209 protein-coding genes and 10 pseudogenes (2 of these 219 only partly in view) are annotated in these 228541 nt (G+C 61.0%); 106 read left to right on the top strand and 113 right to left on the bottom strand.

Features of this window, described 5'->3' with window-relative positions:
* On the bottom strand, positions 1–1573 hold the 5' portion of the coding sequence (gene atzF / locus PSCI_RS23965) for an allophanate hydrolase (protein ID WP_231906495.1). Its footprint begins 239 nt before the window's first position; only the first 1573 of its 1812 coding nucleotides appear in the window; it begins with the start codon at positions 1571–1573; the stop codon falls past the left edge of the window.
* A 282-nt stretch (positions 1574–1855) separates the two neighbouring features.
* Positions 1856–2788 carry a LysR family transcriptional regulator gene (locus PSCI_RS23970; protein ID WP_045491833.1) on the bottom strand — a complete coding sequence of 311 codons (933 nt, stop codon included), beginning with the start codon at positions 2786–2788 and terminating at the stop codon, positions 1856–1858.
* Between the two features lie 150 nt (positions 2789–2938).
* On the opposite strand from PSCI_RS23970, the gene PSCI_RS23975 reads away from it, so the two are divergent.
* The 3 genes and pseudogenes from PSCI_RS23975 (at position 2939) to PSCI_RS29905 (ending at position 4674) form a co-directional block, all read left to right on the top strand.
* The gene (locus PSCI_RS23975) at positions 2939–3688 is read left to right on the top strand and encodes a 3-oxoacyl-ACP reductase family protein (protein ID WP_045491834.1); all 750 of its coding nucleotides are present in this window, start codon (positions 2939–2941) and stop codon (positions 3686–3688) included.
* Between the two features lie 77 nt (positions 3689–3765).
* A pseudogene (locus tag PSCI_RS29900) lies at positions 3766–4251 on the top strand (GrpB family protein); the annotation flags it as partial.
* A complete protein-coding gene (locus PSCI_RS29905; protein ID WP_231906620.1) occupies positions 4243–4674 on the top strand; it encodes an NUDIX hydrolase in 432 nt (143 codons plus the stop codon). The pseudogene PSCI_RS29900 and the gene PSCI_RS29905, both read left to right, overlap by 9 nt.
* Positions 4675–4690: 16 nt before the next feature.
* Here the strand turns inward: PSCI_RS29905 and dapA are convergent, their stop codons facing one another.
* A complete protein-coding gene (gene dapA / locus PSCI_RS23985; RefSeq protein WP_045491836.1) occupies positions 4691–5569 on the bottom strand; it encodes a 4-hydroxy-tetrahydrodipicolinate synthase in 879 nt (292 codons plus the stop codon).
* A 302-nt stretch (positions 5570–5871) separates the two neighbouring features.
* Positions 5872–6789, bottom strand: coding sequence for a LysR family transcriptional regulator (locus PSCI_RS23990; protein ID WP_045491838.1), 918 nt, complete (start codon positions 6787–6789; stop codon positions 5872–5874).
* Positions 6790–6914: 125 nt separating this feature from the next.
* Here PSCI_RS23990 and PSCI_RS23995 point away from each other — a divergent pair, with 125 nt between their 5' ends.
* Together PSCI_RS23995 and PSCI_RS24000 are read left to right on the top strand one after the other, a co-directional pair.
* Complete coding sequence (locus PSCI_RS23995) at positions 6915–7325, top strand: RidA family protein (RefSeq protein ID WP_045491840.1); 411 nt, start codon at positions 6915–6917, stop codon at positions 7323–7325.
* Between the two features lie 216 nt (positions 7326–7541).
* Positions 7542–9755, top strand: a complete 2214-nt coding sequence (locus PSCI_RS24000) for a TonB-dependent siderophore receptor (protein WP_045491842.1) — start codon at positions 7542–7544, stop codon at positions 9753–9755.
* Between the two features lie 265 nt (positions 9756–10020).
* Here the strand turns inward: PSCI_RS24000 and PSCI_RS24005 are convergent.
* Both PSCI_RS24005 and PSCI_RS24010 read right to left on the bottom strand, forming a co-directional pair.
* Positions 10021–11253, bottom strand: a pseudogene (locus PSCI_RS24005) (IS4 family transposase).
* Between the two features lie 263 nt (positions 11254–11516).
* Positions 11517–12950 carry a purine-cytosine permease family protein gene (locus PSCI_RS24010; protein ID WP_045491843.1) on the bottom strand — a complete coding sequence of 478 codons (1434 nt, stop codon included), beginning with the start codon at positions 12948–12950 and terminating at the stop codon, positions 11517–11519.
* 658 nt (positions 12951–13608) lie between these two features.
* Here PSCI_RS24010 and PSCI_RS24015 point away from each other — a divergent pair.
* The 4 genes from PSCI_RS24015 (at position 13609) to PSCI_RS24030 (ending at position 15982) form a co-directional block, all read left to right on the top strand.
* Positions 13609–14094, top strand: coding sequence for a flavin reductase family protein (locus PSCI_RS24015; protein WP_045491844.1), 486 nt, complete (start codon positions 13609–13611; stop codon positions 14092–14094).
* Between the two features lie 90 nt (positions 14095–14184).
* Positions 14185–15222, top strand: coding sequence for an LLM class flavin-dependent oxidoreductase (locus PSCI_RS24020; protein WP_045491846.1), 1038 nt, complete (start codon positions 14185–14187; stop codon positions 15220–15222).
* Between the two features lie 191 nt (positions 15223–15413).
* Entirely contained in the window at positions 15414–15614 is a 201-nt protein-coding gene (locus PSCI_RS24025; RefSeq protein ID WP_045494840.1) for a type II toxin-antitoxin system VapB family antitoxin, read from the top strand.
* Positions 15611–15982 (top strand): type II toxin-antitoxin system VapC family toxin, encoded by a 372-nt coding sequence (locus PSCI_RS24030; RefSeq protein ID WP_173426700.1) that lies wholly within the window; start codon positions 15611–15613, stop codon positions 15980–15982. Before PSCI_RS24025 ends, PSCI_RS24030 begins: the two co-directional genes overlap by 4 nt.
* A 160-nt stretch (positions 15983–16142) precedes the next feature.
* Here PSCI_RS24030 and PSCI_RS24035 read toward each other — a convergent pair whose 3' ends face one another.
* The 5 genes from PSCI_RS24035 to glnT form a co-directional block, all read right to left on the bottom strand.
* Positions 16143–17468, bottom strand: a complete 1326-nt coding sequence (locus PSCI_RS24035) for an ammonium transporter (protein ID WP_052483507.1) — start codon at positions 17466–17468, stop codon at positions 16143–16145.
* A 156-nt stretch (positions 17469–17624) separates the two neighbouring features.
* Complete coding sequence (locus PSCI_RS24040; RefSeq protein WP_045491848.1) at positions 17625–18962, bottom strand: FMN-binding glutamate synthase family protein; 1338 nt, start codon at positions 18960–18962, stop codon at positions 17625–17627.
* Positions 18963–18977: 15 nt separating this feature from the next.
* Positions 18978–19661, bottom strand: coding sequence for a protein glxC (locus PSCI_RS24045; protein ID WP_045491850.1), 684 nt, complete (start codon positions 19659–19661; stop codon positions 18978–18980).
* A 12-nt stretch (positions 19662–19673) separates the two neighbouring features.
* Positions 19674–20579, bottom strand: a complete 906-nt coding sequence (locus tag PSCI_RS24050) for a class II glutamine amidotransferase (protein WP_045491852.1) — start codon at positions 20577–20579, stop codon at positions 19674–19676.
* Between the two features lie 131 nt (positions 20580–20710).
* A complete protein-coding gene (glnT, locus tag PSCI_RS24055; protein ID WP_045491854.1) occupies positions 20711–22045 on the bottom strand; it encodes a type III glutamate--ammonia ligase in 1335 nt (444 codons plus the stop codon).
* A gap of 282 nt (positions 22046–22327) precedes the next feature.
* On the opposite strand from glnT, the gene PSCI_RS24060 reads away from it, so the two are divergent.
* The 15 genes and pseudogenes from PSCI_RS24060 (at position 22328) to PSCI_RS29300 (ending at position 40443) form a co-directional block, all read left to right on the top strand.
* A complete protein-coding gene (locus PSCI_RS24060; RefSeq protein ID WP_045491856.1) occupies positions 22328–22927 on the top strand; it encodes a helix-turn-helix domain-containing protein in 600 nt (199 codons plus the stop codon).
* A gap of 579 nt (positions 22928–23506) precedes the next feature.
* Entirely contained in the window at positions 23507–24373 is an 867-nt protein-coding gene (gene purU, locus PSCI_RS24065) for a formyltetrahydrofolate deformylase (protein ID WP_045491858.1), read from the top strand.
* Positions 24370–25275, top strand: coding sequence for a bifunctional methylenetetrahydrofolate dehydrogenase/methenyltetrahydrofolate cyclohydrolase FolD (gene folD, locus PSCI_RS24070; RefSeq protein WP_045491860.1), 906 nt, complete (start codon positions 24370–24372; stop codon positions 25273–25275). The genes purU and folD overlap by 4 nt, the downstream gene beginning before the upstream one ends.
* The gene (locus PSCI_RS24075) at positions 25266–26507 is read left to right on the top strand and encodes an FAD-dependent oxidoreductase (protein WP_045491862.1); all 1242 of its coding nucleotides are present in this window, start codon (positions 25266–25268) and stop codon (positions 26505–26507) included. Before folD ends, PSCI_RS24075 begins: the two co-directional genes overlap by 10 nt.
* A gap of 14 nt (positions 26508–26521) precedes the next feature.
* The gene (locus tag PSCI_RS24080; protein ID WP_045491864.1) at positions 26522–26824 is read left to right on the top strand and encodes a sarcosine oxidase subunit delta; all 303 of its coding nucleotides are present in this window, start codon (positions 26522–26524) and stop codon (positions 26822–26824) included.
* Positions 26821–29727, top strand: a complete 2907-nt coding sequence (locus PSCI_RS24085) for a 2Fe-2S iron-sulfur cluster-binding protein (RefSeq protein WP_045491866.1) — start codon at positions 26821–26823, stop codon at positions 29725–29727. Before PSCI_RS24080 ends, PSCI_RS24085 begins: the two co-directional genes overlap by 4 nt.
* Before the next feature lie 2 nt (positions 29728–29729).
* A complete protein-coding gene (locus PSCI_RS24090) occupies positions 29730–30305 on the top strand; it encodes a sarcosine oxidase subunit gamma (protein ID WP_045491868.1) in 576 nt (191 codons plus the stop codon).
* Between the two features lie 106 nt (positions 30306–30411).
* The gene (locus tag PSCI_RS24095; RefSeq protein ID WP_084710105.1) at positions 30412–31200 is read left to right on the top strand and encodes an IclR family transcriptional regulator; all 789 of its coding nucleotides are present in this window, start codon (positions 30412–30414) and stop codon (positions 31198–31200) included.
* A gap of 307 nt (positions 31201–31507) precedes the next feature.
* Positions 31508–32440 (top strand): annotated as a pseudogene (locus PSCI_RS30290) (HAMP domain-containing protein); the annotation flags it as partial.
* A gap of 261 nt (positions 32441–32701) precedes the next feature.
* Positions 32702–33298, top strand: a pseudogene (locus PSCI_RS30295) (methyl-accepting chemotaxis protein); the annotation flags it as partial.
* A 433-nt stretch (positions 33299–33731) separates the two neighbouring features.
* Positions 33732–34664: pseudogene (locus PSCI_RS30300) on the top strand (cache domain-containing protein); the annotation flags it as partial.
* 129 nt (positions 34665–34793) lie between these two features.
* The gene (locus PSCI_RS30305; protein WP_442965480.1) at positions 34794–35522 is read left to right on the top strand and encodes a methyl-accepting chemotaxis protein; all 729 of its coding nucleotides are present in this window, start codon (positions 34794–34796) and stop codon (positions 35520–35522) included.
* Between the two features lie 247 nt (positions 35523–35769).
* Entirely contained in the window at positions 35770–38238 is a 2469-nt protein-coding gene (locus PSCI_RS24110; protein WP_045491876.1) for a sensor domain-containing protein, read from the top strand.
* Positions 38239–38559: 321 nt separating this feature from the next.
* Positions 38560–39744, top strand: a complete 1185-nt coding sequence (locus PSCI_RS24115; RefSeq protein WP_231906497.1) for a hypothetical protein — start codon at positions 38560–38562, stop codon at positions 39742–39744.
* Between the two features lie 417 nt (positions 39745–40161).
* A complete protein-coding gene (locus PSCI_RS29300) occupies positions 40162–40443 on the top strand; it encodes a hypothetical protein (RefSeq protein ID WP_144403323.1) in 282 nt (93 codons plus the stop codon).
* A gap of 580 nt (positions 40444–41023) precedes the next feature.
* On the opposite strand, the gene PSCI_RS24120 is transcribed toward PSCI_RS29300, so the two are convergent.
* From PSCI_RS24120 to PSCI_RS24155, 8 genes are all read right to left on the bottom strand, one after another.
* The gene (locus PSCI_RS24120) at positions 41024–42301 is read right to left on the bottom strand and encodes an OprD family porin (protein ID WP_045491879.1); all 1278 of its coding nucleotides are present in this window, start codon (positions 42299–42301) and stop codon (positions 41024–41026) included.
* A gap of 79 nt (positions 42302–42380) precedes the next feature.
* Positions 42381–43583 (bottom strand): benzoate/H(+) symporter BenE family transporter, encoded by a 1203-nt coding sequence (locus PSCI_RS24125; RefSeq protein ID WP_045491882.1) that lies wholly within the window; start codon positions 43581–43583, stop codon positions 42381–42383.
* A gap of 82 nt (positions 43584–43665) precedes the next feature.
* Complete coding sequence (locus PSCI_RS24130) at positions 43666–45006, bottom strand: MFS transporter (protein WP_045494849.1); 1341 nt, start codon at positions 45004–45006, stop codon at positions 43666–43668.
* 120 nt (positions 45007–45126) lie between these two features.
* Positions 45127–45897, bottom strand: a complete 771-nt coding sequence (locus PSCI_RS24135; RefSeq protein WP_045491884.1) for a 1,6-dihydroxycyclohexa-2,4-diene-1-carboxylate dehydrogenase — start codon at positions 45895–45897, stop codon at positions 45127–45129.
* A gap of 15 nt (positions 45898–45912) precedes the next feature.
* Positions 45913–46923: a benzoate 1,2-dioxygenase electron transfer component BenC gene (gene benC / locus PSCI_RS24140; protein ID WP_045491886.1), complete on the bottom strand. Its 1011-nt coding sequence runs from the start codon at positions 46921–46923 to the stop codon at positions 45913–45915.
* A 46-nt stretch (positions 46924–46969) separates the two neighbouring features.
* Complete coding sequence (benB, locus tag PSCI_RS24145) at positions 46970–47458, bottom strand: benzoate 1,2-dioxygenase small subunit (protein WP_045491888.1); 489 nt, start codon at positions 47456–47458, stop codon at positions 46970–46972.
* Entirely contained in the window at positions 47458–48813 is a 1356-nt protein-coding gene (benA, locus tag PSCI_RS24150; RefSeq protein ID WP_045494852.1) for a benzoate 1,2-dioxygenase large subunit, read from the bottom strand. The genes benB and benA overlap by 1 nt, the downstream gene beginning before the upstream one ends.
* Positions 48814–49230: 417 nt before the next feature.
* On the bottom strand, positions 49231–50190 hold the full coding sequence (locus PSCI_RS24155; protein WP_045491891.1) for an AraC family transcriptional regulator: 960 nt from the start codon (positions 50188–50190) through the stop codon (positions 49231–49233).
* A gap of 278 nt (positions 50191–50468) precedes the next feature.
* Here PSCI_RS24155 and PSCI_RS24160 point away from each other — a divergent pair, with 278 nt between their 5' ends.
* Positions 50469–50864 (top strand): hypothetical protein, encoded by a 396-nt coding sequence (locus tag PSCI_RS24160; RefSeq protein ID WP_045491893.1) that lies wholly within the window; start codon positions 50469–50471, stop codon positions 50862–50864.
* A gap of 18 nt (positions 50865–50882) precedes the next feature.
* Here PSCI_RS24160 and PSCI_RS24165 read toward each other — a convergent pair whose 3' ends face one another.
* Positions 50883–51209 carry a hypothetical protein gene (locus PSCI_RS24165; RefSeq protein WP_045491896.1) on the bottom strand — a complete coding sequence of 109 codons (327 nt, stop codon included), beginning with the start codon at positions 51207–51209 and terminating at the stop codon, positions 50883–50885.
* A 148-nt stretch (positions 51210–51357) separates the two neighbouring features.
* On the opposite strand from PSCI_RS24165, the gene PSCI_RS24170 reads away from it, so the two are divergent.
* The 3 genes from PSCI_RS24170 to PSCI_RS24180 all read left to right on the top strand — a co-directional run bounded on the left by PSCI_RS24170 (position 51358) and on the right by PSCI_RS24180 (position 55325).
* Complete coding sequence (locus PSCI_RS24170; RefSeq protein WP_045491899.1) at positions 51358–51873, top strand: sigma-70 family RNA polymerase sigma factor; 516 nt, start codon at positions 51358–51360, stop codon at positions 51871–51873.
* Complete coding sequence (locus tag PSCI_RS24175) at positions 51870–52823, top strand: FecR domain-containing protein (protein WP_045491902.1); 954 nt, start codon at positions 51870–51872, stop codon at positions 52821–52823. The genes PSCI_RS24170 and PSCI_RS24175 overlap by 4 nt, the downstream gene beginning before the upstream one ends.
* Before the next feature lie 90 nt (positions 52824–52913).
* Positions 52914–55325, top strand: coding sequence for a TonB-dependent receptor (locus tag PSCI_RS24180; protein ID WP_045491905.1), 2412 nt, complete (start codon positions 52914–52916; stop codon positions 55323–55325).
* Positions 55326–55636: 311 nt separating this feature from the next.
* On the opposite strand, the gene PSCI_RS24185 is transcribed toward PSCI_RS24180, so the two are convergent.
* Positions 55637–56707 carry an RNA-guided endonuclease InsQ/TnpB family protein gene (locus tag PSCI_RS24185; protein WP_084710107.1) on the bottom strand — a complete coding sequence of 357 codons (1071 nt, stop codon included), beginning with the start codon at positions 56705–56707 and terminating at the stop codon, positions 55637–55639.
* A gap of 34 nt (positions 56708–56741) precedes the next feature.
* Here PSCI_RS24185 and PSCI_RS29600 point away from each other — a divergent pair.
* Positions 56742–56932 (top strand): annotated as a pseudogene (locus tag PSCI_RS29600) (IS200/IS605 family transposase); the annotation flags it as partial.
* Between the two features lie 129 nt (positions 56933–57061).
* Here the strand turns inward: PSCI_RS29600 and PSCI_RS24195 are convergent.
* The 11 genes from PSCI_RS24195 to ppsA form a co-directional block, all read right to left on the bottom strand.
* The gene (locus PSCI_RS24195; RefSeq protein ID WP_045491908.1) at positions 57062–57856 is read right to left on the bottom strand and encodes an ABC transporter ATP-binding protein; all 795 of its coding nucleotides are present in this window, start codon (positions 57854–57856) and stop codon (positions 57062–57064) included.
* A 3-nt stretch (positions 57857–57859) separates the two neighbouring features.
* Positions 57860–59518 (bottom strand): ABC transporter permease, encoded by a 1659-nt coding sequence (locus tag PSCI_RS24200; protein ID WP_045491911.1) that lies wholly within the window; start codon positions 59516–59518, stop codon positions 57860–57862.
* 277 nt (positions 59519–59795) lie between these two features.
* Positions 59796–60842: a Fe(3+) ABC transporter substrate-binding protein gene (locus tag PSCI_RS24205; protein ID WP_045491914.1), complete on the bottom strand. Its 1047-nt coding sequence runs from the start codon at positions 60840–60842 to the stop codon at positions 59796–59798.
* A 307-nt stretch (positions 60843–61149) separates the two neighbouring features.
* Positions 61150–62187 carry an OmpA family protein gene (locus PSCI_RS24210; protein ID WP_045491917.1) on the bottom strand — a complete coding sequence of 346 codons (1038 nt, stop codon included), beginning with the start codon at positions 62185–62187 and terminating at the stop codon, positions 61150–61152.
* Between the two features lie 108 nt (positions 62188–62295).
* The gene (sigX, locus tag PSCI_RS24215) at positions 62296–62862 is read right to left on the bottom strand and encodes an RNA polymerase sigma factor SigX (protein WP_045494859.1); all 567 of its coding nucleotides are present in this window, start codon (positions 62860–62862) and stop codon (positions 62296–62298) included.
* Between the two features lie 115 nt (positions 62863–62977).
* Positions 62978–63802: a mechanosensitive ion channel family protein gene (locus PSCI_RS24220; RefSeq protein ID WP_045491921.1), complete on the bottom strand. Its 825-nt coding sequence runs from the start codon at positions 63800–63802 to the stop codon at positions 62978–62980.
* 2 nt (positions 63803–63804) lie between these two features.
* Positions 63805–64053 (bottom strand): hypothetical protein, encoded by a 249-nt coding sequence (locus PSCI_RS24225; protein WP_045491924.1) that lies wholly within the window; start codon positions 64051–64053, stop codon positions 63805–63807.
* Between the two features lie 156 nt (positions 64054–64209).
* Positions 64210–65205 carry a zinc transporter ZntB gene (locus PSCI_RS24230; RefSeq protein ID WP_045491926.1) on the bottom strand — a complete coding sequence of 332 codons (996 nt, stop codon included), beginning with the start codon at positions 65203–65205 and terminating at the stop codon, positions 64210–64212.
* A gap of 10 nt (positions 65206–65215) precedes the next feature.
* On the bottom strand, positions 65216–65704 hold the full coding sequence (rraA, locus tag PSCI_RS24235) for a ribonuclease E activity regulator RraA (RefSeq protein WP_045491928.1): 489 nt from the start codon (positions 65702–65704) through the stop codon (positions 65216–65218).
* A gap of 273 nt (positions 65705–65977) precedes the next feature.
* On the bottom strand, positions 65978–66976 hold the full coding sequence (locus PSCI_RS24240) for an alpha/beta fold hydrolase (RefSeq protein ID WP_045494861.1): 999 nt from the start codon (positions 66974–66976) through the stop codon (positions 65978–65980).
* A 130-nt stretch (positions 66977–67106) separates the two neighbouring features.
* Positions 67107–69482 (bottom strand): phosphoenolpyruvate synthase, encoded by a 2376-nt coding sequence (gene ppsA / locus PSCI_RS24245; protein WP_045491930.1) that lies wholly within the window; start codon positions 69480–69482, stop codon positions 67107–67109.
* A 159-nt stretch (positions 69483–69641) separates the two neighbouring features.
* Here ppsA and ppsR point away from each other — a divergent pair, with 159 nt between their 5' ends.
* On the top strand, positions 69642–70460 hold the full coding sequence (gene ppsR, locus PSCI_RS24250; RefSeq protein WP_045491931.1) for a posphoenolpyruvate synthetase regulatory kinase/phosphorylase PpsR: 819 nt from the start codon (positions 69642–69644) through the stop codon (positions 70458–70460).
* A 137-nt stretch (positions 70461–70597) separates the two neighbouring features.
* Positions 70598–71233 carry a glutathione transferase gene (yfcF, locus tag PSCI_RS24255; RefSeq protein WP_045491932.1) on the top strand — a complete coding sequence of 212 codons (636 nt, stop codon included), beginning with the start codon at positions 70598–70600 and terminating at the stop codon, positions 71231–71233.
* A 21-nt stretch (positions 71234–71254) separates the two neighbouring features.
* Here yfcF and prpF read toward each other — a convergent pair whose 3' ends face one another.
* The 5 genes from prpF to PSCI_RS24280 form a co-directional block, all read right to left on the bottom strand.
* Positions 71255–72445, bottom strand: coding sequence for a 2-methylaconitate cis-trans isomerase PrpF (gene prpF, locus PSCI_RS24260; RefSeq protein ID WP_045491935.1), 1191 nt, complete (start codon positions 72443–72445; stop codon positions 71255–71257).
* A 55-nt stretch (positions 72446–72500) separates the two neighbouring features.
* Entirely contained in the window at positions 72501–75086 is a 2586-nt protein-coding gene (acnD, locus tag PSCI_RS24265) for a Fe/S-dependent 2-methylisocitrate dehydratase AcnD (RefSeq protein WP_045491937.1), read from the bottom strand.
* 65 nt (positions 75087–75151) lie between these two features.
* Positions 75152–76279, bottom strand: coding sequence for a bifunctional 2-methylcitrate synthase/citrate synthase (gene prpC / locus PSCI_RS24270; RefSeq protein WP_045491939.1), 1128 nt, complete (start codon positions 76277–76279; stop codon positions 75152–75154).
* A 200-nt stretch (positions 76280–76479) separates the two neighbouring features.
* A complete protein-coding gene (gene prpB / locus PSCI_RS24275) occupies positions 76480–77373 on the bottom strand; it encodes a methylisocitrate lyase (protein ID WP_045491941.1) in 894 nt (297 codons plus the stop codon).
* The gene (locus PSCI_RS24280; RefSeq protein WP_045491943.1) at positions 77370–78089 is read right to left on the bottom strand and encodes a GntR family transcriptional regulator; all 720 of its coding nucleotides are present in this window, start codon (positions 78087–78089) and stop codon (positions 77370–77372) included. Before PSCI_RS24280 ends, prpB begins: the two co-directional genes overlap by 4 nt.
* 252 nt (positions 78090–78341) lie before the next feature.
* On the opposite strand from PSCI_RS24280, the gene rloA reads away from it, so the two are divergent.
* From rloA to pabB, 4 genes are all read left to right on the top strand, one after another.
* On the top strand, positions 78342–78872 hold the full coding sequence (gene rloA / locus PSCI_RS24285) for a retropepsin-like aspartic peptidase RloA (RefSeq protein ID WP_144403325.1): 531 nt from the start codon (positions 78342–78344) through the stop codon (positions 78870–78872).
* Between the two features lie 4 nt (positions 78873–78876).
* Positions 78877–80415, top strand: coding sequence for an osmotic stress tolerance membrane protein RloB (rloB, locus tag PSCI_RS24290; protein ID WP_045491947.1), 1539 nt, complete (start codon positions 78877–78879; stop codon positions 80413–80415).
* On the top strand, positions 80415–81389 hold the full coding sequence (locus PSCI_RS24295) for an alpha-L-glutamate ligase-like protein (protein ID WP_162484360.1): 975 nt from the start codon (positions 80415–80417) through the stop codon (positions 81387–81389). Before rloB ends, PSCI_RS24295 begins: the two co-directional genes overlap by 1 nt.
* A gap of 101 nt (positions 81390–81490) precedes the next feature.
* Positions 81491–82834 (top strand): aminodeoxychorismate synthase component I, encoded by a 1344-nt coding sequence (gene pabB, locus PSCI_RS24300; protein WP_045491952.1) that lies wholly within the window; start codon positions 81491–81493, stop codon positions 82832–82834.
* A 55-nt stretch (positions 82835–82889) separates the two neighbouring features.
* Here the strand turns inward: pabB and thrH are convergent, their stop codons facing one another.
* Entirely contained in the window at positions 82890–83507 is a 618-nt protein-coding gene (gene thrH / locus PSCI_RS24305) for a bifunctional phosphoserine phosphatase/homoserine phosphotransferase ThrH (protein ID WP_045491954.1), read from the bottom strand.
* Between the two features lie 203 nt (positions 83508–83710).
* On the opposite strand from thrH, the gene PSCI_RS24310 reads away from it, so the two are divergent.
* A complete protein-coding gene (locus PSCI_RS24310) occupies positions 83711–84445 on the top strand; it encodes a phosphoadenylyl-sulfate reductase (protein ID WP_045491957.1) in 735 nt (244 codons plus the stop codon).
* 118 nt (positions 84446–84563) lie between these two features.
* Here the strand turns inward: PSCI_RS24310 and cysB are convergent, their stop codons facing one another.
* The 4 genes from cysB to PSCI_RS24330 all read right to left on the bottom strand — a co-directional run bounded on the left by cysB (position 84564) and on the right by PSCI_RS24330 (position 87634).
* The gene (gene cysB, locus PSCI_RS24315) at positions 84564–85538 is read right to left on the bottom strand and encodes an HTH-type transcriptional regulator CysB (RefSeq protein WP_045491959.1); all 975 of its coding nucleotides are present in this window, start codon (positions 85536–85538) and stop codon (positions 84564–84566) included.
* A gap of 133 nt (positions 85539–85671) precedes the next feature.
* A complete protein-coding gene (locus PSCI_RS24320) occupies positions 85672–86163 on the bottom strand; it encodes a universal stress protein (RefSeq protein WP_045491961.1) in 492 nt (163 codons plus the stop codon).
* A gap of 103 nt (positions 86164–86266) precedes the next feature.
* Positions 86267–87247 (bottom strand): putative 2-dehydropantoate 2-reductase, encoded by a 981-nt coding sequence (locus tag PSCI_RS24325; RefSeq protein ID WP_045491963.1) that lies wholly within the window; start codon positions 87245–87247, stop codon positions 86267–86269.
* Between the two features lie 24 nt (positions 87248–87271).
* Complete coding sequence (locus tag PSCI_RS24330; protein WP_144403405.1) at positions 87272–87634, bottom strand: thioredoxin; 363 nt, start codon at positions 87632–87634, stop codon at positions 87272–87274.
* 181 nt (positions 87635–87815) lie between these two features.
* Between PSCI_RS24330 and PSCI_RS24335 the strand changes: the two genes are divergently transcribed.
* Positions 87816–88892, top strand: a complete 1077-nt coding sequence (locus tag PSCI_RS24335) for a 3-deoxy-7-phosphoheptulonate synthase (RefSeq protein ID WP_045491967.1) — start codon at positions 87816–87818, stop codon at positions 88890–88892.
* 73 nt (positions 88893–88965) lie between these two features.
* On the opposite strand, the gene PSCI_RS24340 is transcribed toward PSCI_RS24335, so the two are convergent.
* Both PSCI_RS24340 and PSCI_RS29310 read right to left on the bottom strand, forming a co-directional pair.
* Positions 88966–89259 (bottom strand): GNAT family N-acetyltransferase, encoded by a 294-nt coding sequence (locus PSCI_RS24340; RefSeq protein WP_045491969.1) that lies wholly within the window; start codon positions 89257–89259, stop codon positions 88966–88968.
* Positions 89260–89441: 182 nt separating this feature from the next.
* Positions 89442–89624, bottom strand: a complete 183-nt coding sequence (locus PSCI_RS29310; protein ID WP_144403327.1) for a hypothetical protein — start codon at positions 89622–89624, stop codon at positions 89442–89444.
* 167 nt (positions 89625–89791) lie between these two features.
* Between PSCI_RS29310 and oprI the strand changes: the two genes are divergently transcribed.
* A complete protein-coding gene (gene oprI / locus PSCI_RS24345) occupies positions 89792–90043 on the top strand; it encodes an outer membrane lipoprotei OprI (protein WP_045491971.1) in 252 nt (83 codons plus the stop codon).
* Between the two features lie 144 nt (positions 90044–90187).
* On the opposite strand, the gene PSCI_RS24350 is transcribed toward oprI, so the two are convergent.
* From PSCI_RS24350 to PSCI_RS24360, 3 genes are all read right to left on the bottom strand, one after another.
* Positions 90188–91165 carry a L,D-transpeptidase family protein gene (locus PSCI_RS24350; protein WP_045491974.1) on the bottom strand — a complete coding sequence of 326 codons (978 nt, stop codon included), beginning with the start codon at positions 91163–91165 and terminating at the stop codon, positions 90188–90190.
* 85 nt (positions 91166–91250) lie between these two features.
* A complete protein-coding gene (locus tag PSCI_RS24355) occupies positions 91251–91532 on the bottom strand; it encodes a hypothetical protein (RefSeq protein WP_045491976.1) in 282 nt (93 codons plus the stop codon).
* A 57-nt stretch (positions 91533–91589) separates the two neighbouring features.
* A complete protein-coding gene (locus PSCI_RS24360; protein ID WP_045491979.1) occupies positions 91590–92198 on the bottom strand; it encodes an arylesterase in 609 nt (202 codons plus the stop codon).
* Between the two features lie 10 nt (positions 92199–92208).
* On the opposite strand from PSCI_RS24360, the gene PSCI_RS24365 reads away from it, so the two are divergent.
* The gene (locus tag PSCI_RS24365) at positions 92209–92892 is read left to right on the top strand and encodes an ABC transporter ATP-binding protein (protein ID WP_045491981.1); all 684 of its coding nucleotides are present in this window, start codon (positions 92209–92211) and stop codon (positions 92890–92892) included.
* Positions 92892–95408 carry an ABC transporter permease gene (locus tag PSCI_RS24370; RefSeq protein WP_045491983.1) on the top strand — a complete coding sequence of 839 codons (2517 nt, stop codon included), beginning with the start codon at positions 92892–92894 and terminating at the stop codon, positions 95406–95408. Before PSCI_RS24365 ends, PSCI_RS24370 begins: the two co-directional genes overlap by 1 nt.
* Positions 95409–95456: 48 nt before the next feature.
* Here PSCI_RS24370 and PSCI_RS24375 read toward each other — a convergent pair whose 3' ends face one another.
* Both PSCI_RS24375 and PSCI_RS24380 read right to left on the bottom strand, forming a co-directional pair.
* A complete protein-coding gene (locus tag PSCI_RS24375; RefSeq protein ID WP_045491984.1) occupies positions 95457–96014 on the bottom strand; it encodes a DsbA family protein in 558 nt (185 codons plus the stop codon).
* A 57-nt stretch (positions 96015–96071) separates the two neighbouring features.
* Positions 96072–96824, bottom strand: a complete 753-nt coding sequence (locus tag PSCI_RS24380; protein ID WP_045491985.1) for an SDR family NAD(P)-dependent oxidoreductase — start codon at positions 96822–96824, stop codon at positions 96072–96074.
* A 92-nt stretch (positions 96825–96916) separates the two neighbouring features.
* Between PSCI_RS24380 and PSCI_RS24385 the strand changes: the two genes are divergently transcribed.
* A complete protein-coding gene (locus tag PSCI_RS24385; RefSeq protein WP_084710111.1) occupies positions 96917–97666 on the top strand; it encodes an IclR family transcriptional regulator in 750 nt (249 codons plus the stop codon).
* Between the two features lie 27 nt (positions 97667–97693).
* Here the strand turns inward: PSCI_RS24385 and PSCI_RS30310 are convergent, their stop codons facing one another.
* Both PSCI_RS30310 and PSCI_RS30315 read right to left on the bottom strand, forming a co-directional pair.
* Complete coding sequence (locus PSCI_RS30310; RefSeq protein ID WP_442965481.1) at positions 97694–98407, bottom strand: methyl-accepting chemotaxis protein; 714 nt, start codon at positions 98405–98407, stop codon at positions 97694–97696.
* A 144-nt stretch (positions 98408–98551) separates the two neighbouring features.
* Positions 98552–99583, bottom strand: a pseudogene (locus PSCI_RS30315) (HAMP domain-containing protein); the annotation flags it as partial.
* Between the two features lie 248 nt (positions 99584–99831).
* Between PSCI_RS30315 and greB the strand changes: the two are divergent.
* The gene (greB, locus tag PSCI_RS24395) at positions 99832–100320 is read left to right on the top strand and encodes a transcription elongation factor GreB (protein WP_045491992.1); all 489 of its coding nucleotides are present in this window, start codon (positions 99832–99834) and stop codon (positions 100318–100320) included.
* A 16-nt stretch (positions 100321–100336) separates the two neighbouring features.
* On the opposite strand, the gene PSCI_RS24400 is transcribed toward greB, so the two are convergent.
* From PSCI_RS24400 to PSCI_RS24410, 3 genes are all read right to left on the bottom strand, one after another.
* Positions 100337–100648, bottom strand: a complete 312-nt coding sequence (locus PSCI_RS24400; protein WP_045491994.1) for a hypothetical protein — start codon at positions 100646–100648, stop codon at positions 100337–100339.
* Between the two features lie 219 nt (positions 100649–100867).
* Positions 100868–101308, bottom strand: coding sequence for a DoxX family protein (locus tag PSCI_RS24405; protein ID WP_045491996.1), 441 nt, complete (start codon positions 101306–101308; stop codon positions 100868–100870).
* Between the two features lie 103 nt (positions 101309–101411).
* A complete protein-coding gene (locus PSCI_RS24410) occupies positions 101412–102839 on the bottom strand; it encodes a transglycosylase SLT domain-containing protein (RefSeq protein ID WP_045491998.1) in 1428 nt (475 codons plus the stop codon).
* Positions 102840–103048: 209 nt separating this feature from the next.
* On the opposite strand from PSCI_RS24410, the gene PSCI_RS24415 reads away from it, so the two are divergent.
* From PSCI_RS24415 to PSCI_RS24425, 3 genes are all read left to right on the top strand, one after another.
* Positions 103049–103903, top strand: coding sequence for a TatD family hydrolase (locus tag PSCI_RS24415; RefSeq protein WP_045492000.1), 855 nt, complete (start codon positions 103049–103051; stop codon positions 103901–103903).
* A gap of 62 nt (positions 103904–103965) precedes the next feature.
* Positions 103966–105441: a methyl-accepting chemotaxis protein gene (locus PSCI_RS24420; protein WP_045492002.1), complete on the top strand. Its 1476-nt coding sequence runs from the start codon at positions 103966–103968 to the stop codon at positions 105439–105441.
* Between the two features lie 137 nt (positions 105442–105578).
* Positions 105579–105941: an Mpo1-like protein gene (locus PSCI_RS24425; RefSeq protein WP_045492004.1), complete on the top strand. Its 363-nt coding sequence runs from the start codon at positions 105579–105581 to the stop codon at positions 105939–105941.
* 143 nt (positions 105942–106084) lie between these two features.
* Here the strand turns inward: PSCI_RS24425 and PSCI_RS24430 are convergent, their stop codons facing one another.
* From PSCI_RS24430 to PSCI_RS24455, 6 genes are all read right to left on the bottom strand, one after another.
* Positions 106085–106882, bottom strand: a complete 798-nt coding sequence (locus PSCI_RS24430) for an acyl-CoA thioesterase (RefSeq protein ID WP_045492006.1) — start codon at positions 106880–106882, stop codon at positions 106085–106087.
* Between the two features lie 187 nt (positions 106883–107069).
* Entirely contained in the window at positions 107070–107837 is a 768-nt protein-coding gene (locus tag PSCI_RS24435) for a CHAD domain-containing protein (protein ID WP_144403328.1), read from the bottom strand.
* Between the two features lie 15 nt (positions 107838–107852).
* Positions 107853–109853 (bottom strand): transglutaminase TgpA family protein, encoded by a 2001-nt coding sequence (locus tag PSCI_RS24440; protein WP_045492011.1) that lies wholly within the window; start codon positions 109851–109853, stop codon positions 107853–107855.
* Complete coding sequence (locus PSCI_RS24445; RefSeq protein ID WP_045492013.1) at positions 109850–110806, bottom strand: DUF58 domain-containing protein; 957 nt, start codon at positions 110804–110806, stop codon at positions 109850–109852. Before PSCI_RS24445 ends, PSCI_RS24440 begins: the two co-directional genes overlap by 4 nt.
* Positions 110803–111720, bottom strand: a complete 918-nt coding sequence (locus PSCI_RS24450) for an AAA family ATPase (RefSeq protein WP_045492016.1) — start codon at positions 111718–111720, stop codon at positions 110803–110805. Before PSCI_RS24450 ends, PSCI_RS24445 begins: the two co-directional genes overlap by 4 nt.
* Positions 111721–111842: 122 nt before the next feature.
* The gene (locus tag PSCI_RS24455; RefSeq protein ID WP_045492018.1) at positions 111843–112121 is read right to left on the bottom strand and encodes a hypothetical protein; all 279 of its coding nucleotides are present in this window, start codon (positions 112119–112121) and stop codon (positions 111843–111845) included.
* A gap of 124 nt (positions 112122–112245) precedes the next feature.
* Between PSCI_RS24455 and PSCI_RS24460 the strand changes: the two genes are divergently transcribed.
* On the top strand, positions 112246–113280 hold the full coding sequence (locus PSCI_RS24460) for a patatin-like phospholipase family protein (RefSeq protein WP_045492020.1): 1035 nt from the start codon (positions 112246–112248) through the stop codon (positions 113278–113280).
* Positions 113281–113290: 10 nt separating this feature from the next.
* Here the strand turns inward: PSCI_RS24460 and PSCI_RS24465 are convergent, their stop codons facing one another.
* A complete protein-coding gene (locus PSCI_RS24465; protein ID WP_045492022.1) occupies positions 113291–113845 on the bottom strand; it encodes a TetR/AcrR family transcriptional regulator in 555 nt (184 codons plus the stop codon).
* Between the two features lie 184 nt (positions 113846–114029).
* Between PSCI_RS24465 and PSCI_RS24470 the strand changes: the two genes are divergently transcribed.
* Both PSCI_RS24470 and PSCI_RS24475 read left to right on the top strand, forming a co-directional pair.
* Positions 114030–115199, top strand: a complete 1170-nt coding sequence (locus PSCI_RS24470; protein WP_144403329.1) for an efflux RND transporter periplasmic adaptor subunit — start codon at positions 114030–114032, stop codon at positions 115197–115199.
* Between the two features lie 21 nt (positions 115200–115220).
* The gene (locus PSCI_RS24475; RefSeq protein WP_045492024.1) at positions 115221–118346 is read left to right on the top strand and encodes an efflux RND transporter permease subunit; all 3126 of its coding nucleotides are present in this window, start codon (positions 115221–115223) and stop codon (positions 118344–118346) included.
* 262 nt (positions 118347–118608) lie between these two features.
* On the opposite strand, the gene PSCI_RS24480 is transcribed toward PSCI_RS24475, so the two are convergent.
* The 4 genes from PSCI_RS24480 to PSCI_RS24495 are packed head-to-tail and all read right to left on the bottom strand — an operon-like array spanning position 118609 to position 123274.
* A complete protein-coding gene (locus PSCI_RS24480) occupies positions 118609–120069 on the bottom strand; it encodes an amidase (RefSeq protein WP_045492026.1) in 1461 nt (486 codons plus the stop codon).
* A gap of 5 nt (positions 120070–120074) precedes the next feature.
* Positions 120075–121304: an MFS transporter gene (locus PSCI_RS24485; protein WP_045492028.1), complete on the bottom strand. Its 1230-nt coding sequence runs from the start codon at positions 121302–121304 to the stop codon at positions 120075–120077.
* A 10-nt stretch (positions 121305–121314) separates the two neighbouring features.
* Positions 121315–122238, bottom strand: a complete 924-nt coding sequence (locus PSCI_RS24490) for a SphA family protein (RefSeq protein ID WP_045492030.1) — start codon at positions 122236–122238, stop codon at positions 121315–121317.
* 55 nt (positions 122239–122293) lie between these two features.
* Entirely contained in the window at positions 122294–123274 is a 981-nt protein-coding gene (locus PSCI_RS24495; protein ID WP_045492032.1) for a helix-turn-helix domain-containing protein, read from the bottom strand.
* 224 nt (positions 123275–123498) lie between these two features.
* Here PSCI_RS24495 and PSCI_RS24500 point away from each other — a divergent pair, with 224 nt between their 5' ends.
* The 7 genes from PSCI_RS24500 (at position 123499) to PSCI_RS24530 (ending at position 128952) form a co-directional block, all read left to right on the top strand.
* Positions 123499–124092, top strand: coding sequence for an amino acid synthesis family protein (locus tag PSCI_RS24500; RefSeq protein ID WP_045492034.1), 594 nt, complete (start codon positions 123499–123501; stop codon positions 124090–124092).
* Between the two features lie 102 nt (positions 124093–124194).
* Positions 124195–125028 carry an alpha/beta fold hydrolase gene (locus tag PSCI_RS24505; protein ID WP_045492036.1) on the top strand — a complete coding sequence of 278 codons (834 nt, stop codon included), beginning with the start codon at positions 124195–124197 and terminating at the stop codon, positions 125026–125028.
* Positions 125025–126506 (top strand): aldehyde dehydrogenase, encoded by a 1482-nt coding sequence (locus tag PSCI_RS24510; RefSeq protein WP_045492038.1) that lies wholly within the window; start codon positions 125025–125027, stop codon positions 126504–126506. The genes PSCI_RS24505 and PSCI_RS24510 overlap by 4 nt, the downstream gene beginning before the upstream one ends.
* Before the next feature lie 15 nt (positions 126507–126521).
* Positions 126522–127007, top strand: a complete 486-nt coding sequence (locus PSCI_RS24515; RefSeq protein WP_045492040.1) for a flavin reductase family protein — start codon at positions 126522–126524, stop codon at positions 127005–127007.
* Between the two features lie 331 nt (positions 127008–127338).
* Positions 127339–128091, top strand: coding sequence for a GntR family transcriptional regulator (locus tag PSCI_RS24520; protein ID WP_045492042.1), 753 nt, complete (start codon positions 127339–127341; stop codon positions 128089–128091).
* A gap of 2 nt (positions 128092–128093) precedes the next feature.
* The gene (locus tag PSCI_RS24525) at positions 128094–128657 is read left to right on the top strand and encodes an NUDIX hydrolase (protein ID WP_045492044.1); all 564 of its coding nucleotides are present in this window, start codon (positions 128094–128096) and stop codon (positions 128655–128657) included.
* Positions 128658–128697: 40 nt separating this feature from the next.
* Positions 128698–128952 carry a hypothetical protein gene (locus PSCI_RS24530; protein ID WP_045492046.1) on the top strand — a complete coding sequence of 85 codons (255 nt, stop codon included), beginning with the start codon at positions 128698–128700 and terminating at the stop codon, positions 128950–128952.
* Positions 128953–128970: 18 nt separating this feature from the next.
* On the opposite strand, the gene PSCI_RS24535 is transcribed toward PSCI_RS24530, so the two are convergent.
* Positions 128971–129606 carry a LysE family translocator gene (locus PSCI_RS24535; protein WP_045492048.1) on the bottom strand — a complete coding sequence of 212 codons (636 nt, stop codon included), beginning with the start codon at positions 129604–129606 and terminating at the stop codon, positions 128971–128973.
* Between the two features lie 284 nt (positions 129607–129890).
* Here PSCI_RS24535 and PSCI_RS24540 point away from each other — a divergent pair, with 284 nt between their 5' ends.
* Complete coding sequence (locus PSCI_RS24540) at positions 129891–130610, top strand: hypothetical protein (RefSeq protein ID WP_045492050.1); 720 nt, start codon at positions 129891–129893, stop codon at positions 130608–130610.
* Positions 130611–130764: 154 nt separating this feature from the next.
* On the opposite strand, the gene PSCI_RS24545 is transcribed toward PSCI_RS24540, so the two are convergent.
* Entirely contained in the window at positions 130765–131052 is a 288-nt protein-coding gene (locus PSCI_RS24545) for a DUF1330 domain-containing protein (RefSeq protein WP_045492052.1), read from the bottom strand.
* Positions 131053–131165: 113 nt separating this feature from the next.
* Here PSCI_RS24545 and ribBA point away from each other — a divergent pair, with 113 nt between their 5' ends.
* The 5 genes from ribBA to PSCI_RS24570 all read left to right on the top strand — a co-directional run bounded on the left by ribBA (position 131166) and on the right by PSCI_RS24570 (position 136496).
* A complete protein-coding gene (ribBA, locus tag PSCI_RS24550) occupies positions 131166–132284 on the top strand; it encodes a bifunctional 3,4-dihydroxy-2-butanone-4-phosphate synthase/GTP cyclohydrolase II (protein WP_045494865.1) in 1119 nt (372 codons plus the stop codon).
* A gap of 263 nt (positions 132285–132547) precedes the next feature.
* Positions 132548–133573: an ABC transporter substrate-binding protein gene (locus tag PSCI_RS24555; RefSeq protein ID WP_045492054.1), complete on the top strand. Its 1026-nt coding sequence runs from the start codon at positions 132548–132550 to the stop codon at positions 133571–133573.
* Positions 133558–134526: an ABC transporter permease gene (locus tag PSCI_RS24560; protein WP_084710113.1), complete on the top strand. Its 969-nt coding sequence runs from the start codon at positions 133558–133560 to the stop codon at positions 134524–134526. Before PSCI_RS24555 ends, PSCI_RS24560 begins: the two co-directional genes overlap by 16 nt.
* Before the next feature lie 6 nt (positions 134527–134532).
* A complete protein-coding gene (locus tag PSCI_RS24565; protein WP_045492058.1) occupies positions 134533–135348 on the top strand; it encodes an ABC transporter permease in 816 nt (271 codons plus the stop codon).
* Positions 135345–136496: an ABC transporter ATP-binding protein gene (locus PSCI_RS24570; RefSeq protein ID WP_045492060.1), complete on the top strand. Its 1152-nt coding sequence runs from the start codon at positions 135345–135347 to the stop codon at positions 136494–136496. Before PSCI_RS24565 ends, PSCI_RS24570 begins: the two co-directional genes overlap by 4 nt.
* A gap of 76 nt (positions 136497–136572) precedes the next feature.
* Here PSCI_RS24570 and PSCI_RS24575 read toward each other — a convergent pair whose 3' ends face one another.
* The 8 genes from PSCI_RS24575 to PSCI_RS24610 form a co-directional block, all read right to left on the bottom strand.
* On the bottom strand, positions 136573–137622 hold the full coding sequence (locus PSCI_RS24575) for an AI-2E family transporter (RefSeq protein ID WP_045492062.1): 1050 nt from the start codon (positions 137620–137622) through the stop codon (positions 136573–136575).
* Between the two features lie 87 nt (positions 137623–137709).
* The gene (locus PSCI_RS24580; protein WP_231906622.1) at positions 137710–138468 is read right to left on the bottom strand and encodes a DUF4892 domain-containing protein; all 759 of its coding nucleotides are present in this window, start codon (positions 138466–138468) and stop codon (positions 137710–137712) included.
* A gap of 181 nt (positions 138469–138649) precedes the next feature.
* Positions 138650–139504, bottom strand: coding sequence for an alpha/beta fold hydrolase (locus tag PSCI_RS24585; protein WP_045492066.1), 855 nt, complete (start codon positions 139502–139504; stop codon positions 138650–138652).
* Positions 139501–140304, bottom strand: a complete 804-nt coding sequence (locus PSCI_RS24590; RefSeq protein WP_045492067.1) for an alpha/beta fold hydrolase — start codon at positions 140302–140304, stop codon at positions 139501–139503. Before PSCI_RS24590 ends, PSCI_RS24585 begins: the two co-directional genes overlap by 4 nt.
* 147 nt (positions 140305–140451) lie before the next feature.
* On the bottom strand, positions 140452–140895 hold the full coding sequence (locus PSCI_RS24595; protein ID WP_045492069.1) for a hotdog fold thioesterase: 444 nt from the start codon (positions 140893–140895) through the stop codon (positions 140452–140454).
* Between the two features lie 34 nt (positions 140896–140929).
* Positions 140930–141385 (bottom strand): phosphohistidine phosphatase SixA, encoded by a 456-nt coding sequence (gene sixA, locus PSCI_RS24600; RefSeq protein WP_045492071.1) that lies wholly within the window; start codon positions 141383–141385, stop codon positions 140930–140932.
* Positions 141382–141672 (bottom strand): DUF4389 domain-containing protein, encoded by a 291-nt coding sequence (locus PSCI_RS24605; RefSeq protein ID WP_231906624.1) that lies wholly within the window; start codon positions 141670–141672, stop codon positions 141382–141384. Before PSCI_RS24605 ends, sixA begins: the two co-directional genes overlap by 4 nt.
* Before the next feature lie 77 nt (positions 141673–141749).
* Positions 141750–142775 (bottom strand): NAD(P)H-dependent glycerol-3-phosphate dehydrogenase, encoded by a 1026-nt coding sequence (locus tag PSCI_RS24610; protein ID WP_045492075.1) that lies wholly within the window; start codon positions 142773–142775, stop codon positions 141750–141752.
* Positions 142776–143042: 267 nt separating this feature from the next.
* Here PSCI_RS24610 and PSCI_RS24615 point away from each other — a divergent pair, with 267 nt between their 5' ends.
* The 3 genes from PSCI_RS24615 (at position 143043) to fabB (ending at position 146924) form a co-directional block, all read left to right on the top strand.
* Positions 143043–144956, top strand: coding sequence for a response regulator (locus PSCI_RS24615; protein ID WP_045492077.1), 1914 nt, complete (start codon positions 143043–143045; stop codon positions 144954–144956).
* Between the two features lie 221 nt (positions 144957–145177).
* Positions 145178–145693: a 3-hydroxyacyl-[acyl-carrier-protein] dehydratase FabA gene (gene fabA, locus PSCI_RS24625; RefSeq protein WP_045492081.1), complete on the top strand. Its 516-nt coding sequence runs from the start codon at positions 145178–145180 to the stop codon at positions 145691–145693.
* A gap of 10 nt (positions 145694–145703) precedes the next feature.
* Positions 145704–146924, top strand: a complete 1221-nt coding sequence (fabB, locus tag PSCI_RS24630; protein ID WP_045492083.1) for a beta-ketoacyl-ACP synthase I — start codon at positions 145704–145706, stop codon at positions 146922–146924.
* A gap of 130 nt (positions 146925–147054) precedes the next feature.
* Here fabB and PSCI_RS24635 read toward each other — a convergent pair whose 3' ends face one another.
* Positions 147055–147960, bottom strand: a complete 906-nt coding sequence (locus tag PSCI_RS24635; protein ID WP_045492084.1) for a LysR substrate-binding domain-containing protein — start codon at positions 147958–147960, stop codon at positions 147055–147057.
* 91 nt (positions 147961–148051) lie between these two features.
* On the opposite strand from PSCI_RS24635, the gene PSCI_RS24640 reads away from it, so the two are divergent.
* Positions 148052–149122, top strand: coding sequence for a tartrate dehydrogenase (locus PSCI_RS24640; RefSeq protein WP_045492086.1), 1071 nt, complete (start codon positions 148052–148054; stop codon positions 149120–149122).
* 72 nt (positions 149123–149194) lie between these two features.
* Here PSCI_RS24640 and PSCI_RS24645 read toward each other — a convergent pair whose 3' ends face one another.
* Positions 149195–151267 (bottom strand): hybrid sensor histidine kinase/response regulator, encoded by a 2073-nt coding sequence (locus tag PSCI_RS24645; protein ID WP_084710115.1) that lies wholly within the window; start codon positions 151265–151267, stop codon positions 149195–149197.
* A 197-nt stretch (positions 151268–151464) separates the two neighbouring features.
* Between PSCI_RS24645 and PSCI_RS24650 the strand changes: the two genes are divergently transcribed.
* Positions 151465–151761 (top strand): DUF3144 domain-containing protein, encoded by a 297-nt coding sequence (locus PSCI_RS24650; protein ID WP_045492088.1) that lies wholly within the window; start codon positions 151465–151467, stop codon positions 151759–151761.
* A gap of 86 nt (positions 151762–151847) precedes the next feature.
* On the opposite strand, the pseudogene PSCI_RS24655 reads toward PSCI_RS24650, so the two are convergent.
* From PSCI_RS24655 to PSCI_RS24670, 4 genes and pseudogenes are all read right to left on the bottom strand, one after another.
* Positions 151848–152090 (bottom strand): annotated as a pseudogene (locus PSCI_RS24655) (Lrp/AsnC ligand binding domain-containing protein); the annotation flags it as partial.
* 44 nt (positions 152091–152134) lie between these two features.
* Positions 152135–152734 (bottom strand): RNA-guided endonuclease InsQ/TnpB family protein, encoded by a 600-nt coding sequence (locus PSCI_RS24660; RefSeq protein ID WP_442965458.1) that lies wholly within the window; start codon positions 152732–152734, stop codon positions 152135–152137.
* 183 nt (positions 152735–152917) lie between these two features.
* Positions 152918–153790: a carbon-nitrogen hydrolase family protein gene (locus PSCI_RS24665; protein ID WP_045492090.1), complete on the bottom strand. Its 873-nt coding sequence runs from the start codon at positions 153788–153790 to the stop codon at positions 152918–152920.
* The gene (locus PSCI_RS24670; protein WP_045492092.1) at positions 153790–154377 is read right to left on the bottom strand and encodes a GNAT family N-acetyltransferase; all 588 of its coding nucleotides are present in this window, start codon (positions 154375–154377) and stop codon (positions 153790–153792) included. The genes PSCI_RS24665 and PSCI_RS24670 overlap by 1 nt, the downstream gene beginning before the upstream one ends.
* Positions 154378–154488: 111 nt before the next feature.
* On the opposite strand from PSCI_RS24670, the gene PSCI_RS24675 reads away from it, so the two are divergent.
* Together PSCI_RS24675 and PSCI_RS24680 are read left to right on the top strand one after the other, a co-directional pair.
* The gene (locus tag PSCI_RS24675; RefSeq protein ID WP_045492094.1) at positions 154489–154887 is read left to right on the top strand and encodes a nuclear transport factor 2 family protein; all 399 of its coding nucleotides are present in this window, start codon (positions 154489–154491) and stop codon (positions 154885–154887) included.
* 268 nt (positions 154888–155155) lie between these two features.
* Positions 155156–155671 carry a GAF domain-containing protein gene (locus PSCI_RS24680; RefSeq protein WP_045492096.1) on the top strand — a complete coding sequence of 172 codons (516 nt, stop codon included), beginning with the start codon at positions 155156–155158 and terminating at the stop codon, positions 155669–155671.
* A 21-nt stretch (positions 155672–155692) separates the two neighbouring features.
* Here PSCI_RS24680 and PSCI_RS24685 read toward each other — a convergent pair whose 3' ends face one another.
* From PSCI_RS24685 to PSCI_RS24710, 6 genes are all read right to left on the bottom strand, one after another.
* Positions 155693–156232, bottom strand: coding sequence for a TSUP family transporter (locus PSCI_RS24685; RefSeq protein WP_084710119.1), 540 nt, complete (start codon positions 156230–156232; stop codon positions 155693–155695).
* A 60-nt stretch (positions 156233–156292) separates the two neighbouring features.
* Positions 156293–156784 carry a GNAT family N-acetyltransferase gene (locus tag PSCI_RS24690; RefSeq protein ID WP_045492098.1) on the bottom strand — a complete coding sequence of 164 codons (492 nt, stop codon included), beginning with the start codon at positions 156782–156784 and terminating at the stop codon, positions 156293–156295.
* A 220-nt stretch (positions 156785–157004) separates the two neighbouring features.
* Positions 157005–158015: a transketolase family protein gene (locus PSCI_RS24695; RefSeq protein WP_045492100.1), complete on the bottom strand. Its 1011-nt coding sequence runs from the start codon at positions 158013–158015 to the stop codon at positions 157005–157007.
* Positions 158012–158860: a transketolase gene (locus tag PSCI_RS24700; protein WP_045492102.1), complete on the bottom strand. Its 849-nt coding sequence runs from the start codon at positions 158858–158860 to the stop codon at positions 158012–158014. The genes PSCI_RS24695 and PSCI_RS24700 overlap by 4 nt, the downstream gene beginning before the upstream one ends.
* Positions 158861–158876: 16 nt before the next feature.
* Positions 158877–160175: an MFS transporter gene (locus PSCI_RS24705; protein ID WP_045492104.1), complete on the bottom strand. Its 1299-nt coding sequence runs from the start codon at positions 160173–160175 to the stop codon at positions 158877–158879.
* Between the two features lie 127 nt (positions 160176–160302).
* Positions 160303–161052 (bottom strand): SDR family NAD(P)-dependent oxidoreductase, encoded by a 750-nt coding sequence (locus PSCI_RS24710; RefSeq protein ID WP_045492106.1) that lies wholly within the window; start codon positions 161050–161052, stop codon positions 160303–160305.
* 308 nt (positions 161053–161360) lie between these two features.
* On the opposite strand from PSCI_RS24710, the gene PSCI_RS24715 reads away from it, so the two are divergent.
* A complete protein-coding gene (locus PSCI_RS24715) occupies positions 161361–162278 on the top strand; it encodes a LysR substrate-binding domain-containing protein (protein WP_045492108.1) in 918 nt (305 codons plus the stop codon).
* Here the strand turns inward: PSCI_RS24715 and PSCI_RS24720 are convergent.
* Entirely contained in the window at positions 162268–163002 is a 735-nt protein-coding gene (locus PSCI_RS24720) for a phosphatase PAP2 family protein (RefSeq protein ID WP_045492110.1), read from the bottom strand. The genes PSCI_RS24715 and PSCI_RS24720 overlap by 11 nt on opposite strands.
* Positions 163003–163257: 255 nt before the next feature.
* On the opposite strand from PSCI_RS24720, the gene PSCI_RS24725 reads away from it, so the two are divergent.
* Together PSCI_RS24725 and PSCI_RS24730 are read left to right on the top strand one after the other, a co-directional pair.
* A complete protein-coding gene (locus PSCI_RS24725) occupies positions 163258–163944 on the top strand; it encodes a response regulator transcription factor (protein ID WP_045492112.1) in 687 nt (228 codons plus the stop codon).
* A 163-nt stretch (positions 163945–164107) separates the two neighbouring features.
* Positions 164108–165730, top strand: a complete 1623-nt coding sequence (locus tag PSCI_RS24730) for a phosphoethanolamine transferase (RefSeq protein WP_045492114.1) — start codon at positions 164108–164110, stop codon at positions 165728–165730.
* A 164-nt stretch (positions 165731–165894) separates the two neighbouring features.
* Here PSCI_RS24730 and catA read toward each other — a convergent pair whose 3' ends face one another.
* From catA to PSCI_RS24745, 3 genes are all read right to left on the bottom strand, one after another.
* Positions 165895–166824, bottom strand: coding sequence for a catechol 1,2-dioxygenase (catA, locus tag PSCI_RS24735; RefSeq protein ID WP_045492116.1), 930 nt, complete (start codon positions 166822–166824; stop codon positions 165895–165897).
* A gap of 64 nt (positions 166825–166888) precedes the next feature.
* Positions 166889–167179 carry a muconolactone Delta-isomerase gene (catC, locus tag PSCI_RS24740; RefSeq protein WP_045492117.1) on the bottom strand — a complete coding sequence of 97 codons (291 nt, stop codon included), beginning with the start codon at positions 167177–167179 and terminating at the stop codon, positions 166889–166891.
* A 25-nt stretch (positions 167180–167204) separates the two neighbouring features.
* On the bottom strand, positions 167205–168329 hold the full coding sequence (locus tag PSCI_RS24745; RefSeq protein ID WP_045492119.1) for a muconate cycloisomerase family protein: 1125 nt from the start codon (positions 168327–168329) through the stop codon (positions 167205–167207).
* Between the two features lie 101 nt (positions 168330–168430).
* On the opposite strand from PSCI_RS24745, the gene PSCI_RS24750 reads away from it, so the two are divergent.
* A complete protein-coding gene (locus PSCI_RS24750) occupies positions 168431–169297 on the top strand; it encodes a LysR family transcriptional regulator (protein ID WP_045492121.1) in 867 nt (288 codons plus the stop codon).
* 18 nt (positions 169298–169315) lie between these two features.
* Here PSCI_RS24750 and PSCI_RS24755 read toward each other — a convergent pair whose 3' ends face one another.
* The 4 genes from PSCI_RS24755 to PSCI_RS24770 form a co-directional block, all read right to left on the bottom strand.
* Complete coding sequence (locus PSCI_RS24755) at positions 169316–169630, bottom strand: DeoR family transcriptional regulator (RefSeq protein ID WP_045492123.1); 315 nt, start codon at positions 169628–169630, stop codon at positions 169316–169318.
* Positions 169618–170841: an RNA-guided endonuclease InsQ/TnpB family protein gene (locus PSCI_RS24760; protein WP_045492125.1), complete on the bottom strand. Its 1224-nt coding sequence runs from the start codon at positions 170839–170841 to the stop codon at positions 169618–169620. Before PSCI_RS24760 ends, PSCI_RS24755 begins: the two co-directional genes overlap by 13 nt.
* 381 nt (positions 170842–171222) lie before the next feature.
* The gene (locus tag PSCI_RS24765) at positions 171223–171417 is read right to left on the bottom strand and encodes a hypothetical protein (RefSeq protein WP_045492127.1); all 195 of its coding nucleotides are present in this window, start codon (positions 171415–171417) and stop codon (positions 171223–171225) included.
* A gap of 81 nt (positions 171418–171498) precedes the next feature.
* Positions 171499–173616: a TonB-dependent siderophore receptor gene (locus tag PSCI_RS24770; RefSeq protein ID WP_231906625.1), complete on the bottom strand. Its 2118-nt coding sequence runs from the start codon at positions 173614–173616 to the stop codon at positions 171499–171501.
* Positions 173617–174215: 599 nt separating this feature from the next.
* On the opposite strand from PSCI_RS24770, the gene PSCI_RS28320 reads away from it, so the two are divergent.
* From PSCI_RS28320 to PSCI_RS24805, 7 genes are all read left to right on the top strand, one after another.
* On the top strand, positions 174216–175547 hold the full coding sequence (locus PSCI_RS28320) for a DUF4214 domain-containing protein (protein ID WP_052483510.1): 1332 nt from the start codon (positions 174216–174218) through the stop codon (positions 175545–175547).
* Between the two features lie 581 nt (positions 175548–176128).
* Positions 176129–178672 carry a TonB-dependent receptor plug domain-containing protein gene (locus PSCI_RS24780; RefSeq protein ID WP_045492129.1) on the top strand — a complete coding sequence of 848 codons (2544 nt, stop codon included), beginning with the start codon at positions 176129–176131 and terminating at the stop codon, positions 178670–178672.
* A 112-nt stretch (positions 178673–178784) separates the two neighbouring features.
* Complete coding sequence (locus tag PSCI_RS24785; protein WP_045492130.1) at positions 178785–180428, top strand: ABC transporter substrate-binding protein; 1644 nt, start codon at positions 178785–178787, stop codon at positions 180426–180428.
* Positions 180425–181375: an ABC transporter permease gene (locus PSCI_RS24790; protein WP_045492132.1), complete on the top strand. Its 951-nt coding sequence runs from the start codon at positions 180425–180427 to the stop codon at positions 181373–181375. The genes PSCI_RS24785 and PSCI_RS24790 overlap by 4 nt, the downstream gene beginning before the upstream one ends.
* 2 nt (positions 181376–181377) lie before the next feature.
* The gene (locus PSCI_RS24795) at positions 181378–182277 is read left to right on the top strand and encodes an ABC transporter permease (protein WP_045492134.1); all 900 of its coding nucleotides are present in this window, start codon (positions 181378–181380) and stop codon (positions 182275–182277) included.
* Complete coding sequence (locus PSCI_RS24800; protein ID WP_045492136.1) at positions 182274–183911, top strand: dipeptide ABC transporter ATP-binding protein; 1638 nt, start codon at positions 182274–182276, stop codon at positions 183909–183911. Before PSCI_RS24795 ends, PSCI_RS24800 begins: the two co-directional genes overlap by 4 nt.
* A gap of 107 nt (positions 183912–184018) precedes the next feature.
* Positions 184019–184657 (top strand): hypothetical protein, encoded by a 639-nt coding sequence (locus tag PSCI_RS24805; RefSeq protein ID WP_197540960.1) that lies wholly within the window; start codon positions 184019–184021, stop codon positions 184655–184657.
* A 39-nt stretch (positions 184658–184696) separates the two neighbouring features.
* Here PSCI_RS24805 and PSCI_RS24810 read toward each other — a convergent pair whose 3' ends face one another.
* Positions 184697–185923, bottom strand: coding sequence for an MFS transporter (locus PSCI_RS24810; protein ID WP_045492137.1), 1227 nt, complete (start codon positions 185921–185923; stop codon positions 184697–184699).
* Between the two features lie 81 nt (positions 185924–186004).
* On the opposite strand from PSCI_RS24810, the gene PSCI_RS24815 reads away from it, so the two are divergent.
* The 3 genes from PSCI_RS24815 to PSCI_RS30020 all read left to right on the top strand — a co-directional run bounded on the left by PSCI_RS24815 (position 186005) and on the right by PSCI_RS30020 (position 187469).
* On the top strand, positions 186005–186310 hold the full coding sequence (locus PSCI_RS24815) for a hypothetical protein (protein ID WP_045492140.1): 306 nt from the start codon (positions 186005–186007) through the stop codon (positions 186308–186310).
* 136 nt (positions 186311–186446) lie between these two features.
* Complete coding sequence (locus PSCI_RS24820) at positions 186447–186890, top strand: aegerolysin family protein (RefSeq protein WP_045492142.1); 444 nt, start codon at positions 186447–186449, stop codon at positions 186888–186890.
* A 450-nt stretch (positions 186891–187340) separates the two neighbouring features.
* Positions 187341–187469, top strand: a complete 129-nt coding sequence (locus tag PSCI_RS30020; RefSeq protein WP_269451215.1) for a hypothetical protein — start codon at positions 187341–187343, stop codon at positions 187467–187469.
* 67 nt (positions 187470–187536) lie between these two features.
* Here the strand turns inward: PSCI_RS30020 and PSCI_RS24825 are convergent, their stop codons facing one another.
* Complete coding sequence (locus PSCI_RS24825; protein ID WP_052483513.1) at positions 187537–188904, bottom strand: putative bifunctional diguanylate cyclase/phosphodiesterase; 1368 nt, start codon at positions 188902–188904, stop codon at positions 187537–187539.
* A 589-nt stretch (positions 188905–189493) separates the two neighbouring features.
* Here PSCI_RS24825 and PSCI_RS24830 point away from each other — a divergent pair.
* The gene (locus PSCI_RS24830) at positions 189494–190774 is read left to right on the top strand and encodes a hypothetical protein (RefSeq protein ID WP_144403331.1); all 1281 of its coding nucleotides are present in this window, start codon (positions 189494–189496) and stop codon (positions 190772–190774) included.
* 154 nt (positions 190775–190928) lie between these two features.
* Here PSCI_RS24830 and PSCI_RS24835 read toward each other — a convergent pair whose 3' ends face one another.
* From PSCI_RS24835 to PSCI_RS24850, 4 genes are all read right to left on the bottom strand, one after another.
* Positions 190929–191492: an NADAR family protein gene (locus PSCI_RS24835; RefSeq protein ID WP_045492146.1), complete on the bottom strand. Its 564-nt coding sequence runs from the start codon at positions 191490–191492 to the stop codon at positions 190929–190931.
* A 222-nt stretch (positions 191493–191714) separates the two neighbouring features.
* The gene (locus tag PSCI_RS24840) at positions 191715–194054 is read right to left on the bottom strand and encodes an ATP-binding protein (RefSeq protein ID WP_045494881.1); all 2340 of its coding nucleotides are present in this window, start codon (positions 194052–194054) and stop codon (positions 191715–191717) included.
* 618 nt (positions 194055–194672) lie between these two features.
* Entirely contained in the window at positions 194673–194960 is a 288-nt protein-coding gene (locus PSCI_RS24845; protein ID WP_231906503.1) for a LysR substrate-binding domain-containing protein, read from the bottom strand.
* A 38-nt stretch (positions 194961–194998) separates the two neighbouring features.
* The gene (locus PSCI_RS24850; RefSeq protein ID WP_084710122.1) at positions 194999–196069 is read right to left on the bottom strand and encodes an RNA-guided endonuclease InsQ/TnpB family protein; all 1071 of its coding nucleotides are present in this window, start codon (positions 196067–196069) and stop codon (positions 194999–195001) included.
* 34 nt (positions 196070–196103) lie between these two features.
* Between PSCI_RS24850 and PSCI_RS29915 the strand changes: the two are divergent.
* The 4 genes and pseudogenes from PSCI_RS29915 to PSCI_RS24870 all read left to right on the top strand — a co-directional run.
* Positions 196104–196294 (top strand): annotated as a pseudogene (locus PSCI_RS29915) (transposase); the annotation flags it as partial.
* Between the two features lie 169 nt (positions 196295–196463).
* On the top strand, positions 196464–196976 hold the full coding sequence (locus tag PSCI_RS24860; protein WP_045492150.1) for a sigma-70 family RNA polymerase sigma factor: 513 nt from the start codon (positions 196464–196466) through the stop codon (positions 196974–196976).
* Complete coding sequence (locus PSCI_RS24865) at positions 196973–197893, top strand: FecR family protein (RefSeq protein ID WP_045492152.1); 921 nt, start codon at positions 196973–196975, stop codon at positions 197891–197893. The genes PSCI_RS24860 and PSCI_RS24865 overlap by 4 nt, the downstream gene beginning before the upstream one ends.
* 97 nt (positions 197894–197990) lie before the next feature.
* Positions 197991–200402: a TonB-dependent siderophore receptor gene (locus tag PSCI_RS24870; protein ID WP_084710124.1), complete on the top strand. Its 2412-nt coding sequence runs from the start codon at positions 197991–197993 to the stop codon at positions 200400–200402.
* A gap of 73 nt (positions 200403–200475) precedes the next feature.
* Here PSCI_RS24870 and PSCI_RS24875 read toward each other — a convergent pair whose 3' ends face one another.
* Positions 200476–201537: an RNA-guided endonuclease InsQ/TnpB family protein gene (locus tag PSCI_RS24875; protein WP_045492155.1), complete on the bottom strand. Its 1062-nt coding sequence runs from the start codon at positions 201535–201537 to the stop codon at positions 200476–200478.
* A 329-nt stretch (positions 201538–201866) separates the two neighbouring features.
* Entirely contained in the window at positions 201867–202136 is a 270-nt protein-coding gene (locus PSCI_RS24880; RefSeq protein WP_231906505.1) for a DUF6124 family protein, read from the bottom strand.
* 501 nt (positions 202137–202637) lie between these two features.
* On the opposite strand from PSCI_RS24880, the gene PSCI_RS24885 reads away from it, so the two are divergent.
* Positions 202638–203816: an MFS transporter gene (locus tag PSCI_RS24885; protein WP_045492157.1), complete on the top strand. Its 1179-nt coding sequence runs from the start codon at positions 202638–202640 to the stop codon at positions 203814–203816.
* 279 nt (positions 203817–204095) lie between these two features.
* Here the strand turns inward: PSCI_RS24885 and PSCI_RS29320 are convergent, their stop codons facing one another.
* From PSCI_RS29320 to PSCI_RS24900, 4 genes are all read right to left on the bottom strand, one after another.
* Complete coding sequence (locus tag PSCI_RS29320) at positions 204096–204257, bottom strand: hypothetical protein (protein WP_173426701.1); 162 nt, start codon at positions 204255–204257, stop codon at positions 204096–204098.
* Positions 204258–204273: 16 nt separating this feature from the next.
* Positions 204274–205335, bottom strand: a complete 1062-nt coding sequence (locus PSCI_RS24890) for an RNA-guided endonuclease InsQ/TnpB family protein (protein ID WP_045492159.1) — start codon at positions 205333–205335, stop codon at positions 204274–204276.
* Positions 205336–205406: 71 nt separating this feature from the next.
* The gene (locus PSCI_RS24895; RefSeq protein WP_084710126.1) at positions 205407–205910 is read right to left on the bottom strand and encodes an SMI1/KNR4 family protein; all 504 of its coding nucleotides are present in this window, start codon (positions 205908–205910) and stop codon (positions 205407–205409) included.
* A 79-nt stretch (positions 205911–205989) separates the two neighbouring features.
* Complete coding sequence (locus tag PSCI_RS24900; RefSeq protein WP_045492161.1) at positions 205990–207237, bottom strand: D-amino acid dehydrogenase; 1248 nt, start codon at positions 207235–207237, stop codon at positions 205990–205992.
* 97 nt (positions 207238–207334) lie between these two features.
* Between PSCI_RS24900 and PSCI_RS24905 the strand changes: the two genes are divergently transcribed.
* From PSCI_RS24905 to PSCI_RS30325, 3 genes and pseudogenes are all read left to right on the top strand, one after another.
* On the top strand, positions 207335–208198 hold the full coding sequence (locus PSCI_RS24905) for a LysR family transcriptional regulator (protein ID WP_045492163.1): 864 nt from the start codon (positions 207335–207337) through the stop codon (positions 208196–208198).
* A 355-nt stretch (positions 208199–208553) separates the two neighbouring features.
* A pseudogene (locus PSCI_RS30320) lies at positions 208554–209516 on the top strand (methyl-accepting chemotaxis protein); the annotation flags it as partial.
* Positions 209511–210374, top strand: coding sequence for a methyl-accepting chemotaxis protein (locus PSCI_RS30325; RefSeq protein ID WP_442965482.1), 864 nt, complete (start codon positions 209511–209513; stop codon positions 210372–210374). The pseudogene PSCI_RS30320 and the gene PSCI_RS30325, both read left to right, overlap by 6 nt.
* 112 nt (positions 210375–210486) lie before the next feature.
* On the opposite strand, the gene PSCI_RS24915 is transcribed toward PSCI_RS30325, so the two are convergent.
* Positions 210487–211116 carry a glutathione S-transferase family protein gene (locus tag PSCI_RS24915; RefSeq protein WP_045492167.1) on the bottom strand — a complete coding sequence of 210 codons (630 nt, stop codon included), beginning with the start codon at positions 211114–211116 and terminating at the stop codon, positions 210487–210489.
* A 104-nt stretch (positions 211117–211220) separates the two neighbouring features.
* Positions 211221–212054, bottom strand: coding sequence for an EamA family transporter (locus PSCI_RS24920; protein WP_231906507.1), 834 nt, complete (start codon positions 212052–212054; stop codon positions 211221–211223).
* 108 nt (positions 212055–212162) lie between these two features.
* Between PSCI_RS24920 and PSCI_RS24925 the strand changes: the two genes are divergently transcribed.
* Positions 212163–212639, top strand: a complete 477-nt coding sequence (locus PSCI_RS24925; RefSeq protein ID WP_045492169.1) for an Lrp/AsnC family transcriptional regulator — start codon at positions 212163–212165, stop codon at positions 212637–212639.
* 204 nt (positions 212640–212843) lie between these two features.
* Here the strand turns inward: PSCI_RS24925 and mqo are convergent, their stop codons facing one another.
* Complete coding sequence (mqo, locus tag PSCI_RS24930) at positions 212844–214490, bottom strand: malate dehydrogenase (quinone) (RefSeq protein WP_045492171.1); 1647 nt, start codon at positions 214488–214490, stop codon at positions 212844–212846.
* 338 nt (positions 214491–214828) lie between these two features.
* Here mqo and PSCI_RS29590 point away from each other — a divergent pair, with 338 nt between their 5' ends.
* Together PSCI_RS29590 and PSCI_RS24935 are read left to right on the top strand one after the other, a co-directional pair.
* Complete coding sequence (locus tag PSCI_RS29590; protein WP_173426702.1) at positions 214829–214999, top strand: hypothetical protein; 171 nt, start codon at positions 214829–214831, stop codon at positions 214997–214999.
* 59 nt (positions 215000–215058) lie between these two features.
* Complete coding sequence (locus PSCI_RS24935; RefSeq protein WP_052483517.1) at positions 215059–215433, top strand: hypothetical protein; 375 nt, start codon at positions 215059–215061, stop codon at positions 215431–215433.
* 241 nt (positions 215434–215674) lie between these two features.
* On the opposite strand, the gene PSCI_RS24940 is transcribed toward PSCI_RS24935, so the two are convergent.
* The gene (locus PSCI_RS24940; protein WP_045492176.1) at positions 215675–217315 is read right to left on the bottom strand and encodes a methyl-accepting chemotaxis protein; all 1641 of its coding nucleotides are present in this window, start codon (positions 217313–217315) and stop codon (positions 215675–215677) included.
* Between the two features lie 175 nt (positions 217316–217490).
* Positions 217491–218531 carry a zinc-dependent alcohol dehydrogenase family protein gene (locus tag PSCI_RS24945; RefSeq protein WP_045492178.1) on the bottom strand — a complete coding sequence of 347 codons (1041 nt, stop codon included), beginning with the start codon at positions 218529–218531 and terminating at the stop codon, positions 217491–217493.
* Positions 218532–218676: 145 nt separating this feature from the next.
* On the opposite strand from PSCI_RS24945, the gene PSCI_RS24950 reads away from it, so the two are divergent.
* The 4 genes from PSCI_RS24950 to PSCI_RS24965 all read left to right on the top strand — a co-directional run bounded on the left by PSCI_RS24950 (position 218677) and on the right by PSCI_RS24965 (position 221118).
* Complete coding sequence (locus PSCI_RS24950) at positions 218677–219159, top strand: Lrp/AsnC family transcriptional regulator (protein ID WP_045492180.1); 483 nt, start codon at positions 218677–218679, stop codon at positions 219157–219159.
* Between the two features lie 96 nt (positions 219160–219255).
* On the top strand, positions 219256–219966 hold the full coding sequence (locus PSCI_RS24955; RefSeq protein WP_045492182.1) for an AzlC family ABC transporter permease: 711 nt from the start codon (positions 219256–219258) through the stop codon (positions 219964–219966).
* On the top strand, positions 219963–220274 hold the full coding sequence (locus tag PSCI_RS24960; RefSeq protein WP_045492183.1) for an AzlD domain-containing protein: 312 nt from the start codon (positions 219963–219965) through the stop codon (positions 220272–220274). Before PSCI_RS24955 ends, PSCI_RS24960 begins: the two co-directional genes overlap by 4 nt.
* A gap of 10 nt (positions 220275–220284) precedes the next feature.
* On the top strand, positions 220285–221118 hold the full coding sequence (locus tag PSCI_RS24965; protein WP_045492185.1) for an AraC family transcriptional regulator: 834 nt from the start codon (positions 220285–220287) through the stop codon (positions 221116–221118).
* A gap of 21 nt (positions 221119–221139) precedes the next feature.
* Here the strand turns inward: PSCI_RS24965 and PSCI_RS24970 are convergent, their stop codons facing one another.
* Positions 221140–222477 carry an OprD family porin gene (locus tag PSCI_RS24970; protein ID WP_045492187.1) on the bottom strand — a complete coding sequence of 446 codons (1338 nt, stop codon included), beginning with the start codon at positions 222475–222477 and terminating at the stop codon, positions 221140–221142.
* A 326-nt stretch (positions 222478–222803) separates the two neighbouring features.
* Between PSCI_RS24970 and accB the strand changes: the two genes are divergently transcribed.
* The 8 genes from accB to PSCI_RS25015 form a co-directional block, all read left to right on the top strand.
* On the top strand, positions 222804–223274 hold the full coding sequence (gene accB / locus PSCI_RS24975) for an acetyl-CoA carboxylase biotin carboxyl carrier protein (RefSeq protein ID WP_045492189.1): 471 nt from the start codon (positions 222804–222806) through the stop codon (positions 223272–223274).
* Between the two features lie 5 nt (positions 223275–223279).
* Positions 223280–224635 carry an acetyl-CoA carboxylase biotin carboxylase subunit gene (gene accC, locus PSCI_RS24980; protein ID WP_045492190.1) on the top strand — a complete coding sequence of 452 codons (1356 nt, stop codon included), beginning with the start codon at positions 223280–223282 and terminating at the stop codon, positions 224633–224635.
* Between the two features lies 1 nt (position 224636).
* Positions 224637–225062, top strand: coding sequence for an acetyl-CoA carboxylase biotin carboxyl carrier protein (locus PSCI_RS24985; protein ID WP_052483519.1), 426 nt, complete (start codon positions 224637–224639; stop codon positions 225060–225062).
* Between the two features lie 4 nt (positions 225063–225066).
* Positions 225067–225834: a LamB/YcsF family protein gene (locus PSCI_RS24995; protein WP_045492192.1), complete on the top strand. Its 768-nt coding sequence runs from the start codon at positions 225067–225069 to the stop codon at positions 225832–225834.
* Positions 225835–225965: 131 nt separating this feature from the next.
* Positions 225966–226709 (top strand): SDR family oxidoreductase, encoded by a 744-nt coding sequence (locus tag PSCI_RS25000; RefSeq protein WP_045492194.1) that lies wholly within the window; start codon positions 225966–225968, stop codon positions 226707–226709.
* Between the two features lie 100 nt (positions 226710–226809).
* Complete coding sequence (locus tag PSCI_RS25005; protein ID WP_045494901.1) at positions 226810–227511, top strand: amino acid ABC transporter permease; 702 nt, start codon at positions 226810–226812, stop codon at positions 227509–227511.
* 6 nt (positions 227512–227517) lie between these two features.
* The gene (locus tag PSCI_RS25010) at positions 227518–228276 is read left to right on the top strand and encodes an amino acid ABC transporter permease (RefSeq protein WP_045492196.1); all 759 of its coding nucleotides are present in this window, start codon (positions 227518–227520) and stop codon (positions 228274–228276) included.
* Positions 228277–228290: 14 nt separating this feature from the next.
* A protein-coding gene (locus tag PSCI_RS25015; protein WP_045494904.1) for an amino acid ABC transporter ATP-binding protein crosses the window boundary here: on the top strand, positions 228291–228541 show its 5' portion. Its footprint extends 478 nt past the window's final position; 251 of the gene's 729 nt are visible here — the first part of the coding sequence; the start codon lies at positions 228291–228293; its stop codon lies beyond the right edge, outside the window.

A 228541-nucleotide genomic window follows, 5' to 3' on the forward strand; every position in this document is an offset into this window, starting at 1 on the left:
CGGCCCGCGCCAGCCCAGGCTTGGGCGGCACGGTGCCGGGCAACGCATACAGCCGGTAATCGCTGGCGGTCAGGGTCTGCTCGACCAGCACCGCGTTGCGCTGGGTGAGCTGGAAGTTCAGCGGCATGCCGGTCAGGTGCGCACCGACCACTGCCAGACGCACACAGCCCGGCGCTTGCAGGGCTGGCGCGGGCGCAGGCTTTGCAGCGCCAGTGGCGCCCAAGGTAAGCTCTTGGGCCTGCTGCCAGCGCTTGCCCAGGCTGACCAGCGCCAGGTCGTGCCAGGCCGGCGCCAGCAAAGTGATACCGGCCGGCAAGCCGTCATCGCGCAGCCCGGCAGGCAGGGCCAGCGCCGAGAGGTCGGCCAGGTTGGTGAAGTTGGTGTAGGTGCCGAACTGGCTGTTGAACAGCACCGGCTCCTCGGCCATCTCGGCGATACGGCGGATGGTCGGCGCGGTCGGAACCACCAGCGCATCGAAGCCGGCCAGGCTGTCATTGATCTGCCGCGACAGCTCGGCGCGCAGGTACTCAGCCTTGTAGGCGTCGCAGGCACTGTAGCGTTTGCCGCCCTCGACAATACCGCGTACCACCGGGTCGATTGCCGCAGGATCCACGCCTTCAACCGCGACGGTTCGCTCAGCCACCCACGGGCCCAGATACAACTGCTCGGCCAACCGGCTAAATGGGGTGAAGTCGATTTCGCTGATTTCGGCACCTGACTGGCGAAGCCGGTCCAGCGCTTGCTGAAACTGCACCCTGCTCTGCTCGTCGCTAAAGAACTCCAGGGTTGCCGGGACTGCCAGCTTGGGCCTGGCGCCGATTGCGACTGGCGCGCTGTTGGGGTTGTGCCGACTGTAGGGGTCGGCGGCGTCATAACCGCTGGCCAGTTTGAGCACGGTTTCGGCGTCATCGACGGTCAGGGCGAAGATCGAGATGCAGTCGACAGTGCGGCAAGCCGGCACCAAACCGGTGTTGGGCAGCAGACCCTTGGTCGGTTTGAGACCGACAATGTTATTGAAGCCCGCCGGCACCCGACCAGAACCTGCGGTGTCAGTCCCCAGCGAAAACGCCACCAGGCCACGGGCAACCACGCTGGCAGAGCCCGAGCTCGAACCACCGCTGACGTAGTCCGGATCAAAACTGTTGGGCACCGCGCCATAGGGCGAACGGGTGCCGACCAGACCGGTGGCAAACTGATCCAGATTGGTCTTGCCCATCAACACCGCACCGGCAGCGCGCAACCGCGCCACAACCGTGGCATCGGTTTGCGCAGCATAGGCAAACTCTGGGCACGCGGCGGTGGTCGGCCAACCGGCCGCATCGATGTTGTCCTTGATGGCGAACGGCACGCCATACAACGGCAGCGCACTACGATCCCCACCCGCGGCCTCCAGCCGGGCCTGCAACTGATCGAGTTGCGCATCGAGCTGTTCGGCACTGACCCGGCTGATCCACGCCGTGTCGTCTTCACTCAAGCGGTTGCGCAGCTCATGCAGCAAGGCGCCGGGTTGCAGAGCGTCGCGATAGGCCTGTTGCCAATCAGCCAAGGTGTAAAGCGCAGAAGCCTGGGACATATGCTGAGATTCCATCTTGTATCCAAGTTGGGATCTGTATTGCAACGCTAATGCCAGTTCTTATAAACGCTTTAAGTTCAGCCACTTAGCTTTATAACAAGGGGGATTTTGGAGTTTCTGCACGGGCCAGTCGCACGCTTATCGCGCAGCCTGCCTGCTCGTGGTGCAGCGGCCTTGTAGTTAACCTGCGGGAGCTAGCTGAGCTGCCGCTCAAGCGCTTGCTCTGTGGCACTCCTTCCCCACCCTGAACGGCGGGCTTGTCGCGCCCCGATGGTCACGGCCTCAAACGGCGCTGAACCGCTGCGCCAACCCCTGCGCCTTGAACCGCTCCAGCAGGAAATCGACGAACGCGCGGGTCTTGCCCGGCAACAGTTTGTGCTCGGCGTAGTACAGGGAAATATTGCCATCGTCGACATACCAGTCTGGCAGTACCCGTACCAGACGCTGACGTTCCAGGTACGGCAAGGCAAACGGCAGGCTCACCAGCGCGATGCCAAGGCCCTGCTCGGCGGCGGCACAGGCGGCTTCCGAGTCGCTCAGGGTCATGCGCGGCTTCAGGCGTAGCGGGCTTTGCTCCTGATTTTGATGAGGGCTGCGGTGAGTCAGCGGCCAACTGCGTACCCGGCCAGTCTGTGGCGAGCGAATCAGGATGCCGGCGGCGTTTTCAAGATCATCCGGGTGTTCGACCGGGTTCTTGCGCTGATACTCCGGGGCGGCCACCAGAATGCGATGGGCCGGTCCCAATTTACGCGCCACTACACCGGGCGGTAGCTCAAAGCCGCCACCGATGGCGGCATCGAAGCCCTGACCGATCAGGTCGACCTGACGGTTATCGAAATGCCAGTCAGCGACGATCGCCGGGTACTGCTGCAAAAACTCACCCAGCAGCGGCAGCACATAAAGCCGCCCGAACATCAGGCCCATGCTCACTTTGAGCGTACCGGCAGGCTGGCCCTCGGCGCTGGCCAGGTTGGCCACGGCATTCTGGATCACACCAAAACTGCCACCGACCTCATCAAGAAAGCGTCGCCCTGCTTCGGTCAGGGTCAGTCGGCGGGTGCTGCGCAGAAACAGCCGCACGCCAAGCCGCGCTTCCAGCCCAGCGACATTTTTGCCGACCGCAGCGGAAGTCAGCCCCAGCCGCCGCGCGGCCTCGGCGAAACTGCCGGCTTCGGCACTCCGGATAAAGCTCTCGATGCTGCCAAAGGTTTCCATGGCCGATCCTTGCAGAAGACAAACACGGCCTGATCATAAACTTCTGGTTTACTCAGAGCATGCGATTAATGGTCTACCGGGCTGGTAATTCACCCGCAATACTTGACTCACTGCGGGGCGCATCGCCCTGACCCTTTCAGGAGAACAACCATGACTCATTGCCCTTCAATCGCCGGCAAAGTCGCTCTGGTTCAAGGCGGCTCACGCGGCATCGGCGCAGCCATCGTCAAACGCCTCGCCGCCGAGGGCGCCAGCGTCGCCTTCACCTTCGTCAGCTCGGCCAGCAAAGCCCAGGCGCTGGAGGACGAAATCATTGCCGCTGGCGGCAAAGCGCTGGCCATTCAGGCTGACAGCGCCGACGCCGAAGCGGTGATTGAGGCGGTCGCACAAACAGCAGAAGCCTTTGGCCGGATCGACATTCTGGTCAACAACGCAGGTGTACTGGCCTTGGGCTCGGTCGAAGAGCTGCCGCTGGCCGACTTCGACCGCACCCTGGCGATCAACGTACGCAGCGTGTTTGTCGCCAGCCAGGCGGCGCTGCAACATATGGGCACTGGCGGGCGAATCATCAATATTGGCAGCACCAATGCCGAGCGCGTGCCCTTCGCAGGGGGTGCCACCTACGCCATGAGCAAGTCGGCGCTTATCGGTCTGGTCAAAGGCATGGCCCGTGATCTGGGGTCACGGGGCATCACCGTCAACAACGTGCAGCCCGGCCCGGTGGACACCGACATGAACCCCGCCAACGGTGAAATGGCGCCCGGCCTGCTGGGCCTGATGGCACTGGACCGCTATGGCAGCGCCGAAGAGATCGCCGGGTTTGTCGCCTACCTGGCCGGGCCGGAAGCGGGCTATATCACCGGTGCCAACCTGACCATTGATGGTGGCTTTGCGGCCTGAAACAGAGGTGCGCCATGCGCGCTGAGCCGTTACTATCGCGCCCCGCTTCTTATGGGCCGCCGATACAAGGACGCAGCATGGCACTCACCAGCACCATTACCCCCTACGACGATCGCTGGCCAACGCTGTTTCAAGCAACCCTTGAACAGCTTGCTGCAGCCTTCGGTACTGAGCATGTTGCCACCCACCATGTGGGCAGCACCGCCGTCGAAGGGCTGGCTGCCAAGCCGGAAATCGACGTACTGATCGAAGTCCGTGAACACTGTAACGAAGCTCAGCGTGATGCCGTGTTGGCCGGGTTCGGCTATGTACGCGGCAGCGACCTTACACCGGGGCATCATTTTTATCGCCGCAATGTCGACGGTGTGCGCACTCACAAATTGCACATCTGCGTAACCGGTCATCCGCAGATTGAACGGGTGCTGCGGTTTCGCGACCTGTTGCGTGCGGACGCGGTACTGCGCCAGCGTTATCAAGCGCTCAAGCTCGAACTCGAAGCGAGTAACACGGCCGGTATGGGCCAATACCTGGCCGGCAAGGCGCCGTTCATTGAGATGCTATTGGACAAGCCGGGCAAGGCTTGCCCGGTGCTGTTGCGGCGCCAGGGCGAACAAGTGCAGATCCTTGCTTTCCGGCACCCGCTGGCCGGCTACCAACTGGTGAAAGGCAGTATTGAACCTGATGAGTCAGCAGCCCAGGCGGCCGTGCGCGAACTCGCGGAAGAATCGGGGCTTACCGGCGCCCGGATCAAATGCGACCTGGGCGTCTGGCCTTGCGGCGTTGATGGGCAACTGTGGTCTTTGCAGTGCTGCGAAGCTGTCGGGCCAGTGCCGGAGCACTGGCGCTTTACCACCGCGGACGATGGCGGCCGGGTTTTTGAGTTTTTCTGGCAACCACTGGAGCAAGATCTGCCTGAACCCTGCCACCCGGTGTACCAGCGAGCCCTGCAACAGATCAGGAGCAGGACCGCTGCCCTGCCCGACTGAAGCTGTTTGACCGGTTTTAGATCCGCGGCTTGAGGTCCAGTTGCGCCAGCACATCAGCCAGACGCTCCCGCGTCGCCACTGAACAGCCTTGCATCGGCGCACGCAAGTCAGGCGCCAGCAAACCTTGCAATGCCAGGGCCGCTTTGACCGGCGCCGGGTTCGGTTCACAGAACGCGGCCTGCATCCACTCGCGCAGACGGTAGAAGGTCGCGCGGGCGGCGGCCAGTTCGCCGTTGTCGAGCTGACGCTGCATCTGCACATACAGATCGGCACGAATATGCGCTGACACCGAGATCGCACCGGCACCGCCCAGGCACAGGTTGTTGAAGATCTGCAGGTCTTCGCCGGTGAGAATCTCGGCGTTGCCATCGGCGATCAGTACAGTGGTGGTGTCCAGGTCGCCGCCACAATCCTTGACCGCTGCAATACGCGGATGGCGCACGATCCGCCGGATCGTCTCGCGCTCGATGCGCACGCCGGTGCGATAAGGAATGTCGTAAAGCACCACCGGCACCGTGGCAGCATCAGCCACGGTCTTGAAGAACGACTCCAGCCCGCTTTGGGACGGACGAATGTAATACGGCGCCGGGACCAGCAGGCCAGCCAGCGCCCGTTGCTGGATGTCCTGTTGAAAGGCCAGCAGCTCGCGCAGATTGTTACCGGCCAGGCCCATGATGACCTGATCGGCCGGCACCCGCTCAAGCACCGCATCAAGCACCGCCAGTTGCTCGGCATGGCTGAGCGCTGCGGCCTCGCCGGAAGTGCCGCAAACCACCAGGCCGCGAACCCCATCGTCGAGCAGCTTGCCAGCCAGGTGCTGCAGGGCAGGAAAATCAATTTCATCGTTACGAAAGGGTGTGACCAGAGCGACCCAGATACCACGAAAAGCTGACATGCAAAATCTCCTTGAGTAGACCGGCGGGTCTCGTCAGGAGGGTGCGGGAGCGGGTGCTGGGAGGGTATCTGCCTGGCGCCTTGGTGTCCTGTCAGCCCATCTGACGGGACAGCGCGCCCCGGTCAAATGAGCGACTGTTTCTTGGATTTATTGGCAACGGACACGCACACGCACGCCGCGAGACAGAGGTCCCGGGAAAGCGGCGAGTGGTCAAGGCTGGTAGGCATTGGTAGTCCGTGGCGCAGTGATTGCCCGGCGATCATGCGCGGGCCGGGCAAACAAAGTCAACAGAGCGTCACAAATCATTTCAAAGCCGGCGGCGTCCACTCCCCCGCAATTTCAACCACCCACTCGATGAACATCCGCAGCTTGGCACTGACGTGCCGGTTCGGCGGCCAGGCGATGTACATCGGCATCGAGTCGAGCTGCCAGTCGCTGAACAGCTGCATCAGCTCACCGCTTTGCACATGCGCTGTCGCCATGTACTCCGGCAGCCAGAGAATACCCAGCCCGGCCAGGCCGGCGGCCAGATAGGCATTCCCGTCATCGACCGCCAGCGCGTGATGGCCTTGGACCTTGAGGCTTTCGTTGCCCCGCTGCATGGCATAGGGCAAGGGTTTACCGGTGCGGGCCCAGAGGTAACCGACGATCCGGTGGCGGCTATCTTCCAGCTCACGGGGGTGCACCGGGGTGCCGAAGCGCTGCAAATAAGCCGGCGCGGCGTAGACGCCCAGCCGCAAGTCAGCGAGTCGTCGCGCGATTAGCGACTGATCGGTCAATTCTCCGCCGCGCACCACGCAGTCAACGTTTTCGTCGATCAGGTCGACCTTGCGATCACTGACACCCATGTCCAGTTGAATGTCCGGGTAACGGGCGTAAAAGCTTGGCAAGGCCGGGATCAACACCTTGGCCGCCAGCGGGCTGGGCACATCGATCCGCAGCCGTCCACGTGGCACTGCAGCGGCGCTCGACAGGCTGGTTTCGGCATCGTCCATATCTGCCAGCAGCCGCACCACGCGCTCGTAATAGGCGGCGCCATCGGCGGTGACATTGACCTTGCGCGTGGTGCGGTTGAGCAAGCGCACCCGCAAGCGCGCCTCAAGCTGCTGGATCAGTTGGGTCACGCTGGTCTTGCTCAGGTGCAGGGTGTCGGCAGCCTTGGTGAAGCTGCCGGTTTCCACTACGCGGGCAAAGGCCAGCATCGCGTCGAAACGGTCCATCAGCGCTCCTGATTGTTTGCGATTTACAAACAGTGATGGGTGAGTTTGCGAGTTTATCCGCACCGGGGCGCCACCTAAAGTGGCCTTCAGCACATCGCTTTCCGGCTCATCCCCAGGAGTTTCCCATGACCCAACGTGACGTTGTTTTCCCCGCTGGCCGCCAGGCCCTTTATGAGCGCAATCGCTACTCGCCGGCGGTTCGTTCCAACGGTTTTCTGTTCGTGTCCGGCCAGGTCGGCAGCCGTGAAGACGGCTCGCCGCAACCCGGTTTGCAGAATCAGGTGCGTCGCGCCTTTGACAACCTCAATGCGATTCTTGAGGCCGCGGGTGGCAGCTTCGAGGACGTGGTGGATGTCACCGTGTTCATGGTCGATCCGCAATCGACCTTCGAAACCATCTGGCAGGTGGTGCCCGAATACTGGGGCGAGGCGCCCTACCCGACCATCACCGCTGTTGGTGTGACCTGGTTGTACGGGTTCGACTTTGAAATCAAGGTCATTGCCAAGGCCCCGAAAAGCGCCAACAACGGCGCATGATCGCCGACATTCGCTGATTACCCGCGACCCTTGGCGGGCAGGAACTGCCCGCCGAGGTTTCCCGGTCTGATTAATTGAGGCCGACCAATAGGGGGTGGTATTACGCTCAAGAAAAAACATTTTGTAAAAATTTCGTTAAGGAGCACTTGTAAAAGCAATTCAAATGTAAATAATTCGCATCCGAAAACAATTAGCACTCACATTCGGATCTCTCCCATGCTCCCTCCCCGCTCCTTCCGGCGTACGTCCCTGCACCTGTCTGTCTGCCTGGCCCTGAGCAGCATGCTGCTGCACGGCCCGCTACAGGCCGAAACACTGCCCGTCGACACTCATGACAGCGCTTCGGGCGTAGAGCTGGCGGCCACCAACATCGAGGGCCAGGCCCTGGGTGAAAGCACCGAGAACACCGGCAGCTATGCGCCCGGCACCACCGCCATGGGCGGCAAAAGTGCGCAAAAGCTCAAGGACATCGCCCAGTCGGTGACCGTGATCACCAGCCAGCGCCTGGAGGACCAGCAGCTCAAGAGCATGGATCAGGTGATGAACCAGATGACCGGCATCTCGCGTCAGGAAGCCTGGGCGAAGAACACCTACCTGTCCCGTGGTTTCGCGATCAATGACGTGCGCTATCAGGGTGGCGCGACCTCTACCCTGCTCGACAGCGCCCGTTATGAAGACCTGGCGCAGTTCGACAGCGTCGGCGTGCTGCGCGGCGCCGATGGCCTGTACGGTGGTGGCGAGCCGGGCGGGGTGCTGAACCTGATGTACAAGCGGCCGCTGGCCTACAACCAGGTCAAGCTGCAGACCTCGGCGGGCAGTTGGGACAACTACCGTGGAGAGATTGACGTCACCGGCCCCCTGGGCCTGGACGGCCGCCTGCGTGGCCGCTATGTCGCGGCACTGGAAGACAAGCGCAACTTCGTCAACTACGACCACAAGAAGCGCAACCTCAACTACGCCTCGTTCGAATTCGATGCCACCGACGACACCCTGCTGCTGGCCGGTTTCAGCCATCAGCGCGATGACCTCAATGGCGTGCGCAACACCATCGGCCGCTACGCCGACGGCGGCGACCTGGGCCTGTCGCGGCGCACCAACATGACCACGCCCTGGAGCTGGAACGATATCGAGAACACCACACTGTTCGTGCGTCTCGACCAGCAACTGAGCGACAACTGGAAGGCGGTGGCCAACCTGCGCCACAACATCAACCAGAATGACCAGAACGTGGTCGAGCTGGAAAACCCCATCGATCGCGCCACCGGCACCGGCGGCGACTGGTGGAACAACCAGCACAGCTACCGCAATACCCAGACCACCTTCGATCTCAACCTGCAGGGCTCTTTCGAGCTGCTGGGCCATAGCCACGACCTGACCGTCGGTATCGATGCAACCAAGATCAAAAGCCGCGGCGGCAGCTACTGGAACTACCTGTACTCAGACACGATTTTTGCGCCGACCCTGCCGGCCTACTTCCCGACCGCCGAGAGCTTCCCGGACACCTCGACCGACATCCGCAAGGTGGGTTCGTACACCTCGCTGCGGATTCGCCCGACCGACGAGTTATCGCTGATCGTCGGCGGCCGCTACACCCTCAAGGAAGACACCGAGTACGTCGGCGCCACCGGCCAGAAACTGTCGTCGCTGGACGTCGACAGCCAGTTCGTTCCTTATTACGGCATCGTCTACGAACTGACCCCGAGCGTCAGCCTGTACGCCAGCCATGCCGAAATCTACAAGACCCAGTCCACCCTGCTGCAAGGCCCGCCGCCGGGCAGCAAGGCGCTGGAGCCGATGACCGGCACCAACTACGAGATCGGCATCAAGAGCGAAATGGCCGACGGCAAACTGCTTGGCAGCTTCGCCCTGTACCGCATCGAGAAGAAAGGCGAAGGCCAGCAAGACACCAGCTACCCACGCCAGTGGGGCAGCGTGACCTCGTGCTGCTACATCGGTAATGGCTACCAGTTGAGCCAGGGCTTTGAAGTGGAACTCAACGGCGAAGTGCTGCCGGGCTTGCAGGTCGCCATGGGCTACACCTACAACGCCAACGAGAACAAGCGCGAAGGCGACGCGCGTTTCAGCAGCCACACCCCACGGCACCTGTTCAAGCTGTGGAGCGACTACCGCTTGCAGAGCCTGCCCAAACTCAGCATCGGCGCCGGGGTCCTGGCCCAGAGCGCGCAAAGCGAGGCCGGCAGCGTCGTGCCGCTGGGTGGCACACAGTCGCTGGACTACTCCTACGTCGAAGGCGGCTATACGATCTACTCAGCGCGCGCGGCCTACAAGCTCGACGAGCACTGGACGCTGGCCCTGAACGGCAACAACCTGTTCGACAAGACCTATTACAGCACCGTCTCGTCCAGTGGCTACGGCAACCTGTATGGTGAGCCGCGCAACTTCGTGCTGAGTCTCAAAGGCCAGTTCTGATCCCGACGGTTTGCAGGAGCGGATTTATCCGCGAAGGGCCCTGAAAGCTTCAGGGCTTAAAGCTTCGGGGCTAAAGCCAATACTGTTCACTTAAGCAAAAATGGGTACTTGACTACATGGCCGATTGAGGGGCTGTCCTCGTCGTCGGACGGGATAGCCGCTCATCTTGCGCTTAACGCCTCGCGGATTGGCCTTGCCTCGACTGCTGATGCACTTGCCGCGCAAGATCTCTTTCAAAACCGATTCACGCCAAAGTTCGACGTGCTCAGGGGGGAAAAGCTGCCGCTTGCGGCAGCTTCCTTCTGACTACCCACACGGCGTTCGTAAAACCCAGCCTGTCCGGGTCGATCGCTGCCTTATCAGCCGCCTGGATCATCAACTGGCGGATTGCAAAATGTGCCAGTAGAAAACCCCACATCTCTTGCTTGACCAGTTCGGGCTTCTTGCTGCGCAGTACCGTGCTGGCTCCGCGCAAATGGGTTTTGAGTTCATCGAAGACGTTTTCGACCTCCCAGCGCTCGTGATACAAGGCGGCCAACTCTGCTGCAGGAGCTTCCTCAGGCACTAGCAGATTGGTCACCAGTCGGTAGCGCTCACCCAGTTGCCCCTCCTCATCCACCAGAGTGAACTCCACGACCCGTACGCGATGGCTGTTTTTTCGGTTTCGGCCATGGAGTTCGTACGTCGTACTCAAATACGAGCCATCACTGAGGCATTCTTCGACTGGCAGCTTGACGGTACTTTTGACTCGCCAAAGCAATTTGCCTCCACACTGAGTCGCCAAACTCCAAAGCTTGAAGCTGTAGAAGCCCCGGTCGGCCATCAGTAACTCGTCAGATCGAAGATGTTCGGGCAACAATCGCTCTGCCAGGGTTTGCTCGCTCTGGCGGCAATTCCCAAGCTGGGCCGCCGTGATGACATGGGTTCCGCACTCGACCAGGTTGACGAGCCGCAGTTGTGGAAACGCACTGCTACCTCTCGATGAAGGCGGGTAGCCAAAGTAGTCGGCGTTGGCTTGCTCGTCAGCCACGTCGAGGACGGTGCCATCAAGGCCCATCAAGCGTCAACCACGATACCAGGCACCTCGGGTCTCGGGTGTGGCCAGCGGGCGTAGCACCCGTTGTGCGAGACCCTGCATGACTTTGGCACCTAGCCGGTTGCGGGCGGCCGAAATCGCCGATTTGGTGGGTAGTTGGAGGTTGTGAGGATGAGCTCCGGCGCCAATATTGAGCCAGTTCGCGCCCTCACAGACGATCCGTAAAACCTCTTCGAGCGGAGCGTCACGCCAAAGCGCCATGGCCATTACGTAATAGACAACGGTGGGGGCAGTTAACAGACGTTCACGTTGGCTGCCGCGTCCTGTTTGTTTGAGAACTTCGTCGATCAAGGTACGAGGACAGCTGTTTATCAACACACCTGCACTGATCAAATGAGCCAGATCGAGGGAGTCTGGAAGGCATTTGCGTGTCCGAGCCACAGGCGTGTCCTCCTGAGCCATTTACAGGAGGATAGCTCGGCCAGCATTCACTTCGTCTAACTGAACAGTATTGCGGCTAAAGCCAATACTGTTCAATTAAGCGCCGCAAACCTCTGTGGGAACGAGCTTGCTCGTGAAGAGGCCGTTAAAGTCACAGCATTTGTAGCGAATGTGCCGCCGTCTTCGCGAGCAAGGTCGCTCCCACCGGGGGCATACAGTGGCTGCACGACCCATTCCCGAGTCCCGGCAACACGGCCGGGGCGCCCTTGGGCGGGATGATCCACTCAGTCGTTGTACCGCAACCGTGCAGCCCGACTGGCTTCGCTTTTACTGCGCGTGGCCAGGCAGTAATACAGCGGCGCAGTGACCACCAGACCGACCAGCCACGACAGGTCGGCGCCTTCGATGTAGTTGGCATATGGGCCGACGTACAGCGAGGTGTTGGCGAATGGCAGTTGCACCAGGATGCCGATGGCGTAAGCGATGATCGCGTGGGGGTTGAAGCGCCCATAGATGCCGCCGTCATTGCGGAAGATCGACTCGATCTCGTACACGCCGCGCTTGATCAGGTAGAAGTCGATGATGTTGATCGCCGCCCACGGCACCAGCACGATCAGCAGTGCCAGGATCAGGCCGATGAACTTGCTGATAAAGTCGCCCGAGGCGCTGACCGCCACCAGGCAGCAACCCACCAGAATGATCGTCGACAACACCACGCGCAGCTTGATGCTCGGCGTCCACTGCGCAGCGAAGGTCTGGATCGAGGTGACGATGGACAGCACCGCGCCATACAGATTCAAGGCGTTGTGGCTGATGATGTTGAGCAGAAACAGCACCATCAGGATCGGCCCCAGCCAGCCGGTGGATTGCTTGACCGCCGCCATGGCTTCGGTGCCTTGCGGGGTGGCCAATGCTGCGACCATGCCGAAGCTGAACGAGGCGATAGTGCCCAGGCTGGCACCGAAGTAGGTAGCCCAGAACGGTTTGCCGATGCCGATTTCCTTGGGCAGGTAGCGCGAGTAATCCGAGGTATATGGCGAGAAGCTGATTTGCCAGATGATGCCCAGCGACAAGGTGGCGATCCAGCCGGCGGCATCGAAGCCGCCACGAATGAAGAAGTCATCCGGCAACTCTTGCAGGAAGATCATGCTGAAGCCGGCCAACAGCGCCGCGCCCATCACCCAGGTGCCGATCCGGTTGAGGGTGTGAATGAACCGATAGCCGATCACGCCGATGGCGGTAGCGCTCAGTGCGCCGATCAGGATGCCGGTGGGCATCGACACTGACGGTGCCAGGCCCTGGATCGACTTGCCCGACAGGACGATGTTGGAGATAAAGAAGCCGACGTAGATCAGCGCGGTGATGAACACGATCAGCAACGCGCCGTAACGACCGAACTGGCCCCGGCTCTGGACCATTTGCGGGATGCCCAGTTGCGGGCCCTGCGCCGAAGCCAGACCGATGACCACGCCGCCGATCAGGTTACCCAGCACAATCGCCAGCAGCCCCCAGAAAAAGTCGAGGTTAAACACCTGCACGGCCATCGCGCCGGTGACGATCGGCAGTGGCGCAATATTGGTACTGAACCACAGGGTGAACAGGTCGCGAGCCTTGCCGTGGCGCTCTGCCGGGGGAACGTAATCAACGGTGTGGTTTTCGATCAGCGGCGCGCTGCCGCTGTCATGTGGGTTTTGCTGGGGCGTGTTGTGCTTGGACATAGTCGCTATCTCGAAACCGATGGCCGACGCCGTGGCGGGCGCCAGATGACAAACCCATCAGGCCCTGCGGCTTTTTCCGGACGAGCCGGGCCACGACCTGCATATGGCAGGCCGACGAGGCTCAATCATCCGGGCTTAGAAAAGCGGCAGGCCCGACGCCTTACGCACTGAGGGTGCGCAGACTCTTGGCAGTTGAGAAATCCGTTACGAATCGAATAACGCTGGGCAGCGTGGTGACCGGCACCATTGGGTAAAAGTGAAGAAACATCGTCTCGCCTGAATTTGTTGTTGTGCAGAGCCAAACCATGCAGCGCCCTGCTTAAACAGGGCCGGAATGAGTGTGAGGCAGTGAAGGTGTCATTCGTGCCATTCATTGCGCTGATAACACCATATTATGGTATGCCACATACACACAACCCCCTACCGGCCATCTTTCGGCCCCTCAACAGGCGCCTGTCAAGCGTCAGAAGCGGCCGCAAACAACGGTGCAGGTCAGCAATATCAAGGCATACAGCCCAATTGCAGCGTCAGGCTCAGACAAGCGATGCAACAAAAACACTTGCGAATTAAGTATTACGGTATACCATCAGACAGACAACAATCTGCTTCGGCCCCGTCCACCAGCGTGCCCCCAGCGGTCTCCAACGAGAGGTATCCAATGATCGACCCGAATGTCTACAAGAACGTCATGGGCTCCTTCCCGTCCGGCGTTACCGTCATCACCACCCTGGATGATGATGGCCAAGTGGTCGGGCTGACTGCCAGCGCCTTCAGCGCGCTGTCCCTGGAACCGGCCCTGGTGTTGTTCTGCCCCAATTACAGCTCCGACTCCTATCCTGTACTGATCAAGAACAAACGCTTTGCCATTCACCTGCTCGGCAGCGAGCAGAAAACCGAAGCTTATGCCTTCGCGCGCAAGGGCAAAGACAAGGCTGAAGGCATCGAGTGGAGCTTGAGCGAACTGGGCAATCCATTGCTGGCCGGTGCTACGGCGATCATTGAATGCGAGCTGTGGCGCGAATACGAAGGTGGCGATCACGCGATCATGGTTGGCGCAGTGAAGAACCTGATCCTGCCTGAGCAGCCCGTCGCACCAATGGTGTATTGCCTGGGCAAAATGGGTGCCCTGCCCACGGCGGCTTGATCTGCATCAGCATTCGATATTACGGTATACCAAAAAATACAGATCCGCCCTTCCCCACTCACTGTCGGGCGCCAAGACCGAGGTAATGTCATGAAATTTTCGTTGTTCGTGCATATGGAACGCTGGGACGAGCAAGTCAGCCACCGGCAGTTGTTCGATGACCTGACCGAGTTGACCCTGCTGGCCGAAAAAGGCGGTTTCAGCACCGTCTGGGTAGGCGAACACCACGCCATGGAATACACCATCTCGCCAAGCCCGATGCCGATCCTCGCGTATCTGGCAGCGCGCACCACGACCATCCACCTGGGCGCCGGCACCATCATCGCGCCGTTCTGGCACCCGATCCGGGTGGCCGGTGAATGCGCCCTGCTCGACGTGATCAGCAACGGTCGCATGGAAGTGGGTCTGGCCCGTGGCGCCTATCAGGTCGAGTTCGACCGCCTGGCCAACGGCATGCCCGCCACCGAAGGCGGCAAGGCCCTGCGTGAGATGGTTCCGGTGGTCAAGGCCCTGTGGCAAGGCGACTACGCCCACGACGGCGAGATCTGGAAATTCCCGACCTCCACCAGCATCCCCAAGCCGGTCAACACTCCACCGGTGTGGATCGCCGCCCGCGATCCGGACTCGCACAACTTCGCGGTTGCCAATGGCTGCAACGTGATGGTCACGCCGCTGATGAAAGGCGACGAAGAAGTCCTGGACCTGAAAAACAAATTCCAGGCCGCGCTGGACAACAACCCGGACGTGCCACGCCCGCAACTGATGGTGCTGCGCCACACCCACGTGCACGGCGCAGATGACCCGGACGGCTGGAAAGTCGGCGCCGCCGCGATCAACAAGTTCTACCGCACCTTTGACGCCTGGTTCGGTAACAAGACCGTACCGGTCAACGGCTTTCTGGAGCCAAGCCCGGAATCGAAATTCGCCGAGCGCCCGGAGTTCGAACTGGAGAACATCCGCAAAAACACCATGATCGGCACCCCGGAAGAAATCATCAAACGTATTCGTTACTACCAGGAACTGGGTGTCGACGAGTTCAGCTTCTGGTGCGACAACAGCCTGCCGCACGCCGAGAAGAAGAAATCGCTGGAGCTGTTCATCCAGCACGTGGTGCCGGCGTTTCGTTGAGATACGCTGAGTGACGCAAAAGCCGGGCGCGATGCCCGGCTTTTTTGTGGGAGACTGAGCGCCGTACGCCCTCAGCCAGCAGGTCGTTTTTCAACAGCCTGTCGAGCGTCTAACGTTGACAGAGATGCCCCCGACCTCATCAAGGCTGATGTAGAATTGCATCATTATTGATGACAGATGCGAGCTTGATCATGAGAACGACCGTTACGATTGATGACGCCTTGTATGAACGTGCCCTTGAAGTCGCAGACCCTAATATGGACAAGGCCGAGCTTTTTCGTGAGGCCGTGCAGATGTTTGTCCGTATTCAGGCAGCAAAGCGTTTGGCAGCCCTTGGCTCTGCAATGCCCTCAATGGAGGATATCCCCCGTCGAAGTGATGCATCCGAATGATGGATGTGCTTATCGATACCTCTATCTGGGTGGCTCACTTTCGCAGCTACAACCCGGGCCTTTCGAACTTGCTTCAACAGGACCGGGTGCTGATCCACCCCATGGTTATGGGTGAACTGGCGTGCGGTACACCACCTGAGCGGACTCGAACGCTGGCAGATCTGTCCAGTTTGAAGCACTGCCAGCAACCCACATGGACCGAAGTAATGACTTTCGTGGAGCAGCACAAGCTCTACGGTTTGGGGTGCGGGCTGGTGGACATGACACTGCTGGCATCAGCCTTGATCACTCGGGCGCATTTGTGGACGCTGGACAAACGACTGGCCAGCCTGGCCACACGCTTGCAGATCAACCACCAGCCCGACTGAGTACTGACTCCTGGTCTGTTGCCGTTTCATCACAACCGCGCCGAGGCCCTGCGGGTTGCGCCCCAAAATCGCGCCAGCGCGGGCGGCGTTCCACTCGTTGAAGGACTTGAAAAGGAGAACCTGGCCGCCTTGCATGGGTGCAAGGCGGCTATCCCTGAACTCAGTGGTTATACGCCCGCTCGTTATGCTCGCCCAGATCCAGGCCCAGCTCTTCGGTCGAGTCATCGGCGCGCAAACCGACCAGTGCCTTGACCACCTTGAGGATCGCCCAGCTGACCACGAAGCAATACACCACAGTCAGCGCCACGCCTTTTATCTGTGCGATCACTTGATCGAGCATGTTGGCGTCCGGCACCAAACCGCCCAGTGCCGGCACGCAGAACACCCCGGTCAGCACCGCGCCGACAATCCCGCCAATGCCATGCAGGCCGAAGACGTCGAGGCTGTCGTCATAGCCGAGGCGTTTCTTCAGCACGGTGACGCCCAGGTAGCAGCACACGCCGCACAGCAGGCCAATCACCAGCGCACCACCGACACCGACGTAGGCGCAGGCCGGGGTGATGCCGACCAGGCCGGCCAGCGCGCCGCAGGCCAGCCCTTGCGCGCTGGGTTTGCCGGCTTTGAGCCACTCGCTGAACATCCAGCCAATGATCCCGGCGCACGCACCGACCTGAGTGTTGATCATCACCATCCCGGACAACCCGGAAAGGCCGCCGCCGGAGCCGATATTAAAGCCGAACCAGCCGACCCAGAGCATCGCCGCGCCGGCCATGGTCAGGCTCAGGTTGTGTGCCGGCATGGGTTCATTCTTGTAGCCTTTGCGTTTGCCCAGTGCCAGGCAGGCAGCCAGTGCCGCGACCCCGGCGTTGATGTGCACAGCGGTACCACCGGCGTAATCAAGCACGCCCCAGTTGTGCATCACCGCCCCGCCGCCGCCCCAGACCATGTGCGCCACCGGGGCGTAAACCAGGGTGAACCACAGCGCCATGAACAGCAGCGCGGCGGAGAATTTCATGCGCTCGGCAAAGGCCCCGGCGATCAGCGCCGGGGTGATGATGGCGAAGGTCATCTGGAAGGTGATGAAGACACCTTCGGGGATTTCGCCGACCAGGCTGTCGGGGGTCAGGCCGGCCAGAAAAGCGCGGTTCAGGCTGCCGACGAAGCTATTAAAGGTCACCTCCCCGGCGACCATATTGGTGGTGTCCAGCACCAGGCTGTAGCCGTAAAGCACCCACAACACACCGACCAGCCCGGCGATGCCAAAGCACTGGGTGAACAGCGAGAGCATGTTCTTGGCACGTACCAGCCCGCCGTAGAACAGGGCAAGGCCGGGCAGGCACATGAACAGCACCAGCACCGCGGCGGTGATCATCCACGCGGTGCTGCCGGTATTGAGGGTCGGGGTTTCGGCCGCCTGGGCCAAAGGAATACAGGCGCCCAGCGCCAGTGCTGCAAGAAGGGATTTGCCAGGTAGACGATTAACCATCTTCAACGCTCCTGCGGGGTAATGGAAAGTGTCTGGCAGCGGGGAATGTTGTTTGGAAAACGGGCCTTTGCGGCCTCTCTGGATGTGATGCCGATCATTTGTGGGAGCGACCGGGCGGCGATCCGTCTTGCTCGCTCCCACAAAGGGATCACCGAATCAATACTGCGAACCCGGAATCCAGCTGGTGCCGGCCAGCGGTACGCGGGCCATGGCGGCCGATTCGACGGTCAGAGCCACCAGGTCCTCGGGGTCGAGGTTGTGCAGGTGGCTCTTGCCGCAGGCGCGGGCCATGGTCTGGGCTTCGAGCACCAATACACGCAAATAGTTTGCCAGGCGGCGCCCGCCTTCGACCGGGTCCAGACGTTTGGCCAGTTCCGGGTCTTGGGTGGTGATGCCCGCAGGGTCGCGGCCGTTCTGCCAGTCGTCGTAGAAACCGGCGGCCGAGCCGATCTTCTTCAGCTCTTCGTCCAGCCGCGGATGGTTGTCACCCAGCGCCACCAGAGCAGCCGTACCGATGGCCACCGCATCAGCGCCCAGGGCCATGGCCTTGGCGACGTCTGCACCATTACGAATCCCGCCGGAGACGATCAATTGCACTTTGCGGTGCATGCCCATTTCCTGCAGGGCCTGAACCGCTTGCGGGATGGCCGGCAGGATCGGGATACCGACGTGTTCGATAAACACTTCCTGAGTCGCAGCGGTGCCGCCCTGCATGCCGTCGAGCACGATCACGTCGGCACCGGCTTTGACTGCCAGTTTCACATCGTAGTAAGGACGACTGGCGCCGATTTTCACGTAGATGGGTTTTTCCCAGTCGGTGATTTCACGGATCTCGGCGATCTTGATCGCCAGATCGTCCGGGCCGGTCCAGTCCGGGTGACGGCAGGCCGAGCGCTGGTCGACGCCGATCGGCAGGGTACGCATGCCCGCGACCCGCTCGGTGACTTTCATGCCCAGCAGCATGCCGCCACCGCCCGGCTTGGCGCCCTGCCCCAGCACGATCTCGATGGCATCGGCCTTGCGCAGGTCATCCGGGTTCATGCCGTAGCGCGACGGCAGGTACTGGTAAACCAGGTGCTGCGACTGGCCGCGTTCTTCCGGGGTCATGCCGCCGTCGCCGGTGGTGGTGCTGGTGCCGGCAATGCTGGCACCACGGCCCAGCGCTTCCTTGGCATTGGCCGACAGCGCGCCGAAGCTCATGCCAGCGATAGTCACCGGAATCTTCAGGTGCAACGGTTTCTTGGCGAAACGGTTACCGAGGATCACGTCGGTGCCGCATTTCTCGCGGTAGCCTTCCAGCGGATAGCGCGACACGCTGGCGCCGAGCAGCAGCAGGTCATCGAAGTGCGGCAGCTTGCGCTTGGTGCCGCCGCCACGAATGTCATAGATGCCGGTTTCGGCGGCGCGCTGGATTTCCTGGATGGTCAGGCGATCGAAGGTGGCCGACTCGCGCAGGACCGGAGCCTGGGCTTTGGAATTGGAAAACTCGGTCATGGTTAGTGCTCCTGATCAGTACGCGCTGGCGTTGTCGACTTTGAAGTTGTACAGCTGGCGCGCCGAGCCGTAGCGTTTGAAATCGGCGGCGTTCTCCTTGAAACCGGCGCGGTTGAGCAGCGCCTGCAACTCTTCGATATGCTCGGCGCGCATCTCTTTCTCGATGCAGTCAGAGCCCAGTGACTCGACGCTGCCTTTGACGAAGATTTTGGTTTCATACAACGAGTCGCCCAACGCATCACCGGCATCGCCGCACACCACAAGGCGCCCGGCCTGGCCCATGAAGCAGCTCATGTGGCCGATGCTGCCACCGACCACAATGTCGATGCCCTTCATGGAAATCCCGCAACGCGCGCCGGCATCGCCTTCGATGACCAGCAGCCCGCCGTGGGCGGTGGCACCGGCTGCCTGGGAGGCGCTGCCTTTGACCCGCACGTAGCCGCTCATCATGTTCTCGGCGCAGCCGACGCCAACATTGCCGTGCACGGTGACCGAGGCTTTCTGGTTCATCCCGGCGCAGTAATAGCCGGCGTGGCCCTGGATATCGATGGAGATGGCTTCGTTGACGCCCACCGCCAGGTTATGCGCGCCGTTGGGATGAGTCACCAGCCACTCGCGCTCTTCGACAGTTTTGGCCTGGTCATGCAGAGCCTGGTTCAGATCACGCACGCTGGCGCTGGACAGATCGATGGTTTTCATAATGCGTGCTCCTTAAGCCGACTCGCGTTCCCAGATGTACATGGTGGCGGGAACAGGTTCCCAGACCTTGGCGTTTTCGATCCCCGGCAGGCTCGACAGCGCCTGATACTCCGAAGCCATGGCCACGTAGTCCTCGGTTTCGGCGAGGATCGCGGGCTTGCAGGCAATCGGATCACGGATCACGGCAAAGCCGTTGCGGGTGCCGATGGCGAAGGTAAAGAAACCGTCGAGGGCTTCCAGCGAGTTATCCAAGGCCTGTTTCAGGGAATCGCCCTGTTGCAGGCGCCAGGCCAGGTAACCGGCGGCCACTTCGGTGTCGTTCTCGGTCTCGAAGTTGATGCCTTCACGGCGCAGCTCCTGGCGCAGACGGAAGTGGTTGGACAACGAACCGTTGTGCACCAGACACAGGTCAGCACCGGTGGAGAACGGGTGGCTGCCCTCCATGGTCACCGCACTTTCAGTGGCCATGCGAGTGTGGCCGATGATGTGGCTACCCTTCATGCCGGCCAGGCCGAAGCGCTCGGAAATTTCCCGTGGCAAGCCCATGCCCTTGAGGATCTCGATGCTCTGCCCGGCGCTCATGATGCGCACGCTCGGCGCCAGCTCGGCCAGTACGGTACGTACTGCGGCTTCTTCAGCCTTGATTTTCAGCACGATGGCGCTGGCGTTCTGAAACCAGTCCAGCTCGGCATCCAATTTGCTCTTCACGCCATCGACCAACCCGGCGAAGTCATAGCCTTCGGTGGTGGCTTGCAAGGTCAGCTTGACCCAGCCATCAGCCACTTCATCGCCATAAATGGCAAAACCTGCACTGTCCGGACCGCGATCGGTCATGGCTTCGAGCATCGGCTCGAAGAGCTTGCCGAGCTGCGACTCCAGCGCCGGGTTCTTCAAATACAAACCAACAATTCCACACATAAGGCAGGCCTCACTTTGTTCGGCAGTGGCTAGCTTTAAGCTGCAAGCTTCAAGCTGACCGTGTTGATAGAAAGTCGTGTACTCACCGCAACTCTGCTTTTGCTTGCAGCTTGCGGCTTTAAACGTGTCGCTTAAAAAAACTCGGTGTAGCGCTTCACTTCCCAGTCGCTGACGTGGCGGCTGTATTCCACCCATTCCATGCGCTTGAGCTTGATGAACTCGCCGACGATTTCCGGGCCCAGCACTTCGGCAAACAGCGGGTCGGCCTCCAGCGCGTCGCAGGCTTCCTTGAGCGATTGCGGCAGGGTCTTGATGCCGCGCGCAGCGATTTCTTCAAGGCCGAGCTTGTAAAGGTTTTCGTTGCACACCATGGGGACTTCCAACTGGCGATCAATACCGTCCAGGCCGGCGGCAATGATCGCGGCGCTGACCAGATACGGGTTGCAGCCGGCGTCCGGCAGGCGAAATTCCAGGCGGCCATAGGGCACGCGAACCATGGCCGAGCGGTTGTTGGAACCAAAGGCAATGAACGCCGGCGCCCAGGTCGCGCCCGACAGCGAGTTGCCAACCACAAGCCGCTTGTAGGAGTTGACTGTGGGGGCCGCGAACGCGCACAGCGCGGGACCGTGGGCCAGCAGGCCGGCGGCGAAGTGGTAGGCCATTTTCGACAGGCCCATGCCACTTGGGTCACTGGCGTCGTGGAACAGGTTCTTGTTGGTCGCGCTGCTGATCGACAGGTGAAAGTGCATGCCGTTACCGGCGCGCTTGGGGTCCGGTTTGGGCATGAACGAGCAGATCATGCCCATGTCGTTGGCGATCTCGCCGGCGGCCATGCGGAAGAAGGTGAAGCGGTCGGCCGACTCCATCGCGTCGCTGTAGGTGTAGTTGATCTCGAACTGGCCGTTGGCGTCTTCGTGGTCGATCTGGTAGATGTCAAAGCCCACCGGTTGCAGGGCTTCGGTCAGACGTTCGAGAAATTCGCGTGAACGCGACAGGCCTTTGTAGTCATAGCAAGGCTTGTCGAGGTTATCGCTGGCATCGACCAGTTGCAGGTGGCCGGCGGCATCACGCTTGAACAGGCTGAACTCAGGCTCCAGCCCGGTGTTGAGGGTCCAGCCACGCTGGCTCAGACGCTCGACCTGCTGTTGCAGCACGTAGCGGCTGTCATAAGGCCAGGGTTTACCTTCAACATGACCGATGCACACCACGCGGCCATAACCGGGCTGCCATGGCACCGGTACCAGTGACGACAGGTCGCCACGGGCCATGAAGTCGGGACCGTGCGGCTCCATGCCCATACCGGTGATGGCGAACCCGGCGAAACCGGCGCCACTCTCGGCGACCATTTCCAGGCCGCTGACCGGCACCGATTTGGTCTTGGACGAACCGTGAATATCGACGAACTGAGCCAGCACGTACTTGATGCCGTGCTCCTGGATCAGACGCTGTGTTTCTGTTGGCAACATAGAGCGTGACTCCTGTGACGAAAGCGGCTTGAAAGAAGAACCCCTGTTTCGCTGCCGGAAGCACTTATTCCGATCAGGAAACTTACTTTCATTACAGGAATGCAATGCCCTTGCCAGTTTTTCAAGCAGGGCTAAAAAACCTTTGATCAAGCCTTTTGTTCTGTATATATGGGAAACTTGTTTTCCCACCGCGAATATTTCACCGGCAAAACAGCCATACGAACGTCGCTGCACATTCTCAGTGCGAAATAAAAATTATTGAACGGAAACCGTGCACAGCCTATGACTCAATCGGACACCCCCAAGCTCAAGCTGGAGCAGTACATCGGCATTCAGATCAAACGCCAGCGCCAGGCCCAGGAACTCAAGCTGGCGGATGTGGCGCGCATCGCCGGCATCAGCCAAGGGATGTTGAGCAAGATCGAGAATGCCCAGGTGTCGACCAGCCTGGATAACCTGGGCCGTTTATGCGATGTGCTGGGCATGCCGATGTCGAAACTGTTCAGCCAGTACGATCAGCAGGGCAGCACGGCGTTGCTGGTCAAAAAGGATGAAGGGCTGGAGGTGGTGCGCCGCGGTACGGAGAAGGGCCATACCTATCATTTGCTTAACCACACCCGTGGGCCAAAGAAGAGTTTCGAGGCGTATATGGTGAGCATGGATGACGCCAGCGAAGAGTTTCCGACCTTCTCGCATCCGGGCACCGAGTTTTTGCATTTGCTGGAGGGCGAGCTGATTTACCGGCATGGCAATCAGTTGTACCGAATGGAAGCCGGCGACAGCCTGACCTTCGACGGTGAGGTGCCGCATGGGCCGGAGCAACTGGTGCAAGTGCCGATCCGGTTGCTGTCGATCATGAACTATGGGGCGCAGGGCGAGTAAGCCGCTCGCCTCTGTGTAGGAGATCGCCCGCCGCCTCGGCGCCGCGCTGTCGCGCAGCAGACACGGACCCGGTGGGAAGAGCCGGCCGGCGCCCCGGTCTGCTCGCGAAGGGGCCAGTAAAGTCACAGCATCTGCTGCGACTGTGCCGCCGTCTTCGCTGTGGTCCGGCACCCCGGCAAGCCAGCTCCCACCGGGGGCATACAGTGCTTAAGTGAATGTATTGGCGTTAGCCGGGAAGCCTTCGCGGCTAAAGCGAATCGCCGCCCGGCCAGCGCCCAAGTCGCGATTGGCGTCGTCTGGACCATCTCGGTTCGAAGAGCAAAAGCAAATGGAGCCTGGCTTAGGCTTTTTTCTTGCCGCTTGAAGCTTACCGCTTGCCGCCCGCGCCCACGGCGCGACTTTCCCCACAAGAAATATTCTTTCCAGATTTCTCTGGACGGCCCGTCCGCTTTCACCTATAAATTCGCCAAGACGAATATTTAATTCCTTAGGGGAATTTTTATTCACCCTTAAAACCAGAATTTACTGCTGAATTTTTTCGCTCTGCGTTGAGCTGCCGCCATTTTCCGAGGACGTGCCATGCAACACGAAAAGAACCATTTCATCCTGAAGATCAGCTGTCCGGCGACGTCCGGGATTGTCGCGGCGGTGACGTCGTATCTGGCGGGTAACGCTTGCTACATCGGTGAAATGGCGCAGTTTGATGATGAGTTCAGCGGGCGTTTTTTCATGCGCGCGGTGTTTCGCTTCAATGAGGGTCACGCCGGTGACATCGAGCAGCTCAAGGCGGGGTTCAGCGATGTAGCGGCCAGCTTTGACATGGACTGGGAGCTGCATGACAGCAGCCGGCCGATGCGGGTGCTGCTGATGGTCAGCAAGTTCGATCATTGCCTGACCGACCTCTTGTATCGCTATCACAAGGGCGAGATGCACATGACCATCACCGCCATTGTCTCCAATCACCTCGATCTGCGGCCGATGGCCGAGCGTGAGGGCATCCGGTTTATCTACCTGCCGGTGACCAAAGACACCAAAGCCGCTCAGGAAGCGGCGCTGATGCAGGTGGTCAACGAGACCGGTACTGAATTGGTGGTGCTGGCGCGCTACATGCAGATCCTCTCCGATGATCTGTGCAAGCAACTTTCAGGCCGCGCCATCAATATCCACCACTCGTTCCTGCCGGGTTTCAAAGGTGCCAAGCCGTATCACCAGGCTTATGAGCGTGGCGTGAAGCTGATCGGCGCTACCGCCCATTACGTGACCAGCGACCTGGACGAGGGGCCGATCATCGAGCAGGAAGTACAGCGGGTCGACCACGCCTATTTGCCTGATGACCTGGTCGCCATCGGCCGTGATACAGAAACCGTGGCGCTGTCCAAGGCGGTCCGTTATCACCTTGAACACCGGGTCTTTCTCAACACTGACAGAACGGTGATCTTCCGGTGAATAGCTCAAAACTGATCGACGGCAAGGCCGCTGCCGCCCGGGTGCTGCAGCAGGTCAAACAGGACGTGCTGATGCTCAAGGCCGATCACATCCAGCCAGCGCTGGCGGTGATTCTGGTCGGTGAAGACCCGGCCAGCCAGGTGTATGTGCGCAACAAGATTCTACGCGCCGAGGAATGCGGGATTCGCTCCATCGAGTACCGGCTGGCAGCCGATTGCCCGCAGGCCCGGCTGTTGGACTTGATCGCCGAGTTGAACAACGACGCTTCAGTCAACGGCATTTTGCTGCAACTGCCGTTACCCGGACACATTGAAGAAACCCGCGCCTTGCAGGCGATTGATCCGGGCAAGGATGTCGACGGTTTTCACAGCGAGAACGTTGGCGGCCTGAGCCAGGGCCGTGACGTACTCACGCCCTGCACCCCCACCGGCTGCATGTATCTGCTGGAGCAAACCCTCGGCGACCTGAGCGGCAAGCACGCGGTGGTGATTGGCCGCTCGAACATTGTCGGCAAGCCGATGGCAGCCTTGCTGCTCAAGGCCCACTGCTCGGTGACGGTGGTGCATTCGCGCAGCCAGGATGCCAAGGCGCTGTGCCAACTGGCCGACATCGTGGTCGCGGCGGTAGGTCGGCCACGAATGATCGATGCCAGTTGGCTGAAGCCCGGCGCGGTGGTGATTGACGTCGGTATTAACCGTATTCAGGACCACGACCGTAGCCGGCTGGTCGGTGATGTCGACTTTGACGCCGCCCTGCCCCAGGTCTCGGCCATCACCCCGGTGCCCGGCGGGGTCGGGCCGATGACCATCGCCTTTCTGATGAAAAACACCCTGATCGCCGCGCAGCAGCAACGCCAGCGTGCCCTCGCCCATAGCCAGCCGCAGGAGGCCGTATGCCTTTAGGTCTATTGAAGTACGGGCTCAGCTCGGAGTACCCGGTGGAAGTCGACTTGCCGGCCCCCAAGGAACTCAAGCCAGCCTATGACGTGGTGATCATCGGCGGAGGCGGCCACGGCCTGGCCACCGCGTATTACCTGTCCAAGTACCACGGCATCAACAATATTGCGGTGCTGGAAAAAGGCTACCTGGGCGGCGGCAACACTGCGCGCAACACGGCGGTGATCCGCTCCAACTACCTGACCAGCGAGGGGGTGAAGTTCTACGCTGAATCGGTACGGATGTTCGAAGGGCTGTCCAATGAATTCGACTTCAACATCATGTATTCGCACCGGGGTCAGTTGACCCTGGCGCATACCGACGCCACGGTGCGTTCATTCCGCCAGCGCGCCGAGGTCAACAAACACTTTGGCGGGCGCACCGAGATGATCGACCGCCAGCAGATCCGCGAGTTGGTGCCGAGCCTGAACCTTGATCCGGGGCATATTCCGGTGCTCGCCGGGCTCTGGCACATCGACGGGGCGACAGCGCGGCACGATGCGGTGGCCTGGGGCTACGCCAAGCAGGCCGCCAAGCGCGGGGTCGAGATTCATCAACTGACCGACGTTCAGGAACTGGTGATCGAAAACGGCGCCATCACGGCGGTCAAGACCAACCGGGGCACGGTGCGTTGTGGCTGCGCGGTGCAGGCGGTGGCCGGCATGAGTTCGCAAATGATGAAAAAGGCCGGCATCCGCTCGCCGATCCAGACCTTCCCGCTGCAAGCGATGGTCACCCAGCCGTTCAAGCCGTTTCTCGACCCGCTGGTGAGTTCTTCGGCGCTGCACTGTTACGTGCAGCAGACCAGCCGTGGCGAGGTGGTGTTTGGCGGCGGCTCGGATCCCTACCCGCTGTTCAACACTCGCTCAACGCTCGATTTGAAAGAAAGCCTGCTCTCGCACGCCATCGAGATGTTCCCGTTTCTGGCCAACGCCAAGCTGATGCGCCAGTGGGCCGGGATCACCGACATGACCCCCGATTACAGCCCCATCATGGGCCTGTCGCCGGTCAAGAACTACTACCTGGACGCCGGCTGGGGCACCTGGGGCTTCAAGGCCACGCCGATCTGCGGCAAGACCATGGCCGAGCTGGTCGCCAGTGGCGGCAAGGTCCCGGAGCTGATCAAGCCATTTGGCCTGGAGCGTTTCTCGACCTTCCAGCAAGTCAACGAAATGGGCGCCACGGCGGCCAGCCACTAAGCGGAGAGCGACACATGAAAGTCATGACATGCCCGCTCAACGGGCCGCGCAACATCAGCGAATTCACCTACGGCGGCGAATTCAAACCCATGCCCGACCCGCAGACCTGCAGCGATGCCCAGTGGGCCGACTACGTGTTCAACAGCGAAGATACCTTGGGGGTGGTTCGCGAGTGGTGGATGCACACGCCATCGAGTTACTGGTTTCTGGCCGAGCGCCACACCGGCAGTGACGAGATTGTGCGCACCTTCGATGCCCGCGAGCTGTTCAACAGCCGGGTCGAATTCACCCAACAGACTCAGGAGATTGCAGGATGAGTACCGCCAACCGCCTGCCCGCCCCGATGGGCCTGCTGATCGACCGCAGCAAGCCGCTGACCTTCAGCTTCGATGGCAAGGCCTATGAAGGCCTGCAAGGCGACAGTATTGCCAGCGCCCTGCTCGCCAGCGGCCGTCATCTGCTGTCGCGCTCGTTCAAGTACCACCGCCCGCGCGGCCCGCTGAGCATGGCCGGGCAAGACGCCAATACCCTGGTGCAACTGCCCCGCGAGCCCAACGTGCTGGCCGATACGTTTGCCCTGGAAAACGGCCTGCGGGTCAGCGGCCAGAACTACAACGGCTCACTGGACAACGACAAGGACGCCCTGCTCGGCAAGTTCTCCAAATTCATGCCGGTGGGGTTCTACTACCGCTCCTTTTATAAGCCCAAGGGCATGTGGAAAGTCTGGGAGCCGGCGATCCGCAAAAAAGCCGGCTTGGGTGTGCTGGACCTCGGCTTCAAGCCCGAGTACTACGACAAGGCGTATCTGTTTACCGACCTGGCAGTGATCGGCGCCGGTCCCGCCGGCCTGCAAGCGGCGCTGACCGCCGCCAATGCCGGCGCCAAGGTGCTGCTGATCGAGCAGCAGCCGATTCTGGGCGGCTCGCTGACGTATGCGCGCTTTGACCTTGAAGGTCAGCGGGCCGGGCAACTGCGCACCGAACTGGTGGCGGCCGTAGAAGGCCACGCCAACATCCGGATTCTGCACAGCGCCACCTGCAACGCCTGGTTCACCGACAACTACCTGCCGGTGATTCAAGGCAAACGCCTGTATAAAGTGCGCGCGACGCAGTGCCTGATCACCAGCGGCTCGTTCGACCAGCCGGTGATTTTCCGCAACAACGACCTGCCCGGCATCATGCTGACCAGCGCGGCGCAACGGCTGATGAAGCTGTATGCGGTCAAGCCCGGCCAACGCGCCGTGGTACTCACCGGTAACGATGATGGCTATCTGGCCGCGCTGGATCTGCATGATCAGGGCGTGCAGGTGGCCGCTGTGGTGGATATGCGTAACCAGCCAGCCGACCGCAGCCTGTTGATCGAGCTGGAAAAACGCGGCATCACTTGCCACGCCAGCACCACCGTGTATGAAGCACTGCACGAAAAGGGCATGCGCCACATCAATGGCGTCGAGCTGCGCAAAATCACCGGCCAGGGTCAGGTGGCCAGTGCGGGCATGACCCTGGACTGCGACCTGCTGTGTATGTCAGGCGGCTATATGCCGGTTTATCAATTGCTGTGCCAGGCCGGTGGCAAACTCGCCTATGACGAGCAAAGCGCCGGGTTCAACCTCAGCGGCCTGCCGGCCAATCTGAACATTGCCGGTTCCGTAAACGGCCAGCACAGCCTGGACAACGTCTTGGCAGACGCCACCCGCGCCGCCCTCGACATCATTGCCAGCCTTGGCCTGCACACCACCCAGCAGGCCGCGCCGCTCAAAGGCGAGGCACAGGTGAATTTCCCCTGGCCGATTTTCCCGCATCCCAAAGGCAAGGATTTCGTCGACTTTGACGAAGACCTGCAGGTGCGCGATATCGTCAATGCCACGCGCATCGGTTACCGCGATGTGCAACTGGTCAAGCGTTACTCCACGGTGGGCATGGGTCCATCTCAGGGCCGTCACTCGGCGCTGCCGACCGCACGCCTGGTCGCCGCTGCGACCCAGCGCAGCATCAGTGAAACCGGGGTCACCACCGCGCGCCCGCCGTTCGAGGCGGAAAAACTTGCGCACGTCGCCGGGCGCGGCTTCGACCCGTACCGCCAGACCCCGATGCACAGCCGGCATGTAAAGGCAGGCGCGAAAATGATGCCCGCCGGTATCTGGCAGCGTCCGGCGTTCTATGGCCAGCCCGCACAACGCGATGCCTGCATGCAGGCCGAAGCCAGGCATGTGCGCAGCAAGGTCGGGATCATCGACGTCTCGACCCTGGGCGGGCTGGACATCCGCGGACCGGACGCCGCCGAGCTGCTGAACCGGATGTACACCTTTGCCTTTATCAAGCAGCCGGTGGGCCGTTCGCGCTATGCGTTGATGACCAACGAACAGGGCGCGGTGATCGACGACGGCGTATGCGCACGCTTTGCCGAGCAGCACTTCTACGTCACCGCCACCACCAGCGGCGTGGACCGTATCTATCAGCAAATGCTCAAGTGGAATGCCCAGTGGCGGCTGAACGTCGATATCGCCAACGTTACTGCCGCGATCAGCGCGGTCAATGTGGCCGGTCCCGACTCACGCAACGTGTTGGAAAAGGTGTGTCATGACATCGACCTGTCTGCCGCCGGTTTTCCTTATCTGGCAGTGCGCCAGGGCACGGTCGCCGGGATCAAGGCGCGGCTGCTGAGGGTCGGCTTTGTCGGTGAGCTGGGCTATGAGATCCACGTGCCGGCCCGGCATGCCGTGCAGCTCTGGGATGCGCTGATCGAAGCCGGCAAGCAGTACGATATCAAGCCGTTCGGGGTCGAGACCCAGCGCCTGCTGCGCCTGGAAAAGGGCCACGTGATCATCAGCCAGGACACCGACGGCATGACCCATCCCGGCGAGATTGACATGGGCTGGGCGGTCAGTCGGAGCAAGCCGTTTTTCGTCGGCCGCCGCTCGATAGATATCCTCGAAGCGCAGCCGCAAAAGCGCAAACTGGTCGGTTTCACCTTGCCAGAGGGCAGCCCGCAGCCGCTCGAAGGCCATCTGGTGCTCAGCGGCCCGGACATCAGTGGCAACGTGACGTCCTGCGAGTACTCGCAAACCCTCGGCAAGATCATCGGCCTGGCCTACGCAGGTTTTGATCAGAGCCAGCCCGGCCAGCAGATCCCGATTCGCGTCGAGGGTGGCGTGATGGTCCAGGCCACTGTGGTGCAACTGCCTTTCTTCGACCCTGAAAACCAGCGTCAGGAGCTTTGAACATGTCCAGCCTTCTTGTTGAAAATGTCACCCCCCGGCGCCAGGTGAGCGCCGACGCCCTGCCGCTGTGCAGCCTGAGCGACCTGACCGACCTGCCGCGGGTCGGCTTTCGTGGCACACAAAGCGCCGAGTACTTGGCGGCGCGCGGTTTTGAATTGCCAGACGCACCGAACCGTGCCGTGACCCAGGCCGATGGCAGCCATGTGGTACGGCTGTCGCAAACCGAGTACCTGCTGCTGGGCAGCCCCGCCGATCAGGGCGAGCGGATTGCCGATGAAGAGGCCCGCTGGGAACTGGATCACCACGCCAACTACCTGCTGCCACGCCAGGACAGCCACGCCTGGCTGCAACTGTCGGGCAGCGCGGTCAGTGAGGTGATGGCCAAGCTGTGCGGCGTCGACCTGCGGCCCCAGGCTTTCGGCCCCGGCGCCGTGGCCCAGACCTCGGCAGCGCGGATCAGCGTGATCGTGATCAATGTCGGTGCCACGCACACCGCGTGTTTGCAGATTCTCTTTGATCGCTGCTCGCTGGAGTATTTCAAGGCGGCGTTGCTCGATGCGATGGGCGAATTTTCCTGAGCAGGGCCGATCGCGCAGCAAACACAGGACTTGGGAGCTGCTTTAGCTGCGAAGCCTTCGCTGCTAAAGCTGCTCCTACGGTCCAATGCATCACCCTGGAGATTGCATGATCGAACCTCTGGACAAAGACGTCGATTACCTGGTCCCGGCCCTGGCCCGGGGTTTGAGCGTGCTGGGCCTGTTCAACGCCCAGGTGCGGGCGTTGAGCATTCAGGAGATCGCCGAGCGGCTGCAGGTCAGCACTTCGGCTATTTACCGGATTCTGGTCACGCTGACGCACATGGGCTATCTGAACAAACTCAACAGCCATTACGAACTCGGCGCGCGGGTGGTCAGCGATGGCTTCAGCTATCTTGCCAGCCGGGACATCGTCGATGTGGCGATGCCACACCTTAATGCCTTGCGCGACCGCACGTCGCTGTCGTGCCACCTGAGCATCCGTGAACACACCGACAGCCTGTACCTGTATCGCGCATTTGCCGCCCAGCGCCTGTCGGTGAACATTCCGGTGGGTACGCGCATTGCCTGCCATTGCACTGCCATGGGGCGCATGTTGCTCACCGCCCTGGATGATGCCCGGCTCGGGGCACTGTACCAGCACATTCGCCTGGACGATTACCCGTCACCCGCGCCGCGGACATTACCCGAACTGCAAAGCATGATCCGCCAGGACCGCGAGCGCGGCTGGGTCGTGCATCGCTCCGATTACTCCACCGCGATTGCCACGGTAATCCACGATCACACCGGGCAGGTGACGGCGGCGATCAACCTGTCCGGGGCCGATGCCGTGATGGACCCTGAAGGCGCAACGGAGCGTTTTCAGACCCTGCTGCTGGAAACCAGCGCCTGTATCAGCCGTGAACTGGGTTACCGGGACACACGCCCGCTGGCTTAAACATTTAAGCGCAATCAGCCACTCAAGAATTCCACCGCAACGCCGACGTTACTAACGTGTACTTCTGCTTTGACCGGTTTTGCTGGGACCGGCACGCAGCGTGCATCAGCGGTTGCTCAATTGCGATGTATAAAAATAATCCGGAGCCAAAATGAATATCAAACAGAAGCTGACAGGGGCGTTCGCGGTTATCGCGTGTTTGCCGATTGTCGTTGTCGCCAGCATCGTTATCGTCAACCTGCGCACAGAGGCCACGGATGATTTTGTCGACAACAGCGGACGGGAAATCCGCCAGGTCGAGAATGCCATGCAGTTGTTCTTCGACGGTATCAGCCAGAATATCGATTACCTGGCCGCCAACCCGCTGATCAACACCGCCGGCAACGGTTTGAAAAGCTACATGACACCGGAGCAGAAGGCGCTGCCAGACAGCGAGGCCGACAAGGCGATCTTCGCCCTGTTCGATCGCATGGGCACTTCACACCCCTCTTACTCATACATTTCCTACGGGATGGCCAACGGCACTTACGCCTCCTGGCCAGCAGGCCAGAAATTCGACAACTACGACCCGCGTGTGCGTCCCTGGTACAAGACCGCGCTGGCCAACCCCGGCAAGACCGTGCGCACCGACGCTTACTACTGGCCAGCCGATGATGCGGTGATGGTCGCCACCGTCCGCGCCGTTCCCAATGCACTGGGTAATCCGGGCGGGGTCGTTAGCGTCGACGTGACGCTCAAGGCGCTGACCAATATCGTCAAGCAGATCAAGCTGGGCCAAAGCGGTTATCTGATGCTGCTGGAAAGCAACGGCAATGTGCTGGTCGACCCGAGCAAACCGGAAAACAACTTCAAGAAGCTCGGTGAACTGGGCGGCGGCTACAGTGAGCTGGCCAAGGCCGGCAAGGGCCTGGTCAAGGTCGAGCTGAACGGCGAGCGCTACATGGCCAACGTCTATCCGGCTGACAAACTGGGCTGGAGCTTCATCGGCCTGATCAAGCAGGACGAAGTCATGGCCTCGGCCAATAGCCTGACCTGGCTGATCGGCATTATCGCTGCCGTGCTGGCCGTGGTGTTCGCCCTGGTGGGTGCCAGCTTCGCCAGCCTCATCGTGCGGCCGATCAACGGCGTATCCAGTGGCCTGGAAGGCATTGCCCAGGGTGAAGGTGACCTGACGGTGACCCTGCCGGTGCGCGGCAATGACGAAACCGCCAAACTGGCCGGCTGGTTCAACCAGTTCCTGGGCGCCATCCGCAGCCTGATCCAGCACATCACCAATGCTGCGCACAGCATTCTCGATGCCTCCCAGAGCGCAACCCGGGTCTCGGGCAACATGGCCGACGCCGCCAATCGCCAGCGCGAAGCGGTGGACATGGTCTCTACCGCCTTCCACGAAATGGTCGCCACCGCCAACGAAGTCGCCCGCTCCTGCAGCCAGGCCGCCGAGTCGGCCGACACCAGCCAGCAACAGGCCCGCGACGGTCAACGGCAGATCGACGACGCGGTGCACAGTGTCGACCAGCTCAGCGAGGAAATCGCTCGCTCGGCCAAGGACATGAGCCAGCTGGAAAAAGACAGCAACGACATTCAGTCGATTCTCGACACCATCCGTTCGATTGCCGAGCAAACCAACCTGCTGGCGCTCAACGCCGCCATCGAAGCGGCGCGGGCCGGTGAACAGGGCCGTGGTTTTGCCGTGGTGGCCGACGAAGTCCGGGCGCTGGCCAAACGCACGGCCGACTCCACCGCAGAAATCGACACCCTGCTCGGCAATCTGGCCCGCCGTACGGCCTCGGTCGCCCAGCAGATGCATTCAAGCCTGGAAGTGTCGCAGCAGTCAGTCAGCAAGATCGGCCAGGCACGCACCAGTTTCGGCCAGATCCGCGAATCGGTGGATGTGATCCGCGACATGAACACCCAGATCGCGACCGCCGCCGAAGAGCAGCATCAGGTCGCCGAGGACATCAACCGGCACATCAGCCAGATCCATGGCGATGCACAGCTGGTGGTGGAACTGGCTCAATCGGCACGGGTGGATTCGCAAAGCCTGGCGTCGCTGTCCAATGAACTCGATACCCTGGTGCGCAAGTTCCGCACCTGATTGCTACCCTGCTCAAGCAAAAGGCGGCTTAGGCCGCCTGGTTGTTTTCTGGCCTCCCCGCTCGCTCAGTTTTCGCCTAAACCCCTCTAGTTCAAGCATTGCCAATGATCCCCGATAGAAAAAATTGGCATACCATCAGACAAAAAAGCTAAAGAATCGCACTTATTGGCCGAGACCCTGACGGTTACTTGCCAAGCCCCGGTTTTCTGGCGGCTAGACCCACCCTGCGTGCACAGCGGCGGTCGCATCCCGGTCCTAATAACAATCTGGAGCCTGAATGAACATCAAACAAAAGCTGACCGGTGCCTTCGCGGTTATCGCGTGCCTCCCCATCGTGGTGGTGGCCAGCATCGTTATTCTCAATTTGCGTAGTGAAGCGACCGACACCTTCACCGACAGCAGTGGCCGGGAAATCCGCCAGGTCGAGAACGCCATGCAGCTGTTTTTCGAAGGCATCAGCCAGAACGTTGATAACCTGGCCAGCCACCCGCTGCTGCTCAATGCCGGCAACGATGTGAAGAGCTACGTCAGCGCCGATGCTCAGAGCGTGGCGGCCTCGGACACCGACCGGCAACTGACCGACCTGTTCAGCCGCCTGATCAAGAGCCACCCGGCCTATGCCTATGTGCAGTTTGGCCTGAGCAATGGCAGCTATGCGATTGGTCCGGGCGAGCCCGACCTGAAAAGCTATGACCCGCGTACTCGCCCCTGGTACAGCCTGGCGATGGCCAGCCCGAACAAGACGCTGCGCACCGAAGCGCATTACTGGGCAGCCGACGACGCGGTACTGGTCAGCACCGTCCGGGCGATCCCCACCGCCTTGGGCAATCCGGGCGGAGTGATCAACATTGATGTGTCACTCAAACAACTGACCACCATCGTCAAGCAGATCAAGCTGGGCAACAGCGGCTACCTGATGCTGGTGGAAAACAACGGCAATGTGCTGGTCGACCCGAGCAAGCCGGAACACAACTTCAAAAAGCTCGCGGAGCTGGGCGACGGCTACAGCGAACTGGCCAAGGCCAGCCAGGGCCTGCGCGAAGTGCAGCTCAATGGCGAGCGCTACATGGCCAACGTTTACCCGTCGACGCAACTGGGCTGGAGCTTTATCGGCCTGATCAAGCGTGACGAAGTCATGGCCTCGGCCAACAACCTGACCTGGCTGATCGGGGTGATTGCCGCCGTATTGGCCGTGGTCTTTGCGCTGATCGGCACCAGCTTCGCCAGCCTGATCGTACGCCCCATCAATGGCGTATCCAGCGGCCTGGAAGGCATTGCCCAAGGCGAAGGCGATCTGACCGTGACCCTGGCAGTACGTGGCAATGACGAAACCGCCAGGCTGGCCGGCTGGTTCAACCAGTTCCTGGGCGCGATCCGCAGCCTGATCCAGCACATCGCCGGCGCCGCCAGCAGTATTCTGGCGGCCTCACGCAGCGCCACCCAAGTGTCAGGTGACATGGCCGACGCCGCCAATCGTCAGCGTGAGGCAGTGGATATGGTCTCTACCGCCTTCCACGAAATGGTCGCCACCGCCAACGAAGTCGCCCGCTCCTGCAGCCAGGCCGCCGAATCGGCCGACACCAGCCAGCAACAGGCCCGCGACGGCCAGCGGCAGATCGACGACGCGGTGCACAGTGTCGATCGGCTCAGCGAAGAAATCTCTCGCTCGGCCAAGGACATGAGCCAGCTGGAAAAAGACAGCAACGACATTCAGTCGATTCTCGACACCATCCGCTCGATTGCCGAGCAAACCAACCTGCTGGCGCTCAACGCCGCCATCGAAGCCGCGCGCGCCGGTGAGCAAGGCCGTGGGTTTGCCGTGGTGGCCGACGAAGTCCGGGCGCTGGCCAAACGCACAGCCGACTCCACCGCCGAGATCGACACCTTGCTCGGCAACCTGGCCAGCCGTACCGCCTCGGTCGCGCAACAAATGCATTCGAGCCTGCAGGTGTCGCAGCAGTCGGTGAGCAAGATCGGCCAGGCACGCAGTAGCTTCAGCCTGATCCGGGAGTCGGTGGATGTAATCCGGGACATGAACACCCAGATCGCCACCGCTGCCGAAGAGCAGCATCAGGTCGCCGAAGACATCAACCGGCATATCAGCCAGATCCATGGCGATGCGCAGTTGGTGGTCGAGCTTGCGCAGTCGGCAAGGTCCGACTCGCAGAGCCTGGCGTCGTTGTCTGACGAACTCGACGCACTGGTACGGCGCTTTCGCACCTGATTGGCGCCGCGCCGCGCACATCAACAGTGCGCGGCGCTGACCGTCGGCCTATCAGGAACGCACTCCTGATTGCGCATCGTTAACACCCGCAGTTTTCTTCCCCCCTAATTGGCGTGAAATAACCTGAATACGGGTGTCGCTCAATTACCCCCACGTGAAATAATGGCAATGCGCTAGCTAGCATGCTTGCGCACCATTAAAGTGCAGTACGCACACCCTGCCCTTACCCTGGACGACATGTGTAGCAATGACACTGGTAGCTGAAAACACGGATGTGATGTATCGCCTGCTGGTGCAGAGCGTTGTGGGTTATGCCATCTATATGCTGACCCCGGAGGGAGTAGTCGCCAACTGGAACAGCGGCGCCGAACGGGCCAAGCAGTACAAGGCCGAGGAAATCGTCGGTCAGCATTTTTCGTTGTTTTATAGCGAAGACGAACGTGCCCGTGACGTCCCCATGCACGGCCTGAACATTGCTCGTCAGACCGGCCGGTTCGAGGCTGAAGGCTGGCGCCTGCGCAAAGACGGCAGTACCTTCTGGGCGCACGTGATCATCGACGCGATTCGTGCTGATGACGGTACGCTGATCGGTTTCGCCAAAGTCACCCGTGACGGGACGGCGCAACGGCAGGCCTTGATGGCCCAGCGCGAACAGGAACGGCGCTTTCGTCTGCTGGTGCAGGGGGTTCCTGACTACGCGATCTACATGCTTGACCCGGACGGCCATGTCGTGAACTGGAACTCCGGAGCGCAGCGCACCAAGGGTTATCTGGCCGAAGAAATCGTCGGTCAGCACTTCTCGCTGTTCTACACCGCCGAGGACCGCGCCAAAGGCCTGCCGGATCGGGGCCTGGCCACCGCACTGCGTGACGGCCGGTTCGAGGCCGAGGGCGTGCGCCAGCGCAAGGATGGCAGCACCTTCTGGACTCACGTGCTGATCGTCCCCATGCATGACGAAGACGGTCTGTTGATCGGTTTTTCCAAGATTACCCGGGATATCACCGAGCGCCGCGAGGCCGAGCTTCAGGTGCTGGCCGCCAAAGAACTGGCCGAGCGCTACAGCGAAAAAATGGCAGCCCTGTCACGCTTTCTCGACTCGGTGATCGGCAGCATTCCGGCCGGGGTTATCGTGCAGGACGCCAGTACCCGCGAGGTGTTGCTGGCCAACGAGCAGGCGCAGCGAATTTTTGGCAGCGCACAGTCAATGGTCGGCCGTCGCGTGCATGAGTGCCTGCCTGCCAACCTGGCCGACTATATTCGCGAACAGACTAATCAATGCCTGAACGGCGCCGGCATGCGGCTGGCCGAAGATCGTTTGCGGACCGCCATCGGCCCGCGGGTGCTACGCACCAAGAGCCTGCGCCGCATTGATGTCGATGCGCACTCGGACTATGTGCTGCTGATTACCGAAGACGTCACTGACGAGATCGCCGCCCGCGAGCAGATCCATCATATGGCGCACCACGACTCATTGACCGGTCTGGCCAACCGCACCTTGCTGCACGAAGAGCTACAAGCGGCGCTGCACAACTGCGCCATGAATCAACGCATGGTCGCCACCCTGTGCCTTGATCTGGACAAGTTCAAGAACGTCAACGACGCTTTCGGCCATGCCTTTGGCGACAAGCTGTTACGCGCGGTGGCCGAACGGCTGCACGGGGTACTGCGCGACGAAGACACCCTGGCGCGGCTGGGCGGCGATGAATTTGCCATTGTCCTGCCGCGCATCGATCGCCCTGAAGACGCTTTGCGTACTGCGCAGCGCATCATCGATTGCATCGCCCCGGCGTTTCTCATGGACGGCCATAACTTCCTGATCGGCGTGAGTATCGGTATCGCTTTTACTCGCAACCCGCATGAGCACGCCGAACTGCTACTCGGTCATGCCGACATGGCGCTGTACGAAGCCAAGCGCAATGGTCGCAACCGCTATGAGGTGTTCCACGAGGACATGGCCGAGGCTGCCCAGCGCCGTCGGCTGATGGAAATCGATCTGCGCAAGGCGCTGCACCTTGGCCAGTTGCACCTGTATTACCAGCCCATCATTGGCATGGACACAAGCTGCATCACCGGCTACGAAGCCCTGATGCGCTGGCAACACCCGTCAAAGGGGCTGGTGATGCCGCTGGAGTTCATTCCGGTTGCCGAGGAGACTGGCCTGATTCACGAGGTCGGCGCCCGGGCCTTGAACCTGGCCTGCCAAGAGGCGTGCACCTGGGGCACTGAGCAGAGTGTGGCGGTGAACCTGTCGCCGGCGCAGTTCAAGAACCGCGAGCTGGTCAGTATCGTCAAGCTGGCGCTGGATGACTCGGGCCTGGCGCCACATCGTCTGGAGCTGGAGATCACCGAGTCGGTGTTGCTGGAAAATAACGAAGAGAACCTTGAGACCTTGCGTGCACTCAAGGCCTTGGGGGTCGGTATTGCGCTGGATGACTTTGGTACCGGCTATTCGTCGCTGGGCTACTTGCGTTCGTTCCCGTTCGACCGGATCAAGATTGACAAGTCATTCGTGCATGAGATGGAAGAAAGCCGTGAGGCGATGTCGATCATTCGGGCGATTACCGGGATCAGCAGCAGCTTGTTGATCAAGACCACGGCTGAAGGTGTCGAAACCGAAGAGCAGTATGCGCGGCTGCGGGCCGAGGGCTGTTCGCACCTGCAGGGGTATCTGTTTGGCAGGCCATCGCCGACGCATGAACGCAAGAAGAAGATGTGATGTGGCGGTAGGAGCGGCTTTAGCCGCAATACTGTTCAGATAAGCACTGCGGACCCGGTAGGAAGAGTCGGCCGGCGCCCCGGTCTGCTCGCGAAGGGCCAGTAAAGTCACAACATCTGCTGCGAATGTGCCGTCCTCTTCGCTGGCAAGCCAGCTCCCACCGGGGGCATACAGTGCTTAAGTGAACAGCATTAGGCGGTAAGAGCGGCTTCAGCCGCAAACTGGCCGCTGCCAATGTAGGACGCGTCCAATTTTCCTGTAGTCCGATAATTTCCCTCCGAGTGCTTGCTAGGCTGCGATCCCTTCACCAGGGATCGTTCGATGACCGAGCCAAAAACCACCCCGCAATACACCAAAGCGCCCGACACCGGCCTGCGGGTCATGCCCCGGCCGACCACGCCCCAGAGTGCCGAGCGCGTCCCGCCGCCACCGGTTTACAGCTTCGAAAATCCCCCACCCAGACAACAACTGCGCCCTGAACCTGTTGTCGGTGCCGAACCCGGCTTTTACATCCTGCCGCGCAGCATGTCGCCAGCCGAGCTGTACCGCGAGCTGTTCAGCGCCATGCCCAACGCAGCGTTGCGCCCTTTCAGCCAACTCAACCCAGGCCTGGATCAAACCCTCAAAGCCGGCACCCTGATCGTCCTCAGCGACCCGAACAACCGCACCTGCACCTTTGCCGAATCACAACTATTGGCCGCTGCCGAAGAGGTAAAGGCTGCACTGGCACCACTGACATCTGTAGAGGCTGACTTCATGATGCGCCACGCCGCAGAGATCGCCTCGTTTACGGGGGAGACATCGACCTGGCTGGGGGTGAGTGCGGCGGTGATGGAGGCACATTTGAAGAAGCTGGGCGACACGCTGGTGAAGATCGAGAGATTGCATCAGGACAGTTTTGGCAAATACGGTCATTTGAGGTCGCCGGAGTTTTTCGCCAAACGAAAAGAGCTACTCAGAGAGCTCGATAGTCATCTACTTGGCTCAAGAAACCTGAGAGGCCTGACGACTTTCAATGATCAATCCAAGTTGAAGAGCGCTTTGGGGATTTCAAGCCGCAGCCTGGTTCATCATTGGCGCAAAGCCGGAGGCCCAGGTCTGATTCCCGGTTACTCCGAGCATGTAAAGGCAATTGGCAAAGCGACTGGCTGGATGAAAACGGGGGGTTACATCGGAATTGGCATTGGCGGTGTTTCGGGTGTTATGGCGATCAAGGAGGTCTGCCGTCTGGGAGATGAGCAGGCTTGTAGAAAGGTTAAGTTCGTTGAAGGTGGAAAGTTTTTGGGAGCGACAGCAGGTGGGTTCGCCGGTGCCAAAGCTGGTGCGTGGCTGGGAACAGGTCTTGGATCAACAATTTGTGCAGGCGTTGGTCTGGGGACTGCCGGAGTGGGCGGGGTTGTCTGTATGGCCGCGCTGATCGGGGGTGGGGCGCTTGCCGGAACACTCATTGGCAGTGACGGTGGTGAGTGGAGTGGTGAGTATATTTACGGGAAAAGTCTACCTTGAATGTCTATGAAGGGGAGCATATCTGGCTTGTTGCCTTTTTAGTATACGGTTGTTTTATCGCATTCTCTGCAAGTGTAATTTTTAGGCTGTACGTAAGGCACTGTTTGCTCAAGAGCCTATTGAAGAAATCAAGCACCAGCCCTGACATGGAAGCTTTGCACTTGAGGGACTTAAAGTATTTATTCTCGGCATGGCGGGATCGATGGCTTTTAACGATAGGTACGAATCTATTGCTTAGGCACAGACACATAAATATAGGTTCGCTGGATCGGTTTGATATTTTCAAGTTGCCCGCACGGCTTCGAGGCGTGGCTGTTGCCAATGCGATTTGTGTTTATGGTGGTTTTATCTGGATGGTGGCAGCGGCAACTGGCTTGAAACTCATGCTTTAATCTACTGTAGCTGCCGAGCTTTAAGGTGCTGCCTTTTGATAGCCAAAAGAAAATTTTAATGGGCACTATTTATTTTGGGTTTATGCGCCCATTTTTAGTAAATATTTTTCTTGAATTTTATATTCGATATTTCTGTCTAACTGATATGTTGGCGGCACTGAAAAGAAACTCGCTTTTTTCGTTTGTAGACGGACGAAACCCGGGGCATCAAGGTCGTTTGTTTAAGACATTGCTGCTGACGGACATTGGTACTGCGCTGATCTTTTCCCGCAGCAATGTGCGTAATGGCGCGTGCTTGAGACCGTGAAAAGCCCGCCAAACCCGCAAACCAGAAGGCTTGGGGGCCTTATCGGCATTTGGTTGTAGGTGCGATTTTAACCGCGAAGCTTCGCGGCTAAAGCCAATACTGTTTACTTAAGCACTGTATGCCCCCGGTGGGAGCGACCTTGGTCGCGAAGAGGCCAGTAAAAACACAACATCTGCTGCGAATGGGCTGCCGTCTTCGCCAGCAGAGCTGCCTCCCACCGAGATTTGTGTACTTAAGTGAACAGTATTGGCTTTAGCCGCAATACTGTTCAGATAAGCACTGCGGACCCGGTGGGAAGAGCCGGCCGGCGCCCCGGTCTGCTCGCGAAGGGCCAGTAAAGTCACAACATCTGCTGCGAATATGCCGTCCTCTTCGCGAGCAAGCTCGCTCCCACCGGGGGCATACAGTGCTTAAGTGAACAGCATTGGCTAGCGACTTCCATGTCGGTTTCCCCACCAAATCGACACCTACGCTCGGCCAGCGCCAATCGTCGCGATTGGCGTCGTCTGTACCATCTCGGTTCGAAGTTCAAGAGCAAGAGCACAAGGTCAATTCGCAACTGAAGCGAAGCGCTGAGCGCCTACAGCAGTTTCCATGTATAGCTAAGAATCAGCCGGTTTTCGTCGATATCACTGCGGTAGTTGGAACGTGCCGCAACATTGCGCACACGAATGCCCAAGCCTTGCAAGGTGCCGCTCTGCACCACATAGCCGATGTCCAGATCGCGCTCGCGGTCTTTGCCTTCATAACCGGCCCCGGTGGTGACGTTGTCGCCGCTGATGTAGCGCACGGTGGTGGTCAGGCCCGGAACACCCAGGGCGCTGAAGTCATAGTCATAACGCACTTGCCAGGAGCGTTCGTCGGTGTAGGCGAACTCGTAGGTCGGCACTTCGTTGCCCAGCGGGGTAACGTTGGCAAATACCCTGGGGAACGGGCTGTCGCCGTACATGGCCTGGTAGCCAACATAAAAGGTGTGCCCACCACGCTTGGCCGACAGCAGCGAGAAGAACGCCTGGTTGTCGATAGTGCCAAGCAACTTGTCGCCATCTTCTTTGGCGCTGTAGTAACCCAGGTTGGCGCCCAGCACCCAGTTGCCCACTGGCTGGCTGTGTTTGAGGCCGACGAAGCCTTGCGCATAGATGTCTTCAAGCTGGCCGTACCACAGGCTCAATGAGCTGCGTTTGTCGTTGAAGCTGTAGTCGCCGCCCAGGTAGTTGAAGGCATCGGCAGCCGCCTGGCGTTGCGGCACATGGCCAAGCATGGCGTTGAGTTTGTCGTCGCCGGCTTCGTTGCGCAGGTGGGTGCTGTTGAGGTGACCGGCCTGCAGGGTCAGCCCGCTGATTTCGCTGGAGCTGAGCGCCACACCCTGGTAGCTCGGCGGCAACAGGCGAATATCACTGAAGCTCAGCACCGGCAGGTTGGGTTGCAGTTCGCCAACTTTGAGTTCGGTCTTCGATAGCCGCGCCTTGAAGGTCGCCGCGACCCGGCTGTACTCATCGGCTGCACGGCCATCGCCGTGGGTAGGCAGCAAGCCGGTGTTGACCCGATCCGGGCTGCTGTCGAGTTTGATACCCAGCAGCCCGGTAACGTCCAGGCCGAACCCGACCACACCTGGGGTGTAGCCGGACTTCACATTGAGGATGAAGCCCTGCGCCCACTCCTCCTGCTTTGACTGCCGGTTGGCGCCGACAATGTCCGAGAAGTCGCGGCTGAAGTAGTAATTGCGCGCTTGTAAGGTGGCACTGGCGCCGTCGATAAAGCCCTCTTTCTCCGCCGCGCCGGCGGTTAACGCGGTCAGCGGCAGGCTCAGGCTGACCAGGCTGATGAGGTGACGCTTGGCGATCTGCTGTTGGCTCATGGTTGTTCTCTTGTTGTTATGAATAAGTGAAGCCTCAGCGCGCCGAAACCGGCACAGCCTGCGCTGAGGGGCAACGCTTTCAGGTTTTTTCGCCAGGCAAGGCCGCCACCGATGACGGCCGTCGTGCCTGCATCGCGACGTGCACGATCACCCCCGCCAGCAAGCCCCAAAAGGCCGCCGACAAGCCGAGCAATGACACCCCCGAGGCGGTCACCAGAAAGGTGAACAGCCCGGCGTCGCGCTCAGCGGGTTGCGCACTGCTGCGGCTCAGTGCCTCGCTGATTGCACCGAACAGCGCAAGCCCGGCCAGTGCAGCGATCAGTTCTTTGGGAAAGGCAGCAAACAGCGACACCAGGGTGGCCCCGGCAATGCCCAGAATCAGGTACAGCAGGCTGCCAGACAGCGCCGCGATGTAACGCCGCCTGGGGCTTTCATGGGCTTCGCGGCCGGTACACAGGCTGGCGGTGACCGCCGCCAGGTTCAGGCCATGGCAACCGAACGGCGCCAACAAGGCGCTGCCCAGGGCGCTGGCGCTGATCAGCGGGCTGGCCGGGGTCTGGTAACCGGCGTTGCGCAGTACCGCCATACCCGGCATGAATTGCCCGGTCAGCGCCACCAGTACCAGCGGCAAGGCCAGATTCAGGGTCGCTTCAACGCTGAACTCAGGCGTGATCAGGGTCGGTGTGGCCAGCCCCAGCACCAGCGCATCGCCCTTGAAATCACCGTTCAGCCAAGTCATCAGCGCACCCACCAGCAGCACCGCCATCACCGCGTAACGTGGCAACAGGCGCCGCATCGACACATAGGTGGCGAACATTGCCAGCACCAGCCAGGGCTTGGCCGGCAGTGACTCGAACAGCGCCGTGCCGAAGCTGAACAGAATCCCGGCTTGCAGCCCCGCAGCGATCGAACCCGGCAAGCGGGCAATGATTCGGTCGAAGGCGCCACTCAGACCAACCACCCCGATGATCAGGCTGGCGACCAGATAAGCGCCCACCGCCTGGTTGAGCCCCAACTGCGGCAATTGCGACACCAGTAGTGCACTGCCCGGAATTGACCAGGCGATCACTACCGGCACCTTGTAGCGCAGGCTGAGCAAGCCGCCCAACAACGCGCTGCCGATGGAAATCGCCCAGATCCACGACGACAGTTGGGCATTGGACAACTGCGCCGAGTCAGCCGCCTGGAAGATAATCACCAGCGGCCCGGCATAGGAAATCACCGTGGCAATGCAGCCGGCCAGCACCGCAGACAGGGACGCATCCTTGAACAGGTCGTTCATGGGACCTCGCAAGACGTAGCATTTTTATAAGCGAGCGGAGCCTCTGCGCGAGCGCCAGGCCGCTCGCTCGCGCAGATGGATTTCAGGCTTGCCTGGCCAGCAGCGGCGCACTGGCACTCGCCTGGCGTTGCGCGCTGATGGCGAACACGGTCATGGCAATCGCCGCGATGGCACCGGGGATGGCGAAGGCCATGAAGTTCAGTTGCAGCGGCAGGTTGATGCCCATCAGCGCGCCGCCGAGCAGCGGGCCGACGATGGCGCCGTTGCGGCCGATGCCCGAGGCCCAGCCAAGACCTGTGGAGCGCATCGACAGGCCGTACAGCTGCGCCGCGCCGGCATACAGCAGAATCTGGGTACCGATGGTGGTGGCCCCGGCGATGAAGATCAGCAGGTACAGCACTGGCATCGGGCTGTTGAAGCCCAGCAGGCTGATCGACACGGCACCAAGAATGAAGAAGCCTACAGTGACTTTGGTCAGGTTCAGACGGTCACCCAGCCAGCCGCCGAAGATCGCCCCGAACATCCCGCCGAAGTTCAGCGCCAGCAAGAACGACAAGCTCGAGCCCAGGCTATAGCCGGCATTGGCCATCAGTTTCGGCAGCCAGGAGCTGAGCGCATACACCATCAGCAGGCAGCAGAAGAACGCCACCCACAACGCCAGCGTGCGCACCGCACGGCCCTCGCGAAACAGCTCCAGAACCGCCACGCCTTTGCCTTTGGCATCGCTTACAACCAGTACGTCATTGGTCGTGAGGTTGTGGCTGGCATCGAGCCGATTGAGCAGTTTGCGCGCTTCATCACTGCGGCCCTGGCGCACCAGAAAACCGATTGACTCGGGCAGGTAGTAGAGGATCGCTGGCAGCAGCAACAGCGGCAGTGCGGCGACCAAGAACATCGACTCCCAACCGAAGCGCGGCAGCATGAAGATGCCCACCCCGGCCGCGAGCATGCCACCGAGTGAATAACCGCTGAACATCACCGCCACCAGGGTGCTGCGCATACGCTTGGGGGCGTATTCGTTCATCAGTGCCACGGCGTTGGGCATCAGGCCGCCACAGCCTAACCCTGCGATAAAGCGGCAGATACCAAACTCGGTGGGGCTGCTGGCGAAGCCGTTGACGATGGTTGCGCCGCTGAACAGCGCAAAGCAGATGGCAATGCCCTTTTTGCGCCCGATCCGGTCAGCCAGGCTGCCGAACGCCAAGGCACCGAACATCATCCCAAACAGCGCGTAGCTGCCCAGTGCACCGGCCTGCAGCGGGGTCAGCCCCCACTCTTTCATGATCGCAGGCAATACCACGCCATAAATGAACAGGTCATAGCCGTCGAAGATCAACAGCAAGGCACACCAGCTCATCACCATCCAGTGGAAGCGGCCGAACCGCGCGTTGTCGATAATTGCGTGTACGTCGATGTTTCGCATGGCATCAATCTCTTGTTTTTGTTGTGGAGAGCATTGCTGCGTATAAGCTTTTTCAGACAGTGCCACGCACTGCATTGGTCGGCACTCCGGTTGCCAACCAATGCAGCGCACAGCGCTGCCCTACCCCAGATCCCCGCCGCCTACCGGCAACGTCACGCCGGTGATGTACGAAGCCTCGTCCGAGGCCAGGAACAGGATTGCGCCAACCTGTTCGTCGAGGCTGCCGTAGCGTTTCATCAGGCTGCTGCCCAGGGTCTGGTCGACGATCTGCTGATACCAGACCTTCTCCTGCTCGCTCTGCGGCGCAGCGTTGCGCGCAATGCGTCGCGGCGGTGCTTCGGTGCCGCCCGGGGCGGTGGCATTGACGCGGATCCCGCGCCCGGCGGTTTCGAACGCCAGGCAAGCGGTCAACGCGTTGACCCCGCCCTTGGCCGCGCCGTAGGGCACGCGATTAACGCCACGGGTGGCAATCGACGACACGTTGACGATCGCGCCGCTGCCCTGCTCCAGCATGTACGGCAGTGCGGCATGACAGCACCACAGGGTCGGGAACAACGAGCGACGCACCTCCGCTTCAATTTCCTGTGCCTGATAGTGCTCGAAGGGCTTGGCCCAGATGGTCCCGCCCACGTTATTGATCAGCACGTCCAGCCGACCAAAGCGCTCAACGGCCGCCGCCATGACCCGCTGCGCGTCTTCGCAGCGCTCAAGGTCAGCGGTCAGCGCCAGGCATTGGTCGTCCAGGCTGTCGGCCAGCTCGAACACCAGCTCGCTACGGTCCACCGCCACCAGCCATGCGCCTTCGCTCAGCAACCGCTCGGCGAGCCGTCGGCCAATGCCTTGCGCGGCACCGGTGACCAGCACCACTTTGTCTGCAAATCGCTTGCTCATCACAGCCTCCCTGGCTCAGGCCGCACTGGCGGCGAATTTTTCGAAATAGAAGTTCGCCGGCGTGATGCCCTGCTCGCGGATGAACTGGCTGACCGCCTCGACCATCGGCGGGGGGCCGCACAGGTAGACATCAACGTCGCCGTCGTTGAGATGCTTGGGCTCGATGTGATGGGTGACAAAGCCCTTGTGCGGGTAACTGCTGTCCGGGCTGGACACACAGGCGCTGTAGCTGAAGTCGGGAATCCGCGTGGCGAAATCGGCCAGCACGTCCATCTCCACCAGGTCGCTGTCATGGGTCACCCCATAGATCAGATGCAGTGGGTGCTCGCTGCCCTGCTCCACTATTTTCTCCAGCATCGCGGTGAACGGTGCCAGCCCCGTACCACCAGCCAGCAGCAACAGCGGGCGCTTGATGTCACGCAGGTAGAAACTGCCCAACGGGCCGGCCAGGGTCATGCTGTCGCCGGCCTTGGCCATACCGGTCAGGAAGCTACTCATCAACCCGCCCGGCACGTTGCGGATCAGAAAGCTGACCTCGCCGTTTTTCTGCAATGAGCTGAACGAGTAGGCGCGGCTTTGCTCGCTGCCCGGCACCTTGAGGTTGACGTACTGACCAGGCAGAAACGCCAGCTGGCTCAGCGACTCACCTTTGATTTTAAGGGCGATGGTGCTGTCGGAGAGCTTCTCGACCTGGCTGATCGCCGCCTCAAAACTGGCCTGGCGGGTCTTGCACACATCCGAGGACGCCGGGATACGGATCACGCAGTCACTTTCAGCGCGCATCTGGCAGGTCAGTACATAGCCTTGTGCGGCTTCGTCTTCAGTCAATGCGTCTTCGATATAGTCCTCGCCCAGCTCGTAGCGGCCGGCTTCGGCGAAACACTTGCAGGTGCCGCAAGCGCCGTCACGGCAATCGAGCGGGATATTGATACCTTGCCGATAGGCCGCATCAGCAACCGTCTCGGTGGCAGCGGCGTCGATGAAACGGGTCACGCCGTCTTCGAAATTCAGGGCAATCTTGTGCATGACGCACCTCGCAGCAGCAGTCGGCCAGTCATCCAGCCACGCCGATTCAGATGTGATAAACGTCGATCAGCTGACGTACGTAGTCGTTCTTGAGCACCACTTTCTTGGCCCTGATCAAGGGCTGCCCACCGCGGATATCGAGGGTGTAGAAGCTGGTGCCGAAATAGCTGTCGACGGTCTTGTAGCGAAAGCTCAGGGTGTGCCAGTTGAAACGCACCTTGCACTGCCCGTCGTCCTGCTCCAGCACTTCGATGTTGCTGATGTTGTGCGAGGTGCGGGTGTCGGGAATGGTTGCGCTGGAGCGTTCGGTCTTGATCCGGAACACCCGGTCTTCCAGGCCGCCACGGTTGCCGTACCAGATCAGCGAGATTTCCTTTTGCGGGTCTTGGGTCAGCTCGTCGTTATCGTCCCAGGCCGGCATCCAGAAGGTCGCGTCGCTGCTGTACAGTTCCAGCCAGTTGTCCCAGTCGGCGTCATCCAGGTAGCGCGCCTCGCGGTACAGAAAATCCCGCACGGTTTCATACAGGGCGCTCATCACACAGCCTCCACAGGGATCAGTTGCGGTTCGTCAGCTACGGCCTTGAGCATGGTTTGCTGCCAATACTTGTGTTGCAGCACGAACAGACCCTCGTCTTCAGTGCGCACCCCGGACAGCAACGGTTTGAGTTCGATTTCCTGGGCGGCGGCATCAGCGCCCTCGATCCAGTGCGCGGCGCCGCGCGACATGTCGTTCCAGCCCCGTGAACCCTGGTAGCCCATCTGGCACGAGCGGAATTCTTCCAGGTCGTCCGGGGTGGCCATGCCGCTGACGTTGAAAAAGTCTTCGTACTGACGAATCCGCTTGGCACGGGCCTCGCTGCTCTCACCCTTGGGGGCGATGCAGTAGATGGTGATCTCGGTCTTGTCCACCGCAATCGGCCGGGCGATGCGGATCTGCGAGCTGAACTGGTCCATCAGGTACACATTGGGGTACAGGCACAGGTTGCGCGAGTTCTGGATCATCCAGTCGGCACGGGCCTGGCCGAAGTCCTTGGCCAGTTCGTCGCGGCGCTCGAACAGCGGCCGGTCTTCCGGGTTGGCCCAACGGGTCCAGAGCAGCAGGTGGCCCTTGTCGAAGGAGTAGAACCCGCCACCGGTCTTGCCCCAACTGCCGGCGCTCATGGTCTTGATCTCTTCACCGGCTTCACGCAGCTTGCGCTGGTTCTGGGTGGCAGCGTAGTTCCAGTGCACGGCGCTGACGTGGTAGCCATCGGCGCCGTTTTCGGCGGTCAGCTTCCAGTTGCCTTCGTAGATATAACTGCTGGAACCACGCAGCACTTCCAGGCCCTCAGGCGACTGATCGACGATCATGTCGATGATCTTCGCCGACTCGCCCAGGTGCTCGACCAGCGGCAGCACATCGGCATTCAGGCTGCCGAACAGAAAGCCCCGGTAAGACTCGAACCGCGCCACGCGGGTCAGGTCATGGGAGCCTTCGCAGTTGAAGCTTGCCGGATAACCGGCGTCCTTGGGGTCCTTGACCTTGAGCAGTTTGCCGTTGGTATTGAACGTCCAGCCATGGAACGGGCAGGTATAGGAGGATTTGTTGCCGCGCTTGTGCCGGCACAGCATCGCGCCGCGATGGCTGCAGGCATTGAGAAAGGCGTTGAGTTCGCCGTCCTTGTTGCGGGCAATGAAGATCGGCTGGCGACCGATGCTGGTGGTCAGAAAATCATTGACCTCAGGGATCTGGCTCTCGTGGGCCAGGTAGATCCAGTTGCCTTCGAAGATGTGCTTCATCTCCAGATCGAACAGGCGCGCATCGGTGAACATCTCACGCTTGCAGCGGAAGATGCCCTGCTCCTTGTCTTCCTGGAGCAGTGAGTTCAGGTAGTCGAATCCCAGGGACATGGCCAGGGCCTCCATTGTTATTGTTCAGGCCGGGTCAGGTTAGGGTCAGGGCGGGATGGGCAATATCCGGTTCTTGCAGATCGCTATCCGTTTTCTGCAAAGCGGGGGTTGGCCGGGGGCATTTGTGGGAGCGGCTTTAGCCGCGAAGATCTTTCGGTTTATGCAAAGGTCATTGCCGCAGTTGCCTGTGCCTCGGGTTCAGCCCCGACGGGCGGGTCACTTTGGTTTTGAGTGCGACTCCCGGACCAAAGTAACCAAAGGCATTGCTCCTGGCTTGGCCCCGCCCTTTGCGGGCGGGGTTCCCTCACTCCGGTGCCGATTCGGCGGTCGGCGGCGTCTGTGATATCTCGGCTCGAAAAGCAGAAGCAGCGGCGCAGAGAATCTGCCGCCCGGTAGTGCCTACCGAGCCAGCAGGCGTTAAAGCTGTCGGCGCTTGAGGGTATCGGAGGGCAGTTCGCCGAAGCGCTGGCGGTAGCTTTCCGAGAAGCGCCCCAGATGCAGAAAGCCATGGTCCATGGCAATTTCGGTGAGGCTGCGCACGGTGCAGTTGGGGTCTTTGAGGCAGGCATGGATGCGTTCAAGCCTGCGCTGGCGCACGTAGAGTTTGGGCGTGACGCCCAGATGCCGCTCGAACAGCCCGTACAGGCTGCGCAGGCTGACCCCGGCCTGGATGGCCAGGGCGTCGAGGTCGATATCGTGTTTGAGGTTGCGCTCGATGTAATCGAGCAGCCGTTCGAACACTGCCGGCTGCCCGGCGAGGTTCTCGCGGCTGACGTTGGTCTTCATCAGGGTCAGCATCTTGCTGGCGACAATCTGCGCGTAGTGCTCCTCGACCTTGAGCATCCGCTCGTCAGCCTCAGCCTCCTGACAGACCATGGCCAGCAGATTGACGAAGCCATCGAGGCCCGGCAACTGATAGCGATTTTCGGTAAACCGCACCCCGTCACGCGGGTGCTGCCAACGCTGCTGTTCGCACACCGACTCGATCAGGCTCACTGGCATTTTGAGGATGAACTTCTCGCAATCATCCGAATAGGTCAGGTCCACCGGGTCATCAGGGTTGATCAGCAGCAGCTCACCGGGGGCGAAGTAATGCTCCTGACGATGCCCACGCCACAGGCAGTGGCCACTCAACAGGATCTGCAAATGGAAGATGGTTTCCAGCGACTGGGAGATGACCCTGACACTGCCGCCATAGCTGATACGGCACAGGTCAAGGTTGGCGAACTGGCGATGGTTGAGGCTGGCCAATGGACGGCCTGCTGCCGGCATACGAATATTATGGGTACCGACATGCTGGTTCACATAGCCCGATACGAGATGCGGGTCGGCACGGTCGAACACCCGACTGCGCTCACTGAGCAGACGACTATCCATAAGGCAAGGCACTCTTGTAATTATTCTTGTCGGGCTGCCGTGGCGTGGTCGCACCAGGCAGAGGCTAATCGGCGGTGCTCTGACGGCCCACTCATCGGTCACTGGCCTTCAGAGTAAGGTCGCCGCGCGACAAGCGTCAATCAGCCTTCAGTGCTATCCGGGCGATAATCGAACGGGACCGTCAGGCCGTACTTGACAGGAGCGTCTGGAACGCGGCTTGTAGCTGATCCGTCGCGAACGGATATTCACATTTGGATACGAGTGAGTATGCTGCAACCATGAGCACGAGCCCGCTTCGCCATCCCTGCCCGCCCGGCGCCTGTGATTGTCGGCGTGAACAATTGCGCGCACCCGGCACCGACCAGCGCATCCTGCTGCTGACCCGCGAGCAGGAAAAGCGCCTGCTCGAACGTCTGGAAAATGTCGAAAGCCTGGAGCAACTGGAACATCTGCAAAAGCGGATCTTCGAACAACTGGGGGTCCGGGTGCACATCGCCCCCGGTTTTAATGAAGTGCGCAGCATGCGCGGTATCGGCATTCACCTGGACGACCTGCCCGGCTTATGCCGCAAGACTCGCCAGGCGATCCCGGCGGCGATCCGCCGGGGCCTGGAAAAGCGCCCGCACATCGCCTGGGACCTGCTTAACGCCAACGACCTGCTACGCGATACCTGAATGGCTGGCGCAGCAGGTTCAGCCCCGCGACAACATACGCTTGAGAATCAACCCGACCCCTACAGCGACCAGCGCAGCCTTGCCCGGATTGGCGCGGGCGAACGCCTTGGCCTGTTCCAGCTTCGACGGGCCGGCGCTGACCGGCTTGGGCCGTTTGGGCGCAAGCAGAGCGTCGGCGCGGTCGAGCAGTTGACCTAGCAGATGGCGCGACTGCGGTCCGCGATTAGCGCCAATGGCGTGACCGCGTTTGATCAAGGCATCGGCCTGATCAAGAAAGCTGTCGAGTTCCGAACGGGTCTTGTCGTGCAGGTCGCGAGCGAGCTTGTCGGAAATATCACGGGCCATGAACTGTACCTTTTTAGGTGGGGGATACAGCGTTGACTGCGTGGCGAGCGGCTTCGTTCCCGGCATCATGAGCGCTATCTGCCACTTGCATGACTGCCGTGCCCTCACTAGCATTGGGAACCTTTCTCAAATGCTAGCCATTCACGCCATGAGTGATGTCCCACCAGCGACTTCCGCGGCCCACCTGAGCATGATCGAAGCCTTGTACAGCAGCCATCACAGCTGGCTGTACAGCATGCTGCGCAACAAGCTGGGCAATGCCATGGATGCGGCAGATCTGGCTCAGGATACCTTCACCCGGATCCTGGCCTCACGCGTGACCCGCATCGAACAGCCGCGTGCTTACCTGCACTGTGTGGCCAAGGGCATTCTGGTCAACTGGTATCAGCGCAAGGCGCTGGAGCGCGCCTACCTTGAGGCGCTTGCGCAGCTGCCTGAGCCTGAGGTGCCATCGCCCGAGGTGCGGCTGATGGTGCTGGAGACGCTGCATGACATCGACGCCATGCTCGATGCGCTGCCGCCGCTGGTGAAGCGCACCTTCCTGCTCTCGCAGATCGCCGGCCTCAAGTATCAGGACATCGCCACCGAATTGAACATCTCGCTGATCAGCGTCAAACGCTACATGAAGCAGGCCTTCGTCCAGTGCCTGTTGCTGGTCGAATGACGTCTGCAACCGGTGAGCATCAGGCCCTGGAAGAAGCCGCTGAATGGCTGATGCGCTTGAACGAGGGCGGGCTGAATGAGCATGAGCGGGTCGAGTGGCTGGCCTGGCAGGCCAGTAGCCCGGCGCGTGCGCACGCCTGGCAGCGCGCACAACTGTTGCAAAGCAAGCTTGGCGGTTTGCCGCCGACACTGGCCATGGCGGCGCTGGATCGCCCGGCCAGCCGCGAGCGTCGGGCGCTGGTCGGCAAGCTGGCCGTGCTGCTGGCGGTGCTGCCGACCGGTTGGGCGGGCTGGAAGGTTTTCGACACCGGGCATTGGTCGGCGGACTACCGCAGCGCTGTGGGTGAGCGCCGCGAGCTGACCCTGGCTGATGGCTCACAGCTCACTCTCAATACCGACACGGCCATTGATGTGCGCTTTGATGACCAGCAGCGCCTGATCCGCATGCTGGCCGGTGAACTGCTGGTGCAGACCGCCAGCGACCGGCGACCGTTGCGGGTCAGCACGGCGCAAGGCCGGATGCAGGCGCTCGGGACGCGGTTCATCGTCCGGGTACTCAAGGCCAGTACCCGCTTGCAGGTGCTCGAAGGCGCGGTGCAGGTCCAGCTCAATGATGCGCAGGCAGGCGCTGCGAGGCGGGTCAATGCCGGGCAGAGTGTGCAATTCACCAGCCGCGAATATGCCGTGCCTCTGGCACTCGACCCGGCAGCCGGCGCCTGGACCCGCGGCATGTTGCTGGCCGATAACCAGCGCCTTGACGACTTTATCGCTGAGCTGGGCCGCTATCGCCCCGGCGTGCTGCGCTGTGACCCGGCGATTGCCGGGCTGCGGGTGGCCGGCGCCTTCCCGCTGCAAGACACCCGACGCGCCTTGCAGATGCTGGCGCAAACCTACTCACTGACGGTCAGCGAGCATCTGGGCGGCTACTGGACAACGTTGTCAGCGACGTAGGCCGGATTATTTCCCGGCAGGCCTGATACTTTTTTCGTTCCTGGCTGGCAAGGACATACACCCTGCCATCTTCGCCAACAAGGTTCCTGCATGTCTGCCACTCCTTTCCCGCCTCGTGCACTCATCCTGGCTGTTCGCAATACCCTTATCGGATGCTCATTGAGCGCGGTCATCGGCGCATTGCCGGTCGTTGCCGCCAGCCTCGACGGCCCCAGCCATGCATACCGGATTACTCCGGGGCCGCTGGGCGCGACCCTGTCCAGCTTTGCCGTTGAGGCCGGCGTTGCCTTGTCGTTTCAGCCGGCGCTTACCGAAGGCTTGAACAGTCCGGGGCTAACCGGTGACTTCACCGCCCGGCAAGCCCTGACCCGGCTGCTGGCCGGTAGCGGGCTGGTGCTGGTCGAGCGCGGCGATGGCAGTTACAGCCTGGCCCCACAACCGGCCAGCAGCGGCCTGACCCTGGACAGCACCACAATCAGCGCCAGCTCAAATCGCCCTGGCAGCCTGCCCGAAGCCTATGCCGGCGGTCAGGTTGCCAGGGGCGGACGTGTGGGCCTGCTGGGTAACCGCGACATCATGGATACCCCGTTCAGCGTCAGCCAGTACACCGCAAAGATGATCAGCGACCAGCAGGCGGTGACAGTTGCCGATGCCCTTGAACGCGACTCATCGGTGCGCTCTACCGGGCAGACCGGCGGGATCGTCGACTCGTTCTTCATTCGCGGTTTTCCGGTAGGCGAAGGCAACCTCGGCGAGCTGGCCTTCGATGGCGTGTATGGCGTGGCCCCCAACTATCGGGTGTTTACCGAGTACGCCGAACGCATTGAAGTGCTCAAAGGCCCTGCCGCCCTGCTCTACGGCATGTCACCCAACAGCGGCGTCGGCGGGGTGATCAATATCGTGCCCAAGCGCGCTCTGGATGAAGACCTGAACCGCTTTACGGCCAGCTATGCCAGTGACTCGCAACTCGGCGGGCGCATGGACCTCAGCCGCCGCTTTGGCGAGTCGCGCCAGTTCGGCGTGCGGTTCAATGGCAGTACCCAGCAAGGTGATACGCGCATCGACAAACAACAACGCGAGGTGAATATTGGTGCGCTGTCGGTCGATTATCAGGGCGAACGGCTGCGCACCTCACTGGACCTGATCAGCCAGGCCGAACACTTCGACGCGGCATCGCGGCCGTTCCTGATTGCCGCAGGCCAGCCGATACCCTCAGCCAGCAACGGCCGCAAAAACGTCTCGCAAGCCTGGGGCTGGTCAGAAACCCGTGACAAAACCGCCCTGCTCAGTGGCGAGTACGATCTGAGCGACTCGCTGACCCTGTTCGCTCATGCCGGTGGCGGTCGTTCGCAAGTCAATCGCCTGTCGGATCAGACGCCCACCCTGCTCAACCGCACAGGCGATACCAGCTCAGTGCCCGGTTATTACCGCTTCGAAGTTGAGCGTTATACCGTCGATGCCGGTGCGCGCTGGAGTTTCGACACTGGAGCGGTGAGCCATAGCGCCACATTACAGGCCACGCGCTACCGGGACGAGCTGTCGCGCGGCATCATTTCCGGCGCTGCATTACGCTCAAACCTGTATCACCCGCAAGACAGTGCCAAGCCTTCGATCGCCCGCCCCGACCCGGCAAAAGTCTCGCAAACCGAGCTGTCGGGTCTGGCCTTGGCCGATACCCTGTCAATGGTCGACGAGCGGCTGCAGGTCACCGCCGGTCTGCGCCAGCAGAGCATCAAATCGGATAACTTCAATGCCGCTGGCGCGGTGACCTCGCGTTATGACGAAAGCAAAACCACGCCGTTGTTTGGCGTGGTCATCAAACCCTGGGAACACGTCTCGCTGTACTACAACTACATCGAAGGCCTGAGCAAAGGCGATGTGGCACCGGCGACGGCAAGCAACGCCGGCGAAATCTTCGCACCCTATATCAGCCGTCAGCACGAAGTCGGCATCAAGGCCGATTACGGGACATTCTCATCGACCCTCAGCCTGTTTCAGATCAAAAAACCCAGCGGCGAGTTGAGCAATGGTGTGTACGCGGTGCAAGGCGAGCAACGCAATCGGGGGGTGGAGCTCAATGTGTTCGGCGAAGTCACGCGCGGTACGCGCCTGCTTGGCGGCCTGACCTTGCTGGACGCCGAACTGACCGAGACCGCCACAGCGGCCAATCGCGGCAACACTCCGGTAGGCGTGCCGAAGGTCCAGGCCAACCTGTGGGCCGAATGGGACACCCCCGCCATCGAGGGCCTGACCCTGACCAGCGGTGCGATCTATACCGGCAAACAATACGTCGACCAGGCCAACAACCAGGCGCTCGACCCGTGGACCCGTATCGATCTGGGCGCGCGCTATACGACCCGAATCGCTCAACGCCCGACCACGTTCAGGGCCAGCGTACAAAACGTGTTCGATAAACAGTATTGGTCGGGCGTCGCCTCCTACGGGGCGTTCTCCCTGGGCTCACCCCGCACGCTGCAGCTGTCGGCCACGGTCGACTTTTAAAGCAAGCCCGATCCAGCCCGGCGCCAGCGCCGGGCGGGTTGTTCTGGGCAGATTCACAGCAGATGCGGTGACTTGACCGGCCTCTTCGTCGCAATGCCGCCCAGACCAAGGTCGCTCCCACCGGGGGCATACAGTACTTAAGTGAATGTATTGGTATTAAGGTTTGATGCCAAAACACCATCAAAAATGATAATATTTCTCACTGGCGGAGCAGACTGGGACTTGCGGGCAAGCGAATGCTGGACAAGTATGAAATTCGTTACGTAAAACACGGCCTCAAGAAAGTCGTGGTCCTTGACATCCTCCCCGCCCTAAAGAGCGTGGATTCCTACAGCTAGACGGCGATGCCCCGCCGCGAGAATGTTCCGGGCCGCGTTTACATCGCGGTCGTGGGCTGTACCGCAGCACACGCAGGTCCATTCTCTTATTCGCAAACCGGCTCTACCTTTCGGACTGCTGGTGGAAATGCTTCCACAGCACGAGCACGTCTGGGTGGTATAGCGCTCGGCTACAACCTCAAAAACAACGCCTGCCCGTTGGCATTTCTGCTCCAGCATTGTCTTGAGTTGGCCCCATCCTGCATCAAGCGTGGATTTGGCCATTTGAGTCTTTACGAGTTTTGCGCTGGCTACATCGCCAACGAAAATGGCGGCGCAGCGCTCAACCAAAGCGGTTGAGAACTTGTGTTGCGCATCCTTGCGCCGGTTCCTGATCCTGGCATGGAGGGCGCGAACACGCGCCTTCTTGCCTGCACGCTGAGCGATGCCCAGCTTCTGCTCCAGGGTGCGATATTGGCGCCCGACCAGCACTTGGCCCTCAGACGTTGTCGCCGCCGCTTTAAGGCCCAGGTCGATGCCAACTGCGGCAGTGCCGATGCACGGCTTGCTCTCAATCTGCACGCAGATATTGAGATACCAGCGCCCCCTGGAATCTTCACTGAAGCTTCCGGCCCGCAGGGCATACTGGCTTAAACCGTAGCTGTCCCACAGGCCAAACCTGAACCCGGCGAACTGAACCTGACCGTTCTTGTATTGCAAGGCACGCGCCTTGAATGGAATCCAGCCCAGGCTGTATTTGGGGCTGCTCCTGTTGGACACCCGCCAATTGAGCCTGGAACGCTTGAACTGCTTGCGTGCCTTGGCGTAGTCCTCGCAAACCTGCTGCACGGTGGGCGAGCCGATCTGCACACCGTCGCATTTGCTTAAGCCATTGGTCATCTTTTGCAGGTCAAAACCGGAGAGCCATTGGTGGCGTTCCCGGATGGCGCGATGACTCGTTTCATTGCAGTAGTTCCACACCATATTGACCTCGCGCGCCATCGCAAGCAGCGTTTTCGCGTGCTTGTCTTTGATTCGGAGCTTGAGGGTCCTGGTGTGGTTCATGGCATGAATTATGGTTTGGTCTTTCAAGCTATGGGTGGCGTTGTCGAATCGGGTGGCTTCACTCAGAGGGTATCATCCAGACTGCTGCGTAAGCAGTACGGGGATTTCCACCCCTGGCTCAAGCGAAGGGGTGTCCTCTGGTCGCCATCCTACCTCGCCTCTAGCTGCGGCAGTGCGCCGATTGAAATCCTGCGCCAATACATCGAAAAACAGCAGACTCCCAACCAGGACGCCTGCGGCGTCCGCGCTCTCGACCTCGGGCTAAACCCCGAGGCTTCTCGCGCATATGGTGAACGCGCCAGGCAGAGCCAGAACACCCTGCCGCTCAGGCGCGTCGATTGACGAGCGCCCTGGCTACACCAGCAGCGGCTCCAGCTCACCGCTGAGAAATTGCTGCACATAATCCGAGGCCGGTGCTGAACGCAGCGTGGCCGGATACGACCATTGTTCGAGCCGGCCGTCGCGCATGACGCCAATCCGGTCGGCCATGGCAAACGCCTCATCCTGGTTGTGGGTCACGATGATTGCCGTGTGGTCGGTCGCCTTGATGATCTCGCGCACCTCACTGGCCAACCGTTCACGGGTATTCACATCCAGGTTGGAGAACGGCTCGTCGAGCAGCAGGATTTCCGGCGCGGGTGCCAATGCCCGGGCCAGCGCAACCCGTTGCTGCTGCCCCCCGGACAGCTCATGCGGATAGCGGCTGGCGACATCCGGCAGGCGCACCGCTTCAAGCATCTGCTGCACCCGCAGCAGGCGCGCCTGCTTGCTGACGCCGCGCACGCCGAAGCCGACATTCTCTGCAACCGTCAGGTGCGGGAACAAGGCGTAGTCCTGAAACATCATGCCGATACGCCGATCTTCCGGCGCCACGTGCACCTTGGCCGACGAGAGCAACCGACCGTCCAGGCTCAGGGCGCCTGCAAGCACCGGTTCGAAACCGGCAATCGAGCGCAGCACTGTCGACTTTCCGCAACCGGACGATCCAAGCAGGCAACCGACCTGGCCCCTGTCCAGCGTCAGAGAGAAGTCATGGATGACATTCACCCGGCCACGCGGCGTGTCATAAGCGACCCGGACCCCGGCAAGATCCAGATAGGGACGACTGGAAAGATCTTGCGCCACGCCAGAGGATTGATATACAGGCATCAGTCAGTGTCCATAAGAGAGTTTGGTGCGGGCCAACAGCATCACAGGCAACAAGCCCGCCAGGACGATCAGGATGGCGGCGATCGCGCCTTCCTCATAAGTGCCGCGTGAGGCCTCGGCGTACAGCCGGGTGGCCAGCGTGTCGAAATCAAGCGGCCGCAGGAGCAGCGTGGCCGAGAGCTCTTTCATCGTATCGACGAACACCAGCAGTGCGCTGGCCGCCAGGGCCGGGCGCAACAGCGGCAGATGGACCCGCCGCAAGGTGGCGCCGGGGCGCTCGCCCAAGGTTCGTGCGGCATGCTCGATGGACGCAGGCACCCGGGTCAGGCCGGCTTCGACAGCACCGATCGGGATGGCCAGAAAACGAATGCAATACGCGATGATCAGCAACCCGGTCGAGCCCATCAAAAACAGCTTCTGGGTTCCCAGCAGGCCGCCGACCAGATTCTCGATCAGCATCGCCGGGGTCATCAGGCCAATGGCCAATACTGTACCGGGCAGCGCGTAGCCCAGGCTGCCGACCCTGGCGAACCCTCTGGCCGGCTGGCGCCAGGCACTTTCGCGCAGGGTTCTGCCGGCCCAGGCGATCATCAGCCCGACGGCCACGGTGATCAGCGTCGCCAGCGACGCGACCAGCAGTGTGTTGTAAAGGCTGTCGAGCAATGCACGCGACACCCCGGCCGAATGGTTAAGGCGTTTCCAGGCTTGCACACACAGGTAGGCTGCCGGGATCACAAAACCGATCAGCACCGGAACCAGGCCCAGCGACAAGGCCATCAGCGCGGCGGGCCCATGCAAGGTGCGCGGGCGCATCGGTTGCATTTTCTGGGTGTTGGCGAAGCGCTGACGAGCACGACCTTTGCGCTCGATCAGGATCAGCCCAATGATCACCACCAGCATGGTCAGGGCAATCTGCGCCGCCGCAGCCAGGTCAGAACGCGCGGTCCAGGCGGTATACACCGATACGGTAAGGGTTTTAACCCCCAGAAAACTCGACGCCCCGATGTCGTTGAGGGTTTCGAGCAAGGCCAGGCTCAAGCCCACCGCCCAGGCGGGCCGCGCCAGCGGCAAAACAATGCGCAGGAACACTTCCTGACGCTTGGCCCCCAATGTTCTCGCCGCCTCGATCAGGTTGGCCGCCTGGGTCAGGAACATCGCGCGCATGGTCAGATAGACATACGGGTAAAGCACAAAGCCCAGAATCAGAATCGCGCCGGTCATGTTGCGCACGTCGGGCAAACGCCATTCGCGCGGGCTGCTGTAGCCCAGCAACGCTCTGATCGTTGATTGCACCGGGCCAATCGGGTGCAGCAGATCCAGGTAAGCGTACGCCATGATGTAGGTCGGCACTGCCAGCGGCAGCAAGAGCGCCCAGCCAAGCAGGGCCTTGCCTGGAAAATCATACGCGCTCAGTAACCAGGCACTGCCGACACCGAGCACGGTCACCACCACGCCGACCCCGGCCAGCAAAATCAGCGTGTCGCGCAGGGCCACAGGCACCACGTTATTGAGCAGATGCTGCCAATGGGCAACATCGCCGGCAAACGCGTGCCACAACAGCGCGGCGACCGGAGCAATGACTATCAAGGCTGCCAGTAATGAGCCTGTCGGTGCCCACAAGCCACGTACGGCGCGGGAAAAACGCAAAGAGTAGAAATTCATCGGTCACGAGGGTATCTGAAGGGCACCTCTAAAAACTACCTGCTGGCTGGGCGCCTGCGGCGTTACGCGCGCCATCGCCGCGTTGAAAACAGGCTCACAATGCTCATTGACAGCCAGTCAACTCCGCTTGCTCGCCTTTTTTCGCCTTGCGCTGGCTGCCTCGCTTACGTTTTTAGAGATACCCTGAAGGCGACACTCACTGTTTTGAGCACCGCGTATAACAAACGCCCCTCGCCAGCCAGAAAACGGCCAGCGAGGGGCGCTGCAAACGATTACGTCAGTTGTCGAAACCGACTTTATCGACCAGTTCACTGGCCTGCTTGCGATACTTGGCCACTTCAGCCACGTTCAGCGTATCGGCTTTCAATGGCCCCAATGCAGCGATGACCGGATCGACCGCTACGCCCTCGCGAACCGGGTACTCGTAGTTGGCCTTGGCATACAGCGCCTGAGCGTCTGCCGACACCAGGTACTCAAGGAAACTGACCGCGTTATCGCGGTTAGGGGCACTTTTGGCGACCGAAGCGCCGCTGATGTTAACGTGGGTACCGCCATTGGGATTGCTGGCAAAGGTCGGACGCACGACCTTGATGGCATCGCCCCAGGCGCGGTCTTCGCTGCCCGGCTTGGCGTTTTTCATGTGGCCCACGTAGTAGGCGTTGGCAATCCCCAGGTCGCAGATGCCGCCGAGGATGTCGCGCGCGACGTTGCGGTCGCCGCCGGCAGCAGGACGCGCCAGGTTCTTCTTCACCCCTTCGAGCCAGGCTTGAGTGGCGGGCACGCCGTCATGGGCAATCTTGGCCGCAATCAGCGCGGTGTTGTACGGATGCTGACCGGCGCGGATGCAGACCTTGCCTTGCCACTTAGGATCGGCCAGCTCTTCATAGGTGAACGAGGTGATCGGCAGATCCTTGTCGGCGTACAGCACCCGATCGCGCATCGACAGCGTGAACCACTGACCATCAGCGCCGCGCAGGTTGGCCGGGATCACCTGTTCCAGGGTTTTGGACTTGACCGGCTGGGTCACGCCACCTTCGACCAGGTCCATCAGGTTGCCAATGTCGACCGTCATCAGCACGTCAGCCGGCGAACGCTCGCCTTCGGCCTTGACCCGCTCCAGCAAGCCCTCAGAAACAAAAATGGTCTTCACCTGCACGCCGCTCTGCTGGGTGTAGGCATCGAGCAATGGCTGGATCAGCTTGGGCTCACGGGTGGTGTAAAGGTTAAGCTCTTTGGCAAACGCGCTACCCGTCGCGCCCATCGCAGCCGTGACAGCAAATACGGAGGCTGCGAGTTTTAGCACTGGGAACTTCTTGGACGACATTTTTATTTCCTTTTGTATGAAGTCTGAAACGCGTGGCATCCGCTGGCAGCGTCCGGTATGAGGCGCGTGCTGACAGGCTCCTGGCCCCCTCAAAAGGTTCGCCCGGATCGTTTTAAGAGCAAATTATAAGCATTAGCGGTTCAACCCACGGCTGGCGAATGTGTGTCAATTCATGAGTGGCTAGGCGCAACAAGCGCTTTGGCGATGAGGCTGGAAATAAGGACAAAAAAAATGCCCCGAACCTTACGGTCCGGGGCATTTTTTTGAACCAGGCTGCCAGGCAGCCGGTCCGGTAGAGGTCAGGCTATTACTTGGCCTGGGCTTCTACTTGAGCTTCTACGCGACGGTTGACTGCACGGCCAGACTCGGTGGCGTTGTCAGCAACAGGGCGCGATTCACCGTAACCAACGGACTGAACGCGGTTAGCGCCAACACCGTACTGGTTGACCAGGACCTGTTTAACAGCGCCAGCGCGACGCTCGGACAGTTTCTGGTTGTAAGCGTCAGTACCAACGGAGTCGGTGTGACCTTCAACAGTTGTGGTGGTTTGTGGGTACTGCTGCATGAAGTCAGCCAGGTTCTTGATGTCGCCGTAGCTGTCAGGCTTGACAACCGACTTGTCGAAGTCGAACTTCACGTCCAGCTCAACGCGAACGACTTCGGCAACAGCCGGGCAGCCATCAGCGTCAACAGTAACGTTGGCAGGAGTGTCTGGGCACTTGTCGACGTTGTCGCAAACGCCGTCGTTGTCGCTGTCGGAGCAGACTTCAGCAACTGGTGCTGGAGCAGGTGCTGCGGCTGGCTTGCTGCCGCCACCGAAGTTCACACCGATACCGACGCTTGGTGCCCACTCGGTGTCACCCTGGTCGATGTTGTACTGAGCTTCAACGCCGGCACGGGCGTAGAAGTTGTCAGTGAAGTACAGCTTGGCACCAGCGCCCAGGTTGGCGAAGGTGGAGCCGTTACGACCACCACGGCCGGTCTGGCCGATGCTCTGGTCGGAGAAACCTGCCGAAACGTAAGGACGCAGCATGTCGCCAGGGTTGTTGAAGTGGTACAGAGCGTCCAGGGCGGTGTTGGAGCCCTTGATGTTCTTGCCATCTTCGCCACGAACGTTGTGAACTTCGTCGTAGCCCAGACGCAGTTCAACGTCGTCGGTCAGGAAGTAACCGATCGAGCCGCCGAACAGGTTGCCGTCATTTTTGAAGTCACGCTGGCTGTCGTAATATTCTTTTTTGGCAAAGCCTTCGATTTCGACTGCGCCTTGACCCTGTGCCAGCGCGCCGAACGAAGTTGCGGCAACGATAGTACCAATGGCCAAGCCCAAGGTGTTTTTCAGTTTCATCCGTTAAATCCCCATCTGGTGATGTGTGAAGCGACCCCATAAAATCGGGGACAATTCGTAGGCAAGTCTATCAGAACATGCCGGTTTGTTAGAGGTATTTGCGCCGGGTTAAGTTTCGGCAATACCTGCAAATTTTTCACGAAGCTTATCCAAAGCCCGCTTGTAGCGCATTTTCGTTGCGCTCAAGCCCATGTGCATGATGTCTGCGATCTCCTGGAATTCCAGCTCTGCGACAAAGCGCAGCACCAGAATTTCCCGATCGATCGGGTTGACGTGCACAAGCCAGCGATCGAGCCCGCCCTTTTCTTCGGTCTTCGGCGTCTTGTCTTCCGACGCTTCCTCGACCGGGTCCAGGCTCAAGGCGTCCATCAAGCGACGCTTACGCCGTTCCTTGCGGTACTGAGTGATGCATTCGTTATAGGTGATGCTGTAGAGCCAGGTTTTGAATTTCGATTTACCTTCGAAATTTTTCAAGCCATACAACACCTTAAGCATCACCTCCTGACAGACATCGTCCGCGTCGCGATCGTTCCCTAAATATCGTGCGCATACGTTAAAAAGTGTCCGCTGGTAGCGACGCATCAGTTCTTCGTAGGCTCGCGTCACGTGAAACAGTTCATCATGGGCGCGCGCGACCAGCTCCTCGTCGGAGAGATCCCGTGGTTCATAGCGCAGCGATAGCGGAGAGGGTGTATTCAAAACGAGTCGTGCCGACAGTCAGGTCATAGGCCGCCATCGCCTGCGCAGGTGCAGACGATTTTTGGGCGGCACATATTAGCAAATCAGCCGCTTAACGGCTGCTTACTCGTTGTTCAAGAAGAATACGGTTGGAGAACGACACCAGCTCGCCATCATCGGTCAGCAGGGTAGTTTTCGCGGTGCCGATTTCCTCGATTTGCCCCTCGATATCGCCGACCTGAATGAACTGGCCAACCTGATAGAGCTCACGCACATAGATACCCGCCAGGATCTGCCCGGCGATTTCCCGGCTGCCCAGGCCCATCGCCAATGCTACCGCCAGACCCACCGTGATCAACACAATGACAATCACGTGGTTGAGCAGGTCGGTTTTCACTTCCAACTGACTGATGGCAACCGAGATACTGATGATGATCACCAGACCCTGGGCAACGCGTCCCAGCCCTGCAGCATAGTCGACACCTACGCCTTCTGCTGCGCCACGTACCAGACCATTGGCCAATTGTGCCAATAAAACCCCTACCAGCAGCACCAATGCTGCGCCAAATACCTTCGGCAGGTACAGCGCAAGCATGTCCAGTGTCGCGGAAACCCGCTGCAGGCCCAGCGATTCTGCAGCCGAAACCAGAAAAATCAACAGGACGAACCAGTAGACGATTTTGCCGATCAGGGTCGAAATCGGCACTTTTACGCCGGCCCGGCTGATCAGCTTGGTCAGCCCGGTGCCGCCCATCAGGCGATCCAGACCCAACTTGGCCAGCAGCCGTGACAGTAGCGCGTCCAGCAGTTTGGCAACCACAAAGCCCAACAGCACGACAACCAGCGCGCCGAACAGGTTAGGTATGAAGTTAGCAATTTTGGTCCACAACGCAGTCATTGCGGTCACGAGACTCTGGGTCCAGAGATCCAATTCCATGTTCAATCAGCCTTATCGACAGGGCGAGCATTAGGTTTGGCACGACGCGAAACCGGGGAAACGTGGGCACTGCCGCTGTTCACGGCAATCATCATGGCTTGCGTCCAGCGGCCCAGCAGACCGAACAGCACGCCCGCACCGACCTGGCGGTTGGCGGTTTTCAGGACACGGCCCAGACAGGCATCGTCGTCGCGCACGGAGGACGACGCCTTGAGCATGTCACGCAGTGATTCTTCGAACGGATCGTGCATCGGACACCTCATCGCAATGTCACACAGAGACGAGACCTTGGGTCAACGAGTCACAAACCGCTTGCAGGCCACATCCGGCCGCTGCAACTGGCAACTACCCTACCCCAGGCTTGCTGACCGCCGGCTGTCGGCAACACCGATATTACCGGCTGCCCGTCACAACCAGCGAAGACGCCGGTACAGCCACCACTGCCCCACCGCCAGCGCCACGATCAGTGCGCAGGCAATCAGAAACCCCTGCGAATTGTCCGCCCCTGGAATGCCACCGACGTTGATGCCGAGCAGGCCGGTCAGAAAACTCAGCGGCAGAAAGATTCCGGTGATCACGCCGAAGCGGTACATGGTGCGGTTCATCCGCTCGCTCAAACGCCGGTCTTCGGCATCAAGCAGCAGCCCGACGCGCTCGCGGGTCAGCTCCAGTTCTTCAAGATAGCGGGTCATGCTGTTGTTCAGCTCGTTCCAGTAGTCGGCATCGCCGTCGACGAACCACGGCAATTTGCTACGCGACAGCTGGCCGAAGATATCCCGCTGAGGGGCCAGAAAACGCCGCAAACCGGCCGCCCGACGACGAATCTGCAACAATTTGCCATGGTCGGGGTTATAGCACTCGTCGGCGTCGTTCTTTTCTTCTTCCTCGTCGGTCGCCTCGCTCAGGTCGGTCACCAGGTCCTGCAACTTGTCGGTCATAAACTGCGACAACCACAGAATCAGCTCTGAAGCGGTCCGCGGGCCACGCCCCTCGAGCAACTGCTCGATCAGTTCGTCCGTGGCCCGTAGCGGTCGCAGACGCAGGGAGATGACCCGCTGAGCCGCCGCAAAAATGCGCACCGAGACCATGTCTTCCGGTTCAGCGCCTGGATTGAGATTGACCCCGCGCAAAAACAGCAACAACTCCTGATCCGGCAACGACAACAGACGCGGCCGGGTGTTTTCTTCAAGTAACAGGTTGCAGTTGAACTCCGACAGGCCACTGTCCTGGCGCAACCAGGCGTGGGTCTGCGGATGCCCACGATCCCAGTGCAGCCACAGGCTTTGTTGCGGTTGTAACTTCAGGTCGTCAAGCTCGGTGCGGGCGATCAGCCGCGCACCACCCTGACCATCCAGCACGAGGGCATGCACCAGCCCCCACTGCGCGTTGGCTTCATCAAACATGGAGGTTCGCTTACTCGGGCATTTGCAAGGCAGAGGCAGAAATGATCACGCCGTTGTTGTCGGCATAGAGATAGTGTCCTGGGCGGAAGGTCACACCAGCGAAAGTCACCGGCACATCGACATCGCCAACCCCACGACGCGTCGACCTCATCGGATGACTGGCCAGCGCCTGAACACCCACGTCGGTCTGGGCAACCACATCGACGTCACGAATACAGCCGTAGATCAGCAAACCTTCCCAGCCGTTTTTGGCCGCCTGCTCGGCGAGCATGTCACCCAGCAGCGCACAACGCAGCGAGCCACCACCGTCAACCACCATCACCTTGCCTTTGCCATCCTGGGCTACCAGTTCCTTGACCCGCGAGTTGTCCTCAAAGCACTTGACGGTGACAATCTGGCCGCCGAACGAATCGCGGCCGCCAAAATTACTGAACATCGGTTCCAGCGCAGTGACCTGTTCAGGGTAGGCATCGCACAGGTCGGGGGTGATGTAGTGCATGGGGTAACTCCTGTCAGTGGAACAGCTATGGGCACCTCTAAAAACTACCTGCTGGCTGGGCGCCTGCGGCGTTACGCGCGCCATCGCTGCTTTAAAAACAGGCTCACAATGCTCATTTACAATCCGTAAACTCCGCTTGCTCGCCTGTTTTTGCCTTACGCTGGCTGCCTCGCCTACGTTTTTAGAGCCACCCTATCAGGATCAGAGCGGCAAGCTGCCGCCCTGACACGACCGTACCCAGCCGGGTGCGGTTGTGCAAGCGCCGCCAACCTTTCAGACCTGTTGCGCGACCACTTCGTGCCCTGCCACAGGCAACGACTCGCCCACCGGTTGGCGTTGCAGCCACTGCAGCACCTGCGGCCAGACTTGCTCCTGGGCCGCCTTGCTGACAACCATGCGCACGTGATCGAAGTCTTCCGTGAACCCCTGCTCGCGGCTCAGGCACAGAAACTGCCGCTGCGCTGAACCAAAACGCTCCAGCAGCAAACGGCAGGCCCAGGGCGGATCCTGATGATCGCCAGCGGCGGCCACGGCCAGCACCGGCACGCGCACCTCAGCCAGGCCGCTCCACCAGTTATTGTTGCGTTCGCCAAAACGGCCGAACAAGCCGTGCCAGCGCATGCTTTCCAGCGCCACGCCAATTGGCTCATCCTCCGGGCCACGCTTGAAACGTGAACCGGAAATGTGTTCGAACGGTTTGAGCAGCAGCCTTCCGGACCACTGCACCGGTGGCAGTTTCAGCGGCCAGTAAGTACGGCTGACCTGACTGCCGAACAGCGCCACCGAGGCCGCACTGTCCTGATCCAGATACTGCCCGCCAAGCGCCGCCGCCAGGGTCGTGCCGCCCAGCGAGTGACCGATCCAGTGCGGTATCTGAGCACTGAGTTCCTTGACGAAGCTGGCGATCGCCGGCAGGTCATAGCGGGCGTAATCCGCGACCCGGTTGTAGCGGTAGCGCTGGTTGCGTACCGACAACCCGTGACCGCGCATTTCCGGAATCCACACATCAAAACCGGCCCGTGCCAGATAAGGCCCAAGACCAACCCCCTTGGGCGAATACCAGAAGCGTCGGTTGGAAAAGCTGCCATGGAGCAGAATCACCGGTGTGCCCCGCACCTCGGGGCCATCGACCCGCCCCAGCCGGGTCACGACCAGTTCCACACTGGAGTCGGGGCTGTTGCCCGGTTTGAGCCGATAGACGTCCTCGACCAGATCGCCACGACGCTCGGCGCTCATCAGGGCAACGGGAAAAAGAGAGCTGCTGCTTTGCATAATGTTCTTGATCGGTGAGACAAAATGACGGGAAAAGCGATCGTAAAAAAAGGCGGCCTCCGAGAGCACCGCCTTTTCCCAACGAGTCCTGAACCAGATAGACGGCTCAGTGGCTCATCGCATCACATCATCAGGCCTGATCCTGACCTTCCGCGAGGAAGAACCAGGTCTCCAGTACCGAATCAGGGTTGAGCGAAACACTCTCGATGCCCTGCTCCATCAGCCAGCGGGCCAGATCCGGGTGGTCCGAAGGACCCTGACCGCAGATGCCGATGTACTTGCCAGCCTTGTTACAGGCCTGGATAGCATTGGACAGCAGCTTCTTGACCGCCGGATTGCGCTCGTCGAACAGGTGCGCGATGACGCCGGAGTCACGGTCCAGGCCCAGGGTCAACTGGGTCAGGTCGTTGGAGCCGATCGAGAAACCATCGAAATACTCAAGAAACTCCTCGGCAAGAATGGCGTTGGATGGCAGCTCGCACATCATGATGATGCGCAGGCCGTTCTCGCCACGCTTGAGGCCATTGGCCGCCAGCAGCTCGATCACCTGGCTGGCTTCGCCCAGGGTACGGACGAACGGCACCATGATCTCGACGTTGGTCAGGCCCATGTCTTCACGCACGCGCTTGAGGGCACGGCACTCCAGCTCGAAGCAGTCGCGGAAGTTCTCGCTGATGTAGCGCGAAGCACCACGGAAGCCCAGCATCGGGTTCTCTTCTTCAGGCTCGTAAAGCTTGCCGCCGATCAGGTTGGCGTACTCGTTGGACTTGAAGTCCGACAGGCGCACGATGACCTTTTTCGGGGTAAAGGCGGCGGCCAGGGTGCTGATGCCTTCAACCAGCTTGTCGACGTAGAAGCTCACCGGGTCGCTGTAGCCCGCTACCCGCTTGTCGACGCTGTCCTTGATGTCGGCCGGCAGGTCGGCATAGTTGAGCAACGCCTTGGGGTGCACGCCGATCATGCGGTTGATGATGAACTCCAGACGCGCCAGGCCCACACCTTCGTTAGGCAACTGAGCGAAGTCAAAGGCACGGTCGGGGTTACCGACGTTCATCATGATCTTGAACGGCAGCTCAGGCATGGCATCGACCGAGTTGGTCTTGATGTCAAAGCCCAGTTCGCCTTCGAAGATAAAGCCGGTATCGCCCTCGGCGCAGGAAACGGTCACGCCCTGGCCTTCCTTGAGCAGTTGGGTCGCGTTGCCGCAACCGACCACTGCCGGAATACCCAGCTCACGAGCGATGATCGCCGCGTGGCAGGTACGGCCACCACGGTTGGTGACGATGGCGCTGGCGCGCTTCATCACCGGCTCCCAGTCCGGGTCGGTCATGTCGGAAACCAGCACGTCACCGACCTGAACCCGATCCATCTCGGAGACATCCTTGATGATCCGCACCTTGCCGGCACCGATGCGCTGGCCAATGGCACGGCCTTCGACCAGCACGTTGCCTTTTTCCTGAAGCAGGTAGCGCTCCATGACGTTGGCGTTGCTGCGGCTCTTCACGGTCTCGGGACGCGCCTGGACGATATACAGCTTGCCGTCGTCACCGTCCTTGGCCCACTCGATGTCCATCGGCGCCTTGTAGTGCTTCTCGATGATCACCGCCTGTTTGGCCAGCTCGGTGACTTCGGCTTCGGTCAGGCAGAAACGGGCACGATCAGCGGCATCGACGTCAACGGTTTTCACCGAACGGCCGGCCTTGGCTTCATCGCCGTAGACCATCTTGATCGCTTTGCTGCCCAGATTGCGGCGCAGCAACGCAGGCCGGCCAGCGGCCAGGGTGTCTTTGTGGACGTAGAACTCGTCAGGGTTGACCGCCCCCTGCACCACGGTTTCACCCAGGCCGTAAGCGCCGGTAATGAACACCACGTCACGGAATCCGGATTCGGTATCGAGGGTGAACATCACCCCGGCGGTACCGGTTTCCGAACGGACCATGCGCTGCACGCCAGCCGACAGCGCGACCAGCTTGTGGTCAAAGCCCTGGTGGACGCGGTAGGAAATGGCCCGGTCGTTGAACAGCGAGGCGAAAACTTCCTTGGCCGCACGGATCACGTTGTCCACGCCACGGATGTTGAGGAAGGTTTCCTGCTGGCCGGCGAACGACGCGTCAGGCAAGTCTTCAGCGGTGGCCGAAGAACGCACGGCCACGGCCAGGTTGGGGTTACCGGCCGACAGGGCAGCGAAAGCCTCACGGATTTCAGTGTTCAGGCGCTCGGGGAATTCGGCTTCCATGATCCATTGGCGAATCTGGGCACCAGTTTTGGCCAGGGCATTGACGTCATCGACGTCCAAAGCATCCAGAGCAGCGTGGATCTGATCGTTCAGACCACTCTGCTCAAGGAAATCACGGTAGGCCTGGGCCGTGGTGGCAAAGCCACCAGGTACCGAAACGCCAGCACCGGCGAGGTTGCTGATCATTTCGCCTAGGGATGCGTTCTTGCCTCCCACGTGCTCCACATCATGGACGCCGAGCTTATCGAGGGAAACTACGTACTCTACCAAGGTGATCTCTCCACTAACTGTTATGCGTTGTTCGGAAAAGCTCATGTGCCCGGGCGCTTGTGGCCCAAGCCTGGAAAAAGCGAGAATGCGGGCCATCAGGGCCAGCAAACGCGCCTATCATATCCAAGAATCGTCATCAGCTTAAGGCTAACGTCGCAAATGAAACGATCCGCGTTCTTTATCTCCGACGGCACAGGCATCACCGCCGAGACCCTGGGGCAAAGCCTGTTGGCGCAATTTGAAAACACGCCGTTCAACAAGTTCACCCGGCCGTATATCGACAGCGTCGAAAAAGCCCGGGCCATGGTCCTGCAAATCAATCAGGCCGCTGAACGCGACGAAGCCCGACCGATCATTTTCGACACCATCGTCAACCAGGAAATACGCGAGATTCTGGCCACCTCAAATGGCTTCATGATCGACATTTTCTCGACCTTTCTCGCCCCGCTGGAACAAGAGCTTAGTTCACACTCCTCGTACTCGGTGGGCAAGTCGCACTCCATTGGTCAACACTCCAATTACATGGAACGCATCGAGGCGGTGAACTTCGCGCTCGACAACGACGACGGCGCCCGCACGCATTATTACGACAAGGCCGACATCATTCTGGTGGGCGTGTCGCGCTGCGGTAAAACCCCGACGTGCCTGTACATGGCCATGCAGTTCGGTATCCGCGCAGCCAACTATCCGCTGACCGAAGACGACATGGAGCGCCTGCAGCTGCCCGCCGCACTGAAGAACCATCGCAACAAGCTGTTCGGCCTGACCATCGACCCTGACCGGCTGACTGCAATCCGCCATGAACGCAAACCCAACAGCCGTTATGCCAGCTACGCACAGTGCGAGTTTGAAGTGCGCGAAGTCGAGAACCTGTTCCGCCGTGAAAACATCCCGAACCTCAACTCCACGCACTTCTCTGTGGAAGAGATCTCGGCCAAGGTGCTGGTGGAAAAAGGCGTTGAAAGACGCTTCAAGTAAGCAATGGGCGCGACACTATGCCGCAACCGGCGAGTCACTCTGATATTCCTGCCAGGAATGGCGGCATAGAAATTCAGAATTTTATTAATAGGTGACGCTCGCTTAGTGTGGACTCCCAAGTCATAAGGAGATGCCCCGTGAGCGACGACCACCTGCTGCTACATGTCGACAGCCACTACACCAGCCCATGGGCTTTGGCCGTTTTCGTGACATTGCGTGAGAAGCATCTGCCCTTCTCGTTGCGCACACTCGACCTGGACCGCGGCGACCATCAGGCGCCAGACTACATAGACCTGTCGCTGACCCGCCGCGTCCCGACCCTGGTGCAGGGCGACTTTGCGCTCTCGGAATCCTCGGCAGTCATTGAGTACCTGGAAGACAGCTTCGCTGAACACCCGGTATTGCCCACCGATCGTCAGTTGCGTGCCAGGGCACGGCAGATTCAGGCCTGGCTGCGCAGTGACCTGCTGCCCATTCGTCAGGAGCGCTCGACCCTGGTGGTGTTCTACGGCCAGAAGGTCGCGGCCCCGTTGTCAGCCAATGCGCAGGCTGCGGCCGACAAGCTGATCAAGGCCGCCCAGAGCCTGCTGGCCGATGGCCGGGATTATCTGTTCGGAAACTGGTCGATTGTCGACGTGGAATTGGCAGTCACCCTCAACCGCCTGATCCTTAACGGCGACCCGGTGCCTCAGGCGCTGGTGGAGTACACCAGCCGCCAGTGGCAGCATCCGGCTGTGCAGGAGTGGCTCAACCTGCAGCGGCCCGCGCTGTAGCGGCTGCCAGGCTTGCGCGACTTAAGCCGCTCCCGCCGGCACCCGCACCCAGCCTTCCATCAACACCCTCGCGCTGCGGCTCATGATGGCCTTGGTCACCTGCCACTGGCCGTCGACCTCGACAGCCTCGGCACCGACCCGCAAGGTGCCGGACGGATGACCGAAACGCACCGCCTGGCGCGGCTGGCCGCCGGCGGCCAGGTTCACCAGGGTGCCGGGCACCGCCGCTGCGGTGCCGATGGCCACGGCCGCAGTGCCCATCATCGCGTGGTGCAGCTTGCCCATCGACACGGCCCGCACCAGCAGGTCGATGTCCTGGGCGCGGACGGTTTTACCACTGGAGGCGCTGTAGTCCGCCGGCGGTGCCACGAAAGCCACCTTGGGGGTGTGCTGGCGCTGCGCCGCTTCGCTGAGCTGACTGATCAGGCCCATGCGCAGCGCGCCTTCGGCACGGATGCTTTCCAGCAACGCCAGAGCCTTGGGGTCAGCGTTGATATCGACCTGCAACTCGGTGCCGCTGTAGCCCAGATCCTGGGCATTGATGAACACCGTGGGAATACCGGCGTTGATCAAGGTGGCGTTAAGACTGCCCAGCCCCGGAATCTGCAACTCGTCGACCCGGTTACCGGTGGGAAACATCGAACCGCCCTCGCCGTCTTCATCGGCGGCCGGATCGAGAAACTCCAGCTGCACCTCAGCCGCCGGGAAGGTAACCCCATCGAGTTCGAAGTCACCGGTTTCCTGCACCAGGCCTGCGCTGATCGGAATATGGGCAATGATGGTCTTGCCAATATTGGCCTGCCAGATCCGCACGATGGCCACGCCGTCATGGGGGATACGGCCCGGCTCGACCAGCCCGCTGCTGATCGCGAAGGCCCCCACCGCAGCAGAAAGATTGCCGCAGTTACCGCTCCAGTCGACGAAGGGTTTGTCGATCGCCACCTGACCGAACAGGTAATCGACGTCGTGGCCCTCGCGCTGGCTGCGCGAGAGGATCACCGTCTTGCTGGTGCTGGAGGTCGCCCCGCCCATGCCGTCGATCTGTTTTTCATAGGGGTCGGGGCTGCCGATTACCCGCAGCAGCAGCGCGTCGCGGGCCGGCCCTGCCACCTGCGCCGCTTGCGGCAGGTCATCAAGGACGAAAAACACCCCCTTGCTGGTGCCGCCGCGCATGTAGGTGGCGGGAATTCTGAGTTGCGCCGGATGAGCCATCAACAGGTCTCCTGAAATCGTGGCGGAATTGTCCGCGAAACATTACAACCGGGCATCAAGCCACCTCGCCGGCCAGGAAATCCTGGGCAAAACGCTGCAATACCCCGCCTGCCTCATAGATCGACACTTCTTCAGCGGTATCCAGACGACAGGTCATCGGCACCTCAAGGCGCTCGCCGTTACGCCGGGTAATCACCAGGGTAAGGGTCGCCCGCGGCGTACGCTCACCCACCACGTCGAACACTTCAGAACCGTCGATGCCCAGGGTCAGACGGTTGGTGCCGGGTTTGAACTCCAGCGGCAGCACCCCCATACCCACCAGGTTGGTGCGGTGGATACGCTCGAAACCCTCGGCTGCGATGGCCTCGACGCCAGCCAGGCGCACCCCCTTGGCGGCCCAGTCGCGAGACGAGCCCTGACCATAGTCGGCGCCGGCGATGATGATCAACGGCTGCTTGCGCTGCATGTAGGTTTCGATGGCCTCCCACATGCGGGTGACCTGGCCTTGCGGCTCGATACGCGCCAGCGAGCCTTTCTGGACCTTGCCGTCCACCACCGCCATTTCGTTGACCAGTTGCGGGTTGGCGAACGTTGCCCGCTGCGCGGTCAGGTGATCGCCGCGGTGCGTCGCATAAGAGTTGAAGTCCTCTTCCGGCAGGCCCATTTTCGCCAGATATTCACCCGCCGCGCTGCTGGCCATAATGGCGTTGGACGGCGACAGGTGGTCGGTGGTGATGTTGTCAGGCAACACCGCCAGCGGGCGCATGCCCTTAAGGGTGCGTTCGCCGGCCAGCGCCCCCTCCCAGTAAGGCGGGCGACGAATATAGGTACTCATCGGCCGCCAGTCGTACAACGGCGCGACTGCGGTTTGATCCGCCTCAATGGCGAACATCGGGATGTAGACCTGGCGGAACTGCTCGGGTTTGACCGAGGCACGCACCACAGCGTCGATTTCCTCGTCGCTGGGCCAGATGTCCTTGAGGCGAATGTCCTTGCCGTCGGCCACCCCCAGCACGTCGTTCTCGATATCGAAACGGATCGTCCCGGCGATGGCATAGGCAACCACCAGCGGCGGCGACGCCAGAAAGGCCTGCTTTGCGTAAGGGTGGATACGCCCGTCAAAGTTGCGATTGCCGGACAACACCGCCGTGGCATACAGGTCACGGTCAATGATTTCCTGCTGGATCTGCGGCTCCAGCGCACCGGACATACCATTGCAAGTGGTGCAGGCAAACGCCACCACGCCAAAACCGAGTTGCTCCAGTTCGGATGTGAGCCCGGCCTCGTCCAGATACAGCGCCACTGTTTTGGAGCCCGGCGCCAGGGAGGATTTGACCCACGGTTTGCGGGTCAGCCCCAGCCGGTTGGCGTTACGCGCCAGCAGCCCGGCCGCGATGACATTGCGCGGGTTGCTGGTATTGGTGCAACTGGTGATCGCGGCGATGATCACCGCGCCATCGGGCATCTGCCCCGGCACTTGCTGCCAGGCACTGGCAATACCCTTGGCGGCCAGATCAGTGGTCGCGACCCACGCATGAGGGTTGGAGGGGCCGGCCATGCTGCGCACCACACTGGACAAATCGAAGCTCAATACCCGCTCGTACTGCACCTCGGCCAGGCTGTCGGACCACAGGCCGGCAATCTTCGCGTAGTGCTCGACCAGTTGCACTTGCTGTTCTTCACGCCCCGTGAGGCGCAAATAGTCCAGCGTCTGCTGATCGATGGAGAACATCGCAGCGGTGGCGCCATATTCCGGTGCCATATTGGAGATGGTCGCGCGGTCGCCCAGCGTCAGGCTGGAGGCACCGGCGCCGTAAAATTCCAGGTACGCACCGACCACCTTTTGCTGGCGCAGGTATTGGGTCAGGGCCAGCACCACATCGGTGGCAGTAATGCCCGGCTGACGGCTGCCAGTCAGTTCGACACCGATGATGTCCGGCAAGCGCATCCATGACGCACGGCCCAGCATCACATTCTCGGCCTCCAGACCACCGACGCCAATGGCGATCACCCCCAGGGCATCGACGTGCGGCGTGTGGCTGTCGGTGCCGACCAGGGTGTCGGGGAACGCCACACCGTCAAGCACCTGCACCACCGGCGACATTTTCTCCAGATTGATCTGGTGCATGATGCCGTTGCCGGGCGGGATCACCTCGACGTTCTTGAACGCCTTTTTGGTCCAGTCAATGAAGTGGAAGCGATCCTCGTTGCGGCGGTCCTCGATGGCACGGTTCTTTTCGAACGCCTGCGGGTCATAGCCGCCGCATTCCACGGCCAGCGAATGGTCGACGATCAGTTGCACCGGCACCACCGGGTTGACCCGCGCCGGGTCACCGCCCTGATCAGCGATCGCATCGCGCAGCCCGGCCAGATCCACCAGTGCGGTCTGGCCGAGGATGTCATGACACACCACCCGTGCCGGGAACCACGGGAAATCCAGGTCGCGGCGACGCTCGATCAATTGGCTCAATGACGCACGGAGGCTGGCTGGCGCGCAGCGGCGCAGCAGGTTTTCTGCCAGCACCCGCGAGGTGTATGGCAGCCCCGCCCAGGCACCGGGGCTGATGGCCTCCACCGCTTCACGGGCATCGAAATACTCGAGCGCGGTGCCAGGCAGAGGTTTGCGGTATTGAAGATTCATGGGGCGCAGACTCGGTCACGGTAGGATTTAAGGGTGGGAGGCTCATGGTTGGCCTCCCTGCCCGTTCAGCGTTGCTCCAGCGCCACGAAAGGCCGCTGCGCGACGCCGATATATTCCGCGCTGGGGCGGATGATGCGGTTATTGGCCCGCTGCTCGAACACATGCGCGGCCCAGCCAGTCAGCCGCGAGCAGACGAAGATCGGCGTGAACAGCTTGGTCGGGATACCCATGAAGTGGTACGCCGAAGCATGGTAGAAGTCGGCGTTGGGGAACAGCTTCTTCTCGTCCCACATGACCTTGTCAATGGCCTCGGACACCGGGAACAGCACGGTATCGCCTGCTTGCGCGGCCAGTTGCCGTGACCAGTCCTTGATCACCTCGTTGCGCGGATCCGAATCACGGTAGATCGCATGGCCAAAGCCCATGATCTTTTCTTTACGGGCCAGCATGCCGAGCGTGCCTTCAGTGGCCTCTTCTGCCGAGCCAAAGCGCTGGATCATTTCCATTGCAGCTTCGTTGGCACCGCCATGCAGCGGGCCACGCAACGTGCCGATCGCAGCCGTGACACAGGAGAACAGGTCCGACAGGGTCGAGGCACACACCCGAGCGGTAAAGGTCGAGGCATTGAATTCATGCTCGGCGTACAGAATCAACGAGACGTTCATCACTTTGCGATGCAGCTCGCTGGGGCTCTTGCCCGAGAGCAGACGCAGGAAATGGCTGGCCAGGTCCGGCTCATCGCTGCTGCAGTCGATGCGTTGAGCGTCGTGACTGAAGCGATACCAGTAGCACATGATCGCCGGAAAGGCCGCCAGCAGGCGGTCGGTGGCGGCGCGCTGCTGGTCGAAACCCTGCTCCGGCTCAAGGGTGCCGAGCATCGACGCGCCCGTGCGCATCACATCCATCGGATGGGTGCTGGCCGGGATACGCTCAAGCACTTCTTTCAAGGCTTGCGGCAGGTCACGCAGTGTTTTCAGGCGCTGCTGGTAATCGGCCAACTGCGCCTGAGTCGGCAGTTCACCGTCCAGCAGCAGGTAAGCGACTTCCTCGAAACTGGCGCCTGCGGCCAGTTCACGTACATCGTAACCACGGTAGGTGAGCCCGGCGCCGGACTGGCCGACGGTGGACAGGGCAGTCTGGCCGGCGACCTGACCACGCAGGCCGGCGCCACTCAATACTTTTGCTTCAGCCATGACATTCTCCGGTTATCTGTTTTTTCTGGGAATGGGCAATCTTTTCGGGTTGTTCACAGTCTTGCGACGATCATCTGCAGGAGCGAGCTTGCTCGCGAAGGGGCCGCGAAAGCCACAGCATCTGCTGCATATGTGCCGCAGTCTTGGCTAGCAAGCCAGCTCCCACCGACGTACAGACGCCTGACCGAGCTGTACCTGGTTCAGCCCTTCTTCTGGGCAAACAGCGCATCAAGCTTTTGCTCGAAGCGGTGGTAATCGATCGCGTCGTACAGCTCCATGCGGGTTTGCATGCTGTCGATCACGTTCTTCTGCGTGCCGTCGCGGCGGATGGCGTTAAATACGTTTTCTGCGGCCTTGTTCATCGCGCGGAACGCCGACAGCGGATAAAGCACCAGGCCTACGCCCACCTCACGCAACTCGTCAGTGCTGAACAGCGGCGTGGCACCGAATTCGGTGATATTGGCCAGGATCGGCACGCCGACCCGGCTGGCGAACTGCTGATACATGGAAAGCTCGGTGATCGCCTCCGGGAACACCATGTCGGCCCCGGCTTCAATGCAGGCCGCCGCGCGTTCCAGCGCCGCGTCCAGACCTTCAACCGCCAGCGCGTCGGTGCGTGCCATGATCACAAAGCTAGGATCGGTACGGGCATCCACTGCGGCCTTGATGCGGTCGACCATCTCCTGCTGGGAGACGATTTCCTTGTTGGGCCGGTGGCCGCAACGCTTGGCGCCGACCTGGTCCTCGATATGAATGCCGGCGGCACCGGCCTTGATCATCGAGCGTACGGTCCGCGCCACATTGAAGGCCGACGAGCCGAAGCCGGTGTCGGCATCCACCAGCAGCGGCAGATCGCAGACATCGGTGATACGCCGCACATCGATCAGCACGTCTTCAAGACCCGAAATCCCCAGATCCGGCAAGCCCAGCGAACCTGCCGCTACCCCGCCACCTGACAGATAAATAGCCTTGAACCCGGCGCGCTGGGCCAACAGGGCGTGGTTGGCGTTAATGGTGCCCACCACTTGCAGGGGCTGCTCGCTGGCCACTGCATCGCGCAGGCGCTGGCCGGGACTGGTATGGACGTGACTCATGCTTCACCTCGGTCGGGGGCGGCCTGGTAATGCCGCTCGATATTGCGTCGGGAGGCGCCGATATGGCGGCGCATCAAAAGTTCGGCCAGCTCGCCATCACGGTCGGCGATCGCATCGAGAATGCGATGATGCTCGGCAAAGGCCTGGCGGGGACGATTGGGTGTCGTGGAGAACTGAATGCGGTACATGCGCACCAACTGATACAGCTCGCCGCACAGCATCTGGCTCAGGGTCTGGTTGCCGCTGCCCTGAATGATCCGGTAGTGGAAATCAAAATCGCCCTCCTGCTGGTAGTAGCCCAGCCCGGCCTGGAACGCTGCGTCGTGCTCATGGGTATGCAGCACGTCGCGCAATTGCTGGATCTGCGCCTCGCTCATCCGCTCGGCCGCCAGCCGACAAGCCAACCCTTCCAGCGACTCACGGATCTGGTACAGCTCGATCATCTGCGCATGGGTAAGCGACACTACCCGCGCCCCGACGTGCGGCACCCGCACGACCAGCCGCTGGCCTTCGAGCCTGTGAATTGCCTCACGCAGCGGACCACGACTGATGCCGTAGGTGCGCGCCAGCTCCGGTTCAGAGATTTTGCTGCCGGGGGCGATTTCGCCGCTGACAATAGCGGCCTGGATACGCCGGAACACATTCTCGGAAAGTGTTTCAGTTTCTTGCCCGGCAGGTACGCCGGCTGGCGGCAACGGCTCAACCACATCCAGCATATTGTCGACACCTTTGATTTCACATACCCGACAATCTAGCCAACGATAGAAAATACGTCAAAACAAATACATGGATTGTCGACAATCGTCTAATACCGGACGAAACAATGATAGCTGGCAGTTGGCTGGCGTCATAAAGGCTTCATGTTAGAATGCCCGGCGTTTTTTGCCCCTCTTTACATGACCTGCGAACCCATAGCCCCGCTGCGGGTCTGAGGCTGTCACCGTTTTTCTCCGATGTACCAGGACCCAATGACCCGCTTTTTTCTGTTCTGCCTGCTGATACTGCCCCTACCCGCACTCGCTGCCGACCGATCGGTCTACGGCCTGAACGAATACGCCCGGCTGCCGGAAATCGACCTTGATGTGCCCGCCAAGCTCGACACCGGTGCTGTCACCGCCTCACTGAGCGCCCGTGACATCTCGTATTTCACCCGTGACGGGCAACGCTGGGTGCGCTTCTACCTGGCCATCGACAAGGCTCATGCCCACCCCATCGAGAAACCGCTGCTGCGGGTCGGCCAGATCAAGCGCCGCGCCGATGATATGGGCGCCAATAAAGAACAGCAGTACAGCGCCAGGCCGGTGATCAGCCTGGACGTCTGCCTGGGTGAAGATTTACGTCACCTGGAAGTGAACTTGACCGACCGCCGCGCTTTCCAATACCCGCTTTTGATTGGCGCCGACGCGCTCAAACGCTTCAACGCGATGGTCGACCCCAGCTTGAAATACGCCGCCGGCAAACCTGCCTGTGCCGCCAAAATCGCTCAACACGCAGAGTAATCCCATGCGCGCTCTTACCCTTCACCTGAAAATCCTGATCGGCGTCCTGGTCACCTTGGGCCTGGCGATCACGGCCTGGCAGGTATTGGTGCTCGGCATCCCGATGACCGAAGACGAAACCGACGACCTGTGGAATATCGACGCCAAGATCGAATTCCTCGCCAACGCCAAAGAGTCGGTCAAAGTGCAGATGTTTGTTCCGCCGCTGAACCAGGACTACATCAGCCTCAACGAGAGCTTCATCGCCAATAACTATGGGGTCAGCGTCAATCGCGTCGACGGCAACCGCAAGGCCACCTGGTCATCGCGCCGCGCCAACGGTAACCAGACCCTGTACTACCGGCTGGTGCTGACCAAACGCTACAGCGCTGACAAACCCAAGCCCAAAGGCCCGATTTTCCGCGATAGCCTGCCGGTAGAAGGGGCCGAGAAGATCGCCGCCGACGCCCTGCTGGCCCCCATACGCCAGCACTCGGCGGATGTCGAAACCTTCGTCAGCGAGGCGATCAAGCGGGTCAACAACAGCAACGACGATAACGCCAAGTTGCTGCTCGGAGGCGATCCGTCGCCGGCCCGCAGGGCCCAGGTGGTCGACCTGCTGCTGTCGATCGCGCATGTGCCAATGGAAAAGGTACACACCATTCGCCTCGAAGCAGGCACCCCGCAGACTCCGGAACTGTGGCTGCGCAGCTTCAACGGCAAGGATTGGCTGTATTTCAACCCACTGACCGGTGAGTCCGGCCTGCCGGGCGATCGCCTGCTGTGGTGGACTGGCGACGAGCCGCTGGTCAGCGTGGATGGCGCCCGCAAGGCCACGGTGAGCTTCACCCTGAGTAACAGCGAGATGAACGCCATCCGCCTGGCCCAGCTCACCGATGAAAACACCGACGCCGACTTTCTTTCCTACTCGCTGTACGGCCTGCCGCTACAAACCCAGCAGAGCTTCATGATCATGGTCATGATCCCCATCGGCGTGCTGGTGATTCTGGTGCTGCGCAACCTGATCGGCCTGCAGACCCTGGGCACCTTCACACCGGTCCTGATCGCCCTGGCCTTTCGCGAGACCCAGCTGGACTTCGGCATCCTGCTGTTTACCGTGATCACCGCGCTGGGCCTGTCACTGCGCTCTTACCTTGAGCATCTCAAGCTACAGATGCTGCCGCGCCTGTCGGTGGTGCTGACCTTCGTGGTGGTACTGATCGCGGTCATCAGCGTGTTCAGTCACAAGCTGGGCATCGAACGCGGCCTGTCGGTATCGCTGTTCCCGATGGTGATCCTGACCATGACCATCGAACGGCTGTCGATCACCTGGGAAGAGCGCGGCGCCAGCCATGCCATGAAAGTCGGGGCGGGCACCCTGTTCGCCGCCTCGCTGGCCTACCTGATCATGACCGTGCCGGAGCTGACCTACTTTGTGTTCACCTTCCCGGCCATCCTGCTGGTGCTGGTCGGCTTCATGCTTGCCATGGGTCGCTACCGCGGTTATCGCCTGACCGAGCTGGTTCGTTTTCGCGCCTTCCTCAAAGAGGAAGACGCCAAATGATTGGCTGGTGGAAGACCTGGAAGGAACTGCAAGCGCGCGGCATCATGGGCATCAACCGGCGTAACGCCGACTACGTGCTCAAGTACAACAAGCGCAGCCTGTACCCGATTGTTGATGACAAGATCATCACCAAGGAGCGCGCCATCAGCGCCGGCATTCATGTGCCGCAGATGTACGGCGTGATCTCCACCGAGAAGGAAATCGACCGTCTGGACGAGATCATCGGTGGCCATGATGATTTCGTTATCAAGCCGGCCCAAGGTGCCGGTGGCGACGGCATCATGGTCATCGCCGACCGTTTCGAGGACAGCTTTCGCAGTGTCTCCGGGCGACTGGTCAGCCGTTCGGAGATCGAGCACCAGATTTCCAGCATCCTCACCGGCCTGTATTCGCTGGGCGGCCATCGCGACCGGGCGCTGATCGAATACCGGGTAATTCCCGACACCATCTTCAAGAGCATCAGCTATGAAGGTGTGCCCGACATTCGCATCATCGTGCTAATGGGCTATCCGGTGATGGCCATGCTGCGTTTGCCGACCCGTCAGTCCGGCGGCAAGGCCAACCTGCACCAGGGTGCCATCGGCGTGGGCGTCGACCTGGCCACCGGCATCACCCTCAAAGGCACCTGGCTGAACCGCATCATCAGCAAACACCCCGACACCGCCAATGCGGTGGATGGGGTGCAACTGCCCTATTGGGACGGGTTCATGAAGCTGGCGGCCGAATGTTACGAGCTGTGCGGCCTGGGCTATATCGGCGTCGACATGGTGCTGGACCAGGAAAAAGGCCCGTTGATTCTCGAACTCAATGCCCGCCCCGGCCTGAACATCCAGATTGCCAATGACTGCGGCCTGACTCTGCGCACCCATGCCATTGAAGCGCATCTGGAAAAGCTGGCGCTCAACGATGAACAACAAACCCCGGAGCAACGGGTTAGGTTCGTTCAGCAGCTGTTTGGCCACGTGCCCGCCTGACCCGCATACTTCGCACGCCAGCCAGACAACGACAGGGGTCTGTCCTGATGGGGCGCCGGTGATTACAATCAGCGCCTTTCCGTCGTTGATCGTAGTCACGCATGCCAACCTGCACGCTGCACCCTTTGCCGTACTCCCCTGATCCGGGTGTCTATTTCGCCAGGATTCGCCAGGCGCCCGGCGCCGTGTTGCTCGACAGTGGTCGGCCGACGGCGCAGCGCGGCCGCTTTGACCTGTGCAGCGCCTGGCCATTGGAAACCCTGCAATGCCAACAGCAGGAAAGCGGCGAGGCATTCCTGCAACGCCTGCGCCAGGCATTGACCCAACTTGGCAGCGCCGACCTGCCGACAGGCTGCGAGCTGCCTTTCGCAGGCGGCTTGATGGGCTACCTGGGCTATGACTTCGGCCGTCGTCTGGAAACCCTGCCGGGCCAGTCGGTGGACGACCTGCAACTGGCAGACGCCCAAATAGGGCTGTATGCCTGGGCACTGATCAGCGACCATCAGGCCGCTACCAGCCAGTTGATGTTTCATCCCGCCCTGGCCAGCACCGAGCGCCAGCGGCTGATCGAGCTATTCAGCCAACCGGGCGATAACCGTGTTGACACCTTCCGGCTGCACAGCCCGTTTGCCGCCAACCTCAGCGCCGACCAGTACCGCGCAGCGTTTACCCGCCTGCAGCACTACATTCAGGCAGGCGACTGCTATCAGGTCAACCTGACCCAACGCTTCCAGGCCACCTGCTCGGGTGATCCGTGGGCGGCCTATACCGCTCTACGCGAAGCCTGCCCGACGCCCTTCTCGGGCTATATACCGTTAGCCGAAGGTGCTGCGCTGCTGAGCGTATCGCCGGAGCGCTTCGTTCAGGTGCACCAAGGCCAGGTTGAAACCCGCCCCATCAAAGGCACCCGGCCACGCAGCCTGGACGCTGACGAAGACCAGCGGCTGGCCGATGAGTTGCTGGCCAGCCCGAAGGATCGTGCAGAAAACCTGATGATCGTCGACCTGCTGCGCAACGACATGGGCCGCAACTGCCGGACCGGCTCGGTGCGGGTGCCGGAGCTGTTCAGCATCGAAAGCTACCCCAACGTGCACCACCTGGTCAGCAGCATCACCGGCGAACTGGCCGCCGACCGTGACGCCCTGGATTTGCTCGGCGGCAGCTTTCCCGGCGGCTCCATCACCGGCGCCCCCAAGATCCGGGCCATGCAGATCATCGATGAACTGGAACCACAGCGCCGCGCCCTGTACTGCGGCTCGCTGCTGTATCTGGACGTGCGCGGCGAAATGGACAGCTCGATTGCCATCCGCAGCCTGCTGGTCAAGGATGGCAAGGTGTCCTGCTGGGCCGGCGGCGGCATCGTTGCCGACTCGCAATGCGAGGCGGAATATCAGGAATGCTTTACCAAAGTCGGTGTGCTACTGCGTACCCTGGAGAGCCTGTAGGAGCCGCTTCAGCGGCGAAAGCTTGCGCCGCTGAAGAAGCCCGGCGGTGCCCGCCCTACAGGCTCAACTCACGATTCGACGCCTTGATGAACTCTTTCTTCAAGTCCTCAAAGCTATGCACCGCCGGGAACTGCGGGAATTCGCGAATCACGTTGTCCGGCGCATGGAACAGAATTCCGGCGTCGGCTTCTCCTAACATGGTGGTGTCGTTGTACGAATCGCCGGCCGCGATCACTCGGTAGTACAGGCTCTTGAAGGCCAGTACCGACTGGCGCTTGGGGTCTTTCTGGCGCAATTGATAGCTGATCACCCGATCCGTCTCGTCAGTGATCAGGCGGTGGCACAGCAGGGTCGGGAAGCCCAGTTGACGCATCAGCGGCTGCGAGAACTCGTAGAAGGTATCCGAGAGGATGACCACCTGAAAGCGCTCGCGCAGCCAGTCGACGAACTCCACGGCGCCGTCGAGCGGCTTGAGGGTGCCGATCACTGCCTGAATATCGGACAGCTTCAGGCCATGCTCGTCAAGAATGCGCAGGCGCTGCTTCATCAGCACGTCATAGTCGGGAATGTCCCGGGTGGTTGCCCGCAGGGCTTCGATACCGGTTTTTTCGGCAAAGGCGATCCAGATTTCCGGAACCAGCACACCTTCCAGGTCGAGACAGGCAATTTCCACAGAACACTCCTTGAATGGATCTTGAGAGAAGCGGCACTTTAGAGGCTAATGTCGCCACAGCGCAAGCTGACGTCGCATCTGGAAAAAACCTCACCACTGTCAGGCTCCACGCGGGGGCAACGCGCTCACACTCAGACAGTTTTTGTTACCATGGCCGCCACCACGAGCGCTTAAGCGCCACCTCAGTACTAGGAACACACCTGATGAGCCAACCATTCGACGTTGCCGAACTGGCCGCGGCGTACGCCAACAAATCCCCCCAGGACATCCTTAAACTGGCCTTTACTCACTTCGGCGATGAACTGTGGATCTCGTTCAGCGGTGCCGAAGACGTGGTGCTGGTGGACATGGCCTGGAAGATCAACAAGAACGTCAAGGTCTTCAGCCTCGACACCGGCCGTCTGCATCCGGAAACCTACCGTTTCATCGACAAGGTGCGCGAGACCTACGCCATCGACATCGATATCATTTCGCCGGATCACAGCAAGCTTGAGCCTTTCGTACGCGAAAAGGGCCTGTTCAGCTTTTACAAGGATGGCCACGGTGAATGCTGCGGTGTGCGCAAGATCGAACCGCTGCGCCGCAAGCTGAGCACAGTGAAAGCCTGGGCCACCGGCCAGCGCCGCGATCAGAGCCCGGGCACCCGCAGCCAGGTTGCCGCCCTGGAAATCGACAGTGCGTTCTCGACCCCAGAGCGCCCACTGTACAAGTTCAACCCGCTGGCACAGATGAGCAGTGAAGAAGTGTGGGGCTATATCCGCATGCTGGAACTGCCCTACAACAGCCTGCACGAACGCGGCTTCATCAGCATCGGCTGCGAACCCTGCACCCGCCCGGTGCTGCCGAACCAGCACGAGCGCGAAGGCCGCTGGTGGTGGGAAGAGTCGACCCAGAAAGAATGCGGGCTGCACGCTGGCAATTTGATCAGCAAGGCTTGAGCAAGCTGCCGTAGGAGCGACCTTGGTCGCGAAGATTGGCCAGACGCCGCAAATGCGGAGGCTGTATCGGCTCTTTCGCGACCGAGGTCGCTCCTACAGTTGTTCACTTTGGTATTTGTCAGTGAACAGGCAATTCCACGCCGGCGAACAGCTCTTCAAGCTCTTGCTTGTTATGGCAATGAATGGCCTTGGCCATCATTTCACGGGTCAGGTGCGGGGCGAATTTTTCGATGAAGTCGCACATGAAGCCGCGCAGGAAGGTACCGCGACGGAAGGCGATCTTGGTCACGCTCGATTCGAACAGATGGCTGGCATCCAGCGCCACCAGATCCTTGTCCAGCTCCTCATCGACCGCCATGTGCGCGACGATCCCCACCCCCAGGTTCAGCCGCACATAGGTTTTGATGACGTCGGCGTCAGCCGCAGTGAACACAACCTTGGGCACCAGGCCACGATTGCTGAATGCTTCGTCGAGCTTTGAACGGCCAGTGAAGCCGAACACGTAGGTTACGATCGGGTACTCGGCAAGCAATTCAAGGGTCAGTTTCGGCGCCTTGGTCAGCGGATGCCCCTGCGGCACTACCACACAACGGTTCCAGCGATAGCACGGCATCATGATCAGATCACCGAACTGCTCCAGCGCTTCGGTGGCAATCGCAAAGTCCACCGTACCATCAGAAGCCATCTCGGCTATCTGTGTCGGTGAACCCTGGTGCATGTGCAAGGCCACATCCGGATACTGCTTGATGAAACTGCCAATGATCGGCGGCAGGGCATAGCGCGCCTGGGTATGGGTCGTGGCAATCGACAGGGTGCCTTTCTTCTCGTTGGAGAATTCCTGGGCAATCTGTTTGATGCTCTCGACCTTGCGCAGAATTTCGCCTGCGGTCGTGATGATCCGCTCGCCAGCCGGGGTGACCCGGGTCAGGTGCTTGCCGCTGCGGGCAAAGACTTCCACGCCCAGCTCGTCTTCGAGCAGGCGAATCTGTTTACTGATCCCCGGCTGGGAGGTGTACAGGCTCTGGGCCGTCGCCGAAACGTTGAGGTCGTGGTGCGCCACTTCCCAGATATAGCGCAGTTGTTGAAGCTTCATAGGTATCCCTCAAGCAGATGGGCATCAGCGACGGTATATAACTGTATTAATGGTCTGAGTTAGAAAGCTAGAACTTTTTATCACCTTTACGCGGTAATGGCACGCGCGATTTCACTTCAGACCATCAATTTTTTCATCGCTGCCCGCTCTGCATCATGGGCACCATGTAAACCGGTACAACCGAATACTGCAAAACCCGGGCAACGGTACGCCCGATCGGCGCGCCCTCCCCGACCATTCGGCTATGACTGCCGATGACCAGCAGGTCTACAGCCAGTTCACGTGCCTGTTCGAGAATCACATCGCAAGGATCGCCCTGCACGACTCGCACCGTGCGGATGAAGGACAGGTCCTGATGCCCTTCGCCCAGCTCTTCACGAAACCCGTCGAGCATCCGTTGCTCTATGCCTTCCATGAATGTACTCACGCCTTTGCCGTGCAACTGCCGGAGTGCTTCATCATCCAGATAGCTCTGTAGCACCGACTCGGCGAACAGCCCCAGCGGCTCGACAACATGGATGACGTGCAGCCGCGCATTGAAGGTTCGAGCCAGTGCCAACGCATGTTGCGTCACGTAAGGCGCGTACAGACCGAGATCTGTGGCATACAGCATCGAACGAATCATACGGCCTCCCGGACTGCCAGAAATGGCGGAGATTGATTGAGCTTAGCAGCGCCCTACCAATGCGGCGGCGAACCTGGCACCGGTCCGCCATGCCCGTATCAGCTTATGCCAGGGCGGCTGGCACATCCGCCCGTTGACGACGATCGATGAATGTCAGCGCCTGATACAGCATGCGCACCTGTGGCATGTCACATCCGGCGACACGGGCTGCGTTCAGCGGTGCTTCGTAAATGGCCTGTAGCTCCAGCGGGCGCCGCTCACGGTAATCGAGGTACATGCTCGGCCAGTAGTCGGGCATTTTTTCGGTAAAGCTGAACAGGGTCTGGGCATACTGCTCCGGCAGCACATGGCCACAGGCAGCAGCGCCCTGAATCACTTCATTCATCAGGCTCACAATCAGCTCGCGAACAGCCGGGTCATTCATCAGTGCCCCGGTACCCGCCTGCAGCACCACCGACAACCCGTTATAAGGCACATTCCAGACCAGCTTCTGCCAGCGCGCCTGCTGCAGATCTGCCATGGCCTGGCTGTCCACCCCGGCAGCGCGCAGTAATGCTGCGCCCTCCTCGACCACCGCCTGACGCTGCGCCGACTCGCTTGCCGGACCACTGTGATAGCCCAGGTTGACCGCACCACCGGACTGATGCACGACGACACCGGGCGCCTGGCGGTACACCGCGATGAAACACAGCCCGCCAAGAATATGCAGGGTCTCGGGCAGCAAGGCACGTAATTGGTCTTCGACACCGAGACCGTTCTGCAACAGCACAATCCGCGCGCCAGGCGCGGCGGCCTGGGCGATCAACGGAGCCAGGTCAGCGTTAGAGGTCGATTTGGCGCCGACCAGCAACCAGTCGCAGGGCGGCATGTCGGCAACGCTGCGGTGGGCATTGACCGGTGCAAGCAGCAAGGGGCCGTGTACCTGGCTGTCGACCCGCAACCCCTGCCGGCACACGGCAGCGAATTCGCTACGCAGTAAAAAATGCACGTCGAAGCCGGCGCGCGCCAGCATCAAGCCATAAAAACCGCCGATCGCACCGGTACCGATGATGCCGATGCGCGGGCGTTGAGTCGTTAAGGTCATTGGCACAGATCCTTGTTGTCAGGCTCAGGGCAGCTCGTCAGGCTGCTGGGCGAAGGCCTTCTCAAGCGCCTGAGTGAGCATTACCCGGTTCAGGGAGGAGCGTATCGCACCATAAAACTGGCCGTCACACACCACAAACAAGGCCGGCAAATGAAACACTTCATAACGCGCCACCGCACCGCCGTTACGTTCAGCGTCGATCCAGCACAACCGTTCAAGCGGCAAGCTCATGTGTGGCAGTTGCTCGTAAGCCCACCGGCAACTGGCACAGCCTTGTCCGGTGAACAGCAACAGTGAGCGGCCTGGCAAATCCAATAGCTGACGGTCAATATCAAGGTCAGTGAGCTGCAATTGCTCCACGCGGTACGCTCCAGAACGACAAGGCATGAGTTTATCGAGATTTGCGTCACTGTTCATATGCCGCTCATGGGCGGCGCAGATTGGCCAGCGCACGGTAACGCCAGCTTGTAGAAACACGCGCTAACGCGATAAGGTTCGGCACCCGCAACGCTCAATATGCTGGGACCGCCCGCCGGCGGCCAGCCACCGTGACCAGATGAGTAAACCGATGGCCGATTTACCGATTGACGACCTTAACGTCGCTTCCAACGAGACACTGATCACCCCGGATCAGCTCAAGCGCGAGATTCCCCTGACTGCTGCGGCGCTCAAGACCGTAAGCGAAGGCCGTGAGGTGATCCGCAACATTCTCGATGGCAAGGATCACCGCCTGTTCATCGTGATCGGCCCCTGCTCGATCCACGATCTGAAGGCAGCCAAAGAATACGCCGAGCGCCTCAAGGCGCTGTCCGCTGAAGTGTCGGACACGCTCTATCTGGTCATGCGCGTGTATTTCGAAAAGCCGCGCACCACCGTGGGCTGGAAAGGCCTGATCAACGACCCGTACCTGGACGACTCGTTCAAGATCCAGGACGGCCTGCACATTGGTCGGCAACTGCTGCTGGATCTGGCCGAGATGGGCCTGCCTACCGCCACCGAGGCGCTGGATCCGATCTCGCCGCAGTACCTGCAGGACCTGATCAGCTGGTCGGCCATCGGCGCCCGCACCACCGAATCGCAGACCCACCGGGAAATGGCCTCGGGCCTGTCTTCGGCGGTAGGTTTCAAGAACGGCACCGATGGCGGCCTGACCGTAGCAATCAATGCCCTGCAGTCGGTTTCCAAGCCGCACCGTTTCCTGGGCATCAACCAGGAAGGCGGCGTGTCAATCGTCACAACCAAAGGCAATGCCTATGGCCACGTGGTGTTGCGTGGCGGCAACGGCAAGCCCAACTATGATTCGGTCAGCGTCGCCTTGTGCGAGCAAGACCTCAACAAGGCCAAGATCCGCCCGAACATCATGGTCGATTGCAGCCACGCCAACTCCAACAAGGACCCGGGCCTGCAGCCACTGGTCATGGAGAACGTGGCCAACCAGATTCTCGAAGGCAACCAGTCGATTATCGGTTTGATGGTTGAAAGCCACCTTAACTGGGGTTGCCAGTCGATTCCGAAAGACCTGGCAGAGCTGCAATACGGCGTATCAATCACCGACGCCTGCATTGACTGGTCGGCGACTGAAAAGACCCTGCGCAGCATGCACGCCAAGCTCAAGGACGTATTGCCGGCGCGTAACCGCGGCTGAGTCTCAGCGCCAGGCCACAAGCACAATGCAAAACGCCGGGCAAAGCCCGGCGTTTTCAATTCTGGGTGACCGATCAGCCAATCACATCCTGGGCGCCGCTACGGCGCTGATGGCGCTCCATGTAACGCTCGACATACGAGCACGATGGAATCACGGTATAGCCGCCCTGGTCAGCAAAGGCCAGCGCATGCTCAGTCAGCGCTGCCGCAACACCGCGACCGCGCAGGGCATCAGGCACGAAGGTGCGATAGAAATCCAGGGTCTGCTTGCCCAGGTCCATGTAGGTCAAATAGGCGCGATGGCCGTCGATCTCGACTGCAAACTGATGTTTGGCCTGATCATGTTCAATGGACAACGCCTCGCTCATCATTACTCCTAGCGGGTCTTGGAATTGGACCCCTACCTTACCGATGTTTTTCCGGCGAAGGAACCTCTATGCCGCCCTGTGTTGTACAGGTAACGACCGACACATCGCCTATCAACCTGAACAGCACTACCAAATAGTAGGCGTGATTGTCCAATCTACTCAAGCAAACCGTCCGTTAAAAATCAGGCCCCGCAATCTGCTGTTTGATAATGGAACCTGACACTCTCGCAAGTTGTCCATTGAGACGCCTTGATGACCGCCAAAGTCACTGTGACATCACGCCACAGGCTGCCCAGGCTTTTGCAAAGACCCTGAACAGCAATCAACAACAGCTCGTCCGTCAGGCCGAAGTGGATAGTTTTCATACAATCCACTTGAGAAGTATGACGAAAGACTTTCAGCGACAAGAATTTTGTGGGTATCTTGCGCTTCGTCCGTTTACTTACTACAAACAATGAGTACTATGTACGCCAGTCATTTTCTCACTTTCGAGAGATGACGAATTTGAAATAAGTCCTTGAAGGGGAACACGATGAACAACGTTCTGAAATTCTCTGCTCTGGCTCTGGCCGCCGTTCTGGCCACCGGTTGCAGCAGCGTCTCCAAAGAAACCGAAGCTCGTCTGACTGCTACTGAAGATGCAGCCGCACGTGCACAAGCTCGTGCTGACGAAGCCTACCGTAAGGCTGACGAAGCTCTGGCTGCTGCTCAGAAAGCTCAGCAAACTGCCGACGAAGCCAACGAGCGTGCTCTGCGCATGCTGGACAAGGCTAGCCGCAAGTAATAGTCCCTTCGGGATTGTGAAAAGGCCGACCCGCTCGCGGGTCGGCCTTTTTTATTGCCTGGGGAACCGGCGGCGCAGGAGCGGCTTCAGCCGCGAACGGTTCAATTTAGCGCAATAGGCTTCCCTGCCCAGCGCTTTCATCAATTACTGAAACACCGCCTGCACATTGTCCTGCACAGGCACCGCCGGGGTATTGGCGGCCGGCACGGCGATTTCGGTCGGGATGCCGTCTTCCGCCGCTACGACGTCACGCACCAGATCCCAGTTGGTGCGCATGTTGTTGGCCAGGTCCTCGTGCTTGAGCAAGCTATTGATCACCGCAGTGTGCTTGTCGACGACCGAAGGGTTGCCTTGCTCATCGAGCGGGGTGTGGGCTTCAAGGTAGACCTTGCCGCCGCTGACACCGAATTTGTAAGGTTCGTTGATGATGCGCACCGAGGTGCCAACCGGGGCCATGTCAGCCAGGGTCAGGACGTCGTTGTTGTACATCCGAAAGCAGCCGTGGCTGGTGCGCATGCCGATGCCGAACTTTTTGTTCGAGCCGTGGATCAGGTAGCCAGACATACCCAGGCCGAACTTGAACGGTCCTAGCGGGTTGTCAGGGCCGGCAGGCACTACGGCGGGCAGGATATCGCCATCGGCCGCATGTTCGGCGCGGATCGACGCTGGCGGTGTCCAGGTCGGGTTCGGCGTTTTGGCAACGATGCGGGTATTGCCGATTGGCGACCCCCAGCCCTCGCGACCGATGCCCAAGGCGTAGGTGTAGACCACGTTCTTGCCCTTGGGGTAGTAATACAGGCGGTATTCGGCCAGGTTGATCACGATACCTTCACGCGGGCCGGGTGGCAGGATGAAGCGGGTTGGCAGCGTGACCCTGGTACCGGCGCCAGGCAGCCAGGCATCGACGCCGGGGTTGGCGGCGATCATTTCCAGGTAGCCCAGGCCATAGCGGGTGCCCAGATCGGCGAAGGTGTCTTCGTACCTCGCATCGATGACCTGCACCTGGCCGACGATATCCTCGCCTGGCGGCGGCAAGGGCAGTTCGGTGGCCTGGGCAGAACAGGCGACCCACAGGGCGGCAAGCGACAGACAGCGGGCAACGACAGGAATGCGCGACAACATCCGGTGAAATCCTTCGGCTAAACACGGTAGAAATCGCAGTGTACACCCGGCTTGACGCGACCGGGAGCCTGCTGGCTCGCGCCGCTTACAGTTCCGGCCAGATCGGGTGCATGCCACGCCGCTGCGCGTCAAGGATGGCCTTGCACAGCGGGCACAGGCGCTCTTGCTGAAGTATTTGTGTCTCAACCTGTAACAGGCGCGGCTGAGCCGGCAGCAACGTACCGCACAGCGTCCGGTCGGCGGTGCCTCCCAGCACCAGTTGCCGGGCGATCAAATGGACCCTGGCTTCCTGGCAGGCGAACAGATCGAGCTGTTCGTCAGGTTCGATCATCTGATAAGCAAAAAGGGACCAGGCAGGGCGCGGCATGGAGGGCTCCAGTGAGGGGGGCGCAACATTAGCCGAAAGCGCCCCGCTGGAAAAGCCTCAAAGCAAGGGTTTCAGGGTCGGCCAGACGTTTTCCAGCAACGTGTTCTGGGCCGCGGCGGCAGGGTGGATGCCATCAGCCTGCATCAGCGCAGGCACCCCGCCTACGCCTTCAAGGAAAAACGGCACGAACGGCAACTGTTTCTCCCTGGCCAGATCAACATAGGCGGCTTCGAATGCCTGGGTATAGCGCGGCCCGTAGTTAGGCGGGATCCGCATGCCCAGCAACAGCACCTTGGCACCGGCCTTTTGTGACTGATCTACCATGCTGGTCAAGTTTTGTTGCAATTGCGCGGGCAGTTGTCCACGCAGGCCATCGTTACCGCCCAACTCAAGCACCACCAGTTGCGGTTTATGCTCTGCAAGCAGCGCAGGCAGCCGCGCGAGCCCGCCGGCGCTGGTGTCGCCACTGATCGACGCATTGACCACCTTGCTGTCGAAACCCTGCTCCTGCATGCGTTTTTGCAACAGACTCACCCAGCCCACACGGGTATCCAGGCCGAAAGCCGCGCTGATACTATCCCCAACGATCAACACTGTGCCCGCCGCTGCGCCCTGTGACAGCAGCAACAACGACCCCAGAGCAGCATTCAATAACCACGCACGCATCGGATTCTCCATGAGTGAAAGTATTCTCAGTGCCCAAAACCTCAGCAAAGTGGTCCCCAGCACCGAAGGTGACCTGACTATCCTGCACGAACTCTCCCTTGAACTGAACAAGGGTGACACCCTGGCCATTGTCGGCGCTTCGGGTTCAGGCAAATCCACCCTGCTCGGCCTGCTGGCCGGCCTTGACCTGCCAAGCGCCGGCAGCGTGGTTCTTTCGGGCCGCAATCTGAGCCAGCTGGACGAAGACGAACGCGCCAGGGTTCGCGCCGAGCACGTCGGTTTTGTCTTCCAGTCGTTTCAATTGCTCGACAGCCTCAATGCCCTGGAAAACGTCATGCTGCCGATGGAGCTCGAAGGCCGCAAGGACGCCCGCGAACAGGCCCGAACCCTGCTGGAGCGGGTCGGCCTTGGCAAGCGCCTGACCCATACCCCACGCCAACTGTCCGGCGGTGAGCAGCAACGGGTCGCCATTGCCCGGGCCTTTGCTGCCGACCCGGACGTGCTGTTTGCCGACGAGCCGACCGGCAACCTCGACAGCCACACCGGTGAACGGATCAGCGACCTGTTGTTCGAACTGAACAAGGAACGCAACACCACCCTGGTGCTGGTCACCCACGACGAGCGCCTGGCACACCGTTGCCGCCGCCTGATCCGTCTTGAAGCCGGGCGCCAGGTCGCCCCTCTGGAGCCTTAATGGCACGTATGCCCCTGACGCGTCTGTTCAGCCTTGCACTGCGCCAGTTACAGCGCGATGCCCGCGCCGGTGAACTGCGCGTACTGTTCTTTGCCCTGATGGTGGCGGTGGCCGCCAGTACCGCCATCGGTTACTTCGGCGCCCGGCTCAATGCTGCCATGCTGCTGCGCGCCACCGAGTTTCTTGGCGCCGACCTGATTCTGGAAGGCTCCAGCCCTGCCACTGACGAGCAGCGCGCTGCCGGCTTGCAGGCGGGACTCAAGCACGGCCAGATCGTGATTTTCTCCAGCGTGATCGCCACCGACGACGGCATTCAGCTGTCGAGCATCAAGGCCGTCGACGACGCCTACCCGTTGCGCGGCGAGCTGAAAAGCGCACCTGACCTCTACCAGGCCGACCAAGCCAGTAAAGGCCCCGCTCCCGGCGAGGCCTGGGCCGAAGCGCGGTTGCTGCCGGCAGTCAACATGAAAGTCGGCGATACCATTGATGTCGGGGCCAAGCCATTGAAGCTGACCCGCATCCTGACCTATGAACCGGACCGCGCCGGCAACTTCTACAGCCTCACCCCCCGCGTGATGATCAACCTGCAAGACCTGCAGGCCACCGGCGTGGTCCAGCCCGGCAGCCGGGTGACATACCGCGAGATGTGGACCGGCTCGCCCCAGTCGCTGGCCGCCTACCGCCAGGCCATCGAGCCGGGCCTGCAACCGCACCAGGAAATCAAGGACGCCCGCGACGGCAGCCAACAGATCGGCGGAGCCTTGGGCAAGGCTGAGCGCTATCTGAATATGGCCAGCCTGGTGGCGGTGTTGCTTGCTGGGGTCGCCGTGGCGATGTCGGCAGCGCGCTTTGCGGCCCGGCGTTTCGATGCCAGCGCCCTGTTGCGCTGCCTGGGCCTGTCACGCCGCGAAGCACTGCTGCTGTTTGGTATGCAACTGGCGGTCATCGGCCTGGCGGCCAGTGCCAGCGGCGCATTGATCGGCTGGCTGGCACAGCTGGGCCTGTTCAGCCTGCTGCATAACCTGCTGCCGGCCACCGTGCCACCCGGCGGAGTGATTCCGGCCCTGGCAGGGATCGGCACAGGCCTGGTGGCCCTTGCCGGCTTCGCCCTGCCGCCGCTGGCGGCACTGGGCCGGGTCCCGCCGCTGCGGGTCCTGCGCCGCGACATGCTGCCGGTACCGGCCAGTTCCTGGCTGGTCTATGGCGCGGCCATCGTCGCGCTGGGGCTGATCATGTGGCGCCTGAGCCTCGACTTGGTGCTGACCTTCGCATTGCTGGGTGGCGGTATTCTCGCTGCCGTGGTGTTCGGTGCTCTGCTGCTGATCGGCCTCAACAGCCTGCGCCGGCTGTTGGCCGGGGCGCCACTGCCCTGGCGCCTGGGCCTAGGCCAGTTGTTGCGCCACCCGCTGGCGGCCGCCGGACAGTCGCTGGCCTTCGGGTTGATTCTGTTGGCGATGGGCTTGATCGCCTTGTTGCGCGGTGAACTGCTCGACACCTGGCAGAATCAGTTGCCTGAAGATGCTCCGAACTACTTCGTCCTCAATGTCCTGCCTGCCGACAAGGATCGCTTCAGTCAGACCCTCACCGGCCTGTCGAGCCACGCAGCGCCCCTGTACCCAGTGGTGCCGGGACGCTTGATGACGATCAACAGCGAGCCGGTCGGCCAGTTCGTCACCAAAGACTCGCGGGGCGAAAACGCCACCCGCCGCGACCTGAACCTGACCTGGGCCGCTGCCATGCCCGAGGGCAACAGCATCACGGCCGGCCGCTGGTGGGACAGCAACGCCCCGGCACCGGCCGCCGATGCCGTGCCCGGTGTCTCGGTGGAAGCCAAGCTGGCCGACAGCCTGAACATCAAGCTTGGCGACCGCCTGGGTTTCAACGTCGGCGGCCTGACCCGCGAAACCGTGGTCACCAGTCTGCGCGATGTCAACTGGGACACCTTCCAGCCGAACTTCTTCATCATCTTCCAGCCCGGCACCCTCACCGACCTACCAACCACCTACATGACCAGTTTCTATGTGCCGTCGGGTCATGACCGGCAGATCGTCGAGCTGTCGCGCGCCTTCCCGTCAATCAGCATCCTCGGCGTCGAGGCACTGCTGGCACAGGTGCGCAGCATTCTCGATCAGGTGACCCTGGCCGTGCAGTTCGTCTTGCTGTTCGTGTTGGCGGCGGGCGTGGCGGTGCTGTTCTCCGGCTTGCAGGCGACCCTGGACGAACGCATTCGCCAAGGTGCATTGCTGCGCGCACTGGGCGCCGGCCGGGCCCTGCTGATCAAGTCACGACGCATCGAGTTCGGTCTGCTGGGCGCCGCCAGCGGCCTGCTGGCCGCGCTGGGCTGTGAACTGGTGAGCTTTGCCTTGTACCGCTTCGCCTTCGACCTGCAATGGGCACCGCACCCGTGGCTGCTGGTACTGCCGTTGATCGGTGCCGTGCTGGTCGGGGGCGCCGGAGTCTACGGCACGCGCCGGGCACTCAACGCCAGCCCGCTGAGCGTGTTGCGCGAGGGTTGAATCACCGCGCCGGCCGGTCTGTAACGACCGGCCGGCACCACGCGGGTGTCAGATATTCGCCTTGGCGATCCACTCGGCCGGCTTGTCTCTGCTACCAATCGCATCGTGCACCACCCCATCGACCATGAAAGTCGGCGATACGTGAATGCTGTTCTGGCGGGAGTATTTGCAGTGCCATTTGATGGCATGTTCCAGTTGCGGCTGAGCGAACGCCTCGGCCAGCTTCACACCGCTATAGCCTTCGAGCCGGGCAATGATCTGATTAGGCGTGGCGTCCATGTTCGGGCCGCTGGCATGGTGATCGAACTCGAACTCCTCACGGTGCGCAGCAATTGCCGCCATCACCCTTTTGGCCGTGTCCTTGCCGCCAGGCAAGGTCGAGGCGGCCAGGATGCAACGCACCAGCACCCCGGAAAACATATGCCAGGGCTGCGAATGCAGGCGGATTTTAAGGGTTACCCGGTCCTCACCCGCTTCGGCGAGAAAGTCATCGAGCTTGTTCAACGCCCTTATCGAAAACGGGCACGTCGGCTCCAGAAACACTTCGAACGTACGCGGGCCGTGGCCCCAGATCAGGGGATCGGCATTCCAGACAGCAGTTTCCATGATTTCTCCATGATGGATCGGCTTGATCAGTATCGACCGCAGGCGGCCGACGGGTGTTCAGAACTGCACGCCACGGCTCAGGCCACCATCGACCAGCAAGGTGGTGCCGGTAATGAAACTGGCGGCAGGACTGGCGAGAAACACGGCAGCCCGTGCCACCTCCTCCGGCCGGCCCATGCGCCCAAACGGGTTGGCCGCCAGGCATTGGGCGAAGGTCTCTGGCTGCTCGCGCTCAATGGTGCCCCAGACACCGTCCGAAAAATACACATTGCCCGGCGAAACGGTGTTGACCCGGATGCCCTCCCCGGCATGCCGCGCCGACAAGGTCTTGCCGTAATGCGTCAACGCCGCCTTGAGCACCCCGTAAGGCTCAGCGAACTGATCGACTTCGCGTCCTGAAACGCTGGAAATCAGCACCACCGCGCCCGCCCGAGACGTCCTCAACCAGGGCAGCGCGGCGCTAACCAGGCTGACCGTACCCAGCAGGTCGGTGTCGAATGCCTTGCGCCACACCTCAGCCTCGCTGCCAGCCGCCAATGCGCTGACGTTGGGCACCACGATATCGATACCCCCCAGCCGTTGGGCGCTGCTGGCGACCCAGTCGGCCACCTGCGCGGGCCTGGTGATATCCAGCGCGAAGCCACAACAATCCCGCCCAAGCGCAGCTTCGGCGGCCCGCACCTCGTCTTTGTTCCTGGCACAGAACGAAACCTGTGCGCCTTCAGCCAGAAAGCTTTCCACGATCGCCCGGCCGATACCACGGGTGCCGCCGCTGACCAATACCCGCTTGCCTGTGAGTTGAAGATCCATAATCTGCTCCAGCAAAATGAAAACGCAGGTACTCTATCGAGCCTCACGCACTGCTCGTGAGGTTGCTCAAGCAAAACAGGGAAATTCCGGCAATGCCGAAAAATACGCCAGAGGACAGCAGGCCGAACCCGCGAAATCGCGCTATCCAGTCGCTGGAGCGCGGCATGAGCCTGCTCGAACAGCTCAAGATCAAGCCTCAGGGTGCGCGTCTGCAGGAGCTGTGCGCCGCCACCGGGCTGTCCTGCAGCACCGGCCACGGGCTACTCGACACACTGGTCGAGCTGGGCTACGTGAACCGCTGCGGCACGCACTACAGTCTGGGCCTGCGTATGGGGGCACTGGCCGAGTCCGGCACCGCGCCTGCCAGCCGCCTGCGCGAACTGTTCAATCCTGCGCTGCGTGCCTTTAACGAACTGTGCGAAGAAAATTGTGTTTTGGCCGTACCTGGCGGCACCCGCAACTACCTGGCGCTGGCGGCCCTGGACCGTCACGGCAGGCCACTGGAGTGGAGCGCCGATGCACGCCGCGACAGGCTGACCACCTCCGCAGTGGGCAAGGTATTTCTCGCCAACGACCCGGCGTTGCTGCGCAGAATAAGACGCAAGCAGGCACTGGGCCCGGTACTGGAGCAGGAACTGGCGCAGATTGGCAAAAGCGGGTTTGCGCTGGACCTGCAAAACTCCGAACAGGGCCTGCATTGCATGGCAATCCCGCTGCGCCTGAACGGCAGACTGGTCGGCGCGCTGGGCACCGGCGCACCGGCCGGACGCTTGCAATCGGCGGTGATGAGCCGCCTGGCCCGGCGGGCGATGCGCGATCTGCTGCATTTGGCCAGAGCCTGAACGGCCAGTTCAGGCGCGAACTCAGACTCAGACGTTGAAGCGCCCCAGCAAGCGACCCTGCTCGCCCACCTGCTCAACCATCAGCGCACATTGACGCACCTGCTCCTCGGCACCGGCAGCCACTTCGTGGCTGATATCGCGGATATTGGTGGTGTTGCGATTGATCTCCTCAGTGGTCGCGCTCTGCTCTTCGGCTGCGGTGGCGATCTGGGTGTTCATGTCGTTGATGTGCACGATGGCCTGGCGAATACGCGCCAGCATCTCGTTGGCTGCGCCTGCTTCCTCGGCGGTCTTGCTGGCGCTGTCGCGGCTTTTTTGCATACGCGACTCGGCCTGACGCACGCCGGCCTGCAACTGATCGATCATCTGGCGGATTTCCTGGGTCGACTGCTGAGTGCGCGAAGCCAGGGTACGCACCTCATCGGCCACCACGGCAAACCCGCGCCCTGACTCACCGGCCCGCGCCGCCTCGATGGCAGCGTTCAACGCCAGCAGGTTGGTCTGCTCGGCAATGCTGGTGATCACCCCCAGAATCGACTCAATGTTATCGCTGAACTGCGCCAGCTCCAGAACCGCCTGCCCTGCGTCTTCCATTTCACCTGCCAGCCGCTTGATCGCCTCTGTCGAGCGCAACACCACCCGCTCGCCGCTTTCGGCCTCCTGGTTGGCCGCCAGCGCCGCCTGGGCCGCCACCTGGGCATTGCGCGCGACGTCCTCGGCAGTCGACGACATTTCCTGCATGGCAGTGGCCAGTTGATCGAGTTCCTGCAACTGACGCTGCAGCCGCTCATCGGCCTGGGTGGCCTCGTGGGAGGTGGCCGCAGTGCTGGTCCGTACCTGGCTGGAGGTGCCGAGAATCTGGCTGATCAGGCTCTGCAGGCTTTGCAGGAAATCGTTGAACTCTCTGGACACGGTCGCCACTTCATCTGTGCCGTTGGCCGGCAGTCGGCGGGTCAGGTCACCCTCGCCGCTATTGACCTCCTTGATCGAACGTTGCAGCAGATCCAGCGGTTTGAGCAGATGGCTCATGAACGTGCCGAGCACCAGCAGGCTGAGGACCACGCCCAGCACGGTGGCGATGATGGCGCGCCACGTCAGGCTGTCTGCCTCGGCCATGACGATCTTCTCGTCAAGCACCACACCAATGTACCAGTCGGCGCCGCGCAGATTGCTCAACGGCGTGAAAGACACCAGCAGATCCTTGTCGCCGGCATGAATATCCTGCAAGCCGCCGGTCAGCGTTGGCTGCTGGCCGGCAAACAGTTCGCTGTAGTTCTTGCCGTTCATCTCGGCCTTGGGGTGAGAAATGATCGTACCGTTTTTGCTCAACAGGAAGGCGTAGCCGGCCTTGTTGAAGTCCAGGGTATTGACCGCATCGACTACCACTTTCAGGCGCAGGTCACCGCCCAGCACACCCATGAACTGCCCGCCATTGCGGATCGGGGTGACCGCAGAAATCAGGTTCTCGCCGGTGATGCCATCGACATAGGGCTCTGTGAGCACCGTCTTGTCAGCGGCCTTGCCCTGGGCATACCAGGGCCGCACACGACCGTCCCAGTCCGGCTTGGGCTGCCAGGAATCGAGGTTCTTGAGGGTTTTGCCGTCGGCGTCCAGCGAGCCGAAGATCATGATGAACTCATCTTTGAGCACTTGGCTGTTAATGCTCAGGTTGATCTGCTCAAGGCTGTAACGGGCGGCGATATTCTGCGCCATCAGGTCCATCAGCCTGAGTTTGGCATTGAGCCAGTTCTCGATCTGCCGGGCCAGCGCACTGCTGGACTCGCCGATGCTTGCAGAGGTTTGCTTATACAGGGTGTCGCGCACCTGAGTGATCTGCGACAACGATAACAGGCTGGTCGTAAGAAACAGCACGGCAGCCGCGGCCAGGCTGACCTTTCGCACGATTTTCACAGGCACGCTCCAGAATAATTTGTAAGAATATTTTTACAGGTACTGCAATAGCTAAATGACGGCACATCAAGCCAATACGCCATTTGTATCGTTGTTTCTCATGGTTTCTGAAGCCTTTTTGGCCAAAAGAGTAGTAAATAATTTACACCTTCTTTCCATGTACCTTCCCGTCCCCCGACACGGCCCGTTATATTCAGCGCCTGTCCCTGGCTGGGCGCCGTCCAGCCCTTGATCAACCTGCCAACGGAGGCGGCTTGGCGACCAACATCATCACCCGCGAAGGCCACGACAAGCTCAAGGCCGAACTCGATCACCTGTGGCGGGTTTATCGCCCGGAAATCACCCAGAAAGTCTCCTGGGCGGCGTCACTGGGCGACCGCAGCGAAAACGCCGACTACCAGTACAACAAGAAATTGTTGCGCGAAATCGATCGCCGCGTGCGCTATCTGCGCAAACGTCTGGAAGATGTAAAAGTCGTGGATTACTCGCCGCAGCAGGAGGGCAAAGTGTTCTTCGGCGCCTGGGTCGAAGTCGAAAACGATGACGGGCAGACCATGAAGTTTCGCATTGTCGGCCACGACGAGATCTACGGCCGCAGCGACTACATCTCCATCGACTCGCCCATGGCACGGGCGCTGCTCAAGAAAGAGCAAGACGACGAGGTGGTGGTGCAGATCCCCGATGGCCAGGCGACCTGGTACATCAACAGCATTGCTTATCGGCTGGCGGATCAAGGCAACTGATCCGCCCGCGCAACCTTCAGCCCAGGGTAATAAGCCCCTGGCGGGCAATCCGGGTCAGGTCGCGGATCACCGCCGGCGCACTATCGGCATCCGGGGCATGGATCACCGCCAGATCGAACTGGTCATTGGCGTAGCCGGACAACGGCTGGCGGGTATCGACGAACTGCAACAGAAAGGCACTGGCCTTGCCGCCTTTACGCGGCCAGCCGTCCAGATAACGCAGCAGGGTCGGTTGATGCACACCACCGAGCAGGATCCGCGGGTTCTTGCGGCCGATATAGGCGGTGACGGGGGAAATACGCAGGGGGCGGCGCTGGGTCTGGCTCATGCTCTGGGTCTCTGCCTCACTGATTCCGCTGGGCAGCGGTGGGAGGCAACACCGAACCAACGTTTTAGCGGTATTTCGGCTTGAGCCGGGCGCCCCGCAAGTAGTTGTTAAATCGGCGCAGGTGGCCATCTTAGGGCCAGTAGTGAGGGCAACGCAAGCACAGTAACGCCCAAGACCGTGCAATGCACGGTCCTGGCAGCGTCGATCAATTCAGTGGCTTCAGACTCGCGCGGCAATCGCCCGGTCAACCGACAGCTTGCCTGCCCCTTCGATCAGCACAGCCACCGCGCCGCCCAGCAGCGCCAGGGCAAATTCGTAGCCGTTGTTGGCCATGAACAGGCCGTTGGCCAAATGCACACTGATGATCGCCACACCCAGCAGGAAGATCAGCACCGCGGCGGCCGGACGGGCCAGCAGACCGATGACGAAGGCCACACCGCCGAAGAATTCGGCACTGCCAGACAACAGCGCCATCAGGTAGCCAGGTGTCAGGCCAATGCTTTCCATCCACTGGCCGGTGCCTTCCAGACCGTAGCCACCGAAGGCGCCAAACAGCTTCTGGCTGCCGTGGGCGATGAAGATAATACCGACGATGATGCGGATGACCGTGATGCCCAGGCCAGCACGGGTAGACAGAACAGTGTTGATCAGGTTTTTCATTTCGGTGATTCCAATTGAGTGATAAGCGGGAATGGCGCCATCATAATCGAATCAATAAATATGAAAATCGCAAAAAACTCGGCATTAAAATCGAATTATTCGATCAATTGCGCGTGACGTACTTTCTTGCACCCGGCCCACGCTCCAGCGCGTCGCGTTGCCGGTCAAAAGCCAGGTAGTACTTGTTGACGCTATTGACGAACGTCACCACGCCTGCGCCCTTCTGTTCCATGGCGATGCGTTCGGTCTGGAAGAACCACTGGTTGGGGTTCAGGCCGCGTTTGCGCGCTTCCTGGCGCATGCTCTGGACCCGCTCCGGCCCCAGGTTGTAGGCGGCAAGCACAAACGCCATGCGCTCGCGCTCGTTGATTTGCGGGCTGGCAAAGAATTTGCGCTGAATCAGCGCCATATAGCGCGCTGCCGCCTGCACGTTGCCATCGGCGGTGTGAATGTTATTGACCCCGACCCGCCGTGCAGCCGACGGGGTGATCTGCAACAGCCCGGTAGCGCCGCCGCTGCCTTTGGCCGTGGTATCGAGCTTTGACTCCTTGAACGCCAGCGCGGCCAGGTCCAGCCAGTCAATGCCGTGAGCATCGCCATGGCGTTGCAGGATCGGCCGCAGTTCGTGCAGGCGTTGCAGGTTGCTGCGCGCCAATGGGTTATTGACCCGGTACATTTTTTTGAAGGCTTTTTCGAAGACCAGATCCTGGTTGGCCGGCGCTTTGTAAGTGGCCAGAAAACCATTGATGCTGGCCTGCAACAGCGGCGCGTCTTCACGGACGAACCAGCCGATATTGCCGTGGCTTTCAAGCTTGAGGTTGCGCTCGACGCGCAGCTTGGGCATGACCCGCGCCCAGCGCTCGGCAATCGGCTGTTCGACCAGGGTCAGCGGATAAATCCCGGCCTGGACCATCTCCAGCACATCCTCTACCGACAGGCTGGGGTCGACCCACTCGATGTGCACCGGGGCCAGCTTGCGCTGCGCCAGGCGCAGGTTGAGGTCATGCACCGCCGCATCGGCCACACTGCCGGCCGGCAGGCTCAGGGTACGCCCGGATAACTGCTCGATGTGCTTGAAACTGCGCTGGCCACGGCCAGTGACCACCACCAGCGCTACGTCGGCAACGATCGGCCGGCTGGCGCTCACGCCTTTGCCAGCAGTTTCAAGCAGCTCACCCGGCGCAATAAGGTCACCTTCGCCGCGCAGCAACGCGGCCAGCAACTGACTCTTGGCCTTTGGAATGATTTTGAACGTGACCTTGCCGCCACGCTGACCATTGAGGTGCTTTTCAAAGGCTTGCAAACGTTCGTACTCGACGCCGACTTCCTGCCCCTTGATATCTCCAGAGCTGTTGCGGCTCTGGTTGACCAGTACGCGCAACACCTTGCTGCTGCGAATGGCCGGCAGGTCGCGAACCTGGGCCCGTTTTTGCACCGCCTGGGGACCGTTGTGGGCGACCTTGCGCGGCTCAGCCGATAACGGCGCAGTAAGCGCCAGGCAAACGATGGACAATAGCGCGGCTCGGATCATTCGCTCTCCGTGGGGCATTCTGGATCAGCCAAAAAGCCAGGTAAGACAGACAGAAAAAGGTCCCTTATGACCCGTACGGTGACGGTAAGGTCCCTTCAGGTGTTGCCAAAAGCGTTGAACCGCGAGGTCCAAGGTATTGAATGCACAGCATTTTCGGGTACTGCGACAGGCTCTGTTATGCTCAGCGGCATCAGGCCAGAGGTGGAACCATGCAATTGATCGACATCGGCGTCAACTTGACTAACGCCAGCTTCACGTCCGACCGACAGGCGGTATTGCAACGCGCGTTCGACGCCGGCGTCACCCAACTGGTGCTCACCGGCACCGATCTGGCGTGCAGCGAACAGAGCCTTCAGCTCTGCCACGAACTGGATGAAAGCGGCCAGCAACTGTTCTGCACCGCCGGTTTTCACCCCCATCATGCCAGCGACTGGGGCCATGAAAGCGAGCGGCAACTGAGCGCCCTGCTGCGCGAGCCACGGGTGCGCGCCGTCGGTGAATGCGGCCTGGACTTCAACCGCGACTTTTCACCCAGGCCGCAGCAAGAGCGGGTGCTGCATGCACAACTGGCTCTGGCTGCGCAGTTGCAACGCCCGGTTTTTCTCCACGAGCGCGACGCCAGTGAACGGTTGCTGGCTATTTTGCGCGACTACCGCGATCACCTGCCGGCCGCCGTGGTGCATTGCTTCACCGGTGACAAGCAGGCGTTGTATCGCTACCTGGACATGGACCTGCACATCGGCATCACCGGCTGGATCTGCGACGAGCGTCGTGGCACCCACCTGCACCCGTTGATGCGTGACATTGCTCGCGGCCGCTTGATGCTCGAAAGCGACGCACCATGGTTGCTGCCGCGTACATTGCGGCCCAAGCCGAAAAATGGCCGCAACGAGCCGGCCTTTCTGCCCGAAGTGCTGCGCGAAGTGGCACTGCACCGTGGCGAAAGCACCGACGACCTGGCCAGGCATACCAGCGAGTGCGCACGCAGCTTCTTTGGTCTGCCAGTGCTAGCGGGAGATGAAACCTCGGATTTTGTTGACACAAATCAACGGCCCCGGGGATGAATAAGGCAAGGTGATATCACCTTGCTGAATACCTTCCACTACGACCATAAAGAAGACCACTCATGGGCTCATGGCTTAGCAACCTCTCTTTGAAGTACAAGTTCTGGGCCGTCAACACGGTGGCCTTCTTCACCACCTTGATGCTGGTGCTGTACGCCTTGCAACTGGAGCAACAGAGCCGCCAGCTCAGCGCCCAGCAGGCCGCACAAAGTCAGGCCCGGTTGCTGACAGCGTGGCCGGCCGGGCAGCCGCTGCCGACCGGCATCGATGTGGTGGCGTACCCGGCCGGCCAGACGCCTTCGGTGAATGGTCAGGCGCTGCCAGCCCTGGCGTCGGAGCGTGGCTGGGTCGAGCTTGATCTGCCGCTCAACGAACGCACCTTGTATGGTGCCCAAGTGGTCGAGCGCAATGACAGCCAGCGCCTGGCCGTGCTCGCTTATGCACCGCACTTCAAGGCCGTGCTGCTTGAGCGCTTTGGCCAGTACGCCATCGCGGTATTTCTGTTGATGACCCTGATGCTCTGCGCTTCGCAATTGCTGATCCGTTTCCTGCTCAGCCAGCTCAACGCCCTCAAGGATGTGATGCTGCATGTCGAGCGCAGCGGAGACCTCTCGGTACGCGCCCCCAGTGGCGGTGAAGATGAGGTCGGGCAGATGGCCAAGGCCTTCAATGCCATGCAGGCAGGCTATCAGCGCGTCGTCAATACCGTGTCGCAGACCGCCGCACGGCTGGACGCCGGTGCCGCCAATCTGGCCAGCGGGATGAGCGAAGTGCGCCACGGCATGCTCGGCCAGCAGAGTGAAACCGATCAGGTCGCCACCGCGATCAACGAGATGTCAGCCACTGTCCACCATATCGCCCAGCACGCCAGCACCACCCGCGACCAGTCGCAGACTGCTGACACCTTGGCCGGCAGCGGCAAGCAGGTGGTGGATCGGGTCCAGGTGTCGATTGCCGGCCTGTCCAGCGGCGTGCAGCAGACCGCCGAGATGATTCAACGCCTGGCCGAAGACAGCCAGAAGATCAGCGGCGTGGTCAATGTGATCCACAGCATTGCCGAACAGACCAACCTGCTGGCCCTCAACGCGGCCATCGAAGCGGCTCGGGCCGGCGAGATGGGTCGTGGTTTTGCGGTGGTCGCCGACGAAGTGCGCAACCTGGCAAAGCGCGTGCAGACCTCCACCGACGAGATCACCAATATGATCGAAGCCCTGCAGTCTGGCACCCGCGACGCGGTGGACTTCATGCAGGACAGCTCGTTCAAGGCCGACGAATGCGTGCAGCAGGCCCAGGAAGCCGGTCAGGCGCTGGCCGCCATCGCCGACGCCGTAGCGCAGATGCGCGAGAGCAACACCCAGATTGCCGTGGCGGCGCAGCAGCAAAGCCAGGTGGCCGAGGAGATGAACCGTGCGGTGGTGAGCATTCGCGATGTGACCGAACGCACCGTGACCCAGACCGTCGATTCGGCCTCCACCAGCAGCGATCTGGCGACCCTGGCCGGTGAACTGAACAGGTCGATTGGGCAGTTGAAGTTATAAGCGCAGCGGGTCGCCACTGGCGGCCCGCTATGAGGCCGATAGTCAGCCTCGATTCGCCGCCTGCCGTTGGTCAGCCTAGACTTCAGACACTGGACCGCAGTTGCCGCTGCGGTGATGTTTCTGAACAGGAGCGCCACATGGCCAAGCGACTTCCCAACCTGCACAGCTGGCAATGGCGTGGCTATGCGGCCACGCACCGCCATCCGACCAACCTGACCCTGCACCTGCTTGCCGTACCACTGTTCATACTCGCGGCGCTGTTGCTGCTGGACGGGGTGTTGTCCTGGAGCCTGACCTCCATTGCCATCGGCGTGATTGGCCTGGCGGCGGCGCTGGGCCTGCAACGGCATGGGCACCGGCTGGAAAAACAGCCACCAGAACCTTTCGCCAATCGCAGTGATGCGGTGAGTCGGCTGGTGATGGAGCAATTCGTGACCTTCCCGCGCTTTGTGTTCAGTGGCGCCTGGTGGCGCGCCTGGAAGGACCGGCATCGGCATTGACGCCCCTTAAGACGGATTGCCGCCCTGTCGCCCTCGCCCCGATCCTGACCTGAAATACAGTGGGAACGAGCTCGCTCGTGAAGAGGCCAGACCAGACACACCCGGCACCATAGCCTTCGCAGCTAAAGCTGCTCCTACGGGGGTTAGCCAAACACGGTCACGGTCTGGCGGCTGATGGCGATCAACTCGCCGTCCGGCGCACGTAGCGTGGCGGCGACATGGCCGTAACCGGCCGCCGCCTGTTCAACCTGTGCATGGTAACGGCACCAGTCCAGTGTGGTGATTTGCGGTTGCGGGTGGATAAATTCGATGGTCCAGGTCAGTGAGCTGTGCGGCGCCGGTTTGCTCAGCCAGCCGAGCAGGCCGGGCGGCCATGCATCGACCAGTGCCAGAATATGGGCTTCGGTCAGTGGCTGTGGCTGAGCATCGCGCAGCCGTACGTAACCACCAATGGCCGGTGCCGGGGTGCCGCTGTACGGCAACCCGCCCAACCCCCACTGGATGTCCAGGTGCTGGAAGAAATCCGGCATGACGCCTTTGATAAATGGCAGCGCGGTGCAACGTTCGAGCGGCGGCACGTCGGTGCTCATCGGGGCCGGCGCGAAACTTACTATCGAGTCGCGTGCAGCGCCGAAGCTGCCCTGAATCAGGGTCGTGACTGCGCCGTTTTGCACGGTGCGGCCCAGCACCTGGGTGACTGCTGAGCCTTGACGCAGGATGTCTGTTTCAAATGCGACCGGCACGTCAGGGGCCACCGGGGCGACAAAGGTGATTGCCAGCGAGCGCAGTTGTCGGCTGGCCTCGACCTGGGTGCGCATGGCCTGGTACTGCAGCGCTGCCACCAGGCCGCCAAAGCTGGCCCGGCCTTGCGCCCAGTGCCCGGGGATGGTCAGCGAATGAGGGTTATCGGCTACGGCGGCGAGCAATTGGGCAAAGGTCATGGAGGCTCCGTTCAGGTTCAGGATTTACAGATCGCCGCAGGCCCCGTGCCGACAGGTCTGGGCTGGCACCGAGATGTGTGTACTTCACAGAACAGGGTTGGATCTGGCGCAAGGCAGCCCGGTCAGCTTACTCAGTTCTGCAGGCCCGGGAAAAAGGCATTTGCGCCATAGAGCCGGTCGATATGCCTTATTCCGGGAAGCATGCCTGGGTCAGTCGCTGCAAGGCCGATTCGCCTTTGCTTTCGGCGCGGCTTATGCCGGTCTGCCATAGCGCTACACAGGGCGTCAGGTCCGCGTGCTGGTCGGCCAGCGCCAGCCATTGCAGGTGATCGTGCCAGTCGCCCAGCGCGCCTTGGGCGTCTTTGAGGCGTTTGCTCATGCCCTTGGGCTGGTGACTGAGGTCGGGATAGACCTCGGCGGCGTAGCGCACCCGTTTGATCAACAGGCGCAGGTGGTGGCGATCGTGTTCAGGGTCGGCAATGGCGTCGCGCAGTTTGCGCCACTGTTTATCCATGACTTTCTCGATGCTGCGGCGCAGACCGCGCACCAGCCCGGCGCGCTGCTGCTCTCGCAGTTGCTCCGGGAATTTGCCCAGCCGCTCGAACAACCGCTTGAGTTGCGGACTGCCCGCCACCCGTGGGCAGGCATCGTCCAGAAACGCTTCGCGGGGTCGGGCCAGGGCATGCCAACCGTTGTCGTGCAGTTGCGCGCACAGCACTTGCTGATCACGCAGTGGCGTGGTCAGGCGGCCGACTTCCCGGGCCGCATCTTCCAGCTCGTCGACCCCGCGAATCCCGCGCAATGGCCGCAGCAGGCTGCGCAGGCGCCTCACTGTGGTACGCAGGTCGTGCAGCGCCTCGCTGTCGGTGGATACCGCCAGGCGCGCCTGACAGGCATACAGCCGCACTTCCAGCGCCAGTACTTCGGCAATCAGATGGCTTACCATCGATGTCATGGTTGTTCCCCAGAGTCACGGATGTCGGTTCTTCGCGCTCGCCAGACGCCAGGGCAACTGACGACGCAGATTCTTCAAGGCGCGGCGCAAGCCATGCAAGGAGGTCGAAGGTGCAGCATAGCGCTGGGCGATAAACTGCACGATGAAATCCTCGATGGCCAACGCCTGCTGCGGAAACCGCAGCGCGGCACGCTCACCGAATGCCTGAGCCCCCTCGCCCGGCAAGCGTCGCAGCCCATGGCGCGCCAATAAGCGTTCGAACGCATTGAACAGACGAAGTTGCGCATCGCTTTCGCGCTGCCAGGGCTTGAGTACCCACAACACCCCCAGCGCCAATGCCAGCAGCAAGGCAACCACGAACGCCGGCACCTGCCAACCCGAGAACCAGCGATCGAGCACTTGCAACTGCTGCTGGCCCTGATAGCCCAACACCCAGCGCTGCCAGCCGTAGTTGAGGTTGTCCCAGCCCAGACGCAAATCGTTGAGCCACGGTACATGACGGTAGCGCAGCGCCGACATCGGTGCGTCAGCCAGAAACGCTTCATCGGCGGCCAGGGCCTGCTCCAGCCCTTGCTCGATACGCTGTGGCGCCACCGCAGCAGTCGGGTCGACAGAGCGCCAGCCGATTTCTGGCTGCCAATATTCGACCCAGGCGTGGGCATCGTACTGGCGCACGGTCAGGTACTCCCCAGCGGGGTTGAATTCGCCGCCCTGATAGCCGGCCACTACCCGGGCCGGAATGCCCGCCGCGCGCAGCACGAAAACCATCGCGCCCGCGTAGTGCGCGCAAAAGCCTTGACGGCTGGCAAACAGAAAGTCGTCGACACTGTCGGGCCCCAGCACCGGTGGCTTGAGCGTGTAATGAAAGGCCTGCTCACTGAACTCCCGCAGCACCGCCTCGGCCAGCCTGTCTGGCTGCCGGTAGCGACGCTGCAAGTCAGCCGCCCATTGCCGGGCCTGCGGGTTGCCCTTGGCAGGCAACTGCAGGGCCTGTAGCTGCAGGTAGGCATTGGGCCGCACGTCACGCAATGCCTGCGGCCAGGCCTGGGCGGCGTACATCAACGACTGGCTGACCGGGCGGCGCCGCTGCAGGCGAAAGTCGCTCATCAGGCGCACATCGCCCTGATCGCTCTGGCTGACGTCCAGGCTCGGTAACCAGGGCTTGCCGCTCGGCTCCATCACGATGCTGTAACCCAGCGGCTCGCCCTGCTTTTGCCACTGCGCCAGTTGCACGCCTTGGGTCGGTGCCGACTGCGACCAGCGCCGGCCATCGAACTGATCGAGGGTCAGGCTGCGCCAGTACAGGCGGTTACGCGCCGGCAGCTCGCCGTCGAAGCTGGCGCGAAACACCAGTGCTGGCGAGCGACTCAGCTCAGCCATGTCCCCCGGCGCCATATTGTCTGAAAGCCCTGTCATGCCTTTGTTGCCCGGCTGTGGCAGCGACCAGATCGGCTCCAGCCGTGGAAAGAACAGGAACAGCACCAGCATCAGCGGTACGGCCTGGAGCATCAGCTTGCCGGCCAGACGCAACGTCGCGCCCGGATTGCTCTGCGGGTCACTCTGGTTCAGGCCAATCAGCGCCGCCAGCAAGGCGCCGACCGGCAACAGGGTGAACAGCCCCCAGAACAGGTTGCTCTCAAACAGGTAGCCCACCACCACACAGAAGAACCCAAGCAGAATCAGTACCAGCGCATCGCGCCGGGTGTGCATTTCCAGCATTTTCAACACAAAGGCGGCAATCAGCAGCGCCGCACCGGCTTCCAGCCCTATCAGGGTGCCTCGCGCCAGATAAACGCCGCCCGCCGTGCCAATCAACAGCGCAACCTTGACCCAGGCACTGGGTATCCGCGCACGCATGCGAAATACCTGGATGCGCCACAACGTGCACACCAGCCATAGGCCAATCAATGGCGGCGGCACATGCATGACAAAAGGCACGATGATCAGCGCCTGGGCCAATAACAGCCAGGTCAGGGCGATGCGGCTGATGGGCAGGGAAAGCTCGGCTTTGCTCATCCGCGCACTCCGTACAGTGCCAGGGCGCGCAAGCAGGTCTCACGATGACGATCGCCGCTGTCGATGGCCACTTCAAAACCGGGCAGGCGCATGGCGAACGGCTGCTGCCGCTGTGACAATTCCAGCACCCAATAACACAGCCGCGACAGCCGCTGCTCGATATCACCATCAAGCACGGTGAAATCCAGGCACAGGTCATGGCCGCTGAGGTCATTGAAATCCTTGACCAGCAACCCCTGCCCCCGCGACCAGGCTTTCCAGTGCAGACGCCGCAGGTTATCGCCGGGCTGGTAGCTGCGCAGACCTTGATAATCGTCCACCCCCTGGCCGCGGGTCAGTTGACCATCGTCTTCGGCATGCGGCTGCACCCCGGCCTGTAATGGCATGCGCCCGGCGACCGGCTGCGGGTAGATCAGCACCGTCTGCTCCAGGTCGAGCCAGGTCCAGGCACGCAACAAACCCAATGGAAACACGCTCTCGACCCGCAACCGCGGCGCGCGCAGCCAACCGCGGGCCTGGGCCGGCAGGCTTAACTCCAGCTCGCTGTTGCCGGCGGCGGGCACATTGCTTCTCAATAGGCTCAGCGCATCCCACCCCACGCCAACGCACTGGTGGGCCGGGCCGGAGCTGTCCAGGCGCAGGCGCAGTAACACGGTCTCACCGACAAATACCGCGCGGGCGGCGCCAGCGCTGATGATCAGGCCACTGAGGTTGCGATAGGTATGGACGATGCCCAGCAGCCCCACCGACAACAGCAGGAACGTCAGGCCATAGGCCAGGCTGTTCTGATAATTGATGCCCACCAGCAGCATCAACAGCAATAGCCCGGCAAACGCCGCGCCATTACGGGTCGGCAGGATAAAAATGCGCCGGTGATCGAGCACGATGCGCGTCGCCGCCGGAATGCGCCGCACCAACCAGCGTTGCCAGACAGGCTTGAAGCGTTCGATCACAGCGCTGGCACCTCACGCAGCAACCACTGCACCAACGCATTACCGCCATGCCCGGTCGGGTCACTGCGCTCACGCAGCCGATGGCCGACCACCGCAGGCAATACTGCCTGGACATCTTCCGGAATCACATAATCGCGGCCCGCGATCAGCGCCCAGGCCCGCGCTGCCGCCAGCAAGGCCAGGCTGGCACGGGGCGACAGGCCAAAAGCGAACTGTGGCTGGCTGCGCGTGGCATCGACCAGCCGCAGGACGTAATCGACCAACGCATCACTGACCCGTATCTGGCGCGCCTGAGCCTGCAACAAACCCAGCTCGGCATGATCAAGCAGTGGCTGGATCTGCGGCAACAACAGACGCCGCGACTGCCCCAGCAGCAAGGCTTTTTCGGCTGTACGGGCCGGATAGCCCATCGAAATACGCATCAGGAACCGGTCCAGTTGCGACTCCGGCAAGGCGAAGGTGCCGCCGGAACTGAACGGGTTCTGGGTCGCGATGACAAAAAACGGGTCAGGCAGCAGCCGCGTGGCGCCTTCGATAGACACCTGCCCCTCTTCCATGGCTTCAAGCAGCGCGCTCTGGCTTTTCGGGGTGGCGCGGTTGATTTCATCGGCCAGCACCAATTCGGTGAAGATCGGCCCCGGATGAAAGGTGAACTGCCCGGTTTCACGGTCGAACACCGAGGTGCCAAGGATGTCGCCCGGCAGCAGGTCGGAGGTGAACTGAATACGTTGATAGCTCAGACCAAGCACCCTGGCCAGGGTATGGCTCAGGGTGGTCTTGCCCATTCCGGGAAGGTCTTCGATCAGCAGATGGCCGCCTGCCAACAAACAGGTAACAGCCATTCGAACCTGGGCTTCCTTGCCCAGCACGACCTCATTGATCGCGCTCAGACAGGCATCGAGTTTTCTCCCCATCACACAACCTCTCTTGACAGCTGATGGCCATTGCTGTGCCACAAGTAAGACACACTACGAGTAGCGTAGGTCTTTTCAGCATAGAGATGGTTTGATTCAAATGCTTTCTGTTAATTGGTGACTCAGCGACCTGCACGCGACTCACGGATATAGAACCGGGCTTTCTCGGCCTTTTCAGTGCAGCCTTCGAAGGCTTCGAACTGTTGCTGGGTCTTGGCACCGGTCAACAATGACAGCGCCTTGGAGTAACTGACAGTGCCGGCAAAACCTTCGGCCTTGGCCAGATCCAGCTCTTTCCAGGCGGCGTCGAGCTGGTTGCCACAACTGGCCCGATAGCTGGTCTTGCCTGCACAGCCAGCCAGCGCCACGATAATCAAGGGCAGACAGATCCAGGCTTTCATGGGATGTTTCCTCAAACGTATTAGGGGGTAGCTGTTGGACGATGCCGTGCAGTGAAAGTGCCATGACCATCTCTCGAAAGCGTAACCGTTTTTGTAGTCATTTGAGACCACAGAGGGTGTTGTCATGAGCAAAAGAATCGCGCTGGTACTGGGCTCCGGTGGCGCACGGGGTTATGCGCACATTGGGGTCATCGAAGAACTGGAACGCCGCGGCTATGAGATCGCCTGCATTGCCGGCTGCTCCATGGGCGCGGTGGTCGGCGGCATCTACGCGGCCGGCAAGCTGGGTCATTATCGCGACTGGATCGAAAGCCTCGATTACCTCGACGTGCTGCGGCTGGTGGATGTGAGCTTTCGGCTGGGCGCAATTCGCGGCGAGAAAGTCTTCGGACAGATTCGCGAGATCGTCGGTGACATCAACATCGAAGACCTGGCGATCCCCTATACCGCCGTCGCCACCGACCTGACCAACCAGCAGGAAATCTGGTTTCAGGAAGGCTGCCTGCATCAGGCGATGCGCGCCTCGGCGGCGATCCCCAGCCTGTTTACCCCGGTCATGCAGGGCTCGCGCATGCTGGTCGACGGCGGCCTGCTCAACCCGCTGCCCATCGTGCCGGTGGTATCGAGCCATTGTGACCTGATTGTGGCGGTCAACCTCAACGCCACCCACCAGCAGCCTTACAGCCTGCCGGTCATCGAGCGCCCGCCAGCGGTGAAAAAACGCTTCGACCTGCTGCTCGGTTCAATCGGTTCGCGCCTGCCGTTTCGGCGTCGCCTCGAAGGCAACGAGCAGCCGCTGGCTGGCGAGGACCAACCCCAGCCATTCAACCCATGGCTGAATGAACCCAGTGCCGACCCGCAGGGCCAGCAGGCCGCAGCGGCCCCGGAAAAACCCGGCGCGCCGAAGTCCGCGACCGGCGCAATTGTCATCGACAACGTCGGCCCGGCGTCGCTGCTCGACCTGATCAACCAGAGCTTCGAGGTGATGCAGACCTCACTGGCGCAGTACAAGATCGCCGGTTACCCGCCGGATATCCTGATCAACGTGCCCAAGCGGGTGTGCCGCTTTTTCGAGTTCTACAAGGCCCCGGAACTGATCGCGCTGGGCCGGCAAATCGCCCGCGACACGCTGGATCGCTATGAGGGTGAGGGGCGCTGAAATAGTGATTTCAGGCCTTGCCTGCACCTTCGAGAAAGAACTTCAGCAATACCCCCGGCATCGCCGCACGGGCCACCCGGCCACGCCGCTCGGATTCGACCAGGCCGAAGATCATTGAACAGAACAGCTCGGCCAGCACCGGCGCACTGATGTCGATACGAAACACCCCGGCATGCTGGCCACGCAAAAAGAACGCATCCAGCGCATCGGAGTACGGCATCCAGCGGCGCATCTCGGCATCTTCCTGCATGCAGTCGGGGCGCCATTCGGCCATCATGAAGATCAGCATTTCCCGGTGGGTCAGATGCCCCTCGATCAGACGTTGCAAGGCCGTCAGGGGCGGTGCGTTTTGCAGGTCGGCATCGACAGTGGTCTGCAACATCAGCCTGGAACTGTGCTCGTGTAGCATTTCGACAAGATTTGCCCGAGTGCCGCAGAAGCGATTGAGGGTCGCCTTGCTGACCCCGGCGGCCTGAGCAATGTCTTTGAACGTGCCACTCTGATGATCGACCACGGCAACCGCCAGGGCCTTTAAAAACTTGGTGTCTGAAGCAGGTAGATCCATGAGACGGGACTTCACTCGGCAAGAACAGCGTGGGCGCCATTGTGCAGAAATGGCTCACAATCACAATGAATATTGCAAAATTGCTCACACAAGCATCACATGAGTCAATATTGACTCATATAGCACAAAGATAGATCATTGCCAGCTTATTGAAAAGGACTATGGGCACTGCCCCGGGTGAGTAATGAGCAAAATGCACAGAGGGCGGATCGCTACGGCGGTGGCGCTGGTGGCCGTCTTGGGCCTGAGCGGATGTGATCAACAGCCAGCGGAACAGGCGCCGGGTGCAGGCGGGCCGCGCGAGGTCGAGGCCCTGACAGTCAAGGCAGAACCGTTCACGGTCATCAGTGAACTGCCCGGCCGGGTCGAACCAGTGCGGGTCGCTCAGGTGCGGGCCCGGGTCGCCGGTATTGTGCTGAGCCGCAACTTCACCGAAGGCAGTGACGTCAAGGCCGGTCAGGTGCTGTTCCAGATCGACCCGGCGCCATTCAAGGCCGCGCTGTCCAAAGCCCAGGGCGACCTGGCGCGTAGCGAAGCGACCCTGTATGACGCCCAGGCCACCCTTAAGCGTTACGAGCCGCTGGTGAAGATCGAAGCGGTCAGCCAGCAAGCCTTTGATACCGCCAAAGCCGCCATGCAGAATGCCCAGGCGGCGCGCCGGGCAGCCCAGGCCGATGTCGAGACCGCGCAGTTGAACCTTGGCTATGCGACGGTCAAGGCACCGATTTCCGGACGGGTCGGGCGTGCCGCCGTGACCGAAGGCGCGCTGGTCGGCCAGAACGAAGTCACACTGCTGGCCACTATCCAGCAACTGGACCCGGTGCATGTCGACTTTACCCAACCGGTCGCCGATGCCCTGCGCATGCGTGCAGCCATGCAGGACGGCCGGCTGCCCAAAGGCGGTGAAGAGGCCTTGACCCTGAGGGTCGAGGGCACTGACTACAAGAGCCGCGGCACCTTGCTGTTCACCGATGTGGATGTCGAGCGCAATACCGGCCAGGTGGCCTTGCGAGCGCGCTTCAACAACCCGGACGGCCTGCTGCTGCCAGGGATGTTCGTGCGGGTTCAGGCCCCGCAAAGCGTCGAGCCGCAGGCCATTCTGGTGCCGCAGCGAGCCGTGCAACGCAGCGCCGACGGCAATGCTCGGGTGATGGTGATTGGTACTGACGGCACTGCCCAGGCGCGCCCGGTACAGACCGGCGCGATGCAGGATTCACGCTGGCAGATCACCGCCGGCCTGCAGGCCGGTGAGCAGGTCATTGTCGGCGCCATGAACGGCCTCAACCCCGGTGACAAAGTGAGCGTCAAGGCACCCGATCACGTGCAAGCACAGGCCCAGCCTGCCGCCCGCTAAGCCTGACTACGAGGAACCGTCATGTCAGAGTTTTTCATCAAGCGGCCCAACTTCGCCTGGGTCGTCGCCATCTTCATCCTGCTGGCGGGGTTGATCGCCCTGCCCTCGCTGCCCGTGGCCCAATACCCCAACGTGGCACCGCCGCAGATCACCATTACCGCGACCTACCCTGGCGCCTCTGCCAAGGTGCTGGTCGACTCGGTGACCAGCGTGGTCGAGGAAGAGCTCAACGGCGCCAAGGGCCTGCTGTACTACAACTCGACCAGCAACGCCAACGGCATTGCCGAGATCAACGTGAGCTTCCAGCCCGGTGTCGACCCGGACCTGGCTCAGGTCGAAGTTCAGAACCGCATCAAAAAGGCCGAAGCGCGTCTGCCCCAGGCGGTATTGACCCAGGGCCTGCAGGTCGAACAGGCCAGCGCCGGCTTTTTGCTGATCTACGCCTTGAACTACAAGGGTGATACCGCAGGCCGCAGCACCGTGGCGCTGGCCGACTACGCCGCGCGCAACGTCAATAACGAGCTGCGCCGGGTTCCCGGTGTCGGCAAGCTGCAGTTTTTTGCCTCTGAAGCGGCCATGCGGGTATGGATCGACCCGCAGAAGCTGGTCGGCTATGGGCTGTCGATCAGTGACGTGACCGCCGCGATCAGTGCCCAGAACGTCCAGGTGCCGGCTGGCAGCTTCGGCTCCAGCCCCGGTGCGCAAGGCCAGGAACTGACCGGCGTACTGGCCGTGAAAGGCACCCTGGACAACCCGGACGAGTTTGCCCGGATCGTGCTGCGCGCCAACCCGGACGGCTCCAACGTCACCCTTGGCGAGGTCGCGCGCCTGGCCGTTGGCAGCCAGGATTACAACTTCGACGCGCGCATGAACGGCAAGCTTGCAGTGGCCGGCGCGGTGCAACTGTCGCCGGGCGCCAACGCTATCGCCACCGCCGAAGCGGTCAAGCAGCGCCTGCAAGAACTGTCGGCCAGCTTCCCGGAAGACGTGGAATTCTCGATTCCCTACGACACCTCCAAGTTCGTTGATGTAGCCATCCAGAAAGTGATCTACACCCTGGTCGAGGCCATGGTCCTGGTGTTTCTGGTGATGTTCCTGTTTCTGCAGAATATCCGCTACACCCTGATCCCCAGCATCGTGGTGCCGGTGTGTCTGGCCGGCACCCTGGCAATCATGTACCTGCTGGGCTTCTCGGTGAACATGATGACCATGTTCGGCATGGTCCTGGCCATCGGCATTCTGGTCGATGACGCCATCGTGGTGGTCGAGAACGTCGAGCGGATCATGGCCGAAGAAGGCCTGTCGCCGGCCGCAGCTACGGTCAAGGCCATGGGCCAGGTGTCTGGCGCGATTGTCGGCATCACCCTGGTGCTGTCGGCGGTGTTCCTGCCGCTGGCGTTCATGGGCGGTTCGGTGGGCGTGATTTACCAGCAGTTCTCGCTGTCGCTGGCGGTGTCGATTCTGTTCTCGGGCTTCCTGGCCCTGACCTTCACCCCCGCACTGTGCGCTACCCTGCTCAAGCCCATTGCCAAGGGCCATCATGAAAAAACCGGTTTCTTCGGTGGCTTCAACCGCCGCTTCGGGCGCCTGACCGAGCGCTATACGGCGCTCAATTCGAGCCTGCTGCAACGCGCCGGGCGCTACATGCTGATCTATGTCGGCATCGTCGCCCTGCTGGGTTTCTTCTACCTGCGCCTGCCGGAGTCCTTCGTCCCCATCGAAGACCAGGGCTACACCATCGTCGATGTGCAGTTACCGCCCGGCGCGACACGGGCACGTACCGACGCGACCGCCCAGCAACTGGAACAGTGGCTGATGAATCGCGAAGCCACCGATGCGGTGACCATGATTCTTGGTTTCAGCTTCTCTGGTATGGGCGAGAACGCCGCGCTGGCCTTCCCGACCCTCAAGGACTGGTCAGTGCGGGGCGACGGCCAGTCAGCCGCCGATGAAGCCGCTGCCTTCAACCAGGCGTTTGCCAGCATCAACGACGGCGCGGTCATGGCGGTCACGCCGCCGCCCATCGAAGGCCTGGGCACCTCCGGCGGTTTCTCGTTGCGCCTGCAGGACCGTGGCGGTCTTGGCCGTGAAGCACTGATCCAGGCACGCAACCAGTTGCTTGGTCAGGCCAACGGTAACCCGCTGATTCTCTACGCGATGATGGAAGGTCTGGCCGAGGCGCCACAGTTGCGTCTGGATATCGACCGGGAAAAAGCCCGCACGCTGGGGGTGAGCTTCGAGTCGATCAGCAATGCACTGTCCACCGCCTTCGGCTCGGCCACGGTTGGCGATTTCGCCAATGCCGGACGCCAGCAACGGGTGGTGGTGCAGGCCGAATCCGCCTCGCGGATGACCCCGGAGAGCGTACTCAAGCTGTTCGTGCCCAACAGCAGCGGTACACCGGTGCCGATGGGCGCGTTCATCACCACACGCTGGGAAGAAGGCCCGGTGCAGATCGCCCGCTACAACGGTTACCCGTCGTTCTCGATTGCCGGTGACGCTGCGCCCGGCGTCAGCACCGGTGCCGCGATGGCGGAGCTGGAGCGGATCATGGCGCAGTTGCCCGAGGGCATCGGCTATGAATGGACGGGCCTTTCGTACCAGGAGAAGATCGCCAGCGGCCAGGCGACGACACTGTTCGTACTGGCGCTGCTGGTGGTCTTTCTGTTGATGGTGGCGCTGTATGAAAGCTGGGCGATTCCGCTGGTGGTCATGCTTATCGTACCGGTCGGTGCCTTGGGTGCGGTGCTGGCGGTGACTGCGGTCGGGCTGCCTAACGACGTGTACTTCAAGGTCGGCCTGATCACCATCATCGGTCTGGCGGCGAAGAACGCCATCCTGATCGTGGAATTTGCCAAGGAAGAGTGGGAAAAAGGCAAGCCGCTGCGTGAAGCAGCGCTGGAAGCGGCACGCCTGCGCTTCCGACCGATCGTGATGACCTCGCTGGCGTTCATTCTCGGCGTGGTGCCGCTGACGCTGGCGACCGGTGCCGGGGCCGCCAGCCAGCGGGCGCTGGGTACCGGAGTGATCGGCGGGATGCTCAGCGCGACCTTGCTGGGAGTGATTCTGGTGCCGATCTTCTTTGTCTGGGTGCTGTCAGTGCTGCGGCGCAAACCGCATGCGCATGAAGAGCGTCAGGAAGCGTAGCAGCAGCTTTAACCGCAATACTTCCCCGGTGGGAGCGACCTTGGTCTGGGCGGTATTCCGACGAAGAGGCCAGTACATTCACTGCATCTGCTGTGAATGTGCCGCCGTCTTCGTTGTGGTTCGGCACCCCGACAACCGGAGCGCCGGCCTGCCACTCTCATCAAACAAAATGCAAATCATTGATTTTTAATAGATATCCCGTAGGAGCGGCTTCAGCCGCGAAGCCTTCGCGGCTGAAGCCGCTCCTACAAGGGCCGCGATATCAGCGAGGCTGACTGCCCATGGCATTGACCGGCGGCACCCGGCCGCGCCATGGGCGGGCGCGTTCGAGTTGGGCGGCCAGGGACAACAGCAATGACTCTTCGCCAAACCGGCCCATGAAATGCGCCCCCAGCGGTAACCCGCTCGGACTCCAGTACAATGGCACCGACATCGCTGGCTGGCCGCTGGCGTTGCACAGGGCGGTGTACGGCGAGTAGCTGTGGAAATGCTCGATCAGTTGCTGCAGCGACCAGCGGTCGCTCTCGACCTGTAGCTCACCGAGACGTGGCGGCAGGCGGGCCAGGGTCGGGGTAAGGATCACATCGTAGTTCTGCATGAACCCCGCCATACGCCGGCCAAACGCATGAATCCACTCTACCGCGCCGGCATATTGGGCACCGGTTACTTCGCCTTTATCACGCAGGATGATCCGGGTACGGGCTTCGACTTCGTCGAGGCTGACCGGCGCGCCGCGCATTTGCCCCAATACATCGAGGTAGTTGCGGGTGCTGGCGCCGATGATGGTGAATACCTGATCGAGAAACGCCTCAAGGTCCACCGGCAGGCTTTCCTGCACCACCCGATGCCCCAGCGACTCGCAGAGCGTTGCTGCATCGCGCAGCGCTGCCTGACTGTCAGCAGACACCGGCCACGGACCGACCTGTTCGACCAGTGCGATGCGCAGCGGCGCCGGCTCGTCGAGCACTGCCAGCCGATAGGGCCGCGCCGCCAGCGGTGCGGCATAGGGTGCGCCCAGGTCAGTGCCAGCGGTAGCATCAAGCAGGGCGGCGCTGTCGCGCACGCTCAGGGTGATCGCGTGACCGGTGCCCATGCCCGCCCAGCCTTCGCCCACGATCGGCCCGGACGGCAGCAAGCCACGACTGGGCTTGAAGCCAAACACCCCGCAGCACGACGCCGGCACCCGCAGTGAGCCGCCGCCATCATTACCGTGGGCAAAAGGCACCACCCGTGCCGCGACCAAGGCCGCCGCCCCGCCGCTGGAGCCGCCGCTGCTGTGCTCCAGGCTCCATGGGTTGCCGGTGGCGCCGAAGCGCTGAGATTCGGTGGTGTACGAGGTGCCGAACTCCGGCGAGGTGCTGGTGCCCATCAACAGGCACCCGCTGCGCCGCAGGCGGCTGACCAGTTCGCCGTCGAAATCCGGCCGCGCCAGGCCCAGGGCATGGGAGCCATTGCTCATCAATGCGCCGGCCAGCGGCGAGAACAGGTCCTTGACCAGCGTCGGCACGCCCGCGAATGGCCCCAGCCGACTGGCCGGTTGTCGGGCGGCTGCACGGGCATCGTCATACAGCCGCTCGACCACCGCGTTAAGCTGCGGCTCGACCCGCTCCAGGCGCACGATGGCCGCCTCCAGCAGTTCAGCGGGGTGTAGCTCGGCATTGCGCACCCGGGTGGCCAGGCCGGTGCCGTCTTCCTGGTCGAACAGATTGTGGATGTCTTGCATGTCGGTCATTCCTGATGATTCAAAGAAGAAGCCGCTGGCGCAATGCCCTGGCGACGCTGTACAGCAATCAGGGCGCAGAGCAGTGCCATGCCGAACCCGGCCAGCGCCAGGCAGAAGATCGCCTGAGGGATGCCGCCGGCCTGAGCGGCCACCGCCAGCACCACGATGGGGCTGATGAACTGGCCCAGATACAGGCACGCGGTAAAACCACCCAGGCCACGACCCCGAGTGCGCGCGGTCAGCGCATTCATCACCGGGGCCATGACGTTAGGCACCAGCAGCCCGGCCCCAAGGCCGTGAATGAACACCGCCACCAGCACAGCGTTGTAGCTTTGTGCGCGCATCAGCAGCCACAGCCCCAGGCCCATCAGGCACAGCAAGGCCGCATTGCAACCCGGCACCCCGAGGCGACGGCGCAGCAACGGCCAGCCCAGCGAGCCGAACAGGGTCGAGAGCAGCCCCAGACCTGCCGACAGCCCGATCAGGGTGCTCGACGTCACGCCCATGGCCACCAGCAAGCCGGGCGTCTGGATCGGCACCACGAAGGTCAGGATCATGCCGCCGAGCACCAGCGCATAGCCGATCAACACGCCCGCCAGGGACACCCGGGCGCCCTCTTCACCCGCCACCTGAGCAACCTGCCGGTCCGGCTCCCAGAGCCAGCGGGCCATCAATGGCAGCAGCAGTAACGGCAACAGATACAGCGCGAACGGCCAGCGCCACGAGTGTTCGCCCAGCGCCCCACCGGCGACGAAAAACAGCGCGCCAACCAGGCCGATGGTCACCACCTGGCGGTTGACGTAGCGCAGCCGTTCTTCGCCATGCCAATAGTCGGCGATCAAGGCGGCGCAGCAGGTCATCACCGCCGCCTCGGCGCAGCCGAACAACATGCGCACCGCAACAATCGCCCGCAAGTCATCGAGCAGCAGCGGCAAGGCGCCCAGCAGCGCATAGAGCAAGGTACCGAGCACGAGCAGGTTCTTGCGCCCCAGTCGGTCGGCCAGCCAGCCGGCCAGTGGCGCAAACAGCGCGATGGCCAGCGCCGGGCCGGTCACCGCCAGCGGCACCAGCACCTCGGCATGGGCGGTGGTCGGGCCGAATTCGGCGCCGATACGCGGCAGCACCGGCGCAATCATCACCGAGCCCATAATGGTCAGGCTCGACCCCAACATCAGTAACACGCCCTCACGGCGCCCACGGGCAACCCGGAGGCTGCCCTCATGTGCAGTAGTCATGCTGAAGTCCTCAGAAACTGTGGGCGATGCGCAAGGCGACGGTATAGCCCTCGGCCCGGTTGCGGGCGTCGAACTCTTTGTAGGCATGCAGCCAGACTGGCGGCAGGCCCGGCTTGAAGTAACTCAGCGCCGGCCCCACCGCCATGACCCGGGCACGGTTGCCGGTGGCCAGGTTCGGCGCGTCGTCGTCACTGAACTGGCGGTAGTAGTAGCCGCCGATGCCCGCCGTCCATGGCCCGAAGTGCTGGCCCACGGCAAACTCGTGGCGGTACTCGACGCCGTTTTTGTAGTCAGTGGCGTTGTTGCGGGTGTTGACGTCGACTTCAAAGCTGGACGACACCTCGAAACCGTTGTCACTGATCCAGGTGCCGTTGACGATCGGCGAGAAGGTCCAGTGATTGAGGCCGGGAGAAATCAGGCGGTTTTTATCGTAGTCGCCGGTCGGTGCCTGAATCTGGAATTGCGCGTTGACGAACAGGTTCGGCGACAGGTTCCACTGCAGGATCAGCGGGGTTATTTGCACGTCAGCCAAGCGAAACGGATCGGCCTCGAACTCCAGCCGCCCGACCGGTGTGTCGATGCCGAGTTCGGCGTCCATTTTGAAGAACGGCACCACCGTACTGAAGCCGTAATTGGCACCGAACAGTTGGTAGTCGGTCATGCGAATGTAGGCCAGCCCCAACGACAGCACACTCAGGGAAAAGTCATTGTTGACGTCGTTGCCGCGGCGGTCTTTCTGCACCTTGGCCGAATAAAAGGAAGTGCGCAGGCCCAGCGTACCGTTGGGGGTGACCGGCGGTGTCATCCCGGCACCGAAGTCATAGACCCCGACAGCGGTGGTGGGTGCACCGTTCTCGGTCGCCAGGGCGGTCCCGCACAGCCCTGCCAGCGTGGCCAGTAACAAAACCCGCGCGTTGTTGTTTTTATGGTTCATGGGATGCCCCTTGTTGAGTGTCAGGGACATCCTCGACGGTAGCGGCCAAAGGCCGTTATCCGTTTTCAGCACAACCGCTGCGACGCAGGGTTTGTGACGGCAACTCGCCGAACATCTGCCGGTATTCACCCGAAAAGCGGCTCAGATGCCAGAAGCCCCAGCGCGCCGCCACGTCCTGCACCGAGGTCGCGGCACTGCCACGCAACAGCTCACGACGCACCGCATTGAGGCGCACCGCACGCAAGTAAGCCAGCGGGTTGAGGCCCAGCGCCTCCTGGAAGCAGTACTGCAATTTGCGCCGGCTGGCACCGATGTTGTTGCACAGGTCCAGCAGGGTGAAGGGTTGGTCGAGGTGGGTGAGTGCGTACTCCCTGGCCCGGTCGACCATGCGCTTGCGGGCCGTGGCGTTCAGGTGCTCGCCATCCGGGGCCACCTGATCGAGCAATTGCAGCATGATCGCGTCGCGCAGCGCATGGCGAATCGACTCATAGTTGAGGGTCTGCGCGTCAGTGCTGAACAAGTCATCGAGCACCCCACGCAGTTCAAGGTGTAACCCGGTCTCCTCCAGACGGTAACAGGTGGGAAAAGAGGTAATCTGCAATTCACGGTTCTGGCGCTGCAGTATGTCTTGCAATGCGTCGCGTTCCACGGCGATGCACAGCAGGTCCAGCGGGCCTGGGGTGCGCACTTGCGGCAGGTCATCGGCTTGCGCCACCAACAGGCTGGGGCGACTGATGGTGTGCCCGGCGCAATACACATCGCCATGTTCGGCCAGCGGCAAGCTGAACGTCAGCGCACCTTGCCAGGCCTGGCCGCTCTTGATCATGGCCTGATTAGAGCGGTCGCGGACCAGTTGCATCCAGCCGCAGCGCAGCTCGGTGAGCTCGCCCGCGAAGCGTCCCGGGGTCAATTGGTCGTAGCTGAGCTGCCAACTGGACAGGTTATGCGCATGCTCATCGATATCGGTGGCCTGGCTACGGCGCAGGCCGGAAAAATCCAGTGCAGGCGTATCGCCCGCTACAGTGAAATGGTTCATCGCCTGTCACTCCCGACGCAGTCGTCGGCACTGAGGCAAGTTCCGTTCCGGGCGCCTGGGTGCGGGCAATATTGTGCCGAAACTGGATAGTGCTGACGTCGCCGGTCACGGTCCGGGCAGGCCCAAGCGGCTTTTTTTCACCGGCTTTATAGAAAGGACTTGCGCGGACAATCTTATGGTATACCATCATACCAAATACAACGACCCACCTATGGGAGTCCTCCATGAGCTTCGAAATTCGCAAGATCGTCACCTACACCGAAGAAACCCTGATTGAAGGTGGCAAAGCCACTGACAAGCCGGTGACCATGGTCGGCCTGGCCGCCGTGATCAAGAACCCGTGGGCGGGTCGTGGTTTCGTGGAAGACCTCAAGCCTGAAATCCGTGCCTGGTGTTCCGACCTGGGTGCGCTGATGGTTGAGCGCCTGACCGCCGCCATCGGTGGTGCCGACAAGATCGAAGCTTACGGCAAGGCCGCTGTGGTCGGCGCTGATGGCGAAATCGAGCACGCTTCTGCGGTAATCCACACCCTGCGCTTTGGCAACCACTACCGCGAAGCGGTCAAGGCCAAGAGCTACCTGAGCTTCACCAACAAGCGTGGCGGCCCGGGCACTTCGATCCAGGTGCCAATGATGCACAAGGATGACGAAGGTCTGCGTTCGCACTACATCACTCTGGAATTCCAGATCGAAGATGCGCCACGTGCCGACGAAATCGTCGTGGTACTGGGCGCAGCCAACGGCGGCCGCCTGCACCCGCGCATCGGCAACCGCTACATCGACCTGGAAGAACTGGCTGCCGAGAAAGCGGCTCAGTAATTTCATTCCGGATCTGTGCGAAAGGATGGCGCGTGCAGGCCAGGATGGCCGCGCAGTGCCCCTTTCGCTACAGAGTCTGATACGCCTGTGTAGGAGCAATCCATGATTCGGCTCACCGCTGAACGCACCCCGGCCGGCACCAGTTATCTGGCGACCGGCCAAGGCCACCCCGTGGTGTTGATTCACGGGGTGGGACTCAACAAAGAAATGTGGGGCGGGCAGATCGTCGGTCTGTCGACCGGCTACCAGGTCATTGCCTATGACATGCTCGGCCATGGTGCCAGCCCGCGTCCGGACCCGGACACCGGCCTGCCAGGCTATGCCGAACAACTGCTGGAACTGCTCGACCATCTGGGCCTGGAACACGCCACGGTGATCGGATTCTCAATGGGCGGTCTGGTGGCACGTGCCTTCGCACTGCATCATCCGCAGCGTCTGGCCGGCCTGGTGGTGCTCAACAGCGTGTTCAACCGCTCTCCCGAACAGAGTGCCAGCGTTATTGCCCGTACCACCCAGGTCGCCGAACACGGCCCGGATGCCAATGCCAGCGAAGCACTGGCGCGCTGGTTCAGCCGTGAATACCAGGCGGCCAACCCGGCGCAGATCGCCGCGATTCGCCAAGACCTGGCCAATAACGATCTGCAGGGTTACCTGACCACTTATAAACTGTTCGCCACCCAGGACATGTACCGCGCCGAAGACCTGGGCAGCATCAATGTGCCGACCCTGATCGCCACCGGCGAGCTGGACCCAGGCTCGACCCCGGACATGGCTCGCCAACTGGCGATGCGCATCAAGGGCGCCGAAGTGGCCATCCTGCCTGAACAGCGCCACATGATGCCGGTCGAGTCGCCACGCCTGGTCAACCAGGTGCTGCTCGACTTCCTCGACAAATCCGCGGCCTTACACAACCCGATCAAAGGGGATGTTGCATGACCCTCACTCGTTTTCAGATGTGCATCGACGGCCAATGGGTCGATGCCCTCTCCGGCAAGACTTTCGACAGCCTCAACCCGGCGCTGGCCGAGCCTTGGGCGCAGTTGCCCGATGCCGATGAAGCCGACGTCGAACGTGCCGTACAGTCGGCGCAGACCGCCTTCGAAAGCCCGGCCTGGCGCGGTTTGACTGCCACCGCACGGGGCAAGCTGCTGCGTCGGCTGGGCGATCTGATTGCCGAGAACAAAGAACACCTGGCCCAGCTGGAAAGCCGTGACAACGGCAAGCTGATCCGCGAAACCCGCGGCCAGGTCGGCTACCTGCCCGAGTTTTTTCACTACACCGCAGGGCTTGCCGACAAGCTCGAAGGCGGCACCCTGCCGCTGGACAAGCCTGACCTGTTTGCCTACACCGTGCACGAGCCGATGGGCGTGGTCGCCGGGATCATCCCGTGGAACAGCCCGCTGTACCTGACCGCGATCAAACTGGCCCCTGCCCTGGCGGCCGGCAACACCATCGTGCTCAAGCCTTCCGAGCACGCCTCGGCGACCATTCTGGAGCTGGCGCGCCTGGCGCTGGAAGCGGGCTTCCCGCCGGGTGTGGTCAACGTGGTCACCGGCTACGGCCCAAGCACCGGCGCCGCGCTGACCCGCCACCCGCTGATTCGCAAGATCGCCTTCACCGGCGGCGCCGCCACCGCGCGCCATGTGGTGCGTAGCAGCGCCGAGAACTTCGCCAAGCTGTCGCTGGAACTGGGCGGCAAGTCGCCGAACATCATCTTCGCCGACGCCGATCTGGACAGCGCCATCAATGGCGTGGTCGCCGGCATCTACGCCGCCTCGGGGCAAAGCTGTGTGGCCGGCTCGCGGCTGCTGGTGCAGGACGAGATCTTCGATGAATTCGTCGAGCGTCTGGTCGAACGCGCCAAGCGCATCCGGATCGGCAACCCGCAAGACGAAACCACCGAGATGGGCCCGATGGCTACCGCCCAGCAACTGGCAGTCGTTGAAGGCCTGGTGGCCGACGCCGTCGCTGAAGGCGCACGCCTGCGCCTGGGTGGCAAACGCCCGGCAAACGCCGAGGCCGGCTGGTTCTATGAGCCAACCCTGTTCGAGTGCGACAGCAACTCGATGAAGATCATGCAGGAAGAAGTGTTTGGCCCGGTGGCCTCGGTGATTCGCTTCAAGGACGAGGCCGAGGCGCTGGCGATCGCCAACGACTCGCAGTTCGGCCTGGCGGCTGGCATCTGGACCCGTGATCTTGGCCGCGCACACCGGCTGGCTCGCGACGTGCGTTCCGGTATCATCTGGGTCAATACCTACCGCGCAGTATCGGCCATGGCGCCGATCGGCGGTTTCAAGAACAGCGGCTACGGTCGCGAGAGCGGCATCGACTCGGTGCTGGCCTATACCGAACTGAAAACGGTATGGATCAATCTCTCGCAAGCACCGATGCCCGATCCTTTCGTGATGCGTTAACCGAGGCTGCAGCAAATGATCGAACCCGGTATCTACAAAGAAGTCATGGGCTCCTTTCCGTCAGGGGTGACCATCGTCACCACCCTGGACGCCGAAGGCAACCTGGTAGGCATCACGGCCAGTGCGTTCAGCGCGCTGTCCATCGATCCGGCGCTGGTGCTGTTCTGCCCCAACTACGCCTCGGACACCTACCCGGTGCTGCGTGACAGCAAGCGCTTCGCCATTCACCTGCTCGGTGCCGACCAGCAAGCCGAAGCCTACGCCTTTGCCGGCAAAGGCAAGGACAAGGCCAAAGGCATCGAGTACACCCTGAGCGAGCTGGGCAACCCGTTGCTGGCCAAGGCTACAGCGATCATCGAGTGTGAACTGTGGCGTGAGTACGACGGCGGCGACCACGCCATCATCGTTGGTGCGGTGAAGAACCTGATCCTGCCGCCAGAGCCGGTGACCCCGATGATCTATCATCGCGGCAAGCTCGGCGCCCTGCCCGCGTTCGGCTAAGACTGATCGTCATGGGTGGCCTTGTTGGTTCGGGGCAACTGCGTGATAAACTCGGCAAAAGCCCGGGCCCCCTTGGGGTGCGCGGGCTTTTGCGTTAGTCCAGTCATTTACTGGCTTCGGCAGACTATCAGCGTTCGTGTAAGAGGGTGTTTACAAAATCGGCGAGCGAAGGCAAGACAAGGCGAAATTGGCCGAACAAGCGCAATGTACATTGAGTACATGAGCATTTTGAGGTCGATTTCAACGCCGTATTGCCGAGCGCAGCCATTTTGGAGCTACCCTCTGATGAACCGATCCTTGCCAGCAGCCAGCCATACTCCGAGCCGAACCGATGAAACGCCTGCCACTCGATGACACCTTCAAGGTCAACCGCAATCCCGTCACCCTGCGGGAAATCGTGTTGGACAAACTGCGCAGCGCGATCATGAATTTCCAGCTGTTGCCGGGCGACCGCCTGGTCGAGCGCGACCTGTGCGACCGCCTCGGGGTCAGCCGTACCTCGGTGCGCGAAGCCCTGCGTCACCTGGAGTCCGAAGGCCTGGTGGAATTCGCCGACGCCAAAGGCCCACGGGTGGCGATCATCACCCTCGAAGACGCCTGCGACATCTACGAGCTGCGCTGCGTACTCGAAGGCCTGATCGTGCAGCTGTTCACCCTGCGCGCCAAACCCCGCGACATCCGCGCCCTGGAGGCGGCCCTGGAAGAAAACCGCCAGGCCCTCAAGGACGGCGAGCTGCAACAGGTGATCGATTCGGTCCAAGGCTTCTACGACGTGCTGCTCGAAGGCTCGGGCAACCACGTGGCCGCCACCCAGTTGCGCCAGTTGCAGGCCCGTATCAGCTACCTGCGCGCCACCTCCGTGTCGCAAGAAAACCGCCGCGGCGCCAGCAACCAGGAAATGGAACGGATGGTCGAGGCGATCAAGAGCGGCGACCCGCTGGCCGCCCACCAGGCCTCGGTCGACCACGTGCGCAACGCCGCCCGCGTGGCCCTGGAGTACCTGCAATCGAAACAGGACGACGGCACCGAAGCACGCGACATCGTACAGCCCGTTGCACTCAAAGACCCTCGCATAGGCCGCTGATCATGCCGCTGCCGCGTTACTGCCCGCAATGCGGCAGCACAGACCTCACCCACCGCACGCCAGCCGGCGACACCCACCAACGGTTGATGTGCGGGGCCTGCCAGTACATCCACTACATCAACCCGAAGATCATTGCCGGCTGCATCATCGAGCAAGACGGCAAATACCTGCTGTGCCAACGCGCCATCCCCCCGCGCCCCGGCACCTGGACCCTGCCGGCCGGCTTCATGGAAGGCGGCGAAACCACCGAACAGGCCGCCCTGCGTGAAGTCTGGGAAGAATCAGGCGTACGCGCCGAAATCATCTCGCCCTACTCGATCTTCAGCGTGCCGAAGATCAGCGAGGTGTACATCATCTTCCGCGCCATCGCCCTGGAAGTGACCGACCAATATGGGCCGGAGACCATGGACTACCGGTTTTTTGCCCCCGAAGAGATTCCTTGGGAGAGTATTTACTACCCGGCGATACGGCAGATTCTGGAGCGGTATATCGAGGAGCGGCAGGCGGGGGTGTATGGGATTTATATAGGCAATGATGACAGTGGGAAGGTGCATTTTATTCGTTGAGTTGGGCCGGCGTGGTGGTGACCAGTCAAGACTGGTGGGGATGGGCTTGCCAGACCACAACGAAGGCGGCGACATATTCGCAGCAGATGCTGAGACTTTACTCTTCCTTGTAGACACAAGCTCTGCTGGCAAATGCAGCGCATCCATAAAAAATGTACCGCAGCAGTCGCCAGCAAAGCTGAACTGGCGCCGGGACCCGTTGCCAATCGCCCCGAGCTTCGCCGCGTTCGGCAAGCTGCTGGCAGCATTGGCACAGGCAAATCACGACAACGTGCACTCTCAGCAACAGCAATAAAGGCCAAGAGGTCACGACTTAGCGCCTCTGCTCCACTGCCATACGTACGGCCAAGCCCATCAGTACCGTGCCCATTATCCAGCGCTGCGCGGTTTGCCAGACGGGCCTGTTCACGAAGAAGTGCGCGATGGAGCCGGCCGTGATAGCAATCAGCGCATTGACGCTGACGCTGATTACGATCTGGGTAAAGCCAAGCACCAATGATTGCGTCAGCACGCTGCCATGGTCTGCAGGGCTAATAAACTGGGGCAGCAATGATAAATACATCACTGCAATTTTCGGGTTCAGGAGGTTGGTGACAAAGCCCATCATGAACAGTCTGCGAGGGCTGTCTTTGGGCAGATCCTGCACCTGGAACGCAGAGCGGCCGCCAGGCTTGATGGCCTGCCAGGCAAGATAAAGCAGATACAATGCGCCGCCGATTCTCAGGGCGTCATAGGCATAGGGAACCGCCATTAACAGTGCGGTGATACCCAGTGCGGCGCAGAGCATATAGAAGACGAAACCCAAGGCCACACCGCCCAGCGAGATTAACCCGGCCTTGCGCCCCTGGCAGATAGACCGCGAAATGAGGTAGATCATGTTTGGTCCGGGCGTCAAAACCATGCCCAGTGAGATCAAGCCATAGGCCAATAAACTGGATAACTCGGGCATGGTATTACTCCTGAAAACTCGACTCGATTGACGTAGCAGACATGCCACAAGAGTTTGAGATGTGCATGGCTGGCGGCACGATAATAGGGCGCTGGATCTGAGGCCGTTAGATACAGATCGACCGAAAAAACGTCATACACAAAAACCCTGCTGGGGAATGTCCGAGTGGGTCGGCATACGCTGATGGATGTGACGCAAGCGAGTCGCCAGCAGAGCTTGCCTCCCACAAGAATTGTGCTGATTCTTGATTAATCGGCATTACTGTTTAAGGACGCCATTGATCCATGCTTCCGCTTCCCGAAACCCTCCAGGCGTTCCTGACCGACCCTGTCATCGTCGGTGACGCATACTTACCCACGCACTACCCTGCCCCAGATCGCCTCGATGATTTCCAGATAGGCTTTCGCACCCACGGCCTTACCGGCGAAAGCCTGGCCAGCGAAGCCAACGGCGCCTGGCATCCCGCCTGGAATGTCATCGCTTTGACCGGGCTGGACGACCCCATTTTCATCTCCACAGCCGAGGCGCAAAGCGGTTATCCGGTGTATTACGCACCTCACGGTGCCGGGCGCTGGGACGCGACGCAGATTGCCCCGAGCCTCGCCGCTTTCGCTCGGCTGCTGGCCGCATTGGCGCAGGTGAATGAAGACAACGCTGAGTTTGAGCGTTTGATCGTCGAGGCGACGGGCTCGTCGAATAGATTCTGGCGGGAGATTCTTGATGCGCGCCGGGATGGTGAGGATCTGGAAGAGTCATCGCTTGATGGCGCTGACTTCGATCCGGCTGACTATCAAAGCGGCGACTTGATCGTGAGTGATCTGGGTCCGCACAAGCTCAAGGTTGTTCAGGTGATCAGCAAGAGCCGAAAAATGTCGTTGAAAGAAACATTAGCATTGGCTGAGGCGCCGCCATTTACAGCGGCAAGCGGTGTAAAGCTGCAACTTCGCCGCTTGAGTGAGCAGCTTGAAGTGCTGGGGGCGACGGTCAAATTCCGATCTGAGTGAACGGGACAGGCTGACCGGGGAAAAGCGTGAAGGGCCGGTACATTCACAGCATCTGCCGCGAATGCACTGACCTCATTCGCGACCAAGGTCGCTCCTACAATGATGTGAGGCGTCTGACCGAACAGTGTTTCAGCCAGACACAACGCCCCGCCTTTCAAACCCCCTCAACAATCACAATCTCAGCCTTCGCCACACCCTCACGATGCCCCGCCGCTTCCTGATACTCGGGCGAGTTGTAGCAGGCAATGGCCTGTTCGTAAGAATCGAATTCGATTACTACACTGCGTTGCGGGGTGTCACGGCCTTCGATGGCTTCGCAGCGGCCGCCGCGTGCCAGGAATTTGCCACCAAATAATTTGAACGCGGCAGGCGCGCGCTGGGTATATTCGGTGTACTGCTGTGGGTCGGTCACATCGACGTGGGCAATCCAGTAGGCTTTCATCTTGATCTCGCTGTTTTCAATGGATGGTTTGCAATGGAAAGCAATCTGCGAAACTCTTCGTATTATGGTATACCAGTATGGAGCGCCGTAACCATAACACCGAGATCCTGATAATGCCGTTCGATCGTATAGAAGACATCATTGACGACTACCGCCAGGGCAAGATGGTCTTGCTGGTCGATGACGAAGACCGGGAAAACGAAGGCGATCTGCTGCTCGCCGCCGACCGTTGCACGCCGCAAGCCATCAGCTTCATGGCTTGCGAAGCACGCGGCCTGATCTGCCTGACCCTGACCGATGAACACTGCGAACGCCTGGGCCTGGAACAAATGGTGCCCAGCAATGGCAGCGTGTTCGCCACCGCCTTTACCGTATCGATTGAAGCCGCGACCGGAGTCACTACCGGCATCAGCGCCGCCGACCGCGCACGCACGGTGCAGGCCGCGGTGGCCGCCGATGCCAAGGCCGAAGACCTGGTGCAACCGGGCCATATTTTCCCGTTGCGCGCCCGTGAAGGCGGCGTACTGACCCGCGCCGGGCACACTGAAGCCGGTTGCGACCTGGCGCGCCTGGCCGGTTTTAGCCCGGCCTCGGTGATTGTTGAAGTCATGAACGACGACGGCACCATGGCCCGCCGCCCGGACCTGGAAAAATTTGCCGCCAAACACGGTATCCGCATCGGCACCATCGCTGATCTGATCCACTACCGGCTGAGCAACGAGCACACGGTCGAGCGCATCGGTGAACGCGAGCTGCCCACTGTGCATGGCACCTTTCGCCTGTTTACCTATGAAGACCGCATCGAAGGTGGGGTGCACATGGCCATGGTCATGGGCGATATCAAACGTGACCAGCCGACTCTGGTACGGGTGCATGTCGTCGACCCGCTGCGCGACCTGGTCGGCGCCGAGTACACCGGCCCGGCCAACTGGACGCTGTGGGCCGCGCTGCAACGGGTTGCGCAAGAAGGTCATGGCGTGGTGGTGGTGCTGGCCAACCACGAGTCCTCGCAAGCGCTGCTCGAACGCGTACCGCAGCTGACCAAACCGCCCCGCCAGTACACCCGCTCACAATCGCGCATCTATTCCGAAGTCGGCACCGGGGCCCAGATCCTGCAGGACCTGGGTGTCGGCAAGCTGCGTCACCTCGGCCCGCCGCTCAAATATGCAGGTCTGACCGGTTACGACCTCGAGGTGGTCGAAAGCATCCCGTTCACTGGACCCATCGAGTGAAACACTCGGCCACTACCCTTACAGAATAAAAGCGACGAGGAGGTGAATCAGGGCAGGCAAAACGCTTGCAGAAAGTTTGGAATACCATAATATGATATCCCGTAGACCGAAGATTTTCGTCAGGTGCGCCCGCAAGGGATAGCCAAAAAAACAGCCTCCTGGCCCGGTCGCCAGTTTCAAAGGGTCCGCTTGGATCCACTGCTCCGATATAAGCGGGCACAAAACACAGGCCCGCTCAAAACACAACAAATGAGGGCGTGAAAATGGTGTTGAACAAACGTGCAACTGCAGTCCTGGCTGCTGGCGTGTTGGCATTCTCGAGTGCTGCAGCCATGGCCGCTGAAAGCGTGAACTTTGTCAGTTGGGGGGGCTCGACTCAGGATGCGCAGAAGCAGTCCTGGGCCGTACCTTTCACCAAGTCGAGCGGGATCACCGTCGTGCAGGACGGCCCCACCGACTACGGCAAGCTCAAGGCCATGGTGGAAAGCGGCAACGTCCAGTGGGACGTGGTCGACGTAGAGGCTGACTTTGCCCTGCGTGCCGCCAGTGAAGGCCTGCTGGAGCCGCTGGATTTCAACACGATCAAGCGCGACCGGATTGATCCGCGATTCGTTTCCGACCATGGTGCTGGCTCATTCTTCTTCTCCTTCGTGCTGGGTTACAACGAAGGCAAGGTCGGCGGCAAGAATCCGGAAAACTGGTCGGCGATGTTCGACACCAAAACCTACCCCGGCAAACGCGCCCTGTACAAATGGCCGAGCCCCGGCGTGCTGGAACTGGCCTTGCTCGCCGATGGCGTAGAAAAGGACAAGCTCTATCCGCTGGACCTGGACCGCGCCTTCAAAAAACTCGACACAATCAAGAAAGACATCGTCTGGTGGGGCGGCGGTGCCCAGTCCCAGCAACTGCTGGCCTCGGGTGAAGCGTCCATGGGCCAGATGTGGAACGGCCGGGTTTATGCGCTGCAGCAAGACGGCGCACCGGTGGGCGTGAGCTGGAAACAGAACCTGGTCATGGCTGACTTCCTGGTTGTGCCAAAAGGCGCGAAAAACAAGGAAGCTGCGATGAAGTTCATTGCCGAAGCCACCAGCGCCAAAGGCCAGGCCGACTTCTCCAACCTCAGCGCCTACGCGCCGGTCAACCTCGACAGCCAGGCCCGCCTGGACTCGACCCTGGCCAAGAACCTGCCGACTGCCTACCCGGATGAGCAGATCACCCTGGACTTCGCCTACTGGGCCAAGAACGGTGGTGATATCGCCAAGCGGTGGAACGAATGGCTGGTCAAGTAAAGATGCCGGCCGGGACTCTCGGCCAACCCTCTGTGTCCGGTGGTGCGTCCAGCACCGCCGGCGCGGTTCACGCCCCGCTAGCGAACACGAGAGCGAGCATGACAATCAAGCCTTCACTGTCACAACGCTGGCGTGGCAGCCGCAACCTGCTGCCCGCCCTGCTCTTTCTGGGGCTGTTCTTCTTCGCACCGCTGATCGGCCTGTTGCTGCGCGGTGTCCTGGAACCCACCCCGGGGCTGGGCAATTATCAGGAACTGTTTGCCAACTCGGCCTATGCCAGGGTGTTGTTCAACACCTTCTCGGTCGCCGGGCTGGTCACCCTGTTCAGCCTGCTGCTGGGCTTCCCGCTGGCCTGGGCGATTACCCTGGTGCCACGCGGCTGGGGCCGCTGGATGCTGAACATCGTGCTGCTGTCGATGTGGACCAGCCTGCTGGCCCGCACCTACTCCTGGCTGGTGCTGCTGCAAGCCTCCGGGGTGGTCAACAAATTCCTGATGGCCATGGGCATCATCGATCAGCCGCTGGAAATGGTGCATAACCTGACCGGCGTGGTGATCGGCATGACCTACATCATGATCCCGTTCATCGTCCTGCCCTTGCAGGCGACCATGCAGGCGATCGACCCGATGGTGTTGCAGGCCGGCTCCATCTGCGGTGCCAGCCCGTGGACCAACTTCTTCCGGGTGTTCCTGCCGCTGTGCCGTCCGGGGCTGTTCTCCGGTGGCCTGATGGTGTTCGTGATGTCTTTGGGGTACTACGTCACCCCGGCGCTGCTCGGCGGTGCCCAGAACATGATGCTGCCCGAATTCATCGTTCAGCAGGTGCAATCGTTCCTCAACTGGGGCCTGGCCAGTGCGGCCGCCGCGTTGCTGATCGTGATCACCCTGACGCTGTTCTACTTCTACCTGAAGCTCCAGCCGGAATCCCCGGTCGGCGCCAGTAACGCGAGGTAAGCGACCATGCTTCTGTCACCCAATGCCATGGGCCCGCGGCTGAAGACCGGTCTGTACACCGTCACTGCACTGATCGCCCTGTTCCTGCTGCTGCCGATCCTGTTCATCGTGCTGCTGTCGTTCGGCTCCTCGCAGTGGCTGGTATTCCCGCCACCGGGCTGGACGCTGAAGTGGTATCAGCAGTTTTTCTCCAACCCTGACTGGATGGACGCGGCCCTGGCCAGTTTCAAGGTCGCCATCCTGACCACCATCTGCGCGGTCGCGCTGGGCTTGCCAACAGCCTTCGCGCTGGTCCGCGGGCGGTTTCCGGGCCGCGACTTTCTGTATGGGCTGTTCACCCTGCCGATGATCGTGCCGCTGGTGATCATCGCCGTGGCGGTCTATGCGCTGTTTCTGAAACTGGGCTACACCGGCACGCTGTTCGCCTTCGTGGTCAGCCACGTGATCGTCGCCCTGCCGTTCACCATCATCTCGATCATCAACTCGTTGAAGCTGTTCGACCAGTCGATTGAAGATGCGGCGGTGATCTGTGGCGCCTCGCGCCTGCAGGCGATCTACAAGGTGACCTTTCCCGGCATTCGCCCCGGGATGATTGCCGGTGCACTGTTTGCCTTCCTGGTCTCGTGGGACGAGGTGGTGCTCAGTGTGATGATGGCCAGCCCCACCCTGCAAACCTTGCCCGTGAAAATGTGGACCACCCTGCGTCAGGACCTGACCCCCGTGATCGCCGTCGCCTCGACGCTGCTGATCGGTCTGTCGGTGCTGGTCATGTTCATCGCCGCGACCCTGCGTCGCCGTAACGAAGCCCGGAGTACCTCATGAGCGCTGTGATCAAAGATTCCGCCCACAGCGGCCAGCCACTGGTCCGCCTGAGCAACCTGAACAAGCACTACGGCGACTTCGCTGCGGTGGACAACATCAATCTGGACATCCAGGACGGCGAGTTCTTGACCTTCCTGGGTTCCAGCGGCTCGGGCAAGAGCACCACCCTGTCGATGCTGGCCGGTTTCGAGACCGTCAGCAGCGGTGAGATCCTGGTCAATGGCAAGTCGCTGGTCAACGTACCGCCGCATAAACGCGGGATCGGCATGGTGTTCCAGCGCTACTCGCTGTTCCCGCACCTGAACGTGCGCGACAACATCGCCTTCCCGCTCAACATCCGCAAGATGGATGCCGCCGAGCGTGACAAGAAAGTCGATGCCATGCTCAAACTGGTGCAGCTGGAAAAGTTCGCCCACCGCCGCCCCGCGCAACTCTCTGGCGGCCAGCAACAACGGGTAGCGATTGCCAGGGCACTGGTGTACGAGCCACGCATCCTGCTGATGGACGAACCGCTGGGGGCACTGGACAAAAAACTGCGTGAGGACTTGCAGGACGAGCTGCGTCAGCTGCATCGCCGGCTGGGCATCACCATCGTCTACGTGACCCACGACCAGGAAGAGGCCATGCGCCTGAGCCAGCGCATTGCAATCTTCAGCCACGGCAAGATCGTCGGTCTGGGCAGCGGTTACGACCTGTACCAGAACCCGCCCAATGCCTTTGTCGCCTCGTTCCTGGGCAACTCCAACTTCCTGCGCGCCAAGGCACAAGGCAACGCGGTGGCAACCTTCGAAGGCCAGCCACTGTCGATCCGCCTGACCGCGGGCCTGAAGACCGATCAGGACATCCTGCTGATGGTCCGCCCGGAAAAAGCCCAGGCACTGAGCGTCGACCAGGCCCAGACCCAGCCGCTGGCCGAAGGCTGGAATGAAGTCACTGCCAAGGTGACCGAAGTGCTGTTCCTGGGCGAGAGCCAGACCTGCGCAGTCGTCACCCAAGGCGGCACAGCGATGACCGTCAAAGCGCTCTCGGCCACCGGCATGCCGCTCAAAGCCGGTGACCCGGTAAAAGTCCGCTGGGCCACTGCCGATGCCTGCATCTACACCGAATGGGCCGAAGAGGACCTGAACAAGGCCGCTGGCGCGCATTGACTCAACGCTCAACGCAAGAACGACAATGCCCTCGCAAGAGGGCATTGTCGTTTGTGCTGCGCCGCTCAGGCGTGAATCAGCGCTGCGGTTGTTGACGCCCTTCGGCGACCCAAGTGTTGAGCAGGCTGTAGGCCACCGCCAGCAGGGTCGGGCCGATGAACAGGCCGATAAAGCCGAATGCCAGCAGGCCGCCGAACACACCCAGCAGCACGATCACCAGCGGCAGGTTGCCGCCGCGGCTGATCAGGTACGGCTTGAGCACGTTATCCACGCCGCTGATGACGAAGGTGCCCCACAGGCCAAGGAACACCGCCATGCCATAGCTCTCCTGAAAAATCAGCCAGGCGCTGGCCGGGATCCATACCAGTGGCGGCCCCATGGGAATCAGACTGAACACGAAGGTCAGAATGCCCAGCACCAGCGCCCCCGGAATACCGGCGATCAGAAACCCGATCAGGGCCAGAATGCCCTGCGCAGCGGCCGTACCGATTACCCCGTTGACCACTCGTTGCACGGTACCGGCAACCAGATCCAGGTAAGACTGCGCACGCTCGCCGATCAGCCGTTCCAGCAGGCGCAGCACAAAGGCGGCCAGCCGCGGGCCATCGCGATAGAAAAACCAGGCGAAGACAATGCTCAGGGTCAGTTCCAGAATGCCGCCGCCGATTTGCGCGCTGCGGGCCAGCAGCCAGTTACCGACCTGACCGAAATAAGGCTTGATGTTGGCCAGCAACGCCGCGCCCTGTTCATCGATGGTGTTCCAGAAGCCCACCAGCCGCTCGCCCACCAGCGGAATGCCGGCCAGCCACTCGGGCGGGTCTGGCAGGCCATCAACCTGCACGTCACGGATGAAGTTGGTGGCATCGCGCACATGATCGGCCAGGTTGAAGCCAAGCCACACCAGCGGCGCGGCGACCAGTACCAGCCAGCACAGACACATCAGGCTCGCCGCCAGGGTTTCATTGCCGCGACAGGCCCGGGTCAACAGGCGCATCAGCGGCCAGCTGGCAAACGCCAGCACCGCGCCCCAGACCAGCGCCGACCAGAACGGCGCCATCACCCAGAAACAGGCACCCAACAGTGCCAGGAGCAGAATCTGCACCAGCAGACGATCGTTATTGAGCATGGCGTTGTCCAGGAGAGAGAAGAATTACCAGTCGAGCATAGTGGCCGGGCGTGACAATCAGCAGCCAATCATCACGCCCGCTGCACCTTAACGAATCACGTTGACCAGCAGGCCGGGCTGCTCGGCAGCGCTGATTTCCAGACGCGCAGCACGCACGCCCTTGGCAATCAGCGCATCACGCCAGGCCTGGGCCTGGCTGCCTGCAACTGTGACACGCAAGCTGCTGTCGAGGTTCAGGCCACGGGCCAGAACCGTGACCCAGTTGTCTTGCGGCTCGCCCTTGAGCCGCGCCAGCTCCAGGCTGCCGCTGGTCTTGAGTTGGCGCAATAACGTGGAAGGGCTCGGCAGCAGATCGCCCAGCGGCGCCTGGGCAGCCAGTTGCTCGACATGCAGGTAGGCGCGGCGGTTGCCACGGGTAATGGCGTACAACGCCACCAGGGTGTCTTGCTCAGGTTCGGCCAGGCGCAACAGCAGATAGGCCTGACGGTCGTCGGCCCCGTACAGCCGGGCGTTGCCGAACACCTGATTGGCCCACAGGCTGCTCTCGCCGCAATCACGGGCCTGACACCAGAACAGCAATTCGGCGTGGCGCGCCTGCAACGCTTCGCGGGCAGCGGTAAAGGCGGCATCGGAGCTATGGCCTGCGGGCAGCTCATAAGTGACCGCCTGCAACGGGCCACGGGCCGTGACCGGATTATCGTAGCGCAACTGGCCGCTGATCTTGCGAACGGCGCCGAGCGGATAAGTACGCTCCTGTTCGGCAGGCGCCCGGTAATCGACAATTTCGGTGTCGACCGGACGCGGCACGATATCCAGATCGCGGCTGCCGGCGATGTCTGCGGCCATTGCCGTGGCCGGCAAGGCCAGCCACAGGCATAGCCAGGGCGCGCCGAATGAACGTAAGCGGCGGCTCATAGGCACAGCGCCGGACGGGAAAGACAAAGGCTGGAATTAAAGACTGCGGGGTGATCCATCATGATTGACTCCTGTTTCAACCTGCCCAGCCTCGGTAGTTGACCGGCGCAAGTCAAGAAATGGAGAACAGCCGATTGAAACAGTCTGCGACAGCATGTGTCCCGGTGACATCATCAAGATGCAGATGATGACCGCCCGGCAGGCTGTGAATGCCGATCGGCAAGTCCTCCAGCAAGGCCCGATGAGCACTGAGCAAGCCGTCCTCAGCCAGCACCAGCAGGCTCGGGCAACGGATCCGCCGGGCAAAGGCCAGCGCCTGTTCAGGTGTGAAACGCACTGCGGTGGGCAGCGTCAGACGGCTGTCGCTGCGCCAGGTGTAACCGCCCGGCACCGCCATCAAACCACGCTGGGCGAGCAATTGGGCCGCTTCGCGGCTGACCGGCAAACGGCCACTCATGCGTGCCTGAATGGCCCGCTCCGGATCGCTGTACACCGGTTTTCTCTTGTCGCCCAGAGCCAGTCGCGCAAGCAGCGCTTCGCCCAGCCGCTCAGGGGCCTGCCCGGCTTCGTCGGTCAGTGGCAACAGGCCGTCGATCAACGCCAGGCGCTCGACACGCTCGGGCAAGGCGCCGGCCAGCAATACCGAAATGATCGCCCCCAACGAATGCCCCAACAGCGAGAAGCGCTGCCAGCCCAGTTGCCCGGCGACCAGCAAGACGTCTTGCACGTAGTCTGCCAGGTGATACCCGACCCCGGCCGGCCGGTGATCAGAGTGGCCATGCCCGGCCAGGTCCAGGGCGACGATGCGCAGCCCCGGCAAGGCCGGCGCCAGCCGCGCAAAGCTGTTGGCGTTGTCCAGCCAGCCATGCACGGCAATCACCGGCTGGCCATCTTCGGGACCGAACAGGTGCGCGGCCAGCTCGATATGGCCGAGGTTGATGCGTATTTCTTCGACGAGCGGGTTCATGGCTGGCCTGCGTCGTGGTTATTCCAGCGGGTAAACAGGGTTTTTAGCATGTGTGCCGTCTGGTCAGGGTGTTCAAGGGGAAACATGTGCCCACCGGGCATCGACAGGTATTCACCGTGGCGCAGCCGGCGGACCTGCAGGCCATGGCGCGGCATGACCACCCTGCTCTGCTGGCCGCGGACCATCGCCAGCGGCACTTCAAGCTGGCGCGTAGGCCGCGGGCTGGTGTGCGGGATGCTGCGGTAGATACTGATCTCGGTGGCCGGATCGAAACGCAGGGTCAGCTTTTCGCCGTCGGCGCGCAAACCATGGCGCAGGTAAGCTTCGAAACACTCGGGGTCGAAACGGCGGAACAGACTTTTGCTGGCGAAGTAGGCACGTGCCGCCTCCAGACTGTCAAACTCCTCGCGTCGCCCCAGAGTGCGGCCGGCCGGCGTGATCCGGTCGATAAACCCCAGCCGCTTGGCGGCGCGGATCATCCATTGGTCGGCCAGGCCCAGCACTGGCGAATCGAGCATTACCACGCCACGGTACAGCTCGGGGCTGCGTAACGCGGCATGAAAGTGCAACAGGCCGCCCAGTGAATGGCCAACACCCCAGACCGGTCCCGGCTGCTCGCGCAGATGATGCAACAACTCATCAACCAGGTTCAGCCAGTTTTCATTGACCGGAAAACGCGGATCATGGGCATGTTGTTCAAGATGGGCTACGGCGAACTCTGGCGCCAGGGCGGCGAACAGCTTGCCATAGGTGGCCGAGGGAAAGCCGTTGGCGTGGGCGAAGAACACCTGTTGCGACATGTCAGCACACTCGTGGCCGGGTCAATGGCGATGATTTTGCGCAGCGCTGCAGTGGCCGGGCAATGATCGTAAGTGACATCACCAAGGGTACTTTGGCCACTGTTCAAACAAGCTGAATCATTGCCCTGTACGGCAGACACACACATTTCAGCGTGCCGGCGGCTCCTGGCCATGAGGCACCACGGCAACGGTCAGGCGCGAAATACAGCACAGCTTGCCTTCATCGTTACTCAGACGAATGTCCCAGACGTGGGTGGTGCGGCCAATGTGTACCGGACGCACCACGCCGGTCACCCGGCCGCTGCGCACACCCCGCACGTGGTTGGCATTGACCTCAAGGCCGACGCAGAAGAACTTCGCCGTGTCGATCACCAGATAACTGGCCATCGACCCCAGGGTTTCTGCCAGCACCACTGAAGCACCGCCGTGCAACAGGCCGAACGGCTGATGAGTGCGCTGATCCACCACCATGCTGGCGGTCAGCGTGTCATCAGTGAAGGCTTCAAAGCGGATATCCAGCGACGTGGCGATGGTGTTGGCACCGGCGGCATTGATCCGGTCGATCTGGGGCGTTTCACGCCATAGGCTCATGGTTGCTCCTTGCTTGGTAAGGGATCTGACGCACTCAGACGTGGTGGACGTTGCGCAACTGCAGAGCACCGGCCAGGACGAACTCACCATCCAGTTGCGCCAGGCTGGCCGTGTTCATCGGCTCGGCGTCCTGCACGCTGCCGTGCACCAGCAAACCGATCAGGCTGCCCACCAGCGGCTGATGACTAACCAGCAGCACCTCGTCCAGCTCCAGCGCGGCGATCTGACGCAAGGCTTCATCAGGACGAACATCGGGGGTCAGCCAATCGACGGTAACACGCGGGATGTCCGCCGTGAGGACACCTTGCAGCACATCGGCGGTCTGTTGGGCACGCACATACGGGCTGACCAGAATACGCTGCAGCCCCCGCCCCTCAAGATGGCGGGCACTGCTGCGCACCTGCTGGCGGCCTTCGGCAGTCAGCTCGCGCTCGGCATCGCTACGGGCCTGATGCTGAGCCTGGCCGTGGCGCAAGACCCACAGCTTCATAGTTTCGGTTCCTCATCGCGAACCGGATGAGCAGCGGCCGGAACCTTGTGCGGGGCCTCGCCTTCAGGCGCACGCGGGGTTGGCCAGTCAGCGAACGGCCAGGGCTTCTGGTCGCTGTGGAAGGTGCCAAACCGGCCGATCTGGGCAAGGAACTGACTCAGGCTGTCGCCGAAATCCATCAGGCTGGCGCTCGGTGCACCGTAGAACAGCCGGTAGCCCAATTGCAGCAACACCACACCGGCCAGCACGATCTCGGCCAGTTGCCAGACCACCAGATACACCAGCATCCACAGCACACGCAGTGCGATGGATTCACGTTTGAAATTGGATTCGCTCAAGACCTTCTCCCTGATCAGTATGGATTTCAATTGAAACCGGTTGTGGAAATGAAGTCGACATCGGTCTTTGGCTCGCCGCGCATCAACACTTCGATCACCTGCGCCAGGGTCCGCCCCTCGAACAGGATGGCATGCAGGCCGGCCACCAGCGGCATGTAGACCTTTACTTCCTGAGACTTGGCCTTGAGCACCTTGAGGGTATTGACCCCTTCGGCCACTTCGCCCAGGCGGCTGACCGCCTCGTCAAGGCTCAGGCCTTGACCCAAGGCAAAACCGACCTGGTAGTTACGGCTCTTGGGCGAGGAACAGGTGACGATCAGGTCGCCCACCCCGGCCAGGCCCAGAAAGGTCATCGGGTTGGCACCCTGGCTGACCGCAAAGCGGGTCATCTCGGCCAGCGCGCGGGTGATCAGCATACTCTTGGTGTTTTCACCCATGCCCAGCGCCACGGCCATGCCGGAAACAATGGCATAAACGTTTTTCAGCGCCCCGCCCAACTCTACGCCAAACCGGTCGTTGCTGGCATAGACGCGGAACGTCGGCCCGTGCAGGGCAGCCTGGACCTCCTGACACAAGGCTTCGTCTTCGCTGGCCACCACCGTGGCGGTCAGCGCGTGCTCAGCGATTTCCCGGGCCAGGTTAGGGCCAGACAACACGCCAATGCGGGCTTTGGGCACGATTTCTTCGAGAATCTGGCTCATCAGCTTGAATGTCTGAGCTTCGATGCCCTTGGTCAGGCTGACCAGCATCTTGCCAGTCAGGCGCTCGACATGTTCGGCCAGTACCGAACGCAGGGCGCTGGAAGGCAAGGCGACAAAGATCAGCTCGCTGCCTTCCAGGGTTGCGGTCAGGTCGGTGACCGGCTCGACACCCGGCAACACCTTGATGCCTTTGAGGTAGCGCGGGTTCTCACGGTGCAGGCGGATCGCCTCGGCCTGCTCGGGATCACGCATCCACTGACGGACCTGATGACCGTTCTGCGCCAACAGATTTGCGATGGCGGTGCCGAAGCTGCCGCCACCAAGAACCGCTACAGGTTGCAGTGTGCTCATAAACCAATCCATCCAGGGCCATTGATCTGGCGATGGGGCATTATACGGAGCGTTACCGTGGCGGCCAGCGCCAAACAAGGCAAAGCATCGGCCGCTACTGCCCCGGTTGAGACATCAGCACAGCACAAGTTCCATGAAAAGCCTGTGAATCTTGGTTACCATGCGCGCAACGCACGGAGATCGCGGCAACAGGCCAGTATGTTGTCGGCAAGGCATGGGGTAAATGGACGCGTCACAAGAGTTTGCAACGCCTCAAGGGCGTCGGTCATGAAATTGCATCAGTGGGATATCAACACCCGTACCCAGGTCATCAGCCTGGGGCCGGCCCTGTTGTTGACGGTGCTGCTGACTGCGTTCTTCACCTTCGTGCGCTTGCAGGACTTGCGCGAAGAGCTCAATCACACCGGCCAGTTGATCGCCAATCAGCTGGCGCCCGCCGCCGAGCGTGGCGTATTGAATGACGACGAAGAATCGCTCAAGGCACTGACCCGTGCCACTTTGTCGATGCCCAGCGTGCAGTACGTCGAGATTCAGGACAGCAGCAACAATCCGCTGACCCACGTCCAGCAAGCCGAAGACCCGACGGGCAATAAGCGTCAGCTGGAGATTTTTCAGGCCCCGATTCATTTCACCGCGCCCAGTGCCGCCATTGACGCCAAGCCGGTGTTTACCGCTGGCAACGAGGGGTATCTGGGCCGGGTGCTGGTAGGGATGTCCCGCGACACCTTCAACCAACGCCAGCAGGAGATTTTGTTCAAGGCCGGTTTGCTGGCGTTCGCCGCGCTGCTGTTCACGTTCTTGCTGGCCCGCGGCCTGGCGCTGAGCCTGTCGCGCCCGATCAGCGAAATGGGCGAAGTCGTCAAGGCCATCCAGAAGGGCGACTATCACACGCCACTGCCGGTCACCGACGACGCTGAACTCGGGGCCCTGGCCCGGCACATCAACAACCTGGCCGCCAACCTGGAACAAGCCAGCCTGGAGCAACAACACTCCATGGCGCAGCTGATTCATACTCGCGAGCAGGCCGAGCAAGCCAACAAGGCCAAGTCGGACTTCCTGGCGATGATGAGCCACGAGTTGCGCACCCCCATGAACGGTGTCCTGGGCATGCTGCAATTGATGGAGACCACGACGATGACCGCCGAGCAGGCCGAATATACGACACTGGCCGCCGAGTCCACCGAGCACCTGCTCAAGGTCATCAACGACATTCTCGACTTCTCGCGTATCGAGCGCGACGCCCTGCAAATCGAAGGTATCGCCTTCAACATCGCCGAGCTGATCCAATCCTCGACCCAAGCCTTCAACCCCACCGCCCAGCAACAGGGGCTGGTCCTTGATCTGCAACTGCAAGCGGGCATCGAACAGCTGGAGGTGCTCGGTGATCCGACCCGCATCCGCCAGATTCTGGTCAACCTGATTGGCAATGCGCTGAAATTCACCGAGATCGGCGGGGTGCGCGTAGAAGCTGGCTGGCGGGCTCTGGATGGTGACCAAGTGCGGATAATCTGTACGGTGCACGACAGCGGTATAGGTATTCGCGCCGACCGGCTTGAGTCGATGTTCAATGCCTTTCAGCAGGCCGACAGTTCCATCTCCCGTCGTTATGGCGGTACCGGCCTGGGGTTGTCGATCGCCCGGACCCTGGCCGAGCGCATGGGTGGCAGCCTGCATGCCCATAGCGAAGAAGGCGCAGGTTCCGTGTTTACCCTGGAATTGAACCTGCCGCGCACCACCGGCAGTCAGGCGCAGCACTCCCCCACCGTGGTCAACACCGCAGAACTGAACGGCGAACGCTGCGTATTGCTGGTTGAAGACAACCCGGTCAATCGCACGGTAGTCGAGGCGATGCTGCACAGCCTGGGCTTCAGTGTCGACGTCGCGGTGGATGGCGCCGAGGCGGTGTACAAAGCCCAGGCCGCTCATCACGCCGTGATTCTCATGGACTGCCGGCTGCCGATCATGGACGGTTACGAAGCCACCCGTCGGATTCGTCAGATCGAGGGTCTTGAACAGGTGCCAATCATCGCCCTGACCGCTAACGCATTGCACGGTGATCGCGATGCGTGCCTGCAGGCCGGGATGAATGACTACTTGTCGAAACCGTTCAAACAGGCTGATTTGCACCAGGTTTTACTGCGTTGGCAAGCCTTTCAACCACTTGCGACTGGCGATAAATGATAAATTGCGGCAGTCTTGGCAGCTTGTTCGGCAATGGATATCGGTCGGACGAAGATTTTCAGTGTACAGGTGTACATTCATCGCACCGGCACTGTGACTTTCATTACAACGCAACAGTCTATGACTAGGCTGCCGGACAATGTCCTGGCGAAAACGTCCGTCAGGACTGGCGCGTGGGCCCGATCGGCCAGCGTCGCAAGTGAACATTTTGAGGAGCTCGCATGACCAAACAACACGCCTTTACCCGGGAAGACCTGCTGCGCTGCAGTCGTGGCGAGCTGTTTGGCCCAGGTAACGCGCAACTGCCCGCCCCCAACATGCTGATGGTCGATCGTATTACCCACATCAGTGAAGAAGGCGGCAAGTACGGCAAGGGTGAGTTGGTCGCCGAGCTGGATATCACCCCCGACCTGTGGTTCTTTGCCTGCCATTTCGAAGGTGACCCGGTGATGCCTGGCTGCCTGGGTCTTGACGCCATGTGGCAGTTGGTTGGCTTCTATCTGGGCTGGCAGGGCAATCCTGGCCGTGGTCGTGCCCTGGGTTCTGGCGAAGTGAAGTTCTTCGGCCAGGTTCTGCCGACTGCCAAGAAGGTCACCTACAACATCCACATCAAGCGCACCATGCGCGGCAAGCTGGTTCTGGCAATCGCCGACGGCACCGTGAGCGTTGATGGTCGCGAAATCTACAGCGCCGAAGGTTTGCGTGTCGGCCTGTTCACCTCTACTGACAACTTCTAAGGGTACCCGCATGCGCCGCGTCGTTATCACTGGTCTGGGCATCGTTTCGTGCTTGGGCAATGACAAAGACACCGTCTCCGCCAACCTGCGTGCTAACCGCCCTGGCATCCGATTCAACCCGGAATATGCCGAAATGGGTCTGCGTAGCCAGGTTTCCGGCTCCATCGACCTCAACCTCGAAGAACTGATCGACCGCAAGGTGTTCCGCTTCGTGGGCCACGCTGCTGCCTACGCCTACCTGGCCATGGCCGACGCCATCAAGGACTCGGGCCTGACCGAAGAGCAGGTTTCCAACCCGCGCACCGGTCTGATCGCAGGTTCCGGCGGTGCTTCGACCCTGAACCAGATGGAAGCACTGGATATCCTGCGCGAGAAAGGCGTCAAGCGTGTAGGTCCGTACCGCGTGACCCGCACCATGAGCAGCACCGTTTCGGCGTGTCTGGCCACACCGTTCAAGATCAAGGGCCTGAACTACTCGATCGCCTCGGCCTGCGCCACCAGCGCCCACTGCATCGGGACTGCCATGGAGCAGATCCAGATGGGCAAGCAGGACATCGTGTTCGCCGGCGGCGGTGAAGAAGAGCACTGGAGCCAGTCGTTCCTGTTCGACGCCATGGGCGCATTGTCCAGCAAGCGTAACGACACCCCGGAAAAAGCCTCGCGCGCCTACGACAACGACCGTGATGGCTTCGTCATCGCTGGCGGTGGCGGCATGGTCGTGGTCGAAGAGCTGGAGCACGCTCTGGCCCGTGGCGCCAAGATTTACGCCGAAATCGTTGGCTACGGCGCCACTTCCGATGGTTACGACATGGTTGCCCCGAGCGGCGAAGGCGCGATCCGCTGCATGCAGCAGGCGCTGTCGACCGTCGACACCCCGATCGACTATCTCAACACCCACGGCACCTCGACTCCGGTCGGCGACGTTGCCGAGATCAAGGGTGTGCGTGAAGTGTTCGGCGACAAGGCTCCGGCCATCAGTTCGACCAAGAGCCTGTCGGGCCACTCGCTGGGCGCCGCTGGCGTTCACGAAGCGATCTACTGCATGCTGATGATGGAAGGCAACTTCATTGCCGGCTCCGCCAACATCGACGACCTGGACCCGGCGGTCGCTGACCTGCCGATCCTGCGCGAGACTCGCGAAAACGCGAAGATCGACACCGTGATGAGCAACAGCTTCGGCTTTGGCGGCACCAACGCCACGCTGGTACTGAAACGCTGGCAGGGCAAGTGATCGTCTGAGTTGCACGCAACATGAACAAGGCCAGTCACTGACTGGCCTTTTTCTTTGCCGAAAATGTTAAGCGCCGCACACCTGGCTGCTCCCACAAAGGCATGCGGCGCTTATCTGAACAGTATTGGCTTTAGCCGCCAAGCTTGCGCGCCAGGTATTCGCGCAGAAACTCAACCGTGACCCTGACCTTGGCCGAGTTGATCAGTGGCGAGGTATACACCGCCCAGATATCAGCATCCTGCCGGTAGCCCGGCAATACCTGCAGCAACCGGCCGGCTTCCAGATCGGCCTGCACATCCCACATTGAGCGCAGCAGGATACCGCGGCCATCCAGGCACCATTGGCGGGCGATTTCGCCGTGGTTGGTGGACAGGCTGCCAGTGACCTTGACGGTTTGCGCGCCTTGCGGGCCTTGCAGATGCCAGATCCCGAACGGTCGGTCGCGCTCTTTGATCAGCAGGCAGTCATGGTTGGTCAATTCTGCCAGGCTGCCCGGCGTGCCTTGACGCTCCAGGTAGGTCGGGCTGGCGCACAGCACCCGCCAGTTACGAGCCAGATGCCGGGCACGCAGGTGCGGGGCAATCTGGTCGCCAACGCGAATGTCCAGGTCCACCCCCTCATCGATCAGGTCCACCAAACGATCCTGGATGTCCAGGCGAATATCCAGTTGCCGATAGCGCGCCGCCAGTTCCGACAACGCCGGGGCCACCAGCCGCCGGCCAAAGCCTTGGCTACTGATCACCCGCAGCACGCCACTGGGCTCTGCGTGCCGGACAGCGACCTCTTCACTCATCTGCTGCACCGACTCAAGAATAGTCCTGGCCCAGTCATAGACCCGTTCGCCATCCTCGGTGATCGACACCTGACGTGTCGAGCGATGCAGCAATTGCACGCCCATGCCCTGCTCCAGCAGCTTGATGCGCTTGCTTACATAGGCTGGCGACATGCCCAGTTCACTGGCTGCCGCTATAAAGCTGGCGCGCCGGGCAACATGGACAAACACGTTCAGGTCATCAAGTGCGGGCAGATTATTCACAGCTCGTGTTCCTTCAATTCATATCTACGCGGATTATCACCTATTCGTAAGCCGATAGGATGAGCCCATTCCCTCAAACCTGGAGAGCGACATGAATAACAAGACTCTGCGCATTGCTGCGATCGCTGGCGACGGCATCGGCCTGGAAGTGCTACCCGAAGGCGTACGCGCGGTACAGGCAGCGGCTGACCGGTATGGTATCGCCCTGCAGTTCGAGTATTTTGAGTGGGCCAGCTGCGATTACTACCTGGCCCACGGCCAGATGATGCCGGACGACTGGCGTGAACAACTGTCCGGCTTCGATGCGATCTTCTTCGGCGCGGTGGGCTGGCCTGACAAAGTCCCGGACCACATTTCGCTGTGGGGCTCGTTGCTCAAGTTCCGCCGCGAGTTCGATCAGTACGTCAACTTGCGCCCGGTGCGCTTGTTCCCCGGTGTCCCCTGCCCGCTGGCTGGTCGCCAGGCCGGTGAGATCGACTTCATGGTGGTGCGCGAGAACACCGAGGGCGAGTATTCATCGCTGGGCGGCATCATGTTCGAAAACACCGCTAACGAGTTCGTTATCCAGGAATCGGTGTTCACCCGCCGCGGCAGCGATCGCATTCTCAAGTACGCCTTCGAGCTGGCCAGCCAGCGACCGCGCAAACACGTCACCTCAGCGACCAAGTCAAACGGCATGGCGATCAGCATGCCGTACTGGGACAAACGCACTGAAGCCATGGCCAGCCATTATCCCCACGTCAGCTGGGACAAACAGCATATCGACATCCTCTGCGCACGCTTTGTGCTGCAACCGGAGCGCTTCGATGTGGTGGTAGCCACCAACCTGTTCGGTGACATCCTCAGCGACCTGGGCCCCGCGTGCACCGGCACCATCGGCATCGCACCATCGGCCAACCTCAACCCGGAGCGCCATTTCCCGTCGCTGTTCGAACCGGTACATGGCTCGGCCCCAGACATTGCCGGGCGCAACATTGCCAACCCGGTGGCGATGATCTGGTCCGGCGCATTGATGCTCGATTTCCTGGGCCACCGTCAGGCTCATGACGATATCCTGCGGGCCATCGAACAGGTAATCGCCAGCGGCGAAGTGACCCCGGACCTGGGCGGCACGGCCTCGACCCAGCAGATGGGCAATGCCGTGGTGCGGGCACTGGGCTGAGCTTCAGCTCGACATACAGCGGGCTTGTAAATGGCGGCAATCGTTGCTGCGCGATTGATGACGCGATCGACGTCAGTCCCGAGCCCCCAGCAGGGCACTGACACTTGAGGTCAGTGCCTGCAAGGCAAAGGGTTTGGTCAGCACTGCCGTGGCCGTCGTCAGCGGGCTGTCACCCAGCACATGAGGCAGCGTATAGCCGGTCATGAACAGCACGGGCAAAGCCGGTCGAACCTTACGCCCGGCTTCGGCCATCTGCCGGCCATCCAGCCCACCGGGCAGGCCGATGTCGGTGACCAGCAAATCGATGCGCGTGTCAGAGCGCAGCAGCTGCAAGCCGGCGAGGCTGTCCGCCGCTTCGATCACCACATACCCATGACTGCCGAGGATCTCGCTGACGAACAGCCGTACCGAGGACTCATCATCAACCACCAGCACGGTCTGGCCGGCACCGGCCAGCGGCACTTCATCGCTCACCGGTGGATGACCTGGCGCCTCGGCCTGGGCGGCGCAGCCGGGCAATTGCAGATAGACCCGGGTGCCCTTGCCCTGCTCTGACTGGATGCGCACCTGCCCACCGGACTGCTTGGCGAACCCATAGACCATCGACAGGCCGAGGCCCGTTCCGGCACCGACCGGTTTAGTGGTGAAAAACGGCTCGAACGCCTTGGACAGGGTTTGCTCACTCATCCCGACCCCGTTGTCTGCCACACAGATGGTCAGGTAGGTACCCGGCACCAATTCTGCGTCCAGCTCGGCACCGGACTCCAGCACCTGATTGAAGGTCTTGATCGAGATGACGCCGCTACCGCTCGGCATGGCATCGCGGGCGTTGATGCACAGGTTCAGCAGGGCATTCTCCACCTGCGCAGGGTCAACCATGCAGGTCTTCAAGGCGGCTGCCAGCTCGACCTTGAGCTTGATCGAAGGCCCGGCGGTGCGTCGAATCAACTCTTCCATGCCACTGATCAACCCGTTCACATCGGTGTGCACCGGCACCAGCGTCTGGCGCCGGGAAAAAGCCAGCAACCGATGGGTCAAGGCCGCGGCACGCTGGGCCGCGCCCTGGGCGACAGACAGATAGCGCTCCAGATCGGCGCTGCGCCCCTGACTCAGGCGCAGTTTCATCAAGTCCAGGCTGCCGCTGATGCCGGCCAGCAGGTTATTGAAATCGTGGGCGATGCCACCGGTCAATTGGCCGACCGCTTCCATTTTCTGGGCCTGACGCAATGCCTCTTCAGCCGCCTCACGCTCGGCAATCGCTTGACCGATGCGCGCCTCAAGCGTGCGGTTGAGTTCCAGCAATGCCGACTCGGCGTTCTTTCTTGCGGTGACATCCATCGACGAGCCGATCAGGCCGATCACCTCGCCGTCGTCATTGAGCAACGGCGCCTTGATCGACAGCCAGAACGTCGCCGAGCCATCGGGCATGTCGACCTGCTCTTCGATCTGTTCGACCCGCCGACCATGCATGATGCGCTGATCGGTGGCCATCACCTGTCGCGCCTGGTCTTGGTCTTCGAGCACCTCCAGGTCAGTCTTGCCGAGATAGAACTCTGGCGGCTTGCCGATCAATTGGGTGGCACCGTGGTTGGCGACCAGCAACCGCCCCTCAAGGTCCTTGGCATACACCACCCCAGGTACGGCAGCGGCGAAGGTACGCAACAAGGCCGACATCCGGTCACGCTCAGCCTCGGCGGCGCGGCGCGACTCAATATCCATCAACACCCCCGGAAAGCGCACTGCCTGCCCTTGAGGGTCAAGCTCGGCGCGGCCGTTGGCCTCGACCCAGCGATAGCAGCCATCGTCCTGGCGGACCCGATACTCACAACGGAACGCGCCGCCACAAGCCATCGCGGCCTCGATGTCAGCCGATACCCGCTCCCGATCCTGCGGATGAATCGAGGAAAACGCCTCGGTAATCGCGATACCTGCGGCGCAGCGCTCGGCAGCCAGCCCGAATGTGCGGGCAAAACGCTCATCGGCGGTTACACAGTCGTTGGGAATGTCCCAGACCCAGGTGCCAATAATCGCCCCGGCATCCAGCGCCAATTGCAGGCGTTCAGCCGCATCGGCAGGAAATCCGCGCCTTACCGGCGGTGCGGCCGGAGGTGCTTCAGGGGGTGGCGGTCGGCGGGTCTGATCCATAAGGGTCTCGATGATCACGTGCACATCGGGTTTTGGGCGTCATTCAAGCAACATTGACAGCAATATCAACGAAATGTCCGCTCAGTCGGCGCGCAGATTACACGCAGTAGCGCATTGGGTCGCCCTTGTAGCTGCTTGCGCCCAGAAATGCTCCAATAGCAGGCTTGTCAATCGCACTGCCAAGGACACCCTCTTTAATGTCACAAGCCACTGACAACGACTTCTATGACCGCGCCGACGCGCATATCAACCTTTCCAACGAACAACTCGGCGCCTGTGACAATCCCGGCGCGGTGAGCGCATCGATGATGTTCGCCGCCACGCGCTTCAACACCTGGGTCAGCGCGCGCGGGTTCAAATCCAGTGAAGAAATGGCCCAGGCCCGCGAGCAAATGCTCAAGTACTTCTGCGAGCAGTACCAGATGATGCTCGAAGACAACCTCGATGATTACATCAATAACTTTGATCACTACATGGCCGGGCAACAGACCTGAAAGGCTTTATGTTTCGTGCCTCGCTATCGGCTATCGATACCGGACCTCAATAGCCCCTTTAACGGCCGATGACGGCGGCAACAGCCTCAGATCGGCAACGGCCGCCCGGCAATCACCTGCTTCATCACCAGGGTCGACATCACCTGCTGCACATTGGGCAGCGAGGTGAGTTGCTCGTCATAGAGTCTCTGGAACGCGGGCAAGTCGCGGGTGATGACGTGCAGCAGGTAATCCGGATCACCGAACAGCCGCTGCGCCTCGACCACCTGAACAATGTCCAGCAGCGCTGTCTCAAACGCCGCAACCGCTTCACGCGTGCCTTCCTTGATGTTGACATCCTCCCCGGCCTGAAGGCCAGAGATTCCTACGGTGCTCAGGCGCGGCATCGAGCCGCCCCCGAGTCGCTTCGGTGGGTTCCTGCTGCTGGCGCCATGACCTCTGCGCTCACTTCACAGGCTAACCGGGCGTGTCCCGCCCTTAGTACATTGATCGCGCCAACCACATCGGCGTTGCCTTCGAAACCACATCCCACGCACCTGAACAGCGCTTGCGTCTGGCGGTTGGCCGCCGACACATGGCCGCAACACGGGCACGTGCGGCTGGTATTGTGCGGCGGCACGGCAATCAGCCAGCCGCCGCGCCACGCCAGCTTGTAGTCCAGTTGCCGGCGGAGCTCGAACCAGCCCTGATCGAGGATGGCCCTGTTCAGGCCAGACTTGGCCCGAACGTTTCTTCCCGGCGCCTCGGCCGTGCCTGCCGCCGACCTGGACATATTTCGTACCTGCAAGTCCTCGATACACACCATCGCGTGGTTTTGGCTGATCGTGGTCGAGCACTTGTGCAGGTAGTCGCGGCGGGCATTGCCGATGCGGGAGTGAATGCGCTGGAAGTCGTTACATGCTGCTCTTGAGCCATGAGCCAGGAAGACGACATTAGGCGCCGACGGCACGGTGCTTTCAAGATGCATGCCCATGGGGTCTTTGTAACGAAATACCGCCGTAGAAGGGCATCTGTGTCGCCGTGTTACTGCGCTTCATCCTGTGGCGGTGCGTACATCGAACAGTTGCAGTAGGCACCCCACTGCAACCAGGGACGGCTACGCCGTCCGCGCTATCCTTCCCCGCCCTGAACGGCGGGGCTTATCGCGCCTTGATGGTCACAGGTCTCTCTCAAACTGCCGTGGCCAGTCTTTGCGGGTAAACACCTGTCCATGGTCGCGCAAGCGCCGCACCTCATCCAGATCCAGCTCACAGATCAGCCACTGGCTCGCCGACGGACACAACGCCTCGCTCTCGGCAATCACGCCATTGGCCGGCATGCCGTAATCGGACGGCACGTACAACGCTGCGCGGCCGATGTTTTCATCAAGCGCCGGCGACCAGGGCGCCAGGCCGACGGTGGGTGCTTGCAGTACCGCGATCTGGTTCTCCAGCGCCCGCGCCTGGGCGCCGATGCGCACCCGAAAAAAGCCCGCTTCGGTGTCGGTGCAGCTCGGCGCCAGGATCAGGTCGGCACCGGCTTCGGCCAGGCTACGCGCCAGCAGCGGGAATTCGTTGTCATAGCAGATCAGGATGCCGAGCTTGCCCAGTGCGGTATCGAACACCTTAAGGCCCGAGCCGGCGCTGATGTTCCATTGTTCGCGCTCGAAGCGGGTCATCATCAGTTTGTCCTGGCTGCCCAGGCAACCGTGCGGGCCGAACAGCCAGGCACGATTGCGGTACTGGCCGTCCTCGTCCAGCACCGCCACGCTGCCCGGTTGCAGGTAGACATTCAGGCGCCGGGCGAGGCTTTCGCACAGTTCCAGCCAGCGTGGTAATAGCGGCTGGATGTCAGCGATCGAGGCATGCAGGTCGCTGCGTTGCGCAGCGGGTAATTGCCCGGACAACACCAGCCCGGCGTACTCGGGCAGCAGTAGCAATTGCGCGCCCTGCCCGGCTGCTGCTTCGCAGAGTTCAGTGAGGTGGGCGGCGTAGGCCTCCCAGCTTTGCAGCAGGTCAATATGGTACTGGCAGGCAGCAACCTTGATCATCAGACAAGCTCCTTCAACCAGAACGACATGGATTTGCCCGACTCCTCGGCTTCATCCAGGTCGCGCCAGTGATATTCAGTGTGCAGCTCAGGGTGATGGCGGTAGCCACGCCGGGTCCAGAAAGCGTCCAACGGCTGATAGCCGGTCGGGCGCCGGGGGTGATCCTGCGGACGCTGCACAGCGCAAAACGCGCACCACTCAAACCGCCCCAGCTGCCGGGCGTGGGCTTCGCGCTCCTGGAAGAACCGCACCCCCAGGCCGCGACCGCGCCAGCCCGGCAACACCACCGACTCGGCGCAGTAGAAAATCTGCCCGGTGTTCCAGCCCGCCGCCACGAACGGCCGCTGAAACTGCTCGGTCTCATCCGCCAGCGGCAAGCCCGTCGACGCGCCGACTACCTGCCCCTGGTCACGCACCAGTACGCAGACACTGTCGGGGCTGCGCAGGTAGATCGACAGGTACCCGGCCTCGTAAGCCAGGTCGCCGTCATACAGGTACGGAAACTCGCGAAATACGCTGATGCGCAGTTGCGCCAGCTCTTCGATGCAGGGCTCTAGCTGCGGCCCTTTGAGCAATTGAATGTCCATGCTGAGCGTTGCCCACCAAGAAAGTGACGCTGACGGATATGCCAGCGCAGGGCGCAGAACTTATCATGAGCCCCGCTGCCCCCGTCAACGCACCCTATAAGGAACAGCCCGATGAACACCACCGAACTGATTCAGGCCTACTACGCCGCTTTTAACGCCGGCGACATGCCTGCTTTTCTGGACCTGCTGGCCGAAGACGTGGTGCATGACATCAATCAGGGCGAGCGGCAGATGGGCAAAGCCACCTTTGCCACGTTCATGAACAAGATGAACCGTTGCTACCGCGAGCGCCTGAGCGACATCGTGGTCATGGTCAACCACGACGGCAGCCGCGCTGCTGCCGAGTTCGTGGTGCACGGTGAGTATCTGGCCGACGACGAAGGCCTGCCACCGGCCAACGGTCAGAAATACGTGTTGCCGGCCGGTGCATTTTTCTACATCAAGGCCGGCAAAGTGGCGCGGATCAGTAACTACTACAACCTCAATGACTGGATCGAACAGGTTGGCTGAAGCCAGCACTGCGGTGCGTTGATCGTAGGGATTGGCGTACCGCGCAACTAACCAGAAGCGCCTGTTAATCAGGTCACCAGTGGCACACCGACATAACTTTGGCGTCAGAATTGAAGATCGGTTAGTTGACTAACGATTAAACGATCCAGCATTGAAGAGTATCGGCCTGGTACTTCTCTTGGAGAAAATAAAGTTGCGCTGACAGGCACGCCAAGGATAAATTCAAAAGCCTGTCCCCCCCACAAAACACCTGCAATCAGGAGCCGCCATGCATCAACCTGTACCTCCTGTGCAGTACACCCCACCGGGCCTCGACTGGCTTGAACTGCAGGCGATCAACGAAGTGGAGGGCCTGAGCAATGTATTGCAACTGGTGCTCTTGCTCACCGGCCTGAAGTTTGCCGCGATTGGCAAGTTCAATGAGGAAAACTGGGTCGCCTATATCGTTAACGATGAAATGCACCTGGGCCTGGAGCCCGGTTCCACCATCCCAAACGAAGTTGCCATCTGCACTAAGGTGATGCAGGAGCATACCCCGCTGATCATGCCACGCATCAGCGACGACCCGGCTTACCGCTCGCACCCCAATGTCATCAAATTCGGCCTGCAAGCGTATATATCGATGCCGATCTTCCTTATCAACGGCGAGTTCTTCGGCACTTTGTGCGCGACCGCGCCCTATCCCGCCGATGTCCTGGGCAACGAAAAAACCCTGGACTCGATGAAACTGTTTTCGCGCCTCAGTGGCCAGCTGCTGTCGCTCAATCCCGCCCACCTTGCCTAGCTGTCGGGCTGCCTCGACAGGCTAGGCGGATCCGCCAGCCAGAACGTCGGGCAGCGACTGGCCGATCAATAACCAGCCTGACAAGGCCAGCAAACCCAGCACCAGACGGCGAAAAAGCTGGTCGCTCATCCCCCGGTACAAACGCACGCCCAGCAGCGTCGGCACCAGCACCGCCAGCACCACCACCGCAAACAGCCCCAGCGCCTGGGCGGTCACTGTACCGCTCAGCAGATAAGTGAGCATCGTGCTGGCCTGCATCGCCAGATTAAAGCCCTGAATCACTGAGCGCTGGGTAGCCCGGTCCCAGTTGTTGAGCACGGCCCACAATGCCGGGGCCGGACCACTCAAGCCCCCCAGCCCGCCCATGATGCCGCCGACCAGCCCAACACCGGCATCAGCACGGCGGCTATTGCCAGCCAGGCGTGGCAAGTGCGCCGAGAACAGCATCAACGGGCACCACAGCACCAGCACAATCCCGACCAACAGCCGAAACCACACGGGATCGACCTGATGCAGCAACAGCACGCCCAACGGCACGCCAAGCACGCCGCCGGCAACCATAGGCCAGAGCCGGCCAGAGCAGCGCCAAGGATGACGATCAGGATCAGCGAGTCCACCGAGTTACAGCACCATGATCATTTCATGCCAGGCCATGCCGCCATGATCGGATGCCGAAGGCTGCACATAGCGATACCCCATATGCTCATAAAGGCCGACATGACGGTCCTTGCACATCAGGTGGATGGTCTGTTTATGCATGGCGCGCATGCGGCCGATGAACTCGTTCATCAATTGCAGGGCGTAGCCTTTGCCCTGATGCAACGGATCAACGACCACTGACATGATGACCACGTTAGGCGCATCACTGCTGTGGCCGACCAGCTCTTTGAAGGCTTCGTCGGACATCTGCACCACCTGAGCACAACCACAGTTGATGAAGCCAATGATCTGGCCCTCAGTTTCCGCAATCAGAAAACCCTCGGGGTATTGGGCGATACGCGTGGCGATCTTTTCCAGAGTGGCAGCTTCGTCGCCTTCGTAGGCGCCGATTTCGATCTCGTAGCAGCGGCGGGCGTCGGCGGGCGTGGCGTTACGCAAATACAGGCTGGACATTGGGTGTTCCTGAACACATCGGGCAAAGGCCAGCATGGTAGAGAAAAACCGGATGCAGGTTAATGCCAATACTATTCAGATAAGAACTGCGGACCAGGTGGGAGCCAGCTTGCTGGCGAAGGCGGCGGCAGATCCACAGCAGATAAAGTCGACAGTATTGGCTTTAGCCGCGAAAGCTTCGCGGCTAAAGCGGATCGCCGCCCGACCGATCCTACAAGGCTTACAGCCAGGCCTTGATCTGCTGGCTGACCGCTTCGGTGGAAATCCCGTAGCGGTCATGCAGGGTCGGCAAGGCGCCGGCGTCGAGGAAGGCATCCGGCAAGGCGATCTGGCGGAAGGTCGGCGTCACGCCGTTGCGCAGCAGTACGCTGGCCACTGCCTCGCCCAGGCCGCCGATGATCGAATGGTTCTCTGCCGTGACCACCAGGCGCCCCGGTTTGCGGCATTCGGCCAGAATGGTCTGCTCATCCAGTGGCTTGATGGTCGGTACGTGCAGGACCGCCACGCTGACGCCATCGCCCTGGAGTTTTTCGGCCGCTTCCAGAGCGCGCATGGTCATCAACCCCGAGGCGATCACCAGCACTTCGTTACCGGGGCGGATTACCTGGGCTTTGCCAAGCTGGAACTTGTAATCATAGCGGTCCAGCACCAGCGGCACATTGCCGCGCAGCAAGCGCATGTACACCGGCCCCTGATGCTCAGCGATGGCCACGGTGGCCTGTTCGATTTCCAGCGCATCGCAGGGGTCGACAATGGTCAGGTTGGGCATCGCACGAAAGATCGCCAGGTCGTCGGTGGCCTGGTGGCTGGGGCCGTAGCCGGTGGTCAGGCCCGGCAGGCCGCAGACGATCTTGACGTTGAGGTTCTCTTCGGCAATCGCCATGCAGATGAAGTCATAGGCGCGCCGCGAAGCGAACACCGCATAAGTGGTAGCGAACGGCACGCAGCCTTCGCGAGCCATACCGGCAGCGGCGCTCATCAGCAGTTGCTCGGCCATGCCCATCTGATAGAAGCGCTCCGGGAACGCCTTGGCGAAGATGTGCAGGTCGGTGTACTTGGACAAATCGGCGCTCAGGCCGACGATCTCCGGACGCTGGGCCGCCAGTGCTGCCAGCGCGTGACCAAAGGGTGCCGGGCGGGTCGGCTGACCTTCGGCGGCAATCGAGGCGATCATCGCGGAGGTGGTCAGGCGTTTCTTGCCGGTCTCGGTGGTGTTCTTGACGGTACTCATACGTTGCTCCCGGCGTCCAGATTCTGCAGTGCAATATCCCATTCGTGTTCATCGACCCGGATGAAATGGGTCTTCTCGCGGCTTTCCAGAAACGGCACGCCCTTGCCCATCCGGGTGTCACAAATGATCACCCGTGGCTGCGCACCAGGGTGCTGGCGGGCGGCATCGAACGCCTGGACCAGCGCGTCGAGGTCGTTGCCATCGACGCGCTGGGTGAACCAGCCGAATGCCTGCCAACGGTCGACAATAGGCTCAAAGGCCAGCACTTCACTGGAGTGGCCGTCGGCCTGCTGGTTATTGACGTCGACGATGGCGATCAGGTTGTCGAGTTTCCAGTGCGAGGCGGACATCACCGCTTCCCAGGTCGAACCCTCGTTGAGTTCGCCGTCCGACAGCAGGTTGTAGACGAACGACGCACTGTTCTTGCGTTTCAGCCCCAGGCAGGCACCCACCGCGATGCCCAGGCCATGGCCCAGCGAGCCGCCGGTGATCTCCATGCCCGGCGTGTAGGCGGCCATGCCCGACATCGGCAGCCGGCTGTCGTCGGCGCCGTAGGTTTCCAGCTCGTCCAGCGGGATGATTTGCGCCTCGATCAATGCCGCATACAGGGCAATCGCGTAATGACCGATGGACAGGTAGAAGCGGTCGCGGCCTTCCCACTCCGGCTCGGCCGGGCGCAGGTTCATGGCGTGGAAGTAGGCCACGGCCAGCAGGTCGGCGGCGCCAAGGGCCTGGCCGACATAGCCCTGACCCTGGACCTGACCCATGCGCAGGGCATGGCGGCGAATATTGTGGGCACGTTCGCCCAGGCTTGTAGCAGGTGCGGATGACAGGTTAGCGCTCATTGCGTAACTCCTTGAATCAACGATTGACCAGTGCGGCAGGCACTCGCAGCACCAGGGTGGCGCCGAACAGCAGCACCCCGGTGATCAGGTACATGCCCAGCGCACTGGAGCCGGTATTGGTGGTGATCCAGCCGATCAGGTAAGGCGAGCAGAAACCGGCCAGGTTGGCGAAGCTGTTCACCGCGGCGATACCGGCCGCAGCCGAGACCCCGCCGAGTAAGGTGGTGGGCAGCATCCAGAACAGTGACGAGGCCGAGAGAATGCCGGCGGCGGCCAGGCACAGGCTCATGACCGAGAGCAGCAGGTTGCCGCCCAGCACCGCTGCCAGGCTCAGGCCCATGGCGCCAAGGATCATCGGAATCACCAGGTGCCAGCGGCGTTCCTGATGCTTGTCGCCGCTGCGCCCGGCCAGCAGCATGGCGACGATGGCGCACAGGTATGGCAGGCTGGTCATCATGCCGATGTGCAGCGGGTCGGAGAGCCCGGCGTTGCGGATCAGGGTTGGCAGCCAGAAAGTGATCGCGTACTGACCCATGACCACGCAGAAGTAGATCCCGGCCAGCAGCCACAGGCGCCGGTCACGAATGAACTCGCCCACGGAGGCATGAGTAACCTTCTGCCGGTTGTCCTCTTCCAGTTCCTTTTGCACCAGCTCCTTTTCCTCGGCAGTCAACCAGGTGGCCTGATGGACACCGTCCTTGAGGTAACCGAGCACCATCAGGCCAACCACCACGGTGGGAATCGCCTCGATGACAAACATCCACTGCCAGCCGGCCCAGCCATGCACACCAGCGAAGGCGTTCATGATCCAGCCCGACAGCGGCCCGCCGATCATCCCAGACAACGGAATGGCAACAAACCACAGCACGGTCATCTTGGCCCGGCGGTAGGACGGGAACCAATAGGTGAGGTACAGCAGCAGACCCGGTGCCAGCCCCGCTTCGGCAACCCCGAGCAGAAAGCGCAGCACGTAGAACTGCCAGGCGGTTTCAACGAAGGCGAACAGGCCGGAGATGATGCCCCAGGTAATCATGATCCGGGCGATCCACACCCGCGCACCGACCCGGTGCAGAATCATGTTGCTAGGCACTTCACAGAGGAAATAGCCGATGAAAAACATGCCCGCGCCCAGGCCGTAAACGGCCTCGCTAAGGGCCAGGTCGTTCATCATCTGCAGTTTGGCAAAACCGACATTGACCCGGTCCAGGTAGGCACACAGGTAGCAGAGCATCAGAAACGGCATCAACCGCCACGCGGTCTTGCGATAAGCATTGGCGCGTACGTTGGACGCCGCTTCCAGTGACAGGGTAGTCATGATGGTCTTCTCTTTATTGTTATGACCGCCCTACTGTGTACAGATCAGGTGACAAGGATTGCTCGTCGCCACACTCTGTACGGCAGGGCTGAATATTCATGGCGGGCCGCCAGGCCCGCTGCGCTCATCAATGAATCAGCATGCCACCGTTAACGTCCAGAGTGATGCCGGTCAGGTAAGCCGACAGGTCACTGGCCAGAAACAGCGCGGCATTACCGACATCTTGCGCTTGGCCCAGACGGCCCAGCGGAATGCCGTCGATTATCGCGTGGCGGCGTTCATCCTGCATCAGGCCGCCGGTGATGTCGGTCTGGATCAGGCCGGGGGCGATGGAGTTGACTCGCACATTGTCCGGTCCCAGTTCGCGGGCCATGGCGCGGGCCAGGCCCAGTACGCCGGCCTTGGCAGCACTGTAGTGCGGGCCGCCAAAGATGCCACCACCGCGCTGGGCAGATACCGACGACATACACACGATGCTGCCGGACTTCTGCTCACGCATGGCCGGAATCACCGCTTGCGACATTAACAGTGTGCCGCGCAGGCTGACATCCAGCACTTTGTCGTAATCGCTGTGACCAATGTCGAGGGTTTTCAGGGGTTGGGTGATGCCGGCGTTGTTGACCAGCACATCGATGCGCCCGAAGCGTTCGAGCACAGTGGCTACGGCAGCGTTGACCTGGGCTTTATCGGCAACGTTGGCGGCCAGACCCAGATGGCCTTCGCCTAGGGCGGCAGCGGCGTCGCGAGCGGCAGACTCGTCAAGGTCAAGGATGACCACCCGGGCACCTTGACGCGCAAAAATTTCAGCAGTGGCCCGGCCAATACCGCGTGCCGAAGCGGCGCCAGTGATGATTGCAATCTTGTCTTGCAGCAGCATGGGGCGTTCTCCCGTTTGTTTTTATGAACTCGATTTGCAATAAATCGTGGACACAGCTTGTGCCCCACCCTGCGCCTGAGCAATAACGTGAAATTCAGCAAGTGCTGAAAAAAATTCAGCACTCAGAACCAACATCACCGATATTTTGCCGTACCCCTGTGGGAGCGAGCTCGCTCGCGAAAGGGCCAGTGAAGCTGCACATCTGCTGTGAATGTGCCGTCTTCGCGACCAGGACGGATGGCTGCCCTGTCGCTCCCACCTCACTGGACATAACACCCGATTACTACTGATTACTGGAAAATCCACCCATGCCCACCCCCACCGATGCCTCTCTAAACCTGCCGCCGCTCAAGGCCATCCAGGCCTTCGAGCAGACCGCCCGCTTCGGTAACGTGGCACGCGCCGCCGAGCAGTTGAACCTCACCCCCTCGGCGGTCAGCCATCAGTTGGCCAAGCTCGAAGCCATGATCGGTCGCCAGCTGTTCCTGCGTAACGCCCGTGGCGTGACCCTGACGCCAGTGGGTGAGCAATACCTGGCTGATGTCTCTGGCATTCTGCACAGTTTTGCCGTGGCCACCGAACGCGCCAGCAGCGATGTCAGCCTCGATTGCCTGCGCCTGCACGCATCGCCGAGTTTCGGATTTCTGTGGTTGATGCCGCGCATCGAGCAGTTTCGCCAGAGCCACCCGGATATCCAGATCAACCTGTCGTGCTCGTACGAGTCGCTGCATTTCAGCCGCGACAAGATCGACGTGGATATCCGCCATGGCCAGCCCAACTGGCCGACGCTGGAAGTGCGCAGCGTACCCAACGAGCATCTGGCAGTGATGGCCTCACCGGCACTGCTGGCGAAGAGCCCGGTGTCTAGCCCAGAGGACTTACTGCACCGCCCGCTGGTGTTGTCTGAAGCCACTCTGGTTAACTGGCCACAGTGGTTTGCCCAGCACGGCCTGTCACGGCCCGACAGCCCCTACCCGCTGAGTTTCGACCGCTCGTATATGGCCCTCGAAGCGGCGCGCCTGGGGCTGGGTTTTGCGCTGGAAAGCACCCTGCTGGCCAGAGAATTCCTGAGCCGCGGCGAGCTGCTGGTGATCGCGCCCGAACGCCTGAGCGTGCCGGTCAGCGCCCACCACCTGGTGTTTCCCAAGGCGCATGCCGGTTTTCCAAGAGTGCGGCGCTTCTTGCAGTGGATGCAGCAGGAGCTGGGGCGGGATTTCAGCTACTGAGGGCGGTGCCTGCACGGGCAACGGTGCGCTGTGGGCGATACAGCAACCAGCGATAACAACCCAGACAAATCAGCCAGTCGATCAGCAGGGTCCACAGGTTGTGCGACAGAAAATGCGCGCCCTGCATCATCCGCCCCAAAGAGAACAGCGCCCCCAGTGCGATGGCGAACACCAGCGCGACCCGGGCGGCACCAGGTTTGCGGTCGCGCAACGCGAAAAACAGCGCCAGCAGCGAGAAGCCGGTGGCCGCGTGCCCGCCCGGCCAGCACAGTCCCGGTTTGAGACTCGGCGCGCGGTGGCTGAGCAGTGGCGTATGGGTCTCGACGCCGCCAAAATCACTCAGGCTCCAGGGGCATTGCACCTGGGTCAGGTTCTTCAAGGGCGTGATCACTGCGGTAGACAAGCCCATCGCCAGGACGATGTAACCCAGGGTCCGGCGCCAGGGTCGCAGCGCCGCCACCTTCCAGCTCAGCGCGAAGGCCACGGCAAAACCGAGTGCCATTGCAATCACCAACTGCTTGGCGCGATCATGCAGAATCGTTTCCAGCCAATAACTGTGTGCACCGATGAAACCCTCGCCGGGGATATAAAACAATCGGGCCAGAAAGTAATCCAGCGCAGTGGGATCGAAAATCAATAACAACAACATTAACCCGATTGGCAAACCCATTGCCAAGCGAAAGTTGAAAGGACGTGATACCGGGACCGTTAATACATCGGCCATGAAAGATGCTCCGCAATGAGGCCTGCCAGGAAAGCCGCGAAGTTATACCCTGAGCGGTACGCTGCCGGTGAAGAAAATGTCATCAGGTTGTCAGTCAGACAGCCTGCCGACAGCAAGCAAGCGGACCGGCAGCGGTTTTGACATTTTTCTCACAAACCGTTGACGCCGTGCAGACCGATTGTCGTCTAGTCTTCTCCCTGCCAACTTCCGAACGATAGCCGTAGCCACGGCAGACTGCGCATAACACAACCGACAATGAAAATATTAGTAATCGAAGATAACCGTGATATTCATGACAACCTGGTGGAGTTTCTGCAGCTCAAGGGGCATCAGGTCGAAAGCGCACTAGACGGCCTGAGCGGGCTGCACCTGGCAGCGACCAAGGCGTTCGATGCGATCATTCTTGACATCATGCTGCCTGGCATCGACGGCAACCGCATCTGCCATAGCCTGCGCCAGCACTCGCGCTCGGATGTCACCATCCTGATGCTCAGTGCCCGCGACACGCTGGAAGACCGCCTGGTGGGGTTCTCGGCCGGCGCCGATGATTACGTGACCAAGCCCTTTGCCATGGCCGAAGTGCTGGCGCGCCTGGAAGCCATCACCGCCCGCCGCCAAGGCACTGGCAACCGGGTCTTGAGCGTGGCCGACCTGACCTACGACCTCGACACCCTGGAGGTGTCACGCGCCAACGCCGTGCTGAAACTCAACCCGACCCACTTGAAACTGCTGGAGCTACTGATGCGCCGCAGCCCGCATCTGGTCCCGCGCAAAGAGCTGGAACTGGCCCTGTGGGGCAACGACACGCCCAAGGGTGGCAGCCTGCGCAGCAACATTCATATTCTGCGCCGCACACTCGATGGCGGGTTCGACACCGAACTGCTACAGACCGTACACGGCCTGGGTTACAAGCTGTGCGCCGCGTCCGCGCGGGCAAGCTGAACAAATGCTTTCTGAGCCGTCGCAAATCGGCCCGGCCCGCTGAGTTTCATTGGCGGGCTGGCAACAAAGATTCGATACTTTTCTAACCGCCAGCCACACGACGGAGCGCCACGCTTAACGCGTGACGTGCTCTCTTGCCCACCCTATTAGTGAAGTAACCCACATGCCGAACATCAAAGCCGTTCGCCCTGAAGTTGTGACCGTGCTCGCCACTTTTTACTTGTTACTGGCGTTTAACAAGAGCCTTTGGCAGCATGTTTTCAGTTTGACTGCCGCTGACCATACCGGGTTTATTCTAAGTGTCGCCTTTGCGGCGCTGATCGCGATCACGTTCAATCTTTTTCTCACCCTGATCGCGTTCAAACGGATCCTTAAACCGGTACTGATCACCCTGTTCATGCTCGGTTCGGGCATTGTTTATTTCATGAACGAGTACGGCATCATCTTTGACGCGGCAATGTTCCGCAATGTCGCCGAAACCAACCCGACCGAGGCGTTGGGTCTGCTCTCCGGCAAGCTGTTTCTGTATATCGCTGCGCTGGGCGTGCTGCCGTCATGGTTACTGTGGAAGACGCCGATCAACTACCGCCGCTGGCCAGCCGAAGTGCTCAGTAAAGCGCTGATCAGTGTCGGCTGCGTGGCGCTGCTGGGCGGGGTCGCACTGGTCAACTACCAGGGGCTGGCCTCATTGTTTCGCAACCATCACGAGCTGCGCCTGATGGTGGTGCCGAGCAACCTGATCGGCGCTGGCTGGAGCTATCTGCATGAGCAGGTCCTCGCCGCTAAAACCACCTTTCGCCCGACCGCCAGCGATGCCCTGCGCGAACCGCCTTCCAGCGCCCATCCGCGCAAGTCACTGACGGTACTGGTGGTCGGCGAAAGTGCCCGGGCCGAGAACTTCGGGCTGCTCGGCTACACCCGCGACACCACGCCCCGGCTCAAGGCTGAAGGCGATGTGATTGCGTTCAGTGATGTCTGGTCATGCGGCACCGAGACGGCCGTGTCAGTGCCGTGCATGTTTTCCGACCTGGGCCGCAAGCGCTACAACGCGGCCACGGCGAAGACCCAGGAAGGCTTGCTGGATGTACTCAAGCGGGTCGGTTACAACGTGATCTGGCGTGACAACCAGGCCGGTTGCAAAGGCACCTGTGACCGGGTGACCTTCATCGACCTGAGCAATGACAAGGACCCTGGCCTGTGCGCCGACCATGAATGCCGCGACGCCATCCTGCTGCGCGACCTGCAGGCCGATATCGACAACCTCAAGACTGACACGGTTGTGGTGCTGCACCAGATGGGCAGCCATGGTCCCGAATACTTCAAACGCTACCCGGCCGAGTTCGAGAAATTCACCCCGGTGTGCAAAAGCAATGCACTGAACAACTGCTCGCGCGAGAGCATCGTCAACGGTTATGACAACACCTTGCTGTACACCGACCATGTGCTGGCCAGCCTGATCGACATTTTGCGCAGCAACCAGGACAAGGTCGACACCGCCATGCTTTACCTGTCGGACCACGGTGAATCACTGGGCGAGTACAACCTGTTCCTGCACGGCACGCCCTACATGGTGGCGCCCGAACAGCAGCGGCATATTCCGATGGTGGCATGGTTCTCTGAGGGTTATCGACAGTCGTTCGGCGTCGATACCGACTGCCTGCAAGCCACGCGCAACCAGCCGCTCAGCCAGGACAACCTGTTTCACTCGATGCTGGGCCTGCTCAACGTAAAAACCAGCGACTACAGTCAGCCGCTGGATATGTTTGCCAAGTGCAGACATCGCTGAACCCTGCCGGACCGGCCAGGCGGCGATCCGCTTTAGCCGCAATACTGGTCGTTTAGGCGCTGCATGCCTTTGTGGGAGCTACCTTGGTAGCTCCCACCGGACCGCGTTGGCCTTGACCGGTCGGCATGACGCCTACGGGATATCCATTAAAAATCAATAGATTGTCAGGCCTCCAACGCCCGCACCCGCTCGCGGCGTGCCTGCTCGGCGGCCTGTTCGGTGGATTGCAATGCGAAATCGAACTCGATTTCGGCAAAGCGGCCTGATACGCCACGCTGCGCGGCGCGCTCGGCGTCGTCGATGAAATGGATCTGGGCGATCAGCTCATCACGGGTGGCGTAGGCAAAGTCGTCATGCAGGTACGGATCGCCTGCCAGGTTGATCTGGGTGGTCAGGTGCCGATGGCCGGGGGCAGAGATGAAGAAGTGCACATGTGCCGGACGCTGGCCGTGGCGGCCCAACTGGTCGAGCAGGCCCTGGGTCGGACCATCGGGTGGGCAGCCGTAGCCGGACGGCACGATGCTCTGGAAGCGGTAACGGCCCTGGGCGTCGGTCTGAATGCGGCGGCGCAGGTTGAATTCCGATTGAGTCGGGTCGAAGTACGAGTAGGTGCCGCCCGTGTTGGCGTGCCAGACATCAACGGTGGCGTTGGCCAGCGGCTGGCCGTCGACATCGCGGACCTGGCCGTGCATGAACAGCGGCGTGCCAGCGTCAGTGCCGTCATCCAGGCGTGCTTCGTACTGACTCAGCGGTGCGCCAGCCACGTACAGCGGGCCTTCGATGGTACGTGGCGTGCCGCCGACCTGACCGTTCTGCTCGTCTTCAGCGTCCAGCAACAGGTCCAGGTAGTGCTCCAGCCCCAGGCCGGCCACCAGCAGACCGGCTTCCTGACGCGCACCGAGTTCGTTGAAGTAGTTCACCGCTTTCCAGAACTCTTCCGGAGAGATCTGCAGGTCTTCGATGATCTTGATTGCGTCGGTGAGGATCCGGTGGACCACGGTTTTCATCCGTGGGTTGCCGGCGTCCTCGTCGAAGCCCGAGGCATTCTCGAAGAATTTCTGGACGTCAGCGGTGTGGGAAATACGTACGGTCATGGTGGCGTGTCCTCGTCATTATTCTTGTTCAGGCTTGCTGCGTATTGATTGTCGGGTTCAGGGCTCAGCGATCATCGGCATGGATCGACGAAGGGTGCCTGCACAGCGGCGTCACTTCGATATCCATATACGGGTACAACGGCAATTGCATCAAGGTGTCGTGCAATGCCTGATTATCCGCCACATCGAAAATGCTGAAGTTGGCGTACAACCCGGCGATGCGCCACAGGTGGCGCCAGACACCCTCGCGTTGCAGGCGCTGGGCCAGTTCCTTTTCGTCGGCCTTGAGCCGGGCAGCCTGCTCGGCGGGCATGTCGGCCGGCAGCCTGACAGTCATGCGTACGTGAAAAAGCATCGTGCAGTTCCTTGTCGATCAGGGGTCAGCGGCGGGCAAAGCGCGCCAGGCGTTGTTCGTCCAGCTCCAGGCCCAGGCCTGGCGCGGTCGGAATCAGCAGCTGGAAATCACGGTACAGCGGCGGCTCGACCAGGATGTCTTCGGTCAGCAGCAACGGGCCGAACAGTTCGGTGTGCCATTCCAGTTTGTCGAGGGTCGCGAAGGCATGAGCGGAGGCCAGGGTGCCAACGCTGCCTTCGAGCATGGTGCCACCGTACAGGCCGATACCGGCCGCCTCGGCAATCGCCGCCGTGCGCAACACCGCACGCGGGCCGCCGGTCTTGGCGATCTTTAACGCGAAAATCGGCGCCACGCCGGACTGCGCCAGGGCAAAGCTGTCCTGTACCGACTCGATGGCTTCGTCAGCCATCAGCGGGATCGGGCTGTGGGCATTGAGGCGCACCATGCCGGCGCGGTCAAACCGCGACAGTGGCTGCTCGATCAGCTCTACCCCGGCCTCGGCCAAGCGCCGGCTGGCATTGATCGCCACCGCTTCGCTCCAGGCCTGGTTGATATCAACCCGCACACTGGCGCGCTCACCCAGCGCTTTTTTGATCGCCCCCACGTGGGCGATATCGCGGGCCACATCGCCCGCGCCAATCTTCAATTTGAAATGCCGATGGCGACGCCGATCGAGCATCTGCTCGGCTTCGTCGATGTCGCGGCCGGTGTCGCCACTGGCCAGGGTCCAGGCCACCTCGACACCGTCACGAACCCGCCCGCCGAGCACCTCGGCCACCGGCAGCCCGAGGCGCTTGCCCTGGGCATCGAGCAGAGCCGTTTCCACAGCACTGCGCGCGAAGGTATTGCCCCGGATGCCGCGATCAACCCGCTGCATGGCGGCATTGAGGTTGCGTGCATCCTGACCGATCAACAGCGGCGCGAACCAGGTGTCGAGGTTGACCTTGATGCTCTCGGGGCTTTCGCCGGCGTAGGCCAGGCCGCCAATGGTGGTGGCCTCACCGACCCCGACGATACCGTCGCTGCAACGAATGCGCAGAATCACCAGGGTCTGGCCATACATGGTATGCATCGCCAGCTTGTGCGGGCGGATGGTCGGCAGGTCGACGATCAGGGTTTCAAAGCTTTGGATGGTTATTGCATCGCTCATGAAGCTATCCGGCAGGTCAGGTGTGCTTGAGGCCAAGATTGACGCTCGACAGCCGGGCGGTCCAATATTGATTAAGTCTCGCTTCATACCCAGGAGGTATTGTGGAGCTGCGTCATTTGCGTTATTTCCGGGTCGTGGCCCAGACCCTCAACTTCACTCGTGCCGCCGAGCAGTTGAACATCGCCCAGCCGCCCTTGAGCCGGCAGATCCAGCAACTGGAAGATGAACTGGGCGTAGAGCTGCTGGAGCGCAGTAGGCCGCTGCGCCTGACCGAGGCCGGGCGGTTTTTCTATGAGCACTCTTCGCAACTGCTGGAGCAGCTCAAGCGCATCAGCGACGATACCCGCCGGGTTGCCAGCGGCAGCAAGCGCTGGCTGGGCATCGGCTTTGCGCCCTCGACCCTGTACGGGCAACTACCGGAACTGATCCGCCGCCTGCGCGGCTTTGGCGATGTGGAACTGGGCTTGTCCGAGTTGATCACCCTGCAGCAGGTCGAGGCACTGAAAAGCGGGCGTATCGATATCGGTTTTGGCCGCATGCTGTTAGACGATCCGGCCATCACCCAGGAAGTGCTGCGCGAAGACCCGCTGGTCGCCGCCCTGCCCGCCGGCCACCCGCTGCTGGCCGGGCCGGTGAGCCTCGAACGCCTGGCCGCCGAGCCATTTGTGCTATACCCCGGCAACCCGCGGCCCAGCTACGCCGACCATGTGCTGGGGATCTTCAACCGTCAGGGCCTGAAGATTCATGTGGCACAAATGGCCAACGAACTGCAAACCGCCATCGGCCTGGTGGCGGCCGGTATCGGCATCACCCTGGTGCCCGCCTCGGTACAACGCCTGCACCGCGATGACATCGGCTACAGCGAACTGCTCGACCGCCACGCCACCTCACCGATCGTGATCAGCTATCGCAGCGGCGACGGGTCAGAGTTGCTGAGGCAGTGCCTGCGGGAGGTGAAGGCGATGTAAGGCGTGCCAAAGGGGCCTTCATCCACGATTGGAACCACTGCCACGAATATGCGCCATCGCATCTTCACGGGCGATGTAGTACCAGGTCTTGCTCTCACGGCTCTTGCCCAGCAACTTCAGTTGATAGAGCTTTTCCAGATCGGTCCTGGCCGTATTTTCGGAAATGTCGAAGTCATTTTTGACCTCTTTGGCAGTAAACAACCGACCCGGATTGCGCAGCAGCTTTTTGAGCAAGTGGATTTGTCTGAAATTCAGGGTCTTGTTGAAACCGGACTCGTTGACATCCTCCCCGGCCTGAAGGCCGGAGATTCCTACGGCGCTCAGACGCGGCATCGAGCCGCCCCCGAGTCGCTTCGGTAGGTTCCTGCTGCTGGCGCCATGACCTCTGCGCTCACTTCACAGGCTAACCGGGCGTGTCCCGCCCTTAGTACATTGATCGCGCCGACCACATCAGCGTTGCCTTCGAAACCACATCCCACGCACCTGAACAGCGCCTGCGTCTGGCGGTTGGCCGCCGACACATGGCCGCAACACGGGCACGTGCGGCTGGTATCTCGCGGCGGTACGGCAATCAGCCAGCCGCCGCGCCACGCCAGCTTGTAGTCCAGCTGGCGACGGAACTCGAACCAGCCCTGATCGAGGATGGCCCTGTTCAGGCCAGATTTGGCCCGAACGTTTCTTCCCGGTGCATCTGCCGTGCCTGCCGCCGACCTGGACATATTGCGTACCTGCAAGTCCTCGATACACACCATCGCGTGGTTTTGGCTGATCGTGGTGGAGCACTTGTGCAGATAGTCGCGGCGGGCATTGCCGATGCGCGAGTGAATGCGCTGGACACGGGCTTTCGCTTTCTTCCAGTTGCGGCTGAATCTGACCTTGCGGCTCATCGCCTGCTGCGCTTTGCACAGCGCGGTTTCATGGCGTTTGAAGCTGTTCAGTGGTGCGTAGAACGAGCCATCCGAAAGCGTGGCGAAGCGGGCAATGCCCATGTCGATGCCGACTGCCGCACCCTGTGCCGTGGGCTGCTCATCGATCTCGCGTTCGGTCTGGATACTCACGAACCACTTGCCACACGACTGGCTCACGGTGATGTTCTTCACAGTACCCAGCGTCTCGCGGCTGTTGCGGTAGCGCAGCCAGCCCAGTTTTGGCAGAAACAGGCGGCTGTTGGTCTGGTCGAGCTTGATCTGTTTCGGGTCGGGATAGCGCAAGCTGTTGTTCTGCCCCTTCTTCTTGAACCGGGGAAAGTCGGCTCGCTTGACGAAGAAATTGGTATAGGCCCGTTCCAGATCCTTGAGGCTCTGTTGCAATGGGTGAACGGGCGCATCGGCCAGCCATGCGGTTTGCGTGCTATGGCGCCACTCAGTCAGCAACTTGCACAGGCCCGCATAGCCGAGCTTCTTCTCGCCTTGCTCGTGGCGCTCCTTCTGCAATGCCAGCGCCTTGTTGAAGACGAAGCGACAGGAGCCCGCAAAGCGGCGCATTTGCCGCTCCTGCCAGCCGTCTGGCATGAGTTCGTACTTGAAGGCTTGAAGTCGTTGCATGCTGCTCTTGAGCCATGAGCAATGAAGACGCCATTAGGCGCGGACGGCACGATGTTTTCAAGATGCATGCCCATGGGGTCTTTGTAACGAAATACCGCCGTAGAAGAGCATCTGTGTCGCCATGTTACTTCGCATCATCCTGTGGCTGTGCATCCATCGAACAGCAGCAGACACCCTACGGCAACCAGGGACGGCTACGCCGTTCGCGCTATCCTTCTCCGCCCTGAACGGCGGGGCTTGTCGCGCCTTGATGGTCATGCCAATGCAGATAACGGCCCTTCTGATCGACCGCCCGAAACTGCGGCATCAGCTTGACCACCGCCTCGGCGCTGTATGCCAGTGTCTCAAGATGAGACTTCGGTTTTTTGATGGATGCCATCTTCAACTAAATTTATTGAAAATTGAGTTGATGTTATAGAGCAGCCCTGTAATCGGCGTCAACCGGGCAATATTGCCCCGCAGAACACCTGAGGCTGTCAGTTGAAAATCAATTTTCGCTTTGCTGCGCAGTTCATGCGCTGCAAGCGGTTTCGGACCTTCAAAAAAATACCCCGAACCAGTCGGGGTATTGTTCACTTGGGCGCCTCAAGTCTTTGAGGGAACGAGCGGGCGGCGATCCGCTTTAGCCGCGCTCTTCCCGGCTAAAGCCGGTCCTACTCAAAGGGTCCATTTCAGCGAGAACATCAGGTTGCGCGGGTCGCCATAGGTGCCGCTGCCCGAACCGGTAGGGATACCCTGCCAGTATTTCTCGTCGGTGACGTTGTTCAGGTTGACCCGGCCATCCCAGTGCTCGTTGAAGCGGTAGCCGGCCATCAGGCCCAGTACCGCGTAGGCGTCCTGAGTGGCGTAGCCGCTGCCGACCACGTTGAAGGTCTCGCTCTGAGCGAACACATCAGCACCCACGCGCCACTTGCTCAGGTTGCCCGGCAGGTTGTACGAGGTAGCCACCTTGAACAGGTGCTTGGGCTGGTTCGGCGCGAACAGCCGGCCTTCGTTACGCTGGTTGGCGTCCTTGATGTACTGGCTCAGGACATAGGTGTACGACGCCGAGAACTGCCAGTCAGCGGTCAGCGCACCGGTCAGTTCAGCGTCGATACCACGGCTGCGCACTTCGCCTGCGGCTTCGTAGCAGGTGCGGTTCTGTGCACGACAGGCATCAGGCTGCGAGGTCAGCGCGTAGGCACGGTTTTCCTGGGTCATGTCGAACAGCGCCACGGACGCGTTCAGGCCGCCGTTGAAATACTCGCCCTTGAGGCCGATTTCATAGCTTTCGCCAGTCATCGGATCCAGCACGGTACCCGATACATTCTGCTCGCTCTGCGGCTTGAAGATCTGCGTGTAGCTGGCGTACACCGAGTAGGTGTCGTTGAGGTCGTAGATCACCCCGGCGTACGGAGTGACTTCCTGGGTGACTTTATAGGTGTCGCCGCTGACGCGGTCCTCGTAGTCGTACCAGCTCAGGCGGCTGCCGATGATCACGTGCAGCGGGTCGATCGGGTTCAGCCGCGCGGCGGCGTAAACGCTCTTCTCGATGCTGGTGTTGCGCCCGGCATAGGGGTTGCGGTCGCTGGACGACGGCTTGGCGATCACGCTGTGGTTGAAGTTGTAAGGATCGATGGGCGTGGCCTGCCCCCACCAGCCGCCGGACTGGTCGAACTTTTCTTCACGACGGCTGGCACCGAACACCAGCTCGTGCTCACGACCGGCCAACTGGAACGGCCCGGACAGCGTGGCGTCAAGGTTGGTCTGGTCATCGGTGTTGAAATACTGCCCCGAGTATTGCTCCAGGGTCGGGCCGTTGTAGCTCAGGTAGCTGGAGAACGTATCGGCCTCGGCCCAGATCTTCTGCGCCGCCAGCTTGCCGGTCCAGCCGTTGTTGAAGCGGTGGGTAATGTCGGAGAACAGCGTGTAGTTGTCCTTGTCCCAGTACGACCAGTCGTTGCTCAGGAAGGTCGAACGTGACAGGTGCAGGTCTTCACCGTTCGGGCCGCTGGGCAGGCTGCCCCAGTCGGAGGTGTTGTCATCGCGCTGCTTGGAAGCGCCAATGGTCCAGGTGGTGGCGTCGCTCAGATCGGCTTCGATGATGCCGTAGAAGGTCTGGCGCTGGCTTTCACGCACATCCTGGAAGCTTTTCTTGTCCTCGTAAGCGGTCACTACCCGCCCACGCAGGGTGCCGGATTCGTTGAGCTTATTAGAGGCATCGACCTCAAGACGGTAACGGTCCCAGCTACCGGCGCTGGTGGTCACGCTGACCTGCGGGGTGTCGGTCGGGCGCTTGCGCACCAGGTTCAGGGTCGCTGACGGACTGCCGGCGCCGGTCATCAGGCCGGTGGCGCCACGCACCACTTCAATGCGGTCGTACATCGCCAGGTCAGCCGCCGAGATGGTGTCCTGAGTGAAGCTGCCCACGGTGGTCGGCAGGCCGTCGTACATCAGGTTGTCGATCTTGAAGCCGCGCGACAGGTATTCCAGACGGTCCGAGCCGTACTTGCGAAAGGTAATGCCAGGGGCGTACTTGACCAGATCATTGAGGTCGTTCATGCCCTGGTCTTCCATGCGCTGACGGGTAATGACGCTGACCGACTGCGGGGTTTCACGGATCGACAGCGGCAGCTTGGTCGCCGTGCTCATGGAACCTGTGGTGTAAGAGCGGGTGCCTTCCGTGGTGGCCGCATCAGTGGTGCCTTGTTCGGCATTGATATTCACGTTGTCCAGAGTCACCGTGCCGTCGGCTGCAGGAGCCGCCAGTAGCGAAGCGGACAGGCTCAGCGTCATGACACCGGCCAGTGTGGGGAAGGCAAGACGAAACATCGAAGGATTCCTGGGCTGGAGAGGAAAATCATTGCGCGCACTTCTGAGGTCGGGCAGCCGAAGCTGCCGACACAGCCAGAAACAGCAGGTCGCGAAAATTAACACAAATTAACAAAGCTAATAATAATGATTTGTAATTCCAGACATACATTTTTGATGCAAATGGATGAACCTTGGCGAGCTAGAGCGCTCAAAGCGTGGTTATGCTCAAGCAAACGCAACGTTTATGCTCGTCTCTCTGCCAATCGTTGAAATATCTTGTTTCAAAAAACCTGTCCTCAGCGCTGGTGCCGAGTCAGTCAAGTGATTGATGTGCCGATCGGCGCTCAGGTTGCCGGGGCGCCGGACCCCAGCGGTAAAACCGGCCCATCTGCTGCGGCTGTAGCGCAGCATTCGTCGGCTGAGCCGACTCCCACCGGACCGCGGTGCCCTTGACCAATCATCAATACCAAGAGCAAAGGGCGTATTGCCTTGGAACAAGCAGAGGCACCACACTGCCAATGTCTTTGTGGCGATACACGCCTTAACCTAACAGCCATAGCGCCATCACGAAGTGAGTACCCATGGCCACAGAAGTCAGCCCAGCCCGTTACCCCTACTCCACCGCCGTTTTCATCAAGGCCACGTTTGCCAGTGGCGACGTCTACATTGGCAGCGGTTCGGTGGTTGGACGCAACGACATACTCACCGCCACGCACGTGGTCTACGACCCGGACCTGGGTGGCTATGCCACGCGCCTGGAGTTCTACGTGGGGGCTGACTACAACTTCCGGACCGGCCGGTTCGACAGTACGCCGCTGGTCTCGCTCACTGACGCAGACTGGCAGGTCCTGGCTTACCCCAATCAGGTGTTCCAGAACAGCAACAACAACACCCTGACCCAGGCCGAGTCGCAATACGATGTGGCGTTGATCGGCCTTGATGTAGCAGTGGGTGACCAGGTGGGCTACATGGGCCTGGCATCGGGCTACAACCAGTCGATCTGGGCCAATTCGTTCGGCTATCCTGGCGGCAGCACCGGGCTGATGTACGGCTCTGCCTATATTCACCACGACGCACGTTATTCGACCTACACCGCCTACGCCTATGAGGGCAGCGATATCCTCGACAGGGGCAGCTCTGGCGGCCCGCTGTATGTCACTGACAGCACTGGCTCATATGTAATCGGAGTCAAGAGCTCAGGCAGCTCGACCGTGGATGTGTGGGCAGATATCGGCCTGGTGTACGACGATCTGATCGGTTTCATTGCCAGCAATGACGCCATGCTCGCAACCACCACTGCCGCCGTGCAGACCGGCACTACCGGCAACGACGTCTTTTTCGCCAGCCCGGCGGCCGATCATTTTCAAGGTTTGGATGGGCTGGACAGCGTTAGCTATAACGGGCTGCGCAGCAGCTACGAAGTGTCGCGCAACGACACCCTGACCAACGTGACCCGTCTCGCCGCCACCGAAGACCGGGACACGCTGACCGGTATCGAACGGTTGAAGTTTCAGGATGGGACTCTGGCACTGGACACCGGAGCCGGGCAAACCGCAGGCAGTGCTTACCGCCTGTATCAGGCTGCACTCGACCGCACACCAGACACAGGCGGCCTGCGCTACTGGGTTACGTCGATCGACAACGGAGAAAGCCTGTTGTCGGTGGCCAACGGTTTCATGGCCAGCGAAGAGTTCCGCACCCTCTACGGCGCCAGCCAGACTCAAAGCGAACTGCTCACAGCCTTTTATCGCAACGTACTCAACCGCGAGCCGGACGCCGGTGGGTTCAACTACTGGATCAACGAACTGAACAGCGGGCTGAGCATTCAAGGGATGCTGGTGTCGTTCTCGGAAAGCAGTGAAAACATCGCCAATCTGGCCGGCAACATGAGCCAGGGCATCTGGCTCGGGTGACCTCGATACTGTTCGTTTAGGCATTAAAAACCTCTGTAGGAGGCCGCTCTGCTGGCGAATACAGGGGTACATCCACATCGGACACGTTGCAAAACCATTTCCAGCACCTCGAAAAGCACAGCCTTTTAACCCGGCCGGCAGATCGGTGCGCGGTGCTTTTTTCAGAGCATCGCGCAGGCTCCTGTGCGCGTCTTGCAAGCCAGGTTTAAGCGGACCCAGCCGCATCTGACGCTCTGCGCTTCGCTTTATTCAGCAAGCCCGCTGGACGGCGGCCGTCCGCACGCCCCAATAAATCAAATATTTGCATAATGTTAACCTGTAACATTCTATTTATTTAATATTAGCTTATTCCTAAAAAGAATTTTCCACGCTTTTTTTATAAATATACGATTCAACCCATAGCCACTTAATGACCTAACCGGGCGGCCCCCGGACAGTTGCACGACCCGAGCGACCTCACCACCACCGCATCGCTCCAGACCATCGACACGCATCGCGCCGCTAAATGGCAATGCGCAATAGCCAACAGGGTACGCCGTCGCCAACCGGCCAAGCCCCCGCTGTCATCTGGAACTGCATACATGACTCCATCGTTTTCACGCCACGCCCGCCACGTCTTGCGTACCGCCCCGGCCCGCGCCGGCGTGGCTCTCTCGAGCCTGACCCTGGCCTGCCTGCTGGCCCCACAGACCCAGGCCGCAAACAGCGAAGACGCACGCCTCGATACCGTGACCGTGATTTCCACCGGCGTACGCGGCGCGCAGCGCACCGTGGCCGACAGCCCGACACCGATCGACATCATCAACAGTGAGCAACTGCTCAAGACCGGCCGTGCCGAGCTGTCGGAGGCGATTTCCAAACTGCTGCCGTCGTTCAACTTCGGCGCCAACACCTCGGGCTTTCAGTCCACCACCCGGCCGCTGACCAATCGCGGCCTCGGCCCGGCCTACACCCTGGTGCTGGTCAACGGCAAACGCCGACATAACGGCGCCATGCCCTCGGGCGGCAATATCGACACCAGCGGCGCCAATGCGGTGGATATCGACCTGATCCCGATCAGCGCCGTCGAGCGCATCGAGGTCCTTAAAGACAGCGCCGCTGCGCAATACGGCTCTGACGCGGTGGCCGGGGTGATCAACGTGATCCTCAAGTCGGGCGCCAGCGGCGGGCATCTGGAAGCCAGCTACGGCCAGTTGGGCAGCGGTCAGGGCGAAAACATCAAGTTCGCTGGCAATAAAGGCTTCGCCTTGGGTGATGGCGGCTTTGTGCAAATCTCCGCCGATGCACGCAAACGCGATCAGGCATTTCTATATGACAAGGCCGATGCCAACTACCGTGGCTATGCACCGGGTGACGCACGGCAAGACAGCTGGGACCACCGTGCGCTGAAAAACGGCGACCCGGACCTGGAAGCCTTCAACCTCGGTTACAACGCCGAACTGCCACTGAGCGATAGCACCAAGCTGTATTCCTACGCCACTTACGGTGAGCGCGACGCGATCATCTACAACAACAAGCGCCTGGCCTACAGCACCGCCTCGATCCCTGAGCTGTTCCCCGACGGTTACGATCCGCTGAACAACATCAAAGACACCGACTATCAATTGCTGATCGGCGGCAAGGGCGAGCTGGGCGCCTGGAACTGGGACCTGTCGAGCACCTATGGGCGCAACAAGAACGAGCACTCCAGCGACCTGACTATCAACCCGACCTATGGCCCGGCCTCGCGGACGTCGTTCGGTAACCTGGCAACCTTGCAGTTCGACCAGTGGGTCAACAACCTGGACGTCACCCGCCATTTTGAAAGTCTGCCGCTACTGCCCTTCCCGGTACAGGTCTCGGCTGGTCTTGAGCATCGCTGGGAACGCTTCCAGACCTTCGCCGGCAGCGCCGATGCCTACTCGGTGGGCAACTACCGCTACCCGCAAACCCTGGCCAACGGCGCGCGCAACCCGCTGTATGACCTGAGCGTGGCAAGCGGCCTGAACGGCGGGCCGAGTCGGGGTGCGCAGGCGGCGCTGGTGATCCGCCCGGAAGACGAAGCCGACCTGGACCGCAACAACTTTGCCGGCTATCTGGACTTCGGTCTCAACCCCAGCGAGCGCTGGTACATCGGCGTGGCCGGGCGGGTCGAGCACTACGACGATATCAAGAAGAACACCTTCGCCCTCAAGCTCAACTCGCGCTATGAACTGACCGACACCCTGGCGGTGCGCGGCACCGTGGGCACCGGTTTCCGCGCCCCGTCACTGACCCAGTTGGGCTACTCGGTGGCCGACAACCGCACCGGGGTCAACGCCGATGGCGTGGTGGTGCCGGCGCTGCGTTACACCGCCACACCGGGCAGCGCCCTGGCCAAGGCATTCGGCGCCAGTGAGCTGGACCCGGAAAAGTCACGCAACATCGGCCTGGGCCTGACCTGGCAACCGGCGCGGCGCACCAGCGTGACCCTGGACGCCTATGTGGTGGACATCGACGACCGTATCGTGCTGTCGCAGGACATCTATGACCGCGGCAACGGCCTGATCAACAACACTCTGCGCTCGCTGGGTGTGGCCGAAGGGTCGTGGGTGACCTACTACACCAATGCCTTCGACACCCGCACCCGCGGCCTGGACCTGGTGCTCGACCACCTGACCCCGCTGGGCGGCTTTGGCGATGTGCGCTGGAGCGCGGCGTTCAACTGGAACAAGACCACCGTCGAAGGCCGCCGCGATTCGCCGGCAGACCTGACCGCCTCGGGCATTTCGGTGGTTGGCCATGCCGCCGAGGGCAATCTGGTGGCCGCCTCACCGAAAACCAAATGGGTGTTGGGCGCCAACTGGAGCATCGACAAATGGGTGGTCAGCCTGCAGACGACCCGCTACGGCAAGGTCGAGACCTGGGCCCAGAACGCCAGCGCCGACCGCAGCTTCGAAGCCAAATGGATCACCGACCTGGATATCGCCTACTCGGTCACCGACAACCTCACCGCGAGCATCGGCGGCACCAACATCTTCAACGAATACCCCGACCGCAACGGCGTGGTCGCCCTGCCCTCCAACGGCGGCCAGGGCATCTATGGCAACCCGCCGTTCAGCCCCAATGGCGGGTTCTGGTACACCAAACTGGCTTATGACTTCTGATCTATCCATGTGATTCGCGGCTGAAGCCGCTCCTACGGCGGTAAACCGTAGGAGCGGCTTCAGCCGCGAAGCAGACCGCCTTAGTAGACAGTATTGATACAAGGACACCACCATGACCCAAGCTGTTTTCCCCGGCCGCCTGCTGGCCTCTGTCGCGCTGACTCTGGCGCTGACCGGGTGCTCGCCATCCGGCGACCAAGCCGCCAACAAGACCCTGAACATCGCCTTCTGGGGCGACAACACCACCCTGGTCAGCGTCGATCCCTTCCAGGTCTATTGGCTGGAGCACCGGGTGCTGCTGCGCAACGTCGCTGAATCGCTCACTGACCAGGACCCGGACACCGGCAAAATCATCCCCTGGCTGGCGAAAAGCTGGGAGGTCAGCGCCGACGCCCTGACCTACACCTTCAAGCTGCGTGACGACGTGACCTTCAGTAACGGCGAGCGCTTCGATGCCCATGCGGTGAAGACTGCTTTCGACAGCAACAAGGCATTCGCCACCGAGCTGCCGGCGACCTTCGGCGCCACCTATCTGGCCGGTTATGACCATGCTGAAGTGGTCGACGACTTCACCCTCAAGCTGGTGCTGTCCAAGCCCAACGCCGGCTTCCTGCAAGCCACCTCCACCACCAACCTGGCGATCCTCGCCCCGGCCTCGTACAAGCTGACTGCCAAAGAGCGCTCGCTGGGCAAGATCATCGGCACCGGCCCGTTCACCCTGGAACACTACACCCCGGAAAGCGGCGCAAAGCTGGTCAAGCGCAAGGGCTACCACTGGGCCTCGGCCAACGTGAAAAATCAGGGTGAAGCACACCTCGACACCGTCGAGATCAGCTACATCCCGGAAGAAAGCGTACGCAACGGGCTGTTTTTACAAGGCAAGGCCGACATCCTCTGGCCGCGCAACCCGTTCTCGGAAGTCGACCTGAAGCTGTTCCAGTCCAAGGGCGCGACCATCCAGAGCCGTTCACTGCCCGGCCCGGCACTCAACCTGTTCCCCAACACCCGTGGCGAGCGCCTGCTCAGCGACAAGCAAGTGCGCCTGGCCCTGCAAAAAGCCATCGACCGCAAGACCTACGCCAGCGCCGTATACAACGCCGAGTTCCCGGTGGTGACCGGGATCTTCGACGTCACCACCCCGTACTTCAAGAGCCAGGCCGCCAAGCTGGCCTACGACCCGGCCGGCGCCGAGCAGTTGCTCGACAGCGCCGGCTGGGCCAAAGGCACCGACGGTTATCGCTACAAGGACGGCAAACGCCTGAGCCTGAGCTACAACATCAGCCCGGCAGAAACCGCCGGCGACGTACTGATTCAAGACCAACTGCGCAAAGTCGGCGTGGACCTGAAACTCAGTGTCGTAACCCGTGCCGAGTGGGTTGCCAACAACGCCTCGGGCAACTACGACCTGAGCATCAACTACATGACCCGCGCCGACCCGATCATCCTGCAGACGATTCTTGACCCCCGCGCCGCCAACAGTGCGGCACTGGCCACCAACATCTACGAGCCGCAAACCCTGGAAAAAGCCAAGGCCCTGTTCGACGCCGGCATCACTGCCACCCAGAGCGAGCAACGCGCCGCCGCCTATGGCGAACTGCAAGACCTGCTGGTCGACGAAGGCTCGGCGTTCCCGGTGTACGAGCGGGTCTGGCAGGCCGCCACCGCCGCCAAAGTGAAGAATTTCCGCTGGACCGCTGAGGGCTTCGCCCTGCTCAGCGACATCGAACTGGCAGGCAACCAAGAGGCGAAAAAATGAACCGCTACCTGATCGGCCGCGTGGGCCAGGCCCTGCTGGTGTTGTGGGGGGCTTACACCATCACCTACTTCATCCTCTACATGCTGCCCGGCGACACCTTGTCGATCATGCTCAGCGCCTCGGGCCTGGAGGCCGATGCGCTGAGCCCCGAAGACCTTGCCAAAGCCCGGGCCTATTACGGCCTGGACAAAGGCATCTTCGAGCAATATTTCGACCTGCTGTGGCGGGCCATTCAAGGTGACTTCGGCCAGTCACTGTCGCTGAACCGCCCGGTCAACGAACTGCTCGCCGAGCGCCTGCCGCAAACCCTCGCCCTCGCGGGCCTGGCCATCGTGCTGTCGCTGATCGGCGGCATCGGCCTGGCTTACCTGGCGTCCTATATTCGCTGGCAACCGCTGAAAGTCGCCCTGGCACGCCTGCCGTCGCTGGGCTTTTCGGTGCCAGTGTTCTGGATGGGCCTGCTGCTAATCCAGGTCTTTGCGTTCAGCCTGGGCTGGTTTCCGGCCACTGGCAGCAAGGGCTTTGAAAGCCTGATCCTGCCGGCCGTCACCCTGGCGATTCCCAGTGCAGCGGTGTACGCCCAGGTGCTGCAACGCGGCTTTCAAGGCGTGTGGCAGGAACCCTACATCGCCACCGCCTACGCCAAAGGCTTGAGCCGTGGCCAGGTGCAACTGCGCCACGGCTTCAAGAACGCCGCGCTGCCGATCCTCACCCTGATCGGCCTGCAGGTCGGCAACACCGTGTCTGGCGCGGTACTGGTCGAAACCATCTTTACCCGCAACGGCGTTGGCCGCCTGGCCCAGGAAGCGGTGCTACGCCAGGACATTCCGGTGGTACTGGGGATCGTCGCCGCCTCGGCAGCGGCTTTTGTGCTGATCAACCTGCTGGTCGACCTGCTCTACCCCTACCTTGACCCACGCATCACTCACCAACCGAAGGTGTCCTGACCATGAGCACCGATAGCCGCCTATTACGCGATAACTCGATCACCACTGCCGCGCCGCTCTGGCGCCGCCGCAGCCGCCTGCAACGCCTGGGCACGGCGCTGTTGCCGTTGCTGCGCAAACCCGGCTTCAGCCTGGCGCTGCTGATCGTCGGCTTCGCCCTGCTCGCCGCGCTGGCGCCGCACCTGCTGACCAGCTTCGACCCCTACGCCACCGCCCCCAGCGTCAAGCTCACCGCGCCAAACCTGACCCACTGGTTCGGCACCGACGAGCTGGGCCGCGACCTGTATACGCGGCTGGTGTATGGCTCCAGCCTGTCGATCCAGGCTGCACTGCTAGCGGTGGGCATTGCCCTGGTCGGCGGCTTGGGGCTGGGCGTGCTGGCGGGTTTTGCCGGCGGCCGGATCGACGCGCTGATCATGCGCTTTGTCGATGTGCTGCTGGCCCTGCCCGGCCTGCTGCTGGCGCTGGCCATCGTCACCGCGATCGGCTTTGGCACCGTACCGGTGGCGATTGCCGTGGGGGTCGGGATCATCCCAGGCTTCGCCCGCACCACACGCGCTGAAGTCCTAAGGGTCAAGACCCTGCCTTACGTTGAAGCCGCACGCCTGGGCGGCGCCAGTTGGGGACGGACCCTGGTGCGGCACATCCTGCCCAACGCCTGGGGCCCGGTGGCGGTGCTCGCCACGCTGGACTTCGGTGCGGCCATTCTCGCCACTGCCGGCTTGAGTTTTCTCGGCTTTGGCGCCGCGCCACCGGCTGCCGAGTGGGGCACGCTGATCGCCAACGGCCGACACTTTCTGATCACCGCCCCGTGGGTCTCGCTGCTACCCGGCCTGTTCGTGGTGGCCGTGGTGTTCAGCCTCAACCATATCGCCCGCACCTTCGAGGAGAACCCGCGATGAGCACGCCAACGCCTTTGATCGACGTTCAGCAACTGGCTGTGACCTACGCCTCTGCCGGGCAACTCACCCATGCGGTGCGCAATGTTTCGTTCAGCGTCAGCCAGGGCGAAACCGTGGCCATCGTCGGCGAGTCGGGCTCTGGCAAATCAACAATGGCCAACGCGATTCTCGGCCTGCTGCCAGACAACGCGAAAATCACCGGCGGCCAACTGCGGGTCGACGGCACCGACCTGGCCCACGCCAGCGAACGCCAGAAACGTCAGTTGCGTGGCCGGGTGATCGGCCTGGTGCCGCAAGACCCGATGGTCAGCCTCAACCCGACCCTGCGCATCGGCCAGCAGATCGGCGAAGCGCTGATCCTCGCCCATGGCCGCCGCTACCCGAGCGTCGATGCCGACATCATCGAACTGCTGCAACAGGTCGGCCTCGACAACCCGCAACTGCGCGCCCGCCAGTACCCCCATGAGCTGTCCGGCGGCATGCGTCAGCGCGTGTTGATCGCCATCGCCCTGGCCGGCAACCCGCGGCTGATCATTGCCGATGAGCCGACCAGCGCGCTGGACGTGACCGTGCAGCGCAAAATCCTCGACCACCTGCAACAACTGGTCAGCGAACGCGGCATCTCGTTGCTGATCATCACCCACGATCTGGGCGTGGCCAGCGACCGCGCCGACCGCCTGCTGGTGATGAAACAGGGCGAACTGGTCGAACAGGGCGCGCCGCAAACCATCCTCGCCCAGCCACAACACGACTACACCCGCGCCCTGCTCGCAGCAGCCCCGGCGTTCAGCCAGCGCCGCCCGCTGTCGCAGCGGCCTGTTGCGCCTGACGACAAAGCGCCAATCCTTAGCCTGCGCAATGTCGGCAAAGTCTTCGACCTGCCGAAAATCAAAGGCCAGGACGCGCAGTTCACTGCCTTGCAAGACTTGACCCTCAACGTCTATCCCGGCCAGACCCTGGCCATCGTTGGCGAATCCGGCTCGGGTAAAAGCACCGCGCTGCGGATCGCTCTGGGCCTGGAAAAGCCCAGCAGCGGCCGGGTGCTGTTTGAGCAACAGGACGTCACCGACCTGAACTGGCGCGACTTCCGCCCGCTGCGCAAGCGCATGCAACTGGTCCAGCAAAACCCCTTCGCCGCCCTCGACCCCCGCTTCACCATCTTCGACAGCATCGTCGAACCGCTGGTGTCGTTCGGCCTGCTAAAAGGCGCGGCACTGGAGCAGGCGGCACGCGAGTTGATCAGCCGCGTGCACTTGCCGGTCAGCTACCTCGACCGGTTGCCTCGTGAGTTGTCAGGCGGGCAACGCCAACGGGTGGCCATCGCCCGCGCGCTTGCCTTGCAGCCGGACCTGTTGCTGCTGGACGAGCCGGTCAGTGCGCTGGATGTATCAGTGCAGGCGCAGATCCTCGACCTGCTCGAAGAGCTGCAACGCGAACTGGGCATCGCCTACGTGCTGGTGTCCCACGACCTGGCGGTGGTCGCCAATGTCGCGCACCAGGTGCTGGTGCTCAAGCAAGGGCAAGTGGTCGAGTACGGCAGCGTGGACACGGTGTTTGGCGAGCCGCAGGCGCAGTACACGCGGGAATTGATTGGCGCGATACCGGGGCGCAAGGCCGAGCGGGCGGCGGCTTGACGGGGCTGGCGCGATGTCCCTCCCCGACCGAGGCGCTGGCTATCGCGCAGCACATCCTTGACAGCCGCTACCCCGAAGCCGCCTATGCGTTCGTCGCTGGCTCCATCATGCGCGGCCAAGGCACCTATCTGTCCGACATTGATCTGGTGGTTATCTATCCGCGCCTGGCAGCCGGTCGCCGCGAATCATTCATCGACCGAGGCGTGCCGGTCGAAGCGTTCGTCCACGACCCTGGCACCCTGGCCTGGTTCATCGATGCAGACGTCAAACGCGGTCGACCGTCGCTGTTGAACATGATCAAGGAAGGCCTGCTGATCGGCCCGGCTCAAGAGGCCGCCGAGCCGCTGCGCAGTGAAGTGATTCAACGACTGGCCCAAGGACCCGAACCACTTTCGGCAGATGCCCTGAACGTGCTGCGCTACGAAATTACCGACGCGGTAGATGACCTGCGTGGCGAGCGCTCGGCCAGTGAAACATTGGCGATTGGCGCAATGCTGTATCCGAAGCTGGTGGAGCTGGCACTGCGCGGGCGTGGCCGCTGGTACGGAACAGGAAAATGGGCGCCACGGTTACTGGCTGAGGCGGATGAGCAATTAGCGCAACGTTTCGATGAAGCATTTCACAGGTTATTTGCCGAAGCAGATGCTCAGACCGTGATTGAACTGACCGAAGGTGAGCTGGCGCCGCATGGCGGCTTGCTGTTTGAGGGGGATCGTCGAGTGGCGCCGGGGCAATGGAGGGTTTGAATTCATTGAGCCACCCTCACATTGCCTCGCCTACCACGCCTAGCCTGGCTGCGCCGCCAGGCTGTTACTGACGCCCCGGCCCAACACCAGCACCGTCACAAACCCGCAGCCCACCAGCGCCGTGGCCAGGCTCAACAGCACCGAGGTGCCCAGCTGGTCGACGATCTGCCCGCCGAAGAACGAACCCAGCGCAATGATCACCTGGAACATGGCCACGAACAGCGGCATGCCGCGTTCGACATCCTTGGGTGCGACGATAAACATCCAGATGCTGGAACAGGCCGGAAAGGCACCGAACGCAAAGCCCCAGAGGGCGATGAGCATCACTGCGCCGGTCATACCGGTGGCAAAGTACGGGAACAACGCGGTGCTGATGCCGATCATCAACGCGACCAGCATCAGGGTATGGCGCACACTGCGGTTGGCGGCAAAGCCTGCAAAGATGTTGCCTGCGACCCCGGCGATGCCATAGAGCAGCAGCAATGAGCCAATGGTCGGCCCGTCGAAGCCGGAGCTTTGTTTGAAGAAAGGCGCGACATAGGTGTACGCCGCAAAGTGCGCCAGGCCAATCAGCAATACTGCAATCAAGCCCACCCGCGCCTGCGGGTTGATGAACAGCGCCGGCAGGTCACTGACCCGGATCGCCTTGTCTGGCGCCAGCCGTGGCAGCAGGAAGATCTGCGCCAACAGCACCGGCACGCCCACCAGCGCGGTCACCAGAAAAGTCATGCGCCAGCCCATCAGGCCGCTCAGCCAGGTGCCAACGGGTACGCCCAACACAGTAGCGAGGGTCACACCGACCATGATGATCGAGGTCGCTTGCGCCACCCCGACCCCTTTAGGTGCCAGGCGGCCACTGAGGGCAATGGCCGTCGCCCAGAAGCCGCCGATACTGATCCCCAGCAGCACGCGGCCGAACAGCAGCAGGTTGAAGTCGGCGGCGTAGGCCACCACCGCGTTGGCGATGATCATCAGCAGCGTCAGGCTGATCAGCAAATAGCGCCGATCCAGCGCACCAATGCCCACCGACAGCAACGGCGCCGCGAGCGCGGCCATGATGCCGGGCAAGGTCACCATCAGCCCGGCGTGGCCGGCGCTGATACCGAGGTCGCTGGCGACATCGTTGAGCACGCCGACCGGGAGAAACTCGCTGGTCACCAGCGCGAAGGCGCCGACGGCGACCGAGAGAATCGCCAGCCACTGCTGGACGACGCTCTGTTGATTGTGTTCGGGAATGTTATGAGGGGCCTGACTGGCACTTGGCATGGGGCTGGGTTCCATGGGTAAAGTCGCCTGAAGCAGGCGTAGAAAGCGGAGGGAAATGGCAGGCGATTATAGGAGCCGACTGTGAAAGGCAGACAGGCGAGCGTTTCGATAGTAATCATCAGCGGGATCGATGAACGTTCGCCCACTGCCTTGAAGCCGAGCGGCAGATATACAACCGGCCACAGTACATTCAGCCCAGAGCGACGCCACAAGCTGATTGCGCAGTTGCGCCAACAGATCCCGGTGCTTTGGCTTGGCGAGCCGGTTTTTAACACTGCGTGGGCAATCGCAGCTCATAAGTCTGGTGACATGAAAAAACTCACATTTATCTCTCAATTCCGGTTTGACAACAATCAATCCGTGTACCACCCTGTCTTTGCCGAGTAATGGCACATGCACATCATTCGACTGACTGGATAAAACCGTGCAGTGCAGACACCTTCTCGGCAGCTGTCGAAAGTGGCAGACTTTATAAAGTCTGATTACCACGCTATCAACTCATTGAAAATTTCAGGGATACGAAATGGCATATGCACAATGGGGTACATTTGTAATTCAAGCCTTAAACTACAGCGTCACGATTAAAAATGTCGCCCATTCATGGGGTAAGTTCTACGACTCGAAACAGATCGGTGTCGCAGGCGGCAACAAGGATAACGAATACGAACCGAGCGCCATCGAAGGGAAGGTCATCGAAAAAGGCCAGGCATTCGCCATCAACGCCTGCGGACGATCAGATGCTTCCTCCGGAACAGAAGGTTCCTTCGAACTCTACGATGGTGACACCTACGTCGGCACCTACACCTGGGATTGCCCGTGGGGCAGCAAAACAAACACATCGACCTGGACTCCGGCAGGCTCCCAGCCGCCGGCCAACAGTTACATTACCCAACAAAGCGGAGCGAATCTGGATAGCGGCGCACTTGGCACCGTGACAATTCAGACAGCAAAAATTTCCGCGTTTTAAATAACGTCTCTTTCGTTAAATTGTAGACGTTGAGATAAGCGTGCCGCCATCGATGTGTTCGGTGGCGACACTGAATGATCATAAGGTATTTAACTTGCGTGATTGTTCACTTGGTTATCTGTGTGAGCAAGGATGATTGCAGCCTTATGGGATGCCGCTCTTTCAACGGACTTATCCTGCTTAGTGTAAAAATTCTTTGTAGGGCAATACTCATTGCCCACCCTCTTGTACTCCAAGCCACCAGCATTCGACCCAATATCAAGTTTATATTGCTGTTGTTCTACCATGCGCACGAACTGCTCGTGGCGAATGCGGCCTCGCGAGTTTCAGCATTTAAACAACATCTCAAAACACTTCGACGGTGATTGTGCGGAAAAACCGAACACCTGACAGAGAGTCGGTGCTCGCCCCCGTGAAGGTCAAAGTGAATCAGCGGCGCCGCTCCCGGTGATGACAGCTCGCAGATTCCCGGCCGCAACGTGTGGCTGGCGGGAAGCTTTGAGCGATTTTGATCCAGCACTGCTGGCGCCGATTGCCGACCAGGCCAATGCCGAGCGTTTCGTTGCCGGTCAGCGTTGAAAAGAGATCACCAGCGACAACGGCCCCTGCTGCGGATGGCAGGGGCTGCTTTCGAAGATTAAGACACTCATGCCGGCGAAGGCTGAGCCGGTGTCGGCGCATGCACCTGCAAGAACTCATCCGCCGCAATCGGCCGCCCGAACAGATAGCCTTGGAAAACCTCGCAACCCAGTGTTCTCAAGCATTCACTTTGCGGTCGGGTTTCGACCCCTTCAGCAATGGTCGATGCGCCAAGAATCCCCGCAATTTCGATAATTTTTCTCACCAATTCTCGCTTGCTTGGGTCCTTCTCAATGTCATGGACAAATAACTGATCAATTTTCAACTCATCCAGTGGCAGCGCTTGCAGCAATGACAGTGAAGAAAAGCCCGTGCCGAAATCGTCCAGCGACCAGCTAATGCCATCGTCGCGCAGCGCGTTCATTTTTGCAGCGATCAACCCAAGGTCGCCGGTAAACACCGACTCGGTAATTTCCAGGCACAGCCGGTTGGCTGGGACACCGACCTTGTGCAACACAGCCCTCACATCTGCAACGAACGATTTGGACGTCAGTTGCAAGGGGCTGACATTGACCGACAGCGTCCACTGATCGACACCCGGCAGCCTGGACCAGGCTTTCAAGTGCCAACAGGCCTGCTCCAGAACCATCAACCCCATTTCATGAATAAGGCCGGTTTCTTCTGCCAGGCGGATAAAGGTAGCGGGCGACTGGATGCCGTGGCCGGGCCGGTCCCAGCGCAACAGCACTTCCGCGCCGATCACGCGCCCATCGGATGACACCTGGGGTTGCAAGTAAGCACACAGCTCGCGCTGCGCAACCGCTCGGGCCAGCGCCGTGTATTGGTCGACCTTCGCGCCAAGGTCTTCGCGAAAGATCGCCAGTACACCAATCGTTAGCACCATGGCTGTGAGAGTGTTCAGGTCATGGCCCAGTTGACGGATAGTGGCGGGTAACAGCTCAAGGTCCTGGCCAAAGCTCACCTCACTGAGTTCCAGAACAGCGAGCGCGCTAAAGCAGGCACCCGGAAACAGCCAGCGCAGGTAAAAGCGCTCACTGCGAAACAGGAAGAACGTTGCAATGCCGATCGGCATGAAGAACAGGTGCGTAGACCTGCCGACCGCAGCCGTTGGCGCATCGGCAAGGCTGGCGAACAGGGTCAGGACCAGCAGCACATGAACAACGATGCCTAGCGACACGTGCTCGGGCGTCTTCGCCAGATACAGACACGCCAACCCTAGCGCCATTAGAGCAAACAAGACCACGGCCAACACGCCCATGCCCTGGGTTGAGTAATAGCTCCCCCACGCCAGGCCATGCAGCACGCAAGCACCACCACCAAAGCGCAAAAGCCTCTGGATACGCGGCCATTGAGCGGTATCTGGAAACTTTGGCTTCGCCAGCTCGCTGTTTGACTTCAAGCGAATATCTTTCAAACCGGTTCCTTTTCAACTGTAATGCAATCGACGCAACACATCTTCAGCCAGGAATGGTAGTGGTAATTAGTGTCCGGAAGTAGAGCGATGCAGCGGGTCGAACGGCTCGGCCTTGCTTTTTCTCCATGTTGGCGACACTTGCAGGGTCATTTTAGATTCCTCCGTTTTGGACGGGTCTTCCGGGTGAGTAGTGATGAGCGTAGCAGCGGATATGGCCAAGGCTTTGATGAGCTGCTCTTCAAAGCAGATCAGGGGCGGCCCATAGTCAGGCCGAGAAATTGACAAGAGCGGATGTGAGACAGCCTTTGCGCACTGTCTTTGGCACATTCGGGCGGCTAGCCCCTGCCGTGTGGTTCATAGAGGGTGGGTAGCCTGGTAAGCGAATCGAGCGGGTGCAAGCAGTCGGGGTTCTGTCGAAAATTTTACTCAAGCAAAAAGAAGGCGTCTTGCAATCAAGCTGAAGGCTCGACTGAAGCCGCCCGGCAGATCACCATTTTTTTACTGAACCAGCCATTGACGTTCGGTACCAAGCCGCTGGCTATACTCAGTCAGCTTGAGCAAGGGCTTGAAGACCAATGGGGTGGATCAAATGAGCAATCATGCAGCAACGCGAGGAAGAAAAGCCCTGGCAGCCTTGCTGAGTACGGCTGCAGCTCTGACTGGATGCAATTATGGACATCGACCCTATCAGCAGGGGCCATTGCAACCCGTACAGGACTTATCATTAGTCGACGTTGAGATTGACGACTTTGGCAATTTCTGGGACCGCACAAAGGCGCAAGCCATCCTAACTGCAATCGATGACAGCGCAGCAAGCTCCAATGTCGTCGTGCTGCTGTTTGTTCATGGCTGGCACCATAACGCAGCCGAAGACGATACCAATCGCAGCGATTTTCACGTCACAGTCAAAGCAGTGAATAACAAGCTCAAGGAAACGATTTATCAGGATGCCAGAGAAACGTTAGACATCAGTGGTGATGTGAAGGTCGTGGGCGTCTACCTTTCCTGGCGAGGCAGGTCGCTTCCAGGTCTTCTGGACTACTTAACCTTCTGGGGACGTAAAGCTGCTGCGCAGCGAGTGGGAGAAGGTGCGGCGCGGGAGTTCATCTTTCGCCTCAACGAGATATACAAAAAACGTAACCACGGCGATCAGAAACATTTCATGGGTTTGGTCAGTATTGGTCACAGTTTTGGCGGGCAAGTGCTTTATAAATCCGTTGCAGCAACGCTGGAGAATAATTTCCTGCTGCATGAGGGCCAGCCGGCACAAATGCCAGTGGCCGCCGTGGGCGATGTCGCCGTGCTGATCAATCCAGCATTTGAAGCCGCGCAGTTCGATAGACTACAAGCCCTGCAATCGAGATATACCTATGGCCCGGCACAGACACCTGTACTTCTGGTGTTTTCCGGAGAGGGGGATCGGGCAAGGCAGAAGTTCTTCCCGCTAGGTCGGCGCGTTAGTGCCTTGCTGCGGCCGACATTCTCAAACGACGAAAAACAAGCCCAGTGGATAACGGCATTGGAAGAGTACGAACCACAACGAACCCATTCGCTGGAGCTGCGGCCGGGTACCGCGTCTTACGAGTTCTCGCAGAATTATTGTCAGCAGGCATTGGGTTTTGACCTGACCAACCCCGGTGTTCCGTTTGCCGGCGCAACGCTGACTGCGTTACCTGGCCGGAGCCAACCGTTCAGCCCTGTCGTGGTCGCTTACAGTAAAAATGAATTGATAGAAGCGCACAGCGGGATATTCAAAGAAGGCTTTCGCAGGTTCATGATCGACTACGTTGCGTTGCTTGAAGGAAAGCGGCTATGCCTCAAGGCTCAACTTTCAGCACCGTCAATTGCGGGAGCACGCAGCCCGACCTGAAACTCTGCATCCGCTCGGCCATAGTCGTAGCTCTTGTAGCGCTTGCCCTTTCGCCGTTGCCTTACCGGCGCAAACCCAATCCGATGGTCAAGTGGTTAAGGACATGGTTACCCGCTCGGAAGCTGCCGCTGAAATCAGCGGCAGGGTGAGATCATTACCTTGCGGCTGAGATGCTGCCCCCGTCGCGCACCTGCATCAGTGCAAAACCCAGCAGGTTCAAGCCTTTCCATAGGTTTGGATTGTTCGCATCCGCGTTGTCCTGTGCAAGCCCTATACCCCAGATGTTATCAACCGGGCTGGCTTCGACAATAACGCGCGAACCCGTTTGCAGAAGATATTCCATTAACTGCGAATTCTGAGAAAACTTGGCCTGGTTTGCTCGAACGACGATGTCGTATCGGTGTTGCAGCCAAACCTCATTATCAAACCCGCGCACCTTACGGCCAAGTGCTTTGGCGGCATTGGGAGTAGGCGCGTTCAGCACCTGCTCGCGAATATCCTGATCGTCGAACAGGGCCGCTTTCTCGGCCATCATGAAGTGCTCGGCCGTCGGATAATATTGGTCTTCTACAGTAAACCCGGCCTCGAACCATTGGCTGAAGCACGAAGCCGTGACGGCAGTTTTGCTGCGCTGGTGCCCCCAGAAAAACAAAAAGCTCAGGGGCTCTCCCGAGTTGAAACGGACGCACAGTTCTTTCAGATGTTCAGAGTCGTTCAATGAGATAACCTCGCCAACTGAAGATCGAAGCTACACTTTTTTCGCCACCGCGTCGCGCTCACTTGTTTTGGACGGGAAACGAGCCTGAATCATAGGCATGACATTCGTTGGCTGGCTGGCGATATGCGCTCGATCTTCGAGGCCCTCTACAACGCCTGAAGCAGCCGCCGCGATCAAGACCGTCGACAATGAAATAGCTGACGCTCGTGACCTGAGCCCCCACTACCGCTCAAGTTGAGACAAACTTAATGCAAGCTCGTCTTTGCGAAATGGCTTGGTCAGTCGCGGAAGGCCGGGATCGAGCCCCTCTCTTTCGGCATAACCCGAAACAAGCAGGATCGGCACTCCAGGCCTGATGTCGCGGATCAAACCGGCCAACACGGTGCCGCTAATACCGGGCATGAGGTGATCGGTTACGAGCAGATCCAGTGGCTGCCCAGTTGAAACCAATTCCATCGCTTCCTCGCCAGACGCGGCCTCAATTACGCGGTAGCCAAGCTCGGCCAGCATGTACGAAGTGCTTGCACGCACCACGTCTTCGTCATCTACCAACAGCGCGATCCCGCGTGTCGATCGTGGCTCCGAAGTTTCGATGATACGCACCGTTGTTGTCGGCACTGTCATGCTGCGTGGAAGCCACAACTCTACGTTCGTCCCAAGGCCTGGCGAGCTGCGCAGAGTCAGCGCACCGTTCAACTGTAATGCCAGTCCGTGCACCATTGAAAGCCCTAGGCCAGTCCCTTTGCCGACACCTTTGGTTGAAAAGAACGGTTCAACCGCCCGGGCGAGTGTTGCTGCGTCCATGCCGATGCCGGTGTCCGCCACGGACAGACACAAGTACTCGCCTGTCGCCAGTCTGGAACGATGCCCCGGCTCGACCCATTCGGTGCTGGCCGAGATACGCATCGTTCCGCCCTCCAACATTGCGTCGCGCGCATTGACGGAAAGATTGAGGAGTGCCATTTCCAGCTGGTTCAGATCTGCAATCGCTGCCGGGAGATTCTCCGGTGAATCCACGACGACTTTGATTTGAGGGCCAGTGGTACTGGACACAAGATCGCCCATATCGCGCACCAACTTCGCCACGTCGACTGGAACCGGTTGCAAGGGTTGACGGCGGGCGAATGCAAGCAACCTTTGCACTAGCGTCTTGGCGCGCTCGGCTGATTGCATCGCCCCAGCGATGAGCCGTTTCTCACGCTCGCCCCCTTCACCTCGTCGTTGGAGCAAGTCGAGCGTACCGACAATCGGCGTAAGCAGGTTGTTGAAGTCATGGGCGACACCGCCAGTAAGCTGCCCCATCGCCTCCATCTTCTGACTCTGCCGCAGCGCCTTCTGAGCTTCTTCGCGCTCGGCGATGGCCTGAGAGACCCGCCCTTCAAGGGTGGCATTGAGCTCGCGCAGTTCTTCCTCGGCAGCCTTGCGGTCGGTGATCTCGATAGCCGTGCCGGTCACGCGCAGACAGCGCCCGGTTGCATCGAACACGCCCCGACCTTTTGCCGCTACCCAGCGAACAATGCCGTCCTCCCGACCAACCGTACGGTAGTCAACGTCGTAAAGCGCGCGATGCTCAGGATCGATAGCGGCGGTAAAAGCTTCAATCGTCGCGTCACGATCCTCGGGGTGCAAGCCATCATAGAAGTCCTGCAGCGTGACGGGGACGTCAGCCGATATGCCGAACATCGCTTTGGTCTGCGAAGGCCAGACCAGCGTGTTCTGCACGAAATCCACGTCCCAGAACCCCACGTCGGCGTGGTCAACCGCGAGTCGCAGCCTGGCCTCACTGCGGCGAATCTCGGCATCCGCACGAGCACGATGCACGACGAGTGCGACTGTCTGTGCGACGAAGTCGATGATTTCAGTGTCGCCGGGCGTTGGCTCACGCATCTCGGGGTGGTGCATGACGAAAGCACCGAGTAGTGCGCCCTGCGCGGAGCGGATCGGAATTGACCAGCAGACTTGCAGACCTTGTTTCATGGCCAACGCGCGAAGCTCGACCCAGAGCGGCCCACTCGATATTTCGGGAAGGTTAGTCAGTGGGTCGAACAATGCGTCGGCAGTGCAGGCGTTCGTGTGTGCTTTGAGGGTAATGTCTTTAACGCTTTCGTTATAAGCGCCAGGAAGGCTAGGCCCTGCCCAGTGTTCCAACTGCTGGCCAGCTTCATCCAGCAGCATGATGCTTCCCAGGAACCGGGCTGAAGACAGCGTTTCCATCTCGCGGACAATGGCATCCAGCGTGATGCTGAGTGCAGTGTCTTCGACAGCCAGCTCCAGAATGCGGGTTTGCGCAGCCCCGATAGCCATCGCGCGGTTACGCGCCTGGGTAAGCCGAGCATTCTCGATGGCAATTGTTGCAAGGCGCGCCAAACTCTCCAGCCGCATAACGGTGTCGCCACCATGGTCGCCGACCGCCGACCAATATGCTCCGAGCGCCGCGACCGGAACAGGCCTGCCTATGGGCACCATGACCAGGCTGCGGACAAACGTCGGCGCATAAGCATCTTGCGGAATGCGCGGATCATCCCAGACGTCACGAATCGCAACAGTCTCACCGTGATGCATAACCCAGCCCGAAATACAGTGGTCGGCCTGAAAGGTCTGACCTTGCCAAAGCGGGGAGTCCGCATCTTCCGCAACATAGGAACAACGCCCTGCGTCTTCAATAACAACCGCGATGCCTTCTGCCCCTACCGCCGCGCGTGCGGTGTCTCGCAGTACGGCTACAACTTCGTCCACTGACCGTGCCGTGCTCAGTCGCTCACTTGCATTGAGCAAGTGGGAGAGACGGCCCTCATTGTTTTGATCCACTGAAACGGTCGACAAGCAGATCTCCCAACGTAGGCCACAGAGACATTTCCGTGGGCGAATCCAAGATGCAGTTGATCCAAGAGGTGCTACAGGGCGAACCTCTGATCGGAGTCCAATTGAGTGTCTCAGAAATGTTACGGTTTGCCATGACTGTCTATCGGAACATCTCAACTTTATGCCATATGCCTGGAGATAAAGCCTCAAGCCTATTCACGGCCCCACGTCTGGATGACTGAAGTAGTGGTTCTTCGCCGTGGCCGAATAAGAGCTACTTGGTGCACGAAAGCATCTATGAAAGTCAGGGCGATCGACTGATGGGCAGATGCGCTAATGGCCACCATGGACAAGATAAACCGTAGATGGGGAATGGCCTCAGGCTACATAGGATTCCAGCGCGCCCAGCGGGATATGGAGCAACTGATCGTCGGCCAGGGCCTCCAGCAGGTAGTCCAAGGTGGCGCGGACGCGCGGGGCAATCAGCGCACGGTGGGGATACTGGATCGCCAGCTCGTAGCCACCTGGATGATGGTAGCGATGCAATAAAATCTTCAGGCGACCCTCTTGCAGGCTGCGCCATGCGAGGTGCACGGCTACTTGAGCGATGCCGATGCCATCGCACGCAGCCTGAACGATTGCTTCCGGTGCGGAGAGCGTGGCCACCGCCGAGTCCGCAGGGTCGAAGTTGACATCCTCCCCCCCTAAAGAGCGGGGATTCCTACAGCTAGACGGCGATGCCCCGCCGCGAGAATGTTCAGGGCCGCGTTTACATCGCGGTCGTGGGCTGTACCGCAGCACACGCAGGTCCATTCTCTTATTCGCAAACCGGCTCTACCTTTCGGACTGCTGGTGGAAATGCTTCCACAGCACGAGCAGGTCTGGGTGGTATAGCGCTCGGCTACAACCTCAAAAACAACGCCTGCCCGTTGGCATTTCTGCTCCAGCATTGTCTTGAGTTGGCCCCATCCTGCATCAAGCGTGGATTTGGCCATTTGAGTCTTTACGAGTTTGGCGCTGGCTACATCGCCAACGAAAATGGCGGCGCAGCGCTCAACCAGGGCGGTTGAGAACTTGTGTTGCGCATCCTTGCGCCGGTTCCTGATCCTGGCATGGAGGGCGCGAACACGTGCCCTCTTGCCAGCACACTGAGCGATGCCCAGCTTCTGCTCCAGGGTGCGATATTGGCGCCCTATCAGCACCTGGCCCTCAGACGTTGTCGCCGCCGCTTTAAGGCCCAGGTCGATGCCAACTGCGGCAGTGCCGCTGCACGGCTTGCTCTGAATCTGCACGCAGATATTGAGATACCAGCGCCCCCTGGAATCTTCACTGAAGCTTCCGGCCCGCAGGGCGTACTGGCTTAAACCGTAGCTGTCCCACAGGCCAAACCTGAACCCGGCGAAATGAACCTGACCATTCTTGTATTGCAAGGCACGAGCCTTGAATGGAATCCAGCCCAGGCTGTACTTGGGGCTGCTCCTGCTGGACACCCGCCAATTGAGCCTGGAACGCTTGAACTGCTTACGGGCCTTGGCGTAGTCCTCGCAAACCTGCTGCACGGTGGGCGAGCCGATCTGCACGCCGTCGCATTTGCTTAATCCATTGGTCAGCTTTTGCAGGTCAAAACCGGAGAGCCACTGGTGGCGTTCCCGGATGGCGCGATGACTCGTTTCATTGCAGTAGTTCCACACCAGATTGACCTCGCGCGCCATCGCAAGCAGCGTTTTCGCGTGCTTGTCTTTGATTCGGAGCTTGAGGGTCCTGGTGTGGTTCATGGCATGAATTATGGTTTGGTCTTTCAAGCTATGGGTGGCGTTGTCGAATCGGGTGGCTTCACTCAGAGGGTATCATCCAGACTGCTGCGTAAGCAGTTGGGGGATTTCCACCCCTGGCTCAAGCGAAGGGGTGTCCTCTGGCCGCCATCCTGCTTCGCTTCTAGCTGCGGCAGTGCGCCGATTGAAATCCTGCGCCAATACATCGAAGAACAGCAGACTCCCAATCAGGACGCCTGCGGCGTCCGCGCGCTCGACCTCGGGCTAAACCCCGAGGCTTCTCGCGCATATGGTGAAAAATAATTCTCAGATGGCAACTATTCCCATTTAATTGCTGGCTCGTTATCCTGCCTCAGCAACAAAATCTCATGTGGCATGTACGAATGTTGCGGTGGCAATGAACTGGAATCGAATAGACCTGCGCTGGGCCTACACAGACTTGCTGTTGAGTCTGGGCCGCCGCACCGGTTGCATCCAGCTGGCTCAGGATGTGTTACACGATGCTTTTATCCGCTATCTGCTGGCTGACCGGCAGACGCGTATCGAGCAGCCCAATGCCTATTTGCGCCAGGTTGCCCAGTCTGTGTTGATTGACCACTTTCGCCATACCGGTCGCTTCTGCTCGCTGGACGAGCCAGAAGGTTTGGCCGTGGCCAATGATTCGCTGGGCGAAAATTTTGCACCCTCACCTGAACATCTGCTGGAGATGCGTCAGCGCCTGGAAGCGTTGCAACGCATCATCGACCATCTGCCGCCGCGTTGCCGCGAGGTGTTTTGGCTGGCGCGTATCGAAGGGCACAAGCAGACGGACATCGCCCGAATGCTGGGGGTCAGTCTGAGCGCGGTAGAGCGCCATCTGATCCGTGCATTACTGGATTTGCGCAATGCCAAAGAGATGCTAATGCCATGAGTTCGGTACGCGAGCAAGCGGCCAGCTGGTTTACCCGGCTGTTGCATGCCCCAAAAGATCATCCTGATCACGAACAATTGCGTTTATGGCTAGCGGCTAACCCGGTGCATGCCCGTGAGTACCAGGCGTTCTGCGAGTTGTGGGGCGACTTTTCGTCTACAGCCAACACCCAGGCACTTGCGCAAGCGATGGACCAGCGACATGGCCGTCGTACGTTTATGCGCCGCGGCATGCTCGGACTGGTGGGGTTGCTAGCCGTTGGACTGGCGTGGCGGTATCGCCAACCACTCGAGTTAGAGGCTCAATATGCCACTGCTATCGGCGAGCGTCGCCGCATTAGCCTACCTGATGGGAGCGAGCTTTATCTGGCAGCGGATACGCGCCTGCATGTGCGGTTTGAACAAAGCCAACGTCAGGTCTTCCTGTTGCAGGGGCAAGCCATATTCGATGTTGCCCACGAGGCGAACCGGGCGTTTCGGGTCGATGGCGGCTTGGCCCAGATAACCGTATTGGGCACGCGGTTTGTGGTGGCGCGCGACACACTCGAACTGCGCGTCAGTGTGGCGCGTGGCTCGGTAAGGGTAGAAAACGATAAAGGCAGCCTGGTGCTGACCTCAGGCGATGTTGCCAGCAGCCACAGCCACACGGCGCCCCGGCGACTTGATGTTGCTGCCAGCAACGCTTTTGCATTCGAACAAGGGCGTCTGGTACTGGAGCAGGCCGGGCTGGAGGAAATCGCTACCAGCCTGTCGCGCTACCGCCGGCAACCCGTGCGGGTGTTGCCGGGAAAAGGCAAACCATCGATTAATGCCGTGGTGCAGTTGGATAACGTAGAGGGCTTTGTTCAGGCCTTGCCGTCCATTGCGCCTATTGAGGTCAGCAGCAGCGGTGGTGTCATTTATTTACGTGGTCTTTAAGCCGTCGAAAATTATTTTTCATCGCGCACGTCAGGGTTTTGATGTGGTGGCCCGTCAGTAGATAACTCCACCTCATATAAGACTTTCCATGCCCTCCATGAACGTCCTCAAACCTCTTGCTCTGGCTGTTGCCCTGAGCGTTTCCAGTCAAGTCTGGGCTGCACCGATTGATCTCGACTTGCCGAGCCAGCCGCTGGCCACCTCGTTACGTCAACTGGCGGAAGCAGCTCACCTGACGTTGGCGGTAGACCACCGCATTGTTCCTGACCGTCTGGCGCCTGCTGTGCGTGGTCGAATGGAACCCTCCGACGCGCTTGCCCAGTTACTTCAGCGCAGTGGCCTTACCTACAGCCGACAAGGCAATACGCTAGTGATCTCGCGTCTGCAAAGCGGCGCTGTGGAACTGGGGGCCACTGATATCAATGGCGTCGCTTTATCCGCTACCACCGAGGGCAGCAGCTCATACACAACCGGCGGTGTCACCATCGGCAAAGGTCAGCACTCACTACGTGAAACGCCGCAATCGGTCACGGTTATGACACGCCAGTTCATGGATGACCAGAACCTCAACACCATCGAAGAGGTGATGAAAAAGACCCCCGGCATCACCGTGTATGACTCACCTATGGGCGGCAAGTATTTCTACTCCCGTGGTTTCCAGATGCTCGGCCAATACCAGTACGACGGCGTGCCTCTGGATATGGGCAACAACTACGTGCAGGCTGATAGTTTTAGTAGCGACATGTCCCTCTACGACCGTGTGGAGGTGCAACGCGGCGCCGCCGGCATGATGAAAGGCTCAGGCGGTACCGTGGGTGCGGTGAACTTCGTACGCAAGCGCGGCAGCACCACGCCGCATACTGAACTCACGCTGTCAGCTGGCAGCTGGGACAACTATCGAGGCCAGGTCGATACCGGTGGCCCGCTGAATGACAGCGGTACGCTGCGCGGTCGTGCCGTCGTTGCCCAGCAAGATCGCCAGTATTTCTACGACCAGGCCGAACGTCAGGATCAGGTGCTTTACGGGGCGCTTGATTACGACCTCACGCCAGCCACTACTTTGGGCTTGGGTGTGGCATACGAGGATGTTGATGCCAACCCCTGCTGGCACGGTCTACCGCGAAATAACGATGGCAGTGACTTGAAACTCAGCCGTTCAACTTGCCTCGGCGCTGCCTGGAACGATTGGCAAAGCCACCGAACCACGGTGTTTACCGATCTCAAGCATCAGTTCAATGACGACTGGGCGTTGAAGGTAGCAGGTGTGTACAGCAAGAACAGCCAGGACATGAAATACGCATTCTCTGAAGGTGCCTACACCCCCGGAACAACACCGGTCATGGGTAGGTATTCGGGTTTGTTCGACTATGACCAAGTGGATTACGGTTTTGACGCTTACATAGATGGTCACTTCGACGCGTTTGGCCAACAACATGAATTGACTGTGGGCGCCAATGCCAGCCGTTCGCGCAAGGACGACAGCTACCTGCTGATCAGGCTGCCGCAGACGCAGAATCCTTTTGCCCCCAACGCACATATTCCCGAGCCCGCGGATAACTATTACGCGTCGAATTCATACAGCGGCGGGCCGGTGGACTCCACCACCCAGCAGTACGGTGCGTACTCCACCCTGCGCCTGAAATTGGCCGACCCTCTGACACTGGTGCTGGGTAGCCGAGTGAGTTGGTATAAGTCCGAAAGTGACTCCTACACCATCGCATGGGATTACGCCGAGCACAGTGAAAGCACCGAAACCGGTGAAGTAACGCCGTTTGCTGGCCTGCTCTACGAACTCAATGAAAATCTCACTGCATATGCCAGCTACTCCGGTATCTTCACCCCGCAAGGGCAGTTCCGGGCCGAAGGCGGTAGCTCCCTGAAACCAATGGTTGGCGATTCGTATGAGCTGGGAATCAAAGGCGAATGGCTGCAGGGCCGCCTGAATACATCGTTCAATCTGTTCCGTACCATCCAGAAAGATCAGGCGCAAACTGACTACAGCTCTACCTGCGCCTCGCCGGACGGCTATTGCTACGTGAATGCTGGCAAGGTGCGCGCGCAAGGCTTCGAAGCAGAAGTCAGCGGTGAAGTCATCGACCGACTTCAAGTGCTGGCAGGCTACACCTACACCCAGACCAAAACGCTGGACAACATCAATGCTGCCAGCGAGGGCGCGGTCTTCAACAGTTATGTACCGCGTCACGTGCTGCGGGTGTGGGGCAACTATGAACTGAGCGGCCTGCTTGAGCGCTTTAGTGTCGGCGCGGGTGTGGAGGCGCAGAGCGACAACTACCGCCTGAACAACACCGGCACCATCAAAAACACGCAGTCCGGTTACGCCTTATGGAATGGCCGTATCGGTTACCGCATCGACGACACCTGGTCGTTGGCCCTCAATGGCAACAACCTGTTTGACCGTCGCTATTACCAGAGCATCGGCAGAGAGGGCTTCGGTAACTACTACGGCGAGCCGCGTAATTTCATGCTGACAGTTAAGGCCGACTTGTAGTGCAACTGAGCGCTCAGCGAGCGCGCTAGCTTTATGCTTCGCGGCTAAATTCGCTTTTGACATCCTCCCCGCCCTAAAGGGCGGGGATTCCCACAATTGGACGCTCATGCCCGAGCGCGAGAATGTTCTTTGCGGCGTTGACGTCGCGGTCGTGGGTGACACCGCACCCACAACAAGTCCATTCCCTTATTCCAAGCCCTGCGATACCTCTGGGCCTCGAGTCCGGCAATTGCTTGCAGCTCGAACAGGTTTGGGTGGTGTTTCTCTCGCTAACAACCTTGAAAACCGTGCCTGCGTGATCGCATTTGTATTCCAGCATGGTTTTCAATTGGCCCCAGCCGGCGTCCAGCACCGACTTGGCCATCCTGGTTTTCGCGAGTTTCAGTGAGCTCACATCGCCTACAACAATGACGCCACAACGCGCTACCAGCACAGTGCTGAACTTATGCAGGCAATCCTTACGGCGGTTCGCAATTTTGGCGTGAAGCGCCCGCACACGGGCCTTCTTGCCGGCGCGCTGGGCCGTGCCCAGGGCTCTTTCCAGATCCCGGTAGAACCTGCCGCTTTCAAGGCGATCACCGTCGCTGCAGGTGACCGTGGTTTTCAGTCCGAGGTCGATACCCACCGCGTCCTGGCCTGGCGATAACTGGCGATCGACCTCGACCACGACGTTGAAATACCAGCGCCCACGGGTGTCCTCGTTGAAGCTACCGGACCTGAATTTAAAGCCCGCTAGGCCGTAGCTGTCCCAGACCTTGAAGTGCTGTCTGTTGAAGACGACCTGGCCGTTTTTCCAGACAGCAGCGCCGGCCTTGAGGGGCACCCAGCCCAGGCTGCGCCGAGCGCCGCCCGAGCAGCGCCAGCGTAGCTGGCGCTTTTTGAACTGCTTGCGCCGTGTGACATATTCGTCGGCAACAGCCTGCACCGATTGGCTGTGCAGTCCCAGGTCTTTGCCGGCCCCGTTGGTGTACTTGTGAATGTCGAACGCCGACAGAAAACGACCACGCTCACGAATCGTGCGACTGCTCAACTCGTTTACGTAGTTCCACACAAAATTCACAGCGCGAGACGCTTCACGCAGCTGCGCTGCGTGCTTGTCTCGCACTCGAATCTTGAGGGTTTTGGTCGCTTTCATTTCAGTCATGAAACACAGAATAGGGGCGGTTTTTGGGGTTTTAACCCCTATGATCGCTTCGCGGTGGCGCTTTCATCCCCCACCTGAAGGAAGGGGCTTTTCGCGCCAGCTTGGTAAACGTGAGTTCAGCCGCGAGCCTTTGCGAGGTAACCAAAGGCAGCTTTTGGCCGATTGCAGCCATTTCTCATCAAGCGTTTCAAAAAATTCCTATTGGCAAACACTCCCCGCGAAACGCTCCTGCACGCCAGGATGTTGCCTAGATATCTTCATCAACCAGCAGGAGCCCGACGCCCGTCGAGCCCCTGCCGCACAATCGCAACCTCTAAACCTCAGCCACCCTCACCCACTCCAACCCCCTTCGGCAAATGCTCGATCATCTGCTCAAGCATCGCCTGGGCCTGCGCCACCAGATGCACCGCAGCCATCGCCAGATTGCGTTGTTGCCCATGCAGGCTGTCGCCACATTCATAGGCCGTTGCATAGGCGCAGGACAGCACGTCCCAGGCACTGTTGAGCTGGTCTTCGAAAGAGATCAGGGTCGGGCCAGAGTCAGGCCGAGTGGTTGATGCAGGTGGGTCGGGTACAAGCTTCATAGTCATGGCAAACCTCTTCATTGATAGAGTCCACCACCACTTCCGCGGCCAAGCAGATTGGGTGGCAACAGTACAAGGGTTGGCCGACCGGATGAGAGGGCAATCCGGCACACCCGAAGGTGTCCCTTGCACAGTTGCCATAAAACGCGAGCACGGACGAACAGCATCCGCACGACATCTCAAGCGACTGCACCCTCAATTCCATCACTGGGCGGCCAAGCCCTGCCGCATATCTGTGCGACGGGAAGCAGCCTAGTGAGCGAATCGAGCTGGCGCAAGCGGTCGGGATTCTCTCGGAAATTTCACTCAAACAAAAGGGAGGCGTCTTGCAATCAGCTTGCAGATCCGACCGAAATCGCCCTACAGATCACGACTTTTCGCACAAGTGCAGTCAGCCGCCCCACCCTGCCCTTATAGCCATCAGTCATCTACCCATTCGAAATCGGCGGTTGACCCATCCGGGCTCAATGCCTACCGTGAAGTGCCTTTTTCCTGTCTGAGCCGTCAATGATTCACCGTCCAAAACTCCCCTCTACCGTCTACCTGCTGGCCTTGACGATCTTTTCGCTGGTCACCGCCGAATTCATGATCGCCGGGATGATGCCCGCGCTGGCGCAGGCCTTCTCGGTCAGCCTTGCCCAGGTCGGCAACCTGATCGCCTTCTATGCCTTGGGCATGGCGCTGGGTGGGCCGCCGGTCACGGTGTTGCTGCTCAGCCGTGGCTTCAGCAACAAACGCGCCCTCACCGGCTTGCTCGGTGTGTATGTGGCCGCCGGTGTTCTCGCGGCCACCGCGCAAAGTTACGAAGTGCTGGTGCTGGCGCGGGTGATCATGGGCGTGTCCAGTGCGGTGTGTATTGGTTTGTGCATGACGGTCTGCGCCGAGCTGGTCGAGGTGTCGGAGCGTGGCCGGGCCGTGGCAGTGGTGCTGGCCGGGTTGATGCTTTCACCGGTCGCCGGCGTGCCAATGACCGCCTGGGTCGAGCAGCATCATGGCTGGCGCGCCAGTTCGTGGGCGGTGGTGGTGCTGGCGTTGTTGTGCACGGCGCTGGCGGCGGTGCGATTGCCGCACAGCCAACCGGGCAGCGAATCGGGCCTGGCGCAGCAGTGGGCGGCGCTGCATAACCGCAGTTTATGGGGCGCGTACATCACCAGTGGCTTGATCATCGGCGCGACCTTTGCGGCGTTCAGTTACTGCACGCCGATCCTGATCGAGGAAGTGGGTATTGCCCCTGGGCATGTCGCGCCGTTGCTGGCGCTGTACGGGGTGGCCAATTTAGTGGGCAATATGATTGTCGGGCGTCTGGCGGATCGTTACACGCTGCCAACCCTGGGCTGGGGCCTGGCCTTAATGGTGTTGGCACTGGCCGGTTTTGCGCTGGCGGGCGATCAGTTGTGGCTGAACCTGGGCTGTTTCATCCTGCTGGGGCTGACCGGTGTGGCGCTTAACCCGGCGATGGTGGCGCGGGTGATGCGCGCCGCCGAGCCGGGGGCGCTGGTCAATACGCTGCATACCTCGGTGATTACCGCCGGGTTGGCGTTTGGCAGTTGGGCGGGCGGCGTGGCGATTGATGGCGGTTACGGGCTGCGCGCACCGCTGTGGGTCGGTGCGCTGATGGCTTGCCTTGGCTTGCTGAGCCTGGTGCGGCCGTTTGTGGGGTATCGGCAGGCGAAGCTGTGTTCGTGAATCACCGCGATGGTCTTTCGCGGATGAGTCGGCTCTCATCAAACAAGACCACAACCCGTTGATTTGCAAGGAATACACCGTAGGAGCGGCTTCAGCCGCGAAGGCTTCCCGGCTGAAGCGGATCGCCGCCCGGCCGGTCTTACGGGGTTGCGTGTTTGTTGCGCGACAGCGCGGCGCCGAGGCGGCGGGCGATCTCCTACAAGGCTCCGTGTTTGCTGCGCGACAGCACTGTGTCAGCGACAAAGCGGCCCATCCCACCGGGTTTGTGTCGTGCACACCTCAAACAGGCCTGTCGGCCACCCTCGCATTCCACTGTTCCCGGTAGCGTTCGCGCCAGCCGGGGCTGCCTTTGTCGAGCCACTCCAGGGTGGCTTCGATGCTGATTTCGCTGATCAGGAAGTTGTCGATATGGTCGGCGATGCGCTCTTCGCTCAGGTGCATTGACATCCTCCCCGCCCTAAAGGGCGGGGATTCCCACAACTGGACGCTCATGCCCGAGCGCGAGAATGTTCTTTGCGGCGTTGACGTCGCGGTCGTGGGTGGCACCGCACCCACAACAAGTCCATTCCCTTATTCCAAGCCCTGCGATACCTCTGGGCCTCGAGTCCGGCAATTGCTTGCAGCTCGAACAGGTTTGGGTGGTGTTTCTCTCGCTGACAACCTTGAAAACCGTGCCTGCGTGATCGCATTTGTATTCCAGCATGGTTTTCAATTGGCCCCAGCCGGCGTCCAGCACCGACTTGGCCATCCTGGTTTTCGCGAGTTTCAGTGAGCTCACATCGCCCACCACAATGACGCCACAACGCGCTACCAGCGCGTTGCTGAACTTATGCAGGGTATCCTTGCGACGGTTCGCAATTTTGGCGTGAATCGCCCGCACACGGGCCTTCTTGCCGGCCCGCTGGGCCGTGCCCAGGGCTCTTTCCAGATCCCGGTAGAACCTGCCGCTTTCAAGGCGATCACCGTCGCTGCAGGTGGCCGTGGTTTTCAGTCCGAGGTCGATACCCACCGCGTCCTGGCCTGGCGATAACTGGCGGTCGACCTCGACCACGACGTTGAAATACCAGCGTCCTCGGCTGTCCTCGTTGAAGCTACCGGATCTGAATTTAAAGCCCGCCAGGCCGTAGCTGTCCCAGACCTTGAAGTGCTGTTTGTTGAAGACGACCTGGCCGTTTTTCCAGACAGCAGCGCCGGCCTTGAGGGGCACCCAGCCCAGGCTGCGCCGAGCGCCGCCCGAGCAGCGCCAGCGTAGCTGACGCTTTTTGAACTGCTTGCGCCGTGTGACATATTCGTCGGCAACAGCCTGCACCGATTGGCTGTGCAGCCCCAGGTCTTTGCCGGCCCCGTTGGTGTACTTGTGAATGTCGAACGCCGACAGAAAACGACCACGCTCACGAATCGAGCGACTGCTCAACTCGTTTACGTAGTTCCACACAAAATTCACAGCGCGAGACGCTTCACGCAGCTGCGCTGCGTGCTTGTCTCGCACTCGAATCTTGAGGGTTTTGGTCGCTTTCATTTCAGTCATGAAACACAGGATAGGGCGGTTTTATGGATCTTAACCCCTATGACCGCTTCGCGGTGCCGCTTTCATCCCCCACCTGAAGGAAGGGGCTTTTCGCGCCAGCTTGGTAAATCCAGGTAGCCATTGAACGAGTCCGCCAGCACCACGTATTCATCGCCTTGCTGGCGGCGGCCGGTCCAGGCCGGCAAGCCGGCGACCATCGCGCCCACCTCCTGACGCCCTTCACGCAGATCGAGCAGCAACACGCTGGCCCCGCCATCACGACCGATAGGCAGCAGGCCGGTGGGTGGATAGCCGTCCTGTTCGCGCAGTTGTTCGAGTTCAAAGGGGTTGGACTCGTATTGCTCGGTGGGGTCCAGGCCATACAGCGCGAAGCTCATCAGTTCTTTGTCGCCATTGCTCAGGGTGGCGATGACATCGTATTCCAGATAGCCGCCGTTGCAGGTTTTCAGGAACTGGCGGTAGTCGTCGGGCAGGCGGGCGCCAAGACTGCTTTCCAGTTGGGCGATGGCGTCGTCGGTCGCGCCTTCGCGGGTGTCGTCGAGGATGAGGCCGCGGTACTCGGTCATAGGTGGGCTCGTTATGAGTGTTGTATGGATTTTGATGCCGCCTTCGCGAGCGAGCTCGCTCCCGCACGGCCAAAACCGGTTATGCCAGGCGAAACGGTGCCGTGTCGATCTGCGCAGGCTGGCCAGTGACCAGGCTCGCGGTCAATTCAGCACTGGCGCAGGCCAGGGTGAAGCCCAGTGCGCCGTGGCCGACATTGAGCCACAGATTGCTCAGCGGCCCTGCCCGGTCGATGATCGGTTTACTGCCGGGGGTCGCCGGTCGCAGGCCGGCCCAAGGGTTGGCAGCGGCCAGCTCAAGTGCCGGGAAGACCTCCAGCGCCTGGCGCTTGAGCTGTGCGATACGTTTGGGGTCAACCACCGCGCCGGGTTGCCCCATGTCGACCATCGCGGCGATGCGCAGTTCATCGCCAAGCGGTGCGTAGACCACCTTGCGTTCGGCGTCGGTCACACTCAGTTCGGGGTGTTTGAACCCGGCTGGCAACGCACACGTCAGGCTGTAGCCGCGCAAACCGTACAACGGCAGCGACAGCCCCAAGGGCGCGGTGAGGCGCAGGCTGTCCAGGCCGGCGGCGATGACAAAAGCGTCGGCTTCGACATCCCCGTCAGGCAAACGCACCGCGGCAATCCCGGCGCCGCGACGGACCAGCTTCAGGATCGGCTGGCCCAGCAGTACCTGCACATTGGGCAGGCCCTGTAGCATCGCGAACAGGCTTTCACAGAACAGGCGGCAATCGCCGGTGGCCTCGGTCGGCGTGTAGATGCCGCCCGCGATGGAGGACGCCACAGCGGCCAGCGCCGGTTCCAGCGCCAGGCACTCGGCCGCGTTCAGCAGGCGTTGGTCGCTGCCCAGTGAACGCTGGTACTCGACGCCCCTGGCGGCGGCAGCAAGGCTGCTGATGGTGCGATGCATCACCAGTTTGCCGGTGCGCTTGAGTTTGAATGGCAGGTCGTGTTGTGCCAGCAGCTCATCCAGCAACTGGCGGCTGTGCATCGACAGCTGGAGCATTTCCCAAGTGGTCTGCGCCACCTGGCGGCGGTTGCAAGCCTTGAGAAAGGCGTAGCACCAGCGCCATTGGTCCGGGTCCAGCCGGGGCCGAAAACGCAGCGGCGAATCGGCGCTGAGCAGCCAGCCCGGCAGCTTGGGCAGCACCGCCGGGTCGGCCAGTGGGGTCACGAAGTCATAACTTAACTGGCCGCCATTGGCGAAGCTGGTTTCCCGCGCCACCTGTGGCTGGCGGTCGATCAGGGTCACTTGCACGCCTTGGCGGGCGAGATACCAGGCGCTGGTCAGGCCCACTACGCCGGCGCCGATGATGATTACGTGCATCTCTCACCTCCTGTTATGACCCGGCCGATTGTGAGCCGATGGCATGCCCCGGCGCCAAGGCGTATAACGGCAGTATCCATAACCTTTGGTAATACGCGTGCGAACACGTCACATCGAGATTTTCCGGGCAGCACATCGCACCGGGTCGCTGACCAAGGCCGCCGAGTGGCTGTGTATCTCCCAGCCGGCGGCCAGCAAACTGCTCGCCCATGCCGAAGCGAGCCTGGGCTTTCGGCTGTTTGATCGGGTCAAGGGGCGCCTGCAACTGACCCGTGAAGGTGAGGCGCTGGTGCCTGCGGTTGAGCGGATGTACCGCGAACTCGAAGAAATCAAACGCCTGTCACGCAGCCTGCGCGCCAACCCACAAGGCCAGCTCAAGCTCGGTTGTATCCCGACCCTGGGCCTGAAGGTGCTGCCGCGCACCCTGGCCGCCACTCAACAGGCCAACCCCGGCGTAACGCTGGAGCTGACCACCGCGCACAGCGAGCAGCTCGCCCAGGCGCTGCTGACCCGCGAAATGTCCATGGCGGTGGTGTTCAACCCGCGCCCCTACCCTGGCTTGAAGGCCATTGAAGTGGGCAGCATCGAGCTGGTCTGCGTCGATGGTACGAATGCCAGAACGCCGGTCGCGCTGGATCAGCTCGACCCGGCCAGAGTGATCGCCCTGCCGGCAGAAGACCCGCTGGGCACTCTGGTCCAGACCCTGCTCCCCGAACAAAACAGCGCGCTCAAGGTGCAGACCTATTACGTGGCCTGCGCCCTCGCCCAGTCCGGGGCCGGTGTGGCAATCATCGATGAACTGACCGCCCAGGCGTTGCTGGAGCCGGATCAGCATGCGCGGGCGCTGCTGCCGTCAGTCCGTATCAGCGTGGCGGTGCTGGTGCATGAAGCGGCAGTGCTGTCGGTGCTGGAAACGCAAGTTCTGGACCGGCTCAGGGCCGTACTGCAAGCGCGAGACTGATAAATCCAGCCGTTACCTCTGTCGACACACACATTCACCCAAAAGTGTATAGAACCAATGTGCCATCACTTGGTCTGTGTTGAGTCTCCAGCGCCAGCAAAGCGCCATTACCGCAATGATCAGGCGTGAGGCGGTGTTGTGCCTGCTGCCAGGCGCGGCGCAGGACATTGAGCGTCATGAACGCCTATTCGATAAGAAACCGCTCTGCCACCCCGTTAAACCTTCAGGGGTTTGCACTCCGGGCTCCATTCAGGAAATCAACATGCAAGATAAACGCTCGAATTTTCTAAGTGACATCAGCGTCAGGTCCAAACTGATCCTGGGTTTTTCGCTGCTCATGTGCATGATCCTGTTGATGACCTACACCGGTTGGTATGCCACCGACACCCTGCGCGACCGCAGCGAGCGGATGATCGATATCGCCACGTTCAGCACTGCGACCCGCGATATGCGCATTGAGCGGCTGGTCTACCTCACCAAAGCCGATGACGTGCAGGCCGCAAAGTGGCAAGCCAAGATGGACGAAACCACTCGCCACCTCACCAGCATCGCGCCGAACTTCCAGTCGCCGGCCAATATTCAGTTGCTGGCCGACGCAGATGGCAACCTCAATCGCTATCGCGGCTTTTACAACCAGGCGGTCGCCGCGACCCGCGAGCGCGAGGCGTCACGCCTGGCGGCTACCGGGTTGGCAGAGGCGGTCAATGCCGAACTCAAGCGTCTTGCAGCCATCGCCAATGCCGAAACCGGCACGCCACAAAGCCGTGCGGCGCTGACCGAGACCTTTCTCGCCACGCAGAAGATGCTCGCAAGCTTTAGCAGCTATACCGCACTCCCCAGCCCGGCGACGGACGCCGAGGCACACAAGGCAATCGCTGAAGTGATGGCCTTGGTCAACAGCCTCACCGGCACCGCCATACCGGCCCGCGACGTGCAGCAGCTAAGCGCTGAACTGCAACGGTACGAAGCGCAGCTCAACACCATGGTGGCGACCCAGGCCCGTATCGACCAGGCCCAGGCGGGGATTACGCTGACTGTCAGTAATCTGCTGGACATCGCCGGCAAGATGACCGCCATACAGCGGCAGAACCGCGAAGACGATGTCGCCAGCGTCAGGCAGATGCTGGGGCTGTGGATGGTCCTGGCATTGATCTGCGGCATCGTGGCCGCCTGGCTGATTACCCGCTCGATCGTGACCCCGCTCAAGGAGACTGTCGCCATCGCCGAGAAGGTGGCAGACGGTGATTTCACCGCCACGGTGGTGGTCAACCGCAAGGACGAACTGGGCGCCCTGCAGTCGTCCATGCAGCGCATGACCGTGGCCCTGCGCGGGCTGGTCAGCGAGGTCAAACACGGCATCATTCAACTGGCCAGCGCTGCCGAGGAGCTGTCGGCGGTGACCGAGCAAACCAGCGCCGGGGTCAACTCGCAAAAGGTGGCAACCGACCAGATCGCCACGGCCATGCAACAGATGACCGCCACCACCCACGACGTGGCACATAACGCCAGCCAGGCGGCCAAGTCCGCTGTCAGCGCCAGTGACAAGGCCGCGCAGGGCGACAAGGTGGTCAGTCAGGCCGTCGAACAGATCGAAACCCTGTCCAGTGATATGCAAGTGACCAAGGAGGCAATGACTGAGCTGCGCGCCAACACCGAGAGCATCGGCGGCGTGCTGGACGTGATCAAGGCGGTGTCTGACCAGACCAACCTGCTGGCCTTGAACGCCGCCATCGAGGCCGCGCGTGCCGGGGAAGCCGGTCGCGGCTTTGCGGTGGTCGCTGACGAGGTTCGCGGGCTGGCGTTGCGCACGCGGACCTCAGCCGACGAAATCGCTCAGCTCATCGAACGCCTGCAAGCCAGCACCCATCAGATGACATCGGCGCTGGAGCAGAACATCGCGCTGACCGGTAAAAGCGTCGAGCACTCCCGCGATGCGCGCACCATGCTTGGCAGCATCATCGAGTCGGTCAGGGATATCGAGCGAATGAACGAGCAGATTGCTTGCGCCTCGGAACAACAAAGCTCGGCTGGCGCAGAAATTGCCCGCAGTGTGACCGAAGTACGGGACATCTCGGATCAGACCGCAGCGGCCAGCGAAGAAACCGCCTCCTCCAGCATGGAGCTGGCGAGAATCGGCGTACAACTGCAAGCGATGGTCGAGCGCTTCAAGGTGTAAAGGCTGGCAACCATGGGACCTGCAGGCGCGGATTCATCCGCGAAGCTTCAGCCGCTAATTCGCCGCTAAAGCGGCTCCTGCAGGTCCTGATGGCCGACCCTCACCGCCCGCCTCAGAGGCCGGTCGGCCCCGGCATCAGCTCATATGGATGCTGCCAGCCCGGCAGCTCCTGAATGCGCTTTTTCCAGGCCTGGATATGCGGATAGGCCTCCATCGACAGCCCGGTTTCTTCAGGCATGAACACATAACCGGCCAGTGACAGGTCAGCGATGGTCATACGCTCGCCGACCAGCCATGGTGTCTTGCTCAGGTGGGTATCGACCACCTGATAGGCCGCCGCAGCGCGGTCACGCAGAAAGCGCGTCACTTCGGTGTCACCGGTTTTCTGGATGCCATACAAAAAGCGCAGCGTGGCGTAGTAGCTGGTGAACTTGTGATTGTCGAAAAGCATCCAGCGCCAGATTTCCTGTTTTTCTTCCGCCGTGCGGCCGCCAAACTGGCCGGTGTAATCGGCCAGGTAGTCGAGAATCAGCGCCGACTGGGTAAGACTTTTGCCCTGATGCTCCAGTACCGGGACTTCGCCCTGTTCGTTGACCGTATCGCGCCACTGCCGGGTGCGGGTCTGGCCGTTGAGAAAGTCGACGAACACCGGTTGCCAGGTCTGCCGGGACAGCGCCAGAAACAGCGCGACCTTATAAGCGTTGCCTGATAGGGCAAAGCAGTGCAGTTTGAATTCGGACATTTTCCCGCCTTATCGTTATTGATCCCTGAGCATTGCATAACAATGCCAGCACAGTATCAGGGCTATAAAGACTACAGACCAGCACCAAGCCGTAACCACACTATTCACTGCCTGCGCCCGACCAGCGCCGCTCCCGCACAGGCCGCGGCAATCGCCGCCACTCCGGCACACTGCAACAGGCTCAAGGCTTCGCCCAGCACCAGCCAGCCGGCCAGCGCGGCCATGGCCGGTGAGGCACTGAGCAGAATGCCGAACACCTGCGCGGGTAAATGACGCATGGCGTACATGTCCAGCAGGTACGGCACCATGCTCGACAACAGCGCCACACTCAGGCCAATCGCCAATACCCAAGGTTGCAATAGCTGCTCGCCCGCCTGCACCACGCCCAGCGGCGCGCCAAATAAAGCCGCCACCAGCATGCCCGAAGCCACCGCCTGCTTGCCGTGGATGGCCACCCGGGTGCCAAACTTCACATACAACCCCCAGGCCGCCGCCGCGCCCAGAGCATAGGCAACACCGCGCGGGTCGAGCCCTTGCTGGCCACTGCCCCAAGGCAGCAACACCAGGCCGAGCAGCGACAGGCCAATCCAGAGTAAATCGATCCGTCGCCGCGACGCCAGCAAGGCCACCGCCAGCGGCCCGACCACTTCGATGGACACCGCCACGCCCACCGGAATGTAGAGCATGGCGCGGTAGATCAGCAGGTTCATCGCGCCCATCATCACCCCGTAGCCGATCAGGCCCGGCAGGTTGGCGGGTTGCCAGATCCGCCAGGGCCGCAGCAGCACCAGCATGACCAGCGCCGAGATGCCCAGACGCAGTGCCGCGACACCTTCCGGACCGACCAGAGTGAAAATGGATTTGCCCACCGCCGCGCCGGTCTGGACCGAAATGATCCCCAGCATGGCGGCAAGAATGGAAGTGCTTTGCAGGTTCACGGAAAACTCCAGCCCAAGTGCGTGGCAGGATTCTAGGCTTTGCCGTGCGGGCGGTTTGCTGTATATCGCTGCGCAGGACGAGTGAATTGCTTGATTTGGGCCGTAAAAATGAATGAATCACCCAAGCGTGCGCTGGACAGCTTCGATCAGGCAATCCTGCGCATGCTGCAACAGGACAACAAGACCTCCCAACGCGCGATTGCCGAAGCCATCGGCCTGTCGACCCCGGCAGTGCAACGGCGCATCGCGCAACTGGAAGACAGCGGCGTGATTGTCAGCAACACCGCCGTGATCGCCCCGGAGAGCGTCGGCCAGCAGATCACCGCGATTGTCGAGTCACGCCTGTGCGACGACCGCGCCGTGGTGATGAACCGCGCCAAACGCTACTTCGCCGGGGTAAGTGAGGTGCAGCAGTGCTATTTCGTCAGCGGCGGGGTGTCGTTCATCATCGTCATGCTGGCCCGGGACATCGCGCATTTCGATCAACTGGTGCAGACGCATTTTGCCGGGAATGAGGATATTCACACCTACCGCACCTTGATCGTGCTGGACAAGGTCAAGGTGGGGCTGACGGTGCCGGTGTAACAACGGCCGATTCTTGCAGGAGCTGCTTCAGCTGCGAAGCTTTCGCGGCTAAAGCCAATACTGTTCGTTTAGGTGCTTTATGCCTCGGTGGGAAGAGCCGGCCAGCGCTCCGGTTGCTCGCGAAGAGGCCGGTAAGGTCACAGCCTCTGTTGTGAATGTCACGGCGCCTTCGCGACCAAGGTCGCTCCTACAGGTTGAACACCCTCAAGGCTTCAAATCCGGATCGCTGTCCTGATTGTTCTGCCCCAACGGGTCGATATCGTCCGGATTGCGTGGATCCTGGCGCGTGTCGATGCCCGGTGCCGGGGCCAGTTGCAAGACCTCGTTGGTGTAGGCCCAGGTCTTTTGCACCTCATCGGGACGGTCGTTCAGGTGAAAACCATACGAGGGGATAATCTGTCTGATCTTGCCCTGCCAGGCCGGGGTGGCGAGCTGGTCCTTGAACACTTTGCCCAGCAGGTCGAGCATGATCGGCGGTGCGGTGGAGGCCCCAGGCGAGGCGCCCAGCAGGCCGGCGATGCTGCGGTCAGCCGAGACCACCACTTCGGTGCCGAGTTTGAGCACCCCGCCCTGGTCTTGATCCTGCTTGATGATCTGCACCCGCTGGCCAGCCTGCCACAGCCGCCAGTCTTCCTTTTTCGCTTGCGGGAAGTAGGTTTGCAACGCGGCAAAGCGATCATCGTCGGACTGGATGACCTGGCCGATCAGGTATTGCACCAGGTCAAACTCACGCACGCCGACCCGCACCATCGGCCAGGTGTTGTGCAGGTTCATGCTGCCGACCAGGTCGAACAGTGAACCTTGCTTGAGAAACTTGGTGGAAAAGGTCGCAAAGGGTCCGAACAGGATCATCCGTTTACCGTCCAGCACGCGGGTGTCAAGGTGTGGCACCGACATCGGCGGTGCGCCGGTGGCGGCGATGCCGTAGGCCTTGGCCATGTGCTGCTGGGCGATGGTCGGGTTCTCGGTAACCAGAAACGAGCCGCCCACCGGGAAGCCGGCATAGGCTTTGGCTTCTTCGATACCGGACGCTTGCAACAGCGGCAAGGCTGCACCGCCTGCCCCGACGAACAAAAACTTCGCGTCGGTGGCACCGCTAGTACCGTCCTTGAGGTTTTTGTACTCCACGTGCCAGGAGCCATCGGCGTTGCGGGTGATGTCACGCACTTCGGTCGACAGCTTCAGGTCGAAGTTGGGTCGGCTCTGCAGATAGCCCACATACTGGCGGGTGATTTCACCGAAGTTGACGTCGGTGCCGATCGGCGTCCAGGTCGCAGCCAGCTTCTGGCTCGGGTCGCGGCCTTCCATCATCAGCGGCACCCACTGGCGAATCTGCGCCGGGTCTTCGGAATACTGCATGGGCCGGAACAGCGGGCTGGCTTGCAGCGCCTCGTAGCGTTTCTTGAGAAAACGGATATTGTCGTCACCCCACACGAAACTCATGTGCGGCGTGCTGTTGATGAATGAACGCGGGTTCTTCAACACGCCCTGCCTGACCTGCCAGGCCAGGAACTGCCGGGTGATCTGGAACGATTCGTTGATCTCCACCGCCTTGGTGATGTCGATCTTGCCGTCCTTTTCAGGCGTGTAATTCAGCTCGGCCAACGCCGAATGCCCGGTGCCGGCGTTGTTCCAGCCATTGGAGCTTTCCTCGGCAACCTTGTCGAGGCGCTCGACCATTTCCATCGACCAGCCCGGCTCCAGCTCATTGAGCCACACAGCCAGGGTCGAACTCATGATCCCGCCACCCACCAACAGCACATCCACACGCCGGGTCTCGGCGGCCTGTGCGCTGAGCACGCCGCATGCGAGTGCGGTCAATGCCCACTTCAGCCCGGTTCGGTACTTCATATCTGCTCCCGCGAGGCCCTGGCCCCTGTCTGAATACTCCGCCAGCCACGAGGCGGCTGGCTGATGAGCCAGGACACGACATCGGGCGCCAGCACGGGCTGCTGACAAGCAATCAGTGCACATCGGGCCAGCCCTCGCTTGGTTGTTCGAGGCACAAAGGCGATAGCAGTTCAACCCGTCCGCCAAACGGGCGCTTAACGGCACCTGGCTGTATCAGCCAAGTAACACGGCGCATACGGCAGACCATTTATCCGCCGGGCGATCAGTCGGTTGAACCTCTGCCACGGCGCGATGGCCTTCTGTTCTGTGAGCGGCAACAGCAGTATTTCGGAGGCCACATGAACAACACTCCCCGGGAACCGCGTCAGGATTCCAAGCAACCTGAACATACCGGCGAAGCCGAACGCGACAACGACGCCCTGCGTCCGGACGGCTCGACCGGCACGCAGCACGACTCGACCGCGCAGAAAACTGCGCGCGGCAAGGGCAAGCCGCCGGGCACTCGTTGAACCCGATGAGCCTTTGACCGTCTTATCAGGGCGACCCGACTGCCTTTGTGGAGGCCCTGATGAAGTGTTTGAGCGCCGTATTATTGGCCTGTCTGAGCAGCGCTGCGCTGGCCGCCCCACCCGCGCTGGACCTGCCCAGCTGCAACCTGGCCGAGCAACGCGCCTTGCCTGGGGAAACCGGTGGCTCGGTAAAAGATGTCGGCCACGCACATATCTCGGAACGCGCCAATGTGCTGGTGGCCGACATCGGTGCTTCGCGCAAGGCCCGGCACATTACTCAGGACCAGGCGGCGAAGCTGACCAAACGCATTGAGTCAGTGCGTGCGCAGACCGAAGGCTTCGTCAAGCAACAGGGGTTTCTCAGTGCAGGAGAACGGGCCAGTTTTGACCGGGAATTTGATGCAATAGCCCACAAGCTGTGCAAGCCTGCGTGATCGCAGACACCCGCAGGAGCTGCTTTAGCCGCGAAGATTCAGCGTCAGAAACCTTTCGCAGCCAAAGCCAACACTATGCCCTTGTGGGAGCGAGCTCTGCTCGCGAAGAGGCCGGTAAAAACACTACATCTGCTGTGAATGTGCCGCCGTCTTCGCTACCAAGGTAGCTCCCACAGAGGTATATAGCGCCTAAACGAACAGTATTGCAGCTAAAGCGGCTCCTACTAGGTAATGCCCCGACCTAGCCCACCTTGAACATCGCGACCTTCTCGCTCAGGCGGCTGGCCAGTTCGGCCAGTTCGCTGCTGGCCGAGGCCACTTGCGACGAGCCGCTGGCGGTGTGGACGGTCAGTTCGTGAATACGGCTGATGTTCTTTGAAACGTCCTCGGCGACGCTGCTTTGTTGTACCGCCGCACTGGCGATCTGCGCGTTCATGTCGTTGATCGCGCCTACCTCATGGCTCACTTTGGCCAGCGCCGCCTGGGCGTTGCGGGTCTGCTCCACGGTGCGGGTGGCCAGTTCGCAGCTGTTGCGCATGTTCTGCGCGGCGGCCTCGGTGCCACTTTGCAGGGTGCTGATCATTTCACGGATTTCCTGGGTCGACTGCTGGGTGCGGTTGGCCAGCGAGCGCACTTCATCGGCCACCACCGCAAAGCCGCGACCGTGCTCGCCAGCCCGCGCCGCTTCAATCGCAGCGTTGAGGGCCAGCAGGTTGGTCTGCGCGGCAATCGAGTTGATCACCTCAATCACCGACTCAATGTTTTCACTGTCGCGCGACACCTGCTCGACTGTGTCGGTGGTCTGGGTCAGGGTGACTGCCAATTGCTCGATCGATTGCGACGTGTCAGTCACCAGACGGTTACCGCTCTCCACCCCGACGTCCGCCTGTTTGGTCGCACTGGCGGCCTGCACGGCGTAGCCAGAGACTTCATTGACGGTCGAGGCCATTTGCGTGATGGCGGTGGCAATCTGCTCGGCTTCGCGGGTCTGGCGGCTGATGTGTTCGTTGTTCTGTGCCGAGGTGGCGGTCAGTTGCGCCGAGGCATGGCTGACCTCATGGGCGGCGGCACGCACCTGGGTAATGGTCTGCGACAAACGCGCCAGCGCAGACTTGAGCACGCCCATGACGCTGGCCGGGTGCCGGGTGGTCAGGTTTTGCTGCAAATCACCGGCCGCCAGGCGCTCGATCGCTTGCGCCACTTCGGTCGGCTCGGCGCCGAGGGTCGAAGTCACAAAGCCGATGATCTGCCGGGCCAGCAGAATACTCAGCAACAACGCCACACCGCTGGCCAGCAGCATCAGGCCACGAAACGAACTGGCGGTGTCCTGCACGTCGTTGAGCTTGGCCCTGATCAACACTTCTTCCGAGTCGATCAGCGCGTTGACGCGCTTGAGCCACTCGCTGTACAGGCCAGCAGTGCGTTGCAGCAACAGCGCCTGACTGGCGGCGATATCACCGCTGCGACGCAGCTCGATCAGGGTCTTGGCCGAGGCCTGGGTCTGCTGTTCGATGTCCTTGATCGCCGCCAGCAGCTTGCGCTCCTCCGGGGTCACGTCGCGGGTGCTGAACAACTGATCCATGCTGACTGCAGCGTCAGCGTAGGCCTTTTCCAGACGGCTGATTTCGGCCAGATGCAGCTCCAGACTCTGGTTGTTATCGACCAGCACCGCATCGCGGATGGCAATCGCCCGATCGTGCACGCTGCCCCGGAAATTGATTGCATAACGCTGCACCATTGCGGCGTTGTCGCTGACATTGGCCAGGGTGCTGTCGATGTAGCCAACGCGCTGAATCCCCACCGCGGTAATCATCAGCAGCAGCGAGACAATCGCGCCGAAACCGAGGCCGATGCGGGTCGAGAGGGCAAGAGGTTTTTTCATTCGCAGGACTCGGCTGGGCGTCAGGGGAGAAAAGATCACGAATATCAGAGTGACATCACTCTACCAAGCGACCATAGCCGATAGCGAACAGAAATCTGCCATTAATATTTCTTAATGACCCCATAGCTGAACTTGACCTGCCCTGGCATGCATCGGTCGGTGACGCCCGTAATGATCAGAACTGCGTCACCACCGTCACCCCGGCAGTTTCAAAGCGGTCCATATTGACCAGCGCATCAATCGACTGCTCCAGGCTGATGGTCTTGCCCACCAGTTTTTCGGGGGCCAGTTTGCCGGAGTTGATCATGTCGAGAATCGCGCCGTAGCGGTGCGCCTGCATGCCGTGGCTGCCATAGATTTCCAGCTCATGGGCGATCACATTGCTCATCGGGATAGCCGGCGTGCTGTGATCGGCGAGCATCAGCCCGACCTGCACGTGCTTGCCGCGGCGGCGCAGGTTGTTGATGGAGTTGAAACAGGTGGTTGGGTGGCCGAGCGCGTCGAGTGACACATGCACACCGCCGCCACTGATTTCCTGCACCGCTTCGGTGACGTTGGCCACCTGCCGGGCATTGACCGTGGCCACCGCCCCCAGCGAACGCGCCAGGGCCAGTTTGTGGTCGGCAATATCGATGGCAATCACGTTGGCACCAATGGCGTGGGCAATCATCACCGCCGACAGCCCCACCCCACCACAGCCATGCACCGCGACCCATTGCCCGGCGCTGACCTTGCCCTGATCGACCACCGCGCGAAACGAAGTGACGAACCGGCAGCCAAGGCTGGCTGCGGTGGCGAAATCCATGCTCTCTGGCAGCGCCACCAGGTTCAGGTCGGCCTGATGAATGCCGACATATTCGGCAAACGACCCCCAGTGGGTGAAGCCCGGCTGGAACTGGCTGTAACACACTTGCTGGTTGCCGCTGTTGCACTCCGGGCACGCGCCGCAGCCGCCCACGAACGGCACAGTGACGCGATCACCGACTTTCCAGCGGGTCACGTGCCGGCCCACTGCCGCGATGACACCGGCCAGCTCGTGGCCGGGGATGTGCGGCAACTGGATATCCGGGTCGTGGCCCTTCCAGCCGTGCCAGTCGCTGCGGCATACCCCCGTGCCGAGCACTTGCACCACGACACCGTGCGCCTCAGGCGTCGGGTCATCGACCGTCATCAGCCGCGGGGCGGCGTTAAAGGCTTCATAGACAACAGCTTTCATGGCAATTCCTCAAGCGGGTGACAGGTCATGACGATGCGAAGAATTATGACCAAACGGCCTGAAATTACTTTTCAGATTACCGTTGACGATCGCGCCCAACTGAAAATAGCCTTCAGTCAACCAGGCAAAAATGAAGAGACTCTCCATGCTGAACCCCCTCGACAAGCTGGATCTTGCAATCACTGACCGCCTGCAACGTGATGGTCGATTATCGAACGTCAAACTCGCCGAGCAGTTGGCAATGAGCGAAGCCTCGTGCTGGCGCAAGCAGAAGCGCCTTGAAGACAGCGGCGTGATCGAGGGTTATCAGGCAATCCTCAATCGCAAGAAACTCGGCCTCGGCGTCATGGCCTTCGTGCAGATTTCCTGCGCCGACCACAGCGAAGAAACCACCGCGCAGTTCGAAAAAATCATTGAGTCGGCCCCGCAGGTGCTGGCCTGCCACAACACCACCGGCGAAGCGGACTTTCTGTTGCAGGTGGTGGCCCGTGACCTGGACCACTACAGCCGCTTCGTCGAAAAGGTGCTGCGCAAATTGCCGGGGGTGACCAGCATCCGTTCGAACCTGTCGCTGCGCGAGCTGAAAACCACCAATCGCTTGCCGGTGACTGACCTGCTGAACATCTGAACAGCACCGCAAGATCGTTCAAGACAGCGCCGTGAGCTCTATAGCACCATCGCTGCCCCGCCCGCTTTGAAGGTTGTGATACACGTGTTGAATACGATGCTGGTTGATTGCAACGCCAACCGGGCGTTCTACAAAGGCGCGATGGCGGTGCTGCCACTGTCGTTTGCCTGCGCCCCCTGGGGTTTGCTGGTCGGCTCGCTGGCCATCGGTGCCGGTTTCAGCCCGCTGCAAGGCCAGAGCTTCTCGCTGATTGTGTTTGCCGGCGCGGCGCAACTGGTGGCGATCGGCATGATCAAGAGCGGCGCCAGCTTGCTGTCGATCCTGATCACCACCCTGCTGCTCACCTCGCAGCATCTGCTGTACGCCCTGCATATGCGCCCGAGCATCGCCCCCCTGTCGCCACGCTGGCGACTGGGCCTGGGCTTTCTGCTAACCGATGAGTTCTTTGCCCTCAACAGCCAGCCACGCAGCGTGGCCTTTGACCGCTGGTATGCCCTCGGGGCGGGTTTTACCTTCTACGTGGCGTGGAACATCTTCACCCTGATTGGCCTGCTGCTGGGCCGCAGCATTCCAGACCTTGAGTCGCTGGGCCTGGAGTTTTCGATTGCCGCGACCTTTGTCGCGCTGGTCACCCCCTTGGTCAAATCGGTGCCGGTGGTGGTCTGCGTGGCGGTGTCGCTGATGTGTTCGGTGTGGTTTTCCTGGCTGGGCTGGCAATCGGCACTGGTGCTGTCGGGGCTGGCCGGGATGCTGGCCGGCTTCAGCGTCAAATGCCTGATGCAGGACACGACGGAGCGTCAGCCATGATCTGGGTGGTGATTATGGGCATGGGTGCGATTGTGTTCTTCAACCGCTATGTGTTTCTTGAACCGCGCCTGCCGCTGCGGCTGGGCAAACACACTCGCGACTTTCTCGGTTTCGCGGTCCCGGGGATGCTCACTGCGATCTGCGGCCCACTGATTTTCATGCCCGGCCAGCAACTGGACCTGTCGCTGTTCAACCCGTACCTTGTCGGCAGCCTGTGCGCGATCATCTGCATGCTCTGCACACGCCGGGTACTGACCAGCGTGGTGTTGAGCATGGGCGTGTTTTACTTGCTGCGCTGGCTGGGCTGACAGGATCTGTATGACGCTAAACGCTGAACAGACACGCTTCTGGCAATCCCCGGTACTGGGCGGGGTCGAGCTGCTGCGCGCGCAGTATGTGCAGCAGAAATTCGCCCCCCATGTGCATGACAGCTTCGTCTTCACGGTCATCGAGTCCGGGGCCCAGCGGTTCAGGCATCGTGGCGCTGACCACCTGGTGAGCACCGGCGGTATGGTGCTGATCAACCCGGATGAAACCCATACCGGCGCCACCGCCCATGAACAGGGCTGGCGCTATCGGGGCTTCTACCCGCAGCAGGTGCAACTGGCCGGGATCCTCGCGGAGCTGGACATTGCCTGCCCTGGCACGGCGGGGTTTGCATCGAGCGTTGTGATGGACACCGAGGTGGCTGCGGCGTTTTTGCAGGTTCATCGGCTGGCTGAACAGCAGGCCAGCGCCCTGCAATTGCAAACGCTGTGGCGCGAAGCGGTGTACAGCTTGTTCAAGCGCCATGCCCGCCTCGGTTCGGCCTTGCAGCCTGGCAAGGAGCCGCTGGCAGTGCGCCGTGCCCAAGAGCTGTTGCTGGCCCGCCTGGCCAATCCGCCGTCGCTGCAAGCGCTGGCCGCAGAGGTCAACCTGTCGCCGTTTCACTTTGCCAGGGTGTTCAGCGCCACCACCGGCGTCAGCCCGCACCATTGGCTGATGCAGCAACGCCTGGCCGGTGCACTGAACCTGCTCAGAAGCGGCGCGCTGCCAGCGGTGGTGGCGGCCGAACTGGGCTTTGCCGACCAGAGCCACCTGACCCGCCAGTTCAAACGCGCCTACGGCATCGGACCGGGCGCGTTTCGGGCCGGGCTGGCCGGCACACGTTAGCCTTGCGGCAAGCGGAATGGGTCAGAACAGGTTGACCGGATAATCGATGATCACCCGATACTCATCGGTGTCACGCTGCATGTCGGTGCGAAACACGCCATAACGCAGTTGGGTGTTCAGCCCCTTGGCCGGGCCGCTCTGTACCACGTAGCCCAGGGTTGCGTCGCGGGCCCATTCCTGCCTGTCGCCGGTGGCGGTCTTGATGTGATCGCCATTGTAGTAGGTCGTACGGAACGTCAGCCCCGGCACGCCCAACCCGGAGAAGTCATAGGCATAGCGCACTTGCCAGGAACGCTCGCCGGCCCGCTGGAACTTGCCCGACATGGTTTCGGTGATGAAGTTACTGGTGGTGCCGGCCCCTTCGTTGACCCACACCGCATCGCTGTCACCGTTGACCTGCTGATAACCGGCACCAAACAGATGACCGCCCAGTGCGTAGGTGAACAAGATACTGCTCAAGCGGCTGTCAACTTCACCACGGGTGCGACCATTACCGTAATAACCGCTGCTGTAGTAATCCGGGTCATTGCCATTGGCGCCGGACGAGCTGTTATTGTAATGACGAATATCGGTGGTCAAACGACCCGGCCCCAGCGGCACGGTATAAACGGCACCGAGAAAGTGCTGATTATAAAAATCTTCCAGTTGCGCGAAGTAATACTGCAGGCTCAGATCCGGTGTCGCTTTATAAGTACCACCGGCATACAGAAACTGGTTTACATGGGTGCTGCGGGCAGTGTTGATACCGGGATTGACCGGGTCGACGGTGGCGTTGGAGCCGGCGATCGACAGCCCTTCCCAGTCGGTCGAACCACGTTCCTTGACATGGTCGATGCGCCCTGCTGTGAGGGTCAGTTTGTCGATGTCTTTCGACTCCACCTGAAAGCCATTGAAGGTCTGAAACACCAGGCGATCACTGGCGATCAGAATCGGCAGGCGGGGCTGCAACGTACCGTAGCGAAACTCGGTCTTACCGATGCGCGCCTTGAGCGTCGGGCCCAGGCTGGCGAAGTCGTCCACCGCCCGGCCGTCGCTGTCGGTGGGGAAAATATTGCCGTTGCTGGCACTGCTGGTGGGGTTGTAATGACGGCCCTTGCCCGAGTCCAGACGAATGCCGAGCATGCCCACCGCATCAAGACCAAAACCGATCGGCCCTTCGGTAAAACCGGAGCTGTAGTTGAGCACGAAGCCCTGCCCCCATTCCTGGGTGTAGTTGGGATCGGCCGCACCATCGCGATTATCGACCTGGCTGAAAAAGTTGCGCACCAACAACGTGGCGTGACTGTCGTCGATAAACCCTGCTGCCTGGCTTTGTTGTGCAATACATAATGCCAATAGACCCAACGAATATTTTTTCATCGTGGACTCCCCGCCCCATTATAAGAAGTTTGTACTGGCAGGCTGCGCGAACGCAGCAAAGTGGAAATATCCGCCTGTTATGTAATAGGTAAGTTGCCGGTTGGTCCTGGCTTGTCAGCGGTATTTACACGCTACTCAGGCAGCGCTGGGCAGCGTTAAGACAAAGTTCTTCTGATTGGATAGGAAACACTTATGACCCGAAAACCGCGAATGTCATAAGTCGTGCTTATCACCCCACCTGCAAAGCCTCTTGGCCCTGCCCGCTGCGCGCTGGATAGAGTGGCGTCATTCCTGCATTTTTGCGCCAGCCGCCAAAGGGCCCAACGATGGATCAACACCGTATCAAAGACCTGATCGACCTTATTGGTGCGTCAGACCTGACCGAACTGAGCCTCAGCGAAGGCGGCAGCCACCTGCACCTGGCGCGCCACGGCCGCCGGGCTGAAACCCGCAGCGCGCCACTGCACTCATCCACCGCCGCCCCTCAACCCACCCAGGCCCCGAGCGCCTGCTCGGGCACTGAGGCCACGCCGCAGCCCCCCATCGCCGCCACCCACGAAGAGGTGCGCTCGCCCCTGTATGGCGTGCTGCACCTGACGCCCTCGCCTGATGAACCGGCGTTCGTTCAGCCGGGCGATACCGTCAGCGCCGGCCAGACCCTGTGCATTGTCGAGGCCATGAAAATGTTCCATCAGGTCAGCGCGCCGGCGGCCGGCACGGTTAAAACGGTGCTGGGGCAGTCCGGCACGGAAGTCGAACGCGGCCAGCCGCTGTTTCACATCGCCAAGGCGGGGTAACCGACATGTTCGATACCGTTCTGATCGCCAACCGGGGCGAAATCGCCCTGCGCATTCAGCGCGCCTGTCATCAACTGGGCCTGAAGACCGTGATGGTCTACTCCCAAGGCGATGCCGGCGCGGCCTATCTGCAACATGCCGACCAGGCGCTGTGCATCGGTCCTGCGGCCCCCGGACAAAGCTATCTGGACAGTCGGGCTGTTATTTATGCCGCGCTGGCCAGTGGTGCCCAGGCCGTGCATCCGGGCTATGGCTTTTTGTCGGAGAACGCCGCCTTCAGCCAGGCCGTGAGCGATGCCGGCCTGACCTTCATCGGCCCGGACGCCGCGTGCATCCGGCGCATGGGCGACAAGGTGGCGGCCAAACGCGCCATGCTTGAGGCCGGCGTACCCTGCGTACCCGGCCCACAAGGGGCGCTGCCCGAGGAGCGCGAGCGCATTGAAGCGATTGCCCTGGAGATCGGCTACCCGGTGATCATCAAGGCTGCCGGCGGCGGTGGTGGCCGGGGCATGCGTGTGGTGCACAGTGCCGCCGAGCTGCTGCCTGCCGTCAGCCTGACCCGCGAAGAAGCCCGCCGCGCCTTTGGCAACCCCGAGCTGTACATGGAGAAATTTCTCGGCCACCCCCGCCATGTCGAGATCCAGGTGTTGTGCGACCGCCACGGTAACGGTGTGTGGCTGGGCAGCCGCGACTGCTCGCTGCAACGTCGTCACCAGAAGGTGCTGGAAGAGGCACCGGCACCGGGTATCGATGCCCAGGCACTGGCGCAGGTGGGCCAGCGCTGCGTTGAAGCCTGCCGCCTGATCGGCTATCAGGGTGTGGGCACCTTCGAGTTTCTCTATGAAGACGGCGAGTTCTTTTTCATCGAGATGAACACCCGCCTGCAAGTCGAGCACCCGGTCACCGAGATGACCACCGGCATCGACATCGTCGAACAGCAACTGCGCGTGGCCATGGGTGAAGTGCTCAGCCTGCGCCAATCCGACATCGTCACCCAGGGGCACGCTCTGGAATGCCGGATCAACGCCGAAGACCCGCAAACCTTCATCCCGACCCCCGGCACGGTGACCCGCTGGGACCTGCCGGGGGGTATCGGCGTGCGTATCGACTCGCATGTGTGCGCAGGCGACAAGGTGCCGCCCTACTACGACTCGATGATCGCCAAGGTCATTACCCACGGCGCCACCCGCGAACAGGCGCTGGCCCGCATGCGTACCGCCCTGGCGCAGTTTGCGGTCGAGGGCATCAGCACCAACCTGCCGCTGCACCGGCAGATCCTCACCGACAACGCCTTTGTCGCCGGTAGCGTGGACATTCATCACCTGGAGCGCTGGCTGAGCACACGCCAGGCGGAGAGCTGAAATGCGTATTGAGACAATCCGCCAACTGGCCGGCTGGATGAGCCAGGCCGGGCTGAGCAGCCTGGAGTTCAAGCAAGACGGTTTCGAGTTGCGTCTGGTACGCCCGGCCAGCCAACCGGCCCTGGCCGCCAAACCGCCCATCAGCGACGCGCCAGCCGCTGCGCCGATAGCGGCTGCAGCCAAGCCTGAAGTGGCCGCCATGGCGACCCTGTGCGGGCACTTCCACGCCCGTCATCCGGCCCGCGAGCAGCCACTGGTGACGCCCGGACAAACCGTGAACGTCGGCGACACCGTCGGCGTGATCGCGGTCGGCAGCCTGTTGCTGCCGGTGACCGTACAGCACGCCGGCATTGCCGGCGATTACCTGATCGAAGATGGCGAGCGGGTGGAATACGCCACCCCGGTGCTCGCCCTGGCGGGAGAGTGACTTCATGAAAATCGACTTGAATGCAGACCTGGGCGAAGGCTTCGGCCCCTGGACAATGGGCGAAGACGATGCCCTGATGGAGATCATCTCGTCCGCCAATGTCGCCTGCGGCTTTCACGCCGGCGACCCGCTGATCATGGACAAGACCGCGCGCCGGGCGCTGGCCGCAGGCATCGACCTGGGAGCCCACGTCGGCTACCCCGACCTGCTCGGCTTCGGTCGCCGGCCGATCCAGGTCGACACTGCTGAATTGCAAACCTGGGTGACCTACCAATTGGCCGCCCTGGCGGGCATGGCCAGGGTTGCCGGGCACCGGATGACCCACATGAGTTTCCACGGCGCACTGGGCAACCGGGTGGCCGCCGACGCGGCGCTGGCCGACGCCCTGCTGGGCACAGTGGCCGCCTTCGACCGCGAGCTGATCGTCAGTTCCTCGACCAGCGCGGCCATGCAACAGGCCGCCGACCGCCATGGCCTGCGCCTTGCACTGACCTTTCTGGCCGACCGCGCCTGCGACAAGGACGGCCTGCTGGTGCCCCGCGCCCTGCCCGACGCGGTGATCAAGGACCCGCAGCGCGTGCGCGAACGGGTCCGGCAATTTCTCCAGCAAGGCACCGTCACCTGTTACACCGGTGAAATCATTGAGGTCCCGGCCTGTTCGATCCTGCTGCACGGCGACACCGCCAACGCCCTTGAGCTGGCGCGCAGCATCCGCACCGAAATCGAGCATGCCGGCGGGGTGATTGCCCCGATTTCGCACCTGATGGCGTGACAGGCCGGTAACGATAAGAAAGCCTTATCACCCAACAGCCAAACCCTCTTGGCGCCCGTTTCAGCAGCTCCTTACAGTCACTGCATGCCCATTGGCAGTGACCCAGACAATTATTCGATGAGGAACCGGCCATGCCATTTTCCGACTACACCACTGCGCTGGTCACCGGCGCATCTTCCGGCATCGGCGCCGCCACGGTCGAGCGCCTGAGCCGCGAAGGTATCAAGGTGCATGCACTGGCCCGCAGTGCCGACAAACTGGCCGAACTGGCCGAGCGCACCGGCTGTGTCGTCCACGCCGTGGACGTCGCCGACCTGGATGCGCTAACCCGCACTGTCGAAGGCCTGCAGATCGATATTCTGGTCAACAACGCCGGTGTCGACCGGCCCGGCTCGATTCTCAATGCGACCGCCGAGGGTATCGACGCGCTGATCGACGTCAACCTGCGCGCCGTACTGCACTTGACCCGCCTGCTGGTGCCGGGCATGGCCGAGCGTGACCGGGGCCATGTGATCAACATCAGCTCGATTGCGGCGGCCTACAATTTCGGCGGCAACAGCACCTACCACGCCACCAAGGCCGCCGTGAGCATGCTGTCGCGCAACCTGCGCATCGACCTGTTCGGCAAGCGCGTGCGGGTCACCGAGATCTGCCCCGGCCGGGTCGCCACCGACATCTTCGAACACGTGCACGGCAACGCCGCCGAAACCCGCGCCAGGTTCATTGACGGCTTCGAGTTACCGGTGGCCGAGGACATTGCCGGGGCGATTGCCTTCGCCATTGCCGCACCGGTTGCGATGAACGTCGGGCACATGGAAATCACCCCAACGCTGCAAGTACCAGGCGGCCTGCAAACCACCCGCCCGCAGCACTGAAACCCGCGCCATTACCGGACAAGAGCGGCCACCTTGAGTGAGCCGCCACCCCACCGGTGAAGAATTCGCTTACTGCCCCGGACCCGACTGGGTGACCTTTATGATGAAAGACTTCGACCTGGGGCCAATCCTGACGGGCGAGTACGCCGAGCTGCTGCTCAAGGGCGCGGCCATGACCCTGCAGTTGATGCTGTATGCCTGGTTGCTGGCGATGTCGCTGGCGTTTGTACTGGTAGTGATCCGCCTGACCGGCAAGGCGCTGCCCGAACGCCTGGTGGCCGGCTACGTGTCGTACCACCGCAACGTGCCGACCCTGGTGCAACTGATGCTCTGGTACTTCGGCGTGCCGACCCTGCTGCCTGAATCAACCCAACTGTGGCTGGCCAATTTCAGCACCGAGTTCATCTTTGCGGTGATTGCCCTGGGCCTGTGCCAGGCAGCGTACTTCTGTGAAGACCTGCGCGCCGGACTGCGCGCCATTCCAGACGGCCAGAATGAAGCGGCTCGTGCACTGGGCATGGGCTACCTGCGCTCGATGCGCTACGTGATCCTGCCGCAAGGGGTGCGCAACGCCCTGCCCTCGCTGATCAACCACACCGTACTGCTGTTCAAGAACACCAGCCTGGCCATGGCCATCGGCGTCGTTGAACTGACCTACGCGACCCGCGAGGTCGAGAACTACACCTTCCGCACCTTCGAATCCTTCCTGGTCGCCACCCTGGGCTACCTGGCGGTGTCGCTGTTGCTAATGGGTATCGGCGCGCTGATCGCGCGGCGTTTCGATCTGGCCAAGGCGAGGTAATCCGGCATGTTCGAGGTATTCAAAATCGTTCACGAGCACTGGGAACTACTGCTCATCGGCCAGTACCCGCACGGCCCGATCGGCGGCCTGGTCAATACCCTGATGCTCTCGGCGCTGGCCCTGCTGCTGGCGTTTCCGCTGGGCATCGTGCTGGCCATCGCACGCATCTCGCCGTTCGCCTGGCTGCGTGCGCCGGCCACCGTGTGGGTTTACGTGCTGCGCGGCATCCCGCTGATCATGGTGATCTTCTGGACCTACTTTCTGGTGCCCTTGCTGATCGGCCACAACATCAGCGGCTTCGCCACCATGCTGTGCACCCTGGTGATCTACCAGAGCGCCTACCTGGCGGAGATCGTGCGCGCCGGGATCGAAGGCCTGCCAAAGGGCCAGTTCGAAGCTTCGCGGGCCCTGGGCATGGGCTATTTCCGCACGCTGGGCTGGGTGATCCTGCCACAGGCGCTGTACAACGCCTTGCCCAGCCTGATCAGCCAATTCGTGTCGATCATCAAGGAAACCACCCTGGGCTACATGATCAACGTGCAGGAGATGACCTTCGCCGCCAACCAGATCAACAACCAATTACTGACCAAGCCGTTCCAGGTCTACGCGATTCTGGCGGTCACCTACTACTGCCTGTGCTACAGCCTGACCCGCCTGGCCACCCATGTGGAGCGACGCATCGAACGCAAGCGCCAGGGCGACCGTGGCCAGACACCCGGCGCCGCGCTCAGCACTGCGCTGCCTTCTTCCCAAGCTTCGAGATAATCGCCATGAAACCACTGATCATGTTTGCCAATGTCGACAAGTGGTACGGCGAGTACCGCGCGCTGACCACCATCAACGCCGAAATCCGCCAGGGTGAAGTGGTGGTGGTGTGCGGCCCGTCCGGGTCGGGCAAGTCGACGCTGATCCGCACCGTCAACCGCCTGGAAGCCATCCAGAGCGGCCAGATTCTGTTCGAAGGCCACGACATCCATGGCACCGACGCCAACCTCAACCGGCTGCGCAGCCGCATCGGTTTTGTGTTCCA

It is taken from the genome of Pseudomonas sp. StFLB209, from assembly GCF_000829415.1.
Lineage (GTDB): Bacteria > Pseudomonadota > Gammaproteobacteria > Pseudomonadales > Pseudomonadaceae > Aquipseudomonas.

Bases quoted from the DNA above. Each gene is read 5' to 3' on its own strand.
- PSCI_RS23970 (WP_045491833.1), bottom strand. From the start codon at position 2,788: ATGGAAACCTTTGGCAGCATCGAGAGCTTTATCCGGAGTGCCGAAGCC.
- PSCI_RS23975 (WP_045491834.1), top strand. From the start codon at position 2,939: ATGACTCATTGCCCTTCAATCGCCGGCAAAGTCGCTCTGGTTCAAGGC.
- PSCI_RS29905 (WP_231906620.1), top strand. From the start codon at position 4,243: ATGCTATTGGACAAGCCGGGCAAGGCTTGCCCGGTGCTGTTGCGGCGC.
- dapA (WP_045491836.1), bottom strand. From the start codon at position 5,569: ATGTCAGCTTTTCGTGGTATCTGGGTCGCTCTGGTCACACCCTTTCGT.
- PSCI_RS23990 (WP_045491838.1), bottom strand. From the start codon at position 6,789: ATGGACCGTTTCGACGCGATGCTGGCCTTTGCCCGCGTAGTGGAAACC.
- PSCI_RS23995 (WP_045491840.1), top strand. From the start codon at position 6,915: ATGACCCAACGTGACGTTGTTTTCCCCGCTGGCCGCCAGGCCCTTTAT.
- PSCI_RS24000 (WP_045491842.1), top strand. From the start codon at position 7,542: ATGCTCCCTCCCCGCTCCTTCCGGCGTACGTCCCTGCACCTGTCTGTC.
- PSCI_RS24010 (WP_045491843.1), bottom strand. From the start codon at position 12,950: ATGTCCAAGCACAACACGCCCCAGCAAAACCCACATGACAGCGGCAGC.
- PSCI_RS24015 (WP_045491844.1), top strand. From the start codon at position 13,609: ATGATCGACCCGAATGTCTACAAGAACGTCATGGGCTCCTTCCCGTCC.
- PSCI_RS24020 (WP_045491846.1), top strand. From the start codon at position 14,185: ATGAAATTTTCGTTGTTCGTGCATATGGAACGCTGGGACGAGCAAGTC.
- PSCI_RS24025 (WP_045494840.1), top strand. From the start codon at position 15,414: ATGAGAACGACCGTTACGATTGATGACGCCTTGTATGAACGTGCCCTT.
- PSCI_RS24030 (WP_173426700.1), top strand. From the start codon at position 15,611: ATGATGGATGTGCTTATCGATACCTCTATCTGGGTGGCTCACTTTCGC.
- PSCI_RS24035 (WP_052483507.1), bottom strand. From the start codon at position 17,468: ATGGTTAATCGTCTACCTGGCAAATCCCTTCTTGCAGCACTGGCGCTG.
- PSCI_RS24040 (WP_045491848.1), bottom strand. From the start codon at position 18,962: ATGACCGAGTTTTCCAATTCCAAAGCCCAGGCTCCGGTCCTGCGCGAG.
- PSCI_RS24045 (WP_045491850.1), bottom strand. From the start codon at position 19,661: ATGAAAACCATCGATCTGTCCAGCGCCAGCGTGCGTGATCTGAACCAG.
- PSCI_RS24050 (WP_045491852.1), bottom strand. From the start codon at position 20,579: ATGTGTGGAATTGTTGGTTTGTATTTGAAGAACCCGGCGCTGGAGTCG.
- glnT (WP_045491854.1), bottom strand. From the start codon at position 22,045: ATGTTGCCAACAGAAACACAGCGTCTGATCCAGGAGCACGGCATCAAG.
- PSCI_RS24060 (WP_045491856.1), top strand. From the start codon at position 22,328: ATGACTCAATCGGACACCCCCAAGCTCAAGCTGGAGCAGTACATCGGC.
- purU (WP_045491858.1), top strand. From the start codon at position 23,507: ATGCAACACGAAAAGAACCATTTCATCCTGAAGATCAGCTGTCCGGCG.
- PSCI_RS24075 (WP_045491862.1), top strand. From the start codon at position 25,266: ATGCCTTTAGGTCTATTGAAGTACGGGCTCAGCTCGGAGTACCCGGTG.
- PSCI_RS24080 (WP_045491864.1), top strand. From the start codon at position 26,522: ATGAAAGTCATGACATGCCCGCTCAACGGGCCGCGCAACATCAGCGAA.
- PSCI_RS24085 (WP_045491866.1), top strand. From the start codon at position 26,821: ATGAGTACCGCCAACCGCCTGCCCGCCCCGATGGGCCTGCTGATCGAC.
- PSCI_RS24090 (WP_045491868.1), top strand. From the start codon at position 29,730: ATGTCCAGCCTTCTTGTTGAAAATGTCACCCCCCGGCGCCAGGTGAGC.
- PSCI_RS24095 (WP_084710105.1), top strand. From the start codon at position 30,412: ATGATCGAACCTCTGGACAAAGACGTCGATTACCTGGTCCCGGCCCTG.
- PSCI_RS30305 (WP_442965480.1), top strand. From the start codon at position 34,794: ATGGTCTCTACCGCCTTCCACGAAATGGTCGCCACCGCCAACGAAGTC.
- PSCI_RS24110 (WP_045491876.1), top strand. From the start codon at position 35,770: ATGACACTGGTAGCTGAAAACACGGATGTGATGTATCGCCTGCTGGTG.
- PSCI_RS24115 (WP_231906497.1), top strand. From the start codon at position 38,560: ATGACCGAGCCAAAAACCACCCCGCAATACACCAAAGCGCCCGACACC.
- PSCI_RS24120 (WP_045491879.1), bottom strand. From the start codon at position 42,301: ATGAGCCAACAGCAGATCGCCAAGCGTCACCTCATCAGCCTGGTCAGC.
- PSCI_RS24125 (WP_045491882.1), bottom strand. From the start codon at position 43,583: ATGAACGACCTGTTCAAGGATGCGTCCCTGTCTGCGGTGCTGGCCGGC.
- PSCI_RS24130 (WP_045494849.1), bottom strand. From the start codon at position 45,006: ATGCGAAACATCGACGTACACGCAATTATCGACAACGCGCGGTTCGGC.
- PSCI_RS24135 (WP_045491884.1), bottom strand. From the start codon at position 45,897: ATGAGCAAGCGATTTGCAGACAAAGTGGTGCTGGTCACCGGTGCCGCG.
- benC (WP_045491886.1), bottom strand. From the start codon at position 46,923: ATGCACAAGATTGCCCTGAATTTCGAAGACGGCGTGACCCGTTTCATC.
- benB (WP_045491888.1), bottom strand. From the start codon at position 47,458: ATGAGCGCCCTGTATGAAACCGTGCGGGATTTTCTGTACCGCGAGGCG.
- benA (WP_045494852.1), bottom strand. From the start codon at position 48,813: ATGTCCCTGGGATTCGACTACCTGAACTCACTGCTCCAGGAAGACAAG.
- PSCI_RS24155 (WP_045491891.1), bottom strand. From the start codon at position 50,190: ATGGATAGTCGTCTGCTCAGTGAGCGCAGTCGGGTGTTCGACCGTGCC.
- PSCI_RS24160 (WP_045491893.1), top strand. From the start codon at position 50,469: ATGAGCACGAGCCCGCTTCGCCATCCCTGCCCGCCCGGCGCCTGTGAT.
- PSCI_RS24165 (WP_045491896.1), bottom strand. From the start codon at position 51,209: ATGGCCCGTGATATTTCCGACAAGCTCGCTCGCGACCTGCACGACAAG.
- PSCI_RS24170 (WP_045491899.1), top strand. From the start codon at position 51,358: ATGAGTGATGTCCCACCAGCGACTTCCGCGGCCCACCTGAGCATGATC.
- PSCI_RS24175 (WP_045491902.1), top strand. From the start codon at position 51,870: ATGACGTCTGCAACCGGTGAGCATCAGGCCCTGGAAGAAGCCGCTGAA.
- PSCI_RS24180 (WP_045491905.1), top strand. From the start codon at position 52,914: ATGTCTGCCACTCCTTTCCCGCCTCGTGCACTCATCCTGGCTGTTCGC.
- PSCI_RS24185 (WP_084710107.1), bottom strand. From the start codon at position 56,707: ATGAACCACACCAGGACCCTCAAGCTCCGAATCAAAGACAAGCACGCG.
- PSCI_RS24195 (WP_045491908.1), bottom strand. From the start codon at position 57,856: ATGCCTGTATATCAATCCTCTGGCGTGGCGCAAGATCTTTCCAGTCGT.
- PSCI_RS24200 (WP_045491911.1), bottom strand. From the start codon at position 59,518: ATGAATTTCTACTCTTTGCGTTTTTCCCGCGCCGTACGTGGCTTGTGG.
- PSCI_RS24205 (WP_045491914.1), bottom strand. From the start codon at position 60,842: ATGTCGTCCAAGAAGTTCCCAGTGCTAAAACTCGCAGCCTCCGTATTT.
- PSCI_RS24210 (WP_045491917.1), bottom strand. From the start codon at position 62,187: ATGAAACTGAAAAACACCTTGGGCTTGGCCATTGGTACTATCGTTGCC.
- PSCI_RS24220 (WP_045491921.1), bottom strand. From the start codon at position 63,802: ATGGAATTGGATCTCTGGACCCAGAGTCTCGTGACCGCAATGACTGCG.
- PSCI_RS24225 (WP_045491924.1), bottom strand. From the start codon at position 64,053: ATGCACGATCCGTTCGAAGAATCACTGCGTGACATGCTCAAGGCGTCG.
- PSCI_RS24230 (WP_045491926.1), bottom strand. From the start codon at position 65,205: ATGTTTGATGAAGCCAACGCGCAGTGGGGGCTGGTGCATGCCCTCGTG.
- rraA (WP_045491928.1), bottom strand. From the start codon at position 65,704: ATGCACTACATCACCCCCGACCTGTGCGATGCCTACCCTGAACAGGTC.
- PSCI_RS24240 (WP_045494861.1), bottom strand. From the start codon at position 66,976: ATGCAAAGCAGCAGCTCTCTTTTTCCCGTTGCCCTGATGAGCGCCGAG.
- ppsR (WP_045491931.1), top strand. From the start codon at position 69,642: ATGAAACGATCCGCGTTCTTTATCTCCGACGGCACAGGCATCACCGCC.
- prpF (WP_045491935.1), bottom strand. From the start codon at position 72,445: ATGGCTCATCCGGCGCAACTCAGAATTCCCGCCACCTACATGCGCGGC.
- acnD (WP_045491937.1), bottom strand. From the start codon at position 75,086: ATGAATCTTCAATACCGCAAACCTCTGCCTGGCACCGCGCTCGAGTAT.
- prpC (WP_045491939.1), bottom strand. From the start codon at position 76,279: ATGGCTGAAGCAAAAGTATTGAGTGGCGCCGGCCTGCGTGGTCAGGTC.
- prpB (WP_045491941.1), bottom strand. From the start codon at position 77,373: ATGAGTCACGTCCATACCAGTCCCGGCCAGCGCCTGCGCGATGCAGTG.
- PSCI_RS24280 (WP_045491943.1), bottom strand. From the start codon at position 78,089: ATGCTGGATGTGGTTGAGCCGTTGCCGCCAGCCGGCGTACCTGCCGGG.
- rloA (WP_144403325.1), top strand. From the start codon at position 78,342: ATGACCCGCTTTTTTCTGTTCTGCCTGCTGATACTGCCCCTACCCGCA.
- rloB (WP_045491947.1), top strand. From the start codon at position 78,877: ATGCGCGCTCTTACCCTTCACCTGAAAATCCTGATCGGCGTCCTGGTC.
- pabB (WP_045491952.1), top strand. From the start codon at position 81,491: ATGCCAACCTGCACGCTGCACCCTTTGCCGTACTCCCCTGATCCGGGT.
- PSCI_RS24310 (WP_045491957.1), top strand. From the start codon at position 83,711: ATGAGCCAACCATTCGACGTTGCCGAACTGGCCGCGGCGTACGCCAAC.
- cysB (WP_045491959.1), bottom strand. From the start codon at position 85,538: ATGAAGCTTCAACAACTGCGCTATATCTGGGAAGTGGCGCACCACGAC.
- PSCI_RS24320 (WP_045491961.1), bottom strand. From the start codon at position 86,163: ATGATTCGTTCGATGCTGTATGCCACAGATCTCGGTCTGTACGCGCCT.
- PSCI_RS24325 (WP_045491963.1), bottom strand. From the start codon at position 87,247: ATGACCTTAACGACTCAACGCCCGCGCATCGGCATCATCGGTACCGGT.
- PSCI_RS24330 (WP_144403405.1), bottom strand. From the start codon at position 87,634: ATGCCTTGTCGTTCTGGAGCGTACCGCGTGGAGCAATTGCAGCTCACT.
- PSCI_RS24335 (WP_045491967.1), top strand. From the start codon at position 87,816: ATGGCCGATTTACCGATTGACGACCTTAACGTCGCTTCCAACGAGACA.
- PSCI_RS24340 (WP_045491969.1), bottom strand. From the start codon at position 89,259: ATGAGCGAGGCGTTGTCCATTGAACATGATCAGGCCAAACATCAGTTT.
- PSCI_RS29310 (WP_144403327.1), bottom strand. From the start codon at position 89,624: ATGAAAACTATCCACTTCGGCCTGACGGACGAGCTGTTGTTGATTGCT.
- oprI (WP_045491971.1), top strand. From the start codon at position 89,792: ATGAACAACGTTCTGAAATTCTCTGCTCTGGCTCTGGCCGCCGTTCTG.
- PSCI_RS24350 (WP_045491974.1), bottom strand. From the start codon at position 91,165: ATGTTGTCGCGCATTCCTGTCGTTGCCCGCTGTCTGTCGCTTGCCGCC.
- PSCI_RS24355 (WP_045491976.1), bottom strand. From the start codon at position 91,532: ATGCCGCGCCCTGCCTGGTCCCTTTTTGCTTATCAGATGATCGAACCT.
- PSCI_RS24360 (WP_045491979.1), bottom strand. From the start codon at position 92,198: ATGCGTGCGTGGTTATTGAATGCTGCTCTGGGGTCGTTGTTGCTGCTG.
- PSCI_RS24365 (WP_045491981.1), top strand. From the start codon at position 92,209: ATGAGTGAAAGTATTCTCAGTGCCCAAAACCTCAGCAAAGTGGTCCCC.
- PSCI_RS24370 (WP_045491983.1), top strand. From the start codon at position 92,892: ATGGCACGTATGCCCCTGACGCGTCTGTTCAGCCTTGCACTGCGCCAG.
- PSCI_RS24375 (WP_045491984.1), bottom strand. From the start codon at position 96,014: ATGGAAACTGCTGTCTGGAATGCCGATCCCCTGATCTGGGGCCACGGC.
- PSCI_RS24380 (WP_045491985.1), bottom strand. From the start codon at position 96,824: ATGGATCTTCAACTCACAGGCAAGCGGGTATTGGTCAGCGGCGGCACC.
- PSCI_RS24385 (WP_084710111.1), top strand. From the start codon at position 96,917: ATGCCGAAAAATACGCCAGAGGACAGCAGGCCGAACCCGCGAAATCGC.
- PSCI_RS30310 (WP_442965481.1), bottom strand. From the start codon at position 98,407: ATGCAGGAAATGTCGTCGACTGCCGAGGACGTCGCGCGCAATGCCCAG.
- PSCI_RS24400 (WP_045491994.1), bottom strand. From the start codon at position 100,648: ATGAGCCAGACCCAGCGCCGCCCCCTGCGTATTTCCCCCGTCACCGCC.
- PSCI_RS24405 (WP_045491996.1), bottom strand. From the start codon at position 101,308: ATGAAAAACCTGATCAACACTGTTCTGTCTACCCGTGCTGGCCTGGGC.
- PSCI_RS24410 (WP_045491998.1), bottom strand. From the start codon at position 102,839: ATGATCCGAGCCGCGCTATTGTCCATCGTTTGCCTGGCGCTTACTGCG.
- PSCI_RS24415 (WP_045492000.1), top strand. From the start codon at position 103,049: ATGCAATTGATCGACATCGGCGTCAACTTGACTAACGCCAGCTTCACG.
- PSCI_RS24420 (WP_045492002.1), top strand. From the start codon at position 103,966: ATGGGCTCATGGCTTAGCAACCTCTCTTTGAAGTACAAGTTCTGGGCC.
- PSCI_RS24425 (WP_045492004.1), top strand. From the start codon at position 105,579: ATGGCCAAGCGACTTCCCAACCTGCACAGCTGGCAATGGCGTGGCTAT.
- PSCI_RS24430 (WP_045492006.1), bottom strand. From the start codon at position 106,882: ATGACCTTTGCCCAATTGCTCGCCGCCGTAGCCGATAACCCTCATTCG.
- PSCI_RS24435 (WP_144403328.1), bottom strand. From the start codon at position 107,837: ATGACATCGATGGTAAGCCATCTGATTGCCGAAGTACTGGCGCTGGAA.
- PSCI_RS24440 (WP_045492011.1), bottom strand. From the start codon at position 109,853: ATGAGCAAAGCCGAGCTTTCCCTGCCCATCAGCCGCATCGCCCTGACC.
- PSCI_RS24450 (WP_045492016.1), bottom strand. From the start codon at position 111,720: ATGGGGAGAAAACTCGATGCCTGTCTGAGCGCGATCAATGAGGTCGTG.
- PSCI_RS24455 (WP_045492018.1), bottom strand. From the start codon at position 112,121: ATGAAAGCCTGGATCTGTCTGCCCTTGATTATCGTGGCGCTGGCTGGC.
- PSCI_RS24460 (WP_045492020.1), top strand. From the start codon at position 112,246: ATGAGCAAAAGAATCGCGCTGGTACTGGGCTCCGGTGGCGCACGGGGT.
- PSCI_RS24465 (WP_045492022.1), bottom strand. From the start codon at position 113,845: ATGGATCTACCTGCTTCAGACACCAAGTTTTTAAAGGCCCTGGCGGTT.
- PSCI_RS24470 (WP_144403329.1), top strand. From the start codon at position 114,030: ATGAGCAAAATGCACAGAGGGCGGATCGCTACGGCGGTGGCGCTGGTG.
- PSCI_RS24475 (WP_045492024.1), top strand. From the start codon at position 115,221: ATGTCAGAGTTTTTCATCAAGCGGCCCAACTTCGCCTGGGTCGTCGCC.
- PSCI_RS24480 (WP_045492026.1), bottom strand. From the start codon at position 120,069: ATGCAAGACATCCACAATCTGTTCGACCAGGAAGACGGCACCGGCCTG.
- PSCI_RS24485 (WP_045492028.1), bottom strand. From the start codon at position 121,304: ATGACTACTGCACATGAGGGCAGCCTCCGGGTTGCCCGTGGGCGCCGT.
- PSCI_RS24490 (WP_045492030.1), bottom strand. From the start codon at position 122,238: ATGAACCATAAAAACAACAACGCGCGGGTTTTGTTACTGGCCACGCTG.
- PSCI_RS24495 (WP_045492032.1), bottom strand. From the start codon at position 123,274: ATGAACCATTTCACTGTAGCGGGCGATACGCCTGCACTGGATTTTTCC.
- PSCI_RS24500 (WP_045492034.1), top strand. From the start codon at position 123,499: ATGAGCTTCGAAATTCGCAAGATCGTCACCTACACCGAAGAAACCCTG.
- PSCI_RS24505 (WP_045492036.1), top strand. From the start codon at position 124,195: ATGATTCGGCTCACCGCTGAACGCACCCCGGCCGGCACCAGTTATCTG.
- PSCI_RS24510 (WP_045492038.1), top strand. From the start codon at position 125,025: ATGACCCTCACTCGTTTTCAGATGTGCATCGACGGCCAATGGGTCGAT.
- PSCI_RS24515 (WP_045492040.1), top strand. From the start codon at position 126,522: ATGATCGAACCCGGTATCTACAAAGAAGTCATGGGCTCCTTTCCGTCA.
- PSCI_RS24520 (WP_045492042.1), top strand. From the start codon at position 127,339: ATGAAACGCCTGCCACTCGATGACACCTTCAAGGTCAACCGCAATCCC.
- PSCI_RS24525 (WP_045492044.1), top strand. From the start codon at position 128,094: ATGCCGCTGCCGCGTTACTGCCCGCAATGCGGCAGCACAGACCTCACC.
- PSCI_RS24530 (WP_045492046.1), top strand. From the start codon at position 128,698: ATGGGCTTGCCAGACCACAACGAAGGCGGCGACATATTCGCAGCAGAT.
- PSCI_RS24535 (WP_045492048.1), bottom strand. From the start codon at position 129,606: ATGCCCGAGTTATCCAGTTTATTGGCCTATGGCTTGATCTCACTGGGC.
- PSCI_RS24540 (WP_045492050.1), top strand. From the start codon at position 129,891: ATGCTTCCGCTTCCCGAAACCCTCCAGGCGTTCCTGACCGACCCTGTC.
- PSCI_RS24545 (WP_045492052.1), bottom strand. From the start codon at position 131,052: ATGAAAGCCTACTGGATTGCCCACGTCGATGTGACCGACCCACAGCAG.
- ribBA (WP_045494865.1), top strand. From the start codon at position 131,166: ATGCCGTTCGATCGTATAGAAGACATCATTGACGACTACCGCCAGGGC.
- PSCI_RS24555 (WP_045492054.1), top strand. From the start codon at position 132,548: ATGGTGTTGAACAAACGTGCAACTGCAGTCCTGGCTGCTGGCGTGTTG.
- PSCI_RS24560 (WP_084710113.1), top strand. From the start codon at position 133,558: ATGGCTGGTCAAGTAAAGATGCCGGCCGGGACTCTCGGCCAACCCTCT.
- PSCI_RS24565 (WP_045492058.1), top strand. From the start codon at position 134,533: ATGCTTCTGTCACCCAATGCCATGGGCCCGCGGCTGAAGACCGGTCTG.
- PSCI_RS24570 (WP_045492060.1), top strand. From the start codon at position 135,345: ATGAGCGCTGTGATCAAAGATTCCGCCCACAGCGGCCAGCCACTGGTC.
- PSCI_RS24575 (WP_045492062.1), bottom strand. From the start codon at position 137,622: ATGCTCAATAACGATCGTCTGCTGGTGCAGATTCTGCTCCTGGCACTG.
- PSCI_RS24580 (WP_231906622.1), bottom strand. From the start codon at position 138,468: ATGGCCGCAGACATCGCCGGCAGCCGCGATCTGGATATCGTGCCGCGT.
- PSCI_RS24585 (WP_045492066.1), bottom strand. From the start codon at position 139,504: ATGAACCCGCTCGTCGAAGAAATACGCATCAACCTCGGCCATATCGAG.
- PSCI_RS24590 (WP_045492067.1), bottom strand. From the start codon at position 140,304: ATGTCGCAACAGGTGTTCTTCGCCCACGCCAACGGCTTTCCCTCGGCC.
- PSCI_RS24595 (WP_045492069.1), bottom strand. From the start codon at position 140,895: ATGAGCCTATGGCGTGAAACGCCCCAGATCGACCGGATCAATGCCGCC.
- sixA (WP_045492071.1), bottom strand. From the start codon at position 141,385: ATGAAGCTGTGGGTCTTGCGCCACGGCCAGGCTCAGCATCAGGCCCGT.
- PSCI_RS24605 (WP_231906624.1), bottom strand. From the start codon at position 141,672: ATGCTGGTGTATCTGGTGGTCTGGCAACTGGCCGAGATCGTGCTGGCC.
- PSCI_RS24610 (WP_045492075.1), bottom strand. From the start codon at position 142,775: ATGAGCACACTGCAACCTGTAGCGGTTCTTGGTGGCGGCAGCTTCGGC.
- PSCI_RS24615 (WP_045492077.1), top strand. From the start codon at position 143,043: ATGAAATTGCATCAGTGGGATATCAACACCCGTACCCAGGTCATCAGC.
- fabA (WP_045492081.1), top strand. From the start codon at position 145,178: ATGACCAAACAACACGCCTTTACCCGGGAAGACCTGCTGCGCTGCAGT.
- fabB (WP_045492083.1), top strand. From the start codon at position 145,704: ATGCGCCGCGTCGTTATCACTGGTCTGGGCATCGTTTCGTGCTTGGGC.
- PSCI_RS24640 (WP_045492086.1), top strand. From the start codon at position 148,052: ATGAATAACAAGACTCTGCGCATTGCTGCGATCGCTGGCGACGGCATC.
- PSCI_RS24645 (WP_084710115.1), bottom strand. From the start codon at position 151,267: ATGGATCAGACCCGCCGACCGCCACCCCCTGAAGCACCTCCGGCCGCA.
- PSCI_RS24650 (WP_045492088.1), top strand. From the start codon at position 151,465: ATGTCACAAGCCACTGACAACGACTTCTATGACCGCGCCGACGCGCAT.
- PSCI_RS24660 (WP_442965458.1), bottom strand. From the start codon at position 152,734: ATGGGCATGCATCTTGAAAGCACCGTGCCGTCGGCGCCTAATGTCGTC.
- PSCI_RS24665 (WP_045492090.1), bottom strand. From the start codon at position 153,790: ATGATCAAGGTTGCTGCCTGCCAGTACCATATTGACCTGCTGCAAAGC.
- PSCI_RS24670 (WP_045492092.1), bottom strand. From the start codon at position 154,377: ATGGACATTCAATTGCTCAAAGGGCCGCAGCTAGAGCCCTGCATCGAA.
- PSCI_RS24675 (WP_045492094.1), top strand. From the start codon at position 154,489: ATGAACACCACCGAACTGATTCAGGCCTACTACGCCGCTTTTAACGCC.
- PSCI_RS24680 (WP_045492096.1), top strand. From the start codon at position 155,156: ATGCATCAACCTGTACCTCCTGTGCAGTACACCCCACCGGGCCTCGAC.
- PSCI_RS24685 (WP_084710119.1), bottom strand. From the start codon at position 156,232: ATGGTTGCCGGCGGCGTGCTTGGCGTGCCGTTGGGCGTGCTGTTGCTG.
- PSCI_RS24690 (WP_045492098.1), bottom strand. From the start codon at position 156,784: ATGTCCAGCCTGTATTTGCGTAACGCCACGCCCGCCGACGCCCGCCGC.
- PSCI_RS24695 (WP_045492100.1), bottom strand. From the start codon at position 158,015: ATGAGTACCGTCAAGAACACCACCGAGACCGGCAAGAAACGCCTGACC.
- PSCI_RS24700 (WP_045492102.1), bottom strand. From the start codon at position 158,860: ATGAGCGCTAACCTGTCATCCGCACCTGCTACAAGCCTGGGCGAACGT.
- PSCI_RS24705 (WP_045492104.1), bottom strand. From the start codon at position 160,175: ATGACTACCCTGTCACTGGAAGCGGCGTCCAACGTACGCGCCAATGCT.
- PSCI_RS24710 (WP_045492106.1), bottom strand. From the start codon at position 161,052: ATGCTGCTGCAAGACAAGATTGCAATCATCACTGGCGCCGCTTCGGCA.
- PSCI_RS24715 (WP_045492108.1), top strand. From the start codon at position 161,361: ATGCCCACCCCCACCGATGCCTCTCTAAACCTGCCGCCGCTCAAGGCC.
- PSCI_RS24720 (WP_045492110.1), bottom strand. From the start codon at position 163,002: ATGGCCGATGTATTAACGGTCCCGGTATCACGTCCTTTCAACTTTCGC.
- PSCI_RS24725 (WP_045492112.1), top strand. From the start codon at position 163,258: ATGAAAATATTAGTAATCGAAGATAACCGTGATATTCATGACAACCTG.
- PSCI_RS24730 (WP_045492114.1), top strand. From the start codon at position 164,108: ATGCCGAACATCAAAGCCGTTCGCCCTGAAGTTGTGACCGTGCTCGCC.
- catA (WP_045492116.1), bottom strand. From the start codon at position 166,824: ATGACCGTACGTATTTCCCACACCGCTGACGTCCAGAAATTCTTCGAG.
- catC (WP_045492117.1), bottom strand. From the start codon at position 167,179: ATGCTTTTTCACGTACGCATGACTGTCAGGCTGCCGGCCGACATGCCC.
- PSCI_RS24745 (WP_045492119.1), bottom strand. From the start codon at position 168,329: ATGAGCGATGCAATAACCATCCAAAGCTTTGAAACCCTGATCGTCGAC.
- PSCI_RS24755 (WP_045492123.1), bottom strand. From the start codon at position 169,630: ATGCCGCGTCTGAGCGCCGTAGGAATCTCCGGCCTTCAGGCCGGGGAG.
- PSCI_RS24760 (WP_045492125.1), bottom strand. From the start codon at position 170,841: ATGCAACGACTTCAAGCCTTCAAGTACGAACTCATGCCAGACGGCTGG.
- PSCI_RS24770 (WP_231906625.1), bottom strand. From the start codon at position 173,616: ATGACGCTGAGCCTGTCCGCTTCGCTACTGGCGGCTCCTGCAGCCGAC.
- PSCI_RS28320 (WP_052483510.1), top strand. From the start codon at position 174,216: ATGGCCACAGAAGTCAGCCCAGCCCGTTACCCCTACTCCACCGCCGTT.
- PSCI_RS24780 (WP_045492129.1), top strand. From the start codon at position 176,129: ATGACTCCATCGTTTTCACGCCACGCCCGCCACGTCTTGCGTACCGCC.
- PSCI_RS24785 (WP_045492130.1), top strand. From the start codon at position 178,785: ATGACCCAAGCTGTTTTCCCCGGCCGCCTGCTGGCCTCTGTCGCGCTG.
- PSCI_RS24790 (WP_045492132.1), top strand. From the start codon at position 180,425: ATGAACCGCTACCTGATCGGCCGCGTGGGCCAGGCCCTGCTGGTGTTG.
- PSCI_RS24795 (WP_045492134.1), top strand. From the start codon at position 181,378: ATGAGCACCGATAGCCGCCTATTACGCGATAACTCGATCACCACTGCC.
- PSCI_RS24800 (WP_045492136.1), top strand. From the start codon at position 182,274: ATGAGCACGCCAACGCCTTTGATCGACGTTCAGCAACTGGCTGTGACC.
- PSCI_RS24805 (WP_197540960.1), top strand. From the start codon at position 184,019: ATGCGCGGCCAAGGCACCTATCTGTCCGACATTGATCTGGTGGTTATC.
- PSCI_RS24810 (WP_045492137.1), bottom strand. From the start codon at position 185,923: ATGCCAAGTGCCAGTCAGGCCCCTCATAACATTCCCGAACACAATCAA.
- PSCI_RS24820 (WP_045492142.1), top strand. From the start codon at position 186,447: ATGGCATATGCACAATGGGGTACATTTGTAATTCAAGCCTTAAACTAC.
- PSCI_RS30020 (WP_269451215.1), top strand. From the start codon at position 187,341: ATGACAGCTCGCAGATTCCCGGCCGCAACGTGTGGCTGGCGGGAAGCT.
- PSCI_RS24830 (WP_144403331.1), top strand. From the start codon at position 189,494: ATGAGCAATCATGCAGCAACGCGAGGAAGAAAAGCCCTGGCAGCCTTG.
- PSCI_RS24840 (WP_045494881.1), bottom strand. From the start codon at position 194,054: ATGCATCACGGTGAGACTGTTGCGATTCGTGACGTCTGGGATGATCCG.
- PSCI_RS24850 (WP_084710122.1), bottom strand. From the start codon at position 196,069: ATGAACCACACCAGGACCCTCAAGCTCCGAATCAAAGACAAGCACGCG.
- PSCI_RS24860 (WP_045492150.1), top strand. From the start codon at position 196,464: ATGAACTGGAATCGAATAGACCTGCGCTGGGCCTACACAGACTTGCTG.
- PSCI_RS24865 (WP_045492152.1), top strand. From the start codon at position 196,973: ATGAGTTCGGTACGCGAGCAAGCGGCCAGCTGGTTTACCCGGCTGTTG.
- PSCI_RS24870 (WP_084710124.1), top strand. From the start codon at position 197,991: ATGAACGTCCTCAAACCTCTTGCTCTGGCTGTTGCCCTGAGCGTTTCC.
- PSCI_RS24875 (WP_045492155.1), bottom strand. From the start codon at position 201,537: ATGAAAGCGACCAAAACCCTCAAGATTCGAGTGCGAGACAAGCACGCA.
- PSCI_RS24880 (WP_231906505.1), bottom strand. From the start codon at position 202,136: ATGACTATGAAGCTTGTACCCGACCCACCTGCATCAACCACTCGGCCT.
- PSCI_RS24885 (WP_045492157.1), top strand. From the start codon at position 202,638: ATGATTCACCGTCCAAAACTCCCCTCTACCGTCTACCTGCTGGCCTTG.
- PSCI_RS29320 (WP_173426701.1), bottom strand. From the start codon at position 204,257: ATGCACCTGAGCGAAGAGCGCATCGCCGACCATATCGACAACTTCCTG.
- PSCI_RS24890 (WP_045492159.1), bottom strand. From the start codon at position 205,335: ATGAAAGCGACCAAAACCCTCAAGATTCGAGTGCGAGACAAGCACGCA.
- PSCI_RS24895 (WP_084710126.1), bottom strand. From the start codon at position 205,910: ATGACCGAGTACCGCGGCCTCATCCTCGACGACACCCGCGAAGGCGCG.
- PSCI_RS24900 (WP_045492161.1), bottom strand. From the start codon at position 207,237: ATGCACGTAATCATCATCGGCGCCGGCGTAGTGGGCCTGACCAGCGCC.
- PSCI_RS30325 (WP_442965482.1), top strand. From the start codon at position 209,511: ATGACCGTGGCCCTGCGCGGGCTGGTCAGCGAGGTCAAACACGGCATC.
- PSCI_RS24915 (WP_045492167.1), bottom strand. From the start codon at position 211,116: ATGTCCGAATTCAAACTGCACTGCTTTGCCCTATCAGGCAACGCTTAT.
- PSCI_RS24925 (WP_045492169.1), top strand. From the start codon at position 212,163: ATGAATGAATCACCCAAGCGTGCGCTGGACAGCTTCGATCAGGCAATC.
- mqo (WP_045492171.1), bottom strand. From the start codon at position 214,490: ATGAAGTACCGAACCGGGCTGAAGTGGGCATTGACCGCACTCGCATGC.
- PSCI_RS29590 (WP_173426702.1), top strand. From the start codon at position 214,829: ATGAACAACACTCCCCGGGAACCGCGTCAGGATTCCAAGCAACCTGAA.
- PSCI_RS24935 (WP_052483517.1), top strand. From the start codon at position 215,059: ATGAAGTGTTTGAGCGCCGTATTATTGGCCTGTCTGAGCAGCGCTGCG.
- PSCI_RS24940 (WP_045492176.1), bottom strand. From the start codon at position 217,315: ATGAAAAAACCTCTTGCCCTCTCGACCCGCATCGGCCTCGGTTTCGGC.
- PSCI_RS24945 (WP_045492178.1), bottom strand. From the start codon at position 218,531: ATGAAAGCTGTTGTCTATGAAGCCTTTAACGCCGCCCCGCGGCTGATG.
- PSCI_RS24950 (WP_045492180.1), top strand. From the start codon at position 218,677: ATGCTGAACCCCCTCGACAAGCTGGATCTTGCAATCACTGACCGCCTG.
- PSCI_RS24955 (WP_045492182.1), top strand. From the start codon at position 219,256: ATGCTGGTTGATTGCAACGCCAACCGGGCGTTCTACAAAGGCGCGATG.
- PSCI_RS24960 (WP_045492183.1), top strand. From the start codon at position 219,963: ATGATCTGGGTGGTGATTATGGGCATGGGTGCGATTGTGTTCTTCAAC.
- PSCI_RS24965 (WP_045492185.1), top strand. From the start codon at position 220,285: ATGACGCTAAACGCTGAACAGACACGCTTCTGGCAATCCCCGGTACTG.
- PSCI_RS24970 (WP_045492187.1), bottom strand. From the start codon at position 222,477: ATGAAAAAATATTCGTTGGGTCTATTGGCATTATGTATTGCACAACAA.
- accB (WP_045492189.1), top strand. From the start codon at position 222,804: ATGGATCAACACCGTATCAAAGACCTGATCGACCTTATTGGTGCGTCA.
- accC (WP_045492190.1), top strand. From the start codon at position 223,280: ATGTTCGATACCGTTCTGATCGCCAACCGGGGCGAAATCGCCCTGCGC.
- PSCI_RS24985 (WP_052483519.1), top strand. From the start codon at position 224,637: ATGCGTATTGAGACAATCCGCCAACTGGCCGGCTGGATGAGCCAGGCC.
- PSCI_RS24995 (WP_045492192.1), top strand. From the start codon at position 225,067: ATGAAAATCGACTTGAATGCAGACCTGGGCGAAGGCTTCGGCCCCTGG.
- PSCI_RS25000 (WP_045492194.1), top strand. From the start codon at position 225,966: ATGCCATTTTCCGACTACACCACTGCGCTGGTCACCGGCGCATCTTCC.
- PSCI_RS25005 (WP_045494901.1), top strand. From the start codon at position 226,810: ATGATGAAAGACTTCGACCTGGGGCCAATCCTGACGGGCGAGTACGCC.
- PSCI_RS25010 (WP_045492196.1), top strand. From the start codon at position 227,518: ATGTTCGAGGTATTCAAAATCGTTCACGAGCACTGGGAACTACTGCTC.